The organism is Xanthomonas sp. MLO165 (genome assembly GCF_018831305.1).
In the GTDB taxonomy this organism is placed as follows: Bacteria; Pseudomonadota; Gammaproteobacteria; order Xanthomonadales; family Xanthomonadaceae; genus Xanthomonas; species Xanthomonas arboricola.
In genome coordinates, this window is sequence record NZ_CP029263.1 from 4,485,775 (window position 1) to 4,716,460 (window position 230,686).

179 protein-coding genes, 2 tRNA genes, 3 rRNA genes, 3 other RNA genes and 1 riboswitch (1 of these 188 cut by a window edge) are annotated in these 230,686 nt (G+C 66.5%); of the genes, 78 read left to right on the forward strand and 109 right to left on the reverse strand.

The annotated features are described in order from the left end of the window. Positions 1 to 19: 19 nt before the first annotated feature. From DGN21_RS18880 to xanC, 6 genes are read right to left on the reverse strand one after another with little or no spacing between them, the layout of a single operon-like run. Positions 20 to 667 carry a LolA-related protein gene (locus DGN21_RS18880; RefSeq protein ID WP_039814875.1) on the reverse strand — a complete coding sequence of 216 codons (648 nt, stop codon included), beginning with the start codon at positions 665 to 667 and terminating at the stop codon, positions 20 to 22. Continuing rightward, positions 591 to 1,565, reverse strand: coding sequence for an acyltransferase (locus DGN21_RS18885; RefSeq protein WP_039524636.1), 975 nt, complete (start codon positions 1,563 to 1,565; stop codon positions 591 to 593). Before DGN21_RS18885 ends, DGN21_RS18880 begins: the two co-directional genes overlap by 77 nt. Continuing rightward, entirely contained in the window at positions 1,562 to 1,849 is a 288-nt protein-coding gene (locus DGN21_RS18890; protein WP_024937534.1) for a dehydratase, read from the reverse strand. The genes DGN21_RS18885 and DGN21_RS18890 overlap by 4 nt, the downstream gene beginning before the upstream one ends. A gap of 11 nt (positions 1,850 to 1,860) precedes the next feature. Beyond that, positions 1,861 to 2,610 carry a lysophospholipid acyltransferase family protein gene (locus DGN21_RS18895; RefSeq protein ID WP_024937535.1) on the reverse strand — a complete coding sequence of 250 codons (750 nt, stop codon included), beginning with the start codon at positions 2,608 to 2,610 and terminating at the stop codon, positions 1,861 to 1,863. Positions 2,611 to 2,663: 53 nt separating this feature from the next. Beyond that, positions 2,664 to 3,347 carry a hypothetical protein gene (locus DGN21_RS18900; RefSeq protein WP_024937536.1) on the reverse strand — a complete coding sequence of 228 codons (684 nt, stop codon included), beginning with the start codon at positions 3,345 to 3,347 and terminating at the stop codon, positions 2,664 to 2,666. A gap of 37 nt (positions 3,348 to 3,384) precedes the next feature. Beyond that, positions 3,385 to 3,654 (reverse strand): xanthomonadin biosynthesis acyl carrier protein XanC, encoded by a 270-nt coding sequence (gene xanC / locus DGN21_RS18905; RefSeq protein ID WP_011260626.1) that lies wholly within the window; start codon positions 3,652 to 3,654, stop codon positions 3,385 to 3,387. Between the two features lie 288 nt (positions 3,655 to 3,942). Between xanC and DGN21_RS18910 the strand changes: the two genes are divergently transcribed. Continuing rightward, complete coding sequence (locus DGN21_RS18910) at positions 3,943 to 5,325, forward strand: FAD-dependent oxidoreductase (RefSeq protein ID WP_215825028.1); 1,383 nt, start codon at positions 3,943 to 3,945, stop codon at positions 5,323 to 5,325. Further along, on the forward strand, positions 5,322 to 6,329 hold the full coding sequence (locus tag DGN21_RS18915) for a pteridine-dependent deoxygenase (RefSeq protein ID WP_181140995.1): 1,008 nt from the start codon (positions 5,322 to 5,324) through the stop codon (positions 6,327 to 6,329). The genes DGN21_RS18910 and DGN21_RS18915 overlap by 4 nt, the downstream gene beginning before the upstream one ends. Before the next feature lie 71 nt (positions 6,330 to 6,400). Here the strand turns inward: DGN21_RS18915 and DGN21_RS18920 are convergent, their stop codons facing one another. Further along, positions 6,401 to 7,744 carry an AMP-binding protein gene (locus DGN21_RS18920; protein WP_179466061.1) on the reverse strand — a complete coding sequence of 448 codons (1,344 nt, stop codon included), beginning with the start codon at positions 7,742 to 7,744 and terminating at the stop codon, positions 6,401 to 6,403. Positions 7,745 to 8,110: 366 nt separating this feature from the next. Between DGN21_RS18920 and DGN21_RS18925 the strand changes: the two genes are divergently transcribed. The 4 genes from DGN21_RS18925 to hemF all read left to right on the forward strand — a co-directional run bounded on the left by DGN21_RS18925 (position 8,111) and on the right by hemF (position 13,844). Continuing rightward, positions 8,111 to 10,471, forward strand: a complete 2,361-nt coding sequence (locus DGN21_RS18925; protein WP_184551854.1) for a S9 family peptidase — start codon at positions 8,111 to 8,113, stop codon at positions 10,469 to 10,471. A gap of 310 nt (positions 10,472 to 10,781) precedes the next feature. Continuing rightward, positions 10,782 to 11,498 carry a hypothetical protein gene (locus DGN21_RS18930; protein ID WP_184551831.1) on the forward strand — a complete coding sequence of 239 codons (717 nt, stop codon included), beginning with the start codon at positions 10,782 to 10,784 and terminating at the stop codon, positions 11,496 to 11,498. Further along, on the forward strand, positions 11,495 to 12,073 hold the full coding sequence (locus DGN21_RS18935) for a hypothetical protein (RefSeq protein WP_184551832.1): 579 nt from the start codon (positions 11,495 to 11,497) through the stop codon (positions 12,071 to 12,073). Before DGN21_RS18930 ends, DGN21_RS18935 begins: the two co-directional genes overlap by 4 nt. 871 nt (positions 12,074 to 12,944) lie before the next feature. Continuing rightward, the gene (gene hemF / locus DGN21_RS18940) at positions 12,945 to 13,844 is read left to right on the forward strand and encodes an oxygen-dependent coproporphyrinogen oxidase (RefSeq protein WP_024937543.1); all 900 of its coding nucleotides are present in this window, start codon (positions 12,945 to 12,947) and stop codon (positions 13,842 to 13,844) included. A 428-nt stretch (positions 13,845 to 14,272) separates the two neighbouring features. Here the strand turns inward: hemF and polA are convergent, their stop codons facing one another. Further along, entirely contained in the window at positions 14,273 to 17,074 is a 2,802-nt protein-coding gene (polA, locus tag DGN21_RS18945; RefSeq protein ID WP_184551833.1) for a DNA polymerase I, read from the reverse strand. Positions 17,075 to 17,151: 77 nt separating this feature from the next. Here polA and DGN21_RS18950 point away from each other — a divergent pair, with 77 nt between their 5' ends. After that, positions 17,152 to 17,442, forward strand: a complete 291-nt coding sequence (locus tag DGN21_RS18950; protein WP_026064381.1) for a DUF2782 domain-containing protein — start codon at positions 17,152 to 17,154, stop codon at positions 17,440 to 17,442. A 225-nt stretch (positions 17,443 to 17,667) separates the two neighbouring features. Here DGN21_RS18950 and DGN21_RS18955 read toward each other — a convergent pair whose 3' ends face one another. The 5 genes from DGN21_RS18955 to DGN21_RS18975 form a co-directional block, all read right to left on the reverse strand. Continuing rightward, complete coding sequence (locus DGN21_RS18955; protein ID WP_215825029.1) at positions 17,668 to 20,196, reverse strand: serine/threonine-protein kinase; 2,529 nt, start codon at positions 20,194 to 20,196, stop codon at positions 17,668 to 17,670. Further along, positions 20,175 to 20,714, reverse strand: a complete 540-nt coding sequence (ecfK, locus tag DGN21_RS18960) for an ECF-type sigma factor EcfK (RefSeq protein ID WP_046346102.1) — start codon at positions 20,712 to 20,714, stop codon at positions 20,175 to 20,177. The genes DGN21_RS18955 and ecfK overlap by 22 nt, the downstream gene beginning before the upstream one ends. A gap of 192 nt (positions 20,715 to 20,906) precedes the next feature. Then, positions 20,907 to 21,032 carry a hypothetical protein gene (locus DGN21_RS18965; protein ID WP_215825248.1) on the reverse strand — a complete coding sequence of 42 codons (126 nt, stop codon included), beginning with the start codon at positions 21,030 to 21,032 and terminating at the stop codon, positions 20,907 to 20,909. 221 nt (positions 21,033 to 21,253) lie between these two features. Beyond that, positions 21,254 to 21,781: a hypothetical protein gene (locus tag DGN21_RS18970; RefSeq protein WP_104628246.1), complete on the reverse strand. Its 528-nt coding sequence runs from the start codon at positions 21,779 to 21,781 to the stop codon at positions 21,254 to 21,256. Between the two features lie 463 nt (positions 21,782 to 22,244). Then, the gene (locus DGN21_RS18975; protein WP_024937547.1) at positions 22,245 to 22,670 is read right to left on the reverse strand and encodes a hypothetical protein; all 426 of its coding nucleotides are present in this window, start codon (positions 22,668 to 22,670) and stop codon (positions 22,245 to 22,247) included. Between DGN21_RS18975 and DGN21_RS18980 the strand changes: the two genes are divergently transcribed. Next, positions 22,663 to 22,836 carry a hypothetical protein gene (locus DGN21_RS18980; RefSeq protein WP_160954434.1) on the forward strand — a complete coding sequence of 58 codons (174 nt, stop codon included), beginning with the start codon at positions 22,663 to 22,665 and terminating at the stop codon, positions 22,834 to 22,836. The genes DGN21_RS18975 and DGN21_RS18980 overlap by 8 nt on opposite strands. Positions 22,837 to 22,914: 78 nt before the next feature. On the opposite strand, the gene DGN21_RS18985 is transcribed toward DGN21_RS18980, so the two are convergent. After that, the gene (locus DGN21_RS18985) at positions 22,915 to 24,039 is read right to left on the reverse strand and encodes a patatin-like phospholipase family protein (RefSeq protein WP_252374672.1); all 1,125 of its coding nucleotides are present in this window, start codon (positions 24,037 to 24,039) and stop codon (positions 22,915 to 22,917) included. A gap of 415 nt (positions 24,040 to 24,454) precedes the next feature. Between DGN21_RS18985 and tagK the strand changes: the two genes are divergently transcribed. Continuing rightward, entirely contained in the window at positions 24,455 to 25,081 is a 627-nt protein-coding gene (tagK, locus tag DGN21_RS18990; protein ID WP_184551836.1) for a transcriptional regulator TagK, read from the forward strand. A 154-nt stretch (positions 25,082 to 25,235) separates the two neighbouring features. Here the strand turns inward: tagK and DGN21_RS18995 are convergent, their stop codons facing one another. The 6 genes from DGN21_RS18995 to DGN21_RS19020 all read right to left on the reverse strand — a co-directional run bounded on the left by DGN21_RS18995 (position 25,236) and on the right by DGN21_RS19020 (position 33,725). Further along, positions 25,236 to 25,682, reverse strand: coding sequence for a universal stress protein (locus DGN21_RS18995; protein WP_184551837.1), 447 nt, complete (start codon positions 25,680 to 25,682; stop codon positions 25,236 to 25,238). A 375-nt stretch (positions 25,683 to 26,057) separates the two neighbouring features. After that, positions 26,058 to 26,696 (reverse strand): hypothetical protein, encoded by a 639-nt coding sequence (locus DGN21_RS19000; protein ID WP_146091173.1) that lies wholly within the window; start codon positions 26,694 to 26,696, stop codon positions 26,058 to 26,060. A 114-nt stretch (positions 26,697 to 26,810) separates the two neighbouring features. Next, complete coding sequence (gene uvrD / locus DGN21_RS19005) at positions 26,811 to 28,997, reverse strand: DNA helicase II (protein ID WP_039524603.1); 2,187 nt, start codon at positions 28,995 to 28,997, stop codon at positions 26,811 to 26,813. 333 nt (positions 28,998 to 29,330) lie between these two features. Next, on the reverse strand, positions 29,331 to 30,725 hold the full coding sequence (locus tag DGN21_RS19010; protein ID WP_215825030.1) for an FAD/NAD(P)-binding protein: 1,395 nt from the start codon (positions 30,723 to 30,725) through the stop codon (positions 29,331 to 29,333). Positions 30,726 to 30,982: 257 nt separating this feature from the next. Further along, on the reverse strand, positions 30,983 to 32,401 hold the full coding sequence (gene cls, locus DGN21_RS19015; protein WP_184616035.1) for a cardiolipin synthase: 1,419 nt from the start codon (positions 32,399 to 32,401) through the stop codon (positions 30,983 to 30,985). Between the two features lie 13 nt (positions 32,402 to 32,414). Next, entirely contained in the window at positions 32,415 to 33,725 is a 1,311-nt protein-coding gene (locus DGN21_RS19020) for a LysR substrate-binding domain-containing protein (protein ID WP_215825031.1), read from the reverse strand. Positions 33,726 to 33,826: 101 nt separating this feature from the next. Between DGN21_RS19020 and DGN21_RS19025 the strand changes: the two genes are divergently transcribed. The 3 genes from DGN21_RS19025 (at position 33,827) to DGN21_RS19035 (ending at position 36,803) form a co-directional block, all read left to right on the forward strand. Further along, positions 33,827 to 34,498, forward strand: coding sequence for a 4-carboxy-4-hydroxy-2-oxoadipate aldolase/oxaloacetate decarboxylase (locus DGN21_RS19025; protein ID WP_184551841.1), 672 nt, complete (start codon positions 33,827 to 33,829; stop codon positions 34,496 to 34,498). Further along, entirely contained in the window at positions 34,491 to 35,546 is a 1,056-nt protein-coding gene (locus tag DGN21_RS19030) for a 4-oxalomesaconate tautomerase (RefSeq protein ID WP_215825032.1), read from the forward strand. Before DGN21_RS19025 ends, DGN21_RS19030 begins: the two co-directional genes overlap by 8 nt. A gap of 234 nt (positions 35,547 to 35,780) precedes the next feature. After that, positions 35,781 to 36,803: an amidohydrolase family protein gene (locus DGN21_RS19035; RefSeq protein WP_184458347.1), complete on the forward strand. Its 1,023-nt coding sequence runs from the start codon at positions 35,781 to 35,783 to the stop codon at positions 36,801 to 36,803. Positions 36,804 to 37,144: 341 nt separating this feature from the next. On the opposite strand, the gene rpmG is transcribed toward DGN21_RS19035, so the two are convergent. The 8 genes from rpmG to rsmG form a co-directional block, all read right to left on the reverse strand. Continuing rightward, positions 37,145 to 37,312, reverse strand: a complete 168-nt coding sequence (gene rpmG / locus DGN21_RS19040) for a 50S ribosomal protein L33 (protein WP_002809462.1) — start codon at positions 37,310 to 37,312, stop codon at positions 37,145 to 37,147. 13 nt (positions 37,313 to 37,325) lie between these two features. Beyond that, entirely contained in the window at positions 37,326 to 37,562 is a 237-nt protein-coding gene (gene rpmB, locus DGN21_RS19045) for a 50S ribosomal protein L28 (RefSeq protein ID WP_002809459.1), read from the reverse strand. 202 nt (positions 37,563 to 37,764) lie between these two features. Further along, positions 37,765 to 40,944: a CusA/CzcA family heavy metal efflux RND transporter gene (locus DGN21_RS19050; RefSeq protein WP_215825033.1), complete on the reverse strand. Its 3,180-nt coding sequence runs from the start codon at positions 40,942 to 40,944 to the stop codon at positions 37,765 to 37,767. 326 nt (positions 40,945 to 41,270) lie between these two features. Further along, entirely contained in the window at positions 41,271 to 42,533 is a 1,263-nt protein-coding gene (locus DGN21_RS19055; protein ID WP_184551844.1) for an efflux RND transporter periplasmic adaptor subunit, read from the reverse strand. 218 nt (positions 42,534 to 42,751) lie between these two features. Beyond that, positions 42,752 to 44,023: a TolC family protein gene (locus DGN21_RS19060; protein WP_215825034.1), complete on the reverse strand. Its 1,272-nt coding sequence runs from the start codon at positions 44,021 to 44,023 to the stop codon at positions 42,752 to 42,754. Between the two features lie 55 nt (positions 44,024 to 44,078). After that, on the reverse strand, positions 44,079 to 44,462 hold the full coding sequence (locus tag DGN21_RS19065; protein WP_016902720.1) for a hypothetical protein: 384 nt from the start codon (positions 44,460 to 44,462) through the stop codon (positions 44,079 to 44,081). 525 nt (positions 44,463 to 44,987) lie between these two features. Beyond that, entirely contained in the window at positions 44,988 to 46,808 is a 1,821-nt protein-coding gene (locus tag DGN21_RS19070; protein WP_054591826.1) for a DUF885 family protein, read from the reverse strand. Between the two features lie 139 nt (positions 46,809 to 46,947). Then, positions 46,948 to 47,589: a 16S rRNA (guanine(527)-N(7))-methyltransferase RsmG gene (rsmG, locus tag DGN21_RS19075; protein ID WP_126966215.1), complete on the reverse strand. Its 642-nt coding sequence runs from the start codon at positions 47,587 to 47,589 to the stop codon at positions 46,948 to 46,950. Positions 47,590 to 47,928: 339 nt separating this feature from the next. Between rsmG and DGN21_RS19080 the strand changes: the two genes are divergently transcribed. Together DGN21_RS19080 and DGN21_RS19085 are read left to right on the forward strand one after the other, a co-directional pair. Then, positions 47,929 to 49,557 (forward strand): alkaline phosphatase D family protein, encoded by a 1,629-nt coding sequence (locus DGN21_RS19080; protein WP_126966226.1) that lies wholly within the window; start codon positions 47,929 to 47,931, stop codon positions 49,555 to 49,557. 262 nt (positions 49,558 to 49,819) lie between these two features. Further along, the gene (locus DGN21_RS19085) at positions 49,820 to 51,406 is read left to right on the forward strand and encodes an alkaline phosphatase D family protein (RefSeq protein WP_126966216.1); all 1,587 of its coding nucleotides are present in this window, start codon (positions 49,820 to 49,822) and stop codon (positions 51,404 to 51,406) included. A gap of 111 nt (positions 51,407 to 51,517) precedes the next feature. Here DGN21_RS19085 and DGN21_RS19090 read toward each other — a convergent pair whose 3' ends face one another. Then, a complete protein-coding gene (locus DGN21_RS19090; RefSeq protein ID WP_024937565.1) occupies positions 51,518 to 52,114 on the reverse strand; it encodes a 4'-phosphopantetheinyl transferase superfamily protein in 597 nt (198 codons plus the stop codon). A 126-nt stretch (positions 52,115 to 52,240) separates the two neighbouring features. On the opposite strand from DGN21_RS19090, the gene DGN21_RS19095 reads away from it, so the two are divergent. Further along, on the forward strand, positions 52,241 to 52,492 hold the full coding sequence (locus DGN21_RS19095) for a GlsB/YeaQ/YmgE family stress response membrane protein (protein WP_016901812.1): 252 nt from the start codon (positions 52,241 to 52,243) through the stop codon (positions 52,490 to 52,492). Positions 52,493 to 52,547: 55 nt separating this feature from the next. On the opposite strand, the gene DGN21_RS19100 is transcribed toward DGN21_RS19095, so the two are convergent. Both DGN21_RS19100 and xth read right to left on the reverse strand, forming a co-directional pair. Then, entirely contained in the window at positions 52,548 to 52,985 is a 438-nt protein-coding gene (locus DGN21_RS19100; protein ID WP_043087731.1) for a GFA family protein, read from the reverse strand. Further along, positions 52,982 to 53,761, reverse strand: coding sequence for an exodeoxyribonuclease III (gene xth, locus DGN21_RS19105; protein ID WP_126966217.1), 780 nt, complete (start codon positions 53,759 to 53,761; stop codon positions 52,982 to 52,984). The genes DGN21_RS19100 and xth overlap by 4 nt, the downstream gene beginning before the upstream one ends. Before the next feature lie 492 nt (positions 53,762 to 54,253). Here xth and DGN21_RS19110 point away from each other — a divergent pair, with 492 nt between their 5' ends. Further along, positions 54,254 to 55,402 (forward strand): ROK family transcriptional regulator, encoded by a 1,149-nt coding sequence (locus DGN21_RS19110; RefSeq protein WP_126966218.1) that lies wholly within the window; start codon positions 54,254 to 54,256, stop codon positions 55,400 to 55,402. Between the two features lie 85 nt (positions 55,403 to 55,487). On the opposite strand, the gene DGN21_RS19115 is transcribed toward DGN21_RS19110, so the two are convergent. The 4 genes from DGN21_RS19115 to DGN21_RS19130 form a co-directional block, all read right to left on the reverse strand. Further along, complete coding sequence (locus DGN21_RS19115) at positions 55,488 to 56,186, reverse strand: hypothetical protein (protein ID WP_311551592.1); 699 nt, start codon at positions 56,184 to 56,186, stop codon at positions 55,488 to 55,490. Positions 56,187 to 56,293: 107 nt separating this feature from the next. Beyond that, on the reverse strand, positions 56,294 to 57,184 hold the full coding sequence (locus DGN21_RS19120; RefSeq protein WP_184551846.1) for a peptidylprolyl isomerase: 891 nt from the start codon (positions 57,182 to 57,184) through the stop codon (positions 56,294 to 56,296). A gap of 89 nt (positions 57,185 to 57,273) precedes the next feature. Beyond that, positions 57,274 to 57,349: non-coding RNA, sX9 sRNA (locus DGN21_RS19125), on the reverse strand. A 61-nt stretch (positions 57,350 to 57,410) separates the two neighbouring features. Continuing rightward, on the reverse strand, positions 57,411 to 58,418 hold the full coding sequence (locus DGN21_RS19130) for a glycerophosphodiester phosphodiesterase family protein (protein ID WP_024937571.1): 1,008 nt from the start codon (positions 58,416 to 58,418) through the stop codon (positions 57,411 to 57,413). A 172-nt stretch (positions 58,419 to 58,590) separates the two neighbouring features. Here DGN21_RS19130 and DGN21_RS19135 point away from each other — a divergent pair, with 172 nt between their 5' ends. Further along, entirely contained in the window at positions 58,591 to 58,836 is a 246-nt protein-coding gene (locus tag DGN21_RS19135; RefSeq protein WP_126966220.1) for a hypothetical protein, read from the forward strand. A gap of 205 nt (positions 58,837 to 59,041) precedes the next feature. Here the strand turns inward: DGN21_RS19135 and DGN21_RS19140 are convergent, their stop codons facing one another. The 3 genes from DGN21_RS19140 to DGN21_RS19150 form a co-directional block, all read right to left on the reverse strand. Beyond that, a complete protein-coding gene (locus DGN21_RS19140; protein ID WP_024937572.1) occupies positions 59,042 to 60,769 on the reverse strand; it encodes a cation acetate symporter in 1,728 nt (575 codons plus the stop codon). Next, positions 60,766 to 61,083 (reverse strand): DUF485 domain-containing protein, encoded by a 318-nt coding sequence (locus tag DGN21_RS19145; RefSeq protein ID WP_024937573.1) that lies wholly within the window; start codon positions 61,081 to 61,083, stop codon positions 60,766 to 60,768. Before DGN21_RS19145 ends, DGN21_RS19140 begins: the two co-directional genes overlap by 4 nt. Positions 61,084 to 61,167: 84 nt before the next feature. After that, positions 61,168 to 62,550 (reverse strand): DcaP family trimeric outer membrane transporter, encoded by a 1,383-nt coding sequence (locus DGN21_RS19150; protein ID WP_039521213.1) that lies wholly within the window; start codon positions 62,548 to 62,550, stop codon positions 61,168 to 61,170. A gap of 294 nt (positions 62,551 to 62,844) precedes the next feature. Here DGN21_RS19150 and acs point away from each other — a divergent pair, with 294 nt between their 5' ends. Together acs and DGN21_RS19160 are read left to right on the forward strand one after the other, a co-directional pair. Continuing rightward, positions 62,845 to 64,788: an acetate--CoA ligase gene (gene acs, locus DGN21_RS19155; RefSeq protein WP_039513479.1), complete on the forward strand. Its 1,944-nt coding sequence runs from the start codon at positions 62,845 to 62,847 to the stop codon at positions 64,786 to 64,788. 232 nt (positions 64,789 to 65,020) lie between these two features. Further along, the gene (locus DGN21_RS19160; protein ID WP_016901792.1) at positions 65,021 to 65,689 is read left to right on the forward strand and encodes a response regulator transcription factor; all 669 of its coding nucleotides are present in this window, start codon (positions 65,021 to 65,023) and stop codon (positions 65,687 to 65,689) included. 82 nt (positions 65,690 to 65,771) lie between these two features. Here the strand turns inward: DGN21_RS19160 and DGN21_RS19165 are convergent, their stop codons facing one another. Then, positions 65,772 to 66,104 carry a hypothetical protein gene (locus DGN21_RS19165; RefSeq protein ID WP_252374673.1) on the reverse strand — a complete coding sequence of 111 codons (333 nt, stop codon included), beginning with the start codon at positions 66,102 to 66,104 and terminating at the stop codon, positions 65,772 to 65,774. Between the two features lie 309 nt (positions 66,105 to 66,413). Here DGN21_RS19165 and DGN21_RS19170 point away from each other — a divergent pair, with 309 nt between their 5' ends. The 3 genes from DGN21_RS19170 to DGN21_RS19180 all read left to right on the forward strand — a co-directional run bounded on the left by DGN21_RS19170 (position 66,414) and on the right by DGN21_RS19180 (position 68,599). Further along, entirely contained in the window at positions 66,414 to 67,334 is a 921-nt protein-coding gene (locus DGN21_RS19170) for a DUF4424 family protein (RefSeq protein ID WP_166771891.1), read from the forward strand. Between the two features lie 467 nt (positions 67,335 to 67,801). After that, the gene (locus DGN21_RS19175; protein ID WP_184551848.1) at positions 67,802 to 68,392 is read left to right on the forward strand and encodes a TlpA disulfide reductase family protein; all 591 of its coding nucleotides are present in this window, start codon (positions 67,802 to 67,804) and stop codon (positions 68,390 to 68,392) included. Positions 68,393 to 68,395: 3 nt separating this feature from the next. Beyond that, positions 68,396 to 68,599 (forward strand): hypothetical protein, encoded by a 204-nt coding sequence (locus tag DGN21_RS19180; RefSeq protein ID WP_016901788.1) that lies wholly within the window; start codon positions 68,396 to 68,398, stop codon positions 68,597 to 68,599. Between the two features lie 99 nt (positions 68,600 to 68,698). Here the strand turns inward: DGN21_RS19180 and DGN21_RS19185 are convergent, their stop codons facing one another. Then, positions 68,699 to 70,327 (reverse strand): family 43 glycosylhydrolase, encoded by a 1,629-nt coding sequence (locus tag DGN21_RS19185; RefSeq protein WP_184577917.1) that lies wholly within the window; start codon positions 70,325 to 70,327, stop codon positions 68,699 to 68,701. Positions 70,328 to 70,683: 356 nt separating this feature from the next. On the opposite strand from DGN21_RS19185, the gene DGN21_RS19190 reads away from it, so the two are divergent. The 5 genes from DGN21_RS19190 to DGN21_RS19210 all read left to right on the forward strand — a co-directional run bounded on the left by DGN21_RS19190 (position 70,684) and on the right by DGN21_RS19210 (position 76,125). Continuing rightward, on the forward strand, positions 70,684 to 71,691 hold the full coding sequence (locus tag DGN21_RS19190; protein WP_311542833.1) for an aldo/keto reductase: 1,008 nt from the start codon (positions 70,684 to 70,686) through the stop codon (positions 71,689 to 71,691). After that, positions 71,688 to 72,560 (forward strand): amidohydrolase family protein, encoded by an 873-nt coding sequence (locus DGN21_RS19195; RefSeq protein WP_164738838.1) that lies wholly within the window; start codon positions 71,688 to 71,690, stop codon positions 72,558 to 72,560. The genes DGN21_RS19190 and DGN21_RS19195 overlap by 4 nt, the downstream gene beginning before the upstream one ends. Beyond that, on the forward strand, positions 72,557 to 73,327 hold the full coding sequence (locus tag DGN21_RS19200) for an SDR family oxidoreductase (protein WP_164738837.1): 771 nt from the start codon (positions 72,557 to 72,559) through the stop codon (positions 73,325 to 73,327). Before DGN21_RS19195 ends, DGN21_RS19200 begins: the two co-directional genes overlap by 4 nt. A gap of 142 nt (positions 73,328 to 73,469) precedes the next feature. After that, positions 73,470 to 74,327, forward strand: a complete 858-nt coding sequence (locus DGN21_RS19205; protein WP_104569534.1) for a fumarylacetoacetate hydrolase family protein — start codon at positions 73,470 to 73,472, stop codon at positions 74,325 to 74,327. Between the two features lie 478 nt (positions 74,328 to 74,805). Next, positions 74,806 to 76,125, forward strand: coding sequence for an L-fuconate dehydratase (locus tag DGN21_RS19210; protein WP_104569533.1), 1,320 nt, complete (start codon positions 74,806 to 74,808; stop codon positions 76,123 to 76,125). Positions 76,126 to 76,597: 472 nt separating this feature from the next. Here DGN21_RS19210 and DGN21_RS19215 read toward each other — a convergent pair whose 3' ends face one another. Beyond that, the gene (locus DGN21_RS19215) at positions 76,598 to 76,966 is read right to left on the reverse strand and encodes an L-fucose mutarotase (protein WP_104575721.1); all 369 of its coding nucleotides are present in this window, start codon (positions 76,964 to 76,966) and stop codon (positions 76,598 to 76,600) included. Further along, positions 76,963 to 78,270, reverse strand: a complete 1,308-nt coding sequence (fucP, locus tag DGN21_RS19220; RefSeq protein WP_126965095.1) for an L-fucose:H+ symporter permease — start codon at positions 78,268 to 78,270, stop codon at positions 76,963 to 76,965. The genes DGN21_RS19215 and fucP overlap by 4 nt, the downstream gene beginning before the upstream one ends. Positions 78,271 to 78,450: 180 nt before the next feature. Between fucP and DGN21_RS19225 the strand changes: the two genes are divergently transcribed. Both DGN21_RS19225 and DGN21_RS19230 read left to right on the forward strand, forming a co-directional pair. After that, a complete protein-coding gene (locus DGN21_RS19225) occupies positions 78,451 to 79,200 on the forward strand; it encodes a helix-turn-helix domain-containing protein (protein ID WP_126965094.1) in 750 nt (249 codons plus the stop codon). Between the two features lie 598 nt (positions 79,201 to 79,798). Beyond that, a riboswitch (yybP-ykoY riboswitch) is annotated at positions 79,799 to 79,961 on the forward strand. 12 nt (positions 79,962 to 79,973) lie between these two features. Continuing rightward, positions 79,974 to 80,558 carry a manganese efflux pump MntP family protein gene (locus tag DGN21_RS19230; RefSeq protein WP_039521230.1) on the forward strand — a complete coding sequence of 195 codons (585 nt, stop codon included), beginning with the start codon at positions 79,974 to 79,976 and terminating at the stop codon, positions 80,556 to 80,558. A 96-nt stretch (positions 80,559 to 80,654) separates the two neighbouring features. Here the strand turns inward: DGN21_RS19230 and DGN21_RS19235 are convergent, their stop codons facing one another. The 3 genes from DGN21_RS19235 to DGN21_RS19245 all read right to left on the reverse strand — a co-directional run bounded on the left by DGN21_RS19235 (position 80,655) and on the right by DGN21_RS19245 (position 88,111). Next, positions 80,655 to 84,104, reverse strand: coding sequence for a PAS domain-containing hybrid sensor histidine kinase/response regulator (locus tag DGN21_RS19235; RefSeq protein WP_126965093.1), 3,450 nt, complete (start codon positions 84,102 to 84,104; stop codon positions 80,655 to 80,657). Between the two features lie 207 nt (positions 84,105 to 84,311). After that, entirely contained in the window at positions 84,312 to 86,666 is a 2,355-nt protein-coding gene (locus DGN21_RS19240) for an NdvB protein (protein WP_160954450.1), read from the reverse strand. A gap of 62 nt (positions 86,667 to 86,728) precedes the next feature. Continuing rightward, on the reverse strand, positions 86,729 to 88,111 hold the full coding sequence (locus DGN21_RS19245; RefSeq protein WP_126965091.1) for an MFS transporter: 1,383 nt from the start codon (positions 88,109 to 88,111) through the stop codon (positions 86,729 to 86,731). 158 nt (positions 88,112 to 88,269) lie between these two features. Here DGN21_RS19245 and DGN21_RS19250 point away from each other — a divergent pair, with 158 nt between their 5' ends. Both DGN21_RS19250 and DGN21_RS19255 read left to right on the forward strand, forming a co-directional pair. Next, complete coding sequence (locus tag DGN21_RS19250; RefSeq protein ID WP_126965090.1) at positions 88,270 to 88,854, forward strand: gluconokinase, GntK/IdnK-type; 585 nt, start codon at positions 88,270 to 88,272, stop codon at positions 88,852 to 88,854. A 551-nt stretch (positions 88,855 to 89,405) separates the two neighbouring features. Continuing rightward, positions 89,406 to 91,136: a PQQ-binding-like beta-propeller repeat protein gene (locus DGN21_RS19255; RefSeq protein ID WP_024937591.1), complete on the forward strand. Its 1,731-nt coding sequence runs from the start codon at positions 89,406 to 89,408 to the stop codon at positions 91,134 to 91,136. A gap of 90 nt (positions 91,137 to 91,226) precedes the next feature. On the opposite strand, the gene DGN21_RS19260 is transcribed toward DGN21_RS19255, so the two are convergent. The 5 genes from DGN21_RS19260 to DGN21_RS19280 all read right to left on the reverse strand — a co-directional run bounded on the left by DGN21_RS19260 (position 91,227) and on the right by DGN21_RS19280 (position 98,252). Continuing rightward, a complete protein-coding gene (locus DGN21_RS19260) occupies positions 91,227 to 91,454 on the reverse strand; it encodes a hypothetical protein (protein WP_016903869.1) in 228 nt (75 codons plus the stop codon). Further along, positions 91,435 to 91,884 carry a 3-dehydroquinate dehydratase gene (locus tag DGN21_RS19265; protein WP_046345097.1) on the reverse strand — a complete coding sequence of 150 codons (450 nt, stop codon included), beginning with the start codon at positions 91,882 to 91,884 and terminating at the stop codon, positions 91,435 to 91,437. The genes DGN21_RS19260 and DGN21_RS19265 overlap by 20 nt, the downstream gene beginning before the upstream one ends. Positions 91,885 to 91,894: 10 nt before the next feature. Further along, positions 91,895 to 92,329 (reverse strand): hypothetical protein, encoded by a 435-nt coding sequence (locus DGN21_RS19270; protein WP_126965088.1) that lies wholly within the window; start codon positions 92,327 to 92,329, stop codon positions 91,895 to 91,897. A gap of 284 nt (positions 92,330 to 92,613) precedes the next feature. Beyond that, positions 92,614 to 96,474: a translocation/assembly module TamB domain-containing protein gene (locus DGN21_RS19275; RefSeq protein ID WP_126965087.1), complete on the reverse strand. Its 3,861-nt coding sequence runs from the start codon at positions 96,472 to 96,474 to the stop codon at positions 92,614 to 92,616. Further along, positions 96,471 to 98,252, reverse strand: a complete 1,782-nt coding sequence (locus tag DGN21_RS19280; protein WP_016903873.1) for an autotransporter assembly complex family protein — start codon at positions 98,250 to 98,252, stop codon at positions 96,471 to 96,473. The genes DGN21_RS19275 and DGN21_RS19280 overlap by 4 nt, the downstream gene beginning before the upstream one ends. 224 nt (positions 98,253 to 98,476) lie before the next feature. Here DGN21_RS19280 and DGN21_RS19285 point away from each other — a divergent pair, with 224 nt between their 5' ends. Continuing rightward, positions 98,477 to 101,182 (forward strand): TonB-dependent receptor, encoded by a 2,706-nt coding sequence (locus DGN21_RS19285; protein WP_184429199.1) that lies wholly within the window; start codon positions 98,477 to 98,479, stop codon positions 101,180 to 101,182. 217 nt (positions 101,183 to 101,399) lie between these two features. On the opposite strand, the gene DGN21_RS19290 is transcribed toward DGN21_RS19285, so the two are convergent. From DGN21_RS19290 to glyQ, 3 genes are all read right to left on the reverse strand, one after another. Then, positions 101,400 to 102,989, reverse strand: coding sequence for a sulfotransferase (locus DGN21_RS19290; protein ID WP_126965085.1), 1,590 nt, complete (start codon positions 102,987 to 102,989; stop codon positions 101,400 to 101,402). Then, positions 102,989 to 105,217, reverse strand: coding sequence for a glycine--tRNA ligase subunit beta (gene glyS / locus DGN21_RS19295; protein ID WP_126965084.1), 2,229 nt, complete (start codon positions 105,215 to 105,217; stop codon positions 102,989 to 102,991). Before glyS ends, DGN21_RS19290 begins: the two co-directional genes overlap by 1 nt. A 295-nt stretch (positions 105,218 to 105,512) precedes the next feature. After that, complete coding sequence (glyQ, locus tag DGN21_RS19300) at positions 105,513 to 106,421, reverse strand: glycine--tRNA ligase subunit alpha (protein WP_039513568.1); 909 nt, start codon at positions 106,419 to 106,421, stop codon at positions 105,513 to 105,515. Between the two features lie 90 nt (positions 106,422 to 106,511). On the opposite strand from glyQ, the gene DGN21_RS19305 reads away from it, so the two are divergent. From DGN21_RS19305 to DGN21_RS19315, 3 genes are all read left to right on the forward strand, one after another. After that, on the forward strand, positions 106,512 to 108,326 hold the full coding sequence (locus DGN21_RS19305) for a GspE/PulE family protein (protein WP_054591723.1): 1,815 nt from the start codon (positions 106,512 to 106,514) through the stop codon (positions 108,324 to 108,326). Between the two features lie 544 nt (positions 108,327 to 108,870). Next, complete coding sequence (locus DGN21_RS19310; protein WP_115510014.1) at positions 108,871 to 109,635, forward strand: glutamine amidotransferase; 765 nt, start codon at positions 108,871 to 108,873, stop codon at positions 109,633 to 109,635. A gap of 45 nt (positions 109,636 to 109,680) precedes the next feature. Beyond that, the gene (locus tag DGN21_RS19315; RefSeq protein WP_016904253.1) at positions 109,681 to 110,580 is read left to right on the forward strand and encodes a BPSS1780 family membrane protein; all 900 of its coding nucleotides are present in this window, start codon (positions 109,681 to 109,683) and stop codon (positions 110,578 to 110,580) included. A gap of 267 nt (positions 110,581 to 110,847) precedes the next feature. On the opposite strand, the gene tatC is transcribed toward DGN21_RS19315, so the two are convergent. The 4 genes from tatC to DGN21_RS19335 all read right to left on the reverse strand — a co-directional run bounded on the left by tatC (position 110,848) and on the right by DGN21_RS19335 (position 113,433). After that, on the reverse strand, positions 110,848 to 111,585 hold the full coding sequence (gene tatC, locus DGN21_RS19320; protein WP_024937600.1) for a twin-arginine translocase subunit TatC: 738 nt from the start codon (positions 111,583 to 111,585) through the stop codon (positions 110,848 to 110,850). Beyond that, a complete protein-coding gene (gene tatB, locus DGN21_RS19325) occupies positions 111,582 to 112,214 on the reverse strand; it encodes a Sec-independent protein translocase protein TatB (protein WP_126965083.1) in 633 nt (210 codons plus the stop codon). Before tatB ends, tatC begins: the two co-directional genes overlap by 4 nt. 15 nt (positions 112,215 to 112,229) lie before the next feature. Further along, a complete protein-coding gene (gene tatA, locus DGN21_RS19330) occupies positions 112,230 to 112,457 on the reverse strand; it encodes a Sec-independent protein translocase subunit TatA (protein ID WP_016904256.1) in 228 nt (75 codons plus the stop codon). A 73-nt stretch (positions 112,458 to 112,530) separates the two neighbouring features. Continuing rightward, positions 112,531 to 113,433 carry a YSC84-related protein gene (locus tag DGN21_RS19335; protein WP_024937602.1) on the reverse strand — a complete coding sequence of 301 codons (903 nt, stop codon included), beginning with the start codon at positions 113,431 to 113,433 and terminating at the stop codon, positions 112,531 to 112,533. Between the two features lie 152 nt (positions 113,434 to 113,585). Here DGN21_RS19335 and hemH point away from each other — a divergent pair, with 152 nt between their 5' ends. The 3 genes from hemH to DGN21_RS19350 all read left to right on the forward strand — a co-directional run bounded on the left by hemH (position 113,586) and on the right by DGN21_RS19350 (position 115,848). Next, positions 113,586 to 114,551: a ferrochelatase gene (hemH, locus tag DGN21_RS19340; RefSeq protein ID WP_126965101.1), complete on the forward strand. Its 966-nt coding sequence runs from the start codon at positions 113,586 to 113,588 to the stop codon at positions 114,549 to 114,551. A 2-nt stretch (positions 114,552 to 114,553) separates the two neighbouring features. Next, positions 114,554 to 115,420, forward strand: coding sequence for an alpha/beta hydrolase (locus DGN21_RS19345; RefSeq protein ID WP_160955283.1), 867 nt, complete (start codon positions 114,554 to 114,556; stop codon positions 115,418 to 115,420). Between the two features lie 140 nt (positions 115,421 to 115,560). Continuing rightward, entirely contained in the window at positions 115,561 to 115,848 is a 288-nt protein-coding gene (locus tag DGN21_RS19350) for a hypothetical protein (protein ID WP_065048698.1), read from the forward strand. A gap of 150 nt (positions 115,849 to 115,998) precedes the next feature. On the opposite strand, the gene DGN21_RS19355 is transcribed toward DGN21_RS19350, so the two are convergent. The 3 genes from DGN21_RS19355 to ttcA form a co-directional block, all read right to left on the reverse strand. Next, complete coding sequence (locus tag DGN21_RS19355) at positions 115,999 to 116,784, reverse strand: SprT family zinc-dependent metalloprotease (RefSeq protein ID WP_039513591.1); 786 nt, start codon at positions 116,782 to 116,784, stop codon at positions 115,999 to 116,001. Between the two features lie 741 nt (positions 116,785 to 117,525). Further along, positions 117,526 to 118,431, reverse strand: a complete 906-nt coding sequence (locus tag DGN21_RS19360) for a recombination-associated protein RdgC (RefSeq protein WP_007974628.1) — start codon at positions 118,429 to 118,431, stop codon at positions 117,526 to 117,528. Between the two features lie 66 nt (positions 118,432 to 118,497). After that, positions 118,498 to 119,418, reverse strand: a complete 921-nt coding sequence (ttcA, locus tag DGN21_RS19365) for a tRNA 2-thiocytidine(32) synthetase TtcA (RefSeq protein ID WP_065048696.1) — start codon at positions 119,416 to 119,418, stop codon at positions 118,498 to 118,500. Positions 119,419 to 119,899: 481 nt separating this feature from the next. Between ttcA and xylA the strand changes: the two genes are divergently transcribed. Beyond that, on the forward strand, positions 119,900 to 121,237 hold the full coding sequence (xylA, locus tag DGN21_RS19370; protein ID WP_046342382.1) for a xylose isomerase: 1,338 nt from the start codon (positions 119,900 to 119,902) through the stop codon (positions 121,235 to 121,237). A gap of 69 nt (positions 121,238 to 121,306) precedes the next feature. On the opposite strand, the gene DGN21_RS19375 is transcribed toward xylA, so the two are convergent. Next, positions 121,307 to 122,323, reverse strand: a complete 1,017-nt coding sequence (locus DGN21_RS19375) for a LacI family DNA-binding transcriptional regulator (protein WP_228960737.1) — start codon at positions 122,321 to 122,323, stop codon at positions 121,307 to 121,309. Here DGN21_RS19375 and DGN21_RS20245 point away from each other — a divergent pair. The 7 genes from DGN21_RS20245 (at position 122,274) to DGN21_RS19405 (ending at position 134,061) form a co-directional block, all read left to right on the forward strand. Further along, positions 122,274 to 122,438, forward strand: a complete 165-nt coding sequence (locus DGN21_RS20245; protein WP_016903660.1) for a hypothetical protein — start codon at positions 122,274 to 122,276, stop codon at positions 122,436 to 122,438. The genes DGN21_RS19375 and DGN21_RS20245 overlap by 50 nt on opposite strands. 118 nt (positions 122,439 to 122,556) lie before the next feature. Then, positions 122,557 to 124,752: an alpha-glucuronidase family glycosyl hydrolase gene (locus tag DGN21_RS19380; protein WP_126966970.1), complete on the forward strand. Its 2,196-nt coding sequence runs from the start codon at positions 122,557 to 122,559 to the stop codon at positions 124,750 to 124,752. Beyond that, on the forward strand, positions 124,749 to 126,713 hold the full coding sequence (locus DGN21_RS19385) for a sialate O-acetylesterase (protein ID WP_126966939.1): 1,965 nt from the start codon (positions 124,749 to 124,751) through the stop codon (positions 126,711 to 126,713). Before DGN21_RS19380 ends, DGN21_RS19385 begins: the two co-directional genes overlap by 4 nt. Before the next feature lie 11 nt (positions 126,714 to 126,724). Next, a complete protein-coding gene (gene manD / locus DGN21_RS19390; protein WP_126966940.1) occupies positions 126,725 to 127,984 on the forward strand; it encodes a D-mannonate dehydratase ManD in 1,260 nt (419 codons plus the stop codon). Then, positions 127,984 to 129,678 carry a glycoside hydrolase family 43 protein gene (locus DGN21_RS19395; RefSeq protein WP_164738968.1) on the forward strand — a complete coding sequence of 565 codons (1,695 nt, stop codon included), beginning with the start codon at positions 127,984 to 127,986 and terminating at the stop codon, positions 129,676 to 129,678. The genes manD and DGN21_RS19395 overlap by 1 nt, the downstream gene beginning before the upstream one ends. Positions 129,679 to 129,749: 71 nt before the next feature. Next, positions 129,750 to 132,368, forward strand: a complete 2,619-nt coding sequence (locus tag DGN21_RS19400; RefSeq protein WP_184551936.1) for a glycoside hydrolase family 3 protein — start codon at positions 129,750 to 129,752, stop codon at positions 132,366 to 132,368. 229 nt (positions 132,369 to 132,597) lie between these two features. Beyond that, positions 132,598 to 134,061: a mannitol dehydrogenase family protein gene (locus tag DGN21_RS19405; protein WP_126966942.1), complete on the forward strand. Its 1,464-nt coding sequence runs from the start codon at positions 132,598 to 132,600 to the stop codon at positions 134,059 to 134,061. A gap of 147 nt (positions 134,062 to 134,208) precedes the next feature. Here DGN21_RS19405 and DGN21_RS19410 read toward each other — a convergent pair whose 3' ends face one another. Continuing rightward, positions 134,209 to 134,595, reverse strand: a complete 387-nt coding sequence (locus DGN21_RS19410) for a VOC family protein (protein ID WP_126966943.1) — start codon at positions 134,593 to 134,595, stop codon at positions 134,209 to 134,211. A gap of 434 nt (positions 134,596 to 135,029) precedes the next feature. On the opposite strand from DGN21_RS19410, the gene DGN21_RS20250 reads away from it, so the two are divergent. Beyond that, positions 135,030 to 135,359, forward strand: coding sequence for a SymE family type I addiction module toxin (locus DGN21_RS20250; RefSeq protein WP_241235278.1), 330 nt, complete (start codon positions 135,030 to 135,032; stop codon positions 135,357 to 135,359). A 337-nt stretch (positions 135,360 to 135,696) separates the two neighbouring features. Then, positions 135,697 to 136,701 (forward strand): 2-hydroxyacid dehydrogenase, encoded by a 1,005-nt coding sequence (locus DGN21_RS19420; protein ID WP_126966944.1) that lies wholly within the window; start codon positions 135,697 to 135,699, stop codon positions 136,699 to 136,701. 66 nt (positions 136,702 to 136,767) lie between these two features. On the opposite strand, the gene DGN21_RS19425 is transcribed toward DGN21_RS19420, so the two are convergent. Next, positions 136,768 to 137,139, reverse strand: coding sequence for a hypothetical protein (locus DGN21_RS19425; RefSeq protein WP_054591735.1), 372 nt, complete (start codon positions 137,137 to 137,139; stop codon positions 136,768 to 136,770). A 72-nt stretch (positions 137,140 to 137,211) separates the two neighbouring features. Next, positions 137,212 to 137,628: a hypothetical protein gene (locus tag DGN21_RS19430; protein WP_024937620.1), complete on the reverse strand. Its 417-nt coding sequence runs from the start codon at positions 137,626 to 137,628 to the stop codon at positions 137,212 to 137,214. A 233-nt stretch (positions 137,629 to 137,861) separates the two neighbouring features. Between DGN21_RS19430 and DGN21_RS19435 the strand changes: the two genes are divergently transcribed. Beyond that, the gene (locus tag DGN21_RS19435; RefSeq protein ID WP_215825035.1) at positions 137,862 to 138,020 is read left to right on the forward strand and encodes a DUF2256 domain-containing protein; all 159 of its coding nucleotides are present in this window, start codon (positions 137,862 to 137,864) and stop codon (positions 138,018 to 138,020) included. Positions 138,021 to 138,100: 80 nt separating this feature from the next. Here the strand turns inward: DGN21_RS19435 and DGN21_RS19440 are convergent, their stop codons facing one another. Continuing rightward, entirely contained in the window at positions 138,101 to 139,111 is a 1,011-nt protein-coding gene (locus DGN21_RS19440) for a DNA-binding protein (protein ID WP_202397606.1), read from the reverse strand. 161 nt (positions 139,112 to 139,272) lie between these two features. On the opposite strand from DGN21_RS19440, the gene DGN21_RS19445 reads away from it, so the two are divergent. Then, positions 139,273 to 140,316 (forward strand): kelch repeat-containing protein, encoded by a 1,044-nt coding sequence (locus tag DGN21_RS19445; RefSeq protein ID WP_065033366.1) that lies wholly within the window; start codon positions 139,273 to 139,275, stop codon positions 140,314 to 140,316. 117 nt (positions 140,317 to 140,433) lie between these two features. Continuing rightward, positions 140,434 to 141,330 (forward strand): DUF3800 domain-containing protein, encoded by an 897-nt coding sequence (locus DGN21_RS19450; RefSeq protein WP_237475025.1) that lies wholly within the window; start codon positions 140,434 to 140,436, stop codon positions 141,328 to 141,330. 206 nt (positions 141,331 to 141,536) lie between these two features. Here the strand turns inward: DGN21_RS19450 and DGN21_RS19455 are convergent, their stop codons facing one another. The 6 genes from DGN21_RS19455 to DGN21_RS19480 all read right to left on the reverse strand — a co-directional run bounded on the left by DGN21_RS19455 (position 141,537) and on the right by DGN21_RS19480 (position 150,542). Continuing rightward, positions 141,537 to 142,583 (reverse strand): SMP-30/gluconolactonase/LRE family protein, encoded by a 1,047-nt coding sequence (locus DGN21_RS19455; RefSeq protein WP_126966945.1) that lies wholly within the window; start codon positions 142,581 to 142,583, stop codon positions 141,537 to 141,539. A 76-nt stretch (positions 142,584 to 142,659) separates the two neighbouring features. Further along, positions 142,660 to 143,844, reverse strand: coding sequence for an endo-1,4-beta-xylanase (locus DGN21_RS19460; protein WP_126966946.1), 1,185 nt, complete (start codon positions 143,842 to 143,844; stop codon positions 142,660 to 142,662). A 50-nt stretch (positions 143,845 to 143,894) separates the two neighbouring features. Then, the gene (gene galB, locus DGN21_RS19465; RefSeq protein WP_252374717.1) at positions 143,895 to 146,651 is read right to left on the reverse strand and encodes a beta-galactosidase GalB; all 2,757 of its coding nucleotides are present in this window, start codon (positions 146,649 to 146,651) and stop codon (positions 143,895 to 143,897) included. A gap of 106 nt (positions 146,652 to 146,757) precedes the next feature. After that, positions 146,758 to 148,179, reverse strand: a complete 1,422-nt coding sequence (gene uxaC, locus DGN21_RS19470; protein ID WP_126966948.1) for a glucuronate isomerase — start codon at positions 148,177 to 148,179, stop codon at positions 146,758 to 146,760. A 43-nt stretch (positions 148,180 to 148,222) separates the two neighbouring features. Further along, positions 148,223 to 149,209, reverse strand: coding sequence for an endo-1,4-beta-xylanase (locus DGN21_RS19475; RefSeq protein ID WP_126966949.1), 987 nt, complete (start codon positions 149,207 to 149,209; stop codon positions 148,223 to 148,225). 10 nt (positions 149,210 to 149,219) lie between these two features. Beyond that, positions 149,220 to 150,542 carry an MFS transporter gene (locus tag DGN21_RS19480; protein WP_160955236.1) on the reverse strand — a complete coding sequence of 441 codons (1,323 nt, stop codon included), beginning with the start codon at positions 150,540 to 150,542 and terminating at the stop codon, positions 149,220 to 149,222. 465 nt (positions 150,543 to 151,007) lie between these two features. Between DGN21_RS19480 and DGN21_RS19485 the strand changes: the two genes are divergently transcribed. The 4 genes from DGN21_RS19485 to DGN21_RS19500 all read left to right on the forward strand — a co-directional run bounded on the left by DGN21_RS19485 (position 151,008) and on the right by DGN21_RS19500 (position 157,488). Continuing rightward, the gene (locus tag DGN21_RS19485) at positions 151,008 to 153,950 is read left to right on the forward strand and encodes a TonB-dependent receptor (RefSeq protein ID WP_164738966.1); all 2,943 of its coding nucleotides are present in this window, start codon (positions 151,008 to 151,010) and stop codon (positions 153,948 to 153,950) included. Positions 153,951 to 154,049: 99 nt separating this feature from the next. Beyond that, complete coding sequence (locus tag DGN21_RS19490) at positions 154,050 to 155,537, forward strand: MFS transporter (RefSeq protein WP_126966951.1); 1,488 nt, start codon at positions 154,050 to 154,052, stop codon at positions 155,535 to 155,537. 39 nt (positions 155,538 to 155,576) lie between these two features. Next, entirely contained in the window at positions 155,577 to 156,611 is a 1,035-nt protein-coding gene (locus DGN21_RS19495; protein WP_126966952.1) for a glycoside hydrolase family 43 protein, read from the forward strand. Positions 156,612 to 156,954: 343 nt separating this feature from the next. Beyond that, on the forward strand, positions 156,955 to 157,488 hold the full coding sequence (locus tag DGN21_RS19500; protein ID WP_024937633.1) for a lipocalin family protein: 534 nt from the start codon (positions 156,955 to 156,957) through the stop codon (positions 157,486 to 157,488). Positions 157,489 to 157,563: 75 nt separating this feature from the next. Here DGN21_RS19500 and DGN21_RS19505 read toward each other — a convergent pair whose 3' ends face one another. Continuing rightward, the gene (locus DGN21_RS19505) at positions 157,564 to 157,917 is read right to left on the reverse strand and encodes a ribonuclease E inhibitor RraB (protein WP_024937634.1); all 354 of its coding nucleotides are present in this window, start codon (positions 157,915 to 157,917) and stop codon (positions 157,564 to 157,566) included. Positions 157,918 to 158,435: 518 nt separating this feature from the next. On the opposite strand from DGN21_RS19505, the gene DGN21_RS19510 reads away from it, so the two are divergent. Then, entirely contained in the window at positions 158,436 to 158,690 is a 255-nt protein-coding gene (locus DGN21_RS19510) for a hypothetical protein (RefSeq protein ID WP_126966953.1), read from the forward strand. Between the two features lie 65 nt (positions 158,691 to 158,755). Here DGN21_RS19510 and DGN21_RS19515 read toward each other — a convergent pair whose 3' ends face one another. Together DGN21_RS19515 and DGN21_RS19520 are read right to left on the reverse strand one after the other, a co-directional pair. Next, entirely contained in the window at positions 158,756 to 159,109 is a 354-nt protein-coding gene (locus DGN21_RS19515; RefSeq protein WP_126966954.1) for a hypothetical protein, read from the reverse strand. Between the two features lie 185 nt (positions 159,110 to 159,294). Next, complete coding sequence (locus DGN21_RS19520; RefSeq protein WP_039527696.1) at positions 159,295 to 159,867, reverse strand: hypothetical protein; 573 nt, start codon at positions 159,865 to 159,867, stop codon at positions 159,295 to 159,297. A 156-nt stretch (positions 159,868 to 160,023) separates the two neighbouring features. Here DGN21_RS19520 and DGN21_RS19525 point away from each other — a divergent pair, with 156 nt between their 5' ends. Continuing rightward, a complete protein-coding gene (locus tag DGN21_RS19525) occupies positions 160,024 to 160,227 on the forward strand; it encodes a YdcH family protein (RefSeq protein WP_023905744.1) in 204 nt (67 codons plus the stop codon). Between the two features lie 414 nt (positions 160,228 to 160,641). Here the strand turns inward: DGN21_RS19525 and DGN21_RS19530 are convergent, their stop codons facing one another. The 3 genes from DGN21_RS19530 to DGN21_RS19540 all read right to left on the reverse strand — a co-directional run bounded on the left by DGN21_RS19530 (position 160,642) and on the right by DGN21_RS19540 (position 165,591). After that, positions 160,642 to 161,622 carry a zinc-binding dehydrogenase gene (locus tag DGN21_RS19530; RefSeq protein ID WP_053054180.1) on the reverse strand — a complete coding sequence of 327 codons (981 nt, stop codon included), beginning with the start codon at positions 161,620 to 161,622 and terminating at the stop codon, positions 160,642 to 160,644. A 328-nt stretch (positions 161,623 to 161,950) separates the two neighbouring features. Then, positions 161,951 to 164,617 (reverse strand): glycerol-3-phosphate 1-O-acyltransferase PlsB, encoded by a 2,667-nt coding sequence (gene plsB, locus DGN21_RS19535; protein ID WP_104647869.1) that lies wholly within the window; start codon positions 164,615 to 164,617, stop codon positions 161,951 to 161,953. Then, on the reverse strand, positions 164,617 to 165,591 hold the full coding sequence (locus tag DGN21_RS19540; RefSeq protein WP_164738967.1) for a hypothetical protein: 975 nt from the start codon (positions 165,589 to 165,591) through the stop codon (positions 164,617 to 164,619). Before DGN21_RS19540 ends, plsB begins: the two co-directional genes overlap by 1 nt. 406 nt (positions 165,592 to 165,997) lie before the next feature. Between DGN21_RS19540 and DGN21_RS19545 the strand changes: the two genes are divergently transcribed. The 4 genes from DGN21_RS19545 to DGN21_RS19560 all read left to right on the forward strand — a co-directional run bounded on the left by DGN21_RS19545 (position 165,998) and on the right by DGN21_RS19560 (position 175,195). Beyond that, positions 165,998 to 167,050, forward strand: coding sequence for a LacI family DNA-binding transcriptional regulator (locus DGN21_RS19545; RefSeq protein ID WP_054592243.1), 1,053 nt, complete (start codon positions 165,998 to 166,000; stop codon positions 167,048 to 167,050). Between the two features lie 135 nt (positions 167,051 to 167,185). Beyond that, on the forward strand, positions 167,186 to 170,215 hold the full coding sequence (locus DGN21_RS19550; RefSeq protein ID WP_215825036.1) for a TonB-dependent receptor: 3,030 nt from the start codon (positions 167,186 to 167,188) through the stop codon (positions 170,213 to 170,215). Positions 170,216 to 170,531: 316 nt separating this feature from the next. Then, complete coding sequence (locus DGN21_RS19555; RefSeq protein ID WP_054592241.1) at positions 170,532 to 173,567, forward strand: TonB-dependent receptor; 3,036 nt, start codon at positions 170,532 to 170,534, stop codon at positions 173,565 to 173,567. Positions 173,568 to 173,674: 107 nt separating this feature from the next. Continuing rightward, the gene (locus DGN21_RS19560) at positions 173,675 to 175,195 is read left to right on the forward strand and encodes a tryptophan halogenase family protein (RefSeq protein WP_047130137.1); all 1,521 of its coding nucleotides are present in this window, start codon (positions 173,675 to 173,677) and stop codon (positions 175,193 to 175,195) included. Positions 175,196 to 175,400: 205 nt separating this feature from the next. Here the strand turns inward: DGN21_RS19560 and DGN21_RS19565 are convergent, their stop codons facing one another. From DGN21_RS19565 to DGN21_RS19580, 4 genes are all read right to left on the reverse strand, one after another. Beyond that, complete coding sequence (locus tag DGN21_RS19565) at positions 175,401 to 176,096, reverse strand: hypothetical protein (RefSeq protein ID WP_126966957.1); 696 nt, start codon at positions 176,094 to 176,096, stop codon at positions 175,401 to 175,403. 5 nt (positions 176,097 to 176,101) lie between these two features. After that, a complete protein-coding gene (locus DGN21_RS19570) occupies positions 176,102 to 176,698 on the reverse strand; it encodes a hypothetical protein (RefSeq protein ID WP_126966958.1) in 597 nt (198 codons plus the stop codon). A gap of 277 nt (positions 176,699 to 176,975) precedes the next feature. Then, complete coding sequence (gene pyrF, locus DGN21_RS19575) at positions 176,976 to 177,707, reverse strand: orotidine-5'-phosphate decarboxylase (protein ID WP_126966959.1); 732 nt, start codon at positions 177,705 to 177,707, stop codon at positions 176,976 to 176,978. Continuing rightward, complete coding sequence (locus tag DGN21_RS19580; RefSeq protein WP_024937644.1) at positions 177,704 to 178,669, reverse strand: 5'-nucleotidase, lipoprotein e(P4) family; 966 nt, start codon at positions 178,667 to 178,669, stop codon at positions 177,704 to 177,706. Before DGN21_RS19580 ends, pyrF begins: the two co-directional genes overlap by 4 nt. 16 nt (positions 178,670 to 178,685) lie before the next feature. On the opposite strand from DGN21_RS19580, the gene DGN21_RS19585 reads away from it, so the two are divergent. Further along, the gene (locus DGN21_RS19585) at positions 178,686 to 178,892 is read left to right on the forward strand and encodes a hypothetical protein (RefSeq protein WP_126966960.1); all 207 of its coding nucleotides are present in this window, start codon (positions 178,686 to 178,688) and stop codon (positions 178,890 to 178,892) included. A 58-nt stretch (positions 178,893 to 178,950) separates the two neighbouring features. After that, complete coding sequence (locus DGN21_RS19590) at positions 178,951 to 179,607, forward strand: DUF480 domain-containing protein (protein ID WP_046345133.1); 657 nt, start codon at positions 178,951 to 178,953, stop codon at positions 179,605 to 179,607. Between the two features lie 159 nt (positions 179,608 to 179,766). Here the strand turns inward: DGN21_RS19590 and DGN21_RS19595 are convergent, their stop codons facing one another. The 5 genes from DGN21_RS19595 to DGN21_RS19615 are packed head-to-tail and all read right to left on the reverse strand — an operon-like array spanning position 179,767 to position 184,847. Beyond that, positions 179,767 to 180,618 carry an STM4011 family radical SAM protein gene (locus DGN21_RS19595; RefSeq protein ID WP_024937646.1) on the reverse strand — a complete coding sequence of 284 codons (852 nt, stop codon included), beginning with the start codon at positions 180,616 to 180,618 and terminating at the stop codon, positions 179,767 to 179,769. A 7-nt stretch (positions 180,619 to 180,625) separates the two neighbouring features. Further along, on the reverse strand, positions 180,626 to 181,987 hold the full coding sequence (locus tag DGN21_RS19600) for an STM4012 family radical SAM protein (RefSeq protein WP_126966961.1): 1,362 nt from the start codon (positions 181,985 to 181,987) through the stop codon (positions 180,626 to 180,628). Continuing rightward, the gene (locus DGN21_RS19605; RefSeq protein ID WP_046345134.1) at positions 181,984 to 182,802 is read right to left on the reverse strand and encodes an STM4013/SEN3800 family hydrolase; all 819 of its coding nucleotides are present in this window, start codon (positions 182,800 to 182,802) and stop codon (positions 181,984 to 181,986) included. Before DGN21_RS19605 ends, DGN21_RS19600 begins: the two co-directional genes overlap by 4 nt. Further along, positions 182,795 to 183,916: an STM4014 family protein gene (locus DGN21_RS19610; protein WP_126966974.1), complete on the reverse strand. Its 1,122-nt coding sequence runs from the start codon at positions 183,914 to 183,916 to the stop codon at positions 182,795 to 182,797. Before DGN21_RS19610 ends, DGN21_RS19605 begins: the two co-directional genes overlap by 8 nt. 19 nt (positions 183,917 to 183,935) lie before the next feature. After that, positions 183,936 to 184,847 carry an STM4015 family protein gene (locus DGN21_RS19615; protein ID WP_039520906.1) on the reverse strand — a complete coding sequence of 304 codons (912 nt, stop codon included), beginning with the start codon at positions 184,845 to 184,847 and terminating at the stop codon, positions 183,936 to 183,938. A gap of 151 nt (positions 184,848 to 184,998) precedes the next feature. On the opposite strand from DGN21_RS19615, the gene DGN21_RS19620 reads away from it, so the two are divergent. The 4 genes from DGN21_RS19620 to DGN21_RS19635 are packed head-to-tail and all read left to right on the forward strand — an operon-like array spanning position 184,999 to position 191,066. Then, entirely contained in the window at positions 184,999 to 186,117 is a 1,119-nt protein-coding gene (locus DGN21_RS19620; RefSeq protein WP_184551930.1) for an AAA family ATPase, read from the forward strand. Next, positions 186,114 to 186,527 carry a hypothetical protein gene (locus DGN21_RS19625; protein WP_039520913.1) on the forward strand — a complete coding sequence of 138 codons (414 nt, stop codon included), beginning with the start codon at positions 186,114 to 186,116 and terminating at the stop codon, positions 186,525 to 186,527. The genes DGN21_RS19620 and DGN21_RS19625 overlap by 4 nt, the downstream gene beginning before the upstream one ends. Further along, on the forward strand, positions 186,524 to 188,374 hold the full coding sequence (locus DGN21_RS19630) for a hypothetical protein (RefSeq protein WP_184551931.1): 1,851 nt from the start codon (positions 186,524 to 186,526) through the stop codon (positions 188,372 to 188,374). Before DGN21_RS19625 ends, DGN21_RS19630 begins: the two co-directional genes overlap by 4 nt. Continuing rightward, positions 188,367 to 191,066, forward strand: a complete 2,700-nt coding sequence (locus DGN21_RS19635; RefSeq protein ID WP_215825037.1) for a bpX6 domain-containing protein — start codon at positions 188,367 to 188,369, stop codon at positions 191,064 to 191,066. The genes DGN21_RS19630 and DGN21_RS19635 overlap by 8 nt, the downstream gene beginning before the upstream one ends. A 90-nt stretch (positions 191,067 to 191,156) precedes the next feature. Here DGN21_RS19635 and DGN21_RS19640 read toward each other — a convergent pair whose 3' ends face one another. Further along, positions 191,157 to 192,191: a DUF4272 domain-containing protein gene (locus tag DGN21_RS19640; RefSeq protein WP_115510033.1), complete on the reverse strand. Its 1,035-nt coding sequence runs from the start codon at positions 192,189 to 192,191 to the stop codon at positions 191,157 to 191,159. Between the two features lie 70 nt (positions 192,192 to 192,261). Between DGN21_RS19640 and DGN21_RS19645 the strand changes: the two genes are divergently transcribed. Further along, positions 192,262 to 192,337, forward strand: a non-coding RNA gene (locus tag DGN21_RS19645) — sX9 sRNA. 4 nt (positions 192,338 to 192,341) lie between these two features. On the opposite strand, the gene DGN21_RS19650 is transcribed toward DGN21_RS19645, so the two are convergent. Both DGN21_RS19650 and rep read right to left on the reverse strand, forming a co-directional pair. After that, the gene (locus DGN21_RS19650; protein ID WP_215825038.1) at positions 192,342 to 192,932 is read right to left on the reverse strand and encodes a GNAT family N-acetyltransferase; all 591 of its coding nucleotides are present in this window, start codon (positions 192,930 to 192,932) and stop codon (positions 192,342 to 192,344) included. Positions 192,933 to 192,995: 63 nt separating this feature from the next. Further along, positions 192,996 to 194,972, reverse strand: a complete 1,977-nt coding sequence (gene rep / locus DGN21_RS19655; RefSeq protein ID WP_215825039.1) for a DNA helicase Rep — start codon at positions 194,970 to 194,972, stop codon at positions 192,996 to 192,998. A 113-nt stretch (positions 194,973 to 195,085) separates the two neighbouring features. Here rep and DGN21_RS19660 point away from each other — a divergent pair, with 113 nt between their 5' ends. Further along, positions 195,086 to 195,751, forward strand: coding sequence for a thymidine kinase (locus tag DGN21_RS19660; RefSeq protein ID WP_024937658.1), 666 nt, complete (start codon positions 195,086 to 195,088; stop codon positions 195,749 to 195,751). A gap of 206 nt (positions 195,752 to 195,957) precedes the next feature. Beyond that, the gene (locus DGN21_RS19665; RefSeq protein ID WP_024937659.1) at positions 195,958 to 197,202 is read left to right on the forward strand and encodes a GAF domain-containing sensor histidine kinase; all 1,245 of its coding nucleotides are present in this window, start codon (positions 195,958 to 195,960) and stop codon (positions 197,200 to 197,202) included. Positions 197,203 to 197,349: 147 nt separating this feature from the next. On the opposite strand, the gene DGN21_RS19670 is transcribed toward DGN21_RS19665, so the two are convergent. The 9 genes from DGN21_RS19670 to DGN21_RS19710 form a co-directional block, all read right to left on the reverse strand. Beyond that, positions 197,350 to 198,951, reverse strand: a complete 1,602-nt coding sequence (locus tag DGN21_RS19670; protein WP_049817991.1) for a glucan biosynthesis protein D — start codon at positions 198,949 to 198,951, stop codon at positions 197,350 to 197,352. A gap of 68 nt (positions 198,952 to 199,019) precedes the next feature. Continuing rightward, a complete protein-coding gene (locus DGN21_RS19675) occupies positions 199,020 to 200,123 on the reverse strand; it encodes a DUF4380 domain-containing protein (RefSeq protein WP_184551935.1) in 1,104 nt (367 codons plus the stop codon). Positions 200,124 to 200,307: 184 nt separating this feature from the next. Beyond that, positions 200,308 to 201,123 carry a bifunctional DNA-formamidopyrimidine glycosylase/DNA-(apurinic or apyrimidinic site) lyase gene (gene mutM, locus DGN21_RS19680; RefSeq protein WP_126966969.1) on the reverse strand — a complete coding sequence of 272 codons (816 nt, stop codon included), beginning with the start codon at positions 201,121 to 201,123 and terminating at the stop codon, positions 200,308 to 200,310. A gap of 100 nt (positions 201,124 to 201,223) precedes the next feature. Beyond that, positions 201,224 to 201,385, reverse strand: a complete 162-nt coding sequence (locus DGN21_RS19685) for a hypothetical protein (RefSeq protein ID WP_215825040.1) — start codon at positions 201,383 to 201,385, stop codon at positions 201,224 to 201,226. A 46-nt stretch (positions 201,386 to 201,431) separates the two neighbouring features. Then, positions 201,432 to 201,546, reverse strand: a 5S ribosomal RNA gene (rrf, locus tag DGN21_RS19690). Positions 201,547 to 201,658: 112 nt separating this feature from the next. Beyond that, positions 201,659 to 204,539: ribosomal RNA gene (locus DGN21_RS19695) — 23S ribosomal RNA — on the reverse strand. Between the two features lie 227 nt (positions 204,540 to 204,766). Next, positions 204,767 to 204,843 (reverse strand) — tRNA-Ile (locus DGN21_RS19700). Between the two features lie 19 nt (positions 204,844 to 204,862). Further along, positions 204,863 to 204,938: transfer RNA gene (locus DGN21_RS19705), tRNA-Ala, on the reverse strand. A 92-nt stretch (positions 204,939 to 205,030) separates the two neighbouring features. Next, positions 205,031 to 206,577 (reverse strand): 16S ribosomal RNA (locus tag DGN21_RS19710). The 16S, 23S and 5S rRNA genes sit together here with 2 tRNA genes alongside, the layout of an rRNA operon. 811 nt (positions 206,578 to 207,388) lie before the next feature. Between DGN21_RS19710 and DGN21_RS19715 the strand changes: the two genes are divergently transcribed. Both DGN21_RS19715 and DGN21_RS19720 read left to right on the forward strand, forming a co-directional pair. Beyond that, complete coding sequence (locus tag DGN21_RS19715; RefSeq protein ID WP_104608548.1) at positions 207,389 to 208,564, forward strand: benzoate/H(+) symporter BenE family transporter; 1,176 nt, start codon at positions 207,389 to 207,391, stop codon at positions 208,562 to 208,564. 54 nt (positions 208,565 to 208,618) lie between these two features. Then, positions 208,619 to 208,689: non-coding RNA, sX9 sRNA (locus DGN21_RS19720), on the forward strand. Between the two features lie 39 nt (positions 208,690 to 208,728). On the opposite strand, the gene bphP is transcribed toward DGN21_RS19720, so the two are convergent. From bphP to DGN21_RS19750, 6 genes are all read right to left on the reverse strand, one after another. Further along, positions 208,729 to 210,627: a bacteriophytochrome BphP gene (gene bphP / locus DGN21_RS19725; RefSeq protein WP_215825041.1), complete on the reverse strand. Its 1,899-nt coding sequence runs from the start codon at positions 210,625 to 210,627 to the stop codon at positions 208,729 to 208,731. Further along, entirely contained in the window at positions 210,624 to 211,217 is a 594-nt protein-coding gene (locus tag DGN21_RS19730) for a biliverdin-producing heme oxygenase (protein ID WP_215825042.1), read from the reverse strand. Before DGN21_RS19730 ends, bphP begins: the two co-directional genes overlap by 4 nt. 99 nt (positions 211,218 to 211,316) lie before the next feature. After that, a complete protein-coding gene (locus DGN21_RS19735) occupies positions 211,317 to 212,582 on the reverse strand; it encodes a TCR/Tet family MFS transporter (protein ID WP_215825043.1) in 1,266 nt (421 codons plus the stop codon). 378 nt (positions 212,583 to 212,960) lie between these two features. Next, entirely contained in the window at positions 212,961 to 215,123 is a 2,163-nt protein-coding gene (locus DGN21_RS19740; RefSeq protein ID WP_215825044.1) for a lytic murein transglycosylase, read from the reverse strand. Positions 215,124 to 215,423: 300 nt separating this feature from the next. Then, complete coding sequence (locus DGN21_RS19745; RefSeq protein ID WP_024939646.1) at positions 215,424 to 215,630, reverse strand: hypothetical protein; 207 nt, start codon at positions 215,628 to 215,630, stop codon at positions 215,424 to 215,426. A gap of 158 nt (positions 215,631 to 215,788) precedes the next feature. Further along, positions 215,789 to 216,178, reverse strand: a complete 390-nt coding sequence (locus DGN21_RS19750) for a YchJ family protein (protein ID WP_160954954.1) — start codon at positions 216,176 to 216,178, stop codon at positions 215,789 to 215,791. Positions 216,179 to 216,268: 90 nt separating this feature from the next. On the opposite strand from DGN21_RS19750, the gene DGN21_RS19755 reads away from it, so the two are divergent. Continuing rightward, positions 216,269 to 217,048 carry a TSUP family transporter gene (locus tag DGN21_RS19755; RefSeq protein ID WP_180968875.1) on the forward strand — a complete coding sequence of 260 codons (780 nt, stop codon included), beginning with the start codon at positions 216,269 to 216,271 and terminating at the stop codon, positions 217,046 to 217,048. Between the two features lie 120 nt (positions 217,049 to 217,168). On the opposite strand, the gene DGN21_RS19760 is transcribed toward DGN21_RS19755, so the two are convergent. From DGN21_RS19760 to folE, 4 genes are all read right to left on the reverse strand, one after another. Then, the gene (locus DGN21_RS19760; RefSeq protein WP_215825045.1) at positions 217,169 to 221,209 is read right to left on the reverse strand and encodes an SbcC/MukB-like Walker B domain-containing protein; all 4,041 of its coding nucleotides are present in this window, start codon (positions 221,207 to 221,209) and stop codon (positions 217,169 to 217,171) included. 383 nt (positions 221,210 to 221,592) lie between these two features. Further along, positions 221,593 to 222,294 (reverse strand): DUF4194 domain-containing protein, encoded by a 702-nt coding sequence (locus DGN21_RS19765; RefSeq protein WP_024939642.1) that lies wholly within the window; start codon positions 222,292 to 222,294, stop codon positions 221,593 to 221,595. Beyond that, entirely contained in the window at positions 222,281 to 223,750 is a 1,470-nt protein-coding gene (locus DGN21_RS19770; protein WP_016902174.1) for a DUF3375 domain-containing protein, read from the reverse strand. The genes DGN21_RS19765 and DGN21_RS19770 overlap by 14 nt, the downstream gene beginning before the upstream one ends. A gap of 19 nt (positions 223,751 to 223,769) precedes the next feature. Next, the gene (gene folE, locus DGN21_RS19775) at positions 223,770 to 224,372 is read right to left on the reverse strand and encodes a GTP cyclohydrolase I FolE (protein WP_016902173.1); all 603 of its coding nucleotides are present in this window, start codon (positions 224,370 to 224,372) and stop codon (positions 223,770 to 223,772) included. A gap of 131 nt (positions 224,373 to 224,503) precedes the next feature. On the opposite strand from folE, the gene DGN21_RS19780 reads away from it, so the two are divergent. From DGN21_RS19780 to DGN21_RS19800, 5 genes are all read left to right on the forward strand, one after another. Then, on the forward strand, positions 224,504 to 224,959 hold the full coding sequence (locus tag DGN21_RS19780) for a MarR family transcriptional regulator (protein WP_126966933.1): 456 nt from the start codon (positions 224,504 to 224,506) through the stop codon (positions 224,957 to 224,959). A 102-nt stretch (positions 224,960 to 225,061) separates the two neighbouring features. Further along, complete coding sequence (locus DGN21_RS19785; protein ID WP_024939640.1) at positions 225,062 to 225,280, forward strand: DUF1656 domain-containing protein; 219 nt, start codon at positions 225,062 to 225,064, stop codon at positions 225,278 to 225,280. Continuing rightward, positions 225,277 to 226,197 (forward strand): efflux RND transporter periplasmic adaptor subunit, encoded by a 921-nt coding sequence (locus DGN21_RS19790; protein ID WP_164738965.1) that lies wholly within the window; start codon positions 225,277 to 225,279, stop codon positions 226,195 to 226,197. The genes DGN21_RS19785 and DGN21_RS19790 overlap by 4 nt, the downstream gene beginning before the upstream one ends. Beyond that, positions 226,194 to 227,654 carry an efflux transporter outer membrane subunit gene (locus tag DGN21_RS19795; RefSeq protein WP_184551199.1) on the forward strand — a complete coding sequence of 487 codons (1,461 nt, stop codon included), beginning with the start codon at positions 226,194 to 226,196 and terminating at the stop codon, positions 227,652 to 227,654. Before DGN21_RS19790 ends, DGN21_RS19795 begins: the two co-directional genes overlap by 4 nt. Beyond that, positions 227,651 to 229,852 (forward strand): FUSC family protein, encoded by a 2,202-nt coding sequence (locus DGN21_RS19800; protein ID WP_184551200.1) that lies wholly within the window; start codon positions 227,651 to 227,653, stop codon positions 229,850 to 229,852. The genes DGN21_RS19795 and DGN21_RS19800 overlap by 4 nt, the downstream gene beginning before the upstream one ends. Positions 229,853 to 230,041: 189 nt before the next feature. Here the strand turns inward: DGN21_RS19800 and DGN21_RS19805 are convergent, their stop codons facing one another. After that, positions 230,042 to 230,686, reverse strand: partial view of an MFS transporter gene (locus tag DGN21_RS19805; RefSeq protein WP_024939637.1) — the 3' end only. It continues 717 nt past the right edge of the window; 645 of the gene's 1,362 nt are visible here — the last part of the coding sequence; the start codon falls outside the window, past its right edge; it ends in the stop codon at positions 230,042 to 230,044.

The following is a 230,686-nucleotide window of genomic DNA, read 5'->3' on the forward strand; positions in this document are numbered from 1 at the left end:
GCGCCGTGGGCGCGCTGCGTCACGCGCCCGATCCGTGGCATAGCGTGGTCAGCGCGGCCGCATCGGTCACGCTTGCGGCCGCGCGCGCCGCACCGGCCAGCAGCGTGCGTTGCACGTCGCCCTTGGCCGGCTGGCTCTCGATGCAGCGCAACTCGTCATTGCGCCCGTACAGCCGCAACTCGCGCACCTGCTTGGCCACGGCAGCGTCCTTGGGCTGCAGCGTCAGTTGCCAGGCCTGCGGCTGGCCCTGCCCGCTGATGCGGTAGTGCTGCTCCAGCAGCGCACGGTCGCCGGCCAGCAACGCGCCGAAGCCGGACTTCAGGCCGGCCAGTTCGGGCACCCGGCTTAGCGAAAACCGCCGCGGCGATTTGCCTTCGCGTTCCAGCACGCCTTCGTCGCCCTGCAACGTGGTGGTCTCGCGATACGGCGCGCTGACCTCGCGCACCAGGGTCTGCGCATCCGGGCGACGGTAATGGCCCTGGACGCGCAGCGGCGTCTTCAGCAGCGCCGAGCCACGCAGTTCGACGAACTCGGTACTAACCGGTGCAGGGCGTGCCAGGCGCTGCAGCACCTGGCCGACATCCAGCGTCTCAGGCGGTGCGGCGCATAGCGGTGCGGCGCTGAACAGCAGTATCAGCATCCACGGCAGGGTGCGGCACATCGGCATGGTGGGTGTTCCAGAAATCGTAGAAGTTGAACCAGTTGTACGGCGCATAGCGTGTGTAATGTTCCAGCCTGGCCGCGTAATCGCGCATGAGTACCGCCAGCACCGGTGCGCGCTGGCGACGCGGCACGTCCAGGCCCTCGCTGAAGGTCTCGAACGCCAGCTCGTAATGATTGCCGCCGCGGTACAGGCCGAACGCCAGCACCACCGGCACCTTCAGCGCTGCGGCGATCAGCCACGGCGAGGTCGGGAACATCGCGTTGCGGCCAAGGAACGTCGCCGGCAACGCCGGGTCGCCCTCGCGCGGGCGATCGATCAGCAGCGCCACCAGCGCACCGGCGTCGGTGGCGTCCTTGATCGCCATGACGATCGAGGTCGCGTCCATGCCGGCGTCGATGATGTTGGCGGCCAGCTGCGGATTCAGCGCGCCCAGCAGCTCGGTCATGGCGCGGTTGTGGGCCTTGTCCAGCACCACCTTGACCTGCACGTCCGGCCGCTCCGTGGCCAGCACGCGCAGCGCATCAAAGCTGCCCAGGTGCGAGCCGAAGATCAGCACGCCGCGGCCGCGATCCATCTGCGCATGCAGCTGGTCCAGCCCGGTGATGTCGACCCGGAAGCGCTGCATCTGCCCGCACAGCATGTACACGCGGTCCAGAATCGTCGAGGCGAAGGTGTGGATATGCCGCGCCACATCGCGCAGCGTGGCCGGGCGCTCCAGCACGCGCGTCAGATAGGCACGCGAGGCGCTGCGCTCGGGCGCACGCACCAGCAGGAAGTACAGCGTGATCGGGTACAGCAGCGCGCGTCCCACCGCACGCCCGGCATGCTGGGCGATGCCGCGGATCAGCCACAGCGCGAAACGCCCGCCGCCTTCCGGGCGTTGCTTCCACTGACTGCTCATTGCGCCGCCTCCGCCACCAGTTCGCCGCTGACCAGCAGCTCGTCGGCCCGCTGCACGCGAAAGCGCCAGCGTGGGCCGGCGCCGTCCAGCATGACCGATGCCGTCTGCCCGGGCAGCAACGGCTGCACGAACTTCACCTGCGGCAGGCGTGCCGCCGCGCGTGGTCCATGTGCGGCCTCCACTGCCTGCAGCACATGGTCGAGCACGACCACGCCAGGCACCACGGGGCGCCCCGGAAAATGCCCGGGCAGGCAGGGATGATCATGCGGCACGACGAAATCCATAAGCGGGCAACTCAAATCCTGGGTTGGAGCATCGCAGCCACGGCGTCGTGTGCCTGCTTGGTCAATTGCTGGCGGTCCGGCGCATCCGGCCCGGTCACCGGGATCGGATCGCCGATACGTACCCGGATGATGCCCGGGCGCACCCTGAACACACCCTCCACCGGCAGCACCTTGCCGCAGCCATCCACCGCCACCGGCACCACCGGCACACCAGCATCGATAGCGGCCTGCAACAGCCCGGCCTTGAACGGCAATAATGCGCCGCTGCGGCTGCGGGTGCCTTCGGGAAACAGACACAACTGCTTGCCCTCGCGCAGCAGCGCGGCGGCCTGCCGGCGCACCATCGCCCCGGCACGCCGGCTGTCGCGGTCCAGGAACAGCATGCCGGTGGCCCGTGCATACCAGTTCACGAACGGCACCTTGAGCATTTCGTCCTTGAGCAGGAACCGCAGCGGCACCGGCAAGGCGTAGAACAACGCACAGATATCGATGATGGACTGGTGGTTGCTGACGAACAGGTAGTTCCTGGACCAGTCCACGCGCTCGCGGCCTTCCACGATCACCGTGGCGCCGGCACCGCGAAACAGCACCGGCGACCACATCCACGCGCCCATGCGCAGCAGGCGATCGGTGTCGCGCGTGATCGCCAGCAACGCCAGGCCATAGGCGATTCCGCCCGCGGTAAACGTCAGCGTGAAGGCCAGTTGCAGCAGATTGAACACGGCCCACGCCAGGCGCGACGGCATCCTTGCCAGCGGCATCTTTGTCTTGTCCCCGAAAATGTGCACGTACGTCGCTGCCCCTGGCCACGCACTCAGCGCAGCAGATCGCGCCAGAATTCCGGCCCGAGCCGCGCCATCTGGCGCAAGAAGTCTGGCAGATTACGATAGGGGCGCTGTGGAAACCAGCGGCCGCGCAATAGATATTCGCCTACAAAGAACCCGCCAACCACCCCGTACGCCAGCAGATTGGCGAACAACGATGCGCGCGCGTCGCTGATCGGCAGCGGCGAGACATAACCCAGTTGCGTCAGCACGCCACTGGGTTCGGCGCACAGGCCCAGCACCAGGTTGACCAGGGTCAGCGCGCACAGCAGCAGCGCCCAGGCCAGGGTGAGGCGGCGCGTGTAGCGGTACTGCTCCGGAGTGATCGGCATGCCGGCCTGGCGATACAGCCCCTCGACGATGCGCGTGATCAACGGCGTGCGCCCACGGCGCAGGCTGCGACCGAAGAACCAGGCGACCCAGCCGGTGAACACCACCGGCGGCGCGGCCAGCACCAGCATCGCGTACGGCGAGTGCCACAACGCACTGAGGCCCAGCAAGGTCAGCACGGCCAGCGCCCAAGCCCAGGCGCGGCGCGCGACCATCGGTTCGATCAGCACCATCAGCACCAGCAAGCCACCGGCGATGACGGCCAGCTCCGGGCGATGGCTGGCGTTGGCCCAGTGCGCCAGCGGCGAATACGCCACCGCCAGCAACACGCCCAGCCCCAGCACCCACGGGGGCGCATCGCCGGGCGCGGCGGTCGCGACCTCAGACGGTCTTGTTGGCTTCGACATGCGCCGACAATGCGCGCAGCGACGCGAAGATGCGACGATTCTCGTCATTGTCCGAGCGCAGCTGGAAGCCATAGCGCTTGCTGATCGCCAGCGCCAGTTCCAGCGCGTCGATCGAATCCAGTCCCAGCCCGGTATTGAACAACGGCGCCTCCGGGTCGATGTCGGCGGGCTGGACGTCTTCCAGGTTCAGGCTTTCGACCAGGAGTTCGGCCAGTTCACGTTCGGCAGCGGTTTGCGAGGACATCCAGAGAGCTTCCAGGTGAGGGTCGGGCAACAGATTCACAGCGAAATTGCAGAACAACCACAGCGGCGCAGACAACCGTCAGGTCGGCATCGGCGATGCTGCGGAACACAGACAGTGTACGTTGCCGTGCCGGCCGATTCCGAGCGCCCGCCGCACCGGCGTTGCGGCCGCATTGGCGAGGGTGTCGATCGGTCTGCAACAGCGAGTCGGCGGCCGGCATAGCTGTCCGGGCCGCCGGTCAGGCTATCATGACTGCATGACGCTCGCCCGCTGCAGGTTCGTTCCAGGATGACTTCCACCGCTGTTGGCCCTACCCCGACCGCCAAGCCGGCAGCCGGGCCGGCCCCCGGACCCGAGTGTCCGGATGTCCTGATCATCGGCGGCGGGCCGGCGGGCTGCGCGGCGGCCATCGTCCTGGCCCAGCAGGGCTGGCAGGTGACCTTGCTGGAGAAGGCGCAGCATCCGCGCTTCCATATCGGCGAGTCGCTGCTGCCGATGAACATGCCGATTCTCGAACGCCTGGGCGTGTTGGAAGAGGTGCGCAGCATCGGCGTGCTCAAGCGCGGTGCGGACTTTCCCAACGACAGCGGCGGCTACAACACCTTCCGTTTCTCGCATGCGCTGGAGGCCAAGGCCGATTTCGCCTTCCAGGTGCCGCGTGCGCAGTTCGACCAGGTGCTGTTCGAGCGCGCGCGGGCGGTGGGCGTGGATGCGCGCGACCAGGTCAAGGTCGACGCGGTGGAGTTCGACGGGCAGCAGCCGGTGCTGCAGGCGCAGGGCGTGGCGGGTGCGCAGCAGTTCCGCCCGCGCTACCTGCTCGATGCCAGCGGCCGCGACACCTTCCTGGGCAACCGCCTCAAGCTCAAGCGCGCCAATGCCAGGCATCAATCGGCCGCATTGTTCAGCCATTTCCGCGGCGTGACGCGCCGACCGGGCGAGGATGCCGGCAACATCAGCATCTATCGCCATGCGCATGGCTGGATGTGGCTGATCCCGTTGCCGGACGACATCATGAGCGTGGGCGCGGTCTGCTACCCGGAATACATGAAGACCCGCAAAGGCGACAGCGAGGGCTTTTTCATGCGCACGCTTGCGCTCAATACCGAGCTCAGCGCGCGCATGCTCGGCGCCGAACGCGTGGCCCCGGTGCATGCCACCGGCAATTACGCCTACGAATGCACGCGCATGTCCGGCCCGCGCTGGTTGATGCTGGGCGATGCCTACACCTTCGTCGACCCGATGTTTTCGTCCGGCGTGTTCCTGGCCATGCACAGCGCCGAGCGCGGTGCGGCGATGGTGGACCAGGTTCTGCGCATGCCGCAGCACGAGGCAAGACTGCAGCGCGCCTTGCAGCGCGAGCTCAAGCGCGGCGTGGACGAGTTCAAGTGGTTCATCTACCGCTTCACCTCACCGACCATGCGCGCCCTGTTCGCACAACCGCAGAACACCTGGCAGATCGAGGAAGCGGTGGTGGCGATGCTGGCCGGCGACGTATTCGACAGCCCCAGGGTGCGCCTGCGTCTGCGCGCGTTCCGCGCCATCTATGCACTGACCACCTTGTCGATGATGCCGCGCGCCTGGCAGTCCTGGCGCCAACGCCGACGTCAGGCCACGCTCGGCTTCGATGGCGACACCTTGCAACGCGACATGCAACAACGAGACACACGATGACCGCTTCCCCGGCCCAGACCACGCACACCGTGCGCCATCCCCGCCTGCAGGTCGACTATGTCGATCAGACCGACCCGTCTGCACTGCTGGCCGACCCGCAGGTGCTGGCCGTGTTCGGCTTCGGCACGGCGGCGCCGCGCCTGGACGACCCCCGCTACCTGCGCGTGCCGCTGCAGCCGTACCACGCCGACGTGCTGGAAGTGTGGCGGACCGACGCGGCGGTGCACAGCGGCCGCGATGGCAACATCGCCTGGGCCAGCGACGGCCGCCTGCAGTTCGGCGTGATCGAAATCGACGAGCAGGATGTCGATATCGAAGCCGCCGCCGCCAAGGCCTATGCGGAAATCACCGCCTTCGTCACCCGCAGCCAGACCCCGCGCCTGCTGCGTATCTGGAACTATCTGGACGCCATCACCCTGGGCAGTGGCGACCGCGAACGCTACCGGCAGTTCTGCGTGGGCCGTGCGCGCGGCCTGGGCGCCTTCGACAATGCGCAATTGCCGGCCGCCACCGCGGTGGGACGCTGCGATGCCGAGCGCATCATCCAGATCTACTGGCTGGCCGCCAGCGACGCCGGCACCCCGCTGGAAAACCCGCGCCAGGTCAGCGCCTACAACTACCCGCGCCAGTACGGCCCGCAGCCGCCGAGTTTCGCGCGCGCCATGCTGCCGCCGGCCGGCAGCGACATGCCGCTGCTGCTGTCAGGCACCGCCGCGGTGGTCGGGCATGCCTCGATGCACACCGGCCAGTTGCTGGCGCAGCTGGAAGAGACCTTCGCCAACTTCGACGCCCTGCTGGGTGCCGCCCGCCAGCATGCCCCCGCCCTGCCCACGCAGTTCGGCGCCGGTACCCGCCTGAAGGTCTACGTGCGCGAGCAGGACGATCTACCCAAGGTCGCGCAGGCCCTGGACGCCCGCTTCGGCGACGCGGTGCCGCGTCTGCTGCTGCACGCGGTGATCTGCCGCGACGAGCTGGCGGTGGAGATCGATGGGGTGCATGGGTGAGCGATTGCGGTCATCAGTACTGATGCCCGCTGCAGCCACGCAGCAGCAATGCTCCGTGGCGAGGCCTGCGCTCAGCCGTTGAGCAAACCCAGCACCACATCGCGTGGCAGCTTGCCGGTTTCGTTGCGTGGCAGGGCGGCGAGTTTGCGCAGGCGGCGCGGCAGGAACACCGGGTCGACGCTGACGCGCAGGGCGGCGAGGATCTGCGCTTCGTCCAGGGTCGGGGCGACCACCAGTGCGGCGATGCGGCCGACTGCCTGACCGGGCTCGGGTGCGAGCTGCACGATGGTGCCGTCGACGACGCCCGGGATGGCCAGCAGGCGACGGGTCAGATCGGCCAGCGAGGCGCGTTTGCCGGCGATTTCCAGCAGATCGGCCTGCCGGCCGCGCACCTGGAAGGTGCCGTCGGCAGCCACGTCCATCATGTCGGCCAGCAGCACCGGCGTGGCCAGATGCGGTGCGTGCACCAAGGTGCCTGCCGCCTGCGTTTCCAGGCGCACACCGGGCAGCGGTGTCCACGCCGCCTCCAGCGCGGTGCGGCGCACCGCGAACACGCAGGTTTCGGTGGAACCGAACATTTCGCGTACCTCGCCGCCAAACCGCGCTTCGGCGGCCGCGGCCACGTCCTGCGCCAACGGCGCGGTGGCCGAGACGATGCCGACCAGCGGCGGCAACGCCACGCCGGATTCGACCAGCGCGCGCAGGTGCACCGGCGTGGTCACCAGCACGCGCGGGGCAGGAATGTCCGACAGCGCGCGCGCCACATCGTCCGGAAAGAACGGGCGGCCCGCATGCACCGCAAGCTCGGTCACCATCGGCAGCAGCACCGACAGTTCCATGCCGTACATATGTTGCGGCGGCACCGTGGCGACCACGTGCGGCACCGCATCGGTGTGCGCCCACAGGCTTTCCAGCGCGACCAGATCCTGACGCGTACTGGTCAGGAAGCTGCCCCAGGTCTTGGGGTTGGGCTGCGGGCTGCCGGTGCTGCCGGAAGTGAAGCCGATGGCCACCAGGGCATCGTCGGCCAGCTGCGGAATCGGGCCTGCGGCCTGCGGCAACTCGGCCGGCAGCTGCCAATAGCGCGGCGGTGCCAGCTCCAGTGCCAGATCGCCCAGGCAGTAGGCATCGGCATGCCGCGCCTGCACCTCGCCAACCACGGCCGGCGCGCGCGAGGACGGCAGCAGCGACACCTGACCGCGCAATGCGCACGCATAGAACGCGACCATGAAGCGATAGCGGTCTTCGCACAGATTCACCGCGTGGCGACCGTCCGGCAATAGCTGCGCCAGGCCATGCACGTGTGCAATGAAGGTGGCCAGATCGACCGACTGCCCCGCGCGCCAGGCCAGCGGCCGGCCGGGCGCGCCGACGGCCATCGGGTGGGAAACGGCAGGAACAGGCAGGCTGGACATGGGAACCGGCAATCGCAAAAGCGCGCTAGCTTGGCCGCCACCTGCCCTGCTGGCAAGTCGGGAGGTTTCCGGCTGCGCCACGGAAGCGGCGGTCGGGAACCTTGGCAAGGCCCGTGCGCCAAGCGCATTCCAACTCATTGCAGCAGCGCATTGCAGCTGGCGTGCATTGGCCGTCAAGCGCGTACGCCCGTGCGAGCCAACGCGCGCACAACCGCTTGTGGTCGCGTCCGCCACTCGTCCATGCCTTGCCTGTTCGATAACGCACTCGCCTCCACGCGCACATGACCTGTGGCCCAAGCCCCCGGCGGAAGCGAGCTGCTAGGCTTGTCCGCTCCTCGTTGCGTCCAGTTGTTACCGATGCCCAGATTGTTGCCGCTGTCCTTGTTGTTGCTGGCTGTCACCGCGCATGCGCAATCCGCCACACCGCTCACCATCGAACAGGTGATGGCCGATCCGGACTGGATCGGGCCGTCGGTGGATCAGGCCTGGTGGCAGTGGGACGGCAAACAGGTGCAATACCTGCTCAAACGCAACGGTTTCCCGGTGCGCGACACCTATCGCCAGGGCGCCGGCGGCGGCAGCGCCGAACGCGTGGCCGACAACGCACGCGCCGGCCTGGATGCGGATAACCCGAGCTACGACGCGACCCGCCAGCGCATGCTGTTCGCGCGCAATGGCGACATCTTCCTGCGCGATTTGCGCTCCGGCGCACTGACCCAGCTGACCCGCAGCAACGAGGTCGAATCGCGGCCGCAATTTGCCAGCGATGGCGGTGCGATCTGGCGCGCGGGCAACAACTGGTACCACTGGCGCGCCGACGGTGGCACTGCGCAGGTTGCAGTGGTCAAGGCCGAGCGCGATCCCAACGCTGCGCCCAAGGCCGATGTGTTGCGCGAGCAGCAGCTGGCCACGCTGGCCACGCTGCGGCGCGACCGTGAGCAGCGCGATGCGTTACGCACCCAGGAAGACGCCTGGCGTCGCGCCGATGCCACGCGTGCGGCAGCACCGGTGTACCTGGGCGATGAGGTGGAGATCGTCGACAGCGCGTTGTCGCCGGACGGCCGCCACCTGCTGGTGGTCACCCAGGCCAAGGGTGCCGAAGAGGGCCAGGCCGGCAAGATGCCCAAGTACGTGACCGAATCCGGTTACGAGGAATTCCAGGAAGTGCGCACTCGCGTCGGTCGCAATGCGCCGGTGGCGCATGCGCTGTGGTTGGTCGATGTCAGCGCCGGCACTGCAAGACCGCTGTCCTTCGACACCCTGCCGGGTATCGCCACCGACCCGCTGGCCGCGCTGCGCAAGGCCGCCAAGCGAGACGCGCTCAAGGGCAACCGCGCCGTCCGTGTGGAAAGCGACGGCGACGGCAGCGGGCCGGCGGTGCACTGGAGCGACGACGGGCGCAACGTGGCGGTGGAGATTCGCGCGGTGGACAACAAGGACCGCTGGATCGCCAGCGTGGACCTGGCCAACGCCACGTTGCAGCCGCGGCATCGCCTGAGCGACAGCGCCTGGATCAACTGGGACTTCAACGATTTCGGCTGGCTGCCCGACAACCGCACGCTGTGGCTGCTGTCGGAAGAATCCGGCTATTCGCAGCTGTACACGGTGGAAGGCAACGGCAAGCCGCGCCAGCGCACGCGCGGCAAGTGGGAAGTGTCGATGCCGGTGCCCAGCGCCGACGGCAGCAGCATGTTCTTCCTGTGCAACCAGAAATGGCCGGGCGATTACGAGGTGTGCAAGCTGGACCTGCGCAGCGACCAGCTCAGCGAGGTCACTGCGTTGAATGGCGTGGAAGGCTTCAGCCTGTCGCCGAACGGGCAGCAACTGCTGGTGCGTTATTCAGGCAGCTACCTGCCACCGCAGCTGGCGGTGGTGCCGGCCGCAGGCGGCCAGGCCACGCTGCTGACCGACACCCGCACGCCCGCGTTCAAGGCGCAGCCGTGGATCGCGCCGCAGTACGTGCAGGTACCGTCCAGGCATGGCGCCGGCACGGTCTGGGGCAAGTACTACGGGCCGCAGAACCCCGAGCCCGGCAAGCAGTATCCGATCGTGATGTTCGTGCACGGCGCGGGCTATCTGCAGAACGTCTCGCAGCGCTACACGCCGTATTTCCGCGAGCAGATGTTCCACAACCTGCTGGTGCAGCAGGGCTACATCGTGCTGGACCTGGACTACCGCGCCTCGGAAGGCTATGGCCGCGACTGGCGCACCGCGATCTACCGCAACATGGGCCACCCGGAGTTGGAAGACTATCTGGACGGGCTGGAGTGGCTGGTGACGCAGAAGCAGGGCGACCGCGCGCGTGCCGGCATCTACGGCGGCTCGTACGGCGGCTTCATGACCTACATGGCGCTGTTCCGCAGCCCCGGCACCTTCAAGGCCGGCGCGGCGCTGCGTCCGGTCGGCGACTGGATGCAGTACAACCACGAGTACACCTCCAACATCCTCAACACGCCCGAGCTCGATCCCGAGGCCTACAAGACCTCATCGCCGATCAATTACGCAGATGGGCTGCGCGACCATCTGCTGATCGCGCACGGCATGATCGACGACAACGTGTTCTTCAAGGACTCGGTCGACATGACCCAGAAGTTGATGGAGCTGCACAAGGACAACTGGCAGGTGGCACCGTATCCGCTGGAACGCCACAGCTTTACGCGTGCCGATTCGTGGCTGGACGAATACAAGCGCATCCTCAAGCTGTTCAATGAGCAGGTGAAGCCGTAAGCCATGCCGCTGCGGCCGGGCGATGCGTGCTGCATCGCCCGGTCGATGACATCGCGCGCGGCGCCGGCATCCCCGTGCTGCAGCAAGCGACAGATCGCCCAGGTTGCACGCGTGATGCGCTGCCACGGTAGCCATCGCCATGCGTCACCCTGCCCGGCACTCACCTGCACGTACGCAACTGGCCCTAAGCTTGGCGCAGGATCGGCAGATCGCTGGCGCATTGCGCTCCCCTTTGCCGGCCCGCCGCCCGACCGGAGCGCCGCCGGCACCGCAGCGGTTTCCGATTCGCGGCGCGCAGAAGGTAATCGCGATGGGCCTGTGGGACCGTTTGTTTGGACGCAAGACCCCGGTGGCGAAGACGCCCCGAGCCGAACCGACCGCAGCGCCGGCAGCTGCAACCGATGGCACCGATACCGAGGTCCAGATCGACCCGGCATTGCAGCCCGCACTGAGCCTGTTCCAGCGCGGCGATCAGCTGGGCGCCTACAACGCTGCGCAAGCGCAGCTGCACCTGGGTGCCGACGCACAACGTCTTTGCGCACTGGCATTGAGCGCGCTGGACCGCTACCGCGAGGCATACCCGCACTGGCTGGCGCTGTACGAACTGGAGCCCACCGCGCACAACGCATTGCAGTTGGCGACCACTTCGGTGATGTGCAACGAGATCGATCGTGGCGAACAGTGGCTGCTGACCTTCGACGATCTGAATGCGCAGGAGCGCTCCACCTCGCCGGCCACCGCACGCACCAGTTTCCTCACCGCGCTGACCCGCGCCGGTCACGGCGCGCACGCGTTGCCGCATCTGGAGTGGTTGCGCGAGGCCTACGCCGGCATGTCGATCACCGACAGCCACTTCCTCTACGTGCGCGGGCTGCCCTTCTTCGAAGCCTTCCTGGAGCGCAGCACACCGTTGTTGCGCCAGTGCCTGCCGGCCGACGCGCTGCCCGGTTGGTACGCGCAACTGCAGCCGGCCCTGGATCCGGATGGCCAGGCCGCCGTGGCCGCCCATATCGCATCGCTGCAATGAGCGCGCCGACACCGCGCCCTCGACCGCGCGGCGGCTTCGTCACGCCGCTGGCATGGGTGTCCCTGCTGCTGGGTGTCGTCAGCGCGATGTCCAACCTGCTGCAGATCGCGATGATCGTGCTGATGCCCGACGCGGCGGCGCTGGGCTTGCCCAAAGGGATCAGCCTGCCCACCTCGTTGCAGTGGTTGATCGATCATGCGTTGTCATTGTCCGTCGTAGGCGTGGTGCTGTCGGTGGCCTTCGCATGGTTGAGCTGGGCCTTGCTGCAGCGACGCGAGTGGGCGCGGGTCGGGTTCGTGGCGGTGTTGCTGGTGACCGCACTGCTCAATGTCGGTGGCCTGGCGTTGATCGGGCCGTTGTTCGAGGGCGTGCAGGCGATGCTGCCTGCCGATGTCGTGCACAGCCCCGAGTGGCCGCAGCTGCAGGCACGCCTGCAGGCAACCCGCCAGGCGGCGTTGCTGCTGACAGGCCTGGGCGTGCTGGCAATCGGCTGTCTCCACGCAGCGCTGGCATGGCGGTTGTGCACGCCCGCAGTGCGCGCCGAATTTGCCGCCTCGCGCGAGCGCAACGGATGAGGGAATCGAGACGTCGAGCCGTGGCGACGGTTAGACACGGCACGAGGCTTGAATCACAAGCCCGGTGAGTCGAGGGCGCGATGCCCTCACCCACTTCCCGGACACGCCGTAAATCCGTCTGTAGAGGCCTCCTGGCAGCATCCATGCCGCCAAGGGTCCCGGAGCCGGTAAGGACATCGCACCAGGATGTACTTAGGTTGCTTCATTGAAAGCCCGTTGATTGCTAGGCTCGTCTTGGGAAACTGATTGGGCGCGCTGTCACGACAACACCGTCATGCTCTGCTTGCAACCTGCACACCAACCATCTCCGGCGGTCCTTGCCCGCTCACCGTCGTGGGACCTTACGCGGCATGGATGCCGCGTAAGCGCCTACAGGGACGTACTCGCGGCGTGTCCTGCGAGGGTGGGCGGGCAAGGGCCCTGCAGCAAACTCAGCTTTCAGGACGCGGGGAGGACACCGCACCGGTCGCAGGCGGTTCTGTTGAAAACCATGCACACCGACCAGCTCGACGGGTCCTTGTCCGCCCACCGTCGCGGGACCTTACGCGGCATGGATGCCGCGTAAGAGCCTACACGGACGTACTTGCGGCGTGTCCTGCGGGGGTGGGCGGGCAAGGGCCTGCAGCCAGACCGCCGATCGCATGCCCTGCTTCTGCTTCCTCTTCCGCTTCTGCTGCTTCTGCCTCGCCCACACTGCCCGGTCCCAACTAGAAAACAGCCGGCATATGAATCCTGGCGTGGGACGAGCCGGCAAAGCCTGCCTGGCCAAGTACCCGATGCCTACACCTACACGCCGCAGCGCCTCGCCCTGCGACAAACGGGCGCGTTTGCCCGACTGCATGAAGCGCGATGCACCGCTTAGAATCGTGGCATGAACGAATTCGACCGTGTACGCGATTATTTGACCGGCCTGCAGGACCGTATCTGCGCTGCCGTGGAAGCCATCGATGGCAGCGCGCGTTTTGCCGAAGACCTGTGGCAGCGCGAGGAAGGCGGTGGCGGGCGCACCCGCATCCTGCGCGATGGCGCGGTGTTCGAGCAGGCCGGCATCGGGTTTTCGGACGTGTCCGGCTCGCGCCTGCCGCCTTCGGCCAGTGCGCACCGGCCAGAGCTGGCAGGGGCGACGTGGCGCGCCTGCGGCGTGTCGCTGGTGTTCCACCCGCACAACCCGCACATCCCCACCACCCACGCCAATGTGCGCTACTTCCGTGCCGAGCGCGATGGCGAGGTGGTGGCGGCCTGGTTCGGTGGCGGCTTCGATCTGACCCCGTTCTATCCGGTGGACGAAGACGTGCTGCACTGGCACCGCACCGCGCAGGCGCTGTGCGCGCCATTCGGCGAGGAGCGCTATGCCGCGCACAAGCGCTGGTGCGACGAATACTTCTTCCTGCGTCACCGCAACGAGACGCGTGGCGTGGGCGGGCTGTTCTTCGACGACCTGGGGCAGGATTTCGAACGCGACTTCGCCTACCAGCGCGCGGTTGGCGACGGCTTCCTGGATGCCTACCTGCCGATCGTCGAGCGCCGCAAGGACACGCCCTACGGCGAGCGTGAGCGCGAGTTCCAGCTCTACCGCCGCGGTCGCTACGTGGAATTCAACCTGGTCTACGACCGCGGCACCTTGTTCGGCCTGCAAAGTGGCGGGCGGGCCGAAAGCATCCTGATGAGCCTGCCCCCACGGGTGCGCTGGGAATACGGCTTTACGCCAGAACCGGGCAGCGCCGAGGCGCGGCTGATGGACTATCTGGTCCCGCGCGACTGGCTCGGTTGAATCGGTCGATTAAAAACGCAGCGCTAATGAAACGCTGTGTTGATCGATTGAGTTAATTCGACCTATTTAAATTTGTGATTTCCCGCGACGCCGGTGGAGCGTGCAATACGATGAACCGGTTATGTTGCGTAGCAAAATAATTGCAGGCCGGAAATAAAAAGCCCCGCAGACCAGGGGGAGGTCGGCGGGGCCAGGGAACGGAAACTTGGGGAGTAGTTTCCGCTCCGAGATCTGCTCCAGGGGATGGGAGAGATCTGCCGACAGGCGTTGCGCCCGTCGAGGGATATAACACCATTTTCTACATTGATGGATCGTGAAGATAACTGTTAAAAATATGTAGAATTTAGCGGTTATTCATTCCATCGGCGCAGGCTCGATTCGTATTATGTCTGGTCTGCGCATTCAGCATATCCGCCTTATCTGCTGCGTCAGTGCGCCTCATCCCAGTTATCGCCAACGCCGGAATCGACCACCAGCGGCACGCGTAATTCGGCAGCGGCCGACATGCGCGTGGTCACTTCGCTCAGCAGCGTGTCGACGAAATCGGTCTGGGCTTCGAATACCAGTTCGTCGTGCACCTGAAGGATCATCAGCGCGCGCTCGGCATGGTCGGCGATCCAGCCGTCCACGCTGACCATGGCGCGCTTGATGATGTCCGCTGCGGTGCCCTGCATCGGTGCGTTGATGGCGGCGCGCTCGGCGCCGGCACGCTGGCCCTGGCTGCCGGCGTTGATGAAGTCCAGATACAGCCGGCGGCCGAACACCGTCTCCACGTAGCCCTTGTCGCGTGCCTGCTGACGGGTGGTTTCCATGAAGTCGCGTACGCCCGGGTAACGGCTGAAGTACAGCGCGATGTAGTCCTGCGCCTCGCCGCGGCCGATGCCGAGCTGGCGGGCAAGACCAAACGCGCTCATGCCGTACATCAGGCCGAAGTTGATCGCCTTGGCGGCGCGGCGCTCGTCGGCGCTGACGGTGTCGATGGTGCGGCCGAACACCTCGGCGGCGGTGGCGCGGTGCACGTCGGCGCCGGACTCGAACGCACCGACCAGGCCGGGGTCGCCAGACAGGTGCGCCATGATGCGCAGTTCGATCTGCGAGTAATCGCAGGCGATCAGCTTGCGCCCGGCCGGGGCGACGAAGGCGCGGCGGATGCGGCGGCCGTCTTCGGTGCGGATCGGGATGTTCTGCAGGTTCGGATCGGACGAGGACAGCCGCCCGGTGGCCGCGCCGGCCTGGTGGTAGCTGGTGTGCACGCGCCCGGACTGCGGGTGGATCATTTCCGGCAGCTTGTCGGTGTAGGTGCTGCGCAACTTGGTCAGGCCGCGGTATTCCAGGATCACCCGCGGCAGCTCGTGCTGGTCGGCGATGGCTTCCAGCGCCTCTTCGTTGGTCGAAGGCTGGCCCTTGGGCGTCTTGACCACGGCGGGCAGCTTGAGCTCGTCGAACAGCAGCGCCTGCAGCTGCTTGGGCGAATCCAGGTTGAAACTGCGCCCGGCCAGCTCGGTGGCCTTCTGCTGGGCGGCGAGCATGCGCTTGGACAGGTCCGCGCTCTGGCGGCGCAGTTCGGCCGCGTCCACGCACACGCCGTTGGCTTCGATGCGTGCTAGCACTTCCACCAGCGGCATCTCGATGTCGCGGTAGACCTGCTCCAGGCCCGGCTCGGCCGCCAGCCTGGGGCCGAGCACCTGGTGCAGGCGCAGGGTGATATCGGCATCTTCGGCGGCGTAGCGGGTGGCGTCGTCCAGGCTGATCTGGGCAAACGGGATCTGCTTGGCGCCCTTGCCGCAGACGTCCTCGTACTTGACCGTGTCGTAGCCCAGGTAGCGCTTGGCCAGGCTGTCCATATCGTGGCGGGCGCTGCCGGAATTGAGCACGAAGCTCTCCAGCAGGGTGTCGTCGCTGTAGCCGGCCAGGGCGATGCCGTGGCGGCGCATCACGTGCAGGTCGTACTTGCCGTGCTGGCCGAGCTTGCGCACCGCAGGGTCGGTGAGCAACGGCGCCAGCTGCGCCAGCGCCTGGGCACGGTCGAGCTGGGCCGGGGCGCCAGGGAAGTTGTGGCCGAACGGCAGATACGCCGCCTGGCCGGGCTCGGCGGCCACGCTCAGGCCGATCAGGTCGGCCTGCAGTGGGTCCAGGCTGTCGGTTTCGGTATCGAAGGCGAATTGGCCGGCGGCGCGCAGGCGCGCGATCCAGCTGTCGAGCTGTTCCTGGGTCAGGATGGTGTCGTACTGGCCGGGCGCCGACAGCGCCGGGTCCACTTCCACCGGAGCGCTGACCGGGCCGGACACGAAGCCGGTACCGCGCGCGCGGCCGGGTTCGGTGCGGGCGTTGGCAGCGGCGGCTCCCAACGGCATCGGCTCTGTCAGCAGGCCGGCCTGGGCGGCTGCACCGCCGAGTTCGCGCAGTGCCTGGGTGAAGCCGTAGCGTGCGTACAGCACCGCCAGCGTTTCGGCGTTGGGCTCGCGCAGGTCCAGCGCGCGCGGGCCGCTGGCCAGGGTCACGTCGGTCTTGATGGTGACCAGTTCGCGGTTGAGCGGCAGCCGTGGCAACGCGGCGCGCAGGTTGTCGCCGATCTTGCCCTTGATCTTGTCGGCGTTGGCGATCACCCCATCGAGCGAGTCGTATTCGGCCAGCCATTTGGCGGCGGTCTTGGGGCCGCACTTCTCCACGCCGGGCACGTTGTCCACGGTGTCGCCCATCAGCGCCAGCAGGTCGACGATCTGGTCGGGGCGCACGCCGAACTTGGCGATCACCGCCTCGTCCGAATCCATGCGGCTGCCGCTCATGGTGTTGACCAGTTCGATGCCCGGGCGGACCAGCTGGGCAAAGTCCTTGTCGCCGGTGGAGATGGTCACGCTCAGGCCGTCGGCGGCGGCCTGCAGGGCCAGCGTGCCGATCACATCGTCGGCTTCCACGCCGTCGATGCGCAGGATGTCGATGCCCAGCGCATGCACGATGTCGCACATCGGCTGCACCTGCGCGCGCAGGTCGTCGGGCATCGACGGACGATTGGCCTTGTAGTCGGCATACAGATCGTCACGGAAGGTCTTGCCCGGCGCATCCACCACGAACGCGACATAGGCCGGGCGTTCCTTCAGGGTGGCGCGCAGCATGTTGACCACGCCGAACAAGGCACCGGTGGGCTCGCCCTGGGCATTGGTCAGCGGCGGAAGCGCGTGGAACGCGCGATACAGGTAACTGGACCCGTCGATCAGGACTAATCTGCTCATGCGCCAATTCTACGCTGCACGCTCACGCCACATCGTGCCGGCGCATACTTGCCGACGACCTAGAACGGATGACGACGATGAAGAGAGCGAGTCTTTTGCTGCTGCCGTTACTGCTGCTCGGCGGCTGCGCCACCACCTCCGGCGGTACTGCCGGCGACGGTATCCCCGCCGGTGCCGATGTCACCAGCAAGACCATGGGCAACGGCGACAAGGTCGACGAGTACCGGGTCAACGGCCAGCTGGAAATGGTGCGGGTGACGCCTGCCCGCGGTGCGCCCTACTTCCTGTACGACCGCGATCATGACGGGCATACCGATGCGGAGAAGGACAAGGTCAATAAGGTGTATTGGAAGCTGTATAGCTGGTGATTCGGGAATCGGGAATCGGGAATCGGGAATCGGGAATCGGGAATCGGGAATCGTAGAGCGTAAGCCTCGCGGGTCTTGCGGCGCTGGTTTCGGTGACATCAGCCTAGTGCCGGGCGAGATGGCCCGCCGGTTTCGGTACGCCGCCGCATGGCGACAAGGATTGCCTGTGCTGTCGCCCTGCGGCAGCTGTCGGCCGGCGGTACTTGGCCGGCCCGATACTTCATCTCAGCGTTGCGCCACCGACTCCATGGTTTCTGCGCTGGAGGTTGCGGGAAGCGCCTTGGCCGGGGCGACCAGCGCCAAGGTCTGGCGTGCGGCGCGCAAGGGTTGTTCGGCATCGCCGTAGATGCCGGTCAGAATCTGCAATGCCTGCTGCGCGTGGTCGTGCGCGGCGGCCAGCTGGCCGAGCCTGCGCTCGGCTTCGGACAGGCCGCGCAGGATCTCGGCAGTCTGTGGATGCGCACGGCCCAGTATCCGCATGGACGACGCCAGCGACGCGCGCTGTTCGGCCAGCGAGGCATTCAGCTGGCCGTTGTCCAATAGCCACAACGCATGGTTGCTGCGATAGCCGATGGTGGCCGGCGCATCGTCGCCGAACAGGGTGCGCGCGCGCTCCAGGACTACGCGGTAATGCGGGCCGGCGTCGGCCAGCTTGCCCTGCTGCCGCAATGCGTGGGCCAGGTTGCTTTCCACCATCAAGGTGTCGGCGGCGTTGTCGCCGTAGAGCTTGCGGGTGAGGCGCAGCAACGAGGCCAGTTCGGTTTCGGCAGCGGCAAAGTCGCGTTGCATCAGCAGGAACACCGCCAGGCTGTTGCGCATCGACAGCACCAGCGGGTGCTCCGGCCCGCGCATGGCGATACGCTCGCGCAGCAGGCTGCGCTGCAGGGCGGTTGCCGGCAGCAGCTGGCCGACGTCGGCCAGCAGGCCGGCATAGACATTGCCGGCATCGATGCGTTGATCGGCGGTGCTGGCGCCGTTGGCCAGCGCGGCGACATAGGCATGCCGGCCCTCTGCCATGGCATCGGCCATGCGGCCCTGGTCGCGCAACGCCCATGCCAGCCGCGCGCGCATCTCGTTGCCCAGCGCCTGCTGTTCTGCATCGCCGCCTGCCGCCAGCGCGATGCTCTGGCGCAGCACATGCTCGGACTCGCTGGCCTTGCCGGCGCCGGTCAGCGCCTGGCCAAGCATCGAGGCCGCTTTCAGGGCCGGCACGCTGGCCGCGCCCATGTGCTGCCGCGCCAAGGTCTGGGCGATGCGCAGATGCAGCACCGCCTGCGGATAGTCGCCCAGCGCGATCAGCGTGCGGCCCAGGGTCAGCTCCACGTGCGTACGAGCATCCGGCTGCTCGGCCAACTCACGCGCGGCACGCTGCGAGGCCTGCTGCAGCACACGCAGCATCAGCGTCTTGTCCAGATCCTGCGCAATGCCCGGGTCCACGCTGGACAGCACCGACCCCATGAAGTCGCCGGTGACCTGCGCGCGCTGCGCATCGCGCGCTGCGTGTTGCAGCGACCACAGTGTTGCACCCAGGCCGGCAACCAGCGCGATCGAAACAAGTGCAGCAGCCAGCACGCCGCTGCGATGGCGCTGGGTGAACTTGCGTAGCCGCAACCAGCCGCCGGCCTGCAACGCGCCTGGCGGATAACCATCCAGCCAACGGTGCAGATCCTCCAGCAAGGCCGACACCGACGCATAGCGCGCGCCCGGCTCCGGCGCCAACGCGCGCAGCACGATCGCATCCAGGCCATCGCGCAGCTGATCCTGCAGCTTGCCGTGGCTGGTCGAACGGGCCGCGCAGATCCGCGCGCGCGCATCGGCCGGCACTGCCGCCACCCGCTGCGATGGCGGCTGCGGCACGCCGTCGCGGTCTGCCACCGGAACCAGCCCGCAACTCAGTTCGTAGAACATCGCGCCCAGCGCATAGATGTCGCTGCGTGCGTCCACCTCCGGCGCGCCGCGCGCCTGTTCCGGGCTCATGTAGCCGGGCGTGCCGCGGCCATGCGCGGAGGTCATACCGGGGTTGGACGCATCGACGGCGATGCCGAAATCGATCACGCCCGGCATCGGTCGCCCGTCGACCGCGCTGACCAGCACGTTACTCGGTTTGAGATCGCGATGGATCACGCCTTTCTGGTGCGCGTGCTGCACCGCCTCGCCCACCCGCAGCATCAGCAGCACGCGCGCCTGCAGCGATAGCAGGTGCGCATCGCACCACCAGGTGATCGGCTCGCCGCGCAGATACTCCATCACCAGATACGGACGGCCGTGCGCATCGGTGCCCACGTCGTGGATCTGCGCGATCGCCGGGTGCACCATCTGCGCCAGCAGCCGGCATTCGAATTCGAACAAGGCCCGGCCCTGCACATCCAGGGCTTCGGCGGCCACCAGCTTGATCGCCACCTCGCGCTCGTAGGCACCGTCGGCGCGATGGCCCAGATAGACCTGGCCCATGCCGCCGGCGCCGATCAGGCGGTCGATCGCCCAGGCACCGAAGCGCGTGCCGGCCGGCAGTTCCGGCAGCGGCGCGCGCAGTGCCGCGGCGGCCTGTTGCAACGGCGCACGCACGCGCAGCGTGGCCTGCGATTCCACCGCCAGCATCGCCAGCAACTCATCGCGCAGGACCGCATCGTCGCCGGCCTGCGCACGCGCGAATGCCTCGCGCGCCTCTACCGGCAGCTGACAGGCCTGATGGAACAAGGCCTCCAAGCGCTGCCAGGAGGTGGCGGCGCCGCTCACAGCTGCGCCGCCAGCCATACGCGCGCGAAGCGCAGATCGCGCTCCAGCGTCGGCACCGACACCTCCAGTTGCTCGGCCGCCTCGGCCACGCTGAAACCCACCAGCTCGGTCAGCGCGAAGGCCTTGGCCTTGCGCTCGTCCACCCGCGCCAGCTTGTCGAAGGCATCGGCGACCACCATCAAGGCCTCCGGCCGTGGCGTACCGTCGGACAGGCTGATCGTCAAGGTCACTGCCTGCCCCAGCCGCTTGGCGCTGGCATGGTGGCGCGCCAGATCCACCAGCAAATGGCGCATCTGCAGCGCCGCCACCGCATAGAAATGCGCGCGCGAGCGAAACGCCTGCTGGCCCTGCTCCAGCCGCATCCACGCCTCGTGCACCACCTCGGTCGCCTGCAGGCCGGCACGCACATCGCGCCGCAGCTCGCGCAACGCGGTGGCGCGCAGCACCTCGTAGACCTGCCGCGCCAATGCGTCGCCCGCGCCGGGCTCGTCGCGCTGCCAGGCCTGCAACAACTCGGTGATCGGCAGCTCGGACATCCGGTCCATCTCGCCTGCGTGGGAGCGCAGTATCCCGCATTGGCGACCGGGCAGGCACTTCAAAACCAAACGGTTTAGCTCGCCTGCCTGGTCCCCCGACCACGCGCGTCGGGCCGCCCGGGTCGGACAGCCACCACGGTGCGGGCTACCAGGTCGGCCCCTGACGGAAGAAGGCCACGCAGCCCGCCACCGTCAAGAAGCCATCCGCCCATGCGTGAGCGTGGCATTGCCGGCCTTGCCGGATGCCGGGCCGTAGATCCTGCCTTTCCACAGAGCCACGGCATCCACCAGTTCGCTGCGGATCAGCGTGCCTTCCATCGGGTTGTTGCGCTTGCCCGGATCCGGATTGACGATATCGCTCCTTGCGCTACAGGGTTTTGCTCCTCACGACCCGGTATTGCGCTCTTCCGGCAGCGTCTCCTGCGTTGCATACCTTCCAGTCCTTCCCCGCTGATGGGAGAAGGTACTGGACCGTCACGGATCCAACAGTCCGCTTGATGTGCGGCATGTGAGCTCTGTAAATCCCCGTTCAAAGAAGACTAGCTCAAGTTCAATGTCGAACCTTCTGCACCGGCACGGAACTGCTGCGCGCCGCCGCCCACGGCGGTGTAGACGATGGCAAAACTCTTCTTGACGTTGGGATCTGGGTCCCCGCCGAACGTCGCGTTGCTCACCGGGATCGCTGTGCCGCCGTTGTTGAGCAGCCACTGGCAGATCGAGGTGACGTCGTAACCGTTGTTGCCGGTCCCGTACATTGCACGCACGACGGTAAAACTGGGGTTGCTAGGCACCGGAACGGGCGTACTGGCAGTAGGCGGATTAGGCACCAGATCGATCTGGCCATTTTCCGCACAACCGAGCGCAATGGGATTCCCATTGTTCAACGCCGGATTCTTGTAAAGAATCGCAAAGTTTTTGACTGTGCCCGGATCGGGGTCGGTCCCGAAGAAGGTATTGCTTGCGGTGATATCGTCATTGCCTGTATCGACGCTACTCTGGCATAGCTGGGTGACATCGACTCCTGCATTGCCGGTACCGTATACAGCGGAAAGGATCGTGATAGCCATGATAAGTGCCCTTTTTCCGGGGCTGGGAAGGCTGCCCCGACTCGCCTCTCGCCATGGGCTGCCGGTCACCCGGCACCCTGGCACACCATTGACGCAGCCTGCAGCGACCCTGGATGCGCAACTCCGCATTCTTCGTCGGGTTTCCAGGACATCGTGACGCGGGTGGTGGCAACAGACGTGGGACTGACGCACAACGCACCCGGTTGCGGTCTAGCGGCTCCTGCAGTGGCAAACAACCCTGAGTCGCTGGACGCCGCAGTCGTGAATGTCGCCAGAGCATGCACACCGTTTGAGGCGGCGCCTGCACTCATGCCGCTTCCAACCTCTGCCACGTTCGCTCGACATCAGGGAGCAGATGGACACGCCCACCGAGACAACATTTCAGGTCCTTGCCGGGATCGAGATGCATTGACGCCGGCCGCAATCGCGGCGTTGCGGCCGGCGCCTGGCCGACGTCCGGCAATCAGCTGCCTTTGATAAAGGCAATCGCCGGATCACTCGAGTTGTAGCGGACGTAGTGATCGCCGTTGCGATAGGTGTTGACCTGATAGCTATCGCCTGTCTTGTCGTAGAAATAGTAGTCGTAGTGCTCGGTGTTGCTGAAATACAGGATGTAGGCCCAGGTTCCGCCGTAGGCTCCGAGACTGTAGCGAGGAATCGCAGCAATCGATTTGACCTCTGCGGTGGTATCGGTCCAGTTGTTTCCGGTCAGCGGCCAAGCGACCGCAATGCCGAAATCTTTCTTCGCTTCTTCACCTGCAGCATCGGCTGGCACCGTCTCCTGGTTGCTGCCGCGAAACCCGACCTGATAGGGAATGCCCTTGTCACTGACGGCGTCGGTCCATTCGATGCCGGATTCATCCTGCAGATGTGGCGATGCAATGCTCATTCTTTTTCTCCTGGTGGCAAACCAACACAATGTGTTCCGGCTGGAACACAGCTACGACCTGGAAACGACGACGCTGGCGCTGCCAACGCGTCCGGATTCCGGGTCAACGCCGGGCCGGCACGCCACGCACGGCGCGCTGCCTGGTGGCTGCGGGCAAAACGATTGAATGCCGCGAGCGGGCTGCCGACGCGGCTGCACGCACGGAAGCTCCACGCTGCGCGTGCGCATAGATCCGCTAGCCGCCCTATGTCCAGCGGCTGGCGACCCAGTCACGCGTCTGTTTCCAGGCATCTGTCTGCAGGTAAGCCTGGGTCTGGCTGGCCAGATCGGCGACATGCTTCCAGTCATCCAGTGCGTAGGGATGTTGCAGCTCGACATTGGCGCGCCTGAAGTTGCCGGCCAGCACCTGCTCGGCCTGGATGCTTGCAAGCTCGGCCGTCGCGTCCATGGTCAGATTCAGCAACGGCATGGCCGGGACCGGGCCGCTGGCCCAGGGATGCAGCCAGGATGTTGCGCCCCAGCCCAGCGGATTACCGATCGCGGCGGCCGGAATTCCTTGCGGGCTGCTGCCGGTTCCAAGCGACAGCAGCTGGATATCGCCGATGTTGGTCACCTGGCCGCTGGCGATGGCCTCGGCCACTGCGGTCATGGCCGGATTGTTGGCGAACACGCCGCCGTCGGCGAAGAAACCGTAATCCTCGTTCGTGCCGGCGATCCGATAAGGCGGAAAGTAGGTTGGCGCGGCAGACGTCGCCAATGCGGCATCGACCATGCTGATCTGCCTGTACGCATTGTTGGCGCCGTTGGAGAACGTGGCAGGCATCCAGTTTGCACTGCTCGCATCCCACAGGCGTGCGGCGTTGACGACGACGAGGCGCTGCGCTTGTGCAAGTTGCGTTGTACCCAAGAGACCGCTTGCGATCTGGATCAAGCCATCATTCTTGTACTGACTGCTGAAGAAGCCCGGCCCGCTTCCCAGTGCCGCATCCACCTCTTGCCGTTGCACCTGCGCCTGTTGATCGAGCAACCACCCATTGGGTTCGAAAATGCTGGCGCCCTTGGTCATGTACATCTCGATGATCGTGCCGATCGGGACGTTTTTCACCAATGCCAGCGCAAGCAGGCCGCCAGTGGAAGTGCCGGCAAAGCAATTGGCGTGGCTGAGGATACTGCTGTGTTGATCCAGGTCCTGGATGAGGATCGCGGTGATCAGGCCGCGAATTCCGCCGCCATCGCAACTGATGATATTGAACGACATTGAAGTCTCCTGCAGAGCGGGCACTGGCTTGAAACGTGTGCGGCAAAGGCGCCAAGAACAAGCTGTCCGACTGCCGGTCCAGCGCGCGATACCGATGGCTGTCGGGATCAATCGCAGGTATACGGAAGTGATTGCGACGGCTGTTGCGTCTACCGTTGCACCACCTTAGAAGCGGCTCCGCCCACCACCCGACAAATCGTCTCGCGACATCGAGCATGTGATCTGCGACCGCTTTTGCTGCGGGTCGTCGGGCCGTGGTGCCCTCGGTATTCGCTTGGCGACCGGCATCGCGCTGCACGACGCGGCGAATCAGTGCGACCCCACGCAACCCCGTGCCGGCCGTTGCCAGCCCAGATCTCGATGCGATGCCATTGGCTCCGCATCAGCCACCACACCGACGCGTAGGCCGGGCCAGGCGCTTCCAGTGTCGCGGTGCAGCGAGGAAAGGACCGGACGATCGATCTGGACTGCGGTCGATCGCACCAATGCGTGACGCAGCACCGGGTTCACGACAGGCAATGATGGGTTGGCGCCGCTTTTCTCGGTTGACCAGATGACAGGCCCCGGGGAGTGGGCCGCAGGCAGCACCCGCATGCGCAACACCAACTATTACGGCGCCATCGTCCCGCAGGCATCGGTGCAGGCGCATGCGCCGCTGATGAGCGGTCTGCTGGCCTACATCGAGCAGCACATCGGCGAGGCCGAGCTCGGTACCGAGTCCCTGCAGCAGGCGTTCGGGCTGTCGCGTGCGTCGTTGTACCGGCTGTTCCAGTCGCGCGGGGGCGTGGCCAGCTATATCCGCGAGCAGCGCCTGTACGCCGCGTACCGTTACCTGCAAGCCTACCCGGAGTGCAGCCTGACCTGGCTGCTATATGAGATGGGCTTTGCGTCGGAGCGGCAGTTCCAACGCTGTTTCCAGCAGCGTTTCGGCATGCCGCCGATGCACTGGCGCCGCCAGTGCCGCGCCGCGCCGCCGACGCATGCGCCACGCCGCGGACACTACATTCCGGTGGGGCGCTTCCTGCGTGAGCTCAACCAGCACATACACCGGGATGACGCGCCGGTGCGTGCCGGCCTGCCACCGGTGCGCCCCGCTCCCTTGCATACCGACGCGTTACGGCATCTTGCACGGCCGGCACCAATGGAAAACTGACCTCCAATCCGCAATCCGCGTAGGAGCGCGCCTGAGCGCGATGAGGCTTTACCGATAACGCCCCGTCGCGCTCAGGCGCGCTCCTACGAGAGATTGTGCGACTTGGAACGTAGGACGCTTTGCATCTGCTCTGGCGCAGCAAAACATCCGACGATCAGCGGATCACCAGCACCGGGATCGAACTGTGCGTCAGCACCTCCACCGTCTGGCTGCCGAGCAGCATGCGGCGCATGCCACGGCGGCCGTGCGAGGTCATGATGATCAGATCGCTGTTGCAGTCCTTGGCTGTCTGCACGATGCCTTCGGCGGCGAAGCGGTCCAGCACGTGGCGCGACGTGGCCTTGATATTGGCCGCAGCCGCCAGCTCCAGCGCCGGGCGCAGGATCTTCTCTGCGGCAGCTTCGCGTTCCTTGCGGTACTCCGGACTTGCCTCGTAGCCCACGCTCCAGCCCATCGCGTCGTACATGCCCATCGCCCACGGCTCGGACACGGTGACGATATCCACCTTGGCACCGGTGGCCTTGGCCAATTCCAGGCCTTGGAACAAACCGCGATGCGACAACTCGGACGCATCGATGGCGATCAGGATACGTTTGTACATGGTGATCTCCGAAGTGACTGGCAGCATCGCCGGTGATGGCAGCCTGACAGGGTCCAGCGACGCAGACGTTGATGTGGATCAATCCAGCTGCGGCAGTCGCACTGTTGCTCAAGCAGGGTTGCAGAGCTCGCCCGACGCATTTTCTGCGCATCCTGCCGTCTGTTGCTCTGCGTTCGATTCGATCGCAGGGTGTCACGGATGATGCTGTGAATGCATCGGGCAGCGCACAACGGCACGCTCGTAGTGACGGTTACATGTCCAATTTACGACCGCAATGCGTAGATGCAACGCGCTCGTCTGCTGTCGGATGCGTTGCACGTGTACGCATGACATGAAAACTTTCGCTGGCCGCTGGTATTGCCAGCTCGGCAGCCTCTAGCAGGACTGGCTGAAATTTACGAATGCTCCAGTGTGATCATCATAGAAAATGTATAGCTGCGCAGTGTCGTGACGGAGGCTGCCAATGTCGATCTGCCCCACAAACACCAACGGCCGTCCTTCAACGATAGGCCAATCAGGGCCTTGTAGCCACTTCGGCGCCGATTTCAAGAAACGAAAATCCTGCGCGATCTTGTCTTTTAAAATTCTCACTAGTTCCTTTCCCTTGCTATCGCCCTGACCTTCGATAGCAAGGGAGAAGTACCAGGATGGAAGATCAAGCCATTTGGGCTGAACTTTTAGTGTCAACTCGAGTAACTCGCCATATTTTTCACTACAGACATGCGCAACCTCGTGTTTCTTCAAGAAGCTGCAAAGTAGTTTTTGAACATTGTAGACAGAGCCGATCCGGCTGTAGTCCTGACTGATCAGATGCGTGTAGAGATCAGCTTCCTGGATGTAGGCAGGAAGTTGAACTTCATTCTTTAGAAGACGTTCGAAGGATGCATCTGACTGAATCTTGCGTTCAAATTCCTCTGCAGAAATCGAGGCTTCCACAAAAGCTTTTATCGTCGCTTCCACCATCATTGCTTCGCTCCGTCCTGTGGAAATTCGCGCATCGCCACTGCCAGCCACGACGTACCCTCCTCCGGCGCTGCGCGCCACCTTCTCCCGATGGGAGAAGGGAAAACCTCGTTGTCCAATCAGCAGCGGCCACCACAGTGCGTCCCCCCGTAGTAGAAGAAACGCCTACATCACCGTCAAATTCGCATACGCCATCACCAGCCACTTGGCGCCGACGTCGTCGAATTGCACCTGCACACGCGCGTGCGCACCGGCGCCCTCGTAGTCCACGACCACGCCGCCGCCGAACTTGGGATGTTGGACATTGGCGCCGAGCTTGATCGGCGCAGCTTCGACCACGCCGTGCACCGGTCCGCCACGTGCCGCACCCAGCGAGGCGGTGCGCGAGACCTGCACTTTCGGGCGCACCTCGTGCAGCAGGTCGCGCGGGATCTCGCGCAGGAAGCGCGAGGGCACGTTGTAGTTGTCCTGGCCGTGGATGCGCCGCGATTCGGCGTAGCACAGCACCAGCTTCTGGCGCGCGCGGGTGATGCCCACATAGGCCAGGCGGCGCTCTTCTTCCAGCCGGCCGCTTTCTTCCAGCGAACGCGCGCTCGGGAACAGGCCGTCTTCCAGGCCGACCAGGAACACGATGGGGAATTCCAGGCCCTTGGCCGAATGCAGCGTCATCAGCTGCACGCCTTCTTCGCCGGCCTGGGCCTGGCCTTCGCCGGCTTCCAGCGAGGCGTAGGCCAGGAAGGCCACCAGCTCGGTCATGCCCTGGCTGTCTTCATCGTCCGGGCGGGTGAAGCGCGAGGCCACCGACACCAGTTCGTCAAGGTTCTCGGTACGCGATTCCGAATCCAGCCCGCTGCGGCTTTCCTTGGCCCAATGCTCGCGCAGGCCCGAGCGCATCAGCACATGGTCGATGCGTTCGGCCAGTTCCATGTCGCCGGTTTCGGCGTGCAACTGGCCGACCAGGCTCAGGAACGTGGCCAGCGCATTGCGGGCGCGGGCGGCCAGGGTGTTTTCCTGCGTGGACAGCATTGCCGCTTCCCACAGCGACAAGGCGTTGGCGCGTGCCAGGCGGCGCACTTCATCCAGCGTGCGATCGCCGATGCCGCGCGTGGGCGTATTGACCGCGCGCTCGAACGCGGCATCGTCGCTACGGTTGGTGAGCAGGCGCAGGTACGCCAACGCATCCTTGATTTCGGCACGCTCGAAAAAGCGCATGCCGCCATACACACGGTACGGCAGCTGCTCGGAAATCAGCGCTTCTTCCAGCGCGCGCGACTGCGCGTTGCTGCGATACAGCACCGCCACTTCGCCATAACTGCCGCCGTCGCGCACCCACTGCCGCGCGCGCTCGACCACATAGCGCGCCTCGTCGACCTCGTTGTAGGCCGCATACAGGTCGATCGGATCGCCGTCGCCGGAATCGGTCCACAGCTGCTTGCCGATCCGGTCCGGGTTATGCGCGATGACCGCATTGGCCGCGCCCAGGATATTGGCGCTGGAGCGATAGTTCTGCTCCAGCCGCACGGTCTGCGCGCCGGGGAAATCCTTCAGGAAGCGCTGGACGTTCTCGACCTTGGCGCCGCGCCAGCCGTAGATGGCCTGGTCGTCGTCGCCGACCACGAACACGTGGCCGGTCTCGCCGGCCAGCACGCGCACGAAGGCGTACTGGATGGCGTTGGTGTCCTGGAACTCGTCGACCAGAATCTCGCGGAAGCGCGCACGGTAATGCGCCAGCAAAGCCGGGGTGTCGCGCAGCAGTTCGTGCGCGCGCAGCAACAACTCGGCGAAATCGAGCAGGCCGGAGCGGTCGCAACGTTCCTGGTAGGCCGCGTACACCTGCCGGCGCACCTCGGTCCAATCATCGTTGGGTTCGGGCTGGATATGCTGCGGACGGCGGCCTTCGTCCTTCTGTTCGTTGATCCACCAGCTCATCTGCTTGGGCGGATACTTGCCCTCGTCCAGCTCCAGCGCCTGCACCACGCGCTTGACCAGCCGCAGCTGGTCGTCGCTGTCCATGACCTGGAAGCCTTCCGGCAGCCGCGCATCCTGCCAGTGCAGGCGCAACAACCGGTGCGCCAGCCCATGGAAGGTGCCGATCCACATCCCGCGGCTGCCGTTGCGCAGCTGCAGGTCGGTGCGGTGGCGCATTTCGCCGGCGGCCTTGTTGGTGAAGGTCACCGCGAAGATGCCGTGGTTGGGCACGCCCTGGACTTCGTTGAGCCAGGCAATGCGATGGATCAGCACGCGCGTCTTGCCGGAGCCGGCGCCGGCCAGCACGAGGTAATGCCCCGGCGGCGCGGAAACGGCCTCGCGCTGGGCGGGGTTTAAATGATCGAGCAAATGAGAGACATCCACCGCCGTATTTTACCGGTTGTGGCGTCGCTGCGGCTGAGATTGCGATGAAGCGGTTGGGAATGCGGGGTTTCGCACGCACCCTCATCCGCCCCTGCGGGGCACCTTCTGCCGATGGGAGAAGGGAGTAAGCCCCTCTCCCATCGGCAGAGGGATTGGGGTGAGGGTACGGGGCGAAGCAGTCGGTGCATCACTTTCGAAGGCGCGTGGCGACGCGTTTGTCACTGCAGGCACTGGTAGATGTCTGAGGCGCCCTCATCCGGCACTACGCGCCAGCGTCTCCCGGCGGGAGAAGGGACCAACGCCCCTCTCCCGTCAGATCTCGCGGCTGGCCGATCAATCGCCGCCTGGCAGTCCCAACACATCCCGCGCAATCGCCGCTGCCTGCTCACGCAGCTCCGGCACTGCCAGGCTCTCCCACAACGACCCGATCCGCAGGCTGCCGATCACTCGCATCCTGGGATCGGCGCGACCATCGGCATCGATCAAGCTGCCATCGGCAGCGGTATCCACCCCGATTCCATGCGGCCCGGCCACCGCGATGCCCTGCCCCAGCAGTTGCTGCAGCAGCGGGTTGCGCATCGCCTGCACGCGCATTTCCACGCCGGTGGCGTTGACCAGCGTCTGCACATCCAGCTGCAAGGCATGCCCGGCACTGGCGCCGGCACTGAGCCGCACGCAGGCGCCGGCCTGGAACGCCACCTCCAGCCGCGCGCGATGCAGCTGCAACTGTCCGCGCGCCCGCATCGCCTGCAGTTGCGCATGCACCGGCGCGGCGATGCGGTGACGATGCACATCCCAATAGCGCACCACGTGGCGCAGGAAGCGGCGTTGGTCAGCAGCCGACAGCGTTTGCCACAGGGCCTGACTCAGCGGGCGCACACGCTCCATCACGCTCTGCCAGGGCAGGCCTTGCGCCACCGCCGCCCGCGCATGCTGCCGCAAGCTGCGCATGCGCGCACGCAGCGACAGCGCCAGCAACGGCTGCGGATCGAAGTCCGCCGCAACGCAGTGCGCCTGCGGCAACGGCAGCAGCCCATGCCGCGACACCACGTGCACCGCCCCGCGATGCGCCTGCGCGGCCAGCGTCACCACCGTGTCGGCCATGCTCAGTCCCGAGCCGACGATGCACACCGCCGCGTCCTGCGGCAACGCGGCGACCGCCTCGGTATCCCAGGCTTCCACCCGCTGGGTTGCCGACAGGCCGGTGGCCCCGCGCAACGGCAACGGCCGCAACGCATTGCCTACCGCCAACACCACGCTGCTAGCGTGCAGGGTCTGGCCATCGTCGAGCTGCAACCGCGCGCCGTCGGCATCGGCTTGCAGCGTCTGCACGCGGGCGCTGTGCACGGTGAGCGTCGCCGAGCTCTGCACACGCGCGGCCTGCAGGCGTTCGCGCAGGTAGGGCGCGTAGTGTCGGCGCCCGACGAAAGCCTGCGGCAGCCGTGCGTCTTCCAGCTCCGGGCAGCAGGCGTGCGCACGCAGGTAATCGACGAAATCCTGCGGCGCCTCCACCAGCGCACTCATCCGCGCGGCGGGCACATTGAGCAGATGTTCGGGACGCGCGGTGGAGTACGCCACGCCCTCGCCCAGCACCGGGTGCGGCTCGATCAGCACGATCTGCACCGGTGCCACGGCCTGACGCAACAGCTGCAGCGCCACCAGCACCCCGGATGCGCCACCGCCAACGATGGCGATCACTGCATCGCCGGGATCACGCAATTCATTCATCCGGCAATTGTAGGCGATGCGTCGCGTCGCACCGATGACAGCGGCCATGCCCGCCGCGATGGCCGGGATCGCCCCGCGCGTACGTGCCGACGCGACGCACCCGTCCAACAAAGCGGTCGCCTGAGGTGTCCATTCGAGCGCGGGCGCGTGTCCATGCTGCGCGATCTTGCCGCCCCAGACGCGCGCCCCGCTTCACCTGCCCCCGCAGGCACCCCTGCGCCACAACGGGCACTGCGCGCGCATGGACCGCACCCGCACTACATCAACGCATCGGCCAGCCGCGCAATGCCCTCGCGGCTGCGGCGCCAGGCCGGGCGCGTGCGCCACTGCTCCAGCTCCAGCTGGCGTGCGTTGGCCAGGTAATCCTGCTCGATCGCACGCAGCCGCTGCACCACGCCCTGGTCGTAGCAGAGCATGCCGATCTCGGCATTGAGCGCGAACGAGCGGATGTCCAGGTTGATCGAGCCGACCAGCGCGATGTCCTCGTCCATGCTCAGGTGCTTGGCATGCAGGAAGTGCGGGCGATACAGCGCGATCTTGACCCCGCAACGCAGCAGCTCCTCGAAATACGCCTCCTGCGCCCAGGCCGCCAGGATCTGGTTGTTGCTCTCCGACAGGATCAGCTGCACATCCACGCCCGACACCGCGGCAATGCGCAAGGCACTGAGCAAGGCTTCGTCGGGGACGAAATACGGTGTCACCAGCACCACCTTGCGCCGCGCCAGATGGATCACCGCGTTGATCGCATCGCGCGCATTCTCGAACGGATACGCCGGCCCGCTGGGCAGCAGCTGCGTGGCGATGTTGGCCTCGCACACCGGCGCGTCCGGCCATACGTCCAGGCGCTGCCCGGTTTCGGTGAACCAGTCGCTGGCGAACACCGCTTCCAGATGATTGACCACCGGCCCGCGCACGCGCGCCACCAGCTCGCGATTGGGCACCCCATCGATGAACCCGGCCTCGGCCAGGTTCTGCGAGCCGACAAAGCCCACCTGATTGTCGATCACCGCAATCTTGCGGTGGTTGCGCAGATCCATGCGCCCGCTGCGGCGCCAGCGCAGGCCACCGGGCAACACCGCCAGCACCTCCACCCCGCCAGCCTGCAGCTGCTTGCGGTAATGGCGCAGACCGCGCTTGGCGCCCACCGCATCCAGCAGCACGCGGCAGCGCACGCCGCGCGCACTGGCGCGCAGCAGCGCGGCGACCACAGCGTCGCCCACCGCATCGTCGAACATCAGGTAATACAGCAGATGCACGCGCCTTTCCGCCATGTCGATCGCGGTGACCAAGGCCTGCAGCGACTGCGTGTAGTCGTCCAGCAACTCCACCGCATTGCCCAGCGTGGGCATGAAATCGCCCTGGCGTTCGATCAGCGGTACCACCTCGGCGCTGCTGGTGTCCGCCTGCGGGGTCCAGCGCAAGACATGCAGCGGCAGTTGCTGCTCGCGGATCACCTGCGAGGCAGTGGCCTGGCGTTCCACCCGCACCCGCGATAGCCACGGATGCCCGAACAGCAGATACAGCGGCAGGCCGACCACCGGCACGAAGCCGATCAGCAGCAACCAGCTGCGTGCCGCACCCGGCGTGGTGCGGGCCGGAATCCACAACAGCGCGGCCAGGCGAATCGCCCAGTCCAGTGCCAACAGCCAGGTCCCTTGCAACCAGTCAGGCAGCATCAGCGATCCGTTCTCAAGAAGGCTCCGATTCTGACCGGCCGGTGCGTGAACGCAACGGGGCGGGCGCGTCGATCGGCGCGCAATAGCGAAACGGCCCACCCTGCGCATCGGCCGGCTGCACGCGCTCGGCACAGACCTGCCGCAGCGTCTGCACGAATGCCGACTGCGCGCGGGTGGGATGCCAGTCGCTGCGCAGCGTCATGCCGATCTGGCGGCGCAGCTGCGGCCCGGCGCGGCCGACCTCGCACAGCAAGCCGGCGCGGCGCTCGAACAGGAACTGGTCGCGCGACATCAGCGTGAGCCAGTCGCCTTCCAGCAGCAGCCCGCGGATGGTCAGCTCCGCGCCGCATTCGATGCGCAGCGCCGGTGGCTCGATCCGCTGATCGCGAAACATCTGCTCCCAGCGTGCGCGCACCGGCGTGCCGGTGGTGGCGATCACCCAGGGATAGTCCAGCAACTGCGCGAACGCGTAGGCGCGCCCGGCCAGCGGATGCCCGCTGCGCGCCACGATCACCGGCTCGTCGTCGAACAACGGCTCCTGCAGCACATCGCGCACCGGCAACGGCTCGCGCAGCGCACCGATCAGCAGGTCCAGCCCGCCCTCGCGCAGATGCGCCAGCAATTCGGCATACGGGCCTTCGACCACGTTGACGCTGGCACCGGGATGCGCGCGCGCAAACCGCGCCAGTACCTGCGGCAGCAGGATCGCCCGCGCCAGCGGCATCACTCCCAGTGCGATCCGGCCGGCGTGCTGCGAGCGCAACGCGCTCACTTCGTCCAGCCCAGCGCGCAATTCGGCCAGCGCCAGGCGCACCTGCCGCAGCAGCCGCGTGGCCACCGGCGTGGCCTCCATGGTCTTGCCGCGGCGCACCGTCAGCGGCACCTCGATCACATCGGCCAGCGACTGCACCGCGCGGTAGATGGCCGGTTGCGAGACCCCGGCGCGCGCCGCCGCCAGCGAATAACTCCCGGCCACATCCACCGCGACCAGCGCCTGCAGTTGCCCCAGCGAGACCCGTCGCTCCAGGCCGGGCCGGGCCGGCAGCCGCAACGCCCGCCGCGCCACCCGGATGCCGCGACCCAGTTGCTCCAACGCCCGTGCAATGCGCGGCACCAGCAACTGGGTGGCCTCGGTGGCGACCATGCCGCCCGGATGCCGCTCGAACAGGCGCACGCCGAGCTGCTGTTCCAGCCGCGCCACCGCCTGGGTCAATGCAGGTTGCGACAGATTCACCTGCGGCGCGGCCGCGCTGATGCTGCCAAGCCGGTGCACCACCACCAGGGCGTAAAGATGGCGAAGGTTCGGCTCGGGAGTCGGCGGCATGCTCTAACTATAAGCAAAACCAATATGCATACCTCAAATGAATCTTGAGCCAGCAGGCACTCGCCGCACAGACTCGGTACACGCCTAACGAGGATGGATGGATGAGCCAGGTCGTCACCCGGATCGCGCGCACCCCGTTGGCCGTCGTCGATGGGCTTGCGCAGGCCGGCGTGGCCACCGTGCACGAGGCGCAGGGGCGCAGCGGCCTGCTGCACCATCGCCTGCGCCCGATCTATACCGGCTGCCGCATCGCCGGCACCGCCGTCACCGTGTCGATCCCGCCCGGCGACAACTGGATGATGCATGTGGCCATCGAGCAACTGCATCCCGGCGATGTGCTGGTGGTCGCCCCCACCAGCGCCTGCTGCGATGGCTATTTCGGCGACCTGCTCGCCACCTCGGCGCAGGCGCGCGGCTGCCGCGGGCTGATCATCGATGCCGGGGTACGCGATGTGCGCGACCTCACGGCGATGCAGTTCCCGGCCTGGAGCCGCGCCATCTGCGCGCAGGGCACCATCAAGGAGACGCTGGGGTCGGTCAATGTGCCGCTGGTCTGCGCCGACGCACTGGTGCAGCCGGGCGATGTGGTGGTGGCCGACGACGATGGCGTGTGCGTGGTGCCGCGCGCCAGCGCCGCCGCGGTGCTGGCCGAAGCGCAGGCACGCGAAGCGCGCGAACTGCGCAAACGCGAGCGCCTGGCACGTGGCGAACTGGGCCTGGACATCTACGCCATGCGCGAGCGGCTGGCGGCCAAGGGCCTGCGCTATGTCTGAGCACGTCCGCGCGATGTGGATGCGCGGCGGCACCTCCAAGGGCGGCTTTTTCCTGGCCGACGAGTTGCCGGGCGAGCGCGCCGCACGCGACGCCTTCCTGCTGCGCGCCTACGGCTCGCCGGATGTCCGCCAGATCGACGGCATGGGCGGCGCCGACCCGCTGACCTCCAAGGTCGCGGTGGTATCGCGCTCGGCACGCGCCGATGCCGACGTGGACTATCTGTTCCTGCAGGTGTCGGTGGACCAGGCACAGGTCAGCGACGCGCAGAACTGCGGCAACATGCTGGCCGGCGTTGCCCCCTTCGCGTTGGAGCGGGGTTTGTTGCCGGCACGCGATGGCGAAACCGAGGTGCGCATCTTCATGCGCAACACCGGCACGCTGGCCACCGCCAGCGTGCAGACGCCCGGTGGCCAGGTGCGCTACGACGGCGACGCCCGCATCGACGGCGTACCCGGCACCGCTGCGCCGATTGCGCTGGCATTTGCCGACATCGCCGGCTCTTCCTGTGGTGCGTTGCTGCCCACCGGCAATAGCGTCAACATCCTGGATGGCGTGGAGGTCACGCTGATCGACAACGGCATGCCCTGCGTGGTGCTGCGCGCCAGCGATCTCGGCATCAGCGGTTACGAAGACCGCAACACTCTCGATGCAGACGAGGCACTGAAAACCCGCCTGGAATCGCTTCGCTTGCAGGCCGGCCCGTTGATGCAGCTGGGCGATGTTGCCGACGCCACCGTGCCCAAGATGATGCTGGTCGCCGCCCCGCGCCACGGCGGCGCGATCAGCGTGCGCTCGTTCATTCCGCACCGCTGCCACGCCTCGATCGGCGTGCTCGGCGCCGTCACCGTGGCCACTGCCTGCCTGCTGCCCGGCTCACCCGCGCATGCCCTGGCGCAGCTGCCTGGCGGCACCACCCAGCAGCTGGAGGTCGAGCATCCCAGTGGTGCGAGCAGCTGCGTGATCACGGTCGATTCGCACGGCGAGGTGGTGCGCACCGCCGTGCTGCGCACTGCACGCAAGCTGTTCGATGGGCAGTTGTATGGCTGAGCGGATGGATGCGCCACCACGCTGGATCGATCGCCATCGGCCATGCCCGGCCCACGACCTGCGCCTGCCGCGCGGCGTGGCCGACACCGCGTGCCGCAGCGACGTGCGCGTGAGCATCCATGCGCGCACCACACCCGACGTGGGCACCTGTAGGTTCCGCGCACCGGGCGGGTCAGCCTTTCGCGCGCGTGGCCGTTTGCTCACCGATCCCGCCGCCTCAACAAGACCCTTGCCATGATCATCGACTGCCACGGCCACTACACCACCGCGCCCGCGGCGCACGATGCCTTCCGCAAGGCGCAGATCGCGCAGTACGACGATCCGAGTTTGCCCGCGCCGGTGTATCCGTCCATCTCCGACGACGCATTGCGCGAAAGCATCGAACAGCACCAGTTGCGCCTGTTGCGCGAGCGCGGTGCCGACATGACGATTTTCTCGCCACGCGCCAGCACCATGGCGCACCATATCGGCGACGAAGCAGTCAGCCAGGTGTGGACGCGCCACTGCAACGACCTGATCGCGCGCGTGGTGCAGCTGTATCCGCAGACCTTCATCGGCGTGTGCCAGTTGCCGCAGTCGCCGGGCGTGCCGATCGCCCAGTCGATCGCCGAGCTGCAACGTTGTGTCACCGAACTCGGATTTGTCGGCTGCAATCTCAATCCCGACCCATCCGGTGGCCACTGGAACGGCGTGCCATTAACCGATCGCGCCTGGTATCCGTTCTTCGAAAAGATGGTCGAGCTCGACGTGCCCGCGATGGTGCATGTGTCGGGCAGCTGCAACGCCAACTTCCACGCCACCGGCGCGCATTATCTCAATGCCGATACCACCGCGTTCATGCAGTTTCTCCAAGGCGATCTGTTCGCTGATTTCCCGGACTTGCGCTTCATCATCCCGCACGGCGGCGGCGCGGTGCCGTATCACTGGGGCCGCTTTCGCGGCCTGGCCGACATGCTCGGCAAGCCACCGCTGTCCACGCATGTGATGCGCAATGTGTTCTTCGACACCTGCGTGTATCACCAGCCCGGCATCGATCTGCTGTTCGAGGTCATCGACATCGACAACATCCTGTTCGGCTCGGAGATGGTCGGTGCGGTGCGCGGCATCGACCCGCAGACCGGCCAGTATTTCGACGACACCAAGCGCTACATCGATGCCTTGGCGATTTCCGACGCCGACAAGCGCAAGGTATTCGAAGGCAATGCGCGACGGGTGTATCCACGCCTGGATGCGCAATTGCGTGCGCGCGGGCTGTAACTCTTTCTTATCTGCCAGAGAAGGTGCCCCGCAGGGGCGGATGAGTGGCGCCTCGCAGAGCGGTCACCGTCTGCGATGTCAAACGCGTCGCCACGCGCCTTCAGAAGTGAAACGCCGGCTGCTTCGCCTCGAACTGCCAGCGACTGACGGAGCGTGCAATCGGAAAAACGACGTTTCGCTTGCGAGTGGCCTCGCCCCGTACCCTCACCCCTACCCCTCTCCCGAAGGGAAAGGGGAGTGCACGCCGACCATTGTTGCGATCACCCCCGCAACACTCTTCAAACGCAAACACCCGCCTTGCGGCGGGTGTTTGCCTGGATGCAGATCGGGTAATCGGTGGATTACTTGATCTTGCCTTCCTTGTACATCACGTGCTTACGCACGACCGGGTCGTATTTCATCATTTCCATCTTCCCCGGAGTGTTCTTCTTGTTCTTGTCCGTGGTGTAGAAGTGGCCGGTAGCGGCCGAGGAAATCATACGAATCTTGTCACGCTTGCCTTTTGCCATGACTGCTTACTCCTCAGACCTTTTCGCCGCGCGCACGCAGCTCTTTCAGAACGGCATCAATCCCGTTCTTGTCGATGGTGCGCAATGCATGCGCGGAGACACGGAGCTTCACCCAACGGTTCTCGCTGGCGACCCAGAAGCGGCGCTCGTGCAGGTTGGGCAGGAAGCGACGACGGGTTCTGTTGTTTGCGTGGGAGACGTTGTTACCCGTCTGCACACGCTTGCCGGACACTTGGCATACGCGGGACATTACGCACCTCGATAAATGAATTGCCACCCATAGCCTGGGGAGCGGCGGCCCCGACAGCGTCAAGCTGCCACGCAACGTTGGGAATCAAGAACTTACGCTGGGAACAAGCCGGCAACCCCATCGCGCTGGGTGCCGCCATCCGGAGCGATCCGGGCACAGCGAGCCGCGCATTATGCACGGCTTTCCTATGTGCCGCAAGCACTTAGCCCGCACTCCCCGCCCGCTCGCGGTGCAGCCAGCGATACAGCACCGGCAGCACCAGCAGGGTCAGCAAGGTCGACGAGACGATGCCGCCGATCACCACCGTGGCCAGTGGGCGCTGCACCTCGGCCCCGGCGCCGACATTGAAGGCCATCGGCACAAAGCCCAGTGCGGCCACCAACGCCGTCATCAACACCGGGCGCAGGCGGCTCAGTGCGCCTTCGCGCAGCGCCTGCTCCAGCGACATGCCCCCGGCCCGCAGGCTGCGCACGAAGGCGATCATCACCAGGCCGTTGAGCACCGCCACCCCCGACAGCGCGATAAAGCCGACACCGGCGGAGATCGACAACGCCAGGCCGCGCAGCGCCAGCGCCACCACGCCGCCGGTCAGCGCCAGCGGCACGCCGCTGAACACCACCAGCGCGTCGCGCAGCGAACCGAACGACCAGTACAGCAGCGCGAAGATCAGCAGCAAGGTGCCTGGCACCACCCAGGCCAGGCGCTGGCCGGCGGAGATCAGTTGCTCGAAGGTGCCGCCGTAGCCGATCCAGTAGCCGGTGGGCAGCACGACCTCGGCCTGCACACGCTGCTGCACCTCGGCGACGAATCCACCCAGGTCGCGGTCGCGCACATTGGCGGTGATCACGATGCGGCGCTTGCCGTCTTCGCGATTGATCTGGTTGGGCCCGAGCACGGTTTGTACCTTTGCGACCTCGCGCAGCGGCACCGTGGTCGGTTCGCCACTGCGCCAGCCGGCCGCGCGGCTGGATTCGTCGACATCGGCGCGCTCGCCATCGCCACGCAGCGGGATCGGCAGATCGGCCAGCGCCGTCGGGTCCTGACGCAGGCCTTCGGGCAGGCGCACCACGATGTCGAAACGGCGGTCGCCTTCGAACAATTGCCCGGCCGCCTGCCCGCCCACCGCCGCCGACACCGTGTCCTGCACCACGCCGGGATTGAGCCCGTACCCGGCCAGCGCGGCGCGATCGGGCACCACCGCCAGCATCGGCAGGCCGGTGGCCTGTTCCAGGCTCACGTCGGCCGCACCCGGCACCGTGCTGGCGACTTCCTGCACGCGCTGCCCCAGCTTGACCAGCGTGTCCAGGTCATCGCCGTAGACCTTGATCGCCACATCCGCACGCACGCCGGAAATCAGCTCGTTCATGCGCATCTGGATCGGCTGGGTGAACTCGTAGTTGTTGCCGGGCAGCTGCTTCACCGCTTCCTCGATCTCGGCCACCAACTGCGCCTTGGGTTTGCGCGGGTCCGGCCACCGCGCGCGCGGATGCATGATCAAGAACGTATCGGCCACCGACGGCGGCATCGGATCGGTCGCCACTTCGGCAGTCCCGAGCTTGCCGAACACATGCGCCACCTCCGGAAACTGCTTGATGCGTTTTTCCAGCGTGGACTGCATGGTGATGGCCTGTTCCAGGCTGGTGCCGGGAATGCGCAAGGCGTGCAGCGCGATGTCGCCTTCGTCCAGGTTCGGGATGAACTCGCTGCCCAGGCGCGTGGCCAACACCGCGCACAGCGCCACCGCCACCACCGCGCCGAGACCGACCCAACGGCCGTGATGCAGCGCGCGATCCAGCAAGGGCGCATACACGCCGCGCGCCCAGCGCATCGCGCGGTTTTCGTGCTCGGCCACCTTGCCGCCGAGCAACAAGGCGATCGCTGCGGGGACAAAAGTGAGCGACAGCAACATCGCACCGGTCAGCGCCAGCACCACGGTGATCGCCATCGGATGGAACATCTTGCCTTCGATGCCGGTGAGTGCGAACACCGGCAGATATACCGCCGTGATGATGCCCAGGCCGAACAGGCTCGGCCGGATCACCTCTGCCGTGGCTTCGGCGGTCAGTTCGAAACGCTCGTCGCGCTCGAGCACCCGACCCAGGCGCAATTGCGCTTGCCCGAAGCGGCGCAGGCAGTTCTCCACGATGATCACCGCGCCATCGACGATCAAGCCGAAATCCAGCGCACCCAGACTCATCAGGTTGCCGGACACGCCACCGCGCACCATGCCGGTGAGGGTGAACAACATCGCCAGCGGAATCACCGCCGCGGTGATCAGGGCCGCACGCACATTGCCCAGCAGCAGGAACAGCACCACGATCACCAGCAACGCGCCTTCGATCAGGTTCTTGGCGACGGTGACGATGGTGCGGTCCACCAGCGCGGTGCGGTCGTAGACCGGCACCGCCTGCACGCCGGCCGGCAAACTGGCATTGGCCACTTCCAGCCGCTGCGCGGCGGCCTGCGCCACGGTGCGGCTATTGGCGCCGACCAGCATGAACACCGTGCCGAGCACCACCTCGGTGCCGTCCTGGGTGGCCGCACCGGTACGCAACTCGCGTCCCTCGCCGACCTGCGCCACATCGCGCACCCGGATGGGCACGCCTTGGCGCCGATCCAGCACGATCGCCCCGATCTGCGCGATATCGTCCACCTGCCCCGGCACCCGCACCAGGAACTGCTGGCCGTTGCGTTCGATATAGCCGGCACCGATGTTGCGGTTGTTCGCCTCCACCGCGCGCGCCACATCGTCCAGCGTGAAACCCAGGGCGACCAGGCGTGCCGGGTCCGGGGTGATGTGGATCTGCCGCGCGTAGCCGCCGATGGTATTGACCTCGGTGACGCCGGGCACATTGCGCAACTGCGGGCGCACCACCCAGTCCTGCAGGGTGCGCAGATCGGTGGCTGTCCACGCACTGCCATCGGGCTTGCGCGCATTCGCTTTGGCTTCGACCGTGTACATGAAGATCTCGCCCAGCCCGGTCGCGATCGGCCCCAGCTGCGGCTCCAACTCGGCCGGCAGTTGCGACTTGACCTGCTGCAGCCGCTCGGCCACCTGCTGCCGCGCAAAATACAGGTCCGTGCCATCGGCAAAGACCGCCGTCACCTGCGACAAGCCGTAGCGCGACAACGAGCGTGTGGATTCCAGCCCCGGCAAGCCCGCCAGCACCGTCTCCAGCGGAAACGTCACCCGCTGCTCCGACTCCAACGGCGAGTACCCCTGCGCGGCCGTGTTGACCTGCACCTGCACATTGGTGATGTCCGGGGTGGCATCGATCGGCAGGCGCGAAAAACTCCACGCTCCGATCGCAATCAACACCGCCGTCAACGCCAGCATCAACCACCGCTGCGCGATCGCGAACCGAATGATGTTAGTGAGCATGACGCGCACCTCCGCGCACACGCGTCGCAACGGCGTGCGCAGCCACGTCGATCAGTGCGTGCCTACGCACGCACGACGCCTGTGCAATCTCAGCGGGCTGCCGTCGGCCGACAGCAGCACCACAGCGAGGATCCCGACTTTCGCCGCTATCGCGCTCGCCCCCGACGCATCCGACCTTCGCAGCGCAGATTCTCACGCCGTTGCTGGCGTGATCGCCTGCGCCGTGAGTGCGTGGACGACGCAAAAAACGTTTCACCGAAGGATTGACGAGCTGGTCGCAAGCACGCGCTTGCGGTCGAGGCAGACGCAAACCGGAAGCGCAGCGATCAATGATCATGCGACGCCCCCGACTTCTCGATATCGGCCTTCACCAGATAACTCTGCTCCACCACTACCGCGTCACCCGCGGTCAGACCCGACACCACCTGCACCTGCTGCGCATCGCGCGCGCCCAGTGTCACCGGCCGCACCTCGTACACATCCCCCACCCGCACGAACACCACCTCCCAGTCGCGAAACTGCTGCAAGGCCCCCACCGGCACCACCATCGCCGCCGGCTGCTGCGCCACCGTCACCCGCGCCTTCACCGCCGAGCCCGGCCGCCATAGGCCATCGCTGTTGCGCAACACCGCGCGCGCCACCGTGCTCTGACTCGCGGTGGCCGTGCCCGGCAACACGCGCTCCAATGTGGTCTGCGCCACCACGCCATCGCTGAGGCGCGTCACCGTCACCGGTGCGCCGGCGGTGATGTGCCCGGCATCGGCGCCGAAGATGTGCAGATCCACCCACAGGCTCGACAGGTCGGCAATCTCGAACAACGCCTGGCCTTCGCTGGCGTTGCTGCCCAGGCTGGCGTTGCGGGCGAGCACGGTGCCGCTGATCGGCGCGCTGACCGAATACGTGGTCAGGCTCAGGTTGCTCTCCACCGTGGCCAGCACCTGGCCGGAGCGCACCTGGTCGCCGACATTGACGCGCAGGCTGCGCACCGGCCCGGGGAAGCGGGCGGTGGCCTGCGCCTGCGCACCTTCTGCCGGCGTCAGCAGGCCTTGCACTTCGTGCTGGTCGGCGATGCTGCCGGGACCGACCGGCGCGACCCGGATGCCGGCGTCCTGCGCGATTTTCGCCGCGATGGTGGTGCGCCCTTCATAGCTGGGATAGGCCCAGCGATGCGACCTGCCCTGCACGGTGGCGCGTACTTCCACATCGAACGAATGCGGCTCGCCGACCGTGCTGTCGGCCAACAGGCTGCCATCGTCGCGTGCGCGCGGTCGATGCACTTCGTTGGCGCCGCCGAGCCGGGTCAGGCGGACTTCGACACTGCCGGCGCTGGGCGGCAACGGCTTGCCGTCGCGGTACAGCCAGGCGCGATAGGTCGGCGGTGTGCCGTCTTCGGCAATCGCCAGCTCCACGCTGTCGCCGTCCTGGTGCAGCAAGCGCCCGCCGTGCGGGCCTTTTTCGGCTTCCTCGCCATGTGCGTCGGCGTCGCCCTCGGCGCCGGGCGTTGCATGGTCATGCGATTGTTCGCCGTTGCGGCCGCAGCCACCCAGCAGCAGCGCCAGCAACAGCGGCGCGAGCAGAAAACGTGTCATCGAAGAAAATCCTGGTTGGCGCCGACGCTGTGCGTCGGGCGAACGAACGAAGAAGGTGTGCGCTGGATGCCTTGGATGCGCAGTACGCGCGGTAGGCGCGCGCAGCGCTTGGCGACTGCTGGATGCCGATGCGGTTGCAAGCGTCGAGGCCGGTACCGACGCAGCAGATCCAGGCGGACGCAGGCAGGCAGGGCGAAAACGCGCAGCGGAGGTAGCGCTCATGGCCCCACCTGCGCAGTGCTGTCGGCCACGAACGGCTGCCCGGTCAGGCGCTGGATCTCGATCAATGCGGTCTGCGCTTCCAATGCGGCGGCCAGTTGCTGCTGGCGTGCATCGCTGCGCTGTGCCTGCAGCTGTGCCCAGTCCAGATAACTGGTGGCGCCGGCGCGGTACGCGCGCTCGGCGGCGGCATCGGCGCGCGCAAGTGCGGGCAGCACATCGCTGCGCATGCGCGCCACTTCCAGCTGCGCGGCGCGGTAGCGGCCATGCGCGTCGGCAAGCGTGGTGTAGAGCGCCAGTGCCTGCGATTGGCGTTCGATCTCCAGCAACGACAGCTCCGCTTCGGCGGCGCGGATCTCCGGTTGCGCACGCGCGGCGCTGCCCAGCGCCAGCGAGACGCTGCCGAGCAGTGCGGTGGCGTCGTTGGCTTCGAGCCGGCGCACGCCCACCTGCCAGTCCAGGTCCGGGCGCGCCTGGCTGCGTGCCAGCCGCACCCGCGCCTCGCGCACGCGCTGCTCACCGTTCAAGCGCGCCAGTTCGGGGGTGGCATCGAGCAGCTGCGCCAGCACCTCGAACTCGGGAACCGCCGGCAGCTGCAATGGGTCGCCGGTGACATCGCCGAAGTCCGGCGTGCGCTGCCCCCACAACACCGCCAGCTGGCGGCGCGCGGCCAGCAGTTCCTGCTGCGCGCGATCGCGCTCCAGTTCCGCGCGCGCCTGCAGGGCCTGGGCGGTCAGCAGCACCGATTCGGGCGATGCGCCGGCCTGCAGACGCTGGCGCGCGGCACTGACGGTGCGTTGGCGCTGGGCCAGGGTTTCCAGCGCGGCCGCATGCCGTTGCGCGGCCATGCCGATGACCAGATAGCGCCGGGCGACTTCGGCCAGCACGTCCAGCCGCGCCAGCGCCCGCTGCGGCGCCAGTGCGTCGATACGTGCCTGGGCCAGGGTGCGGCGCGCGTCCAGCTTGCCGCCGCGTTCCAGCACGCCAGCCAGGGTGACGGTGAGTTCGGCCTGGTCCAGCGCGCGGGTCGGGCCGCTGCCGAACACGTTTTCCAGTTCGGCGCCGATGCGCAACGGCGGACGCAGCGCGTCGCGCTCGGCGTCGGCGGTGAGGACCGCGCGCTGACCATCGGCCAGGCGCAGGTCGGGGTGCTGCCGGGCGACGCGCGCGATGGCGTCGTACAGGGTCAGCACGGGCTTGGGCGGTACGTCCTGCGCCATGGCGCACGGCACGACCGCGAAGACGGCAAGTGCCGTCAGTCGCAACCACATGAGGGTGTCTCCGGAATCGGGATCGATGGACAGGCCGGCAGCCGCCGGCGATGCATCAGGCCGCGATCGGGGGACGCAATCCGGTCTCGCTCAGGTGCGAGCGGTAGTACGCGAGCACGGCCACGGGCTGGGCCTGCGTGTGCGTGGACAACGGCAGCCAGGCCAGCGCCGGCAAGACGGCCGGATTCTGGCCGTGGCAGTAGCCGCTATGCATCAAGGCGTGCATCAGGCCGGCCCCATCGCGCTCGCCGGCATCGCCTTCGTCGGCGCCGTCATGGCCGTGCGGCGCGGTGTCTTCCAGATGCATCTGGTCGTGCGCCAGCGCATGCACATCGCCCAGCGCGCAGGCCACCGGTGCGACCAGTACGCCCATGGCCAGCACCGCCAGCGCCATCAGGCGCAGCAAGGGGTGCAACAGGCGGGCGCGACGCAGCAGCATGGGCGCAGCCTATCGGGGCCAGGCTAGTTACACAATCGCATGCCTGCCGCGCAGCATCGTAGGAGCGGACCTGGCCGCGACGCCGTCCTGGTCAGCGCGATGGCACTTCGCCTACATGCTGGTTGATCGCAGACAGCGCCCGGGAGGGCGAGAAGCTGCCGACGATTACCTGGAACTGGGATCGAGGCCACGACGGCGCCGGGGTCGGGGACGGCGTCGCGGCCGGGTCCGCTCCTACGTGGAGCGGACCGTTCGCCAGGGTCAGGGCGCGGCGGCGCCATCAGGCGCAACAGGCGGGCGCGACGCAGCAACACGGGCGGTCGTAGGAGCGGACCTGGCCGCGACGCCGTCCTGGTCAGCGCGATGGCACTCCGCCTACATGCTGGTTGATCGCAGACAGCGCCCGGGAAGGCGAGAAGCTGCCGACGATTACCTGAAACTGGGATCGAGGCCATGGCGGCGCCGGGGTCGGGGACGGCGTCGCGGCCGGGTCCGCTCCTACGTGGAGCGGACCGGTGGCCAGGGTCAGGGCGCGGCGGCGCTGGGCTTGGACGTTGCCGGGCGCGCCTTGCTCTCGGCGATGAAGGCGCGCACCTGCTGCTCCAGCACCGGCAAGGTGACCGAACCCTGCTTCAGCACCGCGTCGTGGAAGGCCTTGATGTCGAAGCGGTCGCCCAGTTCCTGTTCGGCCTCGGCACGCAGCTTGACGATGCTGATCTCGCCCAGCTTGTAGCTCAGCGCCTGGCCGGGCCAGGAGATGTAGCGGTCCACCTCGGTGGTGACCTCGTGCTCGCTCAGCGCGGTGCGGTCGCGCAGGTAGGCCAGCGCCTGCTCGCGGCTCCAGCCGTCGTGGTGCACGCCGGTGTCGATCACCAGCCGGCAGGCGCGCCACATTTCGTAGGTGAGCCGGCCGAATTCCTCGTATGGGGTCTCGTAGATGCCCATCTCCTGGCCGAGCTTTTCGGTATACAGCGCCCAGCCTTCGCCGTAGGCGGAGATGTAGTTTTCGCGGCGGAACGCCGGCTGGTCGCCCTGCTCCAGCGCCAGCGAGCCCTGCAGCGAATGCCCGGGCGAGGATTCGTGCAGGGTCAGCGCCGGCAGGTTGTACAACGGCCGCGACGGCAGGTTGTAGGTATTGACCCAGTAGGTGGTGGCGCCGCCGCGGCCGGCAGTCCAGAACGGGGCGATATCGTCCGGCACCGGCTTGATGGTGAAGCGCCCGCGCGGCAGCGTGCCGATGAACCTGCCGACCTGCCCGTCCACCCGCTTGGAAATCCACGCAGCGCGATCGAGCAGTTCCTGCGGGGTCTTGGCATAGAACTGCGGGTCGGTGCGCAGGAAGCTCAGGAACTGCGCGAAGCTGCCCTTGAAACCGACCTGTTTGATGATCGCGTCCATCTGCGCCTGGATGCGCGCCACCTCGTCCAGGCCGATCTTGTGGATCTGCTCCGGGGTCAGGTCCAGCGTGGTGTATTCGCGGATCTGCTGGCGATAGAACGCCTTGCCGTCGGGCAGCGCTTCGGCCGCCAGCGTGGTGCGCGCCTTGGGCATGTACTCGTCGCGGAAAAAGCTCAGCAACTTGCTGTAGGCCGGCAGCACTGCATTGCTCAGCGCGGCCTTGGCCTGTTCGCGCAACTGCGCCTGTTCGGCGGCGGGGATCTGCGCCGGCAGCTGCTTGAACGGCGCGTAGAAGCTGGACGCGGTCGGGTCTTTGACATCGGCCACGGTGGCGATGGAAACGTCGCGGCCATCCAGCACCGCGCGCGGCACGCTGAACCCGCGCGCCAGGCCGGCGCGCATGTTGGCGGTCTGCTGCTCGAAGTAGCGCGGCACATCGTTGAGGCGCGCGATGTAGGCGCGGTACTCGGCAGCGGTCTTCATCGGCCGCTGCGCCATGAAGCCGAGATTGGACCAGAACGAGCTGTCCGAATTGAACGGCATCTCGTACAGGCGCAGGCGCACCTCGGCGGCGAGGTTTTCCACCTGCGGGCGGTAGATGGCGTAGTTGACCTGGTTGGCGGGCGAGAGCTGTTTCGGGTCGATGCCGTCGAGCTGCTTAAGCACGCCGTCCCATACCGCCAGGCGCGCCTGCTGCGCGGCCGGGCCGACATCGGGCAGATGGGTGTTGTCGCCGGTGGTGTCGCTGTCTTCGTCGGCCTGGCCGGTCTCGGCCTGGCGCCAGCTCCACTCTTTTTCGTAGATGGCGCGGAAACGCGCATCGGCGGGGCGCTCGGCGGTCAGCGTGGCAGGCGCCACTGGTGCCGGTGCGGCGGCCTGCGCCGAGGTGGCGGCGAAGCTTGCGCCCAGCAGGGCGAGCGAAAGTGCGGCGGCGAGAGGAGATGTCACGTGCGGGCGGCCTGCGTTCGGATCGAACGTTCGATCATGGCAGCCCGGGCGGCAGCTGCCATGGGCCGGAAGTCCCAGCGCGGGGATTGCGGGTCGCGGCTTGCGGTGTGAATGCGCGCGACCGGACAGGCCGGCCGCTTCAGCCTGCCTTGCGCACCACCACCAGATGCCGCTCGCCGTCCAGGCCCGGCACCTGCAGCGGATGCACCTCGCCCACCGTCCAGCCGGCGGGCAGCGCGGCGATCTCGTCATGCGGGTAGACGCCCTTCATCGCCAGCAGGCTGCCGCCCGGGCGCAGCAGGTGGCCGCCGACGTCAATGATGCCGGCCAGCGTGTCCAGCGCCCGCGCGGTGAGATGGTCGTAGGCGGCCGGCTCGTCCAGCGCCTCGGCGCGCGACTCGGCCACGCGTGCGTTGCCCAGCGCCAGCTGGCGCAGCGCCTCGCGCATGAAGCGGGCCTTCTTGCCGTTGCTTTCCACCAGGGTCACCTGAAGCTGCGGGCGGGTGATCGCCAGCGGGATGCCGGGCAGGCCGGGGCCGGTGCCCAGATCGGCCAGGGTGCCGCTGGCGATGTAGGGCTGCATGGCCAGCGAATCGAGTAGATGGCGGGTGACCATCTCGCGCGGGTCGCGCACGGCGGTGAGGTTGTAGGTCTTGTTCCAACGCACCAGCAGCGTCAGATAGCGCAACAACGGCGCGGCAAAGGCCGCATCCAGGGATTGGGCCTGCAGGCCGTTGGCCAGCGCAGCGGCTACATCGGGGGAAAGTGCGGCATCGTTCATGCCGCGATTATCGCAGCTGGCTGGCGCGTGCGTGCCGCGCAGGCCGGCGATGCGTGGCGCGTGAGCGCGTGGGCCGCAAGCCGACGTAAGTGAACTTGCCCAGCACAACGTCCAGGCCTGCGATGCCGCAAGACCTGCCACCCACGACAGACCGCCGCTGCACCGGCGTGTAGGCATCGCTGTGGGCAGGGTCACCCGCCGCGGTGGCATACCCGTATCTGCCATCGGCAGTCGATGACGCAGGCAAGCCTGCGCCGACAGCGACACCACTGCCGCTGCCATTGAACGGACATGCGCCCGTCGCACTATGGTCGCGTTCGCCAGATCGCCTGTATGCCCATGTCTTTGATCGACCCGTCTTCCGCATCGCCCCTGCCTGGCCCCGGCAACACAGCTGCCGCCGTGGATCACAGCCGGCGCCGTCTTCTCGTCGCCGGTGCCGGGCTGGCGGCCGCCGGGCTGCTCAGCCCGTTCGCACGTGCCAGCGGCAGCCCGGACCCGTTTACCCTGGGCGTGGCCGCGGGCGACCCGCTGGCCGACGGCTTTGTCATCTGGACCCGGCTGGCGCCACGCCCGCTGGAGCCGGATGGACGCGGCGGGCTGACCGCTCCGGTGCAGGTGCGCTGGCAGGTGGCCAGCGACCCGGGCATGCGCCACATCGTGCGCCAGGGTCAGACCGTCGCCAGCCCGGCCTGGGGTCATGCGGTGCATGTGGAGGTCGCCGGCCTAGCCGCCGATCGCCCGTACTGGTACTGCTTCCAGGCGCTGGGCGCGCGTAGCGCCATCGGCAGCGCGCGCACCTTGCCGGCGCCGCACCAGTTGCCGGATGCCGCACGGCTGGGCTTTGTGTCCTGCTCGCACTGGGAGCTGGGCTATTTCAGCGCCTACCGCCACCTGGCCGCCGAACAGCCGGACCTGGTGTTCTTCCTCGGCGATTACATCTACGAATACAGCAACCACGGCGAGGCAGCGCAGAAGATCGTGCGCCCGCACGGCAGCGGCGAATGCCTGGATCTGGCCGGCTACCGCAACCGCTATGCGCTGTACCGCACTGACCCCGACCTGCAGGCGCTGCACGCCGGCAGCGCCTGCGTGGCGACCTGGGACGACCACGAAGTGCAGAACGATTACGCCAACCGCTGGTCGCAGGACCCGTCGATTGCGGTCGACACGTTCCTGGCCCGGCGCGCAGCCGCCTACCGTGCCTTTTACGAACACTTCCCGCTGCGCGCACGCAATCGCCCACACGGCGCCGACATGCGCATCTACCGCTCGCTGGACTACGGCCAGCTGGCGCGCTTCTACGTGCTCGACGGGCGCCAGTACCGCAGCGAACAACCCTGCCCGCAGGCCAACGGCTGGCGCGGCGGGCATGTGGTGGACGACAGTTGCCACGAACGCACCGACCCACGCCGCAGCATGCTCGGCTGGGAACAGGAGCACTGGCTGCATGGCGCCTTCGCGCAGTCGGCCGCGCGCTGGAACGTGATTGCGCAGGATCTATTGGTGGCACCGATGCAGCAGCACGGCCGCGACGGCGTGTTCGGACACTGGACCGACGGCTGGGACGGCTACCCGGCCACGCGCACGCGCATGCTCGACGCCATCGCCAAGACCCGGCTGCGCAACCCGGTGTTCTGGGGCGGCGACATCCACTCGTACTGGGTCACCGATCTGAAGGCCGATCCGGCCAACCCCGACTCGCCGACGCTGGCCACCGAATTCGTCGGCACCTCGGTCACCTCCGACGGCCAGAGCAACGCCGAGCTGCAACAGACCATGGCGCTCAATCCGCACGTGCACTACGCCGAAGGCGAAACCCGCGGCTATGTCTCGGTGACGCTGACACCGGGCCGGATGGAAACGCGCCTGCAAGGCATCTCAGACCGCCGCGACCGCCAGGCCACGGTCTCGACGTTGAAGCGCTTTGTGGTCGAGGACGGCAAGGCGGGTGCGGTGGAGGCGTGAGCCTGCGCTGCGCTGCCGCGGGTGGTGGCGCAGCGCAGGCTCACCATCCACCACAACTTGCCTTTGCCGATCTCCACGACCGTCGCAGCACGCGTGAACCGCCCTGCAACTGCCTTGCCGCGCAGAGCTTGCGGTGCGTGCTGCACAACGCGGTGACTGCATCCATCCCCACAGGCCGGGCGCGTCGTGCAGCGCAATGGACACGCGCCGGTAAGACGGCGGCGCTACATCTGGGCGCCGCTGCCAGACGTTCGAGGATCCCATGACCGCCTCCGATCCCACTCGCCGCCGCGTGTTGCAAGGGCTGGGTGCCGGCCTGTTGTTGCCGGCCACTGCCGGTTGGCCCACGCGTAGTCTGGCTGCGCCGTTCGGGCGGCCGCTGATCACCGATGGGGTGCAGAGCGGCGATGTCGTGGAGGGCCGGGCGTTGCTGTGGAGCCGCTGCGATCGGCCGGCGCGGCTGCGGGTGGAATGGGATACGCGCCCGAGCCTGCGTCAGGCGCGTCGCGTGGATGGCCCGGTGGCTTCGCCAGCGCACGATTTCACTGCGCGGGTGGATCTGGGCGCATTGCCGCGCGATCAGGACATCTTCTACCGGGTGCGCTTCGAAGATGCCGACAACGGCGTCTTGAGCGCACCGGTGCACGGCCATCTGCGCAGTGCGCCGCAGGCACGTGGCGATGTGCGCTTTGTCTGGAGTGGTGACACCGTCGGCCAGGGCTTTGGCATCAATCCGGACATCGGCGGCATGCGCATCTACAGCGCGATGCGCGAGCGCAACCCGGATTTCTTCCTGCACAGCGGCGACACCATCTATGCCGACGGCCCGATCCCGGCCGAGCTGATCGTGGAAGAAGGCAGGCGCTGGCGCAACCTCACCACCGCGGCCAAGAGCAAGGTGGCCGAAACGCTGGACGAATTCCGCGGCAACTACCGCTACAACCTGCTCGATGAGCATGTGCGCCGCTTCAATGCCGAGGTGGCGCAGGTCTGGCAATGGGACGACCACGAAACCACCAACAACTGGTCGCCCGGCAAGCAGCTGGACGAGCGCTATCAGGTGCGCGATATCGGGGTGCTGGCCGGTCGTGCACGTCAGGCATTTCTGGAATACGCACCGATGCGCGGCGTGCATGCCGATGGCAACGGGCGCATCTACCGCAAGATCAGTTATGGCCCGCTGCTGGATGTGTTCGTGCTGGACATGCGCAGCTATCGCGGCGCCAACAGCGACAACCTGCAGCCGCAACCGGGCGCGGACGCGGCCTTTCTGGGCCCGCAGCAACTGGCCTGGCTGCAGCGCGAACTGGCCGGCTCGCGCGCGCAATGGAAGGTGATTGCCGCCGACATGCCGATCGGCCTGCAGGTGCCCGATGGGCAGGACGCCGCAGGCCGCGCGCGCTGGGAGGCGATCGCCAACGGCGATCCGGGTGTGCCGCGCGGGCGTGAACAGGAGATCGCCACGCTACTGCGTTTCATCAGCACAGCGCGCATTCGCAACACGCTGTGGCTGACCGCCGATGTGCATTATTGCGCGGCGCATTACTACCACCCGGATCGCGCGGCGTTTCAGCAATTCGAACCGTTCTGGGAGTTCGTGGCCGGCCCGCTCAATGCCGGCAGCTTCGGCCCGAATGCACTCGATGCCACCTTCGGCCCGACGGTGATCTTCCAGAAAGCACCGCCGGCACCCAACCTGTCGCCGCTGGCCGGATTTCAGTTCTTTGGCGAAGTGGAGATCGATGCACGCACCGGCGTGCTGACGGTGACCTTGCGCAATCTGGATGGGGTAGCGCAGTTCCGTCAGCCGATTTTGCCGCACGCTGCGACGCGGCCGGAACATGCCTGAGACGTCGGTCGGACCAGCAACGCAAGCATCCATGTCCGGCACGTGCTGCATCACGGTCCAGGACGCAACGCTCACCTGCGCTGCAGCCACGCAGTAAAGCGATCGCCGCGCCTATTCGGCCGGCAACGGGTAGAACGCCAGCGCAGCGCGGCAATCCGGTGCGGCCCACCATTCGTGCAACTGCCATTGCGTGGCCTGGCCGAGCGCGGGGTCGCACCACTGCAACTGCAATGCGCCGTCGGGTGCCACTGCGTAGGCAAGCCGATGCAGGCCAAACGACAGGCCATGCCCGTACGCCTTGAGCAGCGCTTCCTTGGCGCACCACAGGCGGAAAAACAGCGCCTGTTGCGCGTCCGGCTGCAGGCCAGCCAGCACTGCGATTTCGTCGGCATGGAAAAATCGCTGCGCGATTTCCAGCAGACGTGGGCGCGCGCGGATGCGCTCCAGATCCACGCCCAGCCGCACGCCCTGCCCCAGGCCGACCAGCAGATAATCGCCGCTATGGCTCCAGCCGGTGTCCCGGTCGGGCAAGGCTGGCTGCAGCGACGGCCGCCCGCGCTCGTCACGCCGCAGCGGCACCTGGGCCGGTTCCAGCGCCAAAGCCTGGCCCAGCAACTCGCGCGCCTGCGGTTCGCCACGCTCGCCATGCCGGTGCGGACGCAACCACAGCTGCACCGGGCCGATATGCCAGCTTGCGTGCGCTGTCACGCTGCGTGCACCAAGCACAACAGCCGCATGCGCGTGCGACCGCGCTCGACAGTCACTTCACGCCGGTCTGCGTTGAATGGCGCCCATGCACTACTTCCGGTGCAATCGCATGAGGAGTTCGGCAACATGGGCATCATCATCTGGTTGATCGTCGGCGGCATCGTGGGTTGGCTGGCCAGCATCATCATGCGTCGCGATGCGCAGCAGGGCATCATTCTCAATATCGTGGTCGGCATCGTCGGCGCGCTGATCGCCGGGTTCCTGTTCGGTGGCGGCATCAATCAGGCGATCACGCTGTGGACCTTCGTGTGGTCGCTGGTGGGTGCGGTGATCCTGCTGGCAATCGTCAATCTGTTCACCCGTGGCCGCGTGCGCTAAGCACGCATCCACTGATGGAACATTCAACGCCCGGGCTTGCCCGGGCGTTGTCGTTTCAGCCATCGACCGGAGCGCGATCCAACGGATGGTGTACCCCATCTTCCACCGGCACGGCGATGTTCAACGCATAGGGATTGACGCCTTCCAGGCAGCCGACGTTGTAGCCATACTCGTTGGGATTGGAGCGCCGACGGTGATGCGTGTAGATACCGCAAACGCCGCAGAAGTAATGCGCCGCCGCATGCGTGTTGAACTGATACAGCCGCAGCACATCCTCGCCCTGCAGCACGTGCAGGCCATCCAGCGTCACCGAGGCGACGATGGCGCCCCGGCGGCGGCACATCGAGCAGTCGCAACGACGTGGATCGAGCAGGCCGTGCGGCAGATCCAGATCGATCTGCACCGCGCCGCAGTGGCAACTCAGCCGATGCACCGGGCTGATCGTGACCTCGCCAACCTTGTATGTGCTACGCCGCAGATGCCGCTCGCTCATGCGCCCGCCTCGGCCAGGCGCACCCAGGCCGGTGCGTGGTCGCTGGGGCGCTCCCAGGTGCGCGGTTCGCGATCGATGCCCGCGTCCACCGCGCGTGCGCGCAAGGCCTCCGAGACCAGGGTCAGATCGATGCGCAGGCCCAGATTGCGGCGGAATCCAGCCTGGCGGTAATCCCACCAGCTGAACTGCTCGGCTTGCTCATGATGCAGCCGGAACGCATCGTGCAGGCCCAGCGCCAGCAGTTGTTCCAGCGCGGCGCGCTCGGCGGTGGAGGTGAGGATATGGTGCTCGTTCCACACTGCCGGATCGTGCACATCGCGCGCATCCGGGGCGATGTTGAAGTCGCCCAGCACCACCAGATGCGGATATTTGTGCAGCTCCTGCGCCAGCCAGTCGTGCACCGCGGCCAGCCAGCGCAGCTTGTAGGCGTACTTGTCGGTGCCCACGTCCTGGCCGTTGACCACATACAGGTTGACGATGCGCACGCCATCGACGGTGGCGGCGATCGCGCGCTGCTGCACGTCGTCGAAACCGGGGATGCCCATCTGCACGTCCAGCGCCGGCGAGCGCGACAGGATCGCCACGCCGTTGTAGGTCTTCTGCCCGCAGAACACGCTGCGATAGCCGGCAGCGGCCAGCGCCGCATCCGGAAACTTGTGGTCTTCCAGCTTGGTTTCCTGGATGCCGACCACGTCGGGTGCGAACGTGCCCAGCCACTGTTGCAGGTGCGGCAGGCGCACATTGAGCGAGTTGACGTTCCAGGAGGCAATCTTCATGGCGTGGCGCGGACCGTGGTTCAAACCACCAATGGTACCGCGCCGCCGGAGTGTGCTCAGGGCCACGGGGCGATGCGCACGCCGAGCTGGTTGGCGACCGGGCGTTCCCGCTCGGAATGCCGGTATGGATGAGACGATTGAGCGCGCGCAGGCGCACCGTCCACGCGCACGGTCAGGGTGCTGGAGCCGCAGTCGGCGACCAGCATCCATCGCTTCTTCCGCGCGATCCAGGCCAGCACGCTGCGCGGCTGGGCGCCTCGTCGTAGTCGGCGCGACTGGCCTCGCGTGGCTGGCGCTTGCCGTCGGCCATCTGCAGCTCGGCGGTGCAGGTCGAGCAGGGGCAGCAGACCGCGGCCGGGAACACGGACAGGTGCGCAGGCGCGAGGCGGGATGACCGGTGATGACAGAGGCTGGCAATTCAATAACTTACTGTAAATTAATTATTTCGACCGGACCGGGTAAGCTGGCCCCTCCCCCGCGCCACCGCTCGCCATGCCGTCCACTGCCGCTGTCGCATTGCCGCCGCATGCGCCGAATTTCCCCGGCCTGAGCCGCAACGAGCGCGACATGCTCGACCGCCTGCGCCTGGCCGGCGTGCTCACCCGCGCCGACCTCAGCCGCGGCACCGGGCTGACCGTGCAGACTGCGGTGCGCCTGATCGAAGGCCTGCAGGCGCGCGGCATGGTCCACATGGGCAGCGGCGTGGCACGTGCCGGCCGCGGTAAGCCGGGGGTGGCGGTGTCGTTGAACCCGGCGCACGGCCACACCTTGGGCGTCTCCGTCGCCACCGACGCGCTGAGCCTGGCGCTGGTGGATTTCGCCGGCCAGGTACTGGCGGTCAGCGAGCTGCCGCTGGACGCGCGCAGTGCCGACGCGGTGTTGCTGCAGCTGCAGGCCGGCGACGCAGCGCTGCTGGCAGGCCTGGACCACGCGGTGGGGCCGCGACTGGGGATCGGGTTGGCGATGAGCGGGTTCTTTACCGGCGAGGACGGGCGCATCAATCCGCCCGAACCGCTGCGTGCGCTTGGCGAGTTCGCCCTGGCGCCGTGGCTGGCGCAGACCTGCACGCAGCCGGTGTGGATGGACAACGACGGCAGCGTGGCCGCCGCCGGCGAAGCGATGCTGGGCGTGGGCCGTCGACATCGCGACTTTGCCTACCTCTATCTCAGCTACGGGTTCGGCGGCGGCCTGGTCATCGACGGCCAGGTCATGCGCGGTGCGCGCGGCAATGCCGGTGAATTCGCCGGCATGCTGCCGGCACAGAAGCTCGAACGCGCCACGCTGGAACTGCTGCGCGAACTGCTGGCCGACGACGGCGTGGCGTTTGCCGACGTGCGCAGCCTGCTGGCCGCCTACGACCCGACCTGGCCGGCGATCGAGCGCTGGATCGCACGCAGCGCGCCGGGGGTGTCGTTGATCGTCTCGGCGATCACCGCGGTGTGCGACCCGGAAGCGATCGTGTTCGGCGGCCGCCTGCCGGCCGATCTGGCCCGACGCCTGATCGCCGCCGTGCAGATCGACAACCTGCCGCGTCGCGGTCAGGGCAGGCCGATGCCGCTACTGCTACCGGCCGAGGCACCGGCCGACGCCTGCGCGATCGGTGCGGCGACGCTGCCGTTGAAGGCGCGCTACTTCCGTTGACTGAAGGTGCCCCGCCCCTGTCGCGGGTGCTGACAGTCTGCGTTGCCGTTGGATGGGCGCTGGTTCGTGCGTCGCAGAACCGGCGTCAATCTGCGGTGGCAGCGCGCCCACGGCAGCAATAGCCGAACAACTCAACCGCCAGCTCACGTGCCTGTTGCTGCTGTTGTTGGGTGAGCGACTCCAGCAATTCGTCTTCTGCCTGCAACGGTGCCGATGGATCCAGCGCGTGGTCCGGCGGTTGGCGCGATGCCAGCCGCCACGCCGCCGCATACACCGGGTCGGGCGCATGCAACAACGGCGATTCCACCACCTGCGCCAAGGCGTCGATGGCATCGCGATGGCCCGCCAATGCCAGCGCTTCCAACTCGGCCACAATCGCGGCCATCTCCTGTTCGTCGCTCGCCGACAGGTGCGCAGGCATGCCGGCAGGTGCGCCGGCCACCGCACGTTGCAGCAACTCGGCCGCACGCTGCGCAAGTAGATAGCGTTGCGCATCGGTATCGCCGTGTGCCGCGGCCGTGCGTAGCAGCGCCTCGATCTGCAGCTGCGTGCCGGCGACGCAGCGACGGCCCTCCAACGGCGGCACCTGTGCACCGCCGTGCGCGATCTGCGCGGCTCGCTCCTCACCCTGTTGACGACAGGCCAGCTGTTGCATGGCGCTGTCGAACAGGCCCTGAGCGACGCGCGCCGGCAGCTGCGTCGATGCAACGCCGGCATGCACCGCAGGGCGCGCAGCGACGCTGCTCTGCGGGTGCAACGCAGCAGGCGTGCGCAGGCTCCACATTCCGGCGGCCCACATCGCTACGGCCACGCACACCGCGCCTGCCACCGGCCAGCGCGACCGCCTCCGATGCCATGGCCGCGCGCCAACGTTCAGCGCAGGCGTTGGCATCAACGCAGCGCCGCTTCCAGTGCGGCGCGATCGAACTGCAACGGGTTGTCCTGGCGCAGACGTTCCAGCGCAGCGGTGGCCGCCTGGTCGCGCAATTGCACTTCGATCTGTCCGCGCGCTGTCTCCAGCGTGGCGGGTATGCGCGCATCCACACGGATCAGGTGATATCCCTCCGGCCCGCGGACGGGGGCCGAAACCTGCCCCACGCCCAGCCCCTGCACGGGCGCAGCAAAGACATCGGCCACGTTGCGCAGGAAGATCGATGACAGCTGGCCGCCCTCGGCCGCAGTGCTGCCATCGTCGGATTCGCGCATTGCCAGTTCTTCGAAGGGCGTGCCGGCATCCAGCTGCTGCTTGAGCCGCTGTGCGCGTGCGAGCGCCTGCGCATCGGTCAACGGTGTGCCGCGCCGAGCATCGCCTTGGGGCTGCAGCGCCACGAATAGATGGCTGAGGCGAACCTCGTCGTAATCGTGCGGATGCGCATCGAACTGGGCCTGCACCTGCGTGGCGTCGATAGACGCGGCATCGCGTGCGCGCCGCTGCATTGCCTCGGCAAGAATGGCATCGGTGGCCTGACGGATGTGCGCGGCCACCACCGGGTCGTCTTGCAGATGCGCCTGGCGGGCCTGGTCCACCAGCAGCAGCCGGTCGGCAAATTCGCGTACGAAACTCGGGTCGGCCGCAATGGCCGGATTGGCGTTCTGCGGCAGGTCGGCCAGGGCCAGCGCGCGATATTCCGGCGCACTGAAGGTCTGGTGTCCAATCTGCAGCACCTTTCCGGAAGCCGGGCCAGTGTGCAGGTGTGCATCGGGTGTGGCGGCCTGCGCCAGCGGTGTGGAGCAGGCAAGGCTCAACCAAAGCAGCCTGAAACAATGCGGTGTGGAAAACATGGGCAATCTCCGTCATGGCATGAACCGGCGGCGGCAGTGCCGCCGCCGGGACCGCCGGCCCGCATGGACCGGCAACAGCTGCTGAGAGCGGCTAACGAAACGTAGCGAGCAGTCGTCAGGTGGGCGTGGGCGACGCGGAGGAACCGGCGTGTACGAGTGGTACATGAGGACTCCGAGCACCGGCCGCGCCCGCCTGGCGGCTGCGCAGTAGTTTTGTCAGTTGCTCTTAGTCGTGCTTGCCGCGCGCACGCAGGTAGGCGATGGCCGCTTTCGGGTCGTCGCTGGTGATCAGGCCAAAGGCCTCGTCGCGTACGATGAAATCCAGATTGCCGCGATTGTCGGCCGTGTCGCGGCCACCGCCGTAGGAGAAATACAGATCCGACAGCGCGTAGCAGCAGGCGCCGCTGTTTTGATAGAACTTGCCAGCAGACGGGCCATCCGGAATGGCCTGGAAGACGCCCACGCGATACCCACGCTCGCGAATGAAATCGGCATCGCTCTGCAGCAGGCCGCCGAGTTGCTTGACGTTGATCTCCATCGTCTGGTGACCGTTGTTCATCCATGCCGAAATCGTCTGGCGCACATTGATCTTGCCCAGCATGTTGGTGGTGAACACCGGTATGCCGACCATGCCGCTGCCATCTGCACGGTAGGCATCGCGACTGGTGTACAGCGTTGCATTGACCTTGGCGGCCACATAGCTGCCCGATGCCGCGCCGAACTGGCTTTCGGCGGCCTTGCGCACTGCGCGTACCGTGGCCGCATCCTTGATGTCGAACACCATCGGCGTACGCAGGTTGTGCTGCTTGTAATAGGCAAACAGCTCATCCACACGCGGTACGTGATAGCCGGTGGTGGTACGACGATCAGGCGTCAGCAGGAACAACTGGCTGACCTGCGACCACGGGGTGACCAGAATCGACGGGTTGACGCCCTGGTTGGTGATCGGGTCGTACTTCACTCCGGGATGTTGCTGCCACACGGTGGTGGTGCGGCCCAGGTTGTAGTCGTGCAGCAATACCGGCACGCCATCGCTGGTGAGCTTGACGTCCAGCTCCACGCCATCCATGCACTGGTCGTTGGCGATCTGCAGCGAGCCGCGCGAGTTTTCCGGCATGTCGGCGATGCCGGCGTATTTGCCCCATAAGCCACGGTGCGCCAGCACAACGGTATTGGAGGAGTTGAACAGGATGCGTTGCATCTTGATATCGGAGCTGTCGTTGCAGGCGGCCATCGCCAGCTGCGGCAGTGCAGCCAGCAGGGCCAGGGCGCCGAACAGGCGGCAGGCACGGGCCAGCGGATGTGGAGCGAGGAGGATAGGCATGGTCTCGGTGTCCCGGTTCGTAGGTACAGGAAGGGCAAGGGGTGGACGAGAGCCGACGGGTCGACGCAATCGGCGGACTCGCTTGCAGCGCACTCGCCAACCGGTCGATACCGGGGGAGAGGCCAAGCCGGGCGTGATCAGCGTTCGGCTTGCGGCCAATTTAGTCACCCTAGATGACTTAATTTCTTCGCTGGTGTTGCGGTTGTTCGCGATCGCGCAGGCATTGCGTGCAAAACGAAGCGGGCGATGCGATCGCATCGATGCCACGCAAGGACGCAGCGCTGTCGTGCGCGCGCAGCGCGTCGCACGCCCGCGCACCGAGGTCTGATGGGGCGTTGCGCACGGGTCGTCACGATGCTGGATCGCTGCCGGCACCGGCACGGTGCGCGCGCTCGACCGATACCCCCCCGCCCTTCGCGTCAGAAGACGATCGTAGGGGCGTGGCAACACAGACGCTGCCCGCTGCCAGCCTTGGCCAAAACGCAAAACGCCGGCACTAAGCCGGCGTTCTGCGACTGCGCAGTGACTGTACGTCAGTGACCCGACGCACCGCTGGCACCCAGGCCGGTTTCGGCACGGATCTGCTGCGCCTTGAACGCTGCACGTTCGTTGGCGGCCTGCGGGCTGTGATCCAGGATCGAGAACAGCCAGATGCCGACAAAGCCAATGGTCATCGAGAACAGCGCCGGCGAGGTGTACGGGAACGGCGCCGAACCGGCTGCATTACCCAGCGTGTCCACCCACACCGACGGCGACAGGATGGTGAGCACCAGCGACGAGACCAGGCCCAGGAAACCGCCGACCACCGCACCGCGGGTGGTGCAGTTCTTCCACAACAACGACAGGATCAGCACCGGGAAGTTGGCCGAGGCTGCGATGGCGAACGCCAGCGACACCATGAAGGCCACGTTCTGCTTCTCGAACACGATGCCCAGCAGCACCGCGATCACGCCCAGCACCAGGGTGGTGGCACGCGAGACCTTCAGCTCCGAACCCGGCGCCGGATTGCCCTTCTTGATCACCGTGGCGTACAGGTCATGCGACACCGCCGAGGCGCCGGACAGGGTCAGGCCTGCGACCACCGCCAGGATGGTGGCGAAGGCTACCGCCGAGATGAAGCCCATGAACACGTTACCGCCGACCGCATTGCCGACCAGCACCGCCGCCATGTTGGCCGCGCCCTTGCCGCCGTGGATGGTGCCGGTGGTGACGTCCGCGAACTGCGGGTTGGTCAGCACCAGCGCGATCGCGCCAAAGCCGATGATGAAGATCAGGATGTAGAAGTAGCCGATCCAGGTGGTGGCCCACAGCACCGACTTGCGCGCCTGCTTGGCATCGGGAACGGTGAAGAAGCGCATCAGGATGTGCGGCAGGCCGGCGGTGCCGAACATCAGCGCCATGCCGAACGAGATCGCCGAGATCGGGTCCTTCACGAAGCCGCCCGGCCCCATGATCGACAGGCCGGCCTTGGCCGCGTCCTCCGGCGATGCACCGCCATTGGCCGCGATCGCGGTCTTCACCCGCACGCCCTCGGCAAACAGCGCCTCGAAGCTGAAGTTGAAGTGCCACATGATCGCCACCGCCATGAAGGTCACGCCGGTCAGCAGCAGCACCGCCTTGATGATCTGCACCCACGTCGTGGCGGTCATGCCGCCGAACAGCACGTAGACCATCATCAGCACGCCGACCAGGGTCACCGCCACCCAGTAGTCCAGGCCGAACAGCAGCTTGATCAAGGCACCGGCACCGACCATCTGTGCGATCAGATAGAACAGCACCACCACCAGCGTGCCCGACGCGGCAAAGCTGCGGATGGCGGTCGGCGCGAAGCGATAGCCGGCCACGTCGGCGAAGGTGTACTTGCCGAGGTTGCGCAGCCGTTCGGCCATCAGGAAGGTCAGGATCGGCCAGCCGACCAGAAAGCCGATCGCATAGATCAGGCCGTCGTAGCCATTGGCCATCACCGCCGCGGTGATGCCCAGGAACGAGGCTGCCGACATGAAGTCGCCGGCGATCGCCAGGCCGTTCTGGAAGCCGGTGATGCCACCGCCGGCGGTGTAGAAGTCCGAGGCCGACTTGGTCTTGGCCGCCGCCCACTTGGTGATCCACAAGGTGCCCAGCACGAAGAAGCCGAACATGCCGATCGCCACCCAGTTGGTGGGCTGCTTGTCGACCTGGCCCATGTCGCCGCCGGCGGCCAGCGCGATGCCGGCCGGCATCAGCCCGGCCAGGATCAGGAGAAGGCGCGAATACTTACTCATTTGCGTGCGTCCTCGAGGATCTGCGCGGTCAGCTGGTCGTAGGTGTTGTTGGCGCGGCGCACGTAGATGGCGGTGATGACGATGGTGAACACCATCACCCCGATCGCGATCGGGATGCCGATCGAGGTCACGCCGGCACCGATCGGCTTGGCGAGGAATTCCTTGTCGAAGGCGATCAGGCCGATGTAGCCGTAATAGGCCAGCAACATCAGCACGGTGAGGGTCCAGCCCAGCGCGTTGCGCTGGCGCTTGAGTGCGTGGTACTTCGGATTGGCATCGATCTTGGCGATCAGTGCGTCATTCGAGACGGTCATTGTCTGTCTCCTGGTAGAGCGCGGGTAAAACGACGGTGGCCTTGCCCGTCCCACCGCAGTGGAACGAGCTGCCGGTGGCGGAAACTAGAAGCTGTACTTGGTGGTGAATTGCAGGCGCGAAATGTCGCCGCTGTCGCCGTTCTCGGCTTCGCGACGGCCATACATCAGCTCCGCGCCCACATCGACCTTGGGCAGCGGTGAATAGAACACGTTGGCGCGGATGCTCTGCTGCGATTTGCTCGCAAGCGCGCCGGTATTGGCGATGTCGTGGTCGTAGTTCACCCGCGAATACATGATCGTGCTGCGCAGCTTGGCGTTGTAGTCGTGGCGCCAAGCCACCCAGCCGGCGATCGTGCTGACGGTCTGGATGTTGCCGTCCATGTCGATCTCCACATCCGAGCCGTTGCCCAGGCCCAGATAGCGCCCCAGGCCCTCGCCGTAGCTGAGCTGGTAGCGCAGATCGTTGTTGGAATTGATGATCCAGCGGCCGCCGCCGGCAATCGCGCCGCCGAAGTCGGTGTCGTTGGTCAGCGCGCTGCGCGTGCGGTACTGGCGCGCGATCGCCGACAGGCCGAACGTGCCCCAGGTGCCCTTCCAGTTGTAGCGCGCGGTCAGGTCCGGCATCGCACCGTGGTCGGAGGCCAGGATGGTGTTGCCGCCCTGGTAGGGCGTGGTCAGCGTCTCGGGGTTTTCCGCCGACACGCTGAAGGCGCCACGGGTGTAGCGGATCTGGGTCTGGCGGCTGAACAGCGCGCCGTCGGTCGGCCCGACGATGTCGGCGGCCTCGGGCAGGATCGTGGAATCGATGAAGTTGGACCAGGTCTGGCCGGCCAGCCAGTTGTTCCAGCTCACGTAGGCGTGGCGCAGGGTGCCGCCGTACAGGTTGTTGACCTGGTTGGCCAGCGCGTTGCCGAAGAAATCCAGTTCGATGAAGCCGGTGATCTTGTCGCCGTTTTCGGTGACGGTGTCCACGCCCAGGTTGAAGCGCGAGAACTTGGCATGGAAGTCGGTATCGGTGCTCGAGGCCTGGCCACCGACCGGCGTCTGGGTCGGGATGTACAGGTAACGGCCCACCGCGCCTTCGGGCAATGCGCCGTCGGAGGTGCGGGTGGTCATGAAGTCGGCCTTGATGAAACCACCGTAACGGAACGTTGTCCCCGCCGCTGCGTTCGGCGTGATGCTGGTCAGCTGGATCGGCCGCTTGCCGGCCGGCACTGCAGGCGCGGCCGGTGCCTGTGCCTGCGCGGCGCGCACCTCGGTCACCTGGGTCTGCGTCTGCGTGATCTGGCCCTGCTGTTGTTGCTGCGCCGACACCAGCAGCTGGACCTGACGCTCGAGCTCGGCAATGCGTGCTTCCAGCGCCTTTTCCTTGGCGGTCTGCGCGAACGCCACGCCCGGCAGGATGCTCGCCACGAACAAGGCAGCCGCCAGCGGATGGCGCACCAACGGTGCAGTACGGTGTGTCATGGACCCCTCTCCCCGATAAGGCCTCGCGCTTGATGGCGATGCTGTGCGGAGCGTGAGGCAGTCCGCGCTTTGGAGCCTATTCGCCTTTGGTCGTAGCTGCAACGCAGCATTCCGCAAGGTGACCGATCGTCGCACCAGGGCCGGCAACCGATTGCCGATCGCGCGCTGCGGCGGTTAAGACCAAGGTCTAAGGCGCGGTTGAACGCCGGGACAGAATGGATGCGGCACACTGATTGCCTACCGAGGGCAGCCGCAACGTCCTCTTCCGACAAGTTCATCGCAAGTGAGGGTGCCATGGCTGATGTTTATCCCGTCGATCCCGCGTTCGCCGCCGATGCGCGCATTACGCGCGAGCAGTACGCAACGCTGTACCGCGAATCGATCGAACACCCCGAGCAATTCTGGGGCAAGGCCGCGCAGCGGCTGGAATGGTTCAAGCAACCCACCCAGGTGAAGGACGTCAGCTACGCGCTGGACGATTTCCATATCCGCTGGTTCGGCGATGGCGAGCTCAATGCCAGCGTCAACTGCCTGGACCGCCAGCTGGCCACGCGCGGCGACAAGACCGCGCTGTTGTTCGAACCCGACAGCCCGGATGCGCAGTCCTACCCGGTCACCTATCGCGAGCTGTACGAGCGCGTCTGCAAGCTCGGCAATGCGCTGCGCAATCTCGGCGTCAAGAAGGGCGACCGCGTCACCATCTATCTGCCGATGATCGTCGATGCCGCCGTGGCCATGCTCGCCTGCGCGCGCATCGGTGCGGTGCACTCGGTGGTGTTCGGCGGGTTTGCCGCCAACTCGATCGCCGACCGCGTGGTCGATTGCCAGAGCAAGCTGATCATCACCGCCGACGAAGGCCTGCGCGGCGGCAAGAAGATTCCGCTCAAGGCCAATGTCGATGCGGCGCTGAAACTGCCCGGCACCAACACCGTGGAAACGGTACTGGTGGTGCGCCACACCGGCGGTGCGGTGGAGATGCAGGCACCGCGCGATCGCTGGTTCCACGATGTGGTCGACGGCCAGCCGGCCGAGTGCGAACCCGAGCGCATGAACGCGGAAGATCCGTTGTTCATCCTCTACACCTCCGGTTCCACCGGCAAGCCCAAGGGCGTGCTGCACACCACCGCCGGCTATCTACTATTTGCCAGCTACACGCATGAAGTGGTGTTCGACCTGCGCGAGGACGACATCTACTGGTGCACCGCCGACGTGGGCTGGGTCACCGGCCACAGCTACATCGTCTATGGCCCGCTCGCCAACGGCGCCACCGCAGTGATGTTCGAGGGCGTGCCGAACTACCCGAACGTGTCGCGCTTCTGGGAAGTGATCGACAAGCACAAGGTCAGCATCTTCTACACCGCGCCCACCGCGATCCGCGCGCTGATGCGCGATGGCGAGGAGCCGGTCAAGAAGACCTCGCGCAAGAGCCTGCGCCTGCTCGGCAGTGTCGGCGAGCCGATCAATCCGGAAGCCTGGCGCTGGTACTACGAGGTGGTCGGCGACAGCCGCTGCCCGATCGTGGACACCTGGTGGCAGACCGAAACCGGCGGCATCCTGATCTCGCCGCTGGCCGGCGCGGTCGATCTCAAGCCGGGCTCGGCCACCCTGCCGTTCTTCGGCGTGCAGCCGGCACTGGTGGATGCCGAAGGCAAGATCCTGGAAGGCGCCACCGAAGGCAACCTGGTGCTGCTGGATTCGTGGCCGGGCCAGATGCGCTCGGTCTATGGCGACCATCAGCGCTTCATCGACACCTACTTCCGCACCTATCCGGGCAGCTACTTCACCGGCGACGGCTGCCGCCGCGATGCCGATGGCTATTACTGGATCACCGGCCGCGTGGACGATGTGATCAACGTGTCCGGCCACCGCATCGGCACCGCCGAAGTGGAAAGCGCGCTGGTCTCGCACCCGAAGGTCGCCGAAGCGGCCGTGGTCGGCTTCCCGCACGACGTCAAGGGCCAGGGCATCTATGCCTATGTCACCCTGATCGCCGGCGAAACCCCGAGCGAGGAACTGCACAAGGAACTGGTGAGCTGGGTGCGCAAGGAGATCGGCCCGATCGCCTCGCCCGATCACCTGCAATGGGCACCGGGCCTGCCCAAGACCCGCTCGGGCAAGATCATGCGCCGCATCCTGCGCAAGATCGCCGAAAACGCCCCCGATCAACTCGGCGACACCTCGACCCTGGCCGATCCGTCGGTGGTGGATTCGTTGGTGAGCGAGCGGTTGGCGCGCTGAGGGGCGGGGATTGGGCATTCGGGAGTGGGGATTCGCAGAAGCGGGTTCCCAGTCCTCCGCCATTCCGCGTTCGAATGTCCGGTATTGAACGGCAGTCGGGACGCAGACGGCGCTTTCAGACCGGCTCTTGCGAATTCCGACATCCCTGCTTCCACGAATCCCGACTCCCAAATCCCCCCATCCCGCGCTTCTGCAAATCCCCACTCCCCCCATCCCCAATCCCAGCCCCTCAATGACCACCCTGCTGATCGCCGATGACCATCCCCTGTTCCGTGAAGCCTTGCGCGGGGCTGTGCAGCGCGTGATGCCGGGGGTGCAGTTGTTCGAGGCCGACACGGTGGATGCGCTGTACACCCTGGCCGATGCGCAACCGGATGCCGATCTGCTGTTGATGGATCTCAACATGCCGGGCGCGCAGGGATTCAGCGCGCTGGTGCATATGCGCTCGCTGCATCCGCAGCTGCCGGTGGTGGTGGTGTCGGCACGCGAAGAGCCGACGGTGATGCGGCGTGCGATCGACCATGGCGCGTTCGGGTTCATTCCCAAGTCCGCCGATTCGGACACCATCGGCCGCGCCCTGGCCACGGTGCTCGATGGCGAGCGCTGGATCCCGGCCGAAGCGCAGAACCTGCCGCCGACCGACAGCGAAGAACGCGAAGTGGGCCAGCGCCTGCGCGATCTCACTCCGCAACAGTTCCGCGTGCTGCAGATGCTCGGCGCCGGGCGTCTCAACAAGCAGATCGCCTACGACCTGGGCGTGTCCGAGGCCACCATCAAGGCGCATGTCACCGCGATCCTGCGCAAGCTCGGCGTCACCAACCGCACCCAGGCGGTGCTGATGGCCGGCAAGCTCGCCATCGATGCCGACGGCATCGTGCTGCCGCCGCCTGAAGAAGACTGAGCGCGTTCGTCAGCCGGCCTGCGAAAACGAGGGCCTACCGCCGCAGCGAAGCGGCGCGTGAGGTCACCACCGCAGAGGACAATCAACGCAACGGCTGGCCCGTGCAGACCTTCGACGCGCTTTGCGGCGAGGGCACATGCCACACCGCGTTTTCGTTTTCGTCCTCGCCTTCATAGATCGCATAGCGCCCATCGTCCTGGCGATGCATGGTGGGGCTGAAGGTGACGAAATCGGTGCGGCCGTCGGGGCCGATGAAATGCATGTCGCCTCCGCACACGATATTGGAATTGGCTTCCGGCCCCAAGGCAGCGCAGGTGACCTGCGAGGTCTCCGCGCGCACCACGCGACTCACGCGTGGCCGGACCAGCCCGCGATCGGCCGCCTCGCAGAAGTAATCGGCAAGCACCGTGCGCATCTCACGCTGCGACGGCATCCAGGGCGGACAGCTGCTGTACGCATCGGCGGTGCAGCTTGAGACCACGGCGGCAGGCTGGCTGCGATCGGGCGCAGCAGCGAGGCTGTCTTGCAGTGGCAGCATCAGGCAGGCGGCGACAGCCAGCAGGGAAACGTAGGAAGGCATCGGAGCGTGGGATTGGAGTGCGCAGGGCATGCGACTGTACGCCATGCGCAGTTGATGCCATGCATGCCCGCGCTGCGGCATCGGCAGGTGCGTGGCATGCTGTGCGCCTGCGGCGCGTCGGTGCGTGCCGGTGCCAGGGGATCCATGCAGCCACTCTCTTTTCCGCGCGGCCCGCTCGGGTTGGTCCTTGCGCTGGCCGCACTCGGCTGCGGCAGTGCGCAGGCCAACGACAGCAGCTTCGGCGACGACAACGGCACCATCCGGCTGTTGCATCAGCCCGATATCAGCATGGACAAGGAAGCGCTGCTGCTCAGCGAGGAGCGCGTGCAGGTGGACTACGTGTTCACCAACCACAGCGCGCGCGCATTGAGCGTGCCGATCGCCTTCCCGATGCCGCCGATGTATTTCGGCATGGCCGATCACAGCGAACTGACCGATTTCAACCTGTGGGTGGACGGCAAACCGGTGACCACCACGCGCAAGCTGGTGGTGTTGCTGGACGATGGCAGCGACATCTCCAAGGCATTCGCCGCCACCGGCTGGAGCACCGACGATATCGCCGCGTTCGCCGAATCGGGCAACGTGCCGACCGGGCGCACGCCGTTGCCGGCGCGCTGGATCGACCGGGACCAGCAACCGCGCTTCACGCTCAGCGAGTACTTCGTCTGGCAACAGCTCTTCCCGGCACGGGGCAGCGTGCAGATCCGGCATGCCTACGCGCCCAGCCTGTCCACCGGCGTGCCGCAGAGCAGCGCGTTCCTGCTGGAGTCGTATGCAAAGCGCACCTGCATCGAACCGGCCACCAAGGCCAGCATGCAGCGGCGCGAGGGTGCGCACGGCCTGCGCTGGGCCAACCTGCGCTATGTGCTGACCACCGGCAAGAACTGGAACGGCCCGATCAAGGACTTCCAGCTGACCATCCGCAAACAGGCCGCCAGCGACATCCTCAGCCTGTGCTTCGACGGCGCGCTGAAGAAGATCGATCCGCTGACCTTCCAGTTCAGGCAGGCCGACTTCGTGCCGATGCGCGATCTGGAGCTGCTGTTCGTGCGCGGCGTCGAGTGAGCGGCGGGGCCAACACCCGCTAGCCGAACGCGCGTCTGCCTGCTGCCAGCACATTGGAGCCGCGCTGCAGATCAGCGCTGATGGATCGCGCACCGCTTGTGCTCGCCTGGCGGTAGGGCACCGCGTCATCGGTCGGCAATGATCGGTGCCAGCGGCAAGAATCAGATGACGGCGGCAATGCTTGCAGCCACCGATCGCAGGAACACGCGCAGTCGCCGCACGCACTCTTTCATCGATGGTTCGGATAGTGCTGCGTGCCTCGCAGACACGGCGCACTGCTGTTGATCGACACACCACTGTTGCGCAATCGACCCCTGCCAACCGCTGCGAGACTGGCAAGCCCAAGCGCAGCGGCGTGACCGCCTCCACAACCCCGCACCGCGCGACATCGCAGTTGTCGATATCACCATTGACCATCAACTCATGCCTGGGCAAGGCTCGGGCTTGATGACGCTACTGGAGCTGGCATGGCGCGACGTTTCCCCTGGCTCTGGACCGGGCTGCTGATTGCCTGTGCATTGATCGCGGTGCTGGCATGGCAGAACAAGCAGCTGCACGCGCAGCAGCAGTTGCTGCAGGCCCGCATCAGCGCGCCGTATGACGGCATGTACGTGCCGCGCATCGAGGTCACCGATACCGCCGGCCAGCGTCATCTGCTCGGCGTGCCGCAGGGACAGGCGCAGGTGCTGTTCTTCTTCACCACCACCTGCCCGTATTGCCAGCGCTCGGCCCCTACCGTGCTGCGTGCGGCGCGGCAGCTGCAGGCCAATCTGCCCGGCCGTCCGCAGTTGCTCGGCGTGTGCCAGTGCGATGCGACGCAGGCTGCGCGCTATGCGCATGTGCATGGCTTCGATTTCCCTGTGGTCACGTTGACCGATCGTCGCGCGTTGATGCTGTTTCGCGCGCGCAACGTGCCACTGCTGATGGCCATCGACGGGCAGGGGCGCGTGCGCCATTCCCGTCTTGGCGTCTTCGATACCACGGAGCAGGTGCAGGACCTGGTCGCCGCCTTGCGCCGCACGGATGCGCCAGCGGCTTTGGCAACGGTGAAGGAGTAATGCATGAAGAAGCGTTGGGGTACCTTGCGGACGGCGTTGATGGCGGCCACGTTCCTGGCCAGTACCGGTTTCGGTGCGTTCCAGGTGATGGCGGTCGATAACGCACAGCCGAAGACCGAATCGTGTAGTGCGTGGGCCTGCAAAGCCGAATGTCCGGAGTTTGGCGGCGACCTGGGGCAGGGCAACGTCTGCTACTGCTGCGGCTGACAGCGGCTATCACACCTACTGCGCAGTTCAGCCTCATCAGTCGCTTTAGGTCTGACGGCGGGGTCCCCCGGGCCCCGCCGTTTGCCGGCAGCACCGCGCTCAGCGCAGCGCGCGATAGCGGAAATCGCGCAACACCACTGCGCCCTGCTGCGCGGCGTAGATGCCAAGCTGCAGGCTCAGGAAGCCGCCGAACACGTTGTGGTGGAAGCCGGACATTTCCATGCGCGTCGGGTGGCGGATCCACTGCCGGCCCTGGTCGAACGAATAGTCGAAGGTCACGACATGCGCCTCGTTGCTCAGACGCAGGCGGATGCGTCGGTGCGTGTTGGGCGCGCGCGCCCACACCAGTTCTTCGGAGTACTCATAGGTCTTGATGGTGTCGGGCGTAACGCCGATGCCGACGAAGGCCTTGTGGTTGTAGAACAGCAACAGGCCGCCCTCGGCATTGCCGATGAGTTCCAGCGCGACCTCGGCGACGTAGCCGCGATCGGGCACGCCGCAGGTCAGTGGCGAGCTGTCGGCCGGCGAGCTGCCGGAACAGGCCAGCGTGAGCGACCGATCTGCCCGTTGCACGCGCGCCTGCTCGCCGGGCCCGGGCGCATGCAGGCTCCATTGGGTGCCGAACCTGTCGCTGGAAAAATCGTCCGACAAGGCGAAACCGCTGAGCGCCGCGTTGCCGGCGGCGTTTGCGCGTGCAGGCGTGCGCAATGGCCTGGACAGATCGCCACCGGTGGCGCGGAACCAGCCATCGGCGGTCCACTCGATCGGCTCCAGCAGGGTCTGCCGGCCCAGCGTGCGGAAGCCGTTTTCGTAGCCGTGATAGACCATCCACCAGTCGCCACGCGGCCCTTCCACCAGCGTGGCATGCCCGCGCGACCACCACGGCTCCTGTTCGGACTGGGTGCGCACCAGCGGGTTGCGCGGGCAGTGCTCCCATGGCCCATGCACCGAGCGCGCACGCGCGGCGATGACCATGTGCCCGGTCACCGGACCGGCGGTGCCGCCGACCGCGGTGACCAGGTACAGCCACCCATCGTGCCAGGTCAGCTTGGGGCCTTCGGGGGCGAAGTTCTCCACGATCCAGTCGTCGGGATAGCGCCAGGGCGCGTAGGCCGGTTCCACCTGCCCGTCGGTGGCCAGGCCGTCGTCGCGCAGGCGCACTTTGCGGATGCCGTTGACGAACAGGTAGCGCTTGCCGTCCTCGCCCAGCACATGGCCGGGATCGATGCAGCCGGCGATCTGCAGATCGATCGGGTCGCTCCAGGGTCCGCGGATGTCGTCGGCCCAGATCACGAAGATCGACCAGCCGGTGTCGTCCGGATTGGCCGGGATATAGATGAAGTAGCGGCCATCGTGCTTGCACAGGTCCAGTGCCCAGATCGTGCCCAGCTGCTTGCGCAGCGCCGGGCCGAGCGGCGTCCAGTTGACCAGGTCGGTGGAATGCCACAGCACGATGCCCGGATAGGAAAGGAACGACGAAAACGTCATGTAGTAGTCGTCGCCATCCTTGAGGATGGTGGGATCGGGGTGATCGCCGGCCACGATGGGATTGAGGTAAGTGCCGTTGCCCAGGTCTGCCTTGCGCTGGCCTTCGATACCGCGCGCCCACTGCGGGGTGCCGGTGCAGGCGGCGCGGGCGTCGCCCGCCAGTGCGGCCGGCGACAGCGGGGCGACAACGGCGCCGGCGGCAAGCACCTTGAACAGGTCCCGGCGGGTGGTGGTTGGCATGGGTGCGCGTTCGTGCGGGACGGGCTGGTATCTAGCCCCAGGCATCGGACCGGGGCAACCGCGCAGGCGGCGTTATAGGAAGCGCTCATGCCAGCTGCGGATTTCGACATAGATCAGCTACCACGGCGTGTGGAGCTTGCAAGCGGGCAAGGTGCTGGAATCCACACATGTCGCACGTGATGAACGCCGCCAGCTGCGATGCTGCACTGCAGCGTGATCTGTTCACTTATGATTGCGATATTCATATGCGAACAGACCGGCACCGGCCGGCTGGTGGACGTTGCGATGCCCAGTGACTGCTTCAAAGATTGCGTGAGCACCTGTTCGGCGACCGCCAGCTACGCGGAGCGTGCAGCGTGACCATTGCACGGCAGCGTCTGGGCAACACCGACGTGCAGCTCTCGGCACTGGGCTTTGGTGCCGCGCCGATCGGCAATCTGTATGCCGAGGTCGCTGAAGACCAGGCACTGGCCGCCGTGGCAGCGGCCTTCCAGGCCGGCATCCGCCATTTCGATACCGCGCCTTACTACGGCTACGGGCTGAGCGAGAGCCGCCTGGGCCGTGGCCTGGCCGGCGTGCCGCGCGGCGCGTACACGCTGTCGACCAAGGTCGGCCGCTGCATCTACGACGATGCGCAGGCCGCCGCCGGGCGCGACGGCTTTGCGGTGGCGGGCCGCCGCGCCGAGTTCGACTACAGCGCCGACGGCGTGCGGCGCGCGTTCGCCTCCAGCCTGGAGCGCCTGGGCACCGACTACATCGACGTGCTGCTGTTGCACGACATCGGTGCGCTGACCCACGGCGACAACCACGCCAACGTGCAGCGCCAGGCCTTGGAGGAGGCCTTGCCGGCGATGGCGGAGCTGAAGGCGGCCGGTGCCTGCGGGGCGATCGGGCTGGGCGTCAACGAGCAGGACGTGGCACTGGAGGTGCTGCCACGCTTTCCGCTCGATTGCGTGATGCTGGCCGGCCGCTACACGCTGCTGGAACAGCACAGCGCCCGCGCCCTGCTCGAGCAGGCGCAGCAACGCAACGTGGCGATCCTGTCGGCCGGCCCGTACAGCTCCGGCCTGCTCAGCGACGCACGCGGCCCCGGCGCCACCTACAACTACGCCCCGGTCGACGCCGCCACCCTGCAGCATGCGCAGCGCCTGTACGCGGCCTGCGCGGCATTCGAGGTGGATATCGGCGCGGCGGCGTTGCAGTTTCCGCTGGCACATCCGGCGGTGACCACGGTGGTGGCCGGCATGCGGACGGTGGCCGAGGTGCAATCGGCCGCCGGGCGCCTGCAGGCGCCGATCGCACCGGCACTGTGGCAGCGCCTGCGCGATGGCGGCCTGCTCGACGCGGACCTGCCCACGCCATGAGCCGCATCGACGCACACCTGCATTTCTGGCAGCTGGCCCGTGGCGATTACCACTGGCTGACGCCCGAGCTGGCGCCGCTGTATCGCGACTTCGGCCCCGCCGATATCGGTCAGGCGCTGGACGCTGCCGATATGGAGGGCGTGGTGGTGGTGCAGGCCGCCGCGACCGAAGCCGAAACCCGTTACCTGTTCGAGCTGGCACGCGCCGATGCGCGTATTGCCGGCGTGGTCGGTTGGGTCGATTTCGCCGCGCCCGATGCGGCCGCGCGCATCGACGCGCTGGTGCAGGCCGGCGGCGGCGTGCTCAAGGGTCTGCGCCCGATGGTGCAGGACATCGCCGATGTGCAATGGCTGGCCCAGCCCGAACTGGATGCCGCCTTCGATGCGCTGATCGCGCACGACCTGGCTTTCGACGCCCTGATCCGCAGCGTGCATGTGCCGGCGCTGCAGGCACGCCTGAAGCGCCATCCGCAGCTGCGCGTGGTCATCGATCACGGCGGCAAGCCGCAGATCGCCGCAGGCGAATTCGTCGCCTGGGCCGCCGGCATGGCCGCGCTGGCCCAGCATCCCAACGTGCACTGCAAACTCTCCGGCCTGCTCACCGAAGCAGCGCGCGGCGCCGGCGTGGAGGCGCTGGCACCGTATGTCGCGCATCTGTTCGCACGCTTCGGCCCGCAGCGTGTGCTGTGGGGCAGCGACTGGCCGGTGCTGACCCAGCGTGCCGATTACGCGCAGTGGTTCGACATCGCACAGCAGCTGGTCGCCACACATGCCGACGGCCATGCCGAAGCGGTGTTCGGCGACAACGCACGCTCGTTCTATCGTCTGCCACGGCCGGCGGCCCCCACCTACGGAACCTCTTCGGTATGACTGTCTCGATCCCTGTAACTCCCAACGACCGCCTGCATGGCAAGCGCTGCCTGATCACCGCCGCCGGCGCCGGCATCGGCCGCGAAAGCGCGCTGGCCTGCGCACGCGCCGGTGCGCAGGTGATCGCCACCGATATCGACGCCGCTGCCCTGCAGGCGCTGGCGGCCGAATCGGAGGCCATCACCACCCAGCTGCTGGATGTCACCGACGCGTCGGCGGTTGCCGCGCTGGTCGCGGCGCACGGCCCGTTCGATGTGCTGTTCAACTGCGCCGGCTTCGTGCACCAGGGCAGCATTCTCGATTGCGACGAGCCGGCCTGGCGGCGCTCGTTCTCGATCAACGTCGATGCGATGTACTACACCTGCAAGGCGGTGCTGCCAAGCATGCTCGAACGCGGCCGCGGCAGCATCATCAACATGTCCTCGGTGGCCTCCAGCATCAAGGGCGTGCCCAACCGCTTCGTCTATGGCGTGACCAAGGCCGCCGTGATCGGCCTGAGCAAGGCCATTGCCGCCGATTACGTGGCCCAGGGCGTGCGTTGCAACGCGATCTGCCCCGGCACCATCAAGACGCCGTCGCTGGGCCAGCGCGTCAAGGCGCTGGGCGGCGACGAACAGGCGGTGTGGAAGAGCTTCACCGATCGCCAGCCGATGGGCCGCCTGGGCGACCCGCGCGAAATCGCGCAGCTGGTGGTGTACCTGGCCTCGGACGAATCCTCGTTCACCACCGGCCAGACCCACATCATCGATGGCGGCTGGTCCAACTGATCGCGCTGCGCACCGTAACGTGGGCGGCCAGTGCCGGATGCGAGCCGTAGTGGCTTGATTTGAGCACGCCGTCCTTATCCACCCGATGCATGCGCGCTAGCGTTGCTGGCCGCTCCATTCCTCACCTGCAAAGGAAGACTGCATGAAACTCGTACGCGTTGGCGCCCCTGGCCAGGAACGTCCCGGCCTGATCGATGGCGAAGGCCGCATCCGCGATTTGAGCGGCGTGATCGACGATGTGGCCGGCGAGCACATCACCAATGCCGGCCTGGAAAAACTGCGTGCGCTGGACGTGTCCACGCTGCCGCTGCTCGAAGGCGAGCTGCGTTATGGCGCCGCAGTGGGGCAGATCGGCAAGTTCATCTGCGTGGGGTTGAACTACGCCGACCACGCGGCCGAATCGGGCATGGACGTGCCCAAGATGCCGATCCTTTTCATGAAGGCCACCACTGCGGTGACCGGCCCCAACGACACCGTGATCATCCCGCGCGGCTCGGTCAAGAGCGACTGGGAAGTGGAACTGGGCGTGGTGATCGGCGATGTGGCGCGCGATGTGGCGGTGGACGACGCGCTGAACCACGTCGCCGGCTACGCGGTCATCAACGATCTGTCCGAGCGCGAGTTCCAGCTCGAACATGGCGGCCAGTGGGTCAAGGGCAAGAGCGCCGACACCTTCGGCCCGATCGGCCCGTGGCTGGTCACCCGCGATGAAATCGCCGACCCGCAGAACCTGTCGATGTGGCTGGAGGTCAACGGCCACCGCTACCAGAACGGCAGCACCCGCACGATGGTGTTCGGCGTGGCCGAACTGGTCAGCCACATCAGCCGCTACATGACGCTGATGCCGGGCGATGTGATCAGCACCGGCACCCCGCCGGGCGTGGGCCTGGGCCAGAAGCCGCCGGTGTACCTGAAGCCGGGCGACGTGATGGAACTGGAGATCGAAGGCCTGGGCCGCCAGCGCCAGCCGGTGGTGGCGCATCCGCGTGATGCTGCCTAAAGCCCCTCTCCCACCGGGGCACTAGGGCACGGCTTGCGCGCCACTGGCGCGCGTGCGTTGGTGCGCCCGCGCCGCAAGCGCGGGCCGGGGTGCGTAGCGGAAGTTGGGGTGAGGGTACGTAGCGACATAGCCAGGCAGTTCGTCGCGATGTGCGTTTGCCGTCAGGCGTGACATGTCGGCATGTGTGTTGATGTGTCATGCGCAAATTTTTCAAGCGGCGTGCGAGAGCGTTGAACTTCCAGGCGCTGTCGCGCGTTGGTAGTGACACGCAGTTGGTCGTGCAGTGATGCGTTGATCTGTGTTGTTCGTTGATCTGTGTTGCAAACGCATGCGTACCTGCAGCGCTTCAATACAGTCGGCGCTTCGCGTCCGTACCCTCCCCCTCTCCCGCGGGGAGAGGGGCTCTGGCGCCCGTCTCCGTCTCCGTTTCCGTTTTATTTCGCGCGTTTTATTCCCGTTTCCATCGCCCAGGACTTCCATGAGCACCATCATCGCCCTCGACACCCACGACGTCCGCTTCCCCACCTCGCGCGAGCTGGATGGGTCGGATGCGATGAATCCGGATCCGGATTACTCGGCCGCCTACGTCGTGCTGCGCACCGATGCGCCGGATGACCTGGCCGGCTACGGCCTGGTGTTCACCATCGGCCGCGGCAACGATGTGCAGACCGCCGCGGTGGCCGCACTGGCCGAGCACGTGGTCGGCCTGTCGGTCGAGGAAGTCATTGCCGATCTGGGTGCGTTCGCGCGCCGGCTCACCAACGACTCGCAGCTGCGCTGGCTGGGCCCGGAAAAGGGCGTGATGCACATGGCGATCGGCGCGGTGATCAACGCCGCCTGGGACCTGGCCGCACGCGCGGCGAAGAAGCCGCTGTGGCGCTACATCGGCGAGCTCAGTCCGGAGCAGTTGGTCGACACCATCGACTTCCGCTACCTCACCGACGCGCTCACCCGCGACGAAGCGCTGGCAATCCTGCGCAATGCGCAACCGCAGCGTGCGCAACGCATCGCCACGCTGATCGAACAGGGCTATCCCGCCTACACCACATCACCGGGCTGGCTCGGCTACTCCGACGAAAAGCTGGTGCGGCTGGCAAAAGAAGCCGTCGCCGACGGCTTCCGCACCATCAAGCTCAAGGTCGGCGCCAACGTGCAGGACGACATCCGCCGCTGCCGCCTGGCGCGTGAGGCGATCGGCCCGGACATCGCGATGGCGGTGGATGCCAACCAGCGCTGGGACGTGGGCCCGGCGATCGACTGGATGCGCCAGCTGGCCGAATTCGACATCGCCTGGATCGAGGAACCGACCAGCCCGGACGACGTGCTCGGCCACGCCGCGATCCGCCAGGGCATCACCCCGGTGCCGGTCTCCACCGGCGAGCACACCCAGAACCGCGTGGTGTTCAAGCAGTTGCTACAGGCCGGCGCGGTGGACCTGATCCAGATCGACGCCGCGCGCGTGGGCGGCGTCAACGAAAACCTCGCCATCCTGCTGCTGGCCGCCAAGTTCAACATCCGCGTGTTCCCGCATGCCGGTGGCGTCGGCCTGTGCGAACTGGTGCAACACCTGGCCATGGCCGACTTCGTCGCCATCACCGGCAAGATGGAAGACCGCGCGATCGAATTCGTCGACCACCTGCACCAGCATTTCCTCGACCCGGTGCGCATCCAGCACGGCCGCTACCTGGCCCCGCAAGCCGCCGGCTTCTCCGCCGAAATGCACCCGGCCTCCATCGCGGAATTCAGCTACCCCGACGGCCGTTTCTGGGTCGAAGACCTGGCCACGGCAAAGGCCTAATCCAACGCATCACCTGATCCCAGGATGTCGTAGGAGCGGCTCAAGCCGCGACAGGCGTTCCCGATTGCCTGATCGCGACCGAGGCCGCTTGTGCATGGAGCACGCGCACGACGGCTCCGGATAGCAGAATTCCGCCACCCGACAGCCGCTTCCGGGTCGAGGACCTGGCCGCAGCGAAGGCGTGACCCAACACGCCGCATCATCTAATCGCAGGATGTGTCGTAGGAGCGGCTCAAGCCGCGACAGGCTTTCCCGATTGCCCGATTGCCCGATTGCCCGATTGCCCGATCGCGATCGAGACCGCTTCTGCCTGGGGCATCTGCGACGCAGCTGTCACGCCTGCGCTGCACCACTCACGCTGCGCCCGCAAAAGACACCTTTTTCGACGCCCGGCGGCAGCGGCAGTAAAGACACTCAAGACCAACGCCTCACTGCGGAGCCAACACATCCGCAAAAAACGCAGGCCAACACCCTAACCCTGCCCCGCTCCAACCGCTGCACTCAAGGCAAAGATCTGCCCGGCCTCGCGCCACTTCTCTCCCGGCGCACTGCCAGGCAACGGCTTTTGAAACCGCCACATCAAGTCTTCCCAGGCCTGGATACGCGGATCGGCCGCATCCCGCGCCGCCTTGGCCGCCGGATCGTAGTCGTCGCCGACCTCCATCAGCATCACCAGGCGGTCGCCGCTGCGAAAGATCTCCAGCTCCTGGATGCCGGCCTGCTGCAGCGAGGCCACCACTTCCGGCCAGACCTCGCTGGGCCGATGCCAACGCTCGTACTCGGCGATCAACTGCGGATCGTCGTGCAGATCCAGCACGTAACACAGACGCCGCGTGCTCATGCGCCCACTCCTGCAACCACCGGCGCAGCGCGGCGCGCACGCAACGCGAACAGCAGGATCACCGCAAAGCACCCACCCGGTACCACCATCGCCCAGTGGATACCGGCCATGTCCGACACCGCGCCCATCACCGCCGTCAGCAGCGCGCCACCGATGATGGACATCACCAGCAACGACGAACCCAGCTTGCGCGCATCGTCATGCATGCCATCCAGGCCCAGCGCAAAGATGGTCGGGAACATCACCGACATGAACACGCTGGCAGCCACCAGCGCGTACAAGCCGGTCCAACCGGGGAAGGCGATCGCCACCGCGCACAACACCAGATTGATCGTGGCAAAACTCGCCAGCAACCTGGCCGGCGCCAGATAGCGCAACAGTGCGGTGCCGACGAAGCGGCCGGCCATGAACAGCACCAGCGAGATGGTCAGGTAGGTGGCGGCGGTTTTTTCGGGCGTGCCCGGCACCGCATCCTGCAGATAGCGGATCAGATAACTCCAGATACCGACCTGCGCACCCACGTAGAAAAACTGCGCCACCACCGAAAACATGAAGCGCCGATTGCGCAGCAGTTCGCCGAAGCGTGCACGCTTGGGCGCCACGCCGCTATCGCTCTCCGGCGCGCCGGTGGGAAAGCGCACCAGCGCGATCAGGATCGCCCACAGCACCACCACGGCGCCGATGATCAGATAGGGCGTCTGCACGGCTGAGGATTCGGCGGCAAAGAACGCCTCGCGCGCGGCTGGCGCCATTGCCGCCAGTTCGGCCGGGGTGTGCTCCACCCCGGAGAAGATGAAGTGCTGGCCGACCAGTACGCCGGTGATCGAGCCCAATGGGTTGAATGCCTGGGCCAGATTCAACCGCCGCGCCGCGCCTTCTGCCGGGCCGAGCACGGTCACCAGCGGGTTGGCGGTGGTTTCCAGGAACGCCAGGCCGCTGGCGATCACGAACAAGGCCAGCAGGAACAGCCAGTAGGTATGCACCTGCGCGGCCGGGTAGAACAGGAACGCGCCGCACGCATACAGCAGCAGGCCCAGCACCACGGCCGCCTTGTAGCTGTGGCGGCGCATGAACATCGCCGCCGGCATCGCGAACACGAAATAGCCCAGGTAGAACGCGCTCTGGACCAGCCCTGCCTGCAGGTCGGTCAGCTCGAAGGCCTTCTTGAACTGCTTGATCAGGATGTCGTTGAGGTTGTTGGCCATGCCCCACAAAAAGAACAGGCTCACGATCAACAACAGGGGAACCATGGCGGTACGCGCCAGGTTGCCGCGCGGTGACGCGGCAATGTCACTGTGATGCATGCGACCGATCCCCTCCCAAGGCTGTGGCGCTTGCGTTGCTGTGCGGCGAGCGTACTGCGCACGCCAGCGCCATGCAAATATAAAATCTTTGTTTATATTTGCACGCAAGCGCCACTTCTCACCGCTGCCCGCGATGCCTGTACCCTGGCGCGCCGCAGCCTTGCCTGGAGCCGCAAACGGATGAGCACCGAACCCGCCAAGTACCGCGCCCCCGCCCTGGACAAGGGCCTGGACATCCTCGAGCTGCTCGCCCGCCAGGCGCAGCCGATGAGCATGGGCGCGATCTCGCAGGGCATCGGCCGCTCGCGCGGGGAGATCTTCCGCATGCTGCAGGTGCTGGAGGAGCGCGGCTATCTCACCCGCGACGGCGAGGGCGACTACGTGCTGACCAATCGGTTGTTCATGCTCGGCATGCAGCAGCCGCAGGTGCAGAGCATCAGCGAAGCGGCACTACCGGTGATGCGGCGGCTGGCCGATGCGATCTATCAGCCCTGCCACCTGGTGGCGCCGTCCGGCGACCAGATCGTGGTGATCGCGCAGATGGACGTGCCCAGCGACCTGGGCCTGGTGGTGCGCCCGGGCCACCGCCGCCCATTGACCCATTCCAGCTCCGGGCTGGTGCTGTTCGCGTTCCAGCAGCCGGAGATGCAGGCGCGCTGGCTGGACATGCTCGACGCCAGCGAGGTGCCGTTCGAGCGTGCGCAGTTCCTCGCCGCCGCCGCGCAGGCCCGCAACGATGGCTACGCCATGCAACCCAGCGAAGCGGTGGTGGGCGTGGTCGACCTGACCGCACCGATCCTGCAACGCGGCAGTGCGACCTATACGCTCACCGTTCCCTTCATCGCGCGCCGCCCGGAGTTGGTCGGCCCGCACGCGGCCTTGCAGGCCCTGTGTGCGGCGACGGCGGAGATTTCCGCCGCATTGATGTAGCCGCGACCCGCGCCGGGAGTCTGCGTCGGCGCTGGTGTTTCTGTTGCTCGCTTCCGAAGGCTGACTTCTGCGGTCCTCCCGCAGCGCGGCCGGCCCTGTGCGTGGAGCGCAGCGCGCTCGTTCCGCAGCGCTGCGATGGCAGCCTGGCCATCGCCGTCCACCCGAACCACTTCGCCAGCACCTGCGGCATCGCAAGCCGTGCACATCGAGACGCCGGGGAGATCGCGGCATCGTTGTCGATCGCGGCACTCCTGCACGACGTCTGGAAAGACAGCACGAAGCAAGCGCTGGCTCATGCACGCGCATCCAAGCATGACGTTTCCACTCGCACTGCTTGCAGCACACCCCACATCAGCGGCTTTCCCCGCGTTTTTTCGCTACCTCGGTCACCGGCATGCAGACCGTTCGTCGCTATAGTCAAGGCTATCGGGTGCCGCATCGCGCCGTTGCGTGGACATGCCTGCCTGGCTTTGATGCCTGAAAACAAGGCAAAAACCGCGTCACCCCTGCTCGCAATAGCCACGGCTATAAAGATCAGACCGACCTTCGCGTGCGCTGCAGACGCACCGAACGCGGCCATGCGTTGGTACACTGCGCGCCCCTTGGGGAGTAGCCTGCTTTCGCATCGTCGGAAGCGCCTGCATCAACATACTCGGCCGTTGCGCCGTGGTGCAGGCAACCAGTTCCGGTTTGGCGAGACCAGCGGCATGCGTGCACGACGAAGGTTGGCGCGGGCGCATGTCGTTGTGACCGTGCCCAACCCGAGAATGTCGATGTCCCCTTTTTCCATTGTTTTGATCGGTTTCGCGATGTCGACCGATGCGTTTGCCGCGGCGATCGGCAAGGGCGCGGCGATGCGCAAGCCGCAGTGGCGCGATGCGCTACGCGCCGGCTTGATCTTCGGCTGCATCGAGGCGATCACCCCGGTGATCGGCTGGCTGCTGGGACGCGCCGCGTCCAGCTATGTGTCCGACTACGACCACTGGATCGCCTTCGTGCTGCTCGGTGCGCTGGGCACACACATGATCGTGGCCGGGCTGCGAAACGATGCGGACGACGCTGAAGAAGCAACGTCCGAGACCCCGAAACGGCATGGCTTGCTCGCCCTGGCCACCACCGGTTTTGCCACCAGCATCGATGCGATGGCGGTCGGCGTGAGCCTGGCGTTCCTGGACGTGCATATCGGCGTGGTGGCGGTGGTGGTGGGGCTGTGCACCTTCAGCATGGTCACCGCAGGCGTCATGCTGGGCCGCGTGCTCGGCAACCTGATTGGCAAGCGCGCCGAGATCCTCGGCGGCTTGATCCTGGTGATCGTCGGCAGCGTCATCCTCTACGAACACCTGAGCGGCGCAGCGTAAGCACCTCCCCTCGTAGGAGCGTGCCTGCGCGCGACCGGGCGTTACCGATAAAGCTTCGTCGCGCGCAGGCACGCTCCTACGCTGCAGTCGCACCGCTCAGCGCGTTTTCGCATCGTGATGCGCGCTCAGGAACGCGCGTAACGAGGCCGGCTTCACCGGTTTGGTCAGCAGGCGATAGCCACGCGCACGTGCGAGCTGCTTGAGTTCGTCGCGGCCGTCGGCGGTGAGCAGGGCACCGGCAATCGGCGCGGTGGCGACGGCCTGCAGCGCATCCAGTGTGTCCAGGCCATCGAGCCGGTCGTGCAGGTGGTAATCCACCAGCATCAGATCCGGCTGTTCGCGCGCGCGCTCCAGCGCCTGATCCACGGTGCTGGCGGTGATCACCTCCACCTGCCAGCGACCGAGCAGGGCGCGCATGCCGTCGAGGATCTCGCGGTCGTTGTCCACGCACAGCACGCGCAGGCCCGCCAGCGAATCGCCGCTGGGCAGCGCGCGCGCAACGGCCACCGGCAGCAGCGGCGGCAGCGGGGCTGCCGCCACGCGCGGCAGCAGGATCGAGAACATGCTGCCGCGGCCGACCTGGCTGCGTGCGCTCAGGTCGTGGTCGAGCAGGCGCGAGATGCGCTGGCAGATCGACAGGCCCAGCCCCAGGCCCTGCTCGCCCCAGTCGAACGGCTGCTGATAGCGGCGGAATTCTTCGAAGATCTGCCGCATGTGGTGCTCGGGAATGCCCGGGCCGGTATCCCACACCTGCAGCTCCACGTGCGCGCCGCGGCCGCGCATGCCCAGCACGATGCGGCCCTGGCGCGTGTAGCGCAGCGCATTGGCGAGGAAGTTCTGCATCACCCGGCGCAGCAGGCGGCGGTCGCTGCGCACCCACAACGGGCGACTGTGCACCTGCAGCTGCAGGCCGCGGCTGGAGGCCACCGGCGCGTATTGCGCGGCCAGTTCGTGCATCAGCGCACTGGCATCGAAATCCTCGACCGTGGGCCGCAGGCCGCCGGCATCCAGCCGCGAGACGTCGAGCAGGCCATCGAGCAACTCCTCGGCCGCACGCAGCGAGGCATCCACGCGCTCGGCCAGATGGCGTTGTTCCTCGTTGTTCTGATGGCTCTCGCGCAGCGCCGAGGCGAACAGCCGCGCGGCATTGAGCGGCTGCAGCACGTCGTGGCTGATCGCGGCCAGAAAGCGCGTCTTGGATTGCTGCGCCAGCTCGGCCTCGCGCGAGCGGTCGGCCACGCGCTGCTCCAGGTTCTCGTTGGCGTCCAGCAGCGCGCGTTCGGCACGCTTGTAGTCGGTGATGTCGTTGTAGCTGGTGACATAACCGCCGCCGGGCAGCGCCTGGCCGCGCATCTCGATCACCTTGCCGTCGCTGCGGGTGCGCTCGAACACATGCGGCGAGCCGGCGCGCATGTGGCGAATGCGGCGATCGATCTGATCTTCGATATCGCCCTCGCCCAGCTCGCCGCGCTCGGCGTTGTAGCGGATCAGATCGGCCACCGGACGGCCGACATACAGCATGCCGTCCGGGTAGCCGAACAGCTGCTGATAGCGGCGATTCCACGCGGTCAGGCGCATCTCCGGGTCGACCACGCTGACCGCGGCGCTGATGTTTTCCAGCGTGGTGGACAGGATCTCGCGATTGAAGCGCAGCTCCTGGCCGGCTTCGTCCAGCACCGCCACCACCTCGCCCAGGTCCATGCCCGAGCCGCGCAACAGGCTGGTCAGCACCAGGCGTGCGGAGGCCGCGCCGATCGAGGCGGCCAGCAGGCGTTCGGTGAACTGCACCCAGGCGCGGTCGGCCACCACGGTGGGTTGCAGTTCGCGCTCCAGCAGCACCGCCTGGTCGACAAAGGCGCGGTGCGCATGCCGCTCGCCCACCACGCGCTCGGCCAGGGCCTGCAGGTCGGCCACGCGCACATGCCCGGGCCAGTCGCCGGCCACCGCCGGCCGCTGTGCGTACGGGTCCAGGAAGGGCGCGGCGCGCAGGCGTTCGTCCACCCCGGGGCGCCAGCGTGCGGAGACCAGCATCATCGCGCCGACATTGATCAGCAGCGACCAGAACGTGCCATGCGCCAGCGGGTCCCAGCCGCGCATGCCGAACAGCTGCTGCGGCTGCAACCAGGCGATGCCGAACGGCCCGTCCACCAGCCACTCCGGCTGCAACCAGCCCGCGCGCGTGGCGGCCGGCAGCAGCAGCGTGTAGATCCAGGTCATGAAGCCCAGCACCATGCCGGTCTCCACGCCCTTGCGGCTGGCGCCGCGCCAGTACAACCCGCCGATCACGCCGGGGGCGAACTGCGCCACTGCCGCAAAGGCCATCAGGCCGTAGGCCGCCAAGGTGGTGTCGTTGGCCACGCTGCGGTGGTAGCCGTAGGCGATCAGCGCCAGCAACAGGATGGCGACGCGACGGATCCACAACACCCGCGAGGCCACCGCCGCGCGCGCATCGGCACTGCCGCGGCGGCGCAGCAGCACCGGCATCACCAGGTCGTTGCTGACCATGGTGGCCAACGCGATGCTGGCCACGATCACCATGCCGGTGGCGGCCGAGAACCCGCCCACATAGGCCACCAATGCCAGCACGGTGTTGCCCTGGCTCAGCGGCAGCGCCAGCACCACCGCGTCGTCGACCACCGTGCTGCCCTTGCCGAACAAGGCCACGCCGGCCGACGCGATCGGCACCACCATCGCCGAGATGATCACCAGGTACGCACCGAACAACCAGCGCGCGCGCCGGATGTCGCCGACGTCGCTGCATTCCACCACCGCCACATGGAACTGGCGCGGCAGGCAGATCACCGCCAGAAAGCTCAGCAAGGTCTGCGAAATGAAGCCCACCGACGGAGTGTGCTCGAACAGGGTGCGCGCCGAGTCGGCGATGGGCACCTGGTGGTCGCTCAGCCACACCCAGGCGAACAGGCCCACCGCGACGATGGCGATCAGCTTGATCACCGACTCCAGCGCGATCGCCAGCATCATGCCGCGGTGGTGTTCGGTGGCATCGACCTGGCGGGTGCCGAACAAGGTCGCGAACAAGGCCATCAACAGCGCCACGTACAACGCCGGATCGGCAAGGATGCCGCGCCCGGCACTGCTATGCCCGGTCAGCACCTCCAGGCTCATCGCCACCGCCTTGTACTGCAGCGCCAGATACGGAACGATGCCGACCAGCGCGATCACCGCCACCAGCGCCGCCAGCCGCCGCGAGCGGCCATAGCGCGAAGAGATGAAATCGGCGATGGAGACGGTGTTTTCGGCGCGTGCGATCAGCGCCAGCCGCTCGATGATGCGCCAGCCAAACAGCAGCAACAGCAGCGGGCCCAGGTAGATCGGCAGATAGCCGATGCCGTTGCGCACCGCCGAGCCGACCGCGCCATAGAAGGTCCACGACGAGCAGTACACCGCCAGCGCCAGGCTGTAGACCGCCGGCCGCAGCCACGGCCGCTCCGGGTACAGCGGACGACGGTCGCCCCACCAGGCCACGCCGAACAGCAGCACGGCATAGCCGACGGAGACCAGCAGCAGGATCCAGCTTGATACCAAGGGGCGTTCCTAGGCCAATGCGAACGGGGAGTTTACGCAGTGGGGAATCGGGAGTGGAGAACAGCCCGCCTGGCCGCACGTGCGTAGGAGCGCGCCTGCGCGCGATAGGGCACTGGCGGGAAAACCTTATCGCGCGCAAGCGCGCTCCTACACCAGCTTGGCAGTTATCGCAGTTGCCCCAATCAGGCGCCGCACCTGGCGCGCCGCTCAGCCCGGTAGCCGCACCTGCACCTGGTACGTGCGTCCGGCGACAATGCCGTGCACGCGCTGGTCCGGGCAGGCGGTGCCATCCACCTCAACGTCGACGTGCGTGCGCCCCGGTTCACGCGTCAGCGTCACCTCGAACTGCGCGCCGCGGAACTGGCGCGTCACCCGGGCCTGCGGCCAGTGCGAGGGCAGCTGCGGGCGGATCGCCAATGCGTCGCCTTCGCCGACCAGGCCGAACAACCCTTCCAGCACGCAGCGATACACCCAGGCCACCGTGCCGGTGTTGAACAGCTGGCTGGAACGCCCGGCCGTGCGCGGGTACTGGTGCCAGGCGCCGCGATAGTAGTTGGGCAGCGACACCGGCAGGTGGCCGCGCTGCAGCACGTCCTCGCGGGTGGGGCCGGGCAGCAGCGCGCGCAGGATCTCCCAGGCGCGGTCGGCTTCGCCGATCTGGTACAGGCTGTACAGGTAGAACGCCGCCGCGTGGTTGTAGACCGCGCCGTTTTCCGCGGCGCCCGGCCACTTCTGCGTCAGCCGCCCCACGTCATCGCGCATGTGCGTGTAGGCCGGGGCCAGCATCACCGGCCCGTACGGCGTATGCAGCTGCTCGCGCACCGCCTCCAGCAAGGCCGCGCGCTGCGCGCTGTCGGCGGTGCCGGCCAGCAGCGCAAAGCTCTGCGGATTGAGATAGATGCGTCCTTCCACATCCTCGGCGATGCCGAAGCGCACGCCATCGTCGGTGATGCCGCGCGCATACCAGTTGCCGTCCCACAGCTCGCGGTTGGCATCGGCGTTGATCGCCTGCACGGCCTGCGCAAACGTCTCCGCCTGCGCGCTTCGCCCATGCGCTGCGCAGATGCCCGACCACAGCCGCAATGCATACGCGGTGGCCACGGTGAGCCAGCCGGACACGCCCTTGCCGCGCCAGCCGACCATGTTCATCGGGTCGCACCAATCGCCCTGCGCGATGAAACTCAAGCCACGTGCATCGCGCGCGTCCAGCAGCCACTGCATCGCTGCATCCAGTCGCTCGGCCACGCTGAGCGCCTGTCCATCGTGCGTACGGACCACCGCATCGAGCACGCTGGCATCGCCGGTTTCGGCCAGATAGGCGCTCAGGAAGATCGGCAACCATACGCAGTGATCGGTATGTGGCACCTGGTTGATGTATTTCAGCTCGGCGCCTTCCACCAGCAGGATGCCGTCCGGCATCGCACCGCTGGGCTCCTGCTGCGAGAGTGCCTGCAACAACGCCGCGCGTGCGGTGGCCGGCTGCAGGTAGGCCATGCCCATGTGGTCCTGCAGATAGTTGCGCGTCTGCGGATCGGTGGTCAGGCGATTGACGTCGCCGTGATAGAAGACCTGCCGCGGCAACCAATGGTTGACCAGGTTGTCCAGGGCTGGATCGGGCGTGGCGATCTGCGCGCAGCCCTGCCCGCCCTGCAGATACTGCGCGTAGTCGCGCGCAGCGGCGGCAAAGCCGGCTTCGGACAGATAACGCGCACGCAGCGCGGCGATTTCCGCATCGTCCTTGGCCGGCCCGAACGCGAAGCGGTAGACGCGTGCCGCATCGGCGTCCAGCGTCAGCCGATACTGCAACGCGGCGGCCGGGTTCTCGTAGTGCGCATCGCTGTTGCCCAGCTGCTCGGCCTGGATGGCCGAGGGCGCATGCAGGCCGCCCTCGCCTTCGAAGGCCATCTGCTGCGCATCCCAGGCCACCGGCGGCTGCTCATGCAACAGGAAGGTGCAGTCCTTGAAATCGCGCTGACGGAAATAGTCGTCCACCTTCTGGTACGGCGCCACGCTACGGCAGACGATGCCGCCCAGCGCCGGCTCGTAAGCGCCTCCCTGATGCATCCACGACATGTAGCCGATCGGGAAATACGGATACAGGCTGAGCCGGCGCGTACGCCCGGACTGGTTATGCACGCGGCATTCCCACAGCTCCACTGCATCGTCGGTGGGCAACGCCACGCACAGCTCCACCACGATGCCGTCGTGACGCACCTGCCAGCGCACATCGTGCTTGCCCGCGGAAAACGCGAACTGCTCCGGCGTTGCACGCACCGGTTCGTGCGGCACCGAATACAACGCGCCGCTGTCTTCGTCCTTGAGATAGAAGAAGCGCCCGGGATGATGCGCGTAGTACGGCTGCTCGGGCATCATGAAATTGCGCGCTTCCAGCAGCGGTGCATGCGCGTATTTGGCCGGCTCCGGCTGCATGAACTGCCCGGTGGCGTAACCACGGCAAGTCAGCTGCAGCATCATGCGGCGGTTCCATAAGAACCCGCCCGCGTTCGGCATCGCGGTGGGGCTGTAGAGCGCATAACGCGTGCCGTCGGCGCTGGGCGCCAGCAACGCGGAAAGATCGTCGTCGGACGTGGACCTGGAATCGGCGTGGGAGAGTGCAGACACGGTCAGCGGTGCTCCTGTTCGTCGCGCTTGCGCGCGGCCAGTTCGTGTTGGATGCGGCGCAACAGGCCATCATCGAGCGGATAGAAACGCATGGTCCAGGCTGCCAGCAGCGCCACCGTGCCCGGGATCACCGTCAGCAGCAGCACGATGCCGGTCAACGACCCCGCCGACTGCGCGCTGTTGGCCACATAGCCCATGCCTGCCAGCACCCAGGCGATGCCAGCCGAGGCCAGCGCGCCACCGAGCTTTTGCGAGAAGGTCGCGGCGGCGAAGGTCATCGCGGTGGCGCGCCGGCCGGTGCGCCATTCGGTGTAGTCGGCGCTGTCGGCATACATCGAAAATGCCAGCGGCGACTTCGGCCCCAATGCCAGACCGATCAACATGTTCAACGCAAAGATCGCCCACACCGCGTCGGCAGGAATGAAAAACATCAGGCAACTCAACACGCCCACCACCGCCATCAGCGCGGTCATCAACTGGCGCTTGTCCCAATGCCGTGTCAGCAACGGCGTGATCGCGGCGCCCACTGCCAGCGACACCGAATAGCCACCCAGAAACAGCCCGGTCAGGTCCGGCCGCTGCACGTAGTACTTGAGGTAATACACGCCCGCACCACCGCGCATGACAATGGTGATCATGATGATCAGCGACAGTACGAACAGCACGCACCACGGCTTGTTCTGCAGCAGGTCGGCGATATCCCGGCGGATCGGCGTGCGCTGTTGCGGCGGTGGCTGCACGCGCTCGCGCGTGGTCAGCGCCACGGTCACGAACAACGCCACCGCCACCGCGCCGTACAGCATCATGGTGCGTTGCCAGCCCAGTGCATCGTTGCCGGCACCGAACCAGGCCACCAGATCCAGCGTGCAGTAATTCACCAACGTGGTGCCGACGAACGCGGCGATGAAGCGCAGGCTGATCAAGCTGGTGCGCTGGCTGCTGTCGGCGGTGATCACGCCGGACAATGCCGAGTACGGAATGCTCACCACCGTGTAGGCCAGCATCATCACCAGGAAGCTGATCGTGGCCCACCACATGCGTCCGTTCTGATCCAGCGCAGGCGTGGTGTAGGCGAGCACGCCGGTCACCGCCATCGGCACGGCGCCCCACAACAGATACGGGCGGAATTTGCCCCAGCGGCTGCGTGTGCGATCGGCCAGTGCACCCATCGCCGGATCGGCGATCGCATCGGCGATCTTGGTCAACAGGATCATCGTGCCCACCGCCGCTGCCGGCAGATGCATGGTGTCGGTGTAGAAGATCAGCAGAAACGCCGAGATGTTGGCCCAGTACAGATTCAGGCCCAGATCGCCGGCGCCGTAGCCCAGTTTTTCGCGCCAGCGCAGGCGCGCCGATGCAGGAGACGTTGCAGGCGATGACGGCATCGGCAGACCTTGGAGTGCGTTGAACCCGGCCGAGCGCGCCGTTACGCTGGGCGGCCCGCTCACCTGGCGAGGAGCGCCGACGCTACACCACGCATCGACTGCCGCCAACGTGAAATCCGGCAAAATGCCGAATCGATCCGGAGATATAACCTGACGTGATGGACACCGCCGCCCCCGCTACACCCGCGTCCGCTTCGCCCCTGGCCATCGTGGTGATGGGCGTTTCCGGCAGCGGCAAGACCACCATCGCGCAGGCGCTGGCAGCGCATTACGGCTACCGTTTTCTGGACGCCGACGACTACCACAGCGTGGCCGCACGCGCGCAGATGGCCGCCGGCCAGCCACTCACCGATGCGATGCGTCTGCCGTGGGTGGAGTTGCTGGCGGCCACCTTGCGCGACTGCGTACAGGCAGGCGAGTCGGTGGTGCTCGCGTTCTCGGGCTTGCGCGGCACACATCGGCAATTGCTGCGCCGCAGCGGCATTCCGATCCGCTTCGTGTTCCTGCACGCCGCCCCGCACGTGATCGCCGCGCGCCTGAGTGCACGCGCCGGCCACTTCATGCCGGCCAGCCTGCTGGACAGCCAGTTGCAGACCCTGGAATTGCCGTTGGACGAAGCCGATGTGGTGTCGGTGGATGTGGACACCACGGTGGCGGAGGTGGTGCAGGATGCGATCGCGCAGCTGGCGCTGATCGCTCCCGCTGCAGCGCACACCGCCGTGCCCTCGCCGCAAAGCGCATAACGCGCCGGATAACGCAGCTACCTGGCTGTTTCCTTCTCCCAGCGGGAGAAGATGCCCCGAAGGGGCGGATGAGGGGACGCGCGAAGCCTCGTGCATTTTGACGACACAGAAGCTTCGCACCGTACCCTCACCCACCCCCCCGCTCCGCGACGCGGGCGCTCCAAGGCGTGCGCGCCGGTGGCGCGCAAACCGTGCCTTCTCGCCACGCAGGAAGAGGGGCTGTGTTCGACACCGTGGCCAACCTCACAAGGTGGCGCAACATTTCCTGGTTACTTTTTGTAGACCATTGATTTGCATGCAAATACGCATGCATCGCGGCCAATCATTTTTCCTATCGCAGCGGCGCCGATCGTGATGAATCATCAGCATTTGTGCGAATAGCGAACACCTTGAACGCAATTTTTTCGAGCTGGTGGCACCAGATGCGAGCGGACCCGACCGTTGAATGAATGCGGAAAGGTGCGTGTGTTGCACGGTCGCCACAATCGGCCATCTTCACTCGGCAGATCCGGGGGGATCCAGCGCTTCCTTCCATCTATGGACATGCCGTGATGACAAATTCAATTCGCCGCTTGCGATTTCGCAGTTTGACGCTCGTTCCCTGCCTGCTTGCCAGCGCAGTGGCTTTCGCCCAGGCCGGCTCCGCAACCGCACAACAGTCGGTGTCGTCGCTGGATACCCAGGCTTTTGCACGCTCCGGCCAGATCTGGCGCAGCTTCGGCAATCAGCTGCCATTTGCCAGCCCCACCAGCTGGACCACCGCCGGCGGCGGCTACTTGAATCAGCGCTTCGCGCCGGGCGAGTGGAAGATCAACCGCACCACCGTCAAAGGCCTCAAGCCGGCCTGGACCCTGACCACCACCGGCGACATCTCGGCCACGCCGAGCGTGGAAGGTGGAACGTTGTATGTGCCCGACTGGGGCGGCACGCTGTATAGCGTCGACACCCAGACCGGCAAACCGAACTGGCAGGCCAAGTTGTCCGACTACACCGGCAATGCCAACTCGGTGACGCGCAACACGCCGGCCATCAGTGCCAACAGCATCATCGTCGGCGACCAGGCCGCCGGCACCGTGCTGGCGATCGACAAGAAGACCGGCAAGCTGCTGTGGAAGACCACCGCCGAAGCCAACCCGCAAGCGCGCATCACCTCCTCGCCGGTGATCTACGGCAACCGCGTGTACGTGCCCGTGTCCTCCGGCGACTGGGGCAACCTGGACCCGACCCACACCTTCAGTTTCCGCGGCAGCGTGGTGGCGCTGGATCTGAACACCGGCAAGAAGGTGTGGCAGTTCTACAACGTGCCCGAGGGCTATACCGGTGCATCGGTGTGGGGCCAGGTGGCGATCGATCCGATCAACCGCCGCCTGTATTTCGGCACCGGCAACAACTACAACATTCCCGCCAGCGTGGGTAACTGCGTGTCCAACGCACGCTCTTATCGCGGCAGTGAACTCACCGTGCAGGACGAACTGGCGTGCATGGCGCCGGACAACTACGTCGACTCGGTGATCTCGCTGAATCTGGACACCGGCAAGCTGGTCTGGGCCGACCGTGCACAAGGCTACGACGCCTGGAACCTGTCGTGCATCGTGGCGCCCACCAATGGCCTGTGCCCGAACACCCAGGCAACCAACCTGACCGGCCCTGATTACGACTTCGGCGGCGCAGGCGTGCAGCTGTTCACCGTGTGGCGCGATGGCAAGGCCCAGCAGCTGGTCGGCGCAGGGCAGAAGAGCGGCATCTACTGGGCCTTCGACGCCAAGACCGGTGCCAAGGTCTGGTCGACCCAGGTCGGTCCCGGCGGCACCACTGGCGGCGTCGAGTGGGGCACTGCGTTCGATCCGTACAAGTCGCAGGTCTATGTGGCCATCAACAACAGCTCCAACGCCACCTATACGCTGGGGCCTGCGAATACCCAGAGCCACAACGGCGGCTCGTGGGCAGCGCTGGATGCCGCCACCGGCAGGATCAAGTGGCAGGTCAAGGTGCCCGGCATCAACCGCGTGAATCCGAACGTGCCGGCCGGCGGCCAGGGCTCGCTGACGGTGTCGCCGAACCTGCTCTACGCCGGTTCGATGGCCGGCAACATGGTCGCCCTCGACGCCGACACCGGCGCCACGCTGTGGAACCACGACGCCACCGGCTCGGTGATCAGCTCGCCGGCCATCGTGGACGGTGCGCTGTACTGGGGCGCCGGCTACGGCCGCTTCAACTTCGGCACAGCCGCAACGGCCAACCAGCTGACCAAGTTCGTGCCGGAGGCCAGCCCGGCCAAGTAAGCGTCAACCCATGTGATCTGCGGCGAGCGACGCGCAATCACGGCAGAACGACGGCGCCACCTTCGGGTGGCGTCGTTGTGTGTCACGCCGCTACAGCCGCGTGACCTGGCACAGGCGGATCTGCCCCGCTTCCAGCCCATGCGCCTCTGCCGCACGGCGGCGCAACGCAGTGACCAGCCCGGCGGCATCCAGCACGCCATCGGCAGGCACGTCCACGCTATGGGCCAGTTGCCCCCACAGCACCGGCCGACCGTCGCAATAGCCCTCGTAGTCGGCGAAATAATGCAGCTGGCGCAGCTCAGGTACCGACGTGGACATCGCCCTGGATCTCCGTGCAGCCCAGATGTTCCAACGCGATTTCCAGCCCGAGCAGATAGCTCTGCGCGCAGTAACCGCGCACCGTCGCAATGCGCTGCCCGAACCCCTCCGGCAGGCAACGCTCCGGACGGTCCACGCTATCGTCGTGAGCCTCCACGAACGGGTACGGCAACGCGCTGAGTACACGGTGCAGGCGCGCGCTGTCCACGCAGCTGCCCGGATCGATCAACGCGATTTCCATCCGCGCCTGCCCGGCCACGCGCAAGGCATCCAGCAGCTCCTGCTCCGACCCGCAGGCACGCAAGGCCACCGTCTTGCCCGCGTCGCCGGCGCATTGCACGAGCTGCCGAATGACGGCCCGCGGCAACGGCTGCGGCCCACGCACCAGCGGCATCGCCGCCTCCGGCCCACGCACGATCATGATCGACATGGCGGCCTCCTCAGGCAGCGGCGCGCAAGGGCGCGCACAGCGACGGCAGACAACGCGCCGCAATACCCAGCGACATCGCATAGGCGCGCGGTGCATCGTGCGGCGTAATCACCACCGCCAGCGGCGCATGCTGCGGATGCAGCCACGGCTCCAGTTCCTGATCGGCATCGGTGTGTAGCTCGATATAGGGCGTAGGCAGCGCGTCCAGTGCAGCACGCAATGCGGTCGCATGCACCTGCGCACGCTCCGACGGCGCCAGATCACCCGAATCCAGCAGCACCAGCTCCACCTCGGCATCGCCACCGGCGGCCTGCAAGCCGGCGATCAAACCATCGACATCGGCACACGCCAGCGTGCGCAGCGCGCGTCCGGCACACTCGGGCAGCTGCAGCGGCGCCACCTGCGCCGGATCGGCCTGCGGACCTTGCAAAATCAGGATACACATCGTGTTCGACTCAACGCACCACAGTGCGGGAGTGCCAAGGTAGGCCTGCCGGGCATAAAGAGGCTATTTGCACCCTGGCGTGCGGGCATAAAGAGTGCGTAATGCCTGCCCGATGCCGGGCGTGCCCTGCCCCGCAACGTCGCGCGCCGGTTCTAGATCACCGCAGCGCTCGACCTGGCCATGCCTGACGCACGGCCTCATCCTGGACATCCGCATTGCGTCATATCCTGACCTGACGCAATACAACACCACACACCGTCGATGCGCCGATGCACGGCGGGCGACTACTTCTCCCGCCGCCAGTTCACCGAGCCCTTGGTCTCCACCGTGCTGGATTCGGCTTCGATATCGAAGCCGCGACTGAGCAAGTATTTCAGCGTCAGGACCGAGCCGCTGCCGACCATCGAGACGCCGTAGCCGACGTAGAGTTTCGGCGAGAGGTACTTGCCGAAGCCCACCACCGAGCCGACGGTGCTGGACTCGCTCACCCCCGCTTCGTCCAGGCCGAGCTTGGCGCCGATCTGCGAGGCGATCAGGCTGCTGCCGGCCGACAGGGCGGCCGAGGCGGCGCTGACCTGTTGGGTTTCGTCGCTGCTGGCGGTGGACAGGCCGCGGCCGAGCACCAGGTACGACAGTGCTTCGGATTGCGACATCGCCGGTTCCGACCACACATCGGCACGCGGCGATTCGGCGCGGCCGCTGACGTCGATGCCGGCGGTGACATCGCCGACCTTGCGTTCGGCGCGCAGGCTCACGCGCGGGTCGGAGACGATGTTGTTGTTCCAGGTCAGCTGGCCGCGGCTGATGGTCAGGTCCTGGCCGTAGGCCTTGTAGCGGCCGCGCACGTCCAGCCCGCCGTTGGCGGTCATCTCGCGGCCCGGGCGGGCGCGGATCTGCATCTGTCCGCTCAGCCCGCCCTTCAGGCCGAAGCCGCTCATGTTGACCTTGTCGCCAAGCACGATGGCCAGATCCATATCCAGCGGCGAGGCGGGCGCTTCTTCCGGATCCACCGGGTCCAGCACCACCACGTCCTCGGATACCGAGGTGCCGCGATCCAGGCGTTCCAGGTCGATGTCGGCTTCGGGCACGGTGACCTTGCCACGCAGTTGCATGGTGTTGTCGGTGATGCCGAACTGCATGTCCGGATTGGCGATGATGCGCAACTCGCTGGTGTTGTAGGCCAGCACGTTTTCGCCGCGGATATTCAGCAGCAACGGCGTGCTGGTGCCGAACCACGACAGCCCGCCATCGATGTTGAGCGTGCCCTGCCCCGACTTGGCAGAAGCAGTGATCTTTGCCGAGCCATCCGGTAGCGCGTCGAAGCGGCCCTTGCCCTCGCTCAGGGTCAAACCCATCGACGGATATTCAGCAGTGAAATCGCTCAGGGTGGCATCGCCACCCAGCAGCGGCTTGTCGCGAGTACCGCGCAGGCTCACATGACCTTCGACCAGACCCTTGGGCCGCACCACATCGGCCACCACCAGCTCCAGCCAGTACAGCCGCGACATATTGAGATACAGCTCGCCGTTGAGCGGCGCGTACGCATCCCAGCCGGTGTTGAACTTGGCATCGACAAAGCCGGCGCCCTGGAAGCCGATACCCAGCTTGGCCTGGATCTGCTGCGGGGTGAAATCGGCCTGCACGCTGAACTGGTCGTAGCGCAGCAACTCGCCGCGATTGGGGTTGCCGGCTACCGCGGCGTAGCGGGTTTCGCCCAGGCGGATGCCGCCTTCGGGCGAGGCGATGCGGAACGAGCCTTCCCAAGCATTGCCGCGCGGCTTGAAGCTGCCGTCCAGCGACAAATCGCCACGCAGATAGATCTGCCGCCCCTCCTGCTTGGGCAGCCACGGTTGCACCAGCGACAGCGGCAGTGCATCGCCGTGCACCACCATGCCCTCGCGCGGCCAGTTGGCGCTGGCGCACAGCGCGCCGCCGGTGGCCGCGCCCAGGCAGGTGTCGGAGAGCGTAAACGCGGCGCCATCGGTGCTGAACTGCGCCGGCTGGCGCAACGCCCAGGCATCGCCCTTGGCCGGTGCGATCCGCAGCGTGGCGACCTGGCCCTGCCAACGCTCGCCATTGCGACGGACATCGCCCTGCAGCGCGACGTTGGCCATGCTGTTGGCGATATCCGCATCCAGGCGCAGCGCTTCCACCGCACCGCGTGCCTGCACGCGCACGCTGTCCAGCACTACGCCGGCTTCGATCGCGGTGCCCTGCAAGGCCAGCTGCCCGTCGCTGCCGCGCCACGGCAGACGCCCGCGCAAGCTGATGCTTTGCGCGCTGTAGTCGTTCCAGCGCAAGCCGTTGCCGACCAGGTCGGCAGTGATGTCGGGCGCGTCGCGACGGCCGCTGACCTGCAGCTGCCCGCGCATCGTGCCGGTGGCGCCGGGCAAGACATCGTCCAGCTGCAGCGGCTGCAATTGCGCGGCGATATCCAGCTGGTCGCCGACCTTGCCCCTGGCAGTGATACGGCTATTGCCCAGCGACAGCTGCAATTGGCCCTCGCCCTGTTCACCACGCAGGGCGAACTTGCCGTTGGCCGACAGCGCGCGTTGACGCAGCTGGCCGGTCAGGCTCGGGATATCGGCCGTGGCCTCGAAGCCCGGCGACACGCCACCGGCCGGTGCCGGCAACTGGCGGCCCTTGGAGGCGACCTTGCCGGAGAGATTGCCGTTCCAGCCCGGCGCGAAGTAGCCCGGATCGAACTTGGCCAGCTGGGCAGTGACATCCCACTGCAGCTCCGGGGTCCAGCCCACCTCGCCGGTGAGATCCAGCGAGCCGCCCGGGGTCTTGGCCTGCACCTGCTTGAGCTGCGCACGTTGATCGTTGCCGCGGCTGTCGAACACCAGCGCGGCCTGCTGCCCGTCGCGCTCCAGCGTGGCGCGGCCGATCGCCGCCCACGCCTTCAGGTTACCGGCCACGCCCAGGCGCGCATCGACCAATTCCACCGGCACCACCGGCGCATCGGGGGTGGCCGGGTCCGGCGTCGGGGTGAAGCGCAGGCCGCTGGCATTGACCGCAAAACGAAAGCTCGGATTCTGCGTGTCGCGGAAATCGGCAGTCCCACGCAACTGCGCGCGGCCTTCGAAGGCATCGATCACCAATGGTTCGACGGTGATGACCTGGTCCAGCAGGCTGATGTGCGAGGGCTGCAAGGTGGCGCTGAGCTCGCCCTGCTTGACGCTGCCTTGCAGGTCGGCGTTGCCGCCCTTGCCGGAGGCCTGCAGGTTCAGCGCGATCGGTGTGGCCGGGGCGGCATACTCCCCATTGGTGGCCGGCGTCAGCAGCGAGGTATCCAGCGCGTCGGTGACGGCCTTGAAGACCCAGGTCGGATCGTCGCGCCCGGTGAACACCAAACTGGCCTGCAGCGGTGCCGGCGCGCGGCCGGCGATGGCCACTTCCATCTTGTCCAGATCGCCGCGTGCGACCAGCCCCAGGCTGGCCGGGGTGCGCCCACGCGCGGCCGGCAGCACCGCGGTTGCAGTCAGGTCGGCGCGGTAATCGTCGTTGGGCACGTAGTCGCCGTGCAGGCGGAAGTCGCCCATGTCGGTATCGACCACCAGATTGCGCGTGCGCAGTTCGCCGGTGGCCACTTCCAGCCCGCCCTGCACCTTGTGCAGGACGATCATCGGCTGCTGCAGCTGGGTGATGCGCAGGTTCTCCACGGCGATCTTGTCGGCCTGGATCGCCAGCGGCACGTTGATCTGCGGCAGCGATTCGGGCCAGCTCGGCAGCGTGAACGGCTCCTCGCTCTTGCCCAGATTCAGGCTGGCATTGCTGACCTGCACCGCATCCAGCTGCAGCTTGCGCCCGAGCAGCGGGCGCAGGTCCGGTTCCAGGTACACACGCTCGGCGGTGAAGTGGATGTCCTGATAACGGAAATCGACATCGCGCAAGGTCAGTGGGCCGGCCACTGGGCCTTCGACCTTGCTATAGGTAAAGGTGGCACCGACCGGCAGGCGCGCGGTCACCTGCGCCAGCAACACGTCGCGCCCGGCCACGGTCTGCAGCAGCCAGTACACCGCGATCAGCGCCAGCAACACCAGGCCCAGCAAGGTCAGCCCCGAGCCCACCCAGAAGCGGCGGCGGCGGTAGAAACGCGCGCGGCGCGGTGCGGCGGGTGGCGTAGGGGTCGGCGTACTCACAGGTTGGCCCCGATATCGATATAGAGCTGGAACTGCGAGTCGGGATCGTTCAGGCCATGCGCGATGTCCACGCGCACCGGGCCCACCGGCGAGCGCCAGCGCAAGCCGAAGCCGATACCGGTGTGCCAGTCGGGCGTGTCGTCGAAGGCGCTGCCGCTATCGACGAACACCGCGCCGCCCCAGGGGCCGCCCTTGAGGTAATGCTCGTATTCGGCACTGGCGGTGACCACGTTCTTGGCACCGAGCGCGAATTCGTCCGGCTTGGGCGTGCGCGGGCCCACTTCGCGGAAGGCATAGCCGCGGATGCTGTTGGCGCCGCCGGCAAAGAAGCGCAGGCTCGGCGGCATCGCCACCAGGTCGCTGGTCCAGGTGGTGCCGCCTTCGCCGCGCAGGATCACCCGGCCGTTGTCGCCGGCTCCCAGGAACCAGCGCAGCTGGCCGTAGAGCTGGCCGAAATTGGTGTCCGAGCCGGCGCCTTCTGCACCGCCGCGGATGAATGCCTGTCCGGACACGCCACTGCGCGGGAACAGGCGATCGTCGACATTGACGTAATTGACCTGCAACTGCGGATAGATCAGCGTGGAGGTCTCATAGACCGCATCGGTGAAATCGCTGCCGCTGCTGAACCGCCAGCGCTCGCGCAGGGCGTTGATCGAGGCGATCGCACTCCAGCGCTCGTTGATCTGGCCGCTGCGGCTGCCGGTGAGTTTGACGTTGCGCAGGTCGATGTATTCGGTCTGCTCGTCGTAGAGCCGCGCCGAGGCGGTGTACCAGCCATCCAGCCAGCGGAACGCCGGCACGCGGTAGCTGGTGGTCAGGCTCTTGCGGTTCTGCGCGTAATCCAGCTGCGTGTCCATCTTGTGGCCGCGCGAATTGACGTAGCGGCGCTCCACGCCGCCACGCACACCGGCGCCGCTCTCGCTGCCGTAGCTCAAGCCGGAGGTGTAGACGGTGCGCTTGGCGCGGGTGAGCTTTACATCCACCGGCACCCGGCCCTGGTCGTCGGCTTCTTCCGGCTTGGGCTGGATGTCGATGGTGCTGAAGTAATCCAGCTTGGTCAGCGACTCGCGCAGGCGATCCAGCTTGCCTTCGTGGTAGTAGCTGCCCTCGTCCCAATACACCAGCGGCTCGAACAGGCCGGGACGGAAGTAGTCGTAGTCGAAGCGCACCTTGCCCATGTCGTAGCGGCGGCCGCTGTCCCAGTTCAGATCGATATCGGCGGCGTGCTCGGCGCGCGTCACCGCGACGCGGCGCTGGGTGAAGTCGGCATCGAAGTAACCGCGCTCGGCCAGCCGGCGGGTGATGCGCACCTTGCTCGCTTCGTACTGCGGATGGCTGAAGACCTGGCCTTCGCGCGGTTCGAACTGCTTGAGATCCTGGCCCAGGTAACGGTCCTGCTCGGCCCAGCCGGTGATGGAGATATGCGACTGCCGCACGCGTACCGGTTCGCCGCGCTCCACGGTGATCACCACGGTCACCTTGTCGCCGGTGCGCGGCGCGGCCAGCTCGATGGTCGGCGAGTAATAGCCGAACGGTTCTAGCGCCTCGCGCGTCTGCCGTTCGGCCTGCGCCAGCAGATACTCCAGCCGCGACTCGCCTTGCTCCTTGCCGACGGCCTCATACAGAGACAGGGAGACCTCGATGTTCTCGATCATCTCGGCGTCGGCGTCGTCGTCCAAGCCCTTGATTTCGATCTTGTCGATGGTCGCCCGGGCAACCGCTTGCAGCGGAACGAACAGGGTGCACAGCAGGGAGAGAGCAAACGCGGCTTTAAGCATCGGCAAAGGATACCCAGCCTGGGCGTGAAGGGACAAAAAAACTGAAGAAACACGCCTATACGGCATCGGATAGAACTCGGTACAGTCGGTACGTTGTTAACGTTTCGTTGACACCCATTGCGTGCGGCCCCCCGATTGCCGCGCGCCCGTTCATACCTTTGGAGAGAGAGGTGCGTTTCATGAAACGTCATTTGCTGGTCACCGCCGTGTGCACCGCCCTGACCATGCCATCGCTTGCGACGGCACAGGATTCAGGTGAAGTGACTCAACTGGACAAGGTCACGGTGACAGGGTCGTTGATTCCCCGGTCCCAGGTCGAAACCGCGACCCCGGTGTTTTCGATCACCGCTCAGGACATCCAGCGCCGCGGCTTCAAGGACGTCTACGACGTGCTGCGCTCGCAACCGATGGCCACCGGCTCGGTCCAGGACGGTCAGTTCAGTGGCGGCTTCACTGCCGGCGCCAAATCGCTGAGCCTGCTCGGCCTGGACCCCGGCTTCACCCTGGTGCTGATCGACGGCCGGCCGATGGCCGATTACCCACTGCTCTACAACGGCCAGAGCAATTTCGTCGACCTGGCCAGCGTGCCGGTGGGCATGGTCGAACGCATCGACGTGGCGCCGGGCAACCAGTCCTCGATCTACGGCTCCAGCGCCATTGCCGGCGTGGTCAACATCATCCTGAAGAAGCGCATGGACGGCGTGCAGATGAATTACCGCATGGGCACCTACGATGGGGGTGGCGGCAACAACCAGCGCTTCCAGCTCACCGGTGGCAACGAGATCGGTGGCGCCAACATCGTGTGGGGCCTGCAGCTCAACAATCAGGATCCGATCTACGGCTACCAGCGCCGCGATTTCGATTCCACCAGCGACAATCCTGACCCGACCCTGCGTTACGGCTCACGCATTGCCTTGCATAACCTGCCCACCACCTATCTCGATCCGGGCGCCGAAAATTGCACTGCATTGGGACCGCTGTTCAATGGCTCGGTGCAGTACGACAACCGCGCCAACCGCGGCAACTTCTGCAGCAGCCGCACCGAGCCGGGCTACGCCAGCATCCTCAACAAGGAACGCAGCGCCAGCGGCTATGCCAACCTGAGCTATGCCTTCAACGATAACGTCGAGCTGTACTCGACCCTGCTGCTCAATCGCACCAAGGTCGAGGTCAATAGCGGCCCCCGCTTCTGGCAGACCTCCTCCGATACAGGTGGTTTTTTCTACAATCAGGACAGCCAGCAGCTCGAAAGCTATCAACGCATCTTTGCGCCGGAGGAAACCGGCAATCAAAACTTCAACAACGACCGCCAGACTGCCGACTCCTACAACATCGCGCTTGGCCTGAAAGGCGGCCTGGGTGCCAGCAACTGGACCTACGATGCCTACTACGCACGCTCGGAATATCGCATCGAAAGCCGTCAGCAGTGGCCGCTGGCCGACCGCATTGAAGATTTCTTCCGCGAACAGTTCCTTGGCGCTCCGCAGGGCGAGTACTACGGCTACCCGATCTATTCACCCAACGATGCCAACTTCTATCGCGCCTTGACGCCGGCGCAGTACCGCAGCTTCAACGACGAAATCCGCACCAAGTCCCGGACCTGGACCCAGAACGTCAACCTGCAGCTGACCAACACCGAGTTGTTCAACCTGCCGGCCGGTGCGGTCGGCGTCGCCGGTGTGGTGCAGGCCGGTAATCAGTACTGGACCAACCCGACCGACCAACGCGTGATCGCTGGCGACTTCTACCAGCTGACCGGCACCCAGGGCAGCGGCAAGCGCGAGAACTGGGCGGCGGCCTTCGAAATGCGGGTGCCGATCCTGAGCACCTTGACCGCCAATCTGTCGGGCCGCTACGACGACTACAAGAACCAGGGCGGCGGCGGCGATTCCAAGTTCACTTACAAGGCCGCGCTGGAATTCCGTCCGATCGATTCGCTGCTGTTCCGCGGCAACTACGCCACTGCGTTCAAGGCACCGGACATGGCATTTTCCTTCGCTGGCGACAGCGGCTTCTTCCAGGGCGTCAACGATTACTACCGTTGCGCACTCGAAGAACCCAACGTGCCGATCGCCGACTGCACCTATGGCGGCACCAGCATCCAGGGCCGTCGGTCCGGCAATGCGGATCTGAAGTCGATCACCGCAAAGTCCTGGGGTGCCGGCGTGGTGTGGTCGCCGAGCGCAAGCTTCAGCGTCAACGCCGATTACTACAACATCAAGATCGATGACAAGGTCAGCGACCTGAGCACCGATGCCCTGCTGCAGAACGAATCGGCCTGCCGGCTCGGCGCCCTGGATATCAACTCGCCGACCTGCGTCGACGCGCTGTCGCGCATCGATCGCACGGCCGCCGATGCGCCGGTACCCAATCGCCTGAGCAACATCCGCATCAACCCGGTCAATATTTCCAACGAGGAAATCTCCGGCGTGCTGACCAAGGCGACCTACAACCTGGCTACCGACTCCTGGGGCCTGTTCGTGTTCGACGCGCAATACAACCTCACGCTCAAGCATGAAAGTCAGCAGTTCCCGCAAGACCCGGTGCGCGACCTGCTGAGCGAGCCGTTCTTCTCTTCCGAGTTCCGCAGCATCACCAATGCCTCGATCACCTGGCAGAAGGATGCGTGGACCACCACCTTGTTCGGCCAGCGTTACGGACGCACGCCCAACTTCACCGCACAGCAAAGCACCGATGGCTATGCGGTGGAAGGCGCACGCAAGGTCGGTGCGTGGACCACGCTCAATGCCACGCTGGACTATGCGGTCAACGACGACATCTCGCTGACCGCCACGGTCAACAACCTGGCCGACACCCGGCCGCCGCGCGATCGCACCTACAGCAGCTATCCGTACTACAACATCTTCAACTACACCGGTTACGGACGTTCCTACATGCTGGAGCTCAACTGGCGTTTCGGCGCGCACTGAGTCAGCCAGGGTGGTATTTGCCAACGGCAGCCACGGGGCTGCCGTTGGCGTTTTGAGACAAGCGTTTTTGGATCGAGCGCTTGGGGATCGCCGCTGCTGCGAGTGGGCGGACTTGGAGTGGCCAGACACGACGAGGCTGGCGACACCCAGGCGTTTTCGATTGCGGGCATAGCGCATACATCGCGGCGGCGTCTCCGCGTCGTTTCGCTGGCCGTTGTCAGCGTGCGTCGGTCTGGATCAGGCCGGCACGCAACAAGGCCTGCCGCAGCGGCCCCAGCTGCGTGGCGTAGCGCCGCCATTCTTCGACGTTGCGCCCATGCACGCCTTCGCGTACCTGCACGCTGCTCAGCGTGGCCGACGCGGCCGCATTGCTGGTGATATCGATCTGCCCGGGCTCGATCTGCAGCCCACAGCGCGTCATCAACTGCTGCAACACCGCGGATGGATCGCGCACCATCTGCGCATAGTCCACATCGACCACCCGGCCCGGCAATGCCGCGCGCCACTGCGCCATCAGGGCGTGATACGCCTGATAGTGGCGCGCCAGCGTGTGCAGGTCGTAGCTGTAGGCGTAAGAATCACCGAACAGCGCGCGGTAATTGGAGAAGCACACCGCCATCGGCTCGCGTACCAGATGCACGATCAATGCCCCCGGCAAGGCGCGCGCGATCGCGCCGATCGCCACTGCATTGGCCGGTAGCTTGTCGATGTACCAGCGTGCCGATCCGGCTCGCCATTGCGTCTGTTCCAGGTAACGCGCGCCGATCTGCGCGTAGTCCAGCGTCGGCAAGGCCTGCAGCAGGCGCGCATCCAGCAGGCTGCGACCGGCCTGGTCGGTGCCCCAGCGCAGTTGATGGCCGAAGTCGTTCAACTCGCCAGCCGACACGATCTGGGAATGGTTGCCCAGCATCCGCTCCAGCACCGTGGTGCCCGAGCGCGGCAAACCGAGCACGAAGATCGGTTGCGGGCCGTGTGCGACGGGGGCTTGCTGCGCGGCGAACAGGCCCTGATCGGCCAACGCACCCAGCTGCGCGTACAACGCCGCCTCGGCCTCGGCGTCATGACGCAGGCGTGCATGCATCACCGCGTTGCCGTGCTGTAGCGCGTCCCAGGCGGCCTCGGTCTGGCCGAGGTCTTCCAGCTCCTTGTACAGCGCGAACGCCAGCCCGGCGCGATCTTCGCTGTCGGGCTTGGCGAGCTGCAACTGTTGACGCAGTTGTTCCACATGGTTGCTGCTGGCGCTCTGCCGGCGCAGGCGCGCACGCGTCAACGCCGCGCGGCCATAGCCGGGCGTGTGCGCCAGCGCATGCTCCAGCGCCTGCGCCGCTTCATCGAGGCGACCATTGAACTGCAACTGCACCGCTAGAAAAAACCGGAAATCCGGTCCATCGAATCCGCAGGCCTGCGCGCGCTGCATCATCGCCAGTGCGTCGACATGTTCGCCCAGCGATTGATGCACGTGCGCGAGCAAGGCCAAGGTCGCGCCGTCCTGGCACCGCATCACCGACGGGTGCCGCAGCAAGGCATGCAGTGCGCGATGCTCGCCGACCCGCAACAAGGCCTGCGCCACGCGGCAACGCATCGCCACGTCGTCGCCCAGATCGCCTGCGGCCAGCCGCAGCTGCACAACCGCCTCGCGCATCCTGCCGTTGGCCAGCACGGTGCCGGCCAGCAGCACGCGGGCCGACACATGCGCCGGCTCCACCTCCAGCAGCGCCTGCAACGCAGACGCCGCCACAGCCAGGTCGCGGCGTGCCAACGCGGCCTGCGCGGTCTGCCAGTGCACCGCGCCGGCGGACGCAGCCATCAGCTGGACAGATGCTCGATGGCGGCGACGCTGCCGAGGCGGTCGCCGAGCTTCTTCAGCAGGGCCAGACGATTGGCGCGCAATTGCGCGTCTTCGGCGTTGACCATCACCCCGTCAAAGAACGCGTCCACCTGCGGGCGCAACCGCGCCAGGCGTGCGAGCACGGCGACGTAGTCGTGCCGGTGCAGCGCATCGCCGGTATCGCCGATGGCCGCTTCCACCGCTTCGGCCAGGGCTTCTTCGGCCGGTTCGCGCAGCAGCGTGGTGTCGATGTCGCCGGGGATCTCGCCCTCGACCTTGCGCAAGATGTTGCGGATGCGCTTGTTGGCTGCGGCCAGGGCTTCGGCTTCAGGCAGCGTGGCGAAGATGCCGATCGCATCGATGCGGCGGTCGAAGTCGTAGAGGGAGCCGTGGGTCGCGCCCAGGTGCGCTTCTACGAGCCCTGTAGGAGCGCCCTCGGGCGCGACCGAGAACAGTGCGGCGACCGCGTTGAAGTGGGTGGCAGGAACGCCCTTGTCTGCGTAGTAGCCGCGTAGGCGGTCGAGGATGAAGTCGAAGAGCTCAGCCAATTCTTCCAAATGCAGCGATCGCTGATTCGCATGTGACGTGGGGGCATCTACACCTGACGCACGTGCTTTGTCTGCAACATCTTTTTTCTGCCGCAGCACAACCTCAGACATCGACTGTTTTGCAGAGCTGTAGGCGTGATAGAGCAGATCCTTGAGGTCCAGATCAAACCCACTCTCAATCACCGTCCGCGCCAGCCCCAGGGCATTGCGCCGCAGCGCGAACGGGTCCTTGTTGCCGGTCGGCTTCAAACCGGCCGCAAAGCCACCAGCCAAGGTATCCAGCCGTTCGGCAATCGCCAGCACCTTGCCCAGCGGCGACAGTGCGATGTCGTCGCCGGCAAAACGCGGCTGGTAGGCCTCGTCGATGGCCAGCGAAATCTCGCTCGGTTCACCGGCGGCCTTGGCGTAATGACGCCCGGCAATGCCCTGCAGCTCCGGGAATTCGTTGACCATGCGCGATTGCAAGTCGTTCTTGGCCAGCTGCGCAGCGCGACGCGCCTGCGCCGGATCGGCGCCCACCTGCGGCGCGATCGCCTCGGCCAGCGCCGCCACACGCGCCACCTTGTCGGCCACCGTGCCCAGCTTGGCCTGATACGTGACGCTGGCCAGACCCGCGCCCATCGCCTCCAGGCCCTGCTTGAGGTCTTCGTCGAAGAAGAACTTGGCATCGGCAAAGCGCGGACGGATCACCCGCTCGTAGCCCTTGGCGACTTCGGCTACGTCCTTGGAGACGATATTGGCGATGCCGATGAACTGCTCGGTCAACTTGCCGCCGTCGTCCAGCACCGGGAAGAATTTCTGGTTGATCTCCATGGTTTCGATCAGCGCTTCCTGCGGCACCGCCAGGAAGTCGCGCTCGAAGCTGCACAGCACCGCCGACGGCCATTCGACCAGGTTGACCACCTGCTCCAGGTTGTCGTCGCTGATGCGTGCGCTGCCGCCGGCCTGCCTGGCGGCGGCTTCGACCTCTTCGACGATGCGCGCACGGCGTGCGTCCGCATCCACCAGCACATGCGCCGCGCGCAAGGCCTCGACGTAGTCGCCCGGTGCCGCCAGCGATACCTCGCCCTGATGCATGAAGCGGTGCCCGCGGCTGAGGCGATCGCCACGCACGCCCAGCAGCTCGGCCGGAACCACGCTGTCGCCGAACAGCAGCACTAGCCACTGCACCGGCCGTGCGAAGGCGTATTCGTGCGCGCCCCAGCGCATCGGCTTGGGGATCGGCATCGCGGCGATCGCCTCGCGCAGGATGTCGGGCAGCAGGTCGGCGGTGCGCGCGCCCGGCGTCACCGCGCGGTGCACGAAGCGCTCGCCCTTGGCGTCGCTGGTGCGCTCCAGCGCGGTCCAGTCGATCCCGGCCTTAGCGGCGAAACCGGCCAGCGCCTTGGTCGGCTTGCCCTCGGCATCCAGCGCGATGTTGAGATACGGGCCCAGCACTTCGGAGCGCTGCTCGGGCTGCTCGGTGGCCACGCCCGGCAGCAGCACCGCCAGGCGGCGTGGTGTGGATAGCGGCTTGGCATCACCCCGGGTGACCGCGACGCCGCGCTTTTCCAGACCGTGCAGCACGCCATCGAAGAAAGCCTGCGCCAGACCCGGCAGCGCCTTGACCGGCAGCTCTTCGGTGCCCAGTTCGATCAGCAGGGGAAGTTGTTCGCTCATAAGACGTGGACCTTTACGTGTTCTCTTCTCCGGTCGGGAGAAGGTGCCCCGAAGGGGCGGATGAGGGTACGGGCGAAGCTCTGTGGAGTTTGGGTGCAGGAGGGCCACACCTCGTCCCCTCACCCCAACCCCTCTCCCGTGGGGAGAGAAGCTTGCGTGTTCCTTCTCCCGTCGGGAGAAGGTGCCTCGAAGAGGCGGATGAGGGGACCGGCGAAGCTCTGTGGAGTCTGGGTGCAGGAGGACTGCGCCTCCGTCCCCTCACCCCAACCCCTCTCCCGGGGGAGAGAGGCTTTGGTTACTTCTTCACTCCGGGAAAGCCCAGCTTCTCGCGTTGTGCGTAATACGCCTGCGCCACGCCCTGCGCCAGCGCGCGCACGCGCAGGATGTAGCGCTGGCGTTCGGTCACGCTGATCGCGCGGCGCGCATCCAGCAGGTTGAACGCATGGCTGGCTTTGGTGACCTGCTCGTAGGCCGGCAGCGGCAGGCCGACCTCGACCAGGTGCCTGGCTTCGGCTTCGCAGGCGTCGAAGCGATGGAACAGCTCGGCCACGTTGGCATGCTCGAAGTTGTAGGCGCTCTGCTCCACCTCGTTCTGGTGGTAGACATCGCCGTAGCTCACCGGTGTGCCGTCCGGGCCGTAGGTCCACACCAGGTCGTAGACGTTGTCGCAGCTCTGCAGGTACATGCACAGCCGTTCCAGCCCGTAGGTGATCTCGCCCAGCACCGGCTTGCACTCCAGTCCGCCGGCCTGCTGGAAGTAGGTGAACTGGGTGACTTCCATACCGTTGAGCCAGACCTCCCAGCCCAGGCCCCAGGCGCCGAGCGTCGGCGATTCCCAGTTGTCCTCGACAAAGCGCAGGTCGTGCACCAGCGGATCGATACCCAGGGCCTTGAGCGACCCCAGGTACAGGTCCTGGATGTTGTCCGGGTTGGGCTTCATCGCCACCTGGTACTGGTAGTAGCGCTGCAGGCGGTTGGGGTTTTCGCCGTAGCGACCATCGGTGGGGCGGCGCGAGGGCTGCACGTAGGCCGCATTCCACGGCTCCGGTCCCAGCGCGCGCAGGAAGGTGGCCGGATGGAACGTGCCTGCGCCCACTTCCAGGTCCAGCGGCTGGATCAGCACACAGCCTTGCTCGGCCCAGTACTGGTTGAGGGTCTGGATCAGGCCCTGGAAAGTGATCGGAACGCGCCGGGAATCGGACATGCAGCAAAGGCCGTGCGGAAGGGGTGCGCTAGTATACCGGCCGACCCGCAGCGCTTTGCCGCGGAGCACCGCCGCAGGGGAACATCGAACATGGAACAGCGGCGTACGGCCGATCCAGACAGCGCAGCGGCGATCCTGCCGCGCGGCCGGTTGATGTTCGACCCGGTGGCTGCCGCGTTGCTCGCCGATGGCATGGTGGTGCCGCACGAACACGAGCGCGTGCAGTTCTCCGCCGCCGGCGTACGCAATGCCAGCGAGGTGCATCCGCTGGTGCTGCTGGCCAATCTCAAGCTGCATGCCGCGCAGCCGCCGGCCGGCGAACTCGGGCTGGAACGGCTGACCGAATGGCTGGCCACCCGCACCGGCCTGCGTTATCTGCGCATCGATCCCACCCGCATCGATGTGGCCGCGGTCACCGGTGTGGTCTCGCATGCGTATGCGCGCCGCCACCGCATCCTGCCGCTGGCGCTGGACGCCGAGCGCGTGCTGATCGCCACCAGCGAGCCGCTGGCGCTGGAATGGCTGGCCGACGTGCAGCATCTGAGCCGGCGTCGCATCGAGCTGGCGCTGATCAACCCGCTGGACCTGCATCGCTACACGATGGAGTTCTTCGGCGTGACCCAGTCGGTGCGCGGCGCGCGCGGCGATGTGCGCAGCGCCGAACCGGGTGCCGGCCTGCCCAGTTTCGAGCAGCTGGTGGAACTGGGCCGCGCCGGCGACGTCAATGCCGACGACCACCACATCGTGCATATCGTCGACTGGCTGCTGCAGTACGCCTACGAACAGCGGGCCAGTGACATCCATCTGGAGCCGCGTCGCGAGGCCGGGCGCATGCGCTTCCGCATCGACGGGGTGCTGCACAAGGTGCTGGAAGTGCCGCCGTCGGTGATGACCGCGGTGGTCAGCCGCATCAAGGTGCTCGGGCGCATGGACCTGGCCGAACGCCGCCGCCCGCAGGACGGCCGCATCAAGACCCGGTCGCCGGGTGGGCGCGAGGTGGAAATGCGCCTGTCCACGATGCCCACCGCGTTCGGCGAGAAGTGCGTGATGCGCATCTTCGACCCGGATTCGGCGTTCAAGAGCATCGAGCAGCTCGGCTTCAGCCCGGAAGAGGCCGCCGGCTGGAGCGCGCTGGTCGAGCGCCCGCACGGCATCGTGCTGGTCACCGGCCCGACCGGCTCGGGCAAGACCACCACGCTGTATTCCACGCTCAAGCGCCTGGCCACGCCGGACGTGAACGTATGCAGCGTGGAAGACCCGATCGAAATGATCGCGCCCGAGTTCAACCAGATGCAGGTACAGCAGAACATCGACCTGGATTTCGCCAGCGGCGTGCGCACGCTGCTGCGCCAGGACCCGGACATCATCATGATCGGCGAGATCCGCGACCTGGAGACCGCGCAGATGGCGGTGCAGGCTTCGCTCACCGGGCATCTGGTGCTGTCCACGCTGCACACCAACGACGCTGCCTCGGCGATCACCCGCCTGCTGGACCTGGGCGTGCCGCATTACCTGGTGGCGTCCACGCTCAACGGGGTGCTGGCGCAGCGGCTGGTGCGCACCTTGTGCGTGCACTGCAAGCGCCCGCATACGCTCAGCGACGACGAGTGGGCGGCGATCCGCGAGCCGGGCGAAGCGCTGCCGCAGGTGCTGAACGTACACGCGCCGGTCGGCTGCCTGGAATGCCGCCGCACCGGTTACCTAGGCCGTGTCGGCCTGTACGAGTTGCTGCCGGTGAGCCCGCGCCTGCGCAGCCTGATCCGCGCCGACACCGACCTGGCCAGCTTCAGCCACGCCGCGCGTGGCGAGGGCCTGCGCACGCTGCGGCGCACCGGCCTGGAGAAGGTCGCCGCCGGGCTGACCACGGTGGAAGAGGTGTTGTCGGTGTTGCCGCCGCGGGACTAGGCGGATCGACTGGGACTTGCACGGTTATCGGCACAGGCGCCCCTCACCCCAACCCCCGCTCCGCGCCCCGGCCCGGCCCACGTTTGCGACGCGGGCGCTCCAAGGCACGCGCGCCAGTGGCGCGCAGGCCATGCCCTCTCGCTCGGCGGGAGAGGGGCTCGCTCCCTTCTCCCACCGTTTGCTCCCTTCTCCCACCGGGAGGAGCTGCCCGAAGGGCGGATGAGGGTACGTCGGCACGCACATTGCGCCATTGGCAGGGGCTCGGCCTCGCCATTGACCAGGTACACGGCACGGCCGAATACAACCAGATCAGCGGCGCACGATCACCGCGGCAACCGAGTCGGCAACCGACGTGGCACAAGCCATCTCAGCCATTACTGCTCTTACATCCACACAGCGCAAGTAACCAGCGCCCCGCCCCCCAGCCATCAGCACATAGCCATCCGGAATAACCTTAGCTGCATGCGTTGGCACGCCACTTGAAAAAAACCGCCTGGAGCTGCCTACAATCGGGCACATCAGTCGCTGCTGGATTTCCGTCCGCATGTCCGCCTTGCCGTTCCTGATCATCGAAACCGGGCATCCCGTGCCGGAGATGAAGCGATACGGCCGTTTTCGGCACTGGATCCGCGTCGCGGCCGGGCTGGCCGAGCATGAGACCGTCGCCGTCGATGTCGCCAACGGCGGCCGCCTGCCCGACCGCGGCGGCTTTGCCGGCACCATCGTCAGCGGCTCGGCCGCCTACGTCACCGACCGCGCCGACTGGAGCGAACGCAGTGCCGCCTGGCTGCGCGATGCCGCCCACCAGGGCATGCCGCTGCTCGGCATCTGCTACGGGCACCAGCTGCTGGCGCATGCACTGGGCGGCGAAGTCGACTACAACCCGGCCGGGCGCGAGTCCGGCACCATCGCGCTGGAATTGCACCCACCGGCCGAGCAGGACCCCTTGTTTGCCGGCCTGCCGGCGCACTTCCCGGCGCACGCCACGCACATGCAAACCGTGGTGCGCGCCCCGGACGGGGCCATCGTGCTGGCGCATTCGCGGCAGGACCGTTGCCATGCCTTCCGCTGGGGGCAGGCCACCTGGGGCGTGCAGTTCCACCCCGAGTTCGCCACCCACCACATGCGCGGCTATGTGCAGGCGCGCGCCGAGTGCATTGCCCGCCACGGGCACTGCGCCCGCACGGTCGCCCGCGAGGTCACCGCCGCGCCGATCGCCCGCAAGCTGCTGCGCCGGTTCGTGCATCACGCACGCGGCCTGCAAACAGTGACCACTCATCCCGCCGCACACACGCAAAAGCAGCGATAATCGCGCCACGCCGGATGGTCCGGTGCGTATCGATCCGGAATGGGAATGAGCGAAATCCGCAAGGTGCCGGCGTCTGCCGGCGCAGAATGGCTGTTGACCGGTTTCTCGCTGTTGAAGCGGGCGCCGCTGGCGCTTGGCTCGCTGGGGGTGATCTGGAGCGTGGCGGCCACCCTGGTGGTGTCGCTGTCGGTGCTGGTACCGCTGCTGGGCCCGGCCCTGCAGTTCCTGCTGGTGCTGGCCGGCCCGCTGTTCATGGGCGGCCTGCTGTGGGCGATCCGCGAGGTCGACGAAGGCCGCATCGCCAAGCCGTCGCATCTGCTGCACGGCCTGCAGGACGGCCGCGCGCCGCATCTGCTGGTGTCGCTGCTGCCGCAGCTGATCGCCGGCCTGCTGCTGGGCGTGCTGCTGCTGGTGATGATCGGCGCCAGCGGGCTGCAGCAGTTGTCCGAGGTGATGATCAAGATCAACCAGATCAGCCAGTCCGGCGCGCAGCCGGACCCGGTGCAGATCGAGCAGCTGGCCGCCAGCCTGCCGGCCGGACGCATCCTGCTGTGGCTGCTGCTGACCATCGCCACCTTCGCGGCGATGACGCTGGCGCTGTTCGTGATGCCGCCGCAGGTGATGTTCGACCGCAGCACCGGCGGCCATGCACTGCGCGAGAGCCTGCGCGCCAGCCTGCACAACCTGCCGGCGATGCTGGTGTTCTTCGTGCTGGCCTTCATCGCCATCTTCGCCATCTATTTTGCGGTGATGATCGTGGCGCTGATCGTCGGCCTGGTGGCCGGGCAGACCGTGGCGATGTGGCTGGCCCAGCTGCTGCTGATGGCGGTATTGATGCCGGTGTTCGCCGGCTCGGTGTACGCCGCCTGGAAGCAGATGTTCACCCACGCAGGCGCAACCGCGCAGCCCACGGCACCGTCGCGCCCGGATGTGTTCGCCGCCTGATCGCCTTGACCGGCAATGTGCTGACAACGAAACCCTGATCCGTAGGAGCGCACCTGGGCGCGATGAAGCGTCCCCCGGGAACGCCCTCGCTCGCGCCAACGTGTTCGCCGCCTGACCATCCCACCCCGTAGGAGCGCGCCTGAGCGCGACGAAGCTTTCCTCAGGAGAGCCCAGTCGCGCCCGGGTGCGCTCCTACGGGGGTGATTGCGTTCGGGTGATGCCGGGTTGCGCGCCTGCATATCGGCGCGCCTCACCGCGGCAAAAGCGCTAGGCGGGCTTCGGCCCCACCGCGCGCGAGGCGACGATACCCAGCTCGTAGAGCAGGCACATCGGGATGGCCAGCATCAGCTGCGAGACCACGTCCGGCGGGGTGAGCACCGCGGCCAGGATGAAGATGCCGACGATGGCATAGCCGCGGCCTTCGCTCAGCTGCTTGGGGCTGACCCAGCCCAGCAGCACCAGGATCACCAGTGCAACCGGCAGCTCAAAGCTCGCACCGAAGGCGAAGAAGATCGCCAGCACGAAATCCAGGTAGGAATTGGCGTCGGGGGTAATGGCGATCACGTCCGGCTTGAACGTGGTCAGGAAGTGGAACACCGCCGGCAACACCAGGAAATACGCAAACGCGCAGCCGATGTAGAACAACGCCACCGCCGAGGCCAGCAATGGGAATGCGAGTTTCTTTTCGCGCTGGTACAGGCCCGGCGCCACGAAGGCCCAGGCCTGGTACAGCAGCCACGGCACGCTGACGAACACCGCCACGAAGAAGGTCAGCTTGAGCGGTGCGAAGAACGCACCGGCCGGGTTCATCGCGATCATCGTCTGCCCCAGCGGCAGCTGCGAAATCAGCGGCGCGGCCAGCCACGAATAGATCGCACGCGAGAACGGCAGCAACGCCAGCAGCACCACGCCCAGGCCGATCAGGGCGCGCACCAGGCGCGCGCGCAATTCGACCAGATGCTCGATCAGACTGCTTTCGGCCTGTGCGTCGTCGAACAGGCTCACGGCTGTTTCTCCTGGATCTTGTGTGGCGCGGTCGGCTCGCTCGGCGCTTTCAGCGTGCTCGGCTCCAGCGGCGTGGCGGTGGCCGGCGCCTGCGCGCCGGTGCTGCTGAGATGCGCGGCATTCGGCGCCGGCACCACGGTGTCGTGCGGGGCCGGTACCGAGGTTTGATGGGGCGCCGGCGCAATCGGCTGGGCCTGGGCAATGACCGGTGCGGCCTCATGGTCGGCCGCATCCGCAGCGCCTGCTGCCGACGTGGCAGTTGCCCCGACCGACAGATCCGCGTGCGCCAGCTCCAGCGGTGTCGCCACCGGTGTGGCCGGGCTGCGGATATCGATATCGCGCCCCACCTCGTCGTGCAGCGCGCGGGCGCCCTGCTCCAGATGCTGCTGCTTGGTGCGCAGCTGGTCTTCGGCTTCGCGCAGCGAGGCCTGCACATCCTGCAGGCTGCGCTTGAGCTCTTCGGCTTCCAGCTCGCGCTCCAGCTCCTGCTTGACCGAATCCCACTGCATGCGCGCGCGGCGCACCCACAGTCCGGCAAACCGGGCCGCCTTGGGCAGGCGCTCGGGACCGAGCACCACCAGGGCGACGATCGCAATCAGCGTCAGTTCGCCAACACCTATGTCAAACACCGACGCCGCTCCGGATCAACGCGCGTCGCGATCGCGCTCGGCCTGCGCCTCACGTGCCTGCTCGGCCGTGCGGGTGTCGTCACCGAGCTTGCCGGCCGGCTTGTCGTCGTCGTGCATACCTTTCTTGAATTCCTTGACCGCGCTGCCGAGATCCTTGGCACCGCTGGTGAGCCGCTTGGTACCGAACACCAGCAACACGATCACCAGCACGATCAGCCAGTGCCAAATGCTGAAACCGCCCATGATCTGCTCGCTTGCTGAAGAAGAAGGAAGACGCAGGATACCCCAGCGCACCGCGCAGGGGGATGACAGCCTGTCAGCGGTTGCCGTCCAGCGATTCGGTACGGATTTCGCCATCGGACACCGGCTGGAAGCCCTGCTGCGGCGGTGGCGTCGTGCTGGGCTGCATCGGCACGGTGCTGGCCTCGTTCACCGCTGGCGGCGGCGTAGTGGTCGCCGGTGCCGGCGGCGGCGTTGCCGGACGCGGCGCGCTGGCCCCATCGTCGGCGCTGCCATCGGTACCGCGATTGGCGCGTGCGGTGTAGGTCGCCTCTTCCAGGCGGTCGCGGAAGGCGATCACGTCGGTGGAGGCACGCTCGTTGGTGCGGCCTTCGAAGATCATGCGCGGGGTGGCGCCGCCACCGTAGGCGTTGAGGTCGGCGGCATCGTCGATCTGCAGCACCGCACCGTCCAGCGCCACGCCGGCGAACAGGCCGCGGGCGCGCGACCACGACCAGATTTCGGCCTTGAGCTGGCCGTCGGTGGCGGCGGCGGCATTGCGGCCGACCGGGCCGGCGGCCACGCCGGCATCGGCACCGAGGGTGAACTTGCCGTTGACGATGTTGTCCAGGCTGCGGTCGTTGCGGAACACCAGCACCACGTCGGAGGACTGCACGCCGGCCTGGAAGCCGATGCTGCCGCCTGTGAGCTTGACGAACACCGGCTGCGACCAGCTGCCATCGGCATTCTTCATCGACATCAGGCCGTGCCCGCGCCGGCCGCCGATCACCAGCCCGGCCTTGAGCGTGTCGGGGATGACCACGATGGCGCGCGCCTCGTCGAGCAGCTTGTCCGGGATCGCCTGCTCGGGGATCTTCATGATCTCGTTGAGCACGCGCACCGCGTTACGCGCGCGCTGGTCCTCTTCCGGGCCGGCGACGGCGTGGCCGGCGGCGAAGGTCAGCGACAACAACAGGGCCAGGCGCGACAGACGAGGCATGACAAGCTCCAGAGGACAATCCGTCAAAGATAGCAATGGCGCGACGTTAGTGGTGGCGCAATGAATCGGTGGTGAGCGCAGCCAGGCGGCAGAGGCGGTCAATGGCGGCGATCGATGCGCTGTCCTCGGCAGCGCTGCTGCGCTCTGCCAGAATGGTGCGCATGAACACCACCCCCGATACCGCCCTGCTGGTCGTCAATCTCGGCACCCCCGAGTCGCCCACCGCCCCGGCCGTGCGCCGCTACCTGGCCGAGTTCCTCAGCGACCGCCGCGTGGTCGCGATCCCGCCGCTGTTCTGGAAGCCGCTGCTGTACGGGGTGATCCTGCCGATCCGCGGGCCCAAGTCGGCCGAGAAATACGCCAAGGTCTGGCTGCCCGACGGCTCGCCGCTGGCCGTGTACACGCGCCGCCTGGCCGAGGGCCTGAAAGAGGTCATGCCGGACTGGCACGTGGAGTGGGCCATGCGCTATGGCGCCCCGGCGCTGCGCAAGACGCTGGATGGCCTGCGCGCGCGCGGCATCAGGCGCATCGTGGTGCTGCCGCTGTATCCGCAGTATTCCACCACCACCACCGCCTCGATCCAGGACGTGATCGATGCCTGGCGCCCGAGCGCGCCGGAAATCGCGGTCGAGGTGATCCAGGACTATTGCGAAGACGCCGGCTGGGTCGCGGCGATCGCCGATTCGATCCGCGCGCACTGGCAGGCGCACGGGCGCAGCGAGAAGCTGATGTTCTCCTTCCACGGCCTGCCGCAGCGCGTGGCCAATGCCGGCGACCCGTATCCGCAGCAATGCGAGCGCAGCGCGCAGGCCATCGTCACCGCGCTCGGCCTGGGCGTGGACGAATGGCAGATGGGCTACCAGTCGCGCTTCGGTTCGGAACGCTGGCTGCAGCCGTACGCCGAGCCGACCTTGTGGAAACTGGCTGAAGGCGGCGTGCGCAGCTTCGACCTGGTCTGCCCGGGTTTTGCCACCGACTGCCTGGAAACCCTGGAAGAAGTGGCGCTGGGCTTTGCCGAAACGCTGGCCGAACGCGGCGCCAAGCTCAGCTACATCCCCTGCCTCAACGCCAGCCCGACACATGCGCAGGCACTGGCCGCAGTGGCGCGACGCGCGTGAGATTGGAGCCGTTTGCGTGCGACCTGGCGATCGGCCGGGTCACCGGGCTGCGCAACCCCGAACGTGGCCCGCGCCGGGTGCTGGCACTGCATGGCTGGCTCGACAATGCCGCCAGCTTCCTGCCGCTGAGCGCGCATCTGCACGCGCAGGACCTGGATCTGGTGCTGCTGGATCTGCCCGGCCACGGCCACAGCGCGTGGTTGCCGACCGGCGCCGAATACACGCTCAGCAGCGCGATCGCGATCCTGCTGCAGGTAGCCGATGCGCTGGGGTGGGAGCGCTTCAGCGTGCTCGGCCACTCGCTGGGCGGCGGCGTCGCCAGCTTGCTCGCGGCCGCGGCGCCGGAGCGCATCGAGGCCTTGATCGCGATCGAGGCCTTGGGTGCGCTGGCCGAGCCGGTCGAGAGCACCGCCACCCGCCTGCGCGATGCGGTGGCGTCGGCACGCACGCTGGCGCAGCGGCCGTTGCGGGTGTTTCCGTCGATGGAGATGCCGGTGCGCGCACGCATGATGGCCAACCAGCTCACCGAACCGGCCGCGCGGCTGCTGGTGGAGCGCGGGGTCTGCGCGGTCGAAGGCGGCTACAGCTGGTGCAGCGACCCGCGCCTGACCTTGCCCACCGCCATCCGCATGACCGAAGCGCAGATCGACGTGCTGCTGGCCTCCATCGCCTGCCCGACCCAGGCCATCTTCGCCACGCCGGCGCAGGTGTACTTCCCCGATGCCCTGCGCGATCACCGCGTGGCACTGATGCGCGATGCACGCCTGCATCTATTGCCGGGCACGCATCATGTGCACATGGAAGCGCCGGACGCGGTGGCGGCGGTGATCAATGGATTCCTGGCGTCGTTGCCGCCGCCGCACGCGTGATGCGTGGAATGCGTGCATGCGTCCTGCGCGATGCCATGGCGCTGACGTTCGTGCTTGCTGCCTTGCATGCGACAGCAGACCTCAGTGCCAGCAGGCATCGTCAGCGGCGCACGGCATCCTGGCACCGTTGAGCTAGCGCAATGGGCCATCCAGACCCGCTTGTCGCCGCGATCGAGTCCTTCGAGCAGTGGAGTTTGCCAGGGACGTTCCTGGAGACGGTGCACGCGTCGCCGCAACTGAATCCGGACGATCGCCGGCGCCTGGATGAGGTCTGGTCGGTGGCCTGCGACGCCGACCATTGGGGACCGGCACGCGAGCTGCAGGCCGGCATCGCGGCCATCGAGTGTGCCCTGACCAGGCGCTTTGCGTGGCTGTCGCCGCTGGCCTGCCGGCACCTTGCGCGCGCCGCGTCTTACCAATGGCGCTAGCGCAGCCGCGTGGCGCTATGTCACTTCGCTAGCCGCGCCATCGCGCAGCAGCTCTACGAAAGCCCGAAGCGCATTGGCGCCCCGACTTCGCGCATTGATCGTTGCAGGAGCGCCGCCACAGCGACGGCAACTGCATCGCGACGACCCGCGTCACTCCACCTGCAACAAGCGCCGCAGTTGCGCCTTGAGCTGGCGGCCGTGCTCGTGGAAATAGCTGCGCTCGTCGCGCCAGGCGGGGAAGCGTTGTTCCACCTCGGCCCAGAACGCCGGTGAGTGGTTGGCCTGCAGCAGGTGGCAGAGCTCGTGCACCAGCACGTATTCGAACGCGGACGGGCGGCCGAGCACCAGCGCCAGATCCAGCGCCATCGAGCCATCCGGTGCCAGCGAGCCCCACTGCGAGGACATCACCTTCAGCCGCACCCGCGCCGGGGCGCGCGGCAGGCCGGGCAGATAGCTCGGCAACCAGCGGCCGACATCGGCGCGCGCCTGCGCTTCGTAGAATTCTTTCAGCGTGCGGCGCAGGCCTGCATCGCCCAGGCGGGTCGGCACATGGAACTGCGCGCCGTCATCGGTGACCTCGATGCGTGCGTAGCGCCCGTCGTGCCAGCTCAGCGGCAACAAGGCGCCGCGTAACGGCAGCAGCCCCGGCACGCCACGCTCCAGCGCCGGAAACGCATCCACCTGCTGATAACGCGACAATTGCGTGCTCAGCCAGTCCAGATGCGCCTGCAGAAAGCGTTCGCCGGCCACCAGGCTTGCGCGCAGTGGCAAGGTCAGCCGCGCGCCGCGTTCGTCCACACTGAGCTTGATGCGCCGCGCACGCGGGTCGCGCACGCGCAGCACCGCGATCTCGCGCCCGTCCAGCTGCAGGCGCAGGCAATCGCGTTCGACAACCTGCGGGGCGGGCGCGATAAGGCGGCGGACGGGCTTGAACATGGGCACAGGATAGCGCTGCGATGTGTCAGGTGGTGAGACGGGGCGATTGATGCATTCGATGTTGGCGCGACTTCTTTGAGCGACTGGCAAACGACGCTGCCCACCGCCAGGTGGGCGCAGCCGACGTCGCTAGAGCTGCGGCCTGGTTGCAGGGCCCTTGCCCGCCCAGCACGGCCAAGTCTCTGTGTTTTGGGTGTCGTACTGGATAGCGCGAATGGAACAGTTGCAGAGCGGCTGATCGGCGACTTGGCTGCAGGGCCCTTGCCCGCCCACCATCGCGGGACACGCCGCAAGTACGTCCTTGTAGGCTCTTACGCGGCATCCATGCCGCGTAAGGTCCCGCGACGGCGAGCGGGCAAGGGCCAGTCGAGATGGTCGGTGTGTGGTTGCAGGCAGGGCATGACCTGCGCCGGTCGGATCACTGTGCGTCGACCAGCTTTTCACTCTCCTCCTTCGCATGCCGAGCGGTGGACAAGTTTTCGACACGCAAGCTGCAAACTTTTCATTGCCTGGCGCAGCGTAGCCGGACGACACGCTTTCAAGAAAGCAGCCGACCAACTGACTGGCGCGGTGTCCTTGCCAGTTGCGAAACCCTTGGCGGCATGGACGCCGCCAAGGAGCCTCCACGAACGGATGCATGGCGTGTCCCGCGAGCGGTGAGGGCACCGCGCACTCCACTCACCGGGCATTTGACTCGAGCATCGATCGCGACAACACCACGCCACCGCTCGACCGTTGCGCTTACTCGGCCTTGCTCAGTTTCAACGCGGTTTCCAGCAGCAGGAACAGGCGCCGGATTTCGGCGCTCATCAGCGCGAAACGGGCATCGAGTTCGGCGCGTGCGCCGTCGTCTTCGCTGTGTTCGAGCTGGTCCAGTGCGCCATCGAGGAACTTGAGCTTGCGGATCACCAGATCGTCGCCGAGCACGAACGACAGATTGTCGTCCAGCACCAGCGCCAGCTTGGTGACCTGCTTGCCGGCTTCCAGGTGCTTGTCGATCTCGTCGCCGCGCAGTTCCTGGTGCTGGCACTTGACCACCGCGCCGCCTTCGATCGGATCCTTCATCTCGCACTCTTCGCCCAGGCTCAGGCCTTCGGGCAAGGGTTCGCCGGCGATCCAGCCGGTGAGGATGGCGCGCGGTGCGACCTCGGCATTCAACGGCAGTGCCGGGAAGCTGCCGAGTGCGCCGCGGATCTCGCTCATCACGTTCTCGCCGCTCTTGCGGCTGGAACTGTTGACCGCAATGTAGCCGTGCTGCAGGTCCAGAATGGCATCGGTGCGCGAGCTCTTGACGAAGGCGCGCGGCAACAGCTCATGGATCAGGTCGTCCTTCAGGCGCTTGCGGGCCTTGCCACCGGGGCGACGGCCTTCCTTCTCTTCGATCTCGGCGACCTTGCGCTCGAGCAGGTCGTTGACCACCGCGCCGGGCAGGATCTTGTCCTCGCCACCGACGGTGAGCCAGAGGAAATCTTCCAGACGGTGCGAGAGCACTTCCTGCTCGTCGCGGCCGAACGGGGAGATGAAACCGCGCGAGCTCATTTCCAGCGGGCCGACCGGCTTGAGCTGCACTTGCGGCAGCAGCGTGTCGATCTCGGAGAAATCCAGCGTGGTCGGGAAACGGAACAGGGTGAGATTACGAAAGAACATGCGTCAGACCGAAGAGGAGGAAGAAACGGGGAGGGTGGAAAGACTGCCGGCGCCGCGATGGCCGCGTCAGTCGCTGTCGTGTGCGCTGTCGCCGGCGGCGAGCCAGGCGCTGGAATCGGGATCAGGATCGGGCGGTGCTGCATCGCCGTTGCGGCCCAGCGCCAGGAAATCGAACAGGGTGCGGTCGGCCAGTTGCTCGGGCCGCACATCGCCCAGCGCGCGGGCGATCTGCTCGACCCGCCCGGGCTGCTCGCGGTCCCACTGCTGCAGCATCCGCCCGACCTGCTGGCGCTGCAGGTTTTCCTGGCTGCCGCACAGGTTGCACGGAATGATCGGGAACTGGCGCGCCTGCGCGTAGGCGGCGATATCGGCTTCGCGCACGTAGGCCAGCGGGCGGATCACCACATGCGCGCCGTCGTCGCTGCGCAGCTTGGGTGCCATCGCCGCGAGCCGGGCGTGGTGGAACAGATTCATGAAGAACGTGGCCACGATGTCGTCGCGATGGTGGCCGAGCGCGATCTTGGTCACGCCATGCGTCTGGGCGTAGGCATACAGCGCGCCGCGCCGCAGCCGCGAGCACAATGAACACATGGTCTTGCCGGCCGGAATCACCCGGCTGACCACCGAATAGGTGTCCTGCTCAACGATGTCGAACGGTACATCCAGCCCACGCAGGTAAGTGGGCAGCACCTGCGCGGGGAAGTCGGGCTGCTTCTGGTCCAGATTGACCGCCACCAGGGTGAACGGCACCGGCGCCTTGCGCTGCAACTGCAGCAGCATGTCCAGCAAGGTGTAGCTGTCCTTGCCGCCGGACAGGCAGACCATGATCTTGTCGCCGGGGGCGATCATGCCGAAGTCGGCAATCGCCTGGCCCACCTGGCGCTGCAGGCGTTTGCCCAGGCGCAGCTGCTCACGCTGCAACCGCTGGCGCGGGTCGCGCGGCGCGGGGTCGGCCAGGGGTTGCGGCAGCGGCAGGACAGCGGTCATAAGCCGGCCATTGTAGCTGCCCGGCGCGCGGCGGGCCGGCGCCGCGCGTACGCGGCTGAACGGGCGGTCAGCCGCGTACGCGCGGGGTGCTCGGCGCTGGTTTGGCGGTGCCAGGGCGCTAGCGAGCCGATCAACGCTAGAGGTGTGCCGCAGGTGCTCGGGGCAGCGCACATCTCGCAGCGCAGCAAGCCTTTCTGCGCCGGGCTGGGTAAAGTCGGGCAGACCGCTTCACTCGGGATCGGCATGGCATCTTCAGCTTCGCTCCATCGCGCGGCTTTTTTCGGTCGCGATTGTGGTAGCGCTAACATTCTGCGCTGCACGGGTCAGGGCCCGTGCCGGCGTCCGTCCCCGGCGCTGATTGAGACTGCGCGCCGGTGGCGGCGGTGACGGCCTGCATGCGCGATCGCTGCGCTGCGTGGCTGGTCACTCGCGTGCGACATCTTTCCCTTCTCCCCTCGCCTCTCTGCAGGAGTTCCACCCCATGAGCAACACCGTCTACATCGGCGCCAAGGAATATTTCCCCGGTATTGGCAAGATCGGCTTCGAAGGCCGCGACTCGGACAACCCGCTGGCGTTCAAGGTCTACGACGCCAACAAGCAGGTCGGCGACAAGACCATGGCCGAGCATCTGCGCTTTGCCGTGGCCTACTGGCACAGCTTCTGCGGCAACGGCGCCGATCCGTTCGGCCCGGGCACGCGCGCGTACCCGTGGGATATCGGCAACACCGCGTTGAATCGCGCCGAAGCCAAGGCCGATGCCGCGTTCGAGTTCTTCACCAAGCTCGGCGTGCCGTACTACTGCTTCCACGACATCGACCTGTCGCCCGATGCCGACGACATCGGCGAGTACCAGAGCAACCTCAAGCACATGGTCGGCATTGCCAAGCAGCGCCAGGCCGACACCGGCATCAAGCTGTTGTGGGGAACCGCCAACCTGTTCTCGCACCCGCGTTACATGAATGGTGCGTCGACCAACCCGGACTTCAACGTGGTGGCGCGTGCGGCGGTGCAGGTCAAGGCCGCCATCGATGCCACCGTCGAGCTGGGCGGCGAGAACTACGTGTTCTGGGGCGGCCGCGAAGGCTATGCCTGCCTGCACAACACCCAGATGAAGCGCGAGCAGGACAACATGGCGCGCTTCTTGACCCTGGCACGCGACTACGGCCGCGCGATCGGCTTCACTGGCAACTTCCTGATCGAGCCCAAGCCGATGGAGCCGATGAAGCACCAGTACGACTTCGACAGCGCCACGGTGATCGGCTTCCTGCGCCAGCACGGCCTGGACCAGGACTTCAAGCTGAACATCGAAGCCAACCACGCCACACTGTCGGGTCACAGCTTCGAGCATGACCTGCAGGTGGCATCCGACGCCGGCCTGCTCGGCAGCATCGATGCCAACCGCGGCAACCCGCAGAACGGCTGGGATACCGACCAGTTCCCGACCGACCTGTACGACACCGTCGGCGCGATGCTGGTGGTGCTGCGCCAGGGCGGGCTGGCACCGGGCGGGCTGAACTTCGATGCCAAGGTGCGCCGCGAGTCGTCCGACCCGCAGGATCTGTTCCTGGCGCATATCGGCGGCATGGACGCGTTCGCACGCGGGCTGGAAGTGGCCAATGCGCTGCTGACCTCCTCGCCGCTGGAGCAGTGGCGCGCCGAGCGCTACGCCAGCTTCGACAGCGGCGCGGGCGCGGACTTCGCCAACGGCAGCAGCACGCTGGTGGATCTGGCCAAGTACGCCGCCGGCAACGAACCCAAGCAGCTCAGCGGCCGTCAGGAAGCCTACGAGAACCTGATCAACCAGTATCTGACGCGTTGATGTTATGCCGATGGTCGCCTGCACGCGCAGGCGACCATCGGCGGCCTGCGCGCAGAACCGCGTGCAGCGTCATGGCTGTTCCGTTGCATCCGGCGCCGCCGGTGCGGCCACCGAATCCCGCTTGACCAGCAGGTGCGCGACCACATGATCGACCATCTTCGCCGTGCGCTCCTTGGCGCGAATCGTCTTCAACAGGATGTCCAGCGCAGCGTCGGCCATGGCGGCGATGGGCTGCTGCACGGTGGTGAGTTCGGGCCATACCGCAGTGGCGGCGGAGGTGTCGTCGAAGCCGACCACCGACAGATCGCGCGGCACATCCAGCCCGCGTCGATGCGCGACCGAGATTGCGGCGGCGGCCATATCGTCGTTGCTGGCGAAGATGGCGCTGGGGCGGCGTTTGCGCGCCAGCAGTTTTTCCGCAGCGACCAGGCCGGATTTGTAGGTGTAGTCGCCCGGTTGCACCAGATGCCGGTCCAGCCGCAGGCCCGCATCGGCCAGCGCGGCCTGGAACCCCTCGAAGCGACGCGTGCTGGCAGACAGGTTGGGATGCCCGGCGATGTAACCGATACGCGTGTGGCCCTGCGCGATCAGATGCTCGGTGATTTCCTTGGCGGCAGCGAATTCGTCGATGCGCACACAGGCCACATCCGGGCTGAAATGGTTGGAGGCGATCGCCACCACCGGCACCTTGGCGCGCACCAGCTCCAGTACCGCGGCCTTGGATTCGCACAGCGGCGGCGGCAGGATCACTCCGGCCACGCCCTTGGCGAGCTTGCGCGCGGCACGGCGTTCGGCGTCGGCATCCAGGTCGTCCCAGCAATCGATCACCAGCTGGATCGGTGTGCGCGAGGCAACCCGCAACACGCCCAGCAGCAACTCACGCAGGTAGGCGCCGCTGGGATCGCTGTAGATCAACGCAATGCGCGTGCTCTGCGCGGCGGCCAGGGCACTGGCCGCCAGGTTGGGCGTGTAGCCCAGCTTGTCGACCGCGCGCAGCACGCGGGCACGGGTGGCATCGCGCACGCTGCCGTTGTTGTTGACCACGCGCGAGACCGTCATCGGCGAGACCTTCGCCAGCGCCGCCACCTCGTCGATGGTGGTCGCGCGGCTGGTGCGGCGGACCGATTTCCTGACCTTCTCCAAGCGTGGCCTCTTCAAGTGGGTGGCGAACCTGCACGATGCACACAACCCGCTGCAGTAACGCAAGCGCCGACTGCGTGCATGACGATGCGACGCATGGTACCGGGAAGCAGGCAGAGCGGCGATACGCCGCGGCGTGCGGTGATGTCGCTGGAGCATGCCGCATGAGCGCGCGTGCAATGCGGCGCTGCGGCGCGTATTGCGCAGCGTTGGCGCAGCCGTGGTGGCTGGCGCTGACGTTGCTGTGCGGATTGATGCTGGCCAGTGCCGGCGCGCGGGCCGAGGATGGCTACGATTTATGGTTGCGCTACCACCCGCTGGCCGACGCGGCGCAGTTGCGTGGCAACGCAAGCGAGTTGATCGTCGCCGGCGACTCGCCGACGTTGCAGGCTGCACGTGAGGAATTGCAGCGTGGACTGTCGGGCCTGCTTGGTGCTGCGCCGCAGTCGTCCGCCAATGTCACGCGCGATGGGGCGATCTTGCTGGGCGCGGCGGCTGCGCCGCAGATCGCGGCATTGCAGCTGCAGACCACCGGCCTGGGCCGCGAGGGCTATCTGATCCGCAGTGTCAGCGTGGACGGGCATCGCACGACCGTCATCGTCGGCGGCAGCGATGTCGGCGCGCTGTATGGGGCATTCCACTTCCTGCGCCTGTTGCAGACCGGCCAGTCGCTGGCCGCGCTGGACCTGCGCGAGTCGCCGCGCTTGCAGCTGCGCATGCTCAACCACTGGGACAACCTGGACGGGGTGGTCGAGCGCGGCTATGCCGGCGCCTCGTTATGGAACTGGCAGACCCTGCCGGGTTACCTGGATCCACGCTACACCGAGTACGCGCGCGCCAATGCATCGCTGGGCATCAACGGCAGCGTGCTCAACAACGTCAACGCCAAGGCCTGGAGCCTGACGCCGCAGTATCTGGACAAGGCGGCGGCACTGGCCAAGGTGTTTCGCCCTTACGGCATTCGCGTGTTTCTCAGCGCGCGCTTCAGCGCGCCGATCGAGATCGGCGGTTTGACGACCGCCGACCCGCTGGATCCGCAGGTACAGCAGTGGTGGCGCAACAAAGCCGACCAGATCTATGCACGCATTCCGGACTTCGGCGGTTTCCTGGTAAAGGCCAATTCCGAAGGCCAGCCCGGCCCGCAGGATTACGGGCGCAGCCATGCCGATGGCGCCAATCTGCTGGCCGACGCGCTGGCGCCGCACGGCGGGGTGGTGATGTGGCGCGCATTCGTCTATTCGCACGAGCAACCGGACGATCGCGCCAAGCAGGCGTACAGCGAGTTCCTGCCGCTGGATGGGCAATTCCGCGACAACGTGATCGTGCAGGTCAAGAACGGAGCGATCGACTTCCAGCCGCGCGAGCCGTTCCATCCGCTGTTCGGTGCGATGCGCAAGACGCCGTTGATGCCGGAGTTCCAGATCACCAAGGAGTATCTGGGCTTTTCGACCCATCTGGCCTATCTGGGCACGCTGTTTGCCGAGACCCTGCAGGCCGACACCTATGCACACGGCAAGGGCTCGACCGTTGCCAGAACCGTGGATGGCACGCTCTTCAACGATGCCAGACACACGCGCCTGACCGGCATTGCCGGTGTGGCCAACATCGGTGCGGACCGCAACTGGAGCGGCTCGATCTTCGATCAGGCCAACTGGTATGCGTACGGGCGGCTGGCGTGGAACCCGCAGTTGTCGCCGCAGGCGATCGCGCAGGAGTGGGCACGCATGACCTTCTCCAACGATGCTGACGTGGTGACGCCCGTGGTCGACATGATGCTGCGCTCGCGCGAGGCAGTGGTGGACTACATGACCCCGCTCGGCCTGCATCACCTGATGGGTCGCGGCCATCACTACGGCCCGGCACCCTGGGATGCGGGCAGCGAGCGCCCGGACTGGGACCCGGTCTACTACCACCGCGCCGACCGTAACGGGATCGGCTTTGACCGTAGCGCCAGCGGCAGCAATGCGGTGGCGCAATACGCCAAGCCAGTGGCGCGCATGTTCGGCGATGTGCAGCGCGTGCCGGAGCATTACCTGCTGTGGTTCCACCATGTGCCCTGGGAGCACCGCATGGCCTCCCGGCGGACGCTGTGGGACGAGCTGGTATGGCATTACGACCATGGCGTGGACGAGGTGCGTGCCATGCGAGCCACCTGGCAGGGGCTTGCCGGCAAGATCGATCCACCGCGTTACCAGCAGGTAGCGAACTTCCTGGCGATCCAGCAGGACGAAGCGCAGTGGTGGCGCGATGCCAGCATCGCCTACTTCCAGCGCGTGTCCGGGCTGCCGTTGCCGGCCGGCACGGCGCCGCCGGCGCATCCGTTGGCGTATTACCAGGCGCTGAAGTTTCCGTATGCACCGGGGAATCCGAAATGAACGCGCGCCTCTCGACGGTCATCATGGCAACGCTCTGCGCAGCACTGCTGCCGCGCCTGGCGCAGGCGGCCGATGCGCCGCTGCTGCATGCACTGTTTCAGGAGCATGTGGTGTTGCAGCGCGATGCGCCGATCCGGGTGTGGGGCGACGCACCCCCTGGCGCGCGCGTGAGCGTGCAACTGGATGCGCAGCAGGTGCAGGCACGCGCAGATCGGCAAGGCCACTGGGAGGCACGCCTGCCCGCGCACGCCGCGGGTGGCCCGTACAGCTTGAGCGCACGCACCAGCACGGGCGTGACGCAGCAGGTCAATGACGTGCTGATCGGCGATGTGTGGCTGTGCTCGGGCCAATCCAACATGGAATTGCAGGTGCATCGCACCCTGGATTCACGCAGCGAGATCGCCGATGCCGACAACCCGCGCATCCGCATGTTCAAGGTGCCGGCGCAGTCCAGCCCGACGCCGCAGCGCCGCTTCGGTGGCGCTGCGGCATGGCAACTCACCACACCGGAGACGGTGAAGGATTTTTCTGCGGCCTGCTATTACTTCGCGCGTGAGTTGCAGAAGACCGTCGATGTGCCGATGGGCCTGATCAACGCCTCCTGGGGCGGCTCGCAACTGCAGGCCTGGATCGGTGAGAAGGCACTGCGCGCTGCCGGTGACGATGGCCCGGCGCTGGATGTGCTGGCGCGTTACGCACGCGACCCGGTGGATGCCGCGCCGCATTGGGGGGCGCTGTGGGAGGCCTGGTGGCATGCGCACGGCGAAGGCGAGCCCTGGCAGGCGGATGCGCCCGGCGCCTGGCAAACCGCACCGGCGGCATTGGGCGCGTGGGACGACTGGGGTGTGCCGCAGTTGGTCGGCTTCAACGGCATGGTCTGGTACCGCACCAGCGTGGAGCTGACGCCGGCGCAGGCCGCGCAGGACGCCAGCTTGTTGCTCGGGCCGGTGGACGAACTGGACCAGACCTGGGTCAACGGGCGCGGCGTGGGCAGCAGTTACGGTGCCGACCAGCCGCGTCGCTACAGCGTGCCGCGCGGGCGCCTGCATGCCGGGCGCAACAGCATCGTGCTCAATGTGCTCAACACCTATCGGCGCGGTGGGCTGCTGGGCGATGCGCAATCGCGTGCGCTGCAGTTCGCCGATGGCAGCACGCTGCCACTGGATGCGCCCTGGCAGTACCGCATCGTGCCGCCGCAACTGGGCTCGCCACCGCGCGCGCCGTGGTCGTCGGCGGCCGGGCTGACCACCTTGTACAACGGCATGATCGCCCCGCTCGGCCAGCTCGGCCTGCGTGGCGTGGTGTGGTACCAGGGCGAATCCAATGCCGGCGATGCGGTGCATTACCCGGCCTTGCTCGCTGCATGGCAACGCGATTGGCGGCAGCGCTTCGGTGCGCAGTTGCCGCTGCTGATCGTGCAGCTGGCCAACTATGGCGCGCCGCCCACCCAGCCGGTCGACAGCGGCTGGGCGCAGCTGCGCGAGGCGCAGCGCCGCTTCGTCGCCAACGATGCGCATGCGGGCCTGGCGGTGACGATCGACATCGGCGACCGCTACGACATCCATCCGGCCAACAAGCAGGAACTGGGCCGGCGCCTGGCGCGTGTGGCGCGGCAAGTGGTGTACGGCGAGGCGCTTGCGCCCTCCGGCCCGGTGCCGCGCAGCGCGCAACGCGAAGGCGACAGCGTGCGCATCGCCTTCGACGAGGTGGACACCGCCTTGCTCAGCTATGGCGCCGATGCGCCGATCGGCTTCGAGCTGTGCGGCGCCGCGTCCAACAGCTGCCGCTATGCCGTTGCCAGCTTGCACGACCACGCCATCAGCCTGCGCGTTCCCACCGGCCTGGCCGTCACGCGCGTGCGCTACTGCTGGGCCGACAGCCCGGTATGCACCTTGTACGACCGCAGCGGCCTGCCGGCCGGCCCGTTCGAACTCCCCCTCACTGCCGCCACTTCTCCCTGAGCGAGACCACGATGTCACAGACCCCCGACTCCCCTGCTCCGCTGCAAGGCTCGGCCCGCGATCGCGAGATCGTCGAGGCGCGCGTCATCGTCACCTGCCCGGGCCGCAACTTCGTCACCCTGAAGATCCGCACCCGCTCGGGCATCACCGGGCTGGGCGATGCCACGCTCAATGGCCGCGAACTGGCGGTGGCGGCGTACCTGCAGGAACACCTGGTGCCGAACCTGATCGGCCGCGATGCCGGCCGCATCGAAGACATCTGGCAATTCTTCTACCGCGGTGCGTACTGGCGGCGCGGCCCGGTGACGATGAGCGCGATCGCCGCGGTGGACGTGGCCTTGTGGGACATCCTGGGCAAGATGGCCGGCATGCCGTTGTATCAGCTGCTGGGCGGGCGCTCGCGCGAGGGCGCGCTGGTCTACGGCCATGCCAATGGCCGCGATATCGCCGAAACCAGCGATGAGGTGGGCCGCTTCCGCGAGCTGGGTTTCATCGCCATCCGCGCGCAGTGCGGCGTGCCCGGCATCAAGAAGACCTACGGCATTTCCAGCGGCGGCAAACCGTATGAGCCGGCAGAGAGCGAGCTGCCGACCGAAACGGTGTGGTCCACGCCGCGCTATCTCGGCGTGGTGCCCAAGCTGTTCGAGCAGCTACGCAACGATCATGGCGACGAGATCGAGCTGCTGCACGACGCGCACCACCGGCTCACCCCGATCGAGGCCGCGCGGCTGGGCCGCGACCTGGAACCATACCGGCTGTTCTGGCTGGAAGACGCCACCCCTGCAGAAAACCAGCGCGCGTTCGAGGTGATTCGCCAGCACACGGTCACCCCCTTGGCGGTGGGCGAGGTGTTCAATTCGCTGTGGGATTGCAAGCACCTGATCGAGCAGCAACTGATCGACTACATCCGCACCACCATCGTCCACGCCGGCGGCATCACCCATGTGCGCCGGCTGGCCGATTTCGCCGCGCTGCATCAGGTGCGTACCGGCTTCCACGGCGCCACCGATCTGTCGCCGGTGTGCATGGGCGCGGCATTGCACTTCGACACCTGGGTGCCCAACTTCGGCATCCAGGAATACATGTTCCATTCCGACGAGGCCAACGCGGTGTTCCTGCACGATTACGTATTCCGCGATGGCCGCCTGCATTGCGGCGAAGCACCCGGGCATGGCGTGGACATCGACGAAGCCCTGGCCGCGAAGTATCCCTACGTGCCCAAGCAGTTGCCGATCGCGCGGCTGGAAGACGGTGCGATGTGGGACTGGTGATGCGCTGGCTGCCGGCCGCGCTTGCGGCACTGCTGCTTGCGGTGGCCGCACCTGCGCGCGTGCAGGCGCAAGCACACGCCGATGTCGCCTTCGACTGGTTCGAGTATCGCGGCGACGATGCGGTGTTCGCCACGCCGTTGCCACCCGGCCACTACCGCAACCCGGTGCTGGCCGGGTTCTACCCGGACCCCAGCGTGACGCGCGTGGGCGATCGCTATTACCTGGTCAATTCCACGTTTGCGTATTTCCCGGCGATCCCGGTGTTCGAGAGTACCGACCTGGTGCACTGGACGCAGATCGGCAATGTGGTCGAGCGCCGCGAACAGCTCGACTACGACGGGCTGGGCGTGTCGCGTGGCATGTTCGCTGCCAGCATCCGTCATCATGCCGGGCGTTTCTATGTGGTGGGTACCTCGGTCGACAGCGGTGGCAACTTCATCGCCAGCGCCAGCAATCCCGCAGGCCCATGGTCGGCACTGACGTGGTTGCCGGGCATCGACGGCATCGACCCGTCATTGTTCTTCGATACCGACGGCAGCGCTTACCTGCTCAACAACGGCCCGCCGGAAGGCACGCCGTTGTACGAAGGCCATCGCGCGATCTGGATGCAGCGCTTCGACCTTGTCAGCAATCAACCGGTCGGCCCGCGCAAGGTGTTGCTCAACGGTGGGGTGGATCTGGCCAGCAAGCCGATCTGGATCGAAGGCCCGCATCTGTATCAACGCGACGGTTGGTATTACCTCTCGTGTGCCGAAGGCGGCACCGGGCCGCAGCATTCGCAGGTGGTGCTGCGCAGCCGCACTGTGTGGGGGCCGTTTGAGCCCTCGCCGCACAATCCGATCCTGACCCAACGCGACCTGCCGGCCGATCGCGCGCACCCGGTCAGCAATGCCGGGCATGTGGATCTGGTGGACACACCGGACGGGCAATGGTGGGCGGTGTTCCTGGCCAGCCGCCCGTATGCGGGCGAACGCTACAACACCGGGCGCGAAACCTTCCTGCTGCCAGTGCACTGGCGCGATGGCTGGCCGTCGATCCTGCCGGCCGGCGAGCCGATTCCGTATGTCGCACAGAGCCCGCGCGGCGCCAAGACCCCGGCCGATCAAGCGCCGTTGTCGGGCAACTTCACCTGGCGCGACGACTTCGCCGGCACCTCGCTGCAGCGCGAATGGCTATCTCTGCGTGTGCCCAAACATGAGGTGGCCGATCTAAGCGCACGCGCCGGTTGGCTGACCCTCCATGCCAGTGCGCAAGGGTTGGATAGCACTGCCACACCCGCCTTCCTCGCGCGGCGCCAGCAACACACGCGTTTTACCGCGAGCACCGCGTTGGCGGTGCCCACGCAGGCCGGCGTCAGTGCCGGGCTTGCCGCCTTGCAGAATTCCAACGCGTGGTATGCGCTGGGCGTGCGACGCAACGGCGATGCGCTGGACGTCTTCCTCGACAAGCGCGAGGGCGCAAGAACCACCACGCTCGCACGCACCCGCGTCCCCGCAACGGCGCAGCTGCGCCTGCAGATCAGCGGCGATGGCGGTGCGTACAGCTTTGCCTTCGATGCCGATGGGCGCGGCTGGCAATCGCTACGCCGCAACGATGCTGCGGGCATGCTCAGCACCGCACAGGCCGGCGGCTTCGTCGGCAGCATGATCGGGCCGTTTGCCCAGCTGGAACCGCACCGCACCCAGGAGGACTGACCATGCATTCGCACCCCGCCCACCGCGCCACCGCCCCGCGTTGCCCACCTGCGCGCGGCTTACTGCTGGCGATGGCGCTGGCCGCCACCGGCACGCAGGCCGCAACGCCGCCGCCGTATCTGGACACCCAACGCCCCTTCGACGCGCGTGCGGCCGACCTGGTGTCGCGCATGACGCTGGAAGAAAAGGCCGCGCAGATGCAGAACGCCGCCCCGGCGATCCCGCGCCTGCAGGTGCCCGAATACGATTGGTGGAACGAAGCGCTGCACGGCGTGGCGCGTGCCGGCGGCGCCACCGTGTTTCCGCAGGCGATCGGCCTGGCTGCTACGTTCGATACCCCGTTGATGGCCGAGGTGGCCACCGCCATCAGCGACGAAGCGCGCGCCAAGCACCACGCGTTCCTGGCGCGCGGCGAGCACAAGCGCTACCAGGGACTCACCTTCTGGTCGCCCAACATCAACATCTTCCGCGACCCGCGCTGGGGCCGCGGGCAGGAAACCTATGGCGAAGACCCGTTCCTGACCGCGCGCATGGGCGTGACCTTCGTGCAGGGCCTGCAGGCGCAGCAAGGGCCGTACCGCAAGCTCGATGCCACCGCCAAGCACTTCGCCGTGCACAGCGGCCCGGAGGCCGACCGTCATCACTTCGACGTGCATCCCAGCGAGCGCGATCTCCATGAAACCTATCTGCCCGCGTTTCAGGCCCTGGTGCAAGAAGGCAAGGTCGCCGCAGTGATGGGCGCCTACAACCGCGTCAATGGCGAATCCGCCTCGGCCAGCACGCGGCTGGAAGGCATCCTGCGCCGCGACTGGGGTTTCGATGGTTACATCGTCAGCGACTGCGCCGCCATCCGCGATATCTGGCAGAACCACAAGATCGTGCCCACGCCCGAGGCCGCCGCCGCGCTTGGCGTCAAGCACGGCACCGACCTGGATTGCGGCGACACCTATGCCGCGTTGCCGGCGGCGGTGCGTGCCGGCTTGATCGACGAGGCCAGCATCGACATCGCGCTCAAGCGGCTGATGACCTCGCGCATGCGGCTGGGCATGTTCGACCCGCCGGCCAGGGTGCCGTGGGCGCAGATTCCTGCGGCGGTGAATCAATCGCCAGAGCACGATGCACTGGCCCGCCGCACCGCGCGCGAATCGCTGGTGCTGCTGAAGAACGACGGCCTGCTGCCGCTCAAACCCACGCTCAAGCGCATCGCCGTGATCGGCCCCACCGCCGACGACCCGATGTCGCTGCTGGGCAATTACTACGGCACGCCGGCCGCGCCGGTCACCATCCTGCAAGGCATCCGCGACGCTGCACCGCAGGCACAGGTGGTCTACGCGCGCGGCAGCGACCTGGTGGAAGGGCGCGAAGACCCCAATGCCGCGGCACCGATCGACACCCGCTATCTGCGCCCGGCGCCGGATGCCAAGCAGAACGGCCTCACCGGCGAATACTTCAAGGGCCGCGCCCTGGCCGGCCAGCCGGTGCTGACCCGCATCGACCCGCGTATCGCCTTCCGATGGGACCGCAATGCGCCCACCGACGATGCCGTGGGCCGCGGTGAACTGCAGGCCGACCGAGCGCTGGCCAAGGACGACTTCAGCGTGCGCTGGCATGGCCAGCTGTTGCCGCCGGTGTCGGGCACCTACGAGCTGCAGATTGCCGCCGACGACGGCGTGCGCCTGTTTCTGGACGGCAAGCTGCTCATCGATCAATGGAGCGAGGCCCCGCGGATGCGCGGCGGCAATGCCAGCGTCGCGCTGGAAGCCGGCAAGGCCTACGACCTGCGCGTGGAATACTTCGAGGCCACGCGCGATGCCGGCGTGCGTCTGGCCTGGCGCATGCCCGGCGCCAAACCGCCGCTGCAGGAAGCGGTGGACGCCGCACGCAACGCCGAGGTAGTGGTGTTCGTCGGTGGCCTCACCGGCGATGTCGAAGGCGAGGAGATGGACGTCAACTATCCCGGTTTTGCCGGCGGCGACCGCACCGACACCCGCCTGCCCAAACCGCAGCGCGAATTGCTGCAGGCACTGCAGGCCACCGGCACGCCGGTGGTTGCGGTGCTGACCACCGGCTCGGCGCTGGCGATCGACTGGGCGCAGCACCACGTGCCCGCCATCCTGCTGGCCTGGTACCCCGGTCAACGCGGCGGCAGCGCGGTTGGCGATGTGCTGTTCGGCCAGGCCAGTCCCGGCGGCCGCCTGCCGATCACCTTCTACAAGGAAGACGAGCGCCTGCCCGCCTTCGACGATTACGCCATGCGCGGCCGCACCTATCGCTACTTCACCGGCAAGCCGCTGTACCCGTTTGGCCATGGCCTGTCGTACACGCAGTTTGCGTATTCGGATCTACGCCTTGATCGCACCACCGTTGCCGCCGATGGCACGCTCACGGCCACGGTCACGCTGAAGAACACCGGCCAACGCGCAGGCGATGAAGTAGTGCAGCTGTATCTGCATCCGCTCAAGCCGCAACGCGAACGCGCCATCAAGGAACTGCGCGGCTTCCAGCGCATCACCCTGCAACCCGGCGAACAACGGCAGCTGCGCTTCACCCTCAAGGCGCAAGACGCCTTGCGCATCTACGACGAGCAGCGCAAGGCCTACGCAGTGGATCCAGGCGACTACGAAGTACAGATCGGCGCTTCCAGTGCAGACATCCGCAGCACACAACGCTTTACCGTCACCGACAAGTAGCAGCCGTTGACACCCTCGCCATGCGGCCACGGCCAAAGAAGACCCTCAGCCGCGATTGCCCTAAGCCCCTCTCTCGCCGGGGCGAAGAGGCGCCGCTTGCGCGCCACTGGCGCGCGTGCCTTGGAGCGCCCGCGTTGCAAGACGTGGGCCGGGGCGCGGAGCGGGGGTTGGGGTAAGGGTACGGCCACAGGCGAACTTGCAGCACCCCCACGATTCCAAACAAAAACCCATGCCAATTCCAACGCTCTCCATCGCAACACTCGCGCACCTACCAACCACCGTCCTCACTCCCAGCTACGACCCCAAACAGACCACCATCGGCATCGTCCATCTAGGCGCAGGCGCCTTCCACCGTGCCCACCAGGCCGTCTACATCGATGACCTGCTCGCGCAGGACCCCAGCTGGGCCATCTGCACCGTCTCCCTGCACAGCCCGAGCGTGCGCGACGCCCTGCGCCCACAAGACGGCCTCTACACCCTCGCCCTGCTCGACGAACACCCGCAGCTGCGCATCATCGGCGCCATCCGCGAGGTGCTGTGCGCTGCCGACGAACAAACCGCCGTGCTCGCGCGCCTGGCCGATCCCGCCGTGCGCCTGGTCACCCTCACCATCACCGAAAAGGGATATTGCCTCGCAGGCGACACCCTCGACCTCACCCATCCCGACATCGCGCACGACATCGCCAACCCCGGCACACCGCGCAGCGCCGTCGGCTATCTCGTCGCCGGCCTGCAACAACGCAGGCAGCAGGGCAGCGCACCGTTCACCGTGCTCAGCTGCGACAACCTGCAAGACAACGGCAACCTGCTACGCCGCGCAGTCTTGCTGCTCGCACAGCAAACCGATCCCGCGCTTGCGGCATGGATCGACCGGCACGTCACCTTCCCGCGCTCAATGGTCGACAGCATCACCCCCGCCACCGACGACGCACTGCGCACCAACGTACAAGCGCAAACCGGTCTGCACGACGCCTGGCCGATCCAGCGCGAGCGCTACAGCCAGTGGGTGATCGAAGACCGCTTCTGCAACGGCCGCCCCGCCTTCGAAAGCGCAGAGGTGATTCTCAGCGACGATATCGCCGGCTATGCACGCGCCAAACTGCGTCTGCTCAACGGCCCGCACTCCACACTCGCCTATCTCGGCGGCCTGCTCGATCTGGAAACCGTCGCCGACGCCATGCGCCACACGCAACTGGCTGCCTTTGTCGAAACCCTGATGCGCGAGGACATCGCCCCCACCCTGCAACCGATGCAAGGCTTCGACCCGCAGCACTACTGCGGCGCCATCCTCGCCCGCTTCCGCAACCCCGCCATCCGCCACCTGCTCGCCCAGATCGCCTGGGATGGCTCGCAGAAGATTCCGGTGCGTCTGCTCGGCGTCATCAGCGATGCATTGGACGCCGGGCGCCGGATCGACCGGCTCTGCATTCCGGTAGCGGCATGGCTGCAGTTCGTGCGCAGGCAGGCGGCCAACGGCATTACCCTGGTCGATCCACTGAGCGAGGTCCTCAGCGACATCGCCCGTTCGACCACCGGCGATGCCAGCCATGACATCGCGGCATTCCTCACCGTGGATGCGGTGTTCGCTACGCTCTCTGGCGATGCGCGTCTTGTGGAGGCACTGCGCGCTGCCTATGCTGCGCTGGGCACTGCAACACCGGCAGAGATACAGCTGGCAACCGATGCACGGTGATGCGCGGCAAACGCATCGCCGGCTGCCATCGCATGCCAACAAGGTCCGATATCTGCATCGTGCGATGTCGGGCAGCGTGTATATCGTGCCACCTGACCGACGGCCTGTTCCGGATAGCCAGGTACGCAGATGCAGGCGATTGGACGCCTAGCTACCGATTAGCTGCCCAATCCTGATCAGATTGCCGTTCTCATCGACAAGCGCAAATTCCCGCATGCCCCAGGGCTTGTCGCTGACAGCATCGAGTCTGGGGATGCCGTGCGCCGGTAGCTGCGCGGCGCGCATGGCGGCGTAGACCGCATCGACATCGCCAACCCGGATATAGCAGCCCGCATAGCAGGCCGCAGGATCCAGGTCCGGGTGTGCGAAGAAATGCAGCTCCACCTCGCCACGCGTCAGGATCGCGTAGCCCGCATCGTGCGGGTGCGCGTCGCCGACAAAGCCCAGCCGCCGATAGAAGGCGACCGTGCGTTCGATCGAGCGACCGGGGAGCAGTGGAATCGCACGGTCTGGCGTTTCGGCAGTGGAAGTCATCGCTTTCTCGTAGTGGGATAACGAAGCCGTCTTTGAGCACAACAATACGCCAGATACGAGGGATCGGTTGGGAGCCGTGCCGTGCTGTCTTGACTCGCTGCATTGGCGAGTAGCAAGATCGCTCTGCTGCGGCACATTCCGCAGCCGGGTTTAGCAGCCCGTAATCACAAGGCGCACCAGCGCCCATTGCACGATGTCGGCGCTTTTCTTTTGCCCGACTTATCGCATGGGCAGGCGTGCTCGCTTTACGGCGGGCGGTGCGCGGAGACCGCAAGGTCTGCCGGTTCCTTGTGACCGGTCTGCTAACCGCGCATCGTCCGCCACCCTCGTTTAGCAGCGAGATGGCGGACTTCCTATCGCACAAGGAGTTCGATATGACCCGTCCAAAAGCAACCGCCAGTGCACGCGCTGCATCGCCTTCCAGGCGGTCTGTTGTGACACGCGCCAGATCCAAGCACCGCCCGGCTGCCGGCATGACCGGTGCTGAGCCAGCGGTGGATCCAGCGCTGGCGCCTACCCCGCCCTTGCGCAAGCCCGGCTTCCGCATTCCCGAGCGGGTCACCATGAGCTACCAGCACTACGACGTGCGGCGTGCCGAGGATGTCATCGGTTGTGCGGTGCCCAAGCTGCGGCTGTCCGGGCGCTGGCTGGAACACTGCGGTTTCGCAGTGGGTGATGCGTTGCGGGTGACGGTGGGACGCGGCGTGCTGTTGATCAGCCGCGTGGCGCCTGCGGTACCAGCGGTGAGATCGCGCCGCAGGTGACACGCCTGGGGCGAGCGCCCTCACCCGGCGCTTTGCGGTTCCTTCTCCCGTGCACGGGAGAAGGGACGCATTCTGCTCCTGTCTGGATTGCAGAAGGGAGGCCGGCTGTTTGCGCCTGAGAGCAGAGGTGCCTGTTGCGGTGCGGAGCAGCAAAGCAAGGCTGCGTAGCGCAGGGGCTGTCAGCGGTAGAGAGCTTCGTGCCTGCAATGGCATCTGCGCCGCATCGCTCGACATGACATGCTTGGCCTCACCTACGCCCCGCCCACGTTCGGACAGGTTCAAGCGCCACATGGCCACGCGCAAGCTACCGTATTCGCGCACCGATGGAGTTCTCTGCATGAAAATGGCTGTCTTCAGCACGCGCCCTTACGACAAGCGCTTTCTCGATGAAGCGAAACTACGCCCAGGCACGCAATGTGCAGCCGAGTTCGTTTATTTCGAGGCATCACTCGATCTGCGGACGGCAGCGTTGGCGCAGGGCTGCGAGGTGGTCTGCGTGTTCGTCAACGACCAGCTCGATGCGCCCGTGCTGCAGGCACTGCACGCGACCGGTGTGCGCGCGGTGCTGCTGCGCTGCGCCGGTTTCAACAATGTGGATCTTGCTGCGGCCACCGCACTTGGGCTGTTCGTGGCACGCGTGCCGGCCTACTCGCCCGAAGCGGTGGCCGAGCACACCCTGGCGCTGGTCATGACGCTCAACCGCCAGACGCACCGCGCCTACAACCGCGTGCGCGAGGGCAACTTCATGCTCAATGGCCTGCTCGGCCGCACCTTGCACGGCAAGACGGTGGGCCTGATCGGGCTGGGCAAGATCGGGCTGGCGACTGCGCGTATCTTTCAAGGGATGGGCTGCGATGTGCTGGGCTTTGATCCTTATCCCACGCCTGGCTTCGATGCGCTTGGGCAGCGGGTGGAGCTGGAGACACTGTTCGCCCGCTCGGACATCGTCTCGCTGCACTGCCCGCTGACACCGGCAACGCAGCACCTGATCGATGACACGGCGCTGGCGTCGATGAAGCCGGGTGCGATGCTGGTCAACACCTCGCGCGGTGGCTTGGTGGATACCGATGCGGTGATCCGCGCGCTCAAGTCCCGCCAGCTCGGCCATCTGGCCATCGATGTCTACGAACAGGAAAGCGCATTGTTCTTCCAGGACCGCTCGGGCGAAATCATCGACGACGAAGCGTTTCAGCGCCTGATGACCTTCCCCAATGTGCTGGTGACCGGGCACCAGGGGTTCTTCACCGCAGAGGCATTGCAGGAGATCTCCGACATCACCCTGCGCAACCTTGCCGATTTCGCTGCCGGTTCCCCATGCGCGAATCGTGTTCCGGCACCTTAGCGGCACCTTCTCGCTCACCAGCCGCGCAGGTTCGACGCATCGACTCCTCTGTCGTGGTACTCGGGTTCAAGCCGGTACGGCAGTTGCCTGGCGACGCAGCGCACAGATCCGCGTGCAACCAACCGCGGCGGCCAGCCCCAGCTGACCGGTGTACCAACTCACCTGCCGCAAGTATCCACCCAGGCGGCAGTTGACTGCATGGCCCAGTGGCCGCACCCGCCTGTGGCCCCGGCGCATGTATGCATCCCGGATCACCGGCGCCACGCCCTGCAGCAGAACCGGGCCCAGCCGGCTTGCCAACAAGTATGCAAACACGTCGATACCCACCATCTCCAGCAGTGGTATGGCCGCTGCAACCTCCGGATTGGATGCGATGCAGGCAATCGCCAGCGTGGCGATGGCAATGACCGCCCTGCGGTTCAAGTTGACCGGCCACATGTCGATGGTCCTGAGCGCCCTCTGGATGTCATGCAGATCTGCACAATTCAGACATCTTGGCTTGCCTGTGGGTCACGATACCCGGACGCCCTGGCTGCCGCCGGATGTATTGAAGATGCGCGTCAGCACCAGCACGAGCAGGACCACAAAGCTCAACTCCCACACATAGAATGCGGCGCCCACGTGATCGATCATGACTTGCTGGCCAGCCTCGTTCTTGTCGAACCGGGTTGCGCGAAAGGTATCCAACCCGATCAGGCAAGCCGCTACCAACAGGGCCGCCGCCATCTTGTCCGCCTTGAGGAAATAACACAGCCATGCCAACAGGAACACCGGGTTACTCATCCAGGCCAGGCACTGGCCATCGAGCACCTGCATCCAGCCAAACAGCAGGATGACAAATCCACCCAGTTGATCATTACCGCCATGCAGTGCAGGAAGGCACAGCGAAATGCCGTACAGCAGGGCAGATAGTAGAAGTGGAAACAGCTTCATGGGCGTCCTTGTCTGATGATGAGGCGAGTGCATGTCCCCGCGTTGGGGAGGCTCGTTCCATCTCGGCACAAGCCAACCTGCATCACTATAGACACTGCGCGTGCCGCTTTCACGACCACGCTGCCAAGCCCGCCGACGCATCTCGTGGAGCGGCGGAGGCTTCGGCCCAATGCATCGCTATGGCATGCTTGAACCCCTGCCGCACAGCGTCCGACGTCCGCATTCCCATGGCCGCCCACAAGAAGCAGAACTTGCCGGAAAAGCTCTGCGTTCAATGCAGGCGACCCTTCTGCTGGCGCAAGAAGTGGGAAAAGGTGTGGGACGAGGTGAAGTATTGTTCGGACCAATGCCGCCGAAACAGCAAGCGGCAGAGCCCGGAACAATAGTCTGCTTACGCGCAACCCATCTCTCCCGTGCCGTCGCGCGTGAGCCGAGCGGGTTCGGCCATTCTGACAGCCGGTTGCGGCTAACGTTTACCAGCTTTTTTCGCAGCACCCGATCCACTCGCCCGCTTGGCAGCGCTGCCTTTACCTGCCACTGCCATGTTGTCCACCAGATTGGGATAGGGGCGGCCTGCTGCCTTGGCACGTTGTCTGGCCTGTGCCTTCTGCGCCGGGGACAGCGGACCTGAGCGCGAGCGACTCTTGGGGTTGGGCTTTTTCCATGGCGCAGACGTCTTGCTTGTGCCTTTCTTCGCTGCACCGCGCGTGGAAGCGCTCTTCCCGGCTGCAGTTCGGCGGGCGACCGTCTTGTTTACCGCTTTCTTCGTCGATGCTGCCTTCTTTGCAGGAGATTTCCTGGCCGCAGTCTTCTTGACTGCCTTCTTGACTGCCTTCTTGCCGGTCGCCTTGCGGGCGCCGGCCGAGGGCGCCGACTTGCGCGTCGCTGCGCTAGCGGCGCTCGTTTTCTTGGTCGCGGCCCGTGTTGCCGACGGTTTCCTCGCTGGCGACGTTCGGGTTGCTTTCTTTGCGACCGCCTTCTTTCTCGCGGTCTTCTTCGGGGTGCGCTTGTCCGCGGCACTGGCATGGGCGGCGGCCGTCGTGGTCGCGCTTGCTCGTTTTCCTGCCGGGGTCTTCGCGCTCGCCGCCTCTTCCAGACGCTGGTACTGCCGTGCCGCCCAGCGCTGGCCGGCATCGCCGCCCCAGAGCAGCCAGGCAATGTAGCCGGCCGATGGCGCGCTACGGTCGGCCCAGCCCTTGCCAGTCTTGTCCACGCTGTGGCGCGCGAAGTACGCATGCATGCGCCGGATGGTCTGCGTGGAAAGCGATTTCCGTGCCGAAAGATCGCGCGCACGCGCAACGCCGATTGCGGTGCCACCACGCCCATGCTGCTCGCGCAACCGCAGTCCGCGTGCCGCCGCGTCGGCAACTGTCTTGGGCGGTGTTGTCGAAGACGCCTGCTTTGCCGGTTTGCGTGCCACACCTTTCTCCTGTCGTATCGCGTTGCCGTAGTGTTCGCATGCGCGGTGCTGCTGCATGTGAAGAAGCCGGCAGCCAGGACTGCCTAGGCAGCCTGCCGGGGACATCACGGCAATGCGCAAGCACGCGCGACCTGGCCCTGGATCAGCCTGCTTGTGCGAGTGGATCATCGCGCACGTGTCGCTACACTGGCCTGCCCACGCCATCGGAAGAGTGCTGCATGCGCCTGTTGACGAGCTGGTTCCGCGCAAGCCTGTTTGCTGCCGCGGTCGGCACTTTCCCCGCGCTTGGTCAGGCCACCGACAAGGCGGTGCCGGTGGCCACCTCGGCACAATCGAAGCAGGTGGCCTCCTGGCAGACGCTGACCCCGCACAACAAACCGCACGCGCGCCATGAGAACAGCCTGGTGTCGGTCGGCGACAGGCTCTATCTGATCGGAGGGCGCGACGACCGCCCGCTGGACATCTTCGACACCACAACACGCCGTTGGTCCAAGGGCAGCACGCCGCCGCTGGCGGTCAGCCATGCGCAGGCAGTGGTGTCGTCGGGGAAGATCTACGTCGTCGGCGGCCTGACCGGCGACTACCCGGAAGAAGCCGCGCTGACCCACTTGTTGATCTACGACCCTGCCACCGATCGCTGGCAGGCAGGCGCGGAGATTCCCAAAGGCCGTCGCCGCGGCGCGGCAGGCGCGGTGGCGCACGACGGCGTGCTGTACCTGGTCGGCGGCAACACGCGCGGCCATATGAGCGGGTACGTGCCGTGGCTGGATGCGTTCGACACCAGGACGCAGCAATGGACGCAGCTGGCCGACGCACCGCGTGCGCGCGATCACTTCCATGCAGTGGTGCTCGACGGCAAGCTGTACGCGGCCGGTGGCCGCAGGTCATCGCACGAGAGCGGCAACACCTTGGCGCAGACCATTTCCGAAGTCGATGTCTATGACATCCAGCGCGGCACCTGGAGCGTTGCCCCGGCCGCACTGCCGACGCCGCGCGCCGGTGCCGCCGCCATTGCACGCAATGGCCAGCTGCTGGTCATGGGCGGCGAGAGCACGCGCCAGGTGAAGGCGCACGACGAGGTCGAAGCTTACGACCCGGCCACCTCCACCTGGACGCCGCTGGCCGCATTGCCGCGAGGGCGCCATGGCACCCAGGCCGCAGCGGTCGGCGACGCTCTGTACATCGTGGCGGGCAGCGGCAACCGCGGCGGCGGGCCGGAGCTGGATGATGTGCTGGTACTGCATGAAAGCAGCGCGCAATAGGCCATTCCGCCTCCCGCGTACGGCATGCTGCGAGAGACTTGGTTGAAGATTGTGCCTCTGCAGATGAGGATCTAATCTGCTGCATCGTTGTCCAATGTGCAGCGCCAGGGAGCGGTCATGCCGAAACGTGGATCAGATCACACGCCATCAACGATGCCTGGCGTTGCCGGGCAATTTTCGCTGCCACTGGTACAGGCGGAAGGCGAGCCGGCGACACCGCCACTACTGGCGGCTGCCGACCCGCGTTACAGCAATTACATCGTCTATGTCGATGAAAGCGGCGACCACGGCCTGGAGTCGGTAGATCCCAACTATCCGGTGTTTGTGCTGGCCTTGTGTGTCTTCCACAAAGGCCACTACGCGCAACGCGTGGTTCCCGCGATTGAGTCATTCAAGTTCAGGCATTTCGGGCATGACGTGGTGATTCTCCACGAGCATGACATCCGCAAGGAAAAGGGATATTTCCGCTTCAGTGATCGGTTGGAAAAGACGATTTTTCTGGACGAGCTGACGGGCATCATCGAGTCGCACAACTTCATCCTGATCAGCTGTGTCATCGACAAGACACGGCTGAAGGAAAAGGCCCAGACCGCAGACAATCCCTACCACCTGGCGCTCGCATTCTGCCTGGAAACACTTTTCGAACTGATGCAGGAAAAGAAGCAGGACGACGTTGCAACGCACGTGGTGGTTGAGTGCCGTGGCAAGAAGGAAGACCGCGATCTGGAGCTGGAATTCAGGCGGATCTGCGACGACGCAAACCGCTGGGGCCGGCAACTTCCCTTCACCATCGTCTTTGCGGACAAAAAGGCCAACTCATCTGGCTTGCAACTGGCTGACCTCGTTGCGCGGCCCATCGGGCTATCGGTACTGCGCCCGGATCATCCCAATCGCGCATTCGACGTGCTGCAGCGAAAATTCTTCTGCAAGCAAGGCCGGCGTCAATTGGGTGTCGACTATGAAGGCTGGGGCCTGAAAATTTTCCCGCCGCCAGAAAGCGAAAAGCCCCGGTGATCTCACCGAGGCTATGACGCCGACCGGGAACCCCCAGTCCACTTAGGGTGCGAGTCTAGAGTTCTGGACCGCAGAATTCAAGGTTGCCTGCTACAAAACCGGTCTGTCAGCACATCGTATCCATCAGCTGTTGTGACTGCTGAAAGCAGAACGATTTGCAACACAGGGTGACCGGTACAGCTCCATCGCGGCCAGGGCCGCTCCTACTAAAGCGGCGATTGGGCAAACTCCAAGCCAAGCGCCTTGACCCGCACCCGCGCCAGCATCGCGTGCGAGGTCATGTACAGCGTATGGCCGTCGTTGCCGAAGGCGCAGTTGGAGATGGGTTCGCCGGTTTCGATGCGGCCCAGCCTGCGGCCATCGGGGGCGAACACGATGACGCCGCCGGGGCCGGTGGCGAACAGGTGGCCGTCGGCGGAAACCGCCATGCCGTCGGGCAGGCCGGGCGCGTCCTTGGCGACCAGATCGGAGGCGTCGGCGAACACGCGCTTGCTGGTCACCGCACCGGCTGCGTCGAGCGTGTAGGCCATCCAGATCGGGCGCTCCGGATCGGAGTTGGCCACGTAAAGGGTGCGCGCATCGGGCGACAGTGCGATGCCGTTGGGAAGGCTGAGACTGTCGTCCAGCAGATGCACGCTGCCGTCGGTGTCCAGCCGGTAGACGCCGTTGTAGCGCAGCTGCTTGACCGGCGAATCGTTCATGCCCTTCAGGCCGTAAGGCGGGTCGGTGAAGAACACCACGCCATCGCTGCGGCGGACCAGATCGTTGGGGCTGTTGAAACGGTGACCTTCAAACTGCGTCGCCAGCGGCGTCTTCTTGCGCGTGGCCGGGTCGAGCCTGGCGACGATGCGCGTGCCCGAATCGGCCAGCAACACGGTGCCGCCCGGTTCGGCATACAGCCCATTGGCGCCGGCTTCGCGCAGCGTGGCCTGCTCCGGGCCGCTGTAACCGGACGGCGACAGCAGGACCGACAGGCCTGCGTCCTCGGACCAGCGATAGAGCTTGTTTTCCGGCACATCGGTGAACAGCAGATAGCCACCGTTGCGGACCCAGGCCGGGCCTTCGGACCAGGTGAAGCCTTCGCTGAGCTTCTCGATGCGCGCATCGCCAGCGACCACGTCGCTGAAGCTGCGATCGAAGCTCTGCAGATGCCCGATCGCGGCAAAGCGCGGTGGCGGCACCTCCTTCCTGGTGCAGGCGGCGAGGATTGCCAGCAGCGGAACGGCCAACAGCAGATAGGGCGGCAAGCGCATCGGTCTGTCCAGTAACGAAGTCGGGCCATGATGCCACCATGCGCGTGCAGGCCTGCTGCGCATGCCGGCAGCCGTGCTAGCGCTCGCCAGCGTGCGCGGGTACCGCCAACACCGCATCCAGCGCCGGTTTGGGCTGGTGATTGCGATCGAACAGCAGCGGATAGTTGGTGCGGCCCGGCACGGGGTAATCGTTCTTCCAGGACATGCCATCGCTGACACCCCACACGCTGACGCGTGCGAGCTTGTCGCGCTTGCGCCAGAACAGCGCGAACAGCTCGGCGTAGCGATCGCGCAGCTGCGCCTGCACCTGCGGCGGCAAGCCCTCGCGATACGGGTCGAGAAAGCGCTTGAATTCCGGCAGCTGGAACTGCTTGTGCGCAAGTCCGGTCCCGATGACCTGGCCTTCCCTGGTCAGTGGCAACACGTCGATGTCCAGCTCGGTGATCATGACCTTGATGCCGAGCGCGGCGTAGGCATCGATGGCGTCTTCGATATCGCGCAGGCTGGGATAGTTGAGCCCCCAGTGTCCCTGCATGCCGACGCCATCGATGCGGATGCCCGATTGCTGCAGCATCCTGACCATGCGCACGATGCCATCGCGCTTGCTCGGCCGCCATGCGTTGAAATCGTTGTAGTAGAGCTCCGCATCCGGCGCATACCGTTGGGCAAAGGTGAAGGCGTTGCGCACCACGGTGTCGCCATCGCCGACGCGCTGCACCCAGTTGGTATCGCGGTAACGTCCGTCTTCGTCGATGATCTCATTGACCACGTCCCAGGCCTGCACCTTGCCGACGTAGCGCCCCGCCACGCGCTCGATGTGCGCGCGCATGCGCTCCAGCTGCGCGTCGGCGCTGTTGGGCTTGCCTTGTGCATCGACGAAGAACCACTCCGGCGTCTGGTTGTGCCAGACCAGGGTATGGCCGACCACGAACATGGCGTGATCGCGCCCATAGGCGACGAAGGCGTCGGCCGTGCCGAAGTCGAACACGCCCGGGCGCGGAGCGACCACTTCGGCCTTCATCACGTTCTCGGCAGTGATGGCATTGAAGTGGCAGGCGACCAGCGCGGCAGAGGCAGCGTCCTTGCCGGAGACGATGTCGGCATTGACGGCGGTGCCGATCAGAAAGCCGTCGGCGTAGGCGTGCTCGAGCGAGGTGCTGCGGGTGTCGCAGTCAGCCAAGGCCGGCACTGCCATCACAGCGCCGATCAGGGCCAGAACAAAACGCAAGCCTGCTGCTGGGCGCTCGTGGGTCTGCTGCATCGCCGGATTCCTGTGCAGGTACCGCAGGTAGTGCGTCATCGGGAACCCCATCACTCCACCACCACCTGCGCACTGGCGGCCTGCAAACTGTCGGAGTCCACATGCAGCGTGATGGTGCCACGCGCGCCGGGCTTGGCACGCACGATCGCCAGGCACAGCCCGTTGAACGCATTGCGCTGCGGCGCGGCGAAGGATTCCAGGTTGGTGGGATCGCCGTTGTCGGTGGCGACCAGCTCGCCCGGGCCTTCGATGCGGAAACGCAGGCGGTCGCCGGCGGTCGGCACAGGACGTCCATCGCGATCGAGCAGGCGCACGGTGACGAAACTCAGATCCTGCCCGTCGCCACGGATGCTGCCGCGGTCGGGCGTCACCTGCATGCGCGCGGCGCTGCCGGCGGTTTGTACGCGGTCGTCGGCCCAGGGTTTGCCTTCCTTGTACGCCTGCACGCGCAGCTCGCCGGGTTGGTAGACCACCGCGTCCCAGCGCAGCCGGTACTGCAGCGGGCCCTTGCGCTTGCGCCCCTGCGAGACGCCATTGACGAACAGCTCGGCCTCGTCGCCGGAGGTGAACACATGCACCGGCGTGACCTGACCCTCGCGGCCGGGCCAGGTCCAGTGCGGCAGCAGATGCGCCATCGGCAGATCGGGGCGCCAACGCGATTGATACAGCCAGTAGCGATCCTTGGGAAAACCGGCCAGATCGAAGATGCCGGAGTACGAACTGCGCGAGCTGTAGTACGGCGTGGGCTCGCCCAGATAATCGAAGCCGGTCCAGACGAATTCGCCGGCGACATACCGATGCCGGTCCTGCGCCGCGAACACCTTGTCGGCGCTGGAGCCGAAGTCCACCGCATGCAGTTCGTAGGCGCTGACCTGGTGCGCGACCGAATCGCCGCCGCGCCCATCGCGCACCGGCGCGCTAATGTCTGGCGTCACCGGAAACAGATACACACCGCGGCTGCTCAACGCCGAGGCGGTCTCGCTGCTGAGAATGGGCTTGTGCGGGAACCTGCCATGGAACGCGGGATATTGCGGTTGTTTGCGGATGCGCTCGGTGCCTGCGAATTCCGGTGCGTCGCGGATGCCTTCGCCCTGGTAGTTGAGGCTGATGACATCCAGCACAGCGGGCAGCGGCATCTCGGGCGAGGCGTAGTTCATCGCCACCGTGGCGGGGCGCGTGGGGTCTTCCTCATGCACGATGGCGTGCAGTGTGCGTGCGATCGCCGCGCCCTGCTCGCCGGTGTACTGCTCACCGACTTCGTTACCGACGCTCCACAGGATCACCGAAGGATGATTGCGGTCGCGCCGCAGCATCGCGCGCAGGTCCGGCTCGTGCCACTGCGGGAACACCAGGTGGAAATCCAGCGGGGTCTTCTTCATCTCCCAACTGTCGAACACCTCATCCGCCACCAGCAGGCCCATGCGGTCGGTCAGCTCCAATAGCTCCGGTGCGGGCGGGTTGTGGCTCATGCGGATGGCATTGGCGCCCATCTGCTGCAGCAACTGCAGTTGCCGCTCGGCGGCGCGCAGGTTGAACGCCGCACCCAGCGCGCCGAGGTCGTGATGATTGTTCACGCCGCGAATCGGCACATGTTCGCCGTTGACCAGCAGGCCCTTGTCGGCATCGAACACGATGCTGCGGACACCGAACGGTGTTTCGTAGCGATCCACCACGTGCCCGTCCTGACTGACCTCCGTCACTGCGACATAGCGGTGCGGGCGCTGGGTCGGCGGCGGGCCCCACAGACGCGGGTGGTCGATCTGCGTACTGCCCTGCACACGGGCGCTGCCACCGGCGGCAACCGCAACCTGCACGGCGGCAATGCGCGCGACCGGCGCGCCGCTGCGTGTGCCGCGTGCATCGTCGAGCACATAGATGGCGGTGCTGACCTGTGCCTGCACCGCGCTGCGCGCGGCGTTGTCCAGCGTGATCACCAGCTGCACCTGCGCGGTGTCGGCCGAGACCTGCGGCGTGGTCAGCTGCGTGCCCCAATGCGCGACATGCAGCGGCGCAGCTTTGGTCAGCCACACATTGCGATACAGCCCGCCGCCCGGATACCAGCGCGCCGAGTCGGGCGGGTTGTCCAGGCGGATCGCCAGCTGGTTGCGCGCACCAAACACCACATAGGGGCTCAGGTCCACGCGCCAGGAGCTGTAGCCATACGGCCAGCCGCCGACCAGCTTGCCGTTGAGCCAGACCGTGGCATAGGCCATGGCGCCATCGAGATCCAGAAACAGCGCGCGCCCGCGATCGCTGGCGGGGATGTCCAGGCGCTTGCGATACCAACCCACGCCCCAGCTCGGCAAGCGCCCCATGCCGCCATAGGGACCATCGGCCAGGAACGGCCCGGCGATGGCCCAGTCGTGCGGCAGATCCACGCGCTCCCAGCCGCTTTCGTCGAACTGCGGCTGCACGAAAGCGACACTGCTGCCGGGGTGGCCGGGCGGGCGTTCGTGCCGCTTCGCGGGATCTGCAATCAAGGCATTGGCCGTGGGCAGGATCCATGGCTTGAGCACGCGGGTTGCGGTGGTATCGAGGCGCTGCGCCTGCTCGGGCTGCGCGTCGGCCACCTTGCCGTCTTCGCTGCGTAGCACGTGCGGGCGGATGTCGTAGTCCAGGATTTGCCGATTGTCTGGAGGATCGCCGCGATGGAAGCGCCACTGCGCGTTGAGCGAGACGCGCTCGCGCGGCAACTGGGTCGGCGCCGGTAGTGCTGCCAGCGCGGGCACTACCAGGCAGATGCAAAGCATCGCGACACGCGCGAGGCGTGCGCAATCCCTGAGCGCGCGCATCACCCTCGCCTGCATGCCCGTGTGCGTCATATCGCGCCTCGCATCGACCGTGCCTGCAGGCGTGTCCCATCCGCACCACGTGCACGCGTGCAGGCATCGCTGCGTGCTGCCTCGCCCAGCCTCACAGCTTGTAGGCTTGCTTGGGCAGGCGATACGCCAGATCGATCGCAACCTCGACCGCCTCGTCCTCGTCCAGCCTGTGCTCGGCGACCAGTTTGGCGAGAAAGGCGCTGTCCACGCGCCGCGCCACATCGTGCCGCGCCGGAATCGACAGGAAGGCGCGGGTATCGTCGTTGAAGCCCACGGTGTTGTAGAAGCCGGCGCTGGCCAGGGTCTGCTCGCGGAAGCGCCACATGCCTTCCGGCGCGTCATGGAACCACCATGCCGGCCCCAGCAACAACGAGGGGTAATGGCCGGCCAGTGGCGCCAGCTCGCGGCTGTAGCTGGTTTCGTCCAGCGTAAACACGATCAGGCGCAGGCGCGGGTCGTTGCCGAACCGGTCCAGCAAGGGTTTGAGCGCGTGCACGTAGTCGGTGCGCATCGGAATATCGGCGCCCTTGTCGCGCCCGAAGGTCTGGAACAACTGCCGGTTGTGATTGCGAAAGCAGCCCGGGTGCAACTGCATCACCAGGCCATCGTCCAGGCTCATCGCCGCCATTTCGGTCAGCACCTGCGCGCGGAACAGCTCGGCCTGCGCCGGTGTGGCGGCACCACGTACCACGGTGTCGAACAGGCGTTGCGCCTCGGCCGGCGACAGATCGGCGGTGGCCGCGCTGGGGTGGCCGTGGTCGGTCGAGGTGGCGCCATGCGCGGCAAAGAAGGCGCGGCGCTGCCGGTGCGCACGCAGATAGCCTTGCCAGCTCAGCACATCCTCGCCGGTGAGCGCGCCGAACTGCTGCAGCGCAGCGGCAAACTGTTCGTGTTCGGGGTCGACCACCGGGTCCGGGCGGTACGCGGTGAGCACGCGTCCCTTCCAGCCGCTGGCGCGAATGGCCGCGTGGTGCTGCAGCGTGTCCAGCGGCGACTCGGTGGTGGCAATCACCTCGATGTCGAAGCGCTCGAACAGGGCACGCGGACGGAATGCCGGCGTCTGCAGCGCCGCGGTGATGTGGTCGTAGTAATGATCGGCAGTGCCGGCATCCAGCCGGATGCGCAGATCGAACACGTCATGGAAGACATGATTCAACCACAACGCTGACGGCGTACCGCGCAGCAACGTGTAGTGCTCAGCGAACACGCGCCACGCCGCGCGTGGATCCACGATCGCGCGCGATCCATCCGCACGCGGAATGCCCAAGGCATCCAGTGCGACGCCCTGGCTGTAGAGCATGCGGAACACGTAGTGATCCGGCACCAGCAATAACTCGGTGGCATTGGCGAACGGCGCGTCGGTAGCGAACCACGCCGGTTCGGTATGACCATGCGGGCTGATGATCGGCAGTGCAGCGATCTTCGCGTACAGGCGGCGCGCGATCGCACGCGTGCTGGGGTCGGCGGGCAACAGGCGGTCGGCGTGGAGGGTCAGCGGAATGGAGGTAGGCATCAGTCGATCGCCGAACGGGCAGGAAAAAGGCAGGGCACCGGGATCACCGCGCCGCACCGTGGCTGGCAACGTAATCGCGCAGCCAGGTCAGCGCCGGCCGCTCGGTGCCATCGGCGCGAATCAAATAGGCCGCTTCCTTGTCGCGCCACAGCCCGGGACGAAAGCCCCACAGCGTGATGCCGCGCACGCCGGGGTGCTCCCAGAACACCGGGAACACACGCTGGTAGGCGGCCAGCTGCTGCGCATCGGTGGGCCCGTCCAGATCGAACTCGGTGATGTAGATCGGCAAGCCGGTCGCGGCCAGTGCATCGAGATTGTCGCGGTGCACCGACATCGCCACATTCGGCGTGGTTTCGAAGGCATGCTCCTGCACGCCGATCGCATCGACCAGTTGCTCGCGCTGCAGCAACTGCACGATCTGCAGGTACTTCTGCGTGGCCTGGGGACTGTTGGTGATGCTGTAGTCGTTGATCATCAGCCGCGCACGCGGAAAGTGCTGGCGCGCCAGCCGGAACGACTGCAGCACCCACTCCCAACCGCTGGCGCCGTTGCCGCCGAGCGCCTGCAGATAATTGCCGCCGCCGGTGTCGTCCTTGCTGGGCGGGTCGTTGAGCGGCTCGTTGACCACTTCCAGCAGGTCGATCTCCGGATAGCGCTGCGCCACCGCGGCGAACCACTGCTCGATCTCGCGGCGTTGCTCGGCCGGCCGCAACGACTTGATCCACTCCGGCTGCTGATTGCCCCACACCATCACATGCATCTGGAACGGCATGCCGTTGGCCTTGGCCAGCCGGTAGGCGGTATCCAGCCCGCTCCAGTCCATCTGGTCGCGCACCGCTTCCACGCTGCCCCACTTGCCGCTGTTTTCCGGCGTGAGTTTGTTCCAGTACTGCGCAAATCCCGGGGACTGTTGCGGACTGTAGGCGCTGCCCAGGAACTTGGGCGCGCCGGAAGCCAGCGGTGCGGCCTGCGCAAGCGTTGCGACGTTCGCCGCCAACAACAACCCGATTGCCAGTGTGCGTAATTGCATGATGATCCCCTCAGGAAGATGCGGCGGTGGCGGCGGCATCTGCCGGCAGCTGCGCCGGCGCCAAGCGTGGCACCAGCATGTGTACCACCGCCAGCGCCAGCAGATACGCCGAGCCTGCCATCAGGAACACCGGCACATAACTGCCGGTGGCCTGCAGCAGGAACCCGATGAAGGTGGCGATCAGCATGCCACCGACCGCGCCGGCAAAGCCGCCGATGCCGACCACGGTGGCGACCGCGTGGCGTGGAAACATGTCCGATGGCAGCGTGAACAGATTGGCCGACCACCCCTGATGCGCAGCGGTGGCCAGGCCGATCAGGCCCACGGCCAGCCACAGGTTATCGGCGCGTGCAGCGAACACGATCGGCACCACCGAGATCGCGCAGATCAGCATTGCGCTCTTGCGTGCGCGGTTAACGCTCCAGCCGCGCGCGATGAAGCGCCCGGCGACCCAGCCGCCGGCAATGCTGCCGATATCGGCCAGTACGAAGATCACGATCAACGGCGCGCCCAGTTGCAACAGACTCAATCCGTATTCGGCATGCAGGAACTTGGGCAGCCAGAACAGGAAGAACCACCAGATCGGGTCGGTGATGAACTTGCCCAGCACGAACGCCCAGGCCTGCCGATGCCGCAGCACCTGCAACCACGACAGCCGCCGCTGCACCGGCTCGTGCGCATCGCTGCGGATATGCGCCAGCTCTGCCGCCGACAGGCCGGGTTGCTGCTCGGGCGGGTGATAGCTGAGCCACCACACCAGCAGCCAGGTGGCGCTGAGCACGCCGGTGAACAGGAATGCCGCCTGCCAGCCCCAGGCGGTGGCGATCAGCGGCACCAGCAACGGCGCGACGATCGCACCGATGTTGGAGCCGGAATTGAAGATGCCGGTGGCCAGTGCGCGCTCGCGACGCGGGAACCACTCGGCCACCGTCTTCAGCGCAGCGGGGAAGTTGCCGGATTCGCCCAGCCCCAGGAAGAAGCGCGCAATCGCAAAGCCCACCACGCTGGTGGCCAGCGCATGCCCCATCGCCGCCAGGCTCCAGATGCCGATCGCCAGTGCGTAACCGACGCGTGTGCCGAAGCGGTCGATCACCGCACCGCTGCACAACAGGCCCAGCGCGTAGGCGGCCTGGAACGCGGTGACGATATAGCCATACTGGATCTCGTTCCAGCCGATCTGCGTCTGCAGAAACGGCGCCAGCACGCCCAGCACCTGGCGGTCGACATAGTTGATGGTGGTGGCGGCAAGCAGCAGTGCGCAGACACGCCAACGCATGCGGCCCAGGCGCGCCAGCGTGCCGGCAGGGGCAGCCGCTTGCGGCAACTCGCTCATGTGCGCGGGCGCCATAGCGCTGCTGGACGCAGCCTGCGACGGGCAATCGCGCAACGGCCACTGCAATGCGCTGCCACATGTCGCGCGTGGCCCGGCCTCTGGTTGCCGCGTTCTTCGGTTCGATTCATCGAGCACTGCACCTGCACGAAGGTGGCCTTGCGCCACGGGTGATAGCGCTACCATTACCACGCTGCCGGGCAAAAACCATCGCGCAGTGCAACACGCCAGTGCGCCATATGCAGCCGGCACCATTCCGATCAGCGCCACTGTCGCAGCCGCCACGATGCCTTCCGTCGCCTATGCTGCCCTGCAGCGTGATGTTCTGAATTTGGTAGCGCTAACATCGGCCACCGCTGATCGCCCGTCTCCCCCATCGCACCATCGCCGCGCCGCTACCGGCAGCGGCACTCCCTGCGCAGGGGCGATGCGTGGGACATCTGCTCACCTGTTAGGGAAGGGATTACGGTGAAGAACAGCTACGCACAAACCGCGTTGTCCTGCGCATTGGGGTCCATTCTGCTGGGCATGACCAGCACCGCCGCCTGGGCACAGTCCAGCGATGCCGACAGCGCTGCCGCCACCGCACAACCGCCCACGGCCGCCGCTGCCAGCGGTGATGCGGTGACCCAGCTCGACACCGTCACCGTCTCCGGCTACCGGCGCAGCATCCAGTTTTCCACCGACGCCAAGCGCGACTCGGTGGGCTTTGCCGACACCGTGTTTGCCGAGGACATCGGCAAGTTTCCGGACATGAACATCGCCGAGTCGCTCAACCGCATCCCCGGCGTGCAGCTCTCGCGCGACGTCAATGGCGAGGGCCTCAACATCGCCATCCGCGGTCTGGGCACCAGCTTCACCAAGACCACGCTCAACGGCGCCAGCATCGCCACCGCCTCGATCGGCCTGAACGCGCAGAACCAGAACCGCGAAGTCGATCTGAACCTGTTTCCCACCGAGTTCTTCACCCAGCTCACGGTCAGCAAGACGCCCACCGCCAGCATGCTCGAAGGCGGCGTCTCCGGCGTGGTGGACATGCGCAGCGCGCGCCCGTTCGATCGCCCCGGCGTGCACTTCACCTATCAGGCCCAGGCGGACTGGAACAGCACCAGCGAAAAGACCACCCCGCGCGGCGCCTTCATGGGCAGCTGGACCAACGAGCAAGGCACCTTCGGCGCATTGCTGGGCGTGGCCTCGGTCCGCGGCAAGCTGGGCGTGCGCGGCTTCGAAAGCGTGGGCTGGACCAACCCCGGCCTCACCTACACCCAGTGCGGCCTCACCCCGCCTGCCGGCACCCCGGCCACCAATCAACCGGCCGCGTGCAACGTCAATGGTGGCGGCAACTGGCGCATTCCCGACCGCGTGCCGGCCACCGCCGGCAGCGGCCTGACCACCGGCGAGACCATCGATGCGGCCTGGCTGCTGGCGCGCAACCCGGGCCTGAGCATCGACCAGATCAGCGACGCGCTGATTCCGCGGCTGGGCCGCAGCGTCTACATGAATGGCGATCGCGACCGCGATGCCTCGGTGATGTCGCTGGAATGGCGCCCGTCCGACAGCATGCATTTCTACCTGGACACGCTGTATTCGGAAGCCAAGCGCACCACCGAGCGGATCAGCATGAATCTGATCGGCCGCAACGGCAACATGATCCCGCTGGGCATGCAGTTGGACCAGAACAACGTGGTCACCAGCGCCACGTTTGCCAATGCGCAGTACTTCCTGGAAGCCCGCCCGTACCGTGAAGAGGTCAAGTTCTGGAGCGTCAATCCGGGTGCCGAGCTGTTGTTCGGCGAGAACCAGGACATCAAGCTCAACGTGCAGGCCAACGCCACGCGCAGCTGGCTGGAGCGCGAGTCGCCCAGCATCCTGGTCACCTCGCCGTTCACCACCGTCGATTACCGCAACGAAGGCGGCGACCGCCCCTCGATCAGCAGCCCGCTCGATCTCAACGACCCCAATCTGGGCTGGGGCTGGAACGGCGGCCGGGTCAATATCCAGAACGAAAAACGCGTGACCGAAACCCGGGGCGCACGCGCCGACCTGCAGTTCGGCGAAGACAAGCGCAACATCAAGATCGGCGCCGCCTACGACCAGGCCGAGCGCACCATCCGCGGCTTCGACAACAGCATCGCCTGGGAGCAGGTGGTCTGCCGCGGTGGCGGTGGCAATGTCTGCAACGGCGGCCCTGGCTCGGCAATCCCGAATGCGGCGCTGGCCGGCTATCTGCGCCCCGGCCCGGATGGCTTCATCACCGCCGATTTCAACCGCTTCCTGGGCGACACCAATTACTACGCGCTGCGCGATTCCGCACCGGAGACCAACTCCGCCAACACCGGTGCCTCGGCCGGCGGCATCCGCGAAAAAAACTGGGGTTTCTATATCGAAACCAACGCGGAAACCGAAGTGTGGAACCGCACGCTGCGCTTCAATGCCGGCGTGCGCTACGTGACCACCGACCAGACCATCACCGGCCCGGTCACCATCAACGGCATCCGCCGCGTCCAGGTGCTGGATTCGGACTACAAGGAGACCCTGCCCTCGTTCAACGCCGCCTGGGACGTGGCCGACAACGTGGTGCTGCGGCTATCCAGCTCGCGCACGCTCACCCGCCCCGACCCCAGCGCGATGTTGCCCAACACCAACTTCAGCGACCCCTCCGCGCAGACCGCAACCCAGGGCAATCCGAACCTGGCGCCGTACCTGTCCACCAACGTGGATTTCGGTGGCGAGTGGTACACCGGCGGCGAAGGCTATGTGGGCCTGACGTTGTTCAACAAGCGCATCAGCGGCTTCACCGTCAACGGCGTGCGGCGTATCCCCTTCAACGACCTGGGCGTGCCCTACGACAGCCTGCTGCCGATTCAGCAGTCCGGCCTGGACCAGCGCGGCGGCCCGAATGCGGCCACCGTGGATGTCCAGACCCAGGTCAACGCCGACGGCGTGCTCAACATCCGCGGCACCGAGGCGATCTGGGTGCAGCCGCTGGACCGGCTGGTCGACGGTCTGGGCTTCAGCGTGAACTACACCCATGTCACCCAATCCTCCGAAGGCGAAGGCATTCCGGCAGTGGCGGTCGGCGTCGCACCCAACCTGTGGAACGGCACCGTGTACTGGGAAAAGGACGCCGCCTCGGTGCGCCTGTCCTACACATGGAACGACGACATGGTGATCTCCGGCGCCAACCAGAACGGCATTCCCTACGCGCGCCTCAACGCCGATGCGCGCGGGCAGCTGGATCTGTCTGCCAGCTACACGCTGGAATCGCTGCCGTCCAAGCCGCAGATCACCCTCAACGTCACCAACCTCACCGACGAGCCGCTGCGCACCACCTACGCCTGGCCCAACGCCACCTACGATCTGTACGAGCCCGGGCGCACGGTCATGCTCGGCATCCGCGGTACCTTTTGAGTGCTGTGTTTGCCGGTCGCGATCACCTCCCATCGCGACCGGCAGCCTGGCGCGCGCCGCGGCGTTTTCCGCAGCACTCCCTGAGCCCCGCCCCACCTCATGAACGATCGCTCACAACAGCTCTCCTTGCGCGAAAAGATCGGCTACAGCCTGGGCGACCTGGCAGCCAACCTGATCTTCCAGACGCTGGTCACCTTCCTGGCGTTCTTCTATACCGATGTGTTCCGCATCCCGGCGAGTGTGGCCGCCACCCTGATCTTCGTGGTGGGCATGCTCGGCGCGTTCGTGTTCACGCCCATCATCGGCATCCTGGCCGACCGCACCCGCACGCGCTGGGGCAAGTTCCGCCCGTGGATCCTGTGGACGGCATTGCCGTTCGGTGCCTTGTCGCTGGCCGCGTTCAACACGCCCGCACTCGGCGAGCAGGGCAAGATCGCCTACGCCTTCGCCACCTACACGCTGCTGATGCTGGTGTACGTGGCCAACAACCTGCCGTACTCGGCGTTGAGCGGCGTGCTCACCGGCAGCATGGAGCAGCGCAACAGCCTGTCGGCGTACCGCTTCCTGGCGGTGACGTTTGCACAGTTCATCATCCAGGTGTTGTTGCTGCCGCTGGTGCTGATCCTGGGCAATGGCGACAAGGCACAGGGCTTTCGCAACACCATGGCGCTGTTCGCCGCCGTCGGCACGCTGTGCTTTCTGATCACCTTCTTCACCACCCGCGAGCGCGTGCTGCCGATCAGCGAACAACGCAGCAGCGTGCGCCAGGACCTCACCGATCTGGTCCGCAACAAACCCTGGCTGGTGATGCTGTCGCTGACCATCCTGGTCTTCATCAATCTCGCCATGAAGGGCGGGATGTACATCTACTACTTCAAGTACACCCTCGACGCGAACGCGTTGACGCTGTTCCTCGACAACGCCGGCTTCAACCGCTTCATCGCTGCGATCAACAGCGCGCTCACCGGCGCCGGCCTGAGCGCGCTGCAATGGCCGCAGGACGCACCCACCTCGGCCTTCAGCGTGTTCAGCGCCGGCGGCATCCTGGCGATGATCGTGGGCATCGGCTTCTCCAAGCGGCTGGCCGATCGCTACGGCAAGCGCAACGTGTTCGGTGGCGCGCTGCTGATCTCCACGCTGTTCCTGCTGGCGTTCTACGTGTATCCGCCGACTGCGATCGCCTGGGTGTTCGCCTCCTACGTGCTGCACGGCTTCTTCTACGGCATCACCATCCCGCTGCTGTGGGCGATGATCGCCGACGTGGCCGACTACTCGGAATGGAAGAACCACCGCCGCGCCACCGCGATCATCTTCTCGGCGATGTTGTGCGGCCTGAAGATCGGCCTGAGCGTCGGCGGCGCGCTGGTCGCCGGCATCCTGGCGTTCTATGGCTACGATGCCGCCCTGCCGCTGCAAAGCGATGCCGTGACAAACGGCATTCGCTTGGCCATCAGCGTGTATGCGTCCATCCCGTTCCTGCTCGGTACCGCGTTGCTGGCGCTGTACGAGATCGACAAGCCGCTGGAAACCCGCATCGAACACGAGCTGGGCCTGCGCCGACGCAGCGCCGCGCTCGCCACCAGTTGACGCCCTCCTCCTCCTCCCACCTCATGCACAGGTACGCGCATGTCCGATGAACTGCACACCGCTGCACTGCAGGCGCTGGCGCGCACCGCCATTTCCGCACCGCTGGTCACCCACCTCTATACCGCCGACCCTTCCGCACACGTGTTCGACGGCGCCTTGTACATCTACCCCTCGCACGACATCGATGCTGGCGTTGCCTTCAGCGACGATGGCTCGCACTTCGACATGGCCGACTACCACGTCTTCCGCATGGCCCATCCCGGTGCACCGGTGGAAGACCTCGGGCAGGTCCTGCACGTGCGCGACGTGCCGTGGGCACAGCGCCAGATGTGGGCACCGGATGCCGCGCAGCGCGACGGCAAGACCTATCTGTATTTTCCCGCCAAGCGGGCCGACGGCATCTTCCAGATCGGCGTGGCGGTCGGCGATGGCCCGCAAGGCCCGTTCGTCGCCGCAGCCGAGCCCATCGCCGGCACCTACTCGATCGACCCGGCGGTATTTGCCGACCACGACGGCGCGCATTACCTGTACTTCGGCGGGATCTGGGGCGGCCAGCTGCAGCAGTACCGCGACAACGTCTATGCGCCGGACCATCAGGAACCGGGCGACGACGCGCCCGCACTCGGCCCGCGCGTCGCCCGCCTGCGCGAGGACATGACGCAACTGGCCGAACCCACCCGCGAGATCATCATCCTCGACGAACACGGCACACCATTACGTGCCGGCGACCATGCCCGCCGCTTCTTCGAAGGCCCCTGGGTCCACCACCACGCCGGCCGCTATTACCTGTCCTACTCCACCGGCGACACCCACCGCATCTGCTACGCCACCAGCGATACCCCGTACGGGCCATTCGCCTACCAGGGCGTGCTGCTCGCACCGGTGGTCGGCTGGACCACGCATCACTCCATCTGCCTGTTCAACGGCCAGTGGTACCTGTTCTATCACGACGCCGTGCTGTCGGGCGGGCAGACGCATCTGCGCAGCATCAAGATGGCACCGCTGGAACACGACGCGGATGGAAGGATCGCGACGATTCATCCATATGGGGAAGAAGCGGTATCGCCCTGGTGAATGCCGTCGGGCTACCGCCTGCCGGGACTATCAGCGCGTCATGGCTCGACCGCCGGCACTGAACGACACGTCCTGCCACCGCTGCGCTTTCAAAGCGCGCCGTAATCCTCGTGCGGCTGATCGTCGACCCGGCGCTCACCGCTCCGTGATCGCGCGTTTCCTGGCATGCGCAAGGCGTCGGCCTGGCGCTTCAACGCCGCCATGACATGTCGAGCGTTACGGTCATCCCGCTGGCACACCACGCCAGCGTGCACTCAGACCGGAACTGCATCGCATGGGCTTGCATCCGGACGCACAGTAACGCCGTAGGCCTACCTACGGGTTCTTTCTGGTGGAGGTTGCCATGCGAGGTGGTTCGATGCTGTTGTTGCTGACGCTAGCGGTCTACGGGAGTGCCAGTGGGAGCGAGTCGCGTGCCGCCCTGCCCCGCGCAGACAGCGTCGACGTGCCGCGCTTCATGGGCGACTGGTACGTCATCGCGCACATTCCCACCCGGCCCGAGCGCAAGGCCTACGATGCCGTGGAGCGCTATGCGCTGCGACCGGATGGCCGCATCCAGACCACCTTCACCTACCGCAAGGGCAGCTTCCAGGCGCCGCTCAAGTCCATGCATCCGATCGGCCAGGTGGCGAAGGAAGGCAATGGTGCGCTATGGAGCATGCAGTTCTTCTGGCCGTTCAAGGCCGAATACGTGATCGCCTGGCGGGATGCGGCGTATGCGCAGACCATCGTGGCGCGCAGCAAGCGCGATTACGTCTGGTACATGGCGCGTACCCCGCAGGTGTCCGATGCCGACTATCAGCAGGCTGTCCAACGCATCGCCGCCATGGGCTATGACGTGTCAAAGCTGCGCCGCGTACCGCAGTCGCAGCGGTGATGCGGTAACGCGGTAAGGGTGCAGCGAGCTCAGCGATGCAGTGACTGCATCGCCGGCTCTCGCACGCGGGCTGCGTCAGGCGTCCTTGTCATCCACGGAAAACTCCCAGCCGTCATTCAGGCCACCCAGGGGCTTGGCCTCCACGGCCAGCTCCTCCTCGAATGCCGAAATCGCCTTGTGCGACGGCACCATGGTCGGATACACCGTCACGTCCATCGGAAATGCGGTGTTTTCCGGATAGTGGCAGCAACGCACCTTTTGCTCGAAGCGCAGCAGCATCACCGAGAACTCCAAGGCCGATTCCTTCGTGGGGAAGACCACGGAGAACGCAATCTCGCGCGGCTTCGACAGGTCCACGCCTTGCTGGGCAATGTGCCAGAGCGTGTTGCCGTTATCGTCGTTGGGATACAGGTCCGGATGTCGTTGCATGTGAGCTTCGGTCTTTGGCGGCCGGTTGGCAGGGAGAGAATTCTAGCGCCTGGCTTGTGAAGCCTGTCATTAACCACGGCCTGAAATTGAATCGTGTCGGAATGCTTGTCGAGCCCACGATTTCTTTGCAATTACGTCATTTCCGCTTTATCAGCTGGCGTATCCGAGCCTCCCAATTAGACCCCGATGTGAAATTTGTGGATATTAATAACTATACCTTTGCGACACGACATTGATAATCCAAAAGAGCACCAGGATTCCAGGCCCGCATCTTGACTCCCCCATGCATCGGTAGCACACTCCTTCACGGAGCGTAGCAACTCCGCAAACAGCGGTACCACCCCCGTCAAGCGGTGGTTTTTTGTGCCTGATGTTCGGGCACATGCTCGGCGTCTCCACGCCGGGAGGGCGGCGAATACAACACCCGCAAGGGAAATAAGCCCGCCGTCTGTTTGCGGTTGCTAACCTCCCGGCATCCCGCCGCATCGTGCGGCGGGAGCCTGTCCGGAGAGTTGAGCATGGAGCAGTCTCTGTTCGGGTATTACCTGCTGCCGGAAGACGCGCAGCTTCGGTTGTTGCAGACGCGCGATCATTTACGCCTGCTGGGCATGTTGGCACGGCCACGCAACACAATCGCCAGACATTGCAATGAGCCGCATGTCAGCCTGGATGCGCTGGCGTTCTGCTTTGATCTATTGGCTGAGCAGCTGGAGACCGTCTTGAAGCAGACGCTGACGCCCGATGATTTTCCAGAATCGAACTTGGCACAGTAACTGCGGCAACACCTCAGGCTGTCACCTCAAGGTGCCCAGCCCGCAAGTAAAGCCTGGCCTCTGATTCATTCAAAACCGATCAAGTTTATATACGACACACCTTTGACTCCCATATGAGATTCGGTGTGACCCGATTCAACGTAGGCGCGGCTAACCCCGCACTGGCAGACTTTCTTGACGTTGTTTTTGATGGCGCCTTCAATGCTGTGATCGAAGCTAAATGCACTACTTCCCTCAACAACGCATACTTCTTTTTTCAGGCCATTCTCTATCGCCTGACTCTTTGTTTGATAGACCATCACCTCACAACTACCACTCTTATAGTTGGTAGCTGCGCCTATCATTCTCACCGATCCAGTTGCGCAACCAGACAAACAGCCAAAGATGATAGATAAAAATATTGCTTTATTGCTAGTCAAGAAAACCTCGATTTTTTAGCTGACCTGCTATGCGGGAAGTGATTCCGGCACGGATCATGGAATCCCTGCGAGCACGCATTCGTTACGCGCCACAGAGCCACATAAATCACAAGCCATGCGCGTCACAGCAACTCAATGATGCAGCTTAAAAGGGCGGAGGCGTCTTTCGCCTCCGCCGGTGATTATCACGGCAGCCAAACCAGATTCATCAGCTGCGGGTCTGCGGTCACCTTGACCAGCTTGCCGCTGGGGCCGAACTGCACCTGGTACTCGGAGAAGCTGTCGCGCCAGTAGCGCCACAGCGAGGCGTCCAGATTCGGGTTTTCGCTGCTGATCGGGTAGCCGACCGCCATCAGTACCTGTTCGCGGGTCATGCCGCCGGTGAGCTTGCCGTCATTGATGGCCTGGCGGATCTTGGGCGGGAAGGTGGCCAGCTTGAGCTTGGGGTCGGCGGTGACGACATAGCGGGCGGCGAAGGCGGTGTTGTCCAGGTCGCGGCTGTAATCGTTGCCGATGGACTGCTTTTCGCCGGCGATCTTGAGGTTGACGCGGTTGCGGCCGAAGCCGGTGACGCTGACCGGGGTGCCTACGGGAAGCATGCGCTTGCCGTCTTCGGCGTAGTTGCTGTCGCTGATCCAGCTGCCGTCGGTGCGCAGGTTGCAGCACAAAAAGCCGTCGTACTTGGCGACGTCGGCGGCGCTGGCCAGGTTGGCGGCGGTGAGCAGGCTCAGGGCCAGCAGGGAAGAACGCAAACGCATCGTAAAGACTCCTTTCTCGACGGCCATGGCCGCGCGGCAATGATGGGATCAGGCGCGCCGCCGTTTCCCCAACGGCGCGCAGGCATTGTCGCAGCCCCGGGCGGCTTGGCAAGCACGGGTGACGCGGCCGGCCCGTGGTTGTGTATGCTCGGAGCCGTGGAAACTCTCTCACCCGCCGAGATCGCCGAGCAGATCGCCGAGTTGCGACGCGCCCACCGCGCGTTGGACGAGGAGATCCAGCGCGTGCCCGCCAACATGGACGACGAGCTGCAGATGAAGCGCCTGAAGAAGCGCAAGCTGCATCTCAAGGACTGCATCACGCGGCTGGAAATGGAGCTGGTGCCTGACGAGCCGGCGTGAGGTTGGTGCGTGCGGCCGCCTGGGTTTGCTTTGCGGTCGTGGATACCAGCGTCGCGGTGACAGGAAGTTGAGTCAGTTGATGACGCAGGCAGGGTTTTATCGGTATGGCGCCGGCTTGAGCTGAGGCGTGTCGCGTTGGTCGCTTGGGCCACACCCTCATCCCAACTCCCGCTGCGCGCCCCGGCCACGTCTTGCGACGCGGGCGCTCCAAGGCACGCGCGCCAGTGGCGCGCGAGCGGTGCCTCTTCGCCCCGAGGGGAGAGGGGCTTGATATGCCGGTCTTGGAGAATTGTCGATCTCTTCGGCCGATCTGGGCAACGGATCCGGGCGCTTGTTCGCGTCAGCGGACGTGCAAGCGCCTCGCTTTTGCGCGTTAGGCGCCGACTGTCGTAAAGACGACCCGAGCCGCCGTCCTCAGCCTGCGCGCAGCAGGATCTTGCCGCGGCGGCCCGGTTCGGCGCTTGCCGCTGCCGCTTTCGCCGCGTCTTCCAGATCGAATACCGCTTCCACCGGCAGAGCCAGGCTGCCATCGACGGCGGCCTTGAGCAGTTCGCCGATCATGCGGCGCTTGTCCTCGGGCTTGGTGGCGGCCATGACCTTGCTGCCCCAGAAGCCGCGCACGCTGGCCTGCTTGAAGATCACATCGCCGCTGGAGATCTGCAGCGGCTCGCCGGTCATCGAGCCGAACGAGATCAGCTCGCCGCCCTCGGCAAGCAGCCCCATCAGGTCGCCGGCTGCGCTGCCGGCGACAGAGTCGATTGCGCGCACGATCGGCGCCTCGCCGACCAGCGCGCGCACGCTGTCCTGCCAGCCCTCCCGGGCGGTGGAGACCGCGTTACCGATGCCCAGGGCCTGCAGCTCGTCCACGCCGGCGTCGCGGCGCACCAGGTTGACCACGTTGATGCCGCGCACGGCGGCGAGCATGGCGACGGTCTTGCCGACCGCGCCGTTGGCGGTGTTCTGCACGATCCAGTCGCCTTTTTCGACCTGCAGGAACTCGATCAGCATCAGCGCGCTCAACGGCATGGCGATCAACTGGCAACCGCGGTCGTCGTCCAGCGCGTCGGGCAGCGGCACCACGCCGGACGCGTCGGCCAGGAAAAACTCCGCCCAGCTCTCGTGCACGCCGGCGGCGACCACGCGCTGGCCGGTCTGCAGGCCTTGGACGCCTTCGCCCAGGGCGTCGATCACGCCGGCCGCCTCGCTGCCGCCGATTGCGGGAAGCTCCGGCTTGTAGCCGTAATTGCCGCGCACCGTCCACAGGTCGTGGTTGTGGATGGGCGAGCGACGCATGGCGATGCGCACCTGGCCCTTGCCGGGCTGCGGGGTGGGCCGTTGACCGAGTTCGAGCACCTTGGCCGGGTCGCCGAATTGGGTGTGGATGGCTGCGCGCATGGAGATCTCCTGCCGGGCACGCCTGTGGTCCAACGCACCCGATCGTGATGAAAGGTGGCGCGATGCTATCGGCACGGCTGCAAGAGGCGGATGAAACGAACGGAACTGCTGTGTGAAGTTGCGGGCGTTGGTGAACAACGCCGCGAGTGACTCTGGTCAGCTGCAGCGCTGGATAATCTGCGTGCTGACCGACCCGCATCCGCCCTTCGGGGCACCTTCTCCCGGTGGGAGAAGGGAAGCATGGTGCGCATCTGCGCTTCCCTGCGGGTGCGCTGCCATTGCCCGGCATCACCTACCGCAGGGAGACGCTGGCGTTTGTACTGCCGCCTTACTCGGCCGGCGGCAGCACCACGTCCGGCTTGACCGCTTCGGGGCTGACCCGCTCGATGGTATGGCGCAATTCGCGGCCAAGGATGAACTTGGCGTCCTTGGCCCAGGCATCCAGGCGCTCGTCGAACAGCAGCTTGCTGTTCTCGTCCGGCCACACCAGGCGCAGCTCGCGCAGTTTCTGGATGAAGCTGCGGAACAGGGTCTTGTCGAAGAACTCCGGGGCGGCCGGGGCGTACAACAGGCTCAGGCGCTGCGCGGCCTGCTGGCACAGGCTTTCCAGTTCGCCGGCACCGAGCACGCCGGGGCCGTTCTTCACCAGCACCGAGATGGCGATGTAATAGCGCTCGAAGGCCTGCTGCAGCGAATGGCCGATCGCACGCAGGCGGAACACCTCGTCGGTCTGCCCGGTGTTGCGGGTGAGGATGCCGCCATCGTCGTCGGTGACGTTGAGCAGCAGGCCTTCGCGCACGAACATGTCGATGGTCTGCTCGATACGTTCGGCAAAGCGGTCCTCGCTCCACGGCAGGAACAACTCCGCCTGCAGGAACGGATACACGGTGCGCCCCAGGCGCAGCAGACCGGCACGGCTCATGCGGCGGTTGTTCTGGAAGCAGCACGCCACCCACGAGGAGGCCGTGAACAGGTGCAGTACGTTGTTGCGGAAGTAGCTCAGCAACACCGCGGTGTCGCCGCTGACGCTGAGCACATCGCCCAGCGGGTGCGACACACGCGTGAGCACGTTGATCTCTTCGGCATGGGTGATGATGCGCGCCGGGGTGTGCGGGGTGACGGTGACGCGGTCCGAATACGGCATCTCCGCCAGCAGCTTCTTGCACAGCTCGATCTGCGCGATCAGGTCGGCCTCGCCCATCGCGTGCTTGGGCGTGGACAGCAGCGCCAGCGCCAGCAGGTTGATCGGATTGACGTCGGCGGCGCAGTTGATGCGGGTCTGGATCTGGGTGGACAGCGTGTCCACCGCCGGTGCCAGCCAGGTGGGTTTTTCGTCGTCGGGCAGCGGTTGGCCGTCCCAGTCGGGTGCGTGCTTGGCCAGCACGTCGTTGAGCGCGATCGGCTCGCCGAAGTTCACCACCACCTGGCCGTAGTTCTGCTTGAGCACCTTGGGAATGGACCACAGCAGGCCCCAGATGGATTCCTTCTCCTTGGGCCGGCCGGTGAGCTCGTCCAGGTAGCTGTTGCCTTCCATCAGCTTCTCGTAGCCGATGTAGACCGGCTGGAACAGCACCGGCTTGCGCGGCTGGCGCAGGTAGGCGCGCAGCGTCATCGCGATCATGCCGCCCTTGGGCTGCAGCAGCCGGCCGGTGCGCGAGCGCCCGCCTTCGACGAAGTATTCGATCGAGTAACCGCCGGCCACCAGCTGGGCGACGTACTCGCTGAGCACCGCCGAATACAGCGCATTGCCCTTGATCGAGCGGCGGATGAAGAACGCGCCGCCCTTGCGCAGCAGCGTGCCGACCACCGGCAGGTTGAGGTTGATGCCGGCCACGATGTGCGGCGGCACGATGCCGCGTTCGTACAGCAGGTAGCTCAGCAGCAGGTAATCCATGTGGCTGCGGTGGCTGGGCACGTAGACCACTTCGTGCCCGGGGGCGGCCTGCTTGAGCTTGTCCAGGTGATGCACCAGCACGCCGGCGTAGATGCGGTTCCACACGTGGGTCAGCAGGAAGCTGGCCGAGCGCACCACCGGGCTGGAATAGTCGGCGGCGATCTCCCAGGCGTAGGCGTGCGCCTTGCGCCAGGCATCGACCGGCTTGGAGTTGTCGCGCTTGGCCTGGGTGGCGATGGCCTCGCGCACCGAGTCGGCGGCCAGCACCTGGTCCACCAGCAGGCGGCGGGTGGACAGGTCCGGCCCGATCACCGCCTCGCGGATGCGCCGGAAGTGGGTGCGCAGCACGCGCTGCAGCTTGCGCAGGGTGCGCTCGGGCGGCAGGCCTTCGGCCATGGTCTGGCGCAGCGAGATCGGCGGAGCGAAGCGCACGATGGTGGTGCGGCCGTTGAGCAGCACCGCCAGCAGGCGCCGGAAGCGGCCCACCAGCGCCCAGTTTTCCGAGAACAGCACCGCGAACCAGCCGCTCTGCTTGTCCGGCGCGCGGCCGACGAAGATCGACACCGGCACCAGGTGCACGTCCAGGTCGGCGCGCACGCGATGCGCCTGCAGCAGCTTGGCCAGCGAATCCGAATGGGTCTTGCCGCCGCGCTGCTCGGGGATCAGCGAATTGCTGCTGCTGCGCCGCGACAGCGCCAGGTAGGCGCGCTTGCGCTGCAGCGGGTCGCCCGGCAGCGGCACCAGTGGCGAGGGCAGCCCGGCCTCGCGGCAGGCCTTGTCCAGGATCAGCGCGCTGGACAGGCCGTAGTCCTCCAGCACGTAGACCACCGGCGTGCCGTCGTCGTAGCGGCTCGGCTGATCCGGTTCGATGGTCAGGCTCAGCCAGGGGTCGGCCAGGCGGCCGAGCAGGCGCGCCCACCACGGGCGTTTGGCGCTGCGGGCAGCGGCGACGGCGGGCGCGATCGACGGCGCAGCGTCCGGCGGAACCGGAACGGCGGTCGGCAAGGCGGCGGCCGTGGCACCGAGATCGGCAGCAGCGCTGGGCGGGGCGGGCTGGCCGTCCGGGAACGGCAGGGGATTCTGTTCTGGCATCACGGTCATTATCGCCCAGCCGGGCGTTGCCCGGTGGCGGCGGGCGTGGCGGGCGCGGCCGCCGGGGTGTCAGGCCTTGCAGCGGCGTCGGCTGCGGGCGCCGCCGGCGCAGCGCCGAGCAGCGCCTGCACCTCGTCCTGGGTCTGCTGCTGGTACCAGTGGCCGTCGCGCTTGATCAGGGCGATGCTCAGGTCGATGTCGTGCGCGGCCAGCGGATAGCGCAGCCGCACCTGGGCGCGGTCGCCGTCCTGCCTGATCAAGCCAGTGCGCAGCGCATCCAGGCTGCTGTCCAGCGACAGGCCGTAACGCTCCAGCACCTGCTTGGCCGCGGCCCAGAACGGCCCGAGCCGGCGCAGGCTCTCTTCCATCCCCAAGCGCTGCAGATCGGCGTCCGAGCCGATGCCGGTGGCGCGGGCGGCGGTCACCAGGTCGGCGATGCTGGCCTTGGCGCGCGCGCGGTCGGCCAGCGGCGCGGTGGCCGCCCAGGCGCTCAGGGCATCGACCAGCTGCACGTAATGGGCGCGCTGCTCGGGCTGGTAGTCGCTGCGGCTGCGCAGGTATTGCACGCCGAACTGGCCCAGCGACTGCGCGGCCTGGCGGATGCCCTGCGACTGGCCGGCCAGCTGTGCATCGAAGGCCTGCTGCAGCTGGCGCTCGGCGCCGGGCGCCGACAAAGTGCCGAGCAGGCTGCCGACCTCGTTGGGCAGCGGTAGCTCGGTCAGCGGCCAACGGCTGGCGCCGCTGCGCCAGGCCGCCTCCAGCTGGGTGTATTGCGCAGGTGTGACCCGGATCCGCGCATAGGCGACCAGGTCGTTGCGCCGCAAGGGCAGGGTCATCGACTGCATCGCTGCGGCTGGCTCGGCGCTGGCGCCCGGCAAGGCGGCGGTCTTGTCAGCGCGCTGGCAGCTGCCCAGGCACAGCGCTGCCAGCAGCACCCACGCGATGGACTGGAACCGGCCGGCGCGGACGGTAGATGGCGACATGCGCACGCTGTTCCCCTGATCGATCGGCGCATCTTGCTGTCTGAACGCACTGGCGGCAAGGCGCGCGACAACCGTGCGCCCGGGTACGGTGCGGAAACGTTAGATTTTCGTAGTTCCATGCATGTTGTCGCCCAGTGTCCGACATTGACTGCCGTTGTCCTTCCCGGACAAACTTGTCCAGGCGATGCCGCCAAGCCCTTGTGCCACCTGCGTTTGGCCCAATGGTGCAGCGCATCATGTAAGCGCTTGCAGTTCCTGCTAGCGTGCGCGCCATCTCGCTCTGAGGTCGCCATCGGTTGGGGCCGATGTCATTCATGTGCATGTGTGACACGAACGTTCTGCGCCAGCGGACCGTGCGACCCTTCCCGGCGTGCGGTGGCAACCGCGTTGTTTTGGAGGTTTTGCCATGAGTCGGCCACGCTCCGAAGGCGGTAGCGTCACCATCAAGGACGTCGCGCGCGAAGCGCAGGTGTCGGTGGCAACGGTCTCGCGCACCATGAATGGGCACCAGCATGTGGCCGAGTCGGTGCGCGAGCGCGTGCTGCAGGTGGCCCGCGCGCTGCATTACATCCCGCACCACGCCGCGCGCAGCCTCAGCAGCCGGCGCACCCACACCATCGGGGTGGTGTTGCCGGACCTGCATGGCGAGTTCTTTTCCGAACTGATCCGCGGCATCGACCAGGTGGCGCGCGAGCAGGGCTACCACCTGCTGGTGTCCAGCTCGCACGGTGACCCGCAGGCGCAGCGCAGGGCGCTGGAACGCCTGCCCGGGCGCGTGGACGGGGTGGTGGTGATGTCGCCCTCGCTGGGCGACTCCGGCGTGCACGAGGACGCCCTGCCCGGCGGCCTGCCGGCGGTGCTGCTCAACTGCGCCGGCGCGGCCAGCCAGCGCCCGGTGCTCAACGTGGACAACTACGGCGGCGCGCGGACGATGACGCGGCACCTGCGCGACAGCGGCCACCGCCGCATCGCCTTCATCGCCGGGCCGACCGACAACTTCGATGCGCACGAGCGTCTGCGCGGCTACCGCGACGAGCTGGCGCTGGATGCCGACGTGCAGCCGTGGGTGCTGCCGGGCAACTTCGACGAAGAGTCCGGCTACCGCGCCGGCCAGACGCTGGCACAGGGCGCGCGCCCGGATGCGGTGTTCGCGGCCAACGACATGATGGCGCTGGGCTGCCTGTTCGCGCTCGGCCATGCCGGGCTGAAGGTGCCGCAGGACATCGCGCTGGCCGGCTTCGACGACGTGCCGATGGCGCGCTACGTGCTGCCGGCGCTGACCACCATGCGGGTGGATATCGCCGGGCTGGGCGCGCGGGCATTGCAGTTGTTGCTGGGCCAGCAACTGGTCGATGCGCCCGCCCCGCCCGCCGATGCCGCACCGCCGGCGTTTTCCGAGATGGTTCCCGAACTGATCGTGCGCGCATCCAGCGCGCCGCGGGCGGCGCCTCCCACCTGAAACGCGCCACCACGCTTTGCCGAACGTGTGTTGCTTGCAGTCCGTTGCCGTTGTTGCCAGCTGTCCCGCTTGACGCAGTACCGACGCGCCAGCCACTCCGCTGGTTCGCGCTTTACCCCTGGGAGGGGGAAAGTCATGAAGAATTACCGCACCGTCTCCACCCTGCCCGCGCGCAGCCTGTTGTGCTGCGCCCTTGCCGCCTCGTTGCTGGCCAGCACCCCGGCCATGGCCCAGTCCAGCAATGCGACCTTGCGCGGCCAGGTTGCGGCAGCACAGGCCGGCACCACCGTGACCGCGACCAATGTCGCCAGCGGCGCCGTCCGGCGCGTGCCCACCGGTGCCGACGGCAGCTACGCGCTGGTCGGCCTGCCCCCGGGCACCTACAAGGTGGATGCCGGCCCCGGTAGCGAGCAGACCGTGACCCTGTCGGTGGCCTCGTCGGTCACCTTGAACCTGGGCGGCAGCGCAGCCGCGGCGCCTGCCGGCGATGCCACCACGCTGGATGCGGTGCAGGTCACCGCCACCACGCTGCAGGAGGTCAAGACCTCCGAAGTGGGCACCAACGTGTCGCTGAAGCAGATCAGCACCGTGCCGCAGCTGACGCGCAACTTCCTGGAGTTCGCCGACACCGTGCCGGGCATGCAGTTCGAGACCAACTCCAACGGCAACAGCCAGATCCGCGGCGGCGCGCAGGGCAGCTCGGCGGTGAACGTCTACATCGACGGCGTCGGCCAGAAGAGCTACCTGTTCGGTGGCGTGTCCGGCCAGGAGCAGAGCGCGGGCAACCCGTTCCCGCAACTGGCCATCGGCGAGTACAAGGTCATCACCTCCAACTACAAGGCCGAGTTCGACCAGGTCGGTTCGGCAGCGATCGTGGCCTCGACCAAGTCCGGCGGCAATGAGTTCCACGGCGAGATCTTCGGGCGCACCAGCAATACCGATTTCCGCGCGCGCCAGCCCGACGAACGCGCCGGCGCACCCAACTCCGATGGCAGCAAGCGCAAGACTCACCAGGACGAATACGGCTTTGCGCTGAGCGGGCCGATCGTGCAGGACAAGGCGCATTTCTTCTTCAGCTACGAAGGCAAGGGCTTCGAGGTCTCGGCCGATCCGGTGGCCGTGCCCGATCGCTTCAGCGCGCTCAGCGACGACCTGCCGGCCGGCGTGCAGAGCCGGCTCGGCTCGGTCACCCGCCCGTTCAACGAAGACCTGTACTTCGGCAAGGTCGATTGGGACATCGGCGAGAACGACCGCCTGGAGCTCACCGGCAAGTACCGCGACGAGGAAAGCCGCGACAGCGTCGGCGGCCAGACCACCGCGATCGCCTCCAAGATCAACCTCAACACCGAAAAGCGCTTCGACCTGCGCTGGCAGCATTACGGCGAGCGCTACGTCAACGAAGCGCGCGTGTCCTATGAGGACGTGCTGTTCAATCCCACCGCCTACACCGTGGGTAGCCAGAGCGTGTACACGCGCGGCATCGCCGAAGACGACGTGCTGCTCAACGACGGTGCCACCAGTGGCCTGGCGATCCAGCGCAAGGGCCAGAAGGGCCCCAGCTTCCAGAACGACCTGACCTTCAACAACCTGGAGTGGCACGGCAACCACGTCATCAAGATGGGCGTGAAGTACAAGGAAGTGGAGCTGACCCAGAGCGAGAACTCTGCGGCCAACCCGTCGTTCTACTACGCGGTGGGCGATGGCACGGGCACCTCGGCCATTCCCTACCAGGTGCGCTTCAACCTGCCGTTCGCCGGTGCCGCGCCGTCGGTGACCACCACCAGCAAGCAGCTGGGCCTGTACATCCAGGACGATTGGGACGTTAACGACAAGCTGCAGTTGAATATCGGCGTGCGCTGGGATGGCGAAAAGATTCCCTCGTACCTGGACAACGTGACCCCGCCGGAAGTGGTGGCGGCCTTGAACGGCCCCGGCACCGATCCGGCCGTGAGCGCCACCTACGCCGAGCAGCTGGCCAAGGGCGGGGTGGACATCAACGACTACATCAGCAACGGCCGCAATCGCAAACAGGACAACAACAACTTCGCACCGCGCCTGGGCTTTTCCTACGACTTCCGTGGCGACGAGTCGCTGGTGCTGTTCGGCGGTGCCGGCCGCAGCTACGACCGCAACCTGTTCGACGTGATGGGCCTGGAGCAGATCAAATCCGCGCTGGCGCAGTACACGATCCGCTTTGACGGGCCCACCAACTGCGTCCCGGCGCCGGGTACCTGCACCGCCTTCGATCCGACCTATGTGAGCAATCCCGACAGCCTGGCCAACCTGGTCGATGCGCGCGTGCGCAACGGCGAAATCGACCTGCTCAACAACGATCTGAAGACGCCGTATGCCGACCAGTATTCGCTGGGCCTGCGCACCCAGCTGGGCGACTGGAACACCTCGGCCACGCTGTCGTACATCCACAGCAAGGACGGTTTCATCTTCACCCTGGGCAACCGCTATGCCAACGGCGATTTCTTCCAGAACGGCAACCAGGCGTTCGGCCAGACACCCCGCGGCTTCGGCAACCTGATCATCGGCAACAACGGCGTGGAGACCAAGACCGGCCAGTTGCTGCTGTCGGCAGACAAGCCCTATACGCAGGAGAGCGGCTGGGGCCTGACTGCGGCCTACACCTTCTCGCGTGCGCGCGGCAATCGCGGCAACGACGATCGCTACGGATTCGATGCGGCCACCATTGCCGACTACCCGTTCCTGGATCTCAATGCGGTGCCGCGCCACCGCCTGGTGCTTACCGGCATCTACGACCTGTTCTGGGGCATCAGCGGCTCGGCCAAGCTGACCCTGGCCACGGTGCCGCCGCGCAACGAGGCGATCTCCTACGACCAGTACGGCGGCCCGAGTTCGGACAACATCCGCGTGGTCTCGGTGGATGCGCCCGGCGGCAAGTTCATCGCCGGCGGCGACATCTTCGGCACCCGCCAGCTGGACCTGTCGTTGTCCAAGGACATGCACATCACCGATGCGGTGACGGTGCAGGTGCGCGGCGATCTGATCAATGCGCTGAACTTCCGCAACTACGATCAGTACAGCATCGACTGGGGCAGTGCCGGCGTGTACGACCCGCGCGTGAGCATCAACCAGTACGGCGCGATGTCCACTCCGCCACGGACCTTGTTCATGAGCGCACGCATCATCTGGTAACGGCTGCGTTGGCGGCTCCGGCGTCTCGGCGCCGGTACCGCACCCGCTGCCTAAGCTGCATCGGCCCCACGGCAATGGGGAGGGGCCGGCCGCAGGCTTGTTGCATCGTCCCGATTGAGGTGTGTTGCTGCGGCGCGACGCGCGATGCGCGCGATGCCGCAGACGCCACGCTCCGGTTGGCGACCGTTTTTGTTGTGTTTGCCGTCCCTGCTGTTTGTTTGTTGCCCGCTGTACCCGTTCCATCCACACCAAGCACCAACCTCGACGCGCCAGTCACTTCACTGGTTCGCGCTTTACCCCTGGGAGGGGGAAAGTCATGAAGACTCACCGCACCGTCTCCACCCTGCCGGCACGTAGCCTGTTGTGCTGCGCCCTGGCTGCCTCGTTGTTCGCCACCACCCCAGCCATGGCCCAGTCCAGCAACGCCACGTTGCGCGGACAGGTCGCTTCCGCACAGAGCGGCAGCGAGGTCGTCGTCACCAACCTCGCCACCGGCTCGGTGCGACGCGCACCGGTCAATGCCAACGGCAACTACACCATCGTCGGTCTGCAGCCGGGCACCTACAAGGTCGAATCCAACGGCGCCAGCCGCACGGTGACCCTGTCGGTGGCCTCCAGCGCCACCGTCGATCTCGGCACCGAGGCGGCCGCGGCGCCCGCCGGCGACGCGACCACACTGGACACGGTGACGGTCAGCGCGCCGATGATTCGCGACGTCAAGACCTCCGAGGTGGGCAACACCATTTCGGCGCGACAGATCCAGCAATTGCCGCAGGCCACGCGCAACTTCCTCGAGTTCGCCGACACCGTGCCGGGCATGGTGTTTCAGGTGGATGGCAACGGCAACACCAAGCTGCGCGGTGGCGCCTCCAATGCCAGCGCCGGCAATCTGTATATCGACGGCGTCGGCCAGAAGAGCTACGTGCGCAGCGGCGGCGTTGCCGGCCAGAGCGACACCCAGGGCAACCCGTTCCCGCAGCTGGCGATCGGCGAATACAAGGTCATCACCTCCAACTACAAGGCCGAATACGGCCAGATCAGTGGCGCGGCGATCACCGCGGCCACCAAGTCCGGCACCAACGAATTCCACGGTGAAGCCTTCTATCGCTACACCGACCAGGATCTGCGCGACAAGCGGCCCGACGAGGAAGCCAACGGCAAGATCGATTCGCAGACCAAGGAATACGGGTTTGCGTTGGGTGGGCCGATCATCCAGGACCGCATGCATTTCTTCGTTGCCTACGAAGGCAAGGAGAACGTCGCACCCAAGAGCGTGCAACCGAGCGCAGAGGCAGCCGCGTTCCTCAACCAGCTGCCTTCCGATCTGGCCAGCCAGTACGGCCCGGCCAACATGCCGTTCGAAGAAGACCTGTTCTTCGGCAAGATCGATTTCGAACCCACCGATCGCGATCGCATCGAGCTGAGCACGATCTATCGCGACGAGACCCAGACCGCCAACGTGGGCGGCACCAACACGCTCGCGCAGGCCACCGACAAGATCAACAAGGACAAGCGCACCAACCTGCGTTGGCAGCACAGTGCAGACAACTGGTTCAACGAGGTCATCGTCGGCACCGAAAACTCGGAGAACAACCCGACCCCGCGCACGCTGGGCAACGGCATCGTCTACACATATTTCCAGCCGCGTGCCGGCTCCACCGATATCGATGAGCGCACCTTCCTGACCACCGGTTCGGCCGGCGGCAGGAATGCGCAGCGCAAGAGCCAGAAGGGCTGGTTCCTGCAGAACGACCTGACCTTCACCAGCTTCCAGTGGCACGGCGAACACACCATCAAGATGGGTGTGAACTACAAGGACATCGAGCTGACCTCGCAGGACGCGGCCGCGCTGAATCCGCAGTTCAGCTACCGCGTCAACGGCGGCAGCGTGGAATCCACGCCGTATCGCGTCGACTTCATTGCGCCCTACACCACGCCCGGCCAGCGGGCGACGGTGGTATCGCCGTCCAAGCAGTACGGCATCTATCTGCAGGACGATTGGGCCGCCACCGACAAGCTGATGATCAACATCGGCGTGCGCTGGGATTACGAGGACACACCGGCCTACACCGACTTTGTGACCTCGCAGGCCTTCGTCGACGCGCTGTACGCCAACGATGCGGAAAACCCCGGTCAACCATGGGCCAACCGTCTGCTGCCCAGCGGCATCAACGTGGCCGATTACATCAGCACCGGCAACAACCGCAAGAACTTCAAGGATGCCTGGGCTCCGCGCTTCGGTTTCTCCTACGACTTCTTCGGTGACGAGGCCGCCATCCTGCACGGCGGTGCCGCGCGTTCGTACGACCGCAACCTGTTCGAGCAGCTGGCCCTGGAAACCAGTAAGGCGGCGTTGTCGCCGGTCGCGGTGTATTTCGAAAACCCGGCAACCCAGCAGTGCTATCGCGCAGACCGCACGTGCGTTGCGTTCGACCCGCGTTACCTCAACGGCATCGATCAGCTCAACACCATTCCCGGTGTCGCTGGCAGCGCCGAGTTGTTCATGTTCAACAACAAGCTCAAGACGCCGTACAGCGACCAGTACAGCATCGGCATCACCAACCAGGTGGGCGACTGGCTGACCGATGTGACGTTCCAGCGCATCCTGAGCTACGACGGCTTTGCGATGGGCCTGATCAACCGCTATCCGGATGGCTCCTACTTCCAGAACGGCAACGTGCCGTGGGGCGAGCCGGTGCCGGGCTACCAGAACACCATTCTGGGCAGCAACGGCCTGGAGCAGCGCAACAGCCAGGTCCTGCTGTCGGCCGACAAGCCGTACACCAAGGAATCCGGTTGGGGCCTGACCCTGTCCTACACCCACACCAGCGCGCGCCAGAACCGCAACATCGATGAGCCGTACGGTTTCGACAAGGCGACCATCCGCGGCTATCCGTTCGTGAAGTCCGACGCCGTGGCCGCACATCGCTTTGTCGCTTCCGGTTCGATCGATGGTCCGTGGGGCGTCACCTTCGGTGCCAAGCTGGTGCTGGCAACGCCCGAGCCGATCAACACGATCGCCTGCTTCGGCTTCACCGATCCCGACGGCGCGACCTGCCAGCAGGTCGGTGTCACCCCGCCGGGCAGCGGCAAGTTCCTGGTCGGTGGCGATATCTGGGGCTACCGCACGGTGGACTTCCAGGCCACCAAGGAGTTCACCGTGGTCGGGGACTTCAAGCTCAACGCGCGCGTGAACCTGCTCAACGCCTTCAACTTCAAGAACTACAGCGCGTACGCCTACAACGGCTTCGGCAGCAACGGGCAGTTCGATCCGGACATCGCCATCAACACCAGTGGCGAAATCAACTACGTGCCGCGCAGTGTCGTGCTGGAAATCGGCGCCAAGTTCTGATTGGCCCCATCGCCACACGCGCCGACGTGGGCGTGTGGTAGTTCGAACGGGGCCGGCTGGCCCCGTTCGTTTGTCCGTCCGCCATCTTTGCCCAGGAACACACAGGCATGATCCCCGCTCCCCTCCGCAATATCGTCATCGTCGGCGGTGGCACCGCCGGCTGGATGGCCGCCGCGGCGTTCGCGCGCGTGCTCGGCCCCGGCTTCAAGGTGCAGCTGATCGAGTCCGAACAGCTCGGCACCGTCGGCGTCGGCGAGGCCACCGTGCCGCACATCAAGGCCTTCAATAACCTGCTCGGCATCGATGAAGCCGAGTTCGTCCGCCAGACCCAGGGCAGCTTCAAGCTCGGCATCGAGTTCGTCGACTGGCAGCGGCCCGGCACGTCGTACATCCATGGCTTCGGCACCCAGATTGGGCACCCGCTCGGGCTGCTGCCGTTCCACCAGTACTGGATCAAGCAGCACGCGCGCGGCAAGGCGCAGCCGCTGGGCGCCTATACGCTCAACACCGTGGCCGCGGTGCGCGGCAAGTTCATGACCTCGGCCGGCGATGTGCCGGCCAATTCGCCGCTGGCCAATATCGCCTACGCGTATCACTTCGATGCCACGCAGTACGCGCGCTTCTTGCGCACTTACGCCGAACAGCGCGGCGTCACCCGTATCGAAGGCCTGGTCGAGCAGGTGCAGCTGCATGCGGATAGCGGCCACGTGCAATCGCTGCAGCTGGCCTCCGGGCAGGTCGTCAGCGGCGACCTGTTCATCGACTGCTCCGGCTTCCGTGGGCTGTTGATCGAAGAAGCGCTGCACACCGGCTACCACGACTTCACCCATTGGCTGCCCTGCGACCGCGCCCTGGCGGTGCCGAGCGAAAACGTCGGCCCGCCCACGCCGTATACGCGCTCCACCGCGCGCGCGGCCGGCTGGCAGTGGCGCATCCCGCTGCAGCACCGCACCGGCAACGGCTATGTGTACTCCAGCGCGCACATCAGCGACGACGAAGCCGCCGCCACGCTGCTCGCCAACCTGGACGGCAAGCCGCTGGCCGACCCGCGCCCGCTGCGCTTCACCACCGGCCGGCGCAAGCAGTTCTGGAACCGCAATGTGGTGGCGCTGGGCCTGGCCAGCGGCTTCCTGGAACCGCTGGAATCGACCAGCATCCATCTGATCCAGGCCGGCATTTCCCGGCTGCTGGAGCTGTTTCCACGCGAGGGCATCAGCCCGGTGCTGGTGCAGCGCTACAACGACCGGCTGGCGTTCGAGTTCGACCGCATCCGCGATTTCCTGGTGCTGCATTACCACGCCACCGAGCGCGACGACAGCGCGTTCTGGCGCCACTGCCGCACGATGCCGATCACCCCGGAGCTGCAGACCACGCTGGACCTGTTTCGCGACAGCGGGCGCTTCTACCGCAATGCCGAGGAGATGTTCGCCGAGATCAGCTGGGTGCAGGTGATGGTCGGCCAGGGCATCCTGCCGCGGGGCTACCACCCGCTGGTGGACCAGGTACCCGATCACGACGCCGAACGCTTCCTGGCCAGCGTGGCGCAGACCATCGGCCACTGCGTGGACGTCATGCCGACCCACCAGCAGTTCATCGATCGCTACTGCAAGGCAGCGGCGCCGCGTTGAGCGACGGCACCGCCGACGCAGTCGCTGCAAGCACCGATCGGCAGGCAAAAAAAAGGACCGGGCACAAGGCCCGATCCCTTCGAAAACCGGGACAAGCCCGGTGGACAATGAGTGGCACAGCTTCCGACTGACATCGGACGAGGGGCATCGTACGCAGGCTTTAACGTTAAAGCAACACTTTAATAATATCTACGTAACTCATTGATTAGTCAGAAGCAGCGACCGCTGCGGTCTCGTGAAACAAGGTCGGGAAGTTGCGTGCGAACTCTTCGCTGCACTGAGCAACGTAATCAGCACCCACCTGCTTCACCTTGGCGTAGTCTGCCGCTTGCCAGTCGGCCAGTGACAACTCAATGGGTGCCGGATTGCAGCGTTGTGTGACCGTTGCCTGGCGCTGGCCGTCGCGGTCCGGAGCACGCGCTTCCATATCCAATGAAAGGTGCAATTGGTAGGGCGTCTGCGAATCCGACAACGAAGTGTAGATCAATGCCCATGTAGCGGGACGGATCACAAACTGCGCGGGCGGCGTGGCCGCAGGATGCGCCAGCGCATAACTGCGCAGTTGTTCTTCCAGCGCGCGCGGGAGTTCCTTGATTGAAGGATCTACCAGATCCTCATTCGGGTCACCGAGCAGATCCTCCTTCTTAAATGCCGTAATGTTTCCGCCGGTGCTCATCGCCCCGAAGATTCCCTGCATGACTTTCAGGCTGGTTGCCTTTGCGGTGTGCGAGCGATGCACGACACGCAACCCGGTGGTCTTGCGATAGATATCTTTCGACGCGACTACGGTCAATGGTGGCTGGATCGGCTCGGCGACGATCGCCTTGGGTTTTGGAGCCGTTGCGCAGGCGCTGAGCAGTGCGGCGCCCAGGCAAATGGAGATTAAACGGACATGTGCCATGGCAATCATTCCTTTGAGGTGGCGGGGCAGCTGGGTAACGCGGCGGCAATGGCGCGGCGTTCGGTCGTACCGTCGTTACGCTTTGTCAGGGCATACACATCGAGCCGGCAGCGGCCCGCACCGAAATCCACGTGCGCCTCGTAATCGATACCCGATTCCGGCACGAAACTGCGCGTGGTTGCGCAAGTCGGCCCGTGACCGATCGGGGCATTGCAGACCATTCGATAGCCTGGCGGCGCTTTGGGACACGTCTGACTGGCTACAGCACCGGCACTGAAACCCACCACCATGGGTTCACCTGCCCGCACAGCCAATTCCAAGGGATGTTTGGGTGTATCGCTCAAGCGCGGCATGCCCAGATCCTGCCCACCGAACACCAGCGCGCGAGCAGCTCTGCCAAATCCCGGCACGTTGGCACGGTCGCACGTGGTCCCAGGGTAGATGACGGTATTACCGTCATCGCCGACGATGCGCAGACGCGTTCGTTGACCGTCGGTGGGTTCGTTGTAGCGGAACAACTCAGGCACGTTGGCGACGAGAGAACAGGCGCCAAGGCCAATACAAAGCACCACCGCAGTTAGCGGCCGAAAAAGATCACGCATGACACTGCTATCCGAAACCGGTGTCCCATATCGGCAGCGACCGGCAGCGCGAGACGCTGCGGTAGTACCGTCCTTGGGCGATATGGCGCAAACATCGCGCACATGCGCATCCTTGCAGACGATGGTCACCGTCTAGGTCGCCTGCCGATAAAGAATTACGTTTTCACGTAATCCTCACCAGCAGGCAATACCCCACCCCAGGTGGGTGATTTCCCTACCTGAGTTGACTGGCTATCGCATTTCGCATCTTGCGAGGTCGCAAGAAACCGCAGCCGCCTTACTCGTGACGTTGCCCCAATGCAGTACGAATCTCGGCCTGGATCGCATTCGCCGCAGCGGCCGGATCGCCAGCCAGGCGGATCGGCCGGCCGACCACGATGGCGTCGGCGCCATCGTGGAAGGCCTGCGCCACACCCACGGTACGTTGCTGATCGTCGCCGACCGGGCCGCCGGGGCGGATGCCGGGGCAGACGATCGAAAACCCTGCGCCGGTGGCGCTGCGGATCCGGCCGGCCTCCTGGCCGGAGGCGATCACCCCGTCGATGCCGGCGGCCTGCGCGGCCAGCGCGCGCTCCACCACCACCTCCACCGGTTCGCGGTCGATGCCCATCGCCGCCAGGTCCGGCCGGCCCATCGAGGTCAGCACGGTCACCGCCAGCAGGCGCATGTCGCCGTGGTTGGCCTCGGCGGCGGCCTGCAGCATGCCGGCGTGCCAGCCGTGCACGGTGCAATAGCTCACCGGCCACTGCGCCAGGCGGCGGATGGTGCCGGCCACGGTGGCCGGGATGTCGAAGAACTTCAGGTCCACGAACACGCGCTTGTCGCGCCTGGCCAGGGCGTCGAGCACCTGGAAGTACTCGCCAGAGGCCAGCAGCTCCATGCCGATCTTGTAGAAGGACACCGACTCGCCCAGGCGGTCGACCCAGGCGATCGCCTCGTCGTGGCCGGGCACATCCAGCGCAAAGATCAACCGCTCATGCGCGGCCAGCGGCAACGGGGCGCGGCTCATCGGGCCACCTCCAGCGCGGCGCGCTTGGCATCGTGGCGCTGCTGCCAGGGCTGGGCGTAATCGTTGTTGAACTGCGCCGGCTCCCAGCCGCCGTAGCTGGGGTTGGGCAGCATCCACCAGCGCTCGCCGAACCAGTCGTGGTACTGCTGCAGCAGCGCGCCACGCGCCTGGCCGGTGTTGGCGGTGACCTGCACGAAGTCGCCCAACTGGTCGCCGAACTGCATCAGCACGCGGTACTTCTGGCCGGCCAACTGGCGCCGGCAGTTCTTCTCGCTGCCGTTCTGCTCGCAGCCCTGGACCACGGTGCCAAGGCCCAGAAACACGCTGTCATCGGCCACCGGCAGCCCGACGCTGCGCAGGTTGGCAAGCGTGGCGTCCTTGAGGTGCACGGCGCGGTTGGAGATGTAGACCAGGGTGATGCCGCGGGCGTTGGCGGCCTTGGCGAAATCCACCACGCCCGGGATCGCGGTGGCCTTCTTCTCCGCCACCCACTGGTCCCAACTCAGCTCGTCGTATTCCTTGCCGTCGCGCAGCAGGCGCGCCTGGTACGGCGAGTTGTCCAGCACCGTCTCGTCCACGTCCAGCACCACCGCCGGCTTCAGCCCGGTGGCGGCATTGCCGCGTTCCTCGGGCACCAGCGCGTCCCAGTTGGGCTGCTTCAGCGCCGCGTCCAGCTTGTCGGCAGCGGCGCGGTAGGTCTGCTCGGCCACGGCGCGGTATTCCTCCGAGCGCTGCATCCACAACACTGCGTTGAGGTTGTCGTCGCCAGCCGGCACGGTGGCGGCTGCGGGCGGCGTGGCGGTCTTGGCTGCGGCGGCGCCGGCGGCCGCATTGGCGGACACGGCGGCGTCCTGCGCGCGCTGCGCGAGCTCCTTGTCGCCGGGTTTGCAGGCGCTCAGGGCCAGCGCGGTGCAGGCGAGCAGGGACAACGGGGCGTAAAGCGAGGGGCGCATGGCATCCACCAGGACAGGAGCGGCAATGAAGACCGCGATTTTAGCGGGTTCGCGCCGCCCCGCCCGCTCCGGCCGACAGCAGTGCTGCGGGCAGCGACACGTGCGCACGCACGGCGACGTGGCCACCGTGGGATTTGCTGGCGTTGCACGCGTGCCTCATGCGCCTGCGACGACTGACGGCCGCTTCGATCCCGTTGCCGCTCTGGCTGCCCTGCACGGGATCGCGGTCTGAAGAACGCCAATGCAGGATCGGCATATGCTTGTGCGCTGATTGCCCCGGAGTCGCCCCCATGACAGATGCACCTTCCCCGCCCGTCCTCGATACCGCCCAGGCCCGCGTGCTCGGCTGCCTGATCGAAAAAGAGGCGACCACGCCGGATGCGTATCCGCTCACGGTCAACGCCGCGCAGGTGGCCGCCAACCAGAAGACCGCACGCGAGCCGGTGCTGAACCTGCAGACCGGCGTGGTGCATCACGCCCTGCGTCAACTCGAAACCCTGGGGCTGGTCCGCCAGCAGTTCTCCTCGCGCGCCGAGCGTTACGAGCACCGGCTGGGCAGCGTGCTGGACCTGACCCGCCAGCAGGTGGCCCTGATCGGCCTGCTGCTGTTGCGCGGCCCGCAAACCCTGGGCGAACTGTTCGCGCGCAGCGAGCGGTTGGCGCGCTTCAACGATGCCGACGACGTGCGCCACCATCTGGACCGGCTCATCCAGCGCAGCCTGGCGGTGCAACTGCCGCGCGCCAGCGGCCAGCGCGAGGACCGCTACATGCATCTGCTCAGCGGCGAGCTGGATCTGGACGCACTGCAGGCCGCAGCTGCCACGCGCGAGAGCACGCCGCGCGGCGCCGACAGCGCTGCCCTGGAAGCGCGCGTGCAGAGCCTGGAAGAGCAGCTGCAGGAACTGCGCGAGCAGGTGACCGCGCTGCTTACCCGCCTGGGCGAGTAAGCGCAGGAAGCGAAGCGCTCGCCCCGCCGCCAGTCGCACGCGGCCAATGCCTGGTGCGGCACGGCCCGCGCGTGCACTGCGGTAACTGCGCGCCGTCCCTGACAACTGCCCGCCACGGTGCGAGCCGCTCCGGGCAAGTCACCGCTCGGCACTGAGGGATCACACCGTCGCCGGCACCCGTTCCAGCACGCCGCCCGCATAGTCGGCCTGGAACGGCAGGTCCGGCCGATGCACATAGCCGATGAAGCAATCGCACCGCGTATTGGGGCAGCTGCGGGCACGCAGCTGCGCGGCGAAACTGCCGTCGTAGAGATTGCCCAGCGGCGTAGCGACGAAGTGGCAGCGCCGCACGGTGCCATCGCCATCCACCGACAGCACCGACTCGCCGGTCAGGCAGGGCGCGCCGAAGCTGGGCGGCGGGGCGAGGTTGTAGCCGAAATGCGGATCGATCCGGCTCAAACGCTGCACTTGCTCGGGCGTGTAGTAGTTCGGCGGGCGCGGATCGAAGGCGTTGAGCCACATCGGCGTGGCGGCAGGCAGTGCAGCACGTAGCGCCTCGATCTCGTCCATGTGCGCGTGCGAGGCGACCATGCCCACGCTGTGGCGCACGCCGCGTTCGCGCAATGCCTGGCAGCGTCGCAGGAAGGCCGCGCGCGTCACCTGGCTGGGATGGTAGGTGCACCACAGCGCCAGGCGGTCGAGATTGGCCGCGTCCAGCCAGCGCATGCCCGTGCACAGGTTGGTCTGGATCGCCACGCGGCGCAGCTGCGGCAACTGGCTCAGCTGCACCATCGCGTCGCGGTAATGCCGCCGCACCAGACCCTCGCCCCAGGGCGTGAACAGGATCGACAACGGCCGCGTCTGTGCCTGCGCCCAGCCGACGAACCGCGCCAGATCCTGCGCATCGCGGCGCAGCGCGGCGGGGCTGTCGTAGGTCTTGGCGAACGGGCAGTAATCGCAGGCGTAATTGCAGCTGCTCAGCCGTCCCCGATAGAGCAATGACAGATGCATCGGCCGCTTACCCGACCTGGTACTGCTGCATGCGCTCGACAATCGGCGCAGAGGTCAGCCACGGGCCGATGGTGTCGGCCCGCTCCATGCCTGCGGCGGTGAGCGACAACAGTGCTCCGTGCTGCTGCGCCAGCCCCAGCGCCAGCAACTCCTGCAGCTGCGGCAAGGCCTGCAGGCAATCCAGGCCGAAGCGCTGACGGAAGTCGTCCCGGTCCAGCCCCGGGAACACCAGCAACGACTGGATCGCATGCCGCCGCATGACATCGTCGGCATCCAGCGCGATGCCGTAGTCGGCGCAGGCGAAGCTGGCCGGATCGCGCGCCAGGTAGTGATCGAGGATCTCCGCCACCGAGCGCCGGCTGACACCGTATTCGCTGGAGTAATGCAGGCCGGCGGTATACGAGCGCGCGCCGCAGCCGATGCCCACCATGCCATCGCTCTGGCAGCAGTACACCGGCGCGTCGCCATCGCGCGCATGCGGGGCGCGGAACATGCGCATCGAGACCTGCGTGTAGCCGGCCGCCAGCAGATGATCGCGTCCGGCCCGGTACAGCACCAGGCGCTCGTCCAGCGGCTCTGGGTGCAGCATGAAGCTGCGTCGCCCGCCGCTCTTGGCCTCGATCCGGCCGAGGCCGGTCATCGGCCGCACGTACAGCGGATACAGATACAGCTCTTCGGGCGCATGCCGCAGTGCGCTATCGATGGAGGCCAGGAAGCTGTCCACGGTCTGCCCGGCGATGCCGTAGATCAGATCCAGATTCAGCGTCGGGATGTCCTGGGCGCGAATGGTGGCGATCGCCCGCTCCACCGTGTCGCGCTGCTGCGGCCGCACCAGTGCGCTCACTTCGGCGGCGCTGAAACTCTGGATGCCCATGCTGACGCGATCGATCCCAGCCTGCCGGCAGACCCGCAGCCGCTCGGCATCCACGGTTTCCGGCGAGACCTCGATGCCGGCCGGAATGGTGTCCAGCGCAATCGTCGCGTGCCGCGCCACCATGTCGAACACGCGCTGCAATTGCGGAGGAGTCAGATAGCTCGGCGTGCCGCCGCCCATCGCAAAGCGCACGAAGCGGTGCGTGCCCAAGGCCTGCACGGTGGCGCGCAATTGCTGCTCCATCTGCAGCAGATAGGCCTCCACCTGCGCCGCTGCCGGGCGTGCCAGCGCGAACAGGTTGCAGAACCCGCAGCGGTACGAGCAGAACGGGATATGCAGGTACAGAAACAGCGCCTGCCGGGGTTCGTCGGCCCAGACCTGCGACAACGGCACGGCCGGCTGCAGCGGCCGGTAACTGGTCTTGTGCGGATACGAGTACGAATAGGCCTGATAGGGCGGCTGGCGCAGCAACTCGGCCAACGAAGGCAGGCTCATGGGGTCACCAGGAAATGGGCATAAGGCACGGTCATCACCACCTCGTGGGCCAGGCGATGGCCATGGTAGCCATCCTCGCCGTAGGCCGTGCCGTGATCGGAACAGACGATGGCAAACGCGCCACCACGCGCACGCAGTGCGGCAAACAACGGCGCCAGCGCCGCATCCACATAGCGCAGCGCGGCGCAGTGGCTGTCGAAGTCGTCGCGTACCGCACCGGGGAGGTAATGGCAATTGGGCTGATGCAGGGCCGAGACGTTGATGAAGAGAAAACAGCGGGTATCGCGCAGGGCGGGATCGCCCAGGCGTGCGCAGGCCAGGGCGACCTGGCGCTCGGTCGAATCGGCGGCAGCGACGCCAAACGCCGGCGACCAGTGGCTCTCGCCGAACAGGCCGGGCAACTGCGCACCGAGCGCGTTGGCCTTGTTGAAGAAGCCGGTGCCACCGATGCACAGCGTGTGATACCCGCAGCGCGACAGCCCATCGACGATATCGCCGCTGTCGGCGAACACCTGGGTCTGCGCGACGATGGTCTCGCTGCCGTCGAAGGCCAGCGCGAACAGGCGCGGGTGCGGGCCCTGGCGCGCAGGGGTCGGTAAAAACCCGGCGAAAAAGGCCATGTGGGCCGCGTAGGTAAAGCTGCCCGGCGTGTGCCGCCGCTCCCAGCCACCGGCCGGCAGGTACGGCGCCAGCACCGGCAGCTCGCCCCGTGCAAAACAGCGCTGCGCAGCGTCGTAGCGCAGCGTATCCAAGGTGATCAGCACGATGTCGTACGCACCGACGATGGCGTGCATGTCCGGCAGCGTCTCAACCATGCAGGCGGTTCTCGCAATCGGTGTCGGCGACGCTGCCGACGGCGGCGCAAAGTGCTGCCTGATCCTCGTAAGTCGTGCGCCCCTGCCAGCGCAGCTGCGGCAGCAGGTCGCCAAAGCCGTTGGCTTCCAGCACATGGCAGCGCCCGGCGCGCTGGATCAGGTCGAAACCGATCATGCGACAGTCGGCAAACGCGCTGGCCGCCTGCGCCACGGTGCTGGCGACCGCCGCATCCACGTCGGCACGCTGCCAGGCCTGCGCCGGCAGGCGCCGGTTGCCCAGGTGCAGATTGGTCAGCGGGCCGCGGCTGGCACGCGCCACACGCTGCCGCGCCGCACCGTCGAACGCGATCACGCGCAGGTCGTAGTGATAGCCGGGCAGGCCGGGCGCGCGCGGCTTGGGAATCCACCGCTCCAGGTAAGCGCCCTGCGCGGCGATCGCATCCACCAGCGGCGCGATCTCCTCGGTGCGGGTATAGCGGCGCTGGCGCAATGCGTTGAACACCCGCACCTGGCCGCCCTGCACCACCAGCTCGGCCGAGCCGCTGGCGATCTGGCGCCCATCGCGGTGCCAGCGATACGCCAGCACCCCCGCGCCGGACGATCCGTAGCGCGGCTTGAGAAATGCCTGGTTGCAGCCGCTCGCCTGCAGGCGTTCGCGCAGGCCGGCGTAGCTGTCGACCGTGCCCAGCAGGGCAGGCACGGTGACACCTGCCGCAGCCAGGCGCTGCTGGCAGCCAAGCTTGTCGGTCATTGCCAGCAGATCCGCCGGTGGATTCAGATAGCGCGCCGCCGGCAAGGTCGCAAACAGGTCCGCAAACCCCGCATGCCACAGATGCTGATGCGCCAGTTCGCCATGCGCCAATGGCGCAGGTGCCGGCCCAGGCCGGCCCAGACACTGCCAACCGCGCACGATCAGCGCCTGATGCAACCCCGGCGCCTCGCCCGGCGATTCCAGCTTGACCAGCGCGGCCGGATGCCGCGCCAGCCAGTCCTGCAACGGCGCTGTGGTGTCCAGCAGCTGCAGATAATCGAACACCTTGGCCGCAGGCTGGCCCTGCGCCTGCAATGCCTGCTGCAGGGCGGCAACCCTGCGGCTGTCCCGTGGCCCCACCAAGACCCAATGCGCGCTCACGTCATTCGGAGACAGCGACGTAGCGCTCGTCTTCTTCTTCCTCTTCGGGGTCTTCCAGGATCACCGTGACCGGCAACGTCGTCAGACGGGCCTGCCAGTCGGCAGAAATGTAGTGATGGCTCAGATCGATCCGCTGCAGCTGGCCCAGTTGCGTGCTTTCGACCAGGGCCCGCGCGCCGACATCGCCGATGGTGCCCAGCGACAAGTCCAGCGTGTCCAGGCTGCCCAGCCACGGCTGGGTGGCCAGCCAGCTCGCCAGTTCGTCGGTGTTGGCTGCATTGCGCAGGCCCAGATAGCGCAGACGCTCCGGGCGGATGGCTGCCAGCAGCCGCTGATAGGTGCCCAGATCGCCGTCGTAGCCGTAATCCTCCACGCCCAGCCAGAGCTCCAGGTGCTGCAGCGCCGGCAGCGTGGAGTCGGCGATCGCCTGCACGATGGCTGACGGCAGCCCACCGCATTCGATCGCCAGTTCCTGCAGCTGTGTATGCGTGAACGGGGTCAGCGCCAATTTGGACGAACCGCGCACGCGCAGCGATTGCAGCGCCGGAAATGCGGCCAGCAGCGGGGTGTAGTCGGTCTGGATGATCCACGACACCTCGCAGTCCTCGCAGACCATGTCGCCGACGAACAGCGCGCGCAGCGCGGTCAGTTCGTCGCGGCGTTCGATCAGCCGCTGCAGATAGCCGCTGGGGCCTTCCTCATAGGATTCGCGCCAGGGGCCGATGATCAATGCCTGGATACTGGCCGGGTCGACCTGCGCCAGCAGGCTGTCGAGCAACTCCGCCTGGCTGCCTTCGCCTTCGTAGTCCTGGCGCAGCCGGTACACAACGTCGCCGCCGCTGGCGGGCTGGTCCACACTGAAGTCCACCACGCGCTTGCCGCGATAGAATTCCGAATACTCGCCGATCGTCATTGCATTGCCTCCCTGGCTCGGTGAGCGCACAGGATACCCGCACGCTCGTGGCAGCCTCGTTAATGCCATGCGCCACCGCTTCATCACCCGTTCCACAGGCGGTCGCCGGTGCCTGCACCGCGCCGCACGTTTTGCTCGAAGGACCGATCGCATGCACGCCCATCCCGCCGCCGCGCGCATTCGCGCCACCGTCCAGGCCGCCACGACCGGATTGATCGAGCGCGATCAGCTGGCCGAATTGATCGTGCTCGCAGCGGTGGCGCAGGAACATCTGCTGATCATCGGCCCGCCGGGCACCGCCAAGAGCGCGGTCGTGCGGCGCGTCGCCGCCGCACTGGGCGGTCGCTATTTCGAATATCTGCTGGGCCGCTTCACCGAACCGGCAGAATTGTTCGGCCCGGTGGACCTGCGCAAATTGCGCGAGGGCAGCGTGCAGATCGACGTGACCGGGATGTTGCCCGAGGCGGACATCGCCTTCCTCGACGAAGTCTTCCTGGGTTCCACCGCCATCCTCAACACCTTGCTCGGGCTGCTCAACGAACGCCGCTTCCGGCGTGGCCAGACCGACCTGCACTGCCCGTTGCGCCTGTGCGTGGGCGCGGCCAACGCGCTGCCGGACGACGATGCGCTGGCGGCCTTCAGCGACCGCTTCCTGCTGCATCTGTTCGTCGACCCGGTGGCGGACCATCAGCTCGAAGCGCTGCTGTCCGGCGGATGGCAGGCCGAGCGTGCGCCGCTGCAGCCGGTCGCCGGGCTGGCCGACCTGGACCTGTTGTGCGAACAGGCACGTGCGGTGGACATGGATGGCGCACGCACGGCGCTCGCCGCAGCGATCCGGACATTGCGCGGCGCAGGCGTGCAGCTGTCGGATCGTCGCCTGGTCAAGACCCAGCGGCTGATCGCCGCCGCCTGCGTGCTGGCCGGACGCACCCAGGCCAGCGAGGCCGATCTGTGGCCGCTGTTCTATGTGCTGCCGACCCGCGAGCAGCAAGCCAGCGCACGCGACCTGCTGCGCGGCACCCTGGCCGCCGCCACCAATCCCACCTTGCGCGCGGCCGTCGAACAGGCCGCCCTGCAACCGCTCTCGCGCACTGCCCGGCTGGTGGAGGCCGCCCAGTGCTGCCTGCAGGATCAGCACAATCCCGCCGTGCGCACCATGGCCGAAGCCTTGCTGCGCGAGATCGATGCCAACTTCACGGCCGCCTCGCTGCCGGCCGAGCTGGCCCACGAACGCACGCGCCTGATCGAGCAGATTGGCAACGGCGCGTGAACTGGTCGTGGCAGGACGAGCCGGTGCCGGTCGCCCCGCAGGGGGTGATCGGCGTGGGCGATGCCGCACGCGGGTTGCTGGCGGCATGGGCGCGCCTGTCCGACGGCGCGGGCTTGCTGGTCACCGCCACCGCGCAGGCCTTGCTGCTGACCGGCCCTGCGCCGCAGCTCCCCTGGGCCGACGGCGTGCAGTACGTGGCGCCGCGCGCGGACACCACCGGCCTGTGGTTGCCCACCGCCGAACGTCCCGACCTGCCGCTGGAACTGCTGGAGCGTGCGCTGCGCCGCCAGCACGGGGCGCAGCCGCTGTTGCTGCTGCGCTCACCGGCACTGGTGCTGCCGCTGCATCGGTTGCTGCCGGCGCGTGCCGAGGTCGTGGCGCAGATCCGTCAGCGCTGGGAAGCCGCGTGAGCGCCGTGCTGCAGATGCCTGCACCGTTACAGCCCTGGCGGCTGTGGCTGGACTGGTTCGACCCGCAGATCGCCGCCCAGCTCGGTCCCTGGTTGGTGCGCCTGGACCCCTTGCTCGGCCGCGCCAGTCGCCTGCGCCGCCAAGACGGCGACAGCGAGCCGGACGGCATCGACGATCTGCGTCGGCGCGGCAGCTACGAGCACCTGCTGCTGAGCGAGTGGGCCCTGGCAGACGCACTGCCGGAGGAATTCCTGCGCCGCGCCGCACACGCCGAGCACCTGTTCCTGGTGCCCCGGATGCAGACCCGCACGCGCGATGCGCGCCTGGTGGCGATCTTCGATGCCGGCCCGGCGCAATGGGGCGCACCGCGCCTGGCACAGATCGCGTTGTGGATCCTGCTGGCACGCCGTGCGCAGGCGGCCAATGCGCGCCTGGTCTGGGGCCTGGCGCATCTGCCCGGCGAGCTGCACGACGCCGACAGCCCCGCCCGGCTGCAACAGCTGCTGCAGGGCCGCACCTTCGAGGCGACCGGCACGCAGCACGCGCACGCCTGGGCCACGCAGTTGGCAACCGCCACGCCGACCACCAACGAGTGCTGGTGGATCGGTGCGCAACCGGTGCGCGCAGCACCGTTCCACCACCAGGCCAGCATCGCGCCTGCAGCCGATGCGCATCTGCAGGTGGGGCTGCAGACGCGCCACGGCACCCGCAGCAGCCTGTTGCCGGTGCCTGCCAGCATGGCCGCCACGCAGCTGCTGCGCGGGCACTTCATCGACACCCAACGCCCCGCCGAGGCCGACGCCGCAAAACACGTGGTCAAGGGCAAGTTCTCGCTGCGCCACGCACCGCTGTTCAGCCCGGACGGCAGCCATGTCGCGTTGCTGCTGGCAGACGGCTACCGCAGCGCGATGGTGAAGGTGCAGCCCGCCGACAGCGTCAAACGGGCGGCGCCGCGCTATCACCAATGGACGCAGGGCGGACAGCTGCTGTGCCTTGCGGCGCAGAACAAGCACGTGGGCGGCATCGTCGCGATCGGTCAGCAGGCCGAGTGCTGGAATCTCGATGGCATGCCCCGCTCCATCGAGGCTGGCGGTCAGAGCATCTGCCCCGTACCCGGCCAGGTGCGGCTGCGTCCGTGCGTGTGGCTCAACAGCGGCGGCCAGCCGCAGCGGTTCCTGCTGTGGGACCAGCACGGCCGGCTGATGTCGTGGACGCGCGATAGCGCCCAGCGGCAGCGGGTTGCGCACGGCAGCGAGATCGCCGGGCAGGTGGTGGCGCTGGCGCAAGGCGATGCCGAGCACGCGATCTACGCCACCCATGTCGCGGGCGAACTGCGGCTGCTGCGCCTGCATCGCACCGGCAAGCAGGACCTCGTCCTGCAGCTGGCGCTGGGGTCGCGTCCGCCGGTCGTGTTGCTGCGCAACCTGGTCCAGGAGGGCCAATGGCGTGGCGCCATCGCCCTGGAACTGGTAAGCCGCCAGGCCGGCGGCGACCGCTCGCTGGCCTACCGTGTACTGCACGGGGGGCCGGCCGATGGCTTCCAGGAATTCGAGGCGATCGTGGCGTCCGGCGACAGGGCGATCGGCCTGATCGGCGACCCCGACGCGCCGCAACACAGCCTGCTGCTGGTGCTGCGCGCCGATCGTCGCGCACTGCTCGCCATCGGCGCCACCGGGCGCCGGACACTGCATCGCGCCGCCAGCGAGATCAGCGCTGCGGCGGTGTCCAGCGATGGCGCGCGGGTCGCCCTGGTCACCCTGCAGGGGCAGGCCTGGATCCTGGGCGATGGCGGCCTGACCCCGTTGATGGTCGTGCAAGGCCAGGCAGAGCAACCCGGCCATGACTAGCCCCGCGCGCACGGACAACGCTGGCGGCAGCGTGCGGTACCCGCTATGGCACGGCAGCCAGATGGTATCGGCGTTGTGGTTCTCGGCGGCGTGGCTCGGCCCGGAGCAACGCCTGGCCAGGCTCGTACGCGCCTGGCAACCGGGCAGCCGGGCGCTGCGCTTCGCCGACGGCGATGTGCTGTGCTTCGCCGCGCCGTGTGCGCTGGTCTGCGAGCAGGCGCCCGGCCTGGCGCTGTGCCAGGCGCATGGCGGCCTGTTTTCCGGCGCGTTGACCGCCGCCGAGGCGGCGCAGTTGCCCCCCGCCGATATCGGTCTGGTACATGGCGCCCAGGTGATCGCGCTGCAGTGGCACCAGGCGCTACCGCTGGATCCTGCCGAGGCGATCGACATGACCGGCTACCCGCTGCACACGCCCTACGACTGCAGCCCGAGCGCGCCACCGCTGGAGGTGGACCGGCTGCGCGGCAAACCGCTGCGGCAACTGCTGGGCGATGCCGTCCCGCCAGCCAGCGCAGAGCGCGATGCGTTCCTCCGCGCGCTGAAGACGCAGCGCCCCGAGGTGCAGAACAGCACGCTGTGGCAACGCCTGCTGGCGCGCGCTCAGCGCACGCTGGGCAGCGCGCATGCGCCGGCATCGAACCGATCCGCAGCCACCGGGCAGCGCACGCACGTGCCGGCACGCCGGGACGCAGCAGCGGTCTCGGCCTGGCGCACGCGGCTTGCCCGCGCACTGGTTGCCTCGCGGCTGGCCGGCCTGGTCGGACATCGCCAGGGTGCCTACATGCGCCGGATGCTGCGCCAGTTCGAGAACGGCGATCTGGACGAAGCCTTGCGCAATGCGCCGCCGCTCGATGGCGTGGGCGAGTCCTTGGGGCAGGCGTTCGGGGTGCCACAGCGGCGCAGCGACCTGAGCTTGTCGCGCACGCGCGGCGCCGGCACCCGCATCGGTCTGGGCGAAGACCTGCAGGCGCATCTGCGCGCGACCTATCGCAGCGCCTTCGCGCGCCTGGACCGCGAGGGGCAGATCGATCGTGCGGTGTTCGTCCTGGCCGAATTGCTCAATGCGCGCCACGAGGCGCTCGACTATCTGGTCAAGCACGCCCGTTACACACAGGCCGCAGAGCTGGCGCTGGGCTGGGACATGCCGGCGGCGATGATCATCCGGCTGCTGATGCTGGCCGGCGATCATGCACGCGCCGTGCAGGTCGCGCGCCGCGATGGCGCCTTCGCCGCGGCAATCCAGCTGCTGCACGGCACCGACCGCGCACTGGCCGACGCGCTGCGGCTGGAATGGGGCCAGGCACTGGTGCAGGCCGGCGACTGGCTGGCCGCCGTGGACGCGGTGTGGCCATTGCACGCGGCGCGCAATCAGGCCGCGCAGTGGCTGCTGGCCGCCGAACAGGCCGGCAGCACGCTGCGCGCACGCGCCCTGGTCAAGCGCGCGCAGCTGTTGCCGGACACGCTGGAACACTATGCCGAGCGCATCGCCGCGCTTGCAGACCCCACGGCCGACGCCGCACCGCGCAGTGAAATGGCAGCGGCGCTGCTGGTGGATGCTTCCCCCAACCGCTCGCTGCAACAGCTGGCGCGGCAGCTGCTGCCGGCGATCGCCGCCGATCATGCGTTCGCACGCAACAGCCTGTCCGTCGGTGATCTGACCACGCTGCTGAAGCTGGCCAAGGACCCCCTGCTCAGCGCCGATATCCCAGCCTTCAAACCACGCGCCGCGACCAGCCAATCCAGGCTATGGGAGGGCGCCACCACCGTGCACCTGCAGGCACCGCAGGCCGGCCTGGCGGCCATCCACGACGTGGCCGCACTCCCGGATCGCCGCTATCTGCTGGCCCTGGGCGAAGCCGGTGCGGCGGTGGTGGACGCGCACGGGCGCCTGCTGCGGCGCTACCCGGCGCCTGCATTCGGAGTCGTCATCGCCGATAGCGGACAGGTCGCCCTGGCAATCGCCCCCCGCGAGCGCGTGTCCACCGTCCATCGGCTGGATCTGATCACCCACGCGATGCGCGACCTTGGCCAGATCGCGCTGCAATACGCCGCGCCCAGCTACAGCGGAATCGGCTGGAGCATCGTGGTCGACAACCGGCTGCTGGTCGTCGATACCGACAAGGATCTGCACAGCGTGCTGTGGCATGTCGGCGACCTGCCTGGCCCGGTGATTGCGGCGGGATTCTTCAGCGATTGCGAGGTGTATCTGGTGCAGGCCCGCGAGCAGCTGGAGGACTGGACCTACAGCCTGCCCGAGAGACGCCTCAAGGCGCGCGATCCCCTGCGCGTGGACCCGCAAACGCCAGTGCTCGCGCATCGGCTCGGCAGCGTGCAGCAAGCGGATGTGCGCACCGATCCCGATGGCGACATCTGCCTGCACTACCAGCACCTCGGCAACGCCCGTCAGTGCCGGTTGCATCACCGCAGCGACGCATCCGGCGCGCCGGATGGATCGAGCGTGGTGGCGCTTGAACTGGGATTCCTGGTTGGCTTGCATTGGCCGCACGGCGCGCGCTATTTCCTGGTGCGCCACCATGACGGCGGCATCGTGGCGTCGCTGGACTGGCCTGCGGGCATCGCGGTCAAGGTGCGCGAGCAGCCCGGCCACCTGCTGTTGCATGACGCACACGGCCGCCTGCTGGATCTGCAGACCGACCGCTCGCTGACCCACGCCCTGTCCTTCCTCGGCTAGCGCGCAAGATCCCACCGCGCCACGACGCCATGCGGGTGCACGCCACTAAGGGGCTTGGCAGCACCAACGTCGCAGCGGTGCCCGCTCCGCTCAGGTCGGCGTATCGACCTCATCCCAGTCGGCGTCTTCGAAGTGCAGCAGCCAGTTGAGGGTGTAGTGACGCTCGTAGACCACGCCCGGCACGATGCCGGCCGGTGGCGGTTGCTCGCTCTGGCCGGCCTGGCGCACCGCCCAATGCAGGCGCAAGTGCCGATCCAGCGCATCCAGCAGCTCGGGCACCGGCCGTAGCGTCAGCGACGGCCGCGTCGCGGCTTCGGCATGCTCCAGCGCGCGCTGGGCCGCCAGGGGCACATCGCACAGGTCGGTCGGCTCCGGCAGCGCCTCGGCCAGCCCCAGGGCCCACTGCAGCACGGCCAGGCTCTCGTAGCGCCAGCCGAAGTTGGCGAGCTGCTGGGGCTCCGGCGCAGGCTGGGCAAAAAAGGCGCGCTCCTGCGGCGACAGTGCCGCCGCCACACCGGGCAGGCGGGTGTCCATCGCTTCCAACGCCGGTGGCGTATCGCCGGCGGCCAGCATCTCCGCGCGCAAGGCCACCGCAAACAACGCCAGCATACGCTGCGTCACCGCCGCCGCATCGCGCACCCGTGCTTCGGCCTCGCCAGGCACCGGCGGCAGGCTGGGTGGCACGCGGATGCCTTGCGCGGTCAGCTGCGCGAGTTGCTGCGCACGCCGCTGCAAGGCATCCGGCGGATACGGCACCTGCGCCTGCTCATCGAGCGCGGGCTCGCCCTGGCTGATCAGCACCCGCCCCTGCGGGTCGCGCACGCTACCGTCGGCCAGGAAACACACCGCGTTGGCCTGCTCGGCCCACTGCGCCAATTCCCCGAAGGCCGCATCGTCGACCTCGAAGGTGAAGTGCTGACGCACCCGCTGCACATGCCGCATCAGGTGATAGCGCGGCTGGGTCATCTGGCCGTCGCCGGCCTGACTTACGTAGCCGACGAAACCATGCAGATGCGTGGCCAGTTCCGGATCGGCGTGGTCACGGTGCTGCACGGCGGCGCGCGGCAGGAAATCCGGCCACAACGGCTCGCGCAGCGTGGAATAGGCGTTGACCAGCAATGGCATGCAAGTGTCCTTGTTGGGGCGACGGACACAACGACGGCGCTTATCGCCAGGCAGGTGCGGTGCGGAGGCGCTGCGCCGTTCGTCCACCGAAGTGCCTGCGCGCCGTCCCCGCCACGCTGACGACTGTTTGCTGCGTTGTGTCGGCCGCGTTCAGCGGTGAGAGTCGCCGCCAGGGTGCCGCAGGCCTGCCCGGCTGTCCATGTCGGCCGGAGCGAGCGCGATCGTGTAATACAGCACCGGATGGTCCTCCTGGCTCAACACGCGCAGGCCTTGCCGCTGCAATCCGAGTTTTTCCAGCGCGCGAATCGAATCGGCATTGTCCGGCGACACGATCGCGCACAGCTGCGGCAACCCCAGCACATCGCGCGCATGGTCCAGCACTGCGCGCCCGGCCTCGCTGACATAGCCCTTGCCGCGATGCTCGGGCAGCAGTGCAAAGCCGATATGCGGCATCGGCAAGGTATCGCGGCACAACAACCCCAATGTGCCGGCAAACGCCCCTTCCGCGCGCGTCTCCACCGCCCAGTGCGCAAAGCCGTATTTTTCCTGGTGCGCCTGCGCCCACTCACGCAGATGATCACGCGCCTGCTCGCGGGTGCGCACACCGCGGTCGTTGATGCCGGCGATGAAACCAGGGTCGTTGACCAGCGTCAGCACTGCGTCGGCATCGCGCTCGGGATCCAGCGTACGCAGGCGCAAACGCGGGGTTTCGATCACGTCAGTCACGGCGCACTCCGGCATCAGGGCAAACCAGACTGCCGTGCAGGCGTGTCGCTGGCAAGCCTGCGTGGTACGCAACAACCGCTAGTCGAACAACGCCTGGATCGCCGCCAAGCCCGCGCTGGCGCGCTCTTTCTTGCGCTCGGCATCGGCCACCGGGTCGGCACCATCGCGCTGCAATTCCTCGGCCGGGATCTCGTCGAAGAAGCGGCTGGGCTTGAGCCGCACATGCTCGCCGAACTTGCGCGTCAATTTGCTGTGGCTCATCCACAGCTGCTCCTTGGCGCGGGTGATGCCCACATACAGCAGCCGGCGTTCTTCCTGCAGGTTGCCTTCTTCCAGGCTCACTTCATGCGGCAGCACGCCGTCCTCGCAGCCGACGATGAACACATAACGAAATTCCAGGCCCTTGGACGCGTGCATGGTCATCATGCGTACCTGGTTGCCGCCATCGTCCTTGTCGTTGCGCGACAACAACGCCAGCTGCGCGGCCAGATCGCTGGCACTTGCACCACGCGGGCCGCCTTCGAACCACTCGGCCAACTCGTCCAGATTGCGCTTGCGCCGCTGGAAGCCGGTTTCGTCCTTGGACTGGTTGCGCAGGTCGTTGAGCAGGCCGGATTTGTCGGCCAGCATGCGTACCAGCTCCCCCGCCGGCAGCCTGGCCGAATGCTCGCGCATATCGCGCAGGATATCGGTGAACGCACTCAGGCCATTGGCCGCACGCGGCGGCAGGTGCTGCAGCGCGCCCATCGACTCGGCCGCGCGCGACATCGGCACCGACTTCGCACTGGCAAGCTCGGCCAACCGCGCCAGCGAGGTCGCACCGACCTCGCGCTTGGGCGACTGCACTGCGCGCAAAAACGCCGCGTCATCTTCGGGGTTGACGATCAGCCGCAACCACGACAGCACGTCCTTGACTTCCTGCCGCTCCAGAAACGCAGTGCCACCGGTCAGGTGATACGGCACGCGCAGCAGCTGCAGGGCTTTTTCCAGCGGCCGCGATTGGAAATTGCCGCGAAACAGGATGCAGAAATCGCTCCACGGCACCTGCTTGGCGGTACCCAGGAACGAGATCTCGGCGGCGACCTTTTCCGCTTCGTGCTCGCTGTCGCGGCATTCCCACACGCGGATGCGCTCACCGTCGGCCTGGTCGCTCCACAGGGTCTTCAAGTGCTCGTGCGGGTTGTGCGCGATCAAGGCATTGGCCGCACGCAGCACGCGGTTGGAGCAGCGGTAGTTCTGTTCCAGCTTGATGATTTCCAGCGCCGGATAATCGCGGCCCATCTGCTGCAGGTTTTCCGGATTGGCACCACGCCAGGCGTAGATGCTCTGATCGTCGTCGCCCACGCAGGTGAAGTTGCCGCGCGGCCCGGCCAGCATTTTCAACAGCCGGTACTGCGCATCGTTGGTGTCCTGGCACTCGTCCACCAGCAGGTAGCCGATGCGCTCGCGCCAGCCCATCACGATCTCTTCGTTGGCCTCCAGGATCTGCACCGGCAGGCGGATCAGATCGTCGAAGTCCACCGCGTTGAAGGTGGTCAGCCGCGCCTGGTAGCGCTCGTACAGGCTGGCGGCTTCCTTTTCGCGATTGCTGCGTGCCGCTGCCATCGCCTGTTCGGGCGACATGCCGGCGTTCTTGGCGCGCGAGATCAGGTTCTTGGCATCTTCGATCGCATCGGGCTTGGCGCCGTGCATCAGGTCCTTGATCTGGGCGGCGGCATCGTCGGAATCGAAGATCGAAAAGCCGCGCTTCAAGCCGGCAGCGGCGTGCTCGATCTGCAGGAACTTCAGCCCCAGCGCGTGGAAGGTACAGATGGTCAGGCCATCGGCGCCATCGCCACGGATGCGCTTGGCCACACGCTCGCGCATTTCCTTGGCCGACTTGTTGGTGAAGGTGATCGCGGCGATGCGCTTGGCCGGATAGCGGCCGGTGGCGATCAGGTGCGCGATCTTCTCCACGATCACGCGCGTCTTGCCGCTGCCGGCACCGGCCAGCACCAACAAGGGACCTTCGCAGTGCAGCACTGCGGCGCTTTGCGGGGGATTGAGACCGTGCATAGAGGCTTCCAACAGAGCAGGCCATTGTACCGGCGCCGCGCCGGGCAGGCCCGCGCCGCCGGTTCATGCAGATGGCCGTCACCTCCGGCCGCCCGGCCCGGTAAAATCCACCGATGGCCAAGCTCTACTTCTACTACTCGGCAATGAATGCCGGCAAGACCACCACCTTGCTGCAGTCGGCGCACAACTACCGCGAACGCGGCATGCGCACCTTGATCCTCACGCCAAAGCTCGATCACCGCGCCGGCAGCGGCGTGGTGGCCTCGCGGATCGGCCTGCGCGCGGACGGGCGCACCTTCGATCGCGGCACCGAGTTGCAGCAACTGATCGAACGCGACATCCAGGCCGAAGGCGCGCTGCATTGCGTGCTGGTGGACGAGGCGCAGTTCCTCAACCGTGGCCAGGTCTGGCAGTTGAGCGAGGTGGTCGACCGCCTGCGCATTCCGGTGCTGTGCTACGGCCTGCGGACCGACTTCCGCGGCGAGCTGTTCGAGGGCAGCCAGTTCCTGCTGGCCTGGGCCGACGAGCTGGAGGAGATCAAGACCATCTGCCATAGCGGCAGCAAGGCCACCATGACCGTGCGCGTGGATGCGCAAGGCCACGCGGTGCAGGACGGCCCGCAGGTGGAGATCGGCGGCAACGAGCGCTACGTGTCGGTCAGCCGCGCCGAGTTCAAGAAGATCATGCGTGGCGAAGGCCGCATCGACCCGCTGCAGATCGCGTTGCCGCTGCCGCCTGCGGGCTCGTCGGACAGGGAAACCGGCACGGGGACGGGCTGAAGAATTCAGCCAAAACGCTGTCGACGCATTGCCCCGGTATGCACGTGTGATGCGCCGCTAAACCCCTGCAGGCATTCGATCGCCGCTGTATTTCCGCTACACATCAACAGGCGTATCGTTGCCGTGCCGTTGCAGCGATCCACGCGCAACCAGGCGCAACCGCAGTCCTGTAAACTGGCGACCATCCACTTGTCGGGAGGCAATTCATGGGTCCGCTTCCTCCCGAGTTACGCGCAGATATCGCGCGTGTTGGCCGGCTATCGTCGGTCCCGGATGTCCTGACCATTCTCACCCGTCTGACCGGCATGGGGTTTGCGGCTGTTGCGCGCGTGACCGATACGCGCTGGATCACCTGCCAGGTCCGCGACGAGCTGTCGTTCGGCCTGGCGCCCGGCGACGAGCTGCCCCTGGTCACCACCTTCTGCGACAGCGTGCGTACCCAGGGCAACGCCTTGTGGTTCGGCCATGCCTCCGAGCACCCGGTCTTCCGCGATCACCCCACGCCGCGGCTGTACGGCTTCGAGAGCTATGTGTCGGTGCCGATCAAGTTCGACGACGGCAGCGTGTTCGGCACCTTGTGCGCGCTGGACCCGTTGCCGCGCGTCATGGACGCGCCGATGGTGGAAAAGGTCGAGCTGCTGGCGCAACTGCTGGCAGCGCAGATCCAGGCCGAACAACGCGCCGAAGAGAGCGCGCAGGAATCGCGGCGCGCACGCAGCGAGCTGGGGCGTATCGGCGCCTCCGCGCGCCTGCGCGAAGAATTCATCGGCATCCTTGGCCACGATCTGCGCAACCCGCTGCAGTCCATGCATGCGGTGGTGGACATGCTGGCGATCGACCCGCTCAACCAGCGCCAGGGCGGCGCGATCCGGTCGATGCAGCGCAGCCTGCGGCGCATGGAAGAACTGATCGACTTCGCCAACGATTTCGCGCGCGGTATCGAACGCGACTGGCTGCAACTGGACTACGGCAACGGCAGCGATCTGCTCGATGCCTTGTCGCAGGTCGTCGACGAAACCCGCGCCGCGTACCCGAACCAGGTGCTGTCCACACATGTGGCCATCGACGAGCCAGTGCATGGCGATGCGGTGCGCCTGGCGCAGATGTTCGGCAGCCTGATGATCAACGCCGTGGTGCAGGGGCAACAGAGTTCGCTGATCAAGGCGGTCGCGGTCACCGAGCAGGGCCGCCTGCGCATCGAGGTCTGCAATCTGGACGGGATCGATCCACGCCGGCTCGACGTGCTGCAGGCCTCCACCCACGTGCACACCGGCGGACGCGCCTTGCCCGAAGTGGATCTGGGCCTGCACATGGCCGCCCAGATCGCCCGGGCCCATCAAGGCGAACTGCGCATCCTCAGCGGCAAGGACGGCACCTGCTTCCGGGTGGACCTGGCCTGCGTGCGCCCGCGTGCGCGCATGCAGTTGGTCAACAGCTCGACGTCGGCCTGAGTCCGAGGCGCCTGGGCGCCGCATCCGCGACTGTGCGGCTGTAACGCAGCCGCGGTCGCCATTCGAAATCGGCGGCCTGTCGTCACTGCGCCATCCGCACCTGCGTGACAATCGCCCACCTCATCGGTCGCGCGACGTCCCTGTGCGCTAGTAGACCTTGCGCTCGCTCGCCGGCGGCGGCGTCCACTGGTACAGCCAGGTTTCGGTCAGCGGCTTGCCGTTGGCGCGCAGGAACAGGCGGATATCGATCTGCCGGGTGCTGTCATCCGGCGGCACCAGGTCGAACATCGCCCGGTAGCCCTTGAGCTCATGCAGCGGACGCGCCGACACGATCTCGGTGCTGCCACGCGACACCTGGAGGATGGCCTCGACCTTGGCTTTCGGGTCCTTGACCAACGCAGCCAGTTCGCCCCCGGCAAAATCCACCGCAAACCGCCACGAGAAATGGCTGCGCTTCTGCCCGACGATGCCGCCCAGGCCGGTGCGCGTGGCCACGCAGTGCGCCAGCGGCGAGCTGGCCGGCGGATGCGCGCCCCAATACAACCGGTACCCCATCAGCAACTCTTGCCCCGGCTGCGGTTTGTCCTGCGGATTCCAGAACGCCACGATGTTGTCGAAGGTCTCGTCCACGGTCGGAATCTCGACCAGTTGCACCGAGCCCTTGCCCCAGCCGTTCTTGGGTTCCACCCACAGGCAGGGGCGCTTCTCGTAGAACACGCCGTCGTCCTGGTAATGGTCGAAGTTGCGATCGCGCTGCAGCAGGCCGAATCCGCGCGGATTCTCATCGACGAACATGTTGAAGCGCAGCTGCGGCGGATTGCACAACGGCCGCCAGATCCACTCGCCGCCGCCGGTCCACATCGCCAGGCCATCGGTGTCGTGGATTTCCGGCCGCCAGTCCCAGTCCATGCGGCGATCGTTTTCGCCGACCTGGTACATGCTGGTGCATGGGCCGATGCCCAATCGCTCGATGGTCTTGCGCGGATAGAGCGCGCTGTCGATCTCCATCACCAGCACCTCGCCATTGGTGATGGCAAAGCGATACGCACCGGCAACGCTGGGCGAATCCAGCAGCCCGTACACCACCACGGTGTTCGAATCGTCGGCCGGCTGCTCCAGGTAATAGGCGATGAAGTCCGGAAACTCCTCCGGCCCGCCGGTGCCGGTGTCGATCGCCAGCCCGCGCGCCGACTGTCCGTACTGGCCTTCCTTGCCGACCGCACGGAAATAGCTCGCGCCCAGGAAGGCCGAGAAATCACGATCGGTGTCCTTGCGCGTATTGAGACGGAACCCGGCAAAGCCCAGGTCCTTGGGCAACTGCTTGCCGCCCAGCCCGCTGCTGCCGTAATCGAACGCCGCCGGGTCGTAGGCAAGTTGCTGCGCCTTGCCGTCGACGATGTCGTAGATGTGCACGGGGGTGTGGAAATACAGCCCCAGATGGAAGAACTTCGCCTGGAACTTGCCGTTGCCGTCGGCCCACAGCGCATGGTCCTGGCGGTAGCGGATCGACTGGTATTGATCCCAGTTCAACGCCTCCAACGACCCCGGGAGCAGCTGCTTATGGCTCTTGTAAGGCGCCGTGGCCAAGGCACGCGCCTGCCCCTTGAGCCAGCCATAGTCGAACGGCTGCGGCTGCCCCAGGCGACGCAGTCCAACGGCCTTGGCCGCCAACGCCCACTGCGGCAGCGCCGGCAAACCGAGCGCGGCCAATGCGGCGGCGGCATTCTTCAGGAAGTGGCGTCGTTGCATGCGCATCGGTCTGCTCAGGGAATGGCCGCCATCATAGCCACAGCTCGGCACGAAGGTGAATGCGGAGGTCAGGGCGCGGCAGACGAAGGCGCGCACGCATTGGTCAGTTGCAGCTCTTGCGCCTTGCTGCACAGGAACTGGTGTTGCGCCTGCTGCGCGTCGGGTCCGGTGTAGCACAGCAAGGTCCATTGCTCGTTCGCCTGCATGCGCTCGCCCGGCGCCAGCTGCCGGTACGGTGCGTGTACTTCCATTTCCAGCAGTCCGCGCTCGGGATGCTGCGGCGGCGCGTCCAGATACAGCTCCACCTGCCCTTGCTCCGGATGGATCGCGGACAGCGGCTGGTGCGCAAAGCGGATCACCAGCACCTGGTCGCCCGCAAAGCCTGCCATCCAGCCTGCCGAAGGCTGCAACAACACCTTGCCACGCTGAATCAGCCCGTCCTGACGTGCATCGGCACGCAATGCAAACACGCCGCCGTGATGCCGGTAGGCCGGCGCAACCGTGCCGGCCTCGGTCGGCGGCTGGAGGCGAATGTCTGCCGCGTCGGCAACCGGCACGAACACGCGCGTGCTCGCCGCGACACGCGTGTTGAACCACAGATCCCAGGCGATGGACTCGCTGCGGATATTGCGGGCGGTGGCCTCCACCTCCACGGTATCGTCACGTGTCGATGAAAGAGCCACGCGCTTGCGTAGCTGCACGCCGGTGACCGGACTTGGCACGCCTTCCAGGATCAGGTGATCGCCACTACGTGTGACTGCACGTGTGGTTGCCAACGACAGATACGGATCCGGTGGCCAAACTGCGGTGGCCGCCTTACGTGTCGGGTTGACCTGTTGATGCACCCACCACTGACTCTGCGGCCCCACCCAGACATCGTGGCCGAGGTACGGGATATCGCCTGCAGTCGCGGACACTTCTGGCGCGGGCTGCTGATCAACTGCCTCACCCGTCTTCAACACGTTGGGGTGTCCACGCAAATTGAAAGACAGCACGCGCCCACCGAACGCGGGCGTGGCACTGAGTTCAACAACTCGGTTGTGCAACTGGATGCGCTCAACTGCGGGTTTGGTGCTGGACATAAGCTCATCCGCGCATGCGCCTGTTGCCAGCGGCAACGCTGATGCAACCACAAGCATGATCGGCATAACGTAGCGCAGTGAGGCAGGCATGGACGACTCCAATCGCAGGACGTCACGATTGTGGCGCGATGCACGGCAACGCACCATCAAGCAATGGGCCACTGTGGCTTCAAGCGCGCCGTTTGCTGTTACCCGAGGGCTACTCGCCAGCTGTCGTAGCTGACGCAGAACTGGAGGCTGGTGTTTCGATCAGCGTGGGTCAGCTGGCCGGCGTTCAACGCTGGCAACTGCTGCACCACACCGTCGCACGTTGCCCGATCGTGGCGTGTTTCAACACACGTCCACACTGCTTGCAGGTTTCACCCTCGCGCCCATACACCGTGAGTTCCTGCTCGAAGTAACCGGGCGCCCCGTCCGGGCTGATGAAATCGCGCAGCGTGGTTCCGCCGCGCTGGATGGCGTAACCGAGGATGTCTTTCACTGCCGTGGCCAGACGCCGGTAACGGTCCAACGACACTTTGCCCGCTTCGCGTAATGGGCTGATTCCGGCGCGATGCAGGCTTTCTGCCGCATAGATATTCCCCACGCCGACGACGACCGCCTGATCCATCAGAAAGGTTTTCACTGCCGCGCGCCGGCCATGCGCCAATGCATGCAGATAATCGCCAGTAAATGCATCCGATAAGGGTTCCGGGCCGAGTGCCGCCAGCAGATCGTGCACGTGTGCATCGCTCTGCCACAACAGGCAACCAAACCGACGCGGATCGTTGAAGCGCAGGACACGGCCATTTTCCAGGCTGATATCCACGTGATCGTGCGCCCGCGGCGGGGTATCGCCGGGTAAGACGCGCAGGCTTCCGGACATTCCAAGATGCAGCAGCGCGCTGCCGCCGGCATCGGTATCGATCAACAGGTATTTGGCCCGGCGACGCACATCGGTGATGGTCGCACCGGGCAACAAGCGCTCGATCTGCTCGGGAATGGGCCAGCGCAGGTCGGGGCGTCGCAGGATGACGCCATGGATGCGTTGGCCAACCAGATGCGGAGCCAGGCCACGCAAAGTGGTTTCGACTTCGGGCAGCTCGGGCATGCAGGTCTCCAATCGTCCAGGCCGGCGGTACGCCGGCACGGATCAATATGGTGGCCAACGGCAGTAAATCCAGCTCGTCGCCCCAGTCTCGTTACGGTGCTCAATTGCGCCTAGAGCGTCCGAATGCCGTGGTGAGATTCGGACCTTTGCCTTTGGCTTTGCCTTTGGCTTTGCCTTTGGCTTTGGCTTTGGCTTTGGCTTTGGCTTTGGCTTTGGCTTTGGCTTTGGCTTTGGCTTTGGCCAGTTGTCTTAAATTTCGCACAAAAAGAAACCCTCAGTCCTATTGGACTGAGGGTTTCGGGTAAAGCCCCTGGCGATGACCTACTCTCGCATGGCTTGAGCCACACTACCATCGGCGCAGCTGCGTTTCACTTCCGAGTTCGGGATGGGATCGGGTGGTTCCACAGCGCTAATTTCACCAGGGAGACGGTTGGAGCAGCGCTTGATAGCGCTCGTCTCGCATAGGTAACTTGTGACGTAGCTTGCGTTTGGTGATCTACCAACGTTCGTTGGGACCAAGGCAACTTGAGGTTATATGGTCAAGCCGCACGGATCATTAGTATCAGTTAGCTCAATACATTGCTGTACTTACACACCTGACCTATCAACCACATAGTCTATATGGTTCCTTTAGGGGGCTTGTGCCCCGGGAAGTCTCATCTTGAGGCGCGCTTCCCGCTTAGATGCTTTCAGCGGTTATCGCTTCCGAACATAGCTACCCGGCAATGCCACTGGCGTGACAACCGGAACACCAGAGGTTCGTCCACTCCGGTCCTCTCGTACTAGGAGCAGCCCCTCTCAAACTTCCAACGCCCATGGCAGATAGGGACCGAACTGTCTCACGACGTTCTGAACCCAGCTCGCGTACCACTTTAAATGGCGAACAGCCATACCCTTGGGACCGACTACAGCCCCAGGATGTGATGAGCCGACATCGAGGTGCCAAACACCGCCGTCGATATGAACTCTTGGGCGGTATCAGCCTGTTATCCCCGGAGTACCTTTTATCCGTTGAGCGATGGCCCTTCCATACAGAACCACCGGATCACTAAGACCTACTTTCGTACCTGCTTGATCCGTCGATCTTGCAGTCAAGCACGCTTATGCCTTTGCACACAGTGCGCGATGTCCGACCGCGCTGAGCGTACCTTCGTGCTCCTCCGTTACTCTTTAGGAGGAGACCGCCCCAGTCAAACTACCCACCATACACGGTCCCTGATCCGGATAACGGATCTAGGTTAGAACGTCAAGCACGACAGGGTGGTATTTCAAGGATGGCTCCACTGCAGCTAGCGCCACAGTTTCATAGCCTCCCACCTATCCTACACAGACGAACTCAACGTTCAGTGTAAAGCTATAGTAAAGGTTCACGGGGTCTTTCCGTCTTGCCACGGGAACGCTGCATCTTCACAGCGATTTCAATTTCACTGAGTCTCGGGTGGAGACAGCGCCGCTGTCGTTACGCCATTCGTGCAGGTCGGAACTTACCCGACAAGGAATTTCGCTACCTTAGGACCGTTATAGTTACGGCCGCCGTTTACTGGGGCTTCGATCAAGAGCTTCGCCTTGCGGCTGACCCCATCAATTAACCTTCCAGCACCGGGCAGGCGTCACACCCTATACGTCCACTTTCGTGTTTGCAGAGTGCTGTGTTTTTGATAAACAGTCGCAGCGGCCTGGTTTCTGCGACCCTCTTCAGCTATAGCTCGCATGAGCCACCAAAAAGGGTGCACCTTCTCCCGAAGTTACGGTGCCATGTTGCCTAGTTCCTTCACCCGAGTTCTCTCAAGCGCCTGAGAATTCTCATCCTACCCACCTGTGTCGGTTTACGGTACGGTCTTCGTGAGCTGAAGCTTAGGAGCTTTTCCTGGAAGCGTGGTATCAGTGACTTCGCCATAAAGGCTCGTCTCGGTGCTCGGTCTTAAAGGATCCCGGATTTGCCAAAGATCCAAACCTACCGCCTTTCCCCGGGACAACCAACGCCCGGTACACCTAACCTTCTCCGTCCCTCCATCGCACTCACGCGAGGTGCAGGAATATTAACCTGCTTCCCATCGACTACGGCTTTCGCCCTCGCCTTAGGGACCGACTAACCCTGCGTCGATTAACGTTGCGCAAGGAAACCTTGGGCTTTCGGCGTGCGGGCTTTTCACCCGCATTATCGTTACTCATGTCAGCATTCGCACTTCCGATACCTCCAGCAGACTTCTCAATCCACCTTCGCAGGCTTACGGAACGCTCCTCTACCGCGCATAAAACAAGTTTTATGCACCCCAAGCTTCGGTTCACTGCTTAGCCCCGTTAAATCTTCCGCGCAGACCGACTCGACCAGTGAGCTATTACGCTTTCTTTAAAGGGTGGCTGCTTCTAAGCCAACCTCCTGGCTGTCTATGCCTTTCCACATCGTTTTCCACTTAGCAGTGAATTTGGGACCTTAGCTGTGGGTCTGGGTTGTTTCCCTTTTCACGACGGACGTTAGCACCCGCCGTGTGTCTCCCGGATAGTACGTACTGGTATTCGGAGTTTGCAATGGTTTGGTAAGTCGCGATGACCCCCTAGCCATAACAGTGCTCTACCCCCAGTAGTATTCGTCCGAGGCGCTACCTAAATAGCTTTCGAGGAGAACCAGCTATCTCCGGGTTCGATTAGCTTTTCACTCCTAATCACAGCTCATCCCCGTCTTTTGCAACAGACGTGGGTTCGGGCCTCCAGTACCTGTTACGGCACCTTCACCCTGGCCATGACTAGATCACCCGGTTTCGGGTCTACTGCCCGCGACTATGCGCCCTTATCAGACTCGGTTTCCCTTCGCCTCCCCTATACGGTTAAGCTTGCCACGAACAGTAAGTCGCTGACCCATTATACAAAAGGTACGCAGTCACTCTTGCGAGCTCCTACTGCTTGTACGCACACGGTTTCAGGATCTATTTCACTCCCCTCTCCGGGGTTCTTTTCGCCTTTCCCTCACGGTACTGGTTCACTATCGGTCGGTCAGGAGTATTTAGCCTTGGAGGATGGTCCCCCCATATTCAGACAGGGTTTCACGTGCCCCGCCCTACTCGTCTTCACTGGAGTGGCCCTTTTAAATACAGGGCTATCACCTTCTATGGCCAATCTTTCCAGATTGTTTTTCTAAAGCCATTCCAGCTTAAGGGCTGCTCCCCGTTCGCTCGTCACTACTTAGGGAATCTCGGTTGATTTCTTTTCCTCCGGTTACTTAGATATTTCAGTTCACCGGGTTCGCTTCCAGCAGCTATGAATTCACTGCAGGATACTGCCGAAGCAGTGGGTTTCCCCATTCGGACATTGCCGGATCAAAGCTTGTTGCCAGCTCCCCGACACTTTTCGCAGGCTACCACGTCCTTCATCGCCTCTGACCGCCTAGGCATCCACCGTGTGCGCTTATTCGCTTGACCATATAACCCCAAGTTGCCTCGGAGCTACATGCCGTGTTGTGTGGGGTACAAAGCCACCAACGCGAACATACGACTCAATTATTTAGGGACTCGAAGTCCCCGCCTTAGCCTCAACGACACGTTTAGATAGATATCTCAAACGCTCGCTACGTCACAAGTTATAAAAGAACATGTATCAGCCTCAACGCTGATCCATATAAATTCTTAAGTGTGCACTACATTCAGAGTGGTGGGTCTGGGTAGACTCGAACTACCGACCTCACCCTTATCAGGGGTGCGCTCTAACCACCTGAGCTACAGACCCGAAGTCTTTTCACTCAATATGGTGGAGCCTGTCGGGATCGAACCGACGACCCCCTGCTTGCAAAGCAGGTGCTCTCCCAGCTGAGCTAAGGCCCCAAAAGGGACTTCGCATACCGACCTGTGCCGGTATGAATCTCTGAATGCAGGTAATTTGTGAGGACGCCCGCAAGACGATGACGTCATGCTCAAAAGGAGGTGATCCAGCCGCACCTTCCGATACGGCTACCTTGTTACGACTTCACCCCAGTCATCGGCCACACCGTGGCAAGCGCCCTCCCGAAGGTTAAGCTACCTGCTTCTGGTGCAACAAACTCCCATGGTGTGACGGGCGGTGTGTACAAGGCCCGGGAACGTATTCACCGCAGCAATGCTGATCTGCGATTACTAGCGATTCCGACTTCATGGAGTCGAGTTGCAGACTCCAATCCGGACTGAGATAGGGTTTCTGGGATTGGCTTACCCTCGCGGGTTTGCAGCCCTCTGTCCCTACCATTGTAGTACGTGTGTAGCCCTGGTCGTAAGGGCCATGATGACTTGACGTCATCCCCACCTTCCTCCGGTTTGTCACCGGCGGTCTCCTTAGAGTTCCCACCATTACGTGCTGGCAACTAAGGACAAGGGTTGCGCTCGTTGCGGGACTTAACCCAACATCTCACGACACGAGCTGACGACAGCCATGCAGCACCTGTCTCACGGTTCCCGAAGGCACCAATCCATCTCTGGAAAGTTCCGTGGATGTCAAGACCAGGTAAGGTTCTTCGCGTTGCATCGAATTAAACCACATACTCCACCGCTTGTGCGGGCCCCCGTCAATTCCTTTGAGTTTCAGTCTTGCGACCGTACTCCCCAGGCGGCGAACTTAACGCGTTAGCTTCGATACTGCGTGCCAAATTGCACCCAACATCCAGTTCGCATCGTTTAGGGCGTGGACTACCAGGGTATCTAATCCTGTTTGCTCCCCACGCTTTCGTGCCTCAGTGTCAGTGTTGGTCCAGGTAGCCGCCTTCGCCACGGATGTTCCTCCCGATCTCTACGCATTTCACTGCTACACCGGGAATTCCGCTACCCTCTACCACACTCTAGTGACCCAGTATCCACTGCAATTCCCAGGTTGAGCCCAGGGCTTTCACAACAGACTTAAACCACCACCTACGCACGCTTTACGCCCAGTAATTCCGAGTAACGCTTGCACCCTTCGTATTACCGCGGCTGCTGGCACGAAGTTAGCCGGTGCTTATTCTTTGGGTACCGTCAGAACAATCGGGTATTAACCGACTGCTTTTCTTTCCCAACAAAAGGGCTTTACAACCCGAAGGCCTTCTTCACCCACGCGGCATGGCTGGATCAGGCTTGCGCCCATTGTCCAATATTCCCCACTGCTGCCTCCCGTAGGAGTCTGGACCGTGTCTCAGTTCCAGTGTGGCTGATCATCCTCTCAGACCAGCTACGGATCGTCGCCTTGGTGGGCCTTTACCCCGCCAACTAGCTAATCCGACATCGGCTCATTCAATCGCGCGAAGCCCGAAGGTCCTCCGCTTTCACCCGTAGGTCGTATGCGGTATTAGCGTAAGTTTCCCTACGTTATCCCCCACGAAAGAGTAGATTCCGATGTATTCCTCACCCGTCCGCCACTCGCCACCCATAAGAGCAAGCTCTTACTGTGCTGCCGTTCGACTTGCATGTGTTAGGCCTGCCGCCAGCGTTCACTCTGAGCCAGGATCAAACTCTTCACTTAAAATTACATGCCCGAAGGCAAATTACTTTAGCTGCAGAAGTTCAACCACTGGCAACTTATCGCTTGCAAAGCAATTAATATGTTGCATTTTGATTAAACGTCTGCAAGATGGACAATCATCCTTCCTGCAGGCGTCCGCACAAATTACCTGCGCACACTGTCAAAGAACATTGGGAAGCGGCCTCAGCGCCGTTCCCGTCAGCTTCGTCGTTTCCGTCGAAGCGAGCCGCCCATTATAGCGGGCTTTTTCTTGCCGTCAACACCTCATTTCGAGGTGGTTGACGCTGCTTCGTTTCGACCCGAAGGTTTTCTGCGAAGCGAGCCGGCCATATTAGCAGGCTTTTCATCTTCGTCAACCCCTCGTGAAGAGGAGGTTGCCGCCGCTGCACTTCAATCCGCCGTAGCGTCTTTCCGTGTAGCGAGCCGCCCATCATAGCCGGCTTTTTCGTTTCGTCAACACCTTGTGATGTTTCCGATTCGCCCCGTTCGTTGTTGCGATGCTTCGAGAAGCGCCGCCGTCCTGAGCGAGGCCGCGCAGTTTATCGAGACTGTGCAGAAGTGCAAGCACTTTTTGACACTGGCATGACACGGACGTCGTTGCGCCCATGCGCCAGGCCTGATTCCACGCACTTTGCGGTGTATCCGGCCTGCTCTCTCTCCGGTCATGGGGCCGTGTGCCCGCATCGCAGCGACGCCGTGCTTTCCAGGCAGGACAACAAGAGCGTCGATAGAGAGCCGACCACGCAAGGTGCTGCGCTATCGATCATCGGCGCGCTCGGTGAGAATGCATGCATTAGATAGAGAGCACCCGATGTCTCCCTTACGCAGCCTGCTTCGCGATCTGTCCCTGCCTGCGATTGCTGCGGGCTTTGTCACGGTGCTGGTGGGCTTTGCCAGTTCTGCGGTGATCGTGTTCGAGGCGGCGCGTCACCTGGGGGCGGATCAGGCGCAGATCGCCTCGTGGATGTGGGCGCTCGGCATCGGCATGGGCGTGACCTGCATCGGGCTGTCGCTGCGCTACCGGGTGCCGGTGGTGACGGCCTGGTCCACGCCGGGTGCGGCCATGTTGATCGGCAGTGCGGCCGGGGTGCCGTTGCGCGAGGCGGTCGGCGCGTTTGTGCTGGCGGCGGTGCTTGGCATGCTGGCCGGCTTCTCGGGCTTGTTTGAGAAGGCGATCCGGCGCATTCCGATCTCGCTGGCCTCGGGCATGCTGGCCGGGGTGCTGTTGCGCTTCGGGCTGGACCTGTTCGTGGCGATGCAGAGTCAGGTGTGGCTGGCGCTGGCGATGCTGGCGGCCTATCTGACCGGGCGGCGCTGGTTTGCGCGCTATGCGGTGATCGCGACCTTGCTGGTCGGCGTGGCGATTGCGGCCGGCAGCGGGTTGATGCAGTGGAAGAGCGTGCAGCTTGAACTGGCCCGGCCGGTGCTGGTGGTGCCGTCGTTGTCGTGGGCGGCGTTGTTCGGGCTGGCGATTCCGTTGTTCGTGGTCACCATGGCCTCGCAGAACGTGCCGGGCGTGGCGGTGATCCGCGCCTCCGGCTACGCGGTACCGATCTCGCCGACGATCGGCTGGATCGGAGTGGTCAATACGCTGCTGGCACCGTTCGGTGGCTATGCCTTGAACCTGGCGGCCATCACTGCGGCGATCTGCATGGGCCGCGAAGCGCACGAGGATCCGGCGCGGCGTTACACCGCTGCGGTGAGCGCGGGGGTGTTCTATGTGCTGATCGGCGTGTTCGGCGCGACCGTGGCGGCGGTGTTTGCCGCCTTTCCGCGCGAGCTGGTGATGGCCATCGCCGGGATCGCCTTGCTGGGCACGATCGGCAACAGCCTGGCGGCCGCCTTGCAGCAGGACAGTGAGCGCGAAGCGGCCTTGATCACCTTCCTGGTGACCGCATCGGGGCTGACGTTGGGCGGGATCGGCGCCTCGTTCTGGGGCCTGGTGGCCGGAACGATCACCTTGCTGGTGTTGCGACCGCGGGCCTAGGGCAGCTATCAAAACGACGGCGCGCACCGCCAGGCGGGCGCGGCCGGTGCGCGGAGTCCTCAACACTGCGGTACTTCCGCGCCGTCCGCACCCTGCTGGCGACTGCGGGCTACGTTTTGTCAGCCACTGCTGGCCGCGGCAGGCGATTCGGTTGCGGGTTGCGCTTATTCGGGGTCGCGTAGCTGCAGCAGCCAGTGGGCGGTGACGCCATTGGGGCTGGGCAGCGGTTCGAGATGGAACTGACGGTAGACCGGCGCGCCCTGCGAGCGCAGCGGCAGGGTGACATAGGCGGCGCGCCCTTGCCGCAGCGCGTCTTCGAGCAGCTCCACCTTGGACGGGGCGGCATCGCTGGCCAGCAGGGACAGGATGTCGCAACCGATCAGGTCGGCCACTTCGGTCTGGCTGAGTTCTGCGAAGGCCGGGTTGACGAACATCAGCCGGTGCGCGTCCGCGGTGCCGCGTTCGATGATGGCCACACCATCGCGCAGCCGCGAGAGCGAGGCTTCGAGCAAGGTGAAATCCTGCTGGAAGCGCTTGCGCTCCATCAGTTCGATCAGCACGCGCAGGCTGCGCGCCGATTCCAGGTGCAGCGGCGACCAGCGTCGCGCGCGACCGCGCACGGTTTCCTGCCAGAGGTCGAAGCTCTTGCGTGGCGACAAGCGCGAATTGGGAATGTCCTGCAGCTTGGCCAGCTGCGGATTGCCGGCCCATTTGACCTGTTGCACCTGCTCGCGGCGGGTCCACAGCAAGGCGCTGCGCGACTGCGGCATCAGCGGCACGAAAATGAAACCGGCCGCCAGCGGGGCGAGGTCGGCCAGCTCGGGGAACACCTCGCCAATTGCATCCACATGCAGGGCGCCGACCGCATCTTCGCGCAGGGCATCGTGGTGTTCGGATTCGATGTGGTCGCGGATGCGGCGCAGCGCGGCCGCGTCCGGAGTGCTGCCATGCCGGCTGATCTCGCCGCCATGGAAGATCGCCACGCCGTCGGCGTCGACCACGTCCATCAGGTCGGGCGCCATGTCGGCGAGCATTTCCACGGTCATCTGGTCGGCGTCGTTGAAGTCGGTGATCAGCTTCTCGCGCACGGTGAGCAGCACCGATTCCATGTGCGCACGCGCCACCGCCTGCAATCCGCCGATGCGCCCGGCCAGCGCGCGGGTTACCGCATCGGTGGCATCGCGCATGGTGTGGCTGGTGAAGTGCGGGCTGTAGTGGTGGCAGGCGATCAGCCCCCACAGCGCGTCGTTGACGACGATCGAGGACACCAGCGTGGCGGTCACGCCCATGTTGGCCAGGTATTCCAGATGCACCGGGGAGACGCTGCGCAGGCTGACATCGCTCAGGTCCACCGGGGTGCCCAGGCGCGGATGCAGGGTGGGTTCGATCGGCGACGCCCGATAGCCGACATCGGCGATCTGGCGGACGCGGTTGCGCAGGTACAGCGCGCGCGCCTGGGCCGGGATGTCGGTGGCCGGGTAATGCAGGCCGAGATAGGCATCCAGCTCGGGCTGGCGCGCTTCGGCGATGATGTCGCCATTCCACTCTTCGTCGAAGCGGTACACCATCACCCGGTCGAAGCCGATCATGCTGCGCAGCCCCTTGGCGGCGCGCACGGCGGCTTCGGCGATGCCGGGATCGCGCTCGATACTGCGCAGCAGCGGCAGCGCTTCGCGCAGGGTGACGTCCATCAGGCGTGCGTCGCGCGGCTCGATTTCCACCAGCCACTGCTCCGGATACAGATGCCAGGCGGCCACCCAGGGGTGGTCGGTGGGTGCTGCACGCAGGGGAAAGCGCACGTCGGCATGCAGCAGGTGCTGCGCCTGGTCCTCGACCGCGAATGGCTGCTCGCCGGGCAGTTCCAGCGCTTGCGTGTAGACCATGCCCAGCAGCTCGGCCAGCGGCACACCAAGCAGGTCGGCGGCGGTGGTGCTGGCCTGCACGATGCGGCCGTCGGCCGGCTCGATCACCAGCAGCACGCCGTATGGCTGGATCAGGCCGGGGATATGGATCGGCTCACGCGCACAGACATCCATATCCAGGGGTTCGGTGGGCTGATTCACGGGCGCGGCTCCGCTGCAAGACAGGTATGGAAGTGGGCAAACATGCGCTGCGCACCGTCGATGGCGGACGCGCGCGCGGAAGAGGTGTCCAGGCGTTGATCGAGCATGGCCTGGAACCGGCGCCAGCCGGCCGGGTCGTCGTTGGCCAGTTCGAAATAGCGCAAGGCGTCAGCCAGCGCGGGCTGCTGCTTGCGCAAGGTGCGCGCGATCATCCGCCCGCCGAGCTGCGAGCCTTCGATGACGTAGAGCATGCCCCAGCGCGCGGCATCGTTGCCGGCGGCAGGCGCCGCGATGGGCGCCTGCGGCGGCTGCCCGAGCGTGTGCAGGTCCTCGCGCAGGGCCGGGACGCGGCGGCGATACTGCCAGCCGGTGCCGATCAGGGTGCTGAGCCAGTCGCTCAGTTGCGCTTCGAAGCCGGCCAGCAGCGCATGGTGCCGGCGCAGGATCAGCGTGTAGGCAGCGCGATCGACCCGCCCCTGCCCCAGCGCCTGCATCAGCGGAACCGTCTCGACCAGGCGGTGGGCGTCCTGCGTGGCATGGCGCAGCGCGAGCGCGGCCGAGGGCGGAACAGCCAGGGTGTCAGGACACATAATGAGTGGAGGTGGTGCCGCAGCACGGAATGCATCAGCCTAGCAGTGACTGCGCAAATCAGATAAAGCGGGCGCGAGCACAAGCTGAATAGGTTGGCATCATCCCTGTGCCGCGGGGGCTATGCCGGCCTCCCGCCCTGCCCGCCGCCAGGCCATGACCCAGCCTGCGGCAAGCAGAACACCTGCCAGCAACCAGGGGGCGCCGGGCAGATGCAGCGGTGCGCCCGTGCCGATAAACCAGGCGAACACGTTGGCAAACAACAGCGGACCGGCGATGCCGGCCAGACTGACCAGGCTGGTCAGTGCGCCCTGCACGCGGCCCTGCGCATCGGCACCCACCTCGCGGGTGATCAAGGCCTGCGCGGCCGGTGCGGCGATCGCCCAGAACGCACTGATGGGCACGCCGATCAGGAACGCGGTACCGCTGTCGGCCAGCCCGTAGATGACGAAACCGACCACCCCGCAGCCCAGACCCAGCAGCAGCGCACGGCGTTCGCCCAGCCAGCGCACCAGCCGGCCGACCAGCAGCGCATTGACGATGATGCTGCACACGCCGACGCCGGCCAGCACCCAGCTCACCTCGCGCGGGCCCCAGTGGTATTGATAACCGGCGAACAGCACGAAGATGCTGGGATAGACGTAGTGCGCCAGGTTGGCCAGAAACACCACCGAGGCCAGGCCGAACACCTGCGGATAACGGCGCAGCAGCTTGAGTGCGCCGAGCGGGTTGGCATGCGACCAGTCCAGGCGTGGCGTGCGGCGTTCGGCAGGCAAGGATTCGGGCAGCACGAACCAGCCATACAGCACGTTCAGCAGCGCCAGCCCGGCCGCAAACCAGAACGGCCAGCGCAGGCCGATGCTGCCCAGCCAGCCGCCGATCAAAGGCCCGGCGACAAAACCAATACCGAACGCGGCGCCAAGCATGCCGAACGCGCCGGCGCGTTTGTCGGCCGGGGTGACGTCGGCGATGTAGGCATTGGCGGTGGAAAAGCTGGCCGAGCACACCCCGGAGATCACCCGCGCCAGCAGCAGCATCGGCAGGGAATGGGCGACCGCCATCAGGATGAAGTCCAGGCCCAGGCCCAGGCAGGAAAGCAGGATCACCGGGCGGCGGCCATAGCGGTCGGACAGGGTGCCCTGCAGCGGCGAGCAGACGAACTGGATGGCGGCAAACAAGAAGCCGAACCAGCCGATCCAGCCGGCGGCGACGGCGTAGTCGCCCCCGGTGAACTGGCGCACCAGATCCGGCAGCACCGGAATGATCACGCCGAACGACAGCACGTCGATCAGCACGGTGATGAAGATGAAGATCAGCGCGGCGCGGCGCCGGCCCGTGGCGGGAGCGGAATCTGCTGGGAGGGACATCGCGCTGCGCAGTGGGGCGAAGCGGCGAGTGTAGCGGTGGACCGGGTGGCGCAGTTGTGGGGATGAGCTGTCGCCTGATACGCCCAAGGTCCCCCTCACTGAAAGCCCCTCTCCTGAGGGGCGAGAAGGCATGGCTTGCGCGCCACTGGCGCGCGTGCCCTGGAGCGCCCGCGCCTCATGCGCGGGCCGGGGCGCCGAGCGCGGGTTGGGATGAGGGTACGGACGAAGCCGCAGGCATTGTGAGGTGACACGAGGCTTCGCCCGCACCCTCGTCCGCCCCTTCGGGGCACCTTCTCCCGGCGGGAGAAGGGAGCCGTGCTGCTTCTTTCCTGTTGGAAGGCAGCGCAGGATCTGGGCGATCCTGGTGCCAACTTGCACTTACTCGACGCTGATGGTCTGGGTCAGCGTGTGGCTGGCGCCGGGGGCGAGTTCGATGACGTCCGGGCCGGCGTTGGCCGCTTCCAGGCAGACGTAATCGCGCCAGCCCTCGCCCACGTCGGCCATCTTGGCGGCCGCTTCTTGGCCCGGGTTCCAGGCCACCAACGAGCGGCTGCCCTGGGTGGCGATGACGATGCGGCGGCCGAGTACCGGGTCGGTCAGGGTGTAGCGGCCGCCGGCGTTGGTGTAGATACGGTCGCTGCGGCCGGGGTCGCGTGGGTCGCGCAGGCTCCAGTCGCCCTGCTGGCGGTGGGCGGTGGCGTAGTTCTCGTACTTGTCGAGGTAGTCCAGCCCGTCCAGGCCCTGCACGCTGACGGTGAGCGCGTCGCCGACGCGGAAGTAGTTGTGCAGCGCCTGGGTGAAGCGCACCGGGGCCGGGCTGGTGTTTTCGGTGATCAGGCTTTGTTCGAGGGTGCGGCCAATGCGCAGGGTCATGCGCAGGCGCAGCGCCAGGTCGTCGAAGCTGGGCGGGGTCAGCGTGAGCACCAGGGTGCCGTCGTCCTCGCGCCGGCTCTCGGTGAGCTGCCAGGGCACGGTGCGCACGAAGCCGTGCGCGGGGACCTCGCCGGTCTGGTCCTGGCGGCCGAAGTACGGCCAGCACACCGGCGCGCCGCCGCGGATCGGGGTGGGCGGCTGCTTGGCGGTGGGCGACAGCCACATCACGTCCTGCCCGCCCTTGGGCACGAACGACAGCAGCTGGCCGCCGAACAGGCTGATGGCCGCAGTGGAGAACGGGGTGTCGATCAACAGCGAGGGAAAGCCGTGGAAGTCGCCTGTGCGCAGGCCGGTGAGGTCGGACATGGGGGGTGCCTTCTGGACGATGGGGGATTGGACGAATGCGGGATAGGCGGCCGGCAGCTTGAACGCCGTGGCGCGGATGGCCGCCGCGCCGGCGACCGGCGGGGCGGCGCGCAGGGCGGTGAGGATGCGTTGGCCGGGGCGGCCGTCGGCCGGCTGCAGGCCCAGGCGGGTCTGCTCGACCTGGATGGCGCGCCGGCTGGCGGTGCCGATCATGCCGTCGGCCTCGCCGATCAGGTGGCCGCGCGCCAGCAGCAATTGCTGCAGTTCGCGCCGTTCGGGGCGGCCCAGGCCGGGGTCGTCGGTGGGCCAGGCGGCGACCAGGCCGGCACCACCGCGCAGGCGGTCGGCGAGCAGGGCGATCGACAGCGCGTAGCTTTCGGCGGCGTTGTAGGCGTAGATCGCGTCGTAGTTGCGGAACACCAGGAATGCCGGGCCGGTCGCGCCGGCCGGCAGCAGCAGGGCGGCCGGGGTTTCGGCGGGCAGACCGGCCGGTGCCAGCGCCTTGCCGTCGGTGCCGAGCAGGCCGGCGTTTTGCCAGGCCTGCAGCGGTTGGCGCCGGGTGCGGCCGGCCTTGCTGGCATCGAAGCCGGCGGGCAGGCGGACTTCCATGCCCCAGGGGCGGGCGCGCTCCCAGCCGGCCTTGACCAGATAGTTGGCGGTGGAGGCCAGCGCGTCGGGAATGCTGGCGACCAGATCGCGGCGGCCGTCGCCGTCGCCATCCACCGCGATGCGGGCATAGGTCGAGGGCATGAACTGGGTCTGCCCGAAGGCGCCGGCCCAGGAGCCGGTCAAGCCATCCGGCGACAGATCGCCTTGCTGCAGCAGGCCGAGCAAGGCGAGAAATTCGCCACGGAAGAATGGCTGGCGACGGCCCGCGCACGACAGCGTGGCCAGCGAGACCAGCAGCGGGCGCTTGCCGGTGACACGGCCGTAGTCGCTCTCCACGCCCCAGACCGCCACGATGGTGGCCGGATCAACCCCGGTCTGTTCGGACAGGCGGGTAAGCAAATCGCGGTGGGTGGCCAGCATGGCCTGGCCGTCGGCGACACGCTGGCTGTCGACCAGGCTGGCGAGGTAGTCCCAGATCGGGGTGGTGAACTCGGGCTGGGCATCGAGCAGGGGCAACACGCTGGGATCGGGCGCCAGGCCGGCGGTGAAGCGCTGGAAATCGGCGGCCGCCACGCCTTTGGCGGCGGCCTGGGTCTGCAGGCCGGCCAGGCAGCGGTCGAAGGCCGGATCGGCGCAGGCGATCAGTGGCGCCAGCGCCAACAGCGCAGGCAGGACGCGCCGGGTCGGCATCACGGCGCGATGGCCGGCGTGTGGACGGAGGTCATGCGGTGGAACGCTCCTGCGGCAGGTCGAGCCGCCGAGGATAGCCAACCTGGCTGGTTGCAGGCGTGCAGGCCGTGATGTTGCGACGGCATCGTGCGCTGCGCTGGTCGGCAGCGATACGCAGGGGTGACTGTGCGGTGCGTACGCTTTTCAGCGCGATGGGCACGACGCAGAGATCGTGTGGCGCGAGTCGGAGAATGATGTTGAGTGCCGATGGAGTGGCATCGGTCCGGCCCGCCTGGCGAGGACGCCGCGGCAACCCAGCCGCGCCTAGCTACCGTCGCCGGTGATGCCGGTCAGCAGCGACAGCGCCGGGCTGGAGGGGCTGGTGTCGGGCATACGTCGGGCGCGCGCGCTGCGCGGGGCGTCGTGGCGGGGGCCGAACCAGATCAGTGCCGTGGCCAGGCACGCCGGCAGCACGATCGCAAATACCACGATGGCCACAAGCACCCACTGCCAGAGATTGAAGGTTGCCATCATCGTGTCCGCCCCGCGGCGAGCTCCGCCGAGGCGGCAAGCTTCCGGGATCGGCTGCGAACGTGGCGTCGAGAAACCGCGCCGGCCCGTGCCGTCCGTCGGGCTGAACAGCTTCATGGTGAGCGTGACCGCTGACCTCGCTCACGCCTGAGCCCGGCTCAGCGCGCGTCGAGGTAATACCAGCGGCCGTCTTCGCGCACGAAGCGGCTGTGTTCGGTCATGCGCACCGCGCTGCCGCCGCCGATGCGGTAGCGGGCCAGGAACGCCACTTCGGCAGTGTCGGTACCGGTCTCGATGGCGCGTTGCACGGTCAGGCCGAGCCAGGTGGTGCGGCCGCCCTCGTCCAGCGACAGCTCGGATGGGCGCGTGGAGGGATGCCAGCTGGCGAGCAGGTACCCCACATCGCGGCGGACGTAGGCGCTGTAGCGCGCACGCATGAGGGTTTCGGCATCGGGCGCGGCGGCGCCGGCGTGGTAGTGCCCGCAGCACTGTGCGTAGGTGGCGGCGCGGCCGCAGGGACAGGGATCGGTGGGTATGGAAGTCGGCATCTGGTGATTGTGCGGGAATTGGGAAGCGGCGAAGTGGGAGGCGGGGTTTCTGCGCGTTTATGCTGTCGCCCCGTCGTGCGGAGCACCGCCTTGCTGGAACTGATTCCCACCGAGTTGCCGTGGCTGCTGTGCATCGCTTTTGTCGCCGGGCTGGTGGATGCGGCGGTCGGCGGCGGTGGCCTGATCCAGTTGCCGGGATTGTTTGCGACCCTGCCGCAGCAGGCGCCGTCGCTGATCCTGGGCACCAACAAGTTCAGCGCGATGTTCGGCACCGGTGCCTCGGCATGGCGCTATGCGCGCACCGTGCGCTTTCCGTGGCGGCCGGTGCTGTACGCCACGGTGGCGGCGTTTACGTTTTCGTTTCTGGGCGCGACCGCGGTCAGCCTGATGCCCAAGCAGGCGGTGCGGCCGCTGATCCTGGTGCTGCTGATCGCGATGCTGGTCTACACGCTGATCAAGAAGGACTTCGGTGCGCTGCATCGGCCACGCCAGATCGGCCGGCGCGAATTGATCACTGCCTTGGCGATGGGCGCGGCGATCGGTTTCTACGACGGGTTCTTCGGGCCCGGTACCGGCAGCTTCCTGATCTTCCTGTTCATCCGCTTTTTCGGGCTGGACTTTCTGCGCGCCTCGGCCGCAGCCAAGGTAGTGAACCTGGCCACCAACCTGGCGGCGCTGTCGTTCTTCCTGCCCAGCGGCCAGGTGATGCTGGCGATCGGCATCCCGATGGCGGTGGCCAACGTGGCCGGTGCGGTCGCCGGCACGCGGATGGCGCTACGCGGCGGCACGCCGCTGATCCGCACGTTGTTCCTGGTGCTGGTCATCGTGCTGATCGGCAAGATGGGCTGGGATCTGCTGCACGGCGCTTAGAACTCCATACTCAGCGTCGCCGACACGGTGCGCGGTGCGCCGGGAGAGTGGTGGTCTGCTGTCCCCGACCTGCGACGCCTGCGACCGCAGCGCGGTGACGCAGGCATCCAGGCGGCGCGCTCAGCGTTTTCCGCGCGGCTTGCCTGCAGATCCGCGCGTGGATGCGGGACGCGCCTTGGCCGCGGTTTTGGTTGGCACGGGCTTGGCCGCGCTACGCGCCGCAGTTGCCTTGGTTGCGCCACCCAGCGAAGTGGTGGCGCGCCTGGTCGCTACCGTCGATTTGGCAGCAGGCTTTTTCGGCGCTGCCGCTGTTGTCGCGGCTTTGTTTGGCCTGGCAGTCGGTTTGACGGACGCGGTCGTGCGCCTGGATGCCGTCCCGGTGTTAGCTGGCGTCCTGGCCGGTTTGGTCGGCGTTGCCGGCTTGCTCGCTGCAGGCGATGTACCCCTGGCGGATGCAGGCTTGGCAGATGCGGCCTTGCCCGCTGCGGTCTTCGCCTTCGCCGCCGCCGACTTGCCCGATCCCGCACGTGCGCTGGAAGCGGCTGTTTTCGCGGGCTTCGGCGCGGCTTGAACGGCCGCCGTCGACGCCGGCGCGACCTTGCTGGCGCGCCTGCCCGCCTTAGCCGCCACGTCGTCCTGTGCAGGGACGTCCTGAAGTGCCGCGCCCTCAGCGCCAGAGACGGCAGCGGTGCTGTCCATCCGCGTTTCACCCTGCGTCGAACGCGGTGCATCCTCGCGCTGCGCAGCACTCACCGCCTGTTCCGTCACCGCTGCAGCGGCCTCGTCCCCGCGCGAGCGCTCGGGCAACTGGAGTCGCTGCGCCTGCTCGTCGTATTCGATCAGCAGCACGCCGGAGTTGTGCCGGCCGCTGATTTCCACAAAGCAGGCACCGCCGATGAACGGCTCCAGCGTCATCACCGATTTCAGCGGCGTGGCCACCACCATCTGGAAACCGAAGTTCTCGAAGATGTTCATCGCCAGCGCGGTGAATTCGTTGTCGGCCTTGTCGAAGGCTTCGTCCAGCACCACCGCGCAGTAGCGCGGCAGTTCGCCGTCTTCGCCACCGAGCTGGTAGCGCAGTGCGGCGGCCAGGCAGGTGGTTGCCAGCTTCTGGCGCTGACCGCCGGATTTACCGGCGCCGCTGCGGTAGATCTCCACCTGTGCGCGGGTCTGCGCATCCAGCTCCACGCCGATGAATTCCACATGCTGGCGCACGTCCAGCACCTGCTCGCGCCAGCGGCGTGCGTCCGGTTCCTGCGCGCCCAGGCGTGCTACCAACGCGCGCAGGGTGGAAAACTGCGCTTCGGCCAGTGCGCGGTCTTCGGTCTGTTGATGCGACAGCACCGCGCGCAGCTGTTGCTGGAATTCCTGCACCTCGCCCAGGCGACGGTCGCTGACCTCGATGGTCAGCAGCGTGCCACGATTGAACGGCACCTGCTCCAGACTGGCGTTGACCTCGTCCATGCGCTGCTTGATGCCCTTGTGGGCCTCGGCGGTGTGGCGCTGCAGGGCCAGCAGATTGTTCTTGCTCTGGGTCTGCAGCAGATCGAAGAAGCGGTGCTCGTGGCGCGGCAGGCCATCGCTCTCCAGGCGATCCAGGCGCGCGAGAAAATCGTCGGCACTGGCCAGGCTCACGGTGAAATCGCCGCTGTCTTCCGGCCATTGCTGGCAGTACTTGCGGAAACAGTCGAGCAGCTGCGCGCTGAGCCGGCTGTCGCGGCCCTGGCTCTCGGCCAGTTGCTCGGCCAGGCCACGCTCGACCACGCGGAAATGCGCCTCCAGATTGTCCAGCGACAGCGGTGCCAACGCCGCCAGGCGCTCGCGCAGGCCCTGCAGCTGGGTGGGCGTGAGCGCGGCGGTGCCGGCACGGCTGGCACAGGCAGCGTGCTGCTGTTCGAGCCGGACCCGCTCGCGTGCCAGCTGCGCGCGCTCCAGCCGCACGTCCTCGTAGGTGCGCTTGGCCTGGTCGCGCAAGGTACGTGCGGTCTCGATCGCCTGGCCGAGCGCGCGCAGGCCGCTGTTGCCTTCGCGCAGCTGCTGCAGCTGTTCGTCGATGTCGCTCAGGCGCTGCAGCTTGGGGCCGACATCGATCTCGTCCCAGTCGCGCTCCACCAGGGTGTGCGCGGCCAGCTGCCGTTCCTGGTCCTGCTCGCGTTGCTTGCGCAGCGCGGCCACGTCGGCATCGCAACCGGCGATGCGCTGGGCAAGCGTCTGCGCTTCGCGCTCGAACACCTTGAGCTTGTCGCGGTTGTCGTGGCCCAGCAACCAGCGCTTGCGGTCGTTGACCGCATGGCGGTCGTCCTTTTCGTAACGGTCGCCGGGATGCTTGACCTGCCCTTCGCGGGTGATGGCGCGGTCGGCATTGCGCAGCGCGGCGGCGTTATCGACGCATTCGTAGTCGAAGCGACGCATCAACTCGTTGCGCAGCCACTCGGTGAAGGCATGCTCGCGCAGCTGCAGCTTGCCCGGCAATGCACGCGCATCCGGCGTGCGCGCATGCAGCGCATCGTTGCGGCGTACCCGGAAATACACCAGCCGCGTGCCGAGCTGGGTGCGGTTGACCCATTCGCTGACCTGCGCGTAATGGCGGTCGTCCACCAGCAGCGACTGCGCAAAACCGCTCAGCACGCGCTCGATCGCGCCGCGCCAGGCAGATTGATCCTCGCGCACCTGCACCAGTTCGCCGACGAACGGCAGCGCCGCTTCGGCAATGCCGGTGTCCTCGCACAGGCGCGCGCGCAAGGCCTGCATCGGTGCCGGCATGCTGGACGGGGCGCGCTTCAACGCATCCAGTTCGGCGCGGATCTCGGCAAAGCGCCGCTCATCGTCGCGGCGCACACCCATGCGCTCGGCGATCGCCTCGTCCAGCGCGCTGGCGTCGTGCTTGCCGTTCTCGAGCACGGTCTGCGCGTACGCGATCTGCTCGGCAAAGCCGCTGGCGCCTGCGGCCAGGGCGGTGCCGAGCTGGCGGCAGGCCTGTTCGATCTGCACGCGGCGCCGCAGGCGCTCGTCGCGCTCGCGCTCGACCCGGGCGCGCTCGCGTTCGAGTTCCTCGATCTGTTCGCCACCGGCGGCGCGTTGTTCGCGTTCCAGCCCGGCGAGCTTCTGTTCGTGATTGTCCAGCGACTCACGCCGCTGGCCTTCTTCGCCGGCCAACCCGCGGTCCTGGCTGTCGAGTTCGTGCAGGCGCGTCTCCAGCAAGGCCAGACGCTGCTGTTCGCGGTAGCTGTCCACGCCCAGCTGCAGCTCGCGCACCTCGCCGACGCTGTGGCGCAGGGCCATCAGCGCCGCATGGTGCTCGCGTGCCGGGCTGAGCGTTTCCACCTGCCGGCGTGCGGTGACCACTGCATGGTGTGCGCCGTCGAGTTCGGCGAAGTCTTCCACCAGCCGGTCGGCCGCCTCGAACGTGCGCGGCTCGTCCAGCATGAAGCCGCGCAGGAACACATTGAGATCGCCCAGGTTCTTGGCCGACTGGGTCTTGTGCAGCAACCGCAACGCCATCTCGTTGCCGATGCCCAGCGCATGCCGAAAGCGCTCTGCGTAGCCGGCAAAGCCGTCGAAATGCGCGACCTCCTCGCCAAGACGCGCCTTGAGCCTGCGCAGATCCAGATCGAAGCCATCCAGCTCGCTGGCCACATCGAAGCTGCGCGGCGCGACCATGTAATGGCGGCGCACATCGGCCGCGGCATTGCCGCTGCCGGCGATCCAGAACAGGCGAATCAGGCTGACCGTCTCGCCGTGCGCGTTGCGGTATTCCAGCACCAGCGCCGACCAGGTGGCGCCCTTGCGCAGGTATTGGGTGGCGATCTCGCCCGAGGCGCTGTCCTGCTGATCGGCCCAGGCACCGCGCATATACGACACCAGGCTGCGATCGCGCCCGCTGCGCTCGGCCTCGCGTGCGGCGGCGTTGAAGTCGACGATGCTGGGCGGGGTCAGCAACGCCGACATCGCATCCAGCAGGGTCGACTTGCCCGACCCGGAGCGCCCGACGAACAGGAAGCCCTTCTCGGCGATCGGCACCTCGGTCAAGCCGTTGAACGTGCCCCAGTTGTGCACCTGCAAGCGCCGCATGCGGAACTGCTGCGCGCGCTGCTCGGCAAGCGAATCAGTGAACAGGGACGCGCCCGGCTGCGCCGGCGACAGGTTGGACTGGGAATTCATGGCTCACTCACCAAAACGGGATGACGGGTAACGCTGAAGACGACTTACATCAGGACTGTTTGTAGCGGGGTGTTGCGTGCTGCTGGGCTGGTGGCGGTGCTGTGGTCTGGGAGTGATTCGGTACGTCCCTTCGCGGCCTGGGCCGCTCCTACGGGGGCGGTGGTCTGCGTTGACGTGGGGCGGCGGCGGCCGATAAGGAAGCTGGATGCCCTGCTGCAGCCTGTGGAAAAGTGATCGCGTTTGATCGGGCGTGAGAGCCGACATCCGTCGCACAACGCACGACTACACAAACTCCATGCATCCCGGGCGTCATACATCAGGCATTGCGATCGGCCGTCCGCTCATCCGCCCTTCGGGCACCTTCTCCCGATGGGAGAAGGCACTTAGTCGAGCGCAACGTCTCCCTCGCGCAAGCCGCGATACGCCACCACCAGGGCCTGCACGTCTTCGGCCGAGAACAGCAACTTCAGCACCGGCGAGACCTCGTAGCGCTCCTCGCTGCCGCGCAGCCGCGACAGCAACTGGTTCTCGCGCATCTTGCCGATCGCCGTCAGCACCCGTCGCGCGAATCCGGCGCGGTCGGTGGACACGTTCTTCTCGTAGACCGACAAGGCCTCCACCAACTGCGCCTCGTCCACCACCGCCCGCTCGCCGCGCGTATCGGCTTCGGCCAGTTGCTGGCGCAGGAACAGCAGCAGCACCGACTCGATAAAGGTCAGCGGCGCGCTGCGCAGCAGGGTCGGCGATTCCAGCTCGGCGGTGTCGGCCTGACGGGTGAAGGCCACCCCGCCCTCGCGGTCCAGCACCAGCTCCAGGAACAGCTCGCACAACACCTGGCGGATCGCCGCCTCGTTGCGCAGCAGCGCAGGCCATAACGCACCGTGGCGTTGCGCGTCGATACTGGGGCCGGCCAGCAGCTGGCACAGCGCGCGCCGCGCGTCGAACGGCAGCGTGCCGGTGTCGCCCAGGAACAGCTCGCCGCGCGGCTGTGCAGGCGATGTCTCCGTCGGCGGCGTGCGGCCGGCATCGACCGACGCGCCGCTGTCCTCGTCCGCGTCCAGGCGGGTGTCCTCAGTCCAGTTCATTGCGTTTCTCCCGGGTGAACCACACCAGCGGAATGCGTGCGCGCCGCAGGGCGCCGTCGCCGCCTTCCCATTGCACCGTTTCCATCTGTCCGTCGATCACCACGCCGTGGCGCGTGCCCAGCGACAGGTAACCGATCACGCTGCCCAGGCCCTGCGCGGCCGGACGCTGCTGCAGCGCATCGCCGATGGTCAAGCGCGGGCGCTGGCCGAGCAGCTCGTGCAGGTCGCGGCGCAGGCTGCGCACGTCGATCTCCGATTGCGCGACCAGATCGCCCACGCTGTCGAGCGAGATGTCTGCCGCATCGGCGGCCTGCACGCGGCCATCGACCTGGGTCAGGCGCGGGTCGTGCAGGCGCCACTGCGACAGCGAACGCAGGCGGGCAGCGCTCAACGCCTGGGTGTAGCCGGTGGCGGTGGTGGCGTGCAGGCTGTCGCGCAGCTGCAAGGCTTCGCCCTGCGCCTGCTTGAGCAATTGATTGAGCCGGCGCTGCTCCAGATAGCCGCGGCTCTGCACGAAACCGCGCAGGCTGCGGGCGAAGTGCTGCATCACCGTGTGCACCTCGCCGCCGCGCTCCAGCAGCGTGCCGGTCAACCCGCGCAGGAAGGCGCGTTCGCGCCGGTCCAGCTTGCGCGCGAAGCCGCGTGCCAGCAGCGCATCCAGCGCCTGATCGAGCTGGCTGCTTTGCTGGGTGTCGTTGAGCAGGCTCCAGAACGCCTCGAAGGTGCGCCCGGCCTCGCTGTCGGCGATCACGTCCACGCCGTTGAACAGCTGCTCCAGCACATCGCCGCGCGCGCCTTCGTCGTCGATGATGCGCTCGCGGAACTGGCGGTTGAGTTGTTCGAAATCGTCGCGCACGCGATGGAAATCTTCGGCCAGCTCGTCGGAGAGATGGATCAGGTCGCGGGCACGCTCCAGCGCGCGCTTTCCATCCAGCGCGGCCACGCGGCCGGAGGCCACGCGTTCGATTTCGGCATCGATGCGCGCGCGTTCTTCGCGCAGGGCGGCCAGGCGCAGCTCCGGGTCGGCTTCGGTCTGGCCCGCCAGCTGCACCAGCTGCTGGATCACCAGCGACAGGCGGCTTTCGGTGGCGCTGCTGCTGCTCTCGCGCAGGCCGACGATGAAGCGGATGGCCTGGGTGGCCGCGCGCGACAACTCGTACTCTTCTTCAGCCGCACCTTCGGGCAGGCGGCGTTCCAGCCAGCCCTGTGCCAGCCAATGCGCCAGATAGGCCTGCGCGGTACGCGGCAACTCGCGCGAGAGTTCGTCGGCGCGCAGCGCGTCGAGCTGGCGCTGCAGGCGCTCGTGCAGCACGGCCGAGGGCAGGCGGCGTTCGCCGTCCAGCAACACCGTCTGCAGCAGGCCGATCAGCTCCGGCGCGTGGTCGGCGGCCAGCAGTTTCCACACCGGCTGCTCGCGCAATTGGCGATAGCCGGCGATACGTGCCTGGTGCTTCATGGCGACGGCAACGGCTGCCTCAACGCTTGCCGCCCACTTCGATGAACTGCAGGAACTCGGCGCGGGTGCGCGCGTCCTCGCGGAAGCTGCCCAGCATCTTGGAGGTCACCATGCTGACGCCGCGCTTGTGGATGCCGCGGGTGGTCATGCATTCGTGCGAGCCTTCCACCACCACGCCGACGCCGCGCGGCTGCAGCACATCCTGGATGCACTGGGCGATCTGCGCGGTCATCTTTTCCTGCACCTGGAAGCGCCGCGCATAGCTTTCCACCACGCGCGCCAGCTTGCTGATGCCGACCACCTTGCCGCGCGGCAGGTAGCCCACGTGCACCTTGCCGATGATCGGCGCCATGTGGTGCTCGCAGTGGCTTTCATAGGAGATGTCGCGCAGCACGATCAGCTCGTCGTAGCCGGCCACTTCCTCGAAGGTGCGTTCCAGGTACTCGCGCGGTTCCTCGCGGTACCCGCTGAACCAGTCGCCATAGGCTTCGGCGACCCGGCGCGGGGTGTCCAGCAGGCCTTCGCGGGCCGGGTCTTCGCCGGCCCAGCGCAGCAGGGTGCGCACGGCATCTTCGGCCTGGGCCTGGGTGACGGGGGAATCGGGCTGGTCGGACTGGCTCATGCGCAGGGTGCACCCAAAGGGGGCGAGCATGGTACCCGAGGACGGGCCGGCGGCCCCAGTGGCGGTTGCGCCGGCTTGCCCGGGTTCAGTGACTATTGATTCATTGTTGAATTGATAGCATCCTATCTATTATGACGAACAGCGTTCTCTCCCCCCGCGCCCAGCTCAGCTCCGGCCTGCTGGTCGCCGCCCGCCAGTGGCAGCGGCTGGCCGACCAGGCATTTGCCGAATTCGGGCTGTCCAGCGCCTGCACCGGGCCGTTGTTGATGATCGGCCGCTCCGGCGGCGGCATCCGCCAGGTGGCGCTGGCCCAGCAACTGGGCATGGAAGGCCCCTCCCTGGTGCGGCTGCTGGACAAGCTGTGCGCGCAGGCGCTGGTGCGCCGCGAGGCCGACAGCAGCGACCGCCGCGCCAACCAGCTGTGGCTCACCGACGCAGGCCAGACGCTGGTCGGGCGTATCGAGATCCGCCTGGATGCGCTGCGCGCGGAGGTGTTCGGCGCGCTCAGCGAAGCGCAGGTGCAGGTGGTGCTGACCTTGTGGGAGCAGATCGCGCAGGCGCACGCGCGGCTGAGTCAGCCCGACTGAGCCCGCTGTCGGGCGTCGCGCTGCGACGCCGGTTGTGACGTTCCGGATGGCCCGGTGCGCATTGCGCACGGCGCCGGACGTGGTTGTTCCCCCTTGCCCAGGATGTGCCCGATGTACGGCGAATTCAGTCTCTACGGTGTGTTCGTTCCCACCTTGCTGGCGTTGATGACGCTGGCCTACCTGCTCAACAGCGCCATCGGCGCGCTGCTGACCCGGGCCGGTGCGTACCGGCATATCTGGCACCCGGCGCTGTTCAACCTGGCGCTGTACATCGCGCTGCTGGGCGGCCTGTTTTCCCTTACCCGTTGGATGCAATCGTGAAAAAGCTGATCAAGAACGCGGGGCCGGCGCTGTTGACCCTGGCAATGGTGGTGGTGGCGGCCGTGGTGCTGCAGCACCTGTGGCGTTATTACATGGAAGCGCCGTGGACGCGCGATGCGCACGTGGGCGCCGATGTGGTGCAGGTGGCGCCGGATGTGTCCGGGCTGGTGGAGAAAGTGGCGGTGGCCGACAACCAGGCGGTGCGGCGCGGGCAGTTGCTGTTCGTGGTGGACCGTGCGCGCTATGCGATCGCGCTGGAACAGGCGCGCGCCGCGCTGGCCGAGCGCCAGGCCACCTTGAGCCAGTTGCGCCGCGAGATCGCGCGCGACCGCAGCCTGCAGGACCTGGTGGCCGCCGAAGATGCCGAGGTACGCCGCTCCAATGTGCAAAAAGCGCAGGCGGCGGTGGCCACCGCGCAATCGGCGGTGGACCTGGCCCAGCTCAATCTGGACCGCACGCAGGTGCGCAGCCCGGCCGACGGCCATGTCAGCGACCGCACCGTGCGCGTGGGCGATTACGTCAGCGCCGGGCGCCCGGTGGTGGCGGTGCTGGATACCGGCTCGTTCCGCGTCGATGGCTATTTCGAAGAAACCCGCCTGCAGGGCGTACATGCCGGCCAGCGCGTGGACGTGCACCTGATGGGCGAGCCGGCCACCTTGCACGGGCATGTGCAAAGCATCGCCGCCGGTATCGAGGACCGTTACCGCAGCGGCAGCGCCGGCGCCTTGCCCAACGTCACGCCGGCGTTCGACTGGGTGCGGCTGGCGCAGCGCATCCCGGTGCGCATCGTGCTGGATCGGGTGCCGGCGCATGTGCAGCTGATCGCCGGGCGCACCGCCACCGTGACCATCCTGCCGGACGCCGTGCGCGACGCCGCCACCGCGCCTGCCCGCGTGCCGGCCAAGGCCGCGCCATGAACCGCACCGGATTGCGTCCCCTGGGACTGGCCACGCTGCTGGCCGCCTTGAGCGCCTGCACCACGGTCGGCCCGAACTACGCGGTGCCGGCGGAGTCGGCCTACCAGCGCCCGGCCGCCAATGCCGCGTTTGGCGACACCGGCAACGACCAGGTGCAGGCCGGCGCACCGCTGCCGGCACGCTGGTGGGCGCTGTACCAGGACCCGATGCTGGATGGCCTGATCGAACAGGCCTTGCGCGACAACGTCGAGTTGAAGGTAGCCGGTGCCAACCTGCGCCGCGCCGCCGCGGTGTACGAACAGGCGCTGGACGCGGGCGGTTTCGATTACGAGGTGGAGGCTGGCGTCAGCCGCGCGCAGGTCTCGGCCGAGGCCTTCCTGCAGCAGGAAAAGCTGCCGGTGTTCAACCTGGCCGACGGCAAGTTCGGGGTGTCGTATCAGTTCGATCTGTTCGGCAAGCTGCAACGCGGTGCCGAGGCCGCGCAGGCCGACACGCAGGTCGCCCAGGCCGCGATCGACCTGGCGCGGGTCAACGTGGCCGCGCAGGTGGCCGGCAGTTATGTGGAGATCTGCCACGCCAACCACGAGCTGCACGTGGCCGAGCATTCGCTGCAGTTGCAGCAGCGCAGCCGCGACATCACCCAGCGCCTGATCGCTGCCGGCCGCGGCACCCCGCCCGATCTGGCCCGCGCCACCGCGCAGGTGGCGATGCTGGAAGCGGCGCTGCCGCCGCTGCGCGCGCGCCGCCAGGCCGCCGGTTACCAACTGGCCGCGCTGCTCGGCAAGACGCCCGGCGAGGTGCCGGCCGGCGTGGACGACTGTGCGCACGCGCCGGCCCTGCAGCGCCCGATTCCGATCGGCGACGGCCGCGCGCTGCTGGCGCGTCGCCCGGATGTGCGCCAGGCCGAACGCCGGCTGGCGGCAGCCACCGCGCGCATCGGCGTGGCCACCGCCGAGCTGTATCCGGATATCCGTCTGGGCGGCTCGATCGGTGCCACCGGCCTGCTGGCCGACTTCGGCGAGCCGGCCACGCATGCCTGGTCGTTCGGCCCGCTGATCTCGTGGACGCTGCCATCCGGCGGTGCGCGTGCGCGCGTGCGCGCCACCGAGGCCGGCGCGGACGCGGCGCTGGCGCAGTTCGACAACACAGTGCTGCAGGCGCTGCGCGAGGTGCAGACCGCCTTGTCGCGTTACGCGCAGGATCTGGACCGCCTGCACCTGCTGGAACAGGCGCAGCAACAGGCCGACCTGGCGTCGGCGCAGAACCGGCGCTTGTACCAGGGCGGGCGCACGCCGTATCTGTCCAGCCTGGATGCCGAGCGCACGCTGGCCACCGCCGACATGACGCTGGCCAATGCGCAGGCGCAGGTCTCGCAGGATCAACTGCAGCTGTTCCTGGCGCTGGGCGGCGGCTGGGAAGCGGCCGCCGGCCGCACCGACCCGACTGCCGCGCGATGAGTGCGCTGCTGCGCGATCGCCAGGCCTGGCTGTTTTCGGCCAAGACCTTCGCCGCCTCGATCGCGGCGTTGTACGTGGGGCTGGCCGGCAACCTGTCGCGGCCGTACTGGGCGATGGCCACGGTCTACATCGTCTCCCAGCCGCTGCTCGGCCCTACCCGCGCCAAGGGCGTATACCGCGTGCTCGGCACCTTGCTGGCCGGCGCGGCCACCCTGGTGATGCTGCCGAACCTGGTGGAAACGCCGCTGCTGCTCAGTGCGGCGATGGCGTTGTGGCTGTCGGCCTGCCTGTTCCTGGCGCTGCTCAATCGCGGCCCGCGCGGTTATGCGTTTTTGCTGGCCGGCTACACCACCGCCTTCATCGGCTTCCCGGCGGTGACCGCGCCGGAGGGCATCTTCGACACCGTGGTGGCGCGTAGCGAGGAGATCATCCTGGGCACGGTGATGGCGGTGCTGTTCGCCGCGCTGGTCTTCCCCGCCTCGGTCAAGCCGATGCTCACCGCGCGCATCGGCAACTGGATGCAGGACGCCGCGCAATGGTGCCGGCAGGTGCTGCAGCGCGGCCCGTCGCAAGCACCGCGCAATCGGCTGGCCGCCGATCTGGTGCAGTTCGAGGCCTTGATCGCCTTCGTCCGCCACGACGACCCACGCCATGCCGGTGCCGTCCCCACGCTGGAACAACTGCGCGCACGCATGTTGATGTTGCTGCCGGTGCTGTCGTCGATGGCCGATCGGCTGGATGCCTTGCAGCGCGATGGGTCTGCGTTGCCGCTCGCCACCGCCGCGCTGCTGGAGGACGTCGCAGCCTGGGTGGACCAGGGCGAGGACGCACCCAGCGATGCAGACGTCGGCGCCTTGCGCGCACGCATCGCCGCACTACGCCCGGTGGTGGATCAGGACATCGAGCATCTGCTGCTGGCCAGCCTGCTGCTGCGGCTGGAAGAGCTGCTCGACCTGTGGCAGGACTGCCGCGCGCTGCAGCAGGCGGTGGTGCACGGCACGGCGACGCCGGTGCTGCGCGCGATGCCGGCGGCGGCGAGGCAAGCTGCAACGGCCGAATCATCCGAACGGGCTGACGCGGCACACAGCGAACCTGCTGTGCGTTCACGCACGCAATCCTCGTTGCTGCAGCGCCTGACCTGGTCACCGCGCAACACAACCGATGCGCCGGCAGCGGCCAGCCCCCCCCGCCATATCGATTTCGGCATGGCCGCGTTTTCCGCCCTCAGCGCGGGCTTTGCGTTGATGGCGTACTGCGTGCTGTGGATCGGCATCGGCTGGGAAGGCGGCGGCAACGGCGCGATGATGGCGGCGGTGACTGCCGCATTCTTCGCCGCGCAGGACGACCCGGCGCCGAGCATGCTGTCGTTCCTGACCTGGGCGGTAGTGGCCAGCGTGGTCGCCGGCATCTATCTGTTCGGCATCTTCCCGGCCATCCACGATTTCCCGATGCTGGTGTTGGTGCTGGCGGCGGTGTTCCTGCCGATCGGCGCGTTGCTGCATCGCCCCAAGACCATGTTGATCGCGCTGCCGCTGGTGGTGAACCTCACCGCGCTGCTGAGCCTGCAGAACACCTACAACGCCAATATCCAGAGCTTCGTCAACGCGGCGGTGGCGATGGTGCTGGGGATTGGATTTGCCGTGGTGCTGACGCGCTTGTTCCGCTCGGTGGGCGCCGAATGGAGCGCACGCCGGCTGGTGCGCCAGGGCTGGCGCACGCTGGCCGATGCCGCCGAGGGCCGCGGCGCGCAGGACCGGCAGCAGTTTGCCGCCCGCATGCTGGACCTGCTTGGCCTGCTCGCGCCCCGGCTGGCATTGACCCCGGAAGGCAGCGAGCTGGCCTCGGTGGATATGCTCAACGAAGTGCGCGTGGGCTTGAACATCCTGCAACTGCGCAGCGCGCGGCATGGTTTGCCGCAGCCGAGCGTTGAGGCCGTGAATGCGATTCTGGCCGATGTTGCCGCGCACTACCGGCAACAGATCGCGCACAAGCGCCCGCTGCCTGCGCCGGATGCGCTGCGTGCGCGGCTGGATGCGTCGCTGGCGCGCGTCGGCAAGGTGCCGGCGGGTGCGCATCGCGATGAGGCGCTGCTGGGGTTGATCGGCTTGCGTTACAGCGTGTTTGCGCAGACGGCGCCGCATACCCAGGCAAACGCCGATACTGAGTCGTCCTTAGCCCATCTCCCTGCGGGGCGATAAGGCACTGCCTGCGCGCTGCTGGCGCGGGTTGGGGTGAGGGGTCGTGTACCAATCCACGACCGCAGGATCGATGCTTCACCTTGGCGGCGCGTGGCGACGCGCTCACCACGGTCGGCGTGCCAGTCACCGGAGGTGCCCCGCATCCGCCCCTTCGGCGCCCTTCTCCCGACGGGAGAAGGACAAAGCAGATCAGCGCTTGCGCTGATGCATCGCCGCTTCGTCGTCCAGCCAGTTGCTGCCCTTGTTGGTCAGGAAGAACATGTAGACCACCAACGACACCGCGATCACTGCCGTGGCGTAGATCACGAACTCGCTGACATGGCCGGTCTTCAACGAGGCCTGGTACAGCAGCGGCGCGGTGCCGCCAAAGGCGGAGTTCGCCAGCGCATAGCCCAGGCCCACGCCCAGCGCACGCACATGGGTGGGGAACAGTTCCGCCTTCACCACCGCATTGATCGAGGTGTAGCCGGTCAGGATCACAAAGCCCACGGTGAGGATCGCGAACGCGGTCAGCCAGTCGGTCTGCTTGGGCAGCTCCATCACCAGGAACCAGGTGTAGAGCACCCCACCGATGCCGAAGAACACCAGCAGGCTCTTGCGCCCCACGATATCTGACAACCAGCCGCCAACCGGCTGCATCAGCATCAGCACCGTCAGCGCGACCAGGTTGATGATGGTGCCGGCCATCACGTCGCCACCGGCGAACGCGGTCTGGATCATCTTCGGCCCGGTGACCGAATAGGTGTAGAACGCGATCGTGCCGCCGGCGGTGATCAGGAAGCACAGCAGCAGCGGGCGCCACTGGTTGACGAACAGCTCGCGCATCGAGCCCGA

What these genes read in the sequence shown, in the direction of transcription:
- ecfK (WP_046346102.1), bottom strand. Translation starts at nt 20,714, where the DNA reads ATGTCCGAGCTGCCGATCACCGAGTTGTTGCAGGCCTGGCAGCGCGAC.
- DGN21_RS19505 (WP_024937634.1), bottom strand. Translation starts at nt 157,917, where the DNA reads ATGCAACGACATCCGGACCTGTATCCCAACGACGATAACGGCAACACG.
- DGN21_RS18920 (WP_179466061.1), bottom strand. Translation starts at nt 7,744, where the DNA reads ATGTCCAGCCTGCCTGTTCCTGCCGTTTCCCACCCGATGGCCGTCGGC.
- acs (WP_039513479.1), top strand. Translation starts at nt 62,845, where the DNA reads ATGGCTGATGTTTATCCCGTCGATCCCGCGTTCGCCGCCGATGCGCGC.
- DGN21_RS19245 (WP_126965091.1), bottom strand. Translation starts at nt 88,111, where the DNA reads ATGCCGTCATCGCCTGCAACGTCTCCTGCATCGGCGCGCCTGCGCTGG.
- DGN21_RS19745 (WP_024939646.1), bottom strand. Translation starts at nt 215,630, where the DNA reads ATGGCAACCTTCAATCTCTGGCAGTGGGTGCTTGTGGCCATCGTGGTA.
- DGN21_RS19085 (WP_126966216.1), top strand. Translation starts at nt 49,820, where the DNA reads ATGACCGCCTCCGATCCCACTCGCCGCCGCGTGTTGCAAGGGCTGGGT.
- plsB (WP_104647869.1), bottom strand. Translation starts at nt 164,617, where the DNA reads ATGACCGTGATGCCAGAACAGAATCCCCTGCCGTTCCCGGACGGCCAG.
- DGN21_RS19570 (WP_126966958.1), bottom strand. Translation starts at nt 176,698, where the DNA reads ATGCGTGATCTTTTTCGGCCGCTAACTGCGGTGGTGCTTTGTATTGGC.
- DGN21_RS18910 (WP_215825028.1), top strand. Translation starts at nt 3,943, where the DNA reads ATGACTTCCACCGCTGTTGGCCCTACCCCGACCGCCAAGCCGGCAGCC.
- DGN21_RS18935 (WP_184551832.1), top strand. Translation starts at nt 11,495, where the DNA reads ATGAGCGCGCCGACACCGCGCCCTCGACCGCGCGGCGGCTTCGTCACG.
- polA (WP_184551833.1), bottom strand. Translation starts at nt 17,074, where the DNA reads ATGAGCAGATTAGTCCTGATCGACGGGTCCAGTTACCTGTATCGCGCG.
- DGN21_RS19360 (WP_007974628.1), bottom strand. Translation starts at nt 118,431, where the DNA reads ATGTTCTTTCGTAATCTCACCCTGTTCCGTTTCCCGACCACGCTGGAT.
- pyrF (WP_126966959.1), bottom strand. Translation starts at nt 177,707, where the DNA reads ATGAGCCGCGCCCCGTTGCCGCTGGCCGCGCATGAGCGGTTGATCTTT.
- DGN21_RS19400 (WP_184551936.1), top strand. Translation starts at nt 129,750, where the DNA reads ATGGCGCTGGCCGCCACCGGCACGCAGGCCGCAACGCCGCCGCCGTAT.
- DGN21_RS19260 (WP_016903869.1), bottom strand. Translation starts at nt 91,454, where the DNA reads ATGTCCACGTCGGTACCTGAGCTGCGCCAGCTGCATTATTTCGCCGAC.
- DGN21_RS18915 (WP_181140995.1), top strand. Translation starts at nt 5,322, where the DNA reads ATGACCGCTTCCCCGGCCCAGACCACGCACACCGTGCGCCATCCCCGC.
- DGN21_RS19495 (WP_126966952.1), top strand. Translation starts at nt 155,577, where the DNA reads ATGTCCGATGAACTGCACACCGCTGCACTGCAGGCGCTGGCGCGCACC.
- DGN21_RS19165 (WP_252374673.1), bottom strand. Translation starts at nt 66,104, where the DNA reads ATGCGCACGGTGCTTGCCGATTACTTCTGCGAGGCGGCCGATCGCGGG.
- DGN21_RS19385 (WP_126966939.1), top strand. Translation starts at nt 124,749, where the DNA reads ATGAACGCGCGCCTCTCGACGGTCATCATGGCAACGCTCTGCGCAGCA.
- glyS (WP_126965084.1), bottom strand. Translation starts at nt 105,217, where the DNA reads ATGAGCGAACAACTTCCCCTGCTGATCGAACTGGGCACCGAAGAGCTG.
- DGN21_RS19025 (WP_184551841.1), top strand. Translation starts at nt 33,827, where the DNA reads ATGAGCCAGGTCGTCACCCGGATCGCGCGCACCCCGTTGGCCGTCGTC.
- DGN21_RS19255 (WP_024937591.1), top strand. Translation starts at nt 89,406, where the DNA reads ATGACAAATTCAATTCGCCGCTTGCGATTTCGCAGTTTGACGCTCGTT.
- DGN21_RS19120 (WP_184551846.1), bottom strand. Translation starts at nt 57,184, where the DNA reads ATGTTTTCCACACCGCATTGTTTCAGGCTGCTTTGGTTGAGCCTTGCC.
- DGN21_RS19030 (WP_215825032.1), top strand. Translation starts at nt 34,491, where the DNA reads ATGTCTGAGCACGTCCGCGCGATGTGGATGCGCGGCGGCACCTCCAAG.
- DGN21_RS19095 (WP_016901812.1), top strand. Translation starts at nt 52,241, where the DNA reads ATGGGCATCATCATCTGGTTGATCGTCGGCGGCATCGTGGGTTGGCTG.
- DGN21_RS19510 (WP_126966953.1), top strand. Translation starts at nt 158,436, where the DNA reads ATGGAGCAGTCTCTGTTCGGGTATTACCTGCTGCCGGAAGACGCGCAG.
- DGN21_RS19715 (WP_104608548.1), top strand. Translation starts at nt 207,389, where the DNA reads ATGTCTCCCTTACGCAGCCTGCTTCGCGATCTGTCCCTGCCTGCGATT.
- hemF (WP_024937543.1), top strand. Translation starts at nt 12,945, where the DNA reads ATGAACGAATTCGACCGTGTACGCGATTATTTGACCGGCCTGCAGGAC.
- DGN21_RS18950 (WP_026064381.1), top strand. Translation starts at nt 17,152, where the DNA reads ATGAAGAGAGCGAGTCTTTTGCTGCTGCCGTTACTGCTGCTCGGCGGC.
- DGN21_RS19730 (WP_215825042.1), bottom strand. Translation starts at nt 211,217, where the DNA reads ATGTGTCCTGACACCCTGGCTGTTCCGCCCTCGGCCGCGCTCGCGCTG.
- DGN21_RS19305 (WP_054591723.1), top strand. Translation starts at nt 106,512, where the DNA reads ATGGAACAGCGGCGTACGGCCGATCCAGACAGCGCAGCGGCGATCCTG.
- glyQ (WP_039513568.1), bottom strand. Translation starts at nt 106,421, where the DNA reads ATGTCCGATTCCCGGCGCGTTCCGATCACTTTCCAGGGCCTGATCCAG.
- DGN21_RS19590 (WP_046345133.1), top strand. Translation starts at nt 178,951, where the DNA reads ATGACAGATGCACCTTCCCCGCCCGTCCTCGATACCGCCCAGGCCCGC.
- DGN21_RS19620 (WP_184551930.1), top strand. Translation starts at nt 184,999, where the DNA reads ATGCACGCCCATCCCGCCGCCGCGCGCATTCGCGCCACCGTCCAGGCC.
- DGN21_RS19185 (WP_184577917.1), bottom strand. Translation starts at nt 70,327, where the DNA reads ATGCCAACCACCACCCGCCGGGACCTGTTCAAGGTGCTTGCCGCCGGC.
- DGN21_RS19205 (WP_104569534.1), top strand. Translation starts at nt 73,470, where the DNA reads ATGAAACTCGTACGCGTTGGCGCCCCTGGCCAGGAACGTCCCGGCCTG.
- DGN21_RS19270 (WP_126965088.1), bottom strand. Translation starts at nt 92,329, where the DNA reads ATGTGTATCCTGATTTTGCAAGGTCCGCAGGCCGATCCGGCGCAGGTG.
- DGN21_RS19480 (WP_160955236.1), bottom strand. Translation starts at nt 150,542, where the DNA reads ATGAGCGAGTTGCCGCAAGCGGCTGCCCCTGCCGGCACGCTGGCGCGC.
- DGN21_RS19530 (WP_053054180.1), bottom strand. Translation starts at nt 161,622, where the DNA reads ATGCGCGCAGCCATCCACACCCAATTCGGCGACCCGGCCAAGGTGCTC.
- DGN21_RS19615 (WP_039520906.1), bottom strand. Translation starts at nt 184,847, where the DNA reads ATGACGATCGGCGAGTATTCGGAATTCTATCGCGGCAAGCGCGTGGTG.
- DGN21_RS19250 (WP_126965090.1), top strand. Translation starts at nt 88,270, where the DNA reads ATGGACACCGCCGCCCCCGCTACACCCGCGTCCGCTTCGCCCCTGGCC.
- DGN21_RS18955 (WP_215825029.1), bottom strand. Translation starts at nt 20,196, where the DNA reads ATGGCTGGCGGCGCAGCTGTGAGCGGCGCCGCCACCTCCTGGCAGCGC.
- DGN21_RS19130 (WP_024937571.1), bottom strand. Translation starts at nt 58,418, where the DNA reads ATGGCCGCCTGCAACGACAGCTCCGATATCAAGATGCAACGCATCCTG.
- DGN21_RS19290 (WP_126965085.1), bottom strand. Translation starts at nt 102,989, where the DNA reads ATGGCTGCGTCCGCCGGCGCGGTGCACTGGCAGACCGCGCAGGCCGCG.
- DGN21_RS19210 (WP_104569533.1), top strand. Translation starts at nt 74,806, where the DNA reads ATGAGCACCATCATCGCCCTCGACACCCACGACGTCCGCTTCCCCACC.
- galB (WP_252374717.1), bottom strand. Translation starts at nt 146,651, where the DNA reads ATGCAGGCGAGGGTGATGCGCGCGCTCAGGGATTGCGCACGCCTCGCG.
- DGN21_RS19010 (WP_215825030.1), bottom strand. Translation starts at nt 30,725, where the DNA reads ATGAATGAATTGCGTGATCCCGGCGATGCAGTGATCGCCATCGTTGGC.
- DGN21_RS19650 (WP_215825038.1), bottom strand. Translation starts at nt 192,932, where the DNA reads ATGCCGGAGTGCGCCGTGACTGACGTGATCGAAACCCCGCGTTTGCGC.
- DGN21_RS19640 (WP_115510033.1), bottom strand. Translation starts at nt 192,191, where the DNA reads ATGCCATTGCTGGTCAACGCCTATTCCACGCTGCGCGAGCCGTTGTGG.
- DGN21_RS19665 (WP_024937659.1), top strand. Translation starts at nt 195,958, where the DNA reads ATGGGTCCGCTTCCTCCCGAGTTACGCGCAGATATCGCGCGTGTTGGC.
- xth (WP_126966217.1), bottom strand. Translation starts at nt 53,761, where the DNA reads ATGAAGATTGCCTCCTGGAACGTCAACTCGCTCAATGTGCGCCTGCCG.
- DGN21_RS18965 (WP_215825248.1), bottom strand. Translation starts at nt 21,032, where the DNA reads ATGGAAGGCACGCTGATCCGCAGCGAACTGGTGGATGCCGTGGCTCTG.
- DGN21_RS19750 (WP_160954954.1), bottom strand. Translation starts at nt 216,178, where the DNA reads ATGCCGACTTCCATACCCACCGATCCCTGTCCCTGCGGCCGCGCCGCC.
- rpmG (WP_002809462.1), bottom strand. Translation starts at nt 37,312, where the DNA reads ATGGCAAAAGGCAAGCGTGACAAGATTCGTATGATTTCCTCGGCCGCT.
- DGN21_RS19410 (WP_126966943.1), bottom strand. Translation starts at nt 134,595, where the DNA reads ATGACTTCCACTGCCGAAACGCCAGACCGTGCGATTCCACTGCTCCCC.
- DGN21_RS18975 (WP_024937547.1), bottom strand. Translation starts at nt 22,670, where the DNA reads ATGAGCATTGCATCGCCACATCTGCAGGATGAATCCGGCATCGAATGG.
- DGN21_RS19265 (WP_046345097.1), bottom strand. Translation starts at nt 91,884, where the DNA reads ATGTCGATCATGATCGTGCGTGGGCCGGAGGCGGCGATGCCGCTGGTG.
- DGN21_RS19540 (WP_164738967.1), bottom strand. Translation starts at nt 165,591, where the DNA reads ATGTCGCCATCTACCGTCCGCGCCGGCCGGTTCCAGTCCATCGCGTGG.
- DGN21_RS19670 (WP_049817991.1), bottom strand. Translation starts at nt 198,951, where the DNA reads ATGCAACGACGCCACTTCCTGAAGAATGCCGCCGCCGCATTGGCCGCG.
- DGN21_RS19500 (WP_024937633.1), top strand. Translation starts at nt 156,955, where the DNA reads ATGCGAGGTGGTTCGATGCTGTTGTTGCTGACGCTAGCGGTCTACGGG.
- DGN21_RS19780 (WP_126966933.1), top strand. Translation starts at nt 224,504, where the DNA reads ATGACGAACAGCGTTCTCTCCCCCCGCGCCCAGCTCAGCTCCGGCCTG.
- DGN21_RS18895 (WP_024937535.1), bottom strand. Translation starts at nt 2,610, where the DNA reads ATGCCGCTGGCAAGGATGCCGTCGCGCCTGGCGTGGGCCGTGTTCAAT.
- DGN21_RS19555 (WP_054592241.1), top strand. Translation starts at nt 170,532, where the DNA reads ATGAAGACTCACCGCACCGTCTCCACCCTGCCGGCACGTAGCCTGTTG.
- DGN21_RS19735 (WP_215825043.1), bottom strand. Translation starts at nt 212,582, where the DNA reads ATGTCCCTCCCAGCAGATTCCGCTCCCGCCACGGGCCGGCGCCGCGCC.
- DGN21_RS19175 (WP_184551848.1), top strand. Translation starts at nt 67,802, where the DNA reads ATGGCGCGACGTTTCCCCTGGCTCTGGACCGGGCTGCTGATTGCCTGT.
- DGN21_RS18880 (WP_039814875.1), bottom strand. Translation starts at nt 667, where the DNA reads ATGCCGATGTGCCGCACCCTGCCGTGGATGCTGATACTGCTGTTCAGC.
- DGN21_RS19055 (WP_184551844.1), bottom strand. Translation starts at nt 42,533, where the DNA reads ATGACACGTTTTCTGCTCGCGCCGCTGTTGCTGGCGCTGCTGCTGGGT.
- DGN21_RS19355 (WP_039513591.1), bottom strand. Translation starts at nt 116,784, where the DNA reads ATGTTCAAGCCCGTCCGCCGCCTTATCGCGCCCGCCCCGCAGGTTGTC.
- cls (WP_184616035.1), bottom strand. Translation starts at nt 32,401, where the DNA reads ATGCTGCCTGACTGGTTGCAAGGGACCTGGCTGTTGGCACTGGACTGG.
- DGN21_RS19115 (WP_311551592.1), bottom strand. Translation starts at nt 56,186, where the DNA reads ATGTGGAGCCTGCGCACGCCTGCTGCGTTGCACCCGCAGAGCAGCGTC.
- DGN21_RS19785 (WP_024939640.1), top strand. Translation starts at nt 225,062, where the DNA reads ATGTGCCCGATGTACGGCGAATTCAGTCTCTACGGTGTGTTCGTTCCC.
- rpmB (WP_002809459.1), bottom strand. Translation starts at nt 37,562, where the DNA reads ATGTCCCGCGTATGCCAAGTGTCCGGCAAGCGTGTGCAGACGGGTAAC.
- DGN21_RS19350 (WP_065048698.1), top strand. Translation starts at nt 115,561, where the DNA reads ATGGGCCATCCAGACCCGCTTGTCGCCGCGATCGAGTCCTTCGAGCAG.
- DGN21_RS19435 (WP_215825035.1), top strand. Translation starts at nt 137,862, where the DNA reads ATGGCCGCCCACAAGAAGCAGAACTTGCCGGAAAAGCTCTGCGTTCAA.
- uxaC (WP_126966948.1), bottom strand. Translation starts at nt 148,179, where the DNA reads ATGCCTACCTCCATTCCGCTGACCCTCCACGCCGACCGCCTGTTGCCC.
- DGN21_RS19110 (WP_126966218.1), top strand. Translation starts at nt 54,254, where the DNA reads ATGCCGTCCACTGCCGCTGTCGCATTGCCGCCGCATGCGCCGAATTTC.
- DGN21_RS19405 (WP_126966942.1), top strand. Translation starts at nt 132,598, where the DNA reads ATGCCAATTCCAACGCTCTCCATCGCAACACTCGCGCACCTACCAACC.
- DGN21_RS19280 (WP_016903873.1), bottom strand. Translation starts at nt 98,252, where the DNA reads ATGCTTAAAGCCGCGTTTGCTCTCTCCCTGCTGTGCACCCTGTTCGTT.
- DGN21_RS19760 (WP_215825045.1), bottom strand. Translation starts at nt 221,209, where the DNA reads ATGAATTCCCAGTCCAACCTGTCGCCGGCGCAGCCGGGCGCGTCCCTG.
- DGN21_RS19140 (WP_024937572.1), bottom strand. Translation starts at nt 60,769, where the DNA reads ATGAGTAAGTATTCGCGCCTTCTCCTGATCCTGGCCGGGCTGATGCCG.
- hemH (WP_126965101.1), top strand. Translation starts at nt 113,586, where the DNA reads ATGGTGCGCATGAACACCACCCCCGATACCGCCCTGCTGGTCGTCAAT.
- DGN21_RS19035 (WP_184458347.1), top strand. Translation starts at nt 35,781, where the DNA reads ATGATCATCGACTGCCACGGCCACTACACCACCGCGCCCGCGGCGCAC.
- DGN21_RS19170 (WP_166771891.1), top strand. Translation starts at nt 66,414, where the DNA reads ATGCAGCCACTCTCTTTTCCGCGCGGCCCGCTCGGGTTGGTCCTTGCG.
- DGN21_RS19450 (WP_237475025.1), top strand. Translation starts at nt 140,434, where the DNA reads ATGCCGAAACGTGGATCAGATCACACGCCATCAACGATGCCTGGCGTT.
- DGN21_RS18930 (WP_184551831.1), top strand. Translation starts at nt 10,782, where the DNA reads ATGGGCCTGTGGGACCGTTTGTTTGGACGCAAGACCCCGGTGGCGAAG.
- DGN21_RS19050 (WP_215825033.1), bottom strand. Translation starts at nt 40,944, where the DNA reads ATGCTCACTAACATCATTCGGTTCGCGATCGCGCAGCGGTGGTTGATG.
- DGN21_RS19565 (WP_126966957.1), bottom strand. Translation starts at nt 176,096, where the DNA reads ATGGCACATGTCCGTTTAATCTCCATTTGCCTGGGCGCCGCACTGCTC.
- DGN21_RS19490 (WP_126966951.1), top strand. Translation starts at nt 154,050, where the DNA reads ATGAACGATCGCTCACAACAGCTCTCCTTGCGCGAAAAGATCGGCTAC.
- DGN21_RS18885 (WP_039524636.1), bottom strand. Translation starts at nt 1,565, where the DNA reads ATGAGCAGTCAGTGGAAGCAACGCCCGGAAGGCGGCGGGCGTTTCGCG.
- DGN21_RS19285 (WP_184429199.1), top strand. Translation starts at nt 98,477, where the DNA reads ATGCCATCGCTTGCGACGGCACAGGATTCAGGTGAAGTGACTCAACTG.
- DGN21_RS19150 (WP_039521213.1), bottom strand. Translation starts at nt 62,550, where the DNA reads ATGACACACCGTACTGCACCGTTGGTGCGCCATCCGCTGGCGGCTGCC.
- rsmG (WP_126966215.1), bottom strand. Translation starts at nt 47,589, where the DNA reads ATGAACGATGCCGCACTTTCCCCCGATGTAGCCGCTGCGCTGGCCAAC.
- DGN21_RS19225 (WP_126965094.1), top strand. Translation starts at nt 78,451, where the DNA reads ATGAGCACCGAACCCGCCAAGTACCGCGCCCCCGCCCTGGACAAGGGC.
- DGN21_RS18980 (WP_160954434.1), top strand. Translation starts at nt 22,663, where the DNA reads ATGCTCATTCTTTTTCTCCTGGTGGCAAACCAACACAATGTGTTCCGG.
- DGN21_RS19440 (WP_202397606.1), bottom strand. Translation starts at nt 139,111, where the DNA reads ATGCAGCAGCACCGCGCATGCGAACACTACGGCAACGCGATACGACAG.
- DGN21_RS19425 (WP_054591735.1), bottom strand. Translation starts at nt 137,139, where the DNA reads ATGTGGCCGGTCAACTTGAACCGCAGGGCGGTCATTGCCATCGCCACG.
- DGN21_RS19585 (WP_126966960.1), top strand. Translation starts at nt 178,686, where the DNA reads ATGAAGACCGCGATTTTAGCGGGTTCGCGCCGCCCCGCCCGCTCCGGC.
- rep (WP_215825039.1), bottom strand. Translation starts at nt 194,972, where the DNA reads ATGCACGGTCTCAATCCCCCGCAAAGCGCCGCAGTGCTGCACTGCGAA.
- DGN21_RS18995 (WP_184551837.1), bottom strand. Translation starts at nt 25,682, where the DNA reads ATGTACAAACGTATCCTGATCGCCATCGATGCGTCCGAGTTGTCGCAT.
- DGN21_RS19215 (WP_104575721.1), bottom strand. Translation starts at nt 76,966, where the DNA reads ATGAGCACGCGGCGTCTGTGTTACGTGCTGGATCTGCACGACGATCCG.
- tatA (WP_016904256.1), bottom strand. Translation starts at nt 112,457, where the DNA reads ATGGGCGGTTTCAGCATTTGGCACTGGCTGATCGTGCTGGTGATCGTG.
- mutM (WP_126966969.1), bottom strand. Translation starts at nt 201,123, where the DNA reads ATGCCCGAGCTGCCCGAAGTCGAAACCACTTTGCGTGGCCTGGCTCCG.
- xanC (WP_011260626.1), bottom strand. Translation starts at nt 3,654, where the DNA reads ATGTCCTCGCAAACCGCTGCCGAACGTGAACTGGCCGAACTCCTGGTC.
- DGN21_RS19605 (WP_046345134.1), bottom strand. Translation starts at nt 182,802, where the DNA reads ATGGTTGAGACGCTGCCGGACATGCACGCCATCGTCGGTGCGTACGAC.
- DGN21_RS19310 (WP_115510014.1), top strand. Translation starts at nt 108,871, where the DNA reads ATGTCCGCCTTGCCGTTCCTGATCATCGAAACCGGGCATCCCGTGCCG.
- DGN21_RS19230 (WP_039521230.1), top strand. Translation starts at nt 79,974, where the DNA reads ATGTCCCCTTTTTCCATTGTTTTGATCGGTTTCGCGATGTCGACCGAT.
- DGN21_RS19545 (WP_054592243.1), top strand. Translation starts at nt 165,998, where the DNA reads ATGAGTCGGCCACGCTCCGAAGGCGGTAGCGTCACCATCAAGGACGTC.
- DGN21_RS19200 (WP_164738837.1), top strand. Translation starts at nt 72,557, where the DNA reads ATGACTGTCTCGATCCCTGTAACTCCCAACGACCGCCTGCATGGCAAG.
- ttcA (WP_065048696.1), bottom strand. Translation starts at nt 119,418, where the DNA reads ATGACCGCTGTCCTGCCGCTGCCGCAACCCCTGGCCGACCCCGCGCCG.
- DGN21_RS19560 (WP_047130137.1), top strand. Translation starts at nt 173,675, where the DNA reads ATGATCCCCGCTCCCCTCCGCAATATCGTCATCGTCGGCGGTGGCACC.
- DGN21_RS19475 (WP_126966949.1), bottom strand. Translation starts at nt 149,209, where the DNA reads ATGCAATTACGCACACTGGCAATCGGGTTGTTGTTGGCGGCGAACGTC.
- DGN21_RS19160 (WP_016901792.1), top strand. Translation starts at nt 65,021, where the DNA reads ATGACCACCCTGCTGATCGCCGATGACCATCCCCTGTTCCGTGAAGCC.
- DGN21_RS19080 (WP_126966226.1), top strand. Translation starts at nt 47,929, where the DNA reads ATGTCTTTGATCGACCCGTCTTCCGCATCGCCCCTGCCTGGCCCCGGC.
- DGN21_RS19315 (WP_016904253.1), top strand. Translation starts at nt 109,681, where the DNA reads ATGAGCGAAATCCGCAAGGTGCCGGCGTCTGCCGGCGCAGAATGGCTG.
- DGN21_RS19765 (WP_024939642.1), bottom strand. Translation starts at nt 222,294, where the DNA reads ATGAACTGGACTGAGGACACCCGCCTGGACGCGGACGAGGACAGCGGC.
- DGN21_RS19180 (WP_016901788.1), top strand. Translation starts at nt 68,396, where the DNA reads ATGAAGAAGCGTTGGGGTACCTTGCGGACGGCGTTGATGGCGGCCACG.
- DGN21_RS19550 (WP_215825036.1), top strand. Translation starts at nt 167,186, where the DNA reads ATGAAGAATTACCGCACCGTCTCCACCCTGCCCGCGCGCAGCCTGTTG.
- DGN21_RS19420 (WP_126966944.1), top strand. Translation starts at nt 135,697, where the DNA reads ATGAAAATGGCTGTCTTCAGCACGCGCCCTTACGACAAGCGCTTTCTC.
- DGN21_RS19060 (WP_215825034.1), bottom strand. Translation starts at nt 44,023, where the DNA reads ATGTGGTTGCGACTGACGGCACTTGCCGTCTTCGCGGTCGTGCCGTGC.
- DGN21_RS19065 (WP_016902720.1), bottom strand. Translation starts at nt 44,462, where the DNA reads ATGCTGCTGCGTCGCGCCCGCCTGTTGCACCCCTTGCTGCGCCTGATG.
- manD (WP_126966940.1), top strand. Translation starts at nt 126,725, where the DNA reads ATGTCACAGACCCCCGACTCCCCTGCTCCGCTGCAAGGCTCGGCCCGC.
- DGN21_RS19455 (WP_126966945.1), bottom strand. Translation starts at nt 142,583, where the DNA reads ATGCGCTTGCCGCCCTATCTGCTGTTGGCCGTTCCGCTGCTGGCAATC.
- folE (WP_016902173.1), bottom strand. Translation starts at nt 224,372, where the DNA reads ATGAGCCAGTCCGACCAGCCCGATTCCCCCGTCACCCAGGCCCAGGCC.
- DGN21_RS19595 (WP_024937646.1), bottom strand. Translation starts at nt 180,618, where the DNA reads ATGCATCTGTCATTGCTCTATCGGGGACGGCTGAGCAGCTGCAATTAC.
- DGN21_RS19145 (WP_024937573.1), bottom strand. Translation starts at nt 61,083, where the DNA reads ATGACCGTCTCGAATGACGCACTGATCGCCAAGATCGATGCCAATCCG.
- fucP (WP_126965095.1), bottom strand. Translation starts at nt 78,270, where the DNA reads ATGCATCACAGTGACATTGCCGCGTCACCGCGCGGCAACCTGGCGCGT.
- DGN21_RS19335 (WP_024937602.1), bottom strand. Translation starts at nt 113,433, where the DNA reads ATGCCTCGTCTGTCGCGCCTGGCCCTGTTGTTGTCGCTGACCTTCGCC.
- DGN21_RS19800 (WP_184551200.1), top strand. Translation starts at nt 227,651, where the DNA reads ATGAGTGCGCTGCTGCGCGATCGCCAGGCCTGGCTGTTTTCGGCCAAG.
- DGN21_RS19520 (WP_039527696.1), bottom strand. Translation starts at nt 159,867, where the DNA reads ATGCGTTTGCGTTCTTCCCTGCTGGCCCTGAGCCTGCTCACCGCCGCC.
- DGN21_RS19635 (WP_215825037.1), top strand. Translation starts at nt 188,367, where the DNA reads ATGACTAGCCCCGCGCGCACGGACAACGCTGGCGGCAGCGTGCGGTAC.
- xylA (WP_046342382.1), top strand. Translation starts at nt 119,900, where the DNA reads ATGAGCAACACCGTCTACATCGGCGCCAAGGAATATTTCCCCGGTATT.
- DGN21_RS19460 (WP_126966946.1), bottom strand. Translation starts at nt 143,844, where the DNA reads ATGCAGCAGACCCACGAGCGCCCAGCAGCAGGCTTGCGTTTTGTTCTG.
- DGN21_RS19100 (WP_043087731.1), bottom strand. Translation starts at nt 52,985, where the DNA reads ATGAGCGAGCGGCATCTGCGGCGTAGCACATACAAGGTTGGCGAGGTC.
- DGN21_RS19795 (WP_184551199.1), top strand. Translation starts at nt 226,194, where the DNA reads ATGAACCGCACCGGATTGCGTCCCCTGGGACTGGCCACGCTGCTGGCC.
- DGN21_RS19380 (WP_126966970.1), top strand. Translation starts at nt 122,557, where the DNA reads ATGCGGCGCTGCGGCGCGTATTGCGCAGCGTTGGCGCAGCCGTGGTGG.
- DGN21_RS19675 (WP_184551935.1), bottom strand. Translation starts at nt 200,123, where the DNA reads ATGCCTGCCTCACTGCGCTACGTTATGCCGATCATGCTTGTGGTTGCA.
- DGN21_RS18970 (WP_104628246.1), bottom strand. Translation starts at nt 21,781, where the DNA reads ATGGCTATCACGATCCTTTCCGCTGTATACGGTACCGGCAATGCAGGA.
- DGN21_RS19445 (WP_065033366.1), top strand. Translation starts at nt 139,273, where the DNA reads ATGCGCCTGTTGACGAGCTGGTTCCGCGCAAGCCTGTTTGCTGCCGCG.
- DGN21_RS19770 (WP_016902174.1), bottom strand. Translation starts at nt 223,750, where the DNA reads ATGAAGCACCAGGCACGTATCGCCGGCTATCGCCAATTGCGCGAGCAG.
- DGN21_RS19395 (WP_164738968.1), top strand. Translation starts at nt 127,984, where the DNA reads ATGCGCTGGCTGCCGGCCGCGCTTGCGGCACTGCTGCTTGCGGTGGCC.
- DGN21_RS19020 (WP_215825031.1), bottom strand. Translation starts at nt 33,725, where the DNA reads ATGCCGCCGACTCCCGAGCCGAACCTTCGCCATCTTTACGCCCTGGTG.
- DGN21_RS18890 (WP_024937534.1), bottom strand. Translation starts at nt 1,849, where the DNA reads ATGGATTTCGTCGTGCCGCATGATCATCCCTGCCTGCCCGGGCATTTT.
- DGN21_RS19660 (WP_024937658.1), top strand. Translation starts at nt 195,086, where the DNA reads ATGGCCAAGCTCTACTTCTACTACTCGGCAATGAATGCCGGCAAGACC.
- DGN21_RS19195 (WP_164738838.1), top strand. Translation starts at nt 71,688, where the DNA reads ATGAGCCGCATCGACGCACACCTGCATTTCTGGCAGCTGGCCCGTGGC.
- DGN21_RS19600 (WP_126966961.1), bottom strand. Translation starts at nt 181,987, where the DNA reads ATGAGCCTGCCTTCGTTGGCCGAGTTGCTGCGCCAGCCGCCCTATCAG.